This window comes from Vibrio sp. CK2-1, from assembly GCF_021726515.1.
Classification (GTDB): Bacteria; Pseudomonadota; Gammaproteobacteria; order Enterobacterales; family Vibrionaceae; genus Vibrio.
This window is the reverse complement of the sequence record NZ_JAKKCJ010000001.1, coordinates 115343-346028: the sequence shown is the minus strand read 5'-3', so window position 1 is coordinate 346028 and position 230686 is coordinate 115343. Positions and strand designations below refer to the sequence as shown.

General features: G+C 41.4%; 203 protein-coding genes and 2 pseudogenes (2 of these 205 cut by a window edge). 107 read left to right on the top strand and 98 right to left on the bottom strand.

Translation table 11 applies throughout. The features are described from left to right. Together L3V25_RS16550 and L3V25_RS01500 are read left to right on the top strand one after the other, a co-directional pair. Window positions 1-94: the 3' end of an ABC transporter ATP-binding protein gene (locus tag L3V25_RS16550; protein ID WP_346656327.1), read on the top strand. 590 nt of this gene lie to the left of the window's left edge; only the last 94 of its 684 coding nucleotides appear in the window; the start codon falls outside the window, past its left edge; it ends in the stop codon at window positions 92-94. Then, the gene (locus tag L3V25_RS01500) at window positions 94-1338 is read left to right on the top strand and encodes an amidohydrolase family protein (protein ID WP_237293740.1); all 1245 of its coding nucleotides are present in this window, start codon (window positions 94-96) and stop codon (window positions 1336-1338) included. Before L3V25_RS16550 ends, L3V25_RS01500 begins: the two co-directional genes overlap by 1 nt. Window positions 1339-1373: 35 nt before the next feature. On the opposite strand, the gene L3V25_RS01495 is transcribed toward L3V25_RS01500, so the two are convergent. The 3 genes from L3V25_RS01495 to L3V25_RS01485 form a co-directional block, all read right to left on the bottom strand. Next, on the bottom strand, window positions 1374-2078 hold the full coding sequence (locus tag L3V25_RS01495; protein WP_237293739.1) for a GntR family transcriptional regulator: 705 nt from the start codon (window positions 2076-2078) through the stop codon (window positions 1374-1376). 105 nt (window positions 2079-2183) lie between these two features. Next, window positions 2184-3785, bottom strand: coding sequence for a gamma-glutamyltransferase (locus L3V25_RS01490; protein ID WP_237293738.1), 1602 nt, complete (start codon window positions 3783-3785; stop codon window positions 2184-2186). A gap of 96 nt (window positions 3786-3881) precedes the next feature. Next, on the bottom strand, window positions 3882-4778 hold the full coding sequence (locus L3V25_RS01485; RefSeq protein ID WP_237293737.1) for a LysR family transcriptional regulator: 897 nt from the start codon (window positions 4776-4778) through the stop codon (window positions 3882-3884). 32 nt (window positions 4779-4810) lie between these two features. Between L3V25_RS01485 and atzF the strand changes: the two genes are divergently transcribed. Genes atzF through L3V25_RS01460 form a run of 5 tightly spaced genes read left to right on the top strand, consistent with a single transcriptional unit; the run spans window position 4811 to window position 11994 of the window. Beyond that, a complete protein-coding gene (gene atzF, locus L3V25_RS01480; RefSeq protein WP_237293736.1) occupies window positions 4811-6718 on the top strand; it encodes an allophanate hydrolase in 1908 nt (635 codons plus the stop codon). Window positions 6719-6747: 29 nt separating this feature from the next. Continuing rightward, on the top strand, window positions 6748-8382 hold the full coding sequence (locus tag L3V25_RS01475; RefSeq protein ID WP_237293735.1) for an ABC transporter substrate-binding protein: 1635 nt from the start codon (window positions 6748-6750) through the stop codon (window positions 8380-8382). Between the two features lie 5 nt (window positions 8383-8387). Continuing rightward, window positions 8388-9413: an ABC transporter permease gene (locus L3V25_RS01470; protein WP_237293734.1), complete on the top strand. Its 1026-nt coding sequence runs from the start codon at window positions 8388-8390 to the stop codon at window positions 9411-9413. Continuing rightward, complete coding sequence (locus tag L3V25_RS01465) at window positions 9406-10272, top strand: ABC transporter permease (protein WP_237293733.1); 867 nt, start codon at window positions 9406-9408, stop codon at window positions 10270-10272. Before L3V25_RS01470 ends, L3V25_RS01465 begins: the two co-directional genes overlap by 8 nt. A 3-nt stretch (window positions 10273-10275) precedes the next feature. After that, entirely contained in the window at window positions 10276-11994 is a 1719-nt protein-coding gene (locus L3V25_RS01460) for an ABC transporter ATP-binding protein (protein WP_237293732.1), read from the top strand. Window positions 11995-12600: 606 nt separating this feature from the next. Here the strand turns inward: L3V25_RS01460 and L3V25_RS01455 are convergent. The 3 genes from L3V25_RS01455 to gltS form a co-directional block, all read right to left on the bottom strand. After that, window positions 12601-13503, bottom strand: a complete 903-nt coding sequence (locus L3V25_RS01455; protein ID WP_193000112.1) for a 1,4-dihydroxy-2-naphthoyl-CoA synthase — start codon at window positions 13501-13503, stop codon at window positions 12601-12603. A 34-nt stretch (window positions 13504-13537) separates the two neighbouring features. Beyond that, window positions 13538-14896, bottom strand: coding sequence for an MDR family MFS transporter (locus tag L3V25_RS01450; protein ID WP_237294324.1), 1359 nt, complete (start codon window positions 14894-14896; stop codon window positions 13538-13540). 195 nt (window positions 14897-15091) lie between these two features. After that, entirely contained in the window at window positions 15092-16315 is a 1224-nt protein-coding gene (gene gltS, locus L3V25_RS01445; RefSeq protein WP_237293731.1) for a sodium/glutamate symporter, read from the bottom strand. A gap of 307 nt (window positions 16316-16622) precedes the next feature. Here gltS and L3V25_RS01440 point away from each other — a divergent pair, with 307 nt between their 5' ends. From L3V25_RS01440 to L3V25_RS01425, 4 genes are all read left to right on the top strand, one after another. After that, the gene (locus L3V25_RS01440; RefSeq protein ID WP_237293730.1) at window positions 16623-16847 is read left to right on the top strand and encodes a hypothetical protein; all 225 of its coding nucleotides are present in this window, start codon (window positions 16623-16625) and stop codon (window positions 16845-16847) included. A gap of 123 nt (window positions 16848-16970) precedes the next feature. Beyond that, complete coding sequence (locus L3V25_RS01435) at window positions 16971-17612, top strand: YdcF family protein (protein ID WP_237293729.1); 642 nt, start codon at window positions 16971-16973, stop codon at window positions 17610-17612. 1 nt (window position 17613) lies between these two features. Further along, the gene (gene dgcA, locus L3V25_RS01430; protein ID WP_237293728.1) at window positions 17614-18588 is read left to right on the top strand and encodes an N-acetyl-D-Glu racemase DgcA; all 975 of its coding nucleotides are present in this window, start codon (window positions 17614-17616) and stop codon (window positions 18586-18588) included. Window positions 18589-18826: 238 nt separating this feature from the next. Further along, entirely contained in the window at window positions 18827-19201 is a 375-nt protein-coding gene (locus L3V25_RS01425; RefSeq protein WP_237293727.1) for an endonuclease domain-containing protein, read from the top strand. Here the strand turns inward: L3V25_RS01425 and mpaA are convergent. Continuing rightward, entirely contained in the window at window positions 19198-19908 is a 711-nt protein-coding gene (gene mpaA / locus L3V25_RS01420) for a murein tripeptide amidase MpaA (RefSeq protein WP_237293726.1), read from the bottom strand. The two genes, L3V25_RS01425 and mpaA, sit on opposite strands and share 4 nt — an antisense overlap. A 167-nt stretch (window positions 19909-20075) precedes the next feature. Between mpaA and L3V25_RS01415 the strand changes: the two genes are divergently transcribed. After that, window positions 20076-21692: a peptide ABC transporter substrate-binding protein gene (locus L3V25_RS01415; RefSeq protein ID WP_237293725.1), complete on the top strand. Its 1617-nt coding sequence runs from the start codon at window positions 20076-20078 to the stop codon at window positions 21690-21692. 61 nt (window positions 21693-21753) lie between these two features. Here the strand turns inward: L3V25_RS01415 and L3V25_RS01410 are convergent, their stop codons facing one another. Next, window positions 21754-22158, bottom strand: coding sequence for a VOC family protein (locus L3V25_RS01410; protein WP_237293724.1), 405 nt, complete (start codon window positions 22156-22158; stop codon window positions 21754-21756). A 74-nt stretch (window positions 22159-22232) separates the two neighbouring features. Between L3V25_RS01410 and L3V25_RS01405 the strand changes: the two genes are divergently transcribed. Both L3V25_RS01405 and L3V25_RS01400 read left to right on the top strand, forming a co-directional pair. After that, window positions 22233-22532, top strand: a complete 300-nt coding sequence (locus L3V25_RS01405) for a putative quinol monooxygenase (protein WP_237293723.1) — start codon at window positions 22233-22235, stop codon at window positions 22530-22532. Window positions 22533-22547: 15 nt separating this feature from the next. Beyond that, window positions 22548-22991, top strand: a complete 444-nt coding sequence (locus tag L3V25_RS01400; RefSeq protein WP_237294323.1) for a YtoQ family protein — start codon at window positions 22548-22550, stop codon at window positions 22989-22991. Between the two features lie 73 nt (window positions 22992-23064). Here the strand turns inward: L3V25_RS01400 and choV are convergent, their stop codons facing one another. From choV to L3V25_RS01365, 7 genes are all read right to left on the bottom strand, one after another. After that, window positions 23065-24276: a choline ABC transporter ATP-binding protein gene (gene choV, locus L3V25_RS01395; protein ID WP_237293722.1), complete on the bottom strand. Its 1212-nt coding sequence runs from the start codon at window positions 24274-24276 to the stop codon at window positions 23065-23067. A gap of 2 nt (window positions 24277-24278) precedes the next feature. Next, a complete protein-coding gene (gene choW, locus L3V25_RS01390; RefSeq protein WP_237293721.1) occupies window positions 24279-25124 on the bottom strand; it encodes a choline ABC transporter permease subunit in 846 nt (281 codons plus the stop codon). Window positions 25125-25198: 74 nt separating this feature from the next. Next, window positions 25199-26143 (bottom strand): choline ABC transporter substrate-binding protein, encoded by a 945-nt coding sequence (locus L3V25_RS01385; protein ID WP_237293720.1) that lies wholly within the window; start codon window positions 26141-26143, stop codon window positions 25199-25201. 33 nt (window positions 26144-26176) lie between these two features. Beyond that, window positions 26177-27877, bottom strand: a complete 1701-nt coding sequence (gene betA, locus L3V25_RS01380) for a choline dehydrogenase (protein ID WP_237293719.1) — start codon at window positions 27875-27877, stop codon at window positions 26177-26179. A gap of 88 nt (window positions 27878-27965) precedes the next feature. Next, window positions 27966-29426: a betaine-aldehyde dehydrogenase gene (gene betB / locus L3V25_RS01375; protein ID WP_237293718.1), complete on the bottom strand. Its 1461-nt coding sequence runs from the start codon at window positions 29424-29426 to the stop codon at window positions 27966-27968. 21 nt (window positions 29427-29447) lie between these two features. Beyond that, the gene (gene betI, locus L3V25_RS01370; protein ID WP_237293717.1) at window positions 29448-30050 is read right to left on the bottom strand and encodes a transcriptional regulator BetI; all 603 of its coding nucleotides are present in this window, start codon (window positions 30048-30050) and stop codon (window positions 29448-29450) included. Between the two features lie 285 nt (window positions 30051-30335). Further along, entirely contained in the window at window positions 30336-32276 is a 1941-nt protein-coding gene (locus L3V25_RS01365; RefSeq protein ID WP_237293716.1) for a ligand-gated channel protein, read from the bottom strand. A 123-nt stretch (window positions 32277-32399) separates the two neighbouring features. Here L3V25_RS01365 and L3V25_RS01360 point away from each other — a divergent pair, with 123 nt between their 5' ends. Then, the gene (locus L3V25_RS01360) at window positions 32400-33392 is read left to right on the top strand and encodes a LysR family transcriptional regulator (protein WP_237293715.1); all 993 of its coding nucleotides are present in this window, start codon (window positions 32400-32402) and stop codon (window positions 33390-33392) included. Here the strand turns inward: L3V25_RS01360 and vctC are convergent. The 6 genes from vctC to L3V25_RS01330 all read right to left on the bottom strand — a co-directional run bounded on the left by vctC (window position 33329) and on the right by L3V25_RS01330 (window position 38575). Next, complete coding sequence (vctC, locus tag L3V25_RS01355) at window positions 33329-34087, bottom strand: iron chelate ABC transporter ATP-binding protein VctC (RefSeq protein ID WP_089123938.1); 759 nt, start codon at window positions 34085-34087, stop codon at window positions 33329-33331. The genes L3V25_RS01360 and vctC overlap by 64 nt on opposite strands. 5 nt (window positions 34088-34092) lie before the next feature. Further along, entirely contained in the window at window positions 34093-34995 is a 903-nt protein-coding gene (locus L3V25_RS01350; RefSeq protein ID WP_237294322.1) for an iron chelate uptake ABC transporter family permease subunit, read from the bottom strand. Between the two features lie 109 nt (window positions 34996-35104). Then, window positions 35105-36043, bottom strand: a complete 939-nt coding sequence (gene vctD / locus L3V25_RS01345) for an iron chelate uptake ABC transporter permease subunit VctD (RefSeq protein ID WP_237293714.1) — start codon at window positions 36041-36043, stop codon at window positions 35105-35107. 18 nt (window positions 36044-36061) lie between these two features. Beyond that, window positions 36062-37003 carry an ABC transporter substrate-binding protein gene (locus tag L3V25_RS01340; RefSeq protein ID WP_237293713.1) on the bottom strand — a complete coding sequence of 314 codons (942 nt, stop codon included), beginning with the start codon at window positions 37001-37003 and terminating at the stop codon, window positions 36062-36064. Between the two features lie 164 nt (window positions 37004-37167). Next, window positions 37168-38025 (bottom strand): polysaccharide lyase family 7 protein, encoded by an 858-nt coding sequence (locus L3V25_RS01335; RefSeq protein ID WP_237293712.1) that lies wholly within the window; start codon window positions 38023-38025, stop codon window positions 37168-37170. A 118-nt stretch (window positions 38026-38143) separates the two neighbouring features. Next, window positions 38144-38575: a MarR family transcriptional regulator gene (locus tag L3V25_RS01330; RefSeq protein ID WP_237293711.1), complete on the bottom strand. Its 432-nt coding sequence runs from the start codon at window positions 38573-38575 to the stop codon at window positions 38144-38146. Between the two features lie 122 nt (window positions 38576-38697). On the opposite strand from L3V25_RS01330, the gene L3V25_RS01325 reads away from it, so the two are divergent. Next, window positions 38698-39126 carry an organic hydroperoxide resistance protein gene (locus L3V25_RS01325; protein WP_027696633.1) on the top strand — a complete coding sequence of 143 codons (429 nt, stop codon included), beginning with the start codon at window positions 38698-38700 and terminating at the stop codon, window positions 39124-39126. Window positions 39127-39266: 140 nt separating this feature from the next. Here the strand turns inward: L3V25_RS01325 and L3V25_RS01320 are convergent, their stop codons facing one another. From L3V25_RS01320 to L3V25_RS01305, 4 genes are all read right to left on the bottom strand, one after another. Then, window positions 39267-40553: a TRAP transporter large permease gene (locus L3V25_RS01320; RefSeq protein WP_237293710.1), complete on the bottom strand. Its 1287-nt coding sequence runs from the start codon at window positions 40551-40553 to the stop codon at window positions 39267-39269. A gap of 12 nt (window positions 40554-40565) precedes the next feature. Further along, window positions 40566-41141: a TRAP transporter small permease gene (locus tag L3V25_RS01315; RefSeq protein ID WP_237293709.1), complete on the bottom strand. Its 576-nt coding sequence runs from the start codon at window positions 41139-41141 to the stop codon at window positions 40566-40568. 115 nt (window positions 41142-41256) lie between these two features. Next, entirely contained in the window at window positions 41257-42276 is a 1020-nt protein-coding gene (gene dctP / locus L3V25_RS01310; protein ID WP_237293708.1) for a TRAP transporter substrate-binding protein DctP, read from the bottom strand. 404 nt (window positions 42277-42680) lie between these two features. After that, window positions 42681-42956, bottom strand: a complete 276-nt coding sequence (locus tag L3V25_RS01305) for a hypothetical protein (RefSeq protein ID WP_237293707.1) — start codon at window positions 42954-42956, stop codon at window positions 42681-42683. A gap of 205 nt (window positions 42957-43161) precedes the next feature. On the opposite strand from L3V25_RS01305, the gene L3V25_RS01300 reads away from it, so the two are divergent. From L3V25_RS01300 to L3V25_RS01285, 4 genes are all read left to right on the top strand, one after another. Beyond that, on the top strand, window positions 43162-43686 hold the full coding sequence (locus L3V25_RS01300; RefSeq protein WP_237293706.1) for a DUF2937 family protein: 525 nt from the start codon (window positions 43162-43164) through the stop codon (window positions 43684-43686). Between the two features lie 126 nt (window positions 43687-43812). Beyond that, window positions 43813-44916, top strand: coding sequence for a Fic family protein (locus tag L3V25_RS01295; RefSeq protein ID WP_237293705.1), 1104 nt, complete (start codon window positions 43813-43815; stop codon window positions 44914-44916). A 402-nt stretch (window positions 44917-45318) separates the two neighbouring features. After that, the gene (locus tag L3V25_RS01290; protein ID WP_237293704.1) at window positions 45319-46128 is read left to right on the top strand and encodes a MetQ/NlpA family ABC transporter substrate-binding protein; all 810 of its coding nucleotides are present in this window, start codon (window positions 45319-45321) and stop codon (window positions 46126-46128) included. 147 nt (window positions 46129-46275) lie between these two features. Further along, on the top strand, window positions 46276-47166 hold the full coding sequence (locus L3V25_RS01285; RefSeq protein WP_237293703.1) for a LysR family transcriptional regulator: 891 nt from the start codon (window positions 46276-46278) through the stop codon (window positions 47164-47166). Here the strand turns inward: L3V25_RS01285 and L3V25_RS01280 are convergent. Further along, entirely contained in the window at window positions 47154-47951 is a 798-nt protein-coding gene (locus L3V25_RS01280) for an SDR family NAD(P)-dependent oxidoreductase (RefSeq protein ID WP_237293702.1), read from the bottom strand. The genes L3V25_RS01285 and L3V25_RS01280 overlap by 13 nt on opposite strands. Window positions 47952-48160: 209 nt before the next feature. On the opposite strand from L3V25_RS01280, the gene L3V25_RS01275 reads away from it, so the two are divergent. Beyond that, complete coding sequence (locus tag L3V25_RS01275) at window positions 48161-48817, top strand: NAD(P)H-dependent oxidoreductase (protein WP_237293701.1); 657 nt, start codon at window positions 48161-48163, stop codon at window positions 48815-48817. A 133-nt stretch (window positions 48818-48950) separates the two neighbouring features. On the opposite strand, the gene L3V25_RS01270 is transcribed toward L3V25_RS01275, so the two are convergent. After that, a complete protein-coding gene (locus L3V25_RS01270) occupies window positions 48951-49670 on the bottom strand; it encodes a GntR family transcriptional regulator (RefSeq protein ID WP_237293700.1) in 720 nt (239 codons plus the stop codon). A 340-nt stretch (window positions 49671-50010) separates the two neighbouring features. On the opposite strand from L3V25_RS01270, the gene mngA reads away from it, so the two are divergent. The 4 genes from mngA to L3V25_RS01250 all read left to right on the top strand — a co-directional run bounded on the left by mngA (window position 50011) and on the right by L3V25_RS01250 (window position 56836). Next, entirely contained in the window at window positions 50011-51942 is a 1932-nt protein-coding gene (mngA, locus tag L3V25_RS01265) for a PTS 2-O-a-mannosyl-D-glycerate transporter subunit IIABC (RefSeq protein WP_237293699.1), read from the top strand. Window positions 51943-52083: 141 nt separating this feature from the next. Further along, window positions 52084-54723, top strand: a complete 2640-nt coding sequence (gene mngB, locus L3V25_RS01260; RefSeq protein WP_237293698.1) for a mannosylglycerate hydrolase — start codon at window positions 52084-52086, stop codon at window positions 54721-54723. A gap of 229 nt (window positions 54724-54952) precedes the next feature. Beyond that, the gene (locus L3V25_RS01255) at window positions 54953-55726 is read left to right on the top strand and encodes a cytosolic protein (protein ID WP_237293697.1); all 774 of its coding nucleotides are present in this window, start codon (window positions 54953-54955) and stop codon (window positions 55724-55726) included. 72 nt (window positions 55727-55798) lie between these two features. Beyond that, complete coding sequence (locus tag L3V25_RS01250; protein ID WP_237293696.1) at window positions 55799-56836, top strand: cytosolic protein; 1038 nt, start codon at window positions 55799-55801, stop codon at window positions 56834-56836. Window positions 56837-56968: 132 nt separating this feature from the next. Here L3V25_RS01250 and L3V25_RS01245 read toward each other — a convergent pair whose 3' ends face one another. Then, entirely contained in the window at window positions 56969-57457 is a 489-nt protein-coding gene (locus L3V25_RS01245; protein WP_237293695.1) for a helix-turn-helix transcriptional regulator, read from the bottom strand. Next, window positions 57454-58803 carry a HipA domain-containing protein gene (locus tag L3V25_RS01240; RefSeq protein ID WP_237293694.1) on the bottom strand — a complete coding sequence of 450 codons (1350 nt, stop codon included), beginning with the start codon at window positions 58801-58803 and terminating at the stop codon, window positions 57454-57456. The genes L3V25_RS01245 and L3V25_RS01240 overlap by 4 nt, the downstream gene beginning before the upstream one ends. A 220-nt stretch (window positions 58804-59023) precedes the next feature. Here L3V25_RS01240 and L3V25_RS01235 point away from each other — a divergent pair, with 220 nt between their 5' ends. Further along, a complete protein-coding gene (locus L3V25_RS01235; RefSeq protein WP_237294321.1) occupies window positions 59024-59287 on the top strand; it encodes a BrnT family toxin in 264 nt (87 codons plus the stop codon). Next, window positions 59274-59516: a BrnA antitoxin family protein gene (locus L3V25_RS01230; RefSeq protein ID WP_237293693.1), complete on the top strand. Its 243-nt coding sequence runs from the start codon at window positions 59274-59276 to the stop codon at window positions 59514-59516. Before L3V25_RS01235 ends, L3V25_RS01230 begins: the two co-directional genes overlap by 14 nt. 111 nt (window positions 59517-59627) lie before the next feature. Here L3V25_RS01230 and gcvP read toward each other — a convergent pair whose 3' ends face one another. After that, on the bottom strand, window positions 59628-62507 hold the full coding sequence (gene gcvP / locus L3V25_RS01225; protein ID WP_237293692.1) for an aminomethyl-transferring glycine dehydrogenase: 2880 nt from the start codon (window positions 62505-62507) through the stop codon (window positions 59628-59630). Window positions 62508-62714: 207 nt separating this feature from the next. Beyond that, complete coding sequence (gcvH, locus tag L3V25_RS01220; RefSeq protein ID WP_193000077.1) at window positions 62715-63095, bottom strand: glycine cleavage system protein GcvH; 381 nt, start codon at window positions 63093-63095, stop codon at window positions 62715-62717. A 429-nt stretch (window positions 63096-63524) separates the two neighbouring features. Between gcvH and L3V25_RS01215 the strand changes: the two genes are divergently transcribed. The 4 genes from L3V25_RS01215 to L3V25_RS01200 all read left to right on the top strand — a co-directional run bounded on the left by L3V25_RS01215 (window position 63525) and on the right by L3V25_RS01200 (window position 70771). Next, window positions 63525-64115: an XRE family transcriptional regulator gene (locus L3V25_RS01215; RefSeq protein ID WP_193000114.1), complete on the top strand. Its 591-nt coding sequence runs from the start codon at window positions 63525-63527 to the stop codon at window positions 64113-64115. A gap of 218 nt (window positions 64116-64333) precedes the next feature. After that, a complete protein-coding gene (locus L3V25_RS01210; RefSeq protein WP_237293691.1) occupies window positions 64334-65695 on the top strand; it encodes a sodium:alanine symporter family protein in 1362 nt (453 codons plus the stop codon). A gap of 42 nt (window positions 65696-65737) precedes the next feature. After that, entirely contained in the window at window positions 65738-66862 is a 1125-nt protein-coding gene (gene gcvT / locus L3V25_RS01205; protein ID WP_237293690.1) for a glycine cleavage system aminomethyltransferase GcvT, read from the top strand. 372 nt (window positions 66863-67234) lie between these two features. Next, entirely contained in the window at window positions 67235-70771 is a 3537-nt protein-coding gene (locus tag L3V25_RS01200) for a hypothetical protein (protein WP_237293689.1), read from the top strand. Window positions 70772-70843: 72 nt separating this feature from the next. Here L3V25_RS01200 and L3V25_RS01195 read toward each other — a convergent pair whose 3' ends face one another. From L3V25_RS01195 to fruB, 4 genes are all read right to left on the bottom strand, one after another. Continuing rightward, entirely contained in the window at window positions 70844-72523 is a 1680-nt protein-coding gene (locus L3V25_RS01195; RefSeq protein ID WP_237293688.1) for an RluA family pseudouridine synthase, read from the bottom strand. 158 nt (window positions 72524-72681) lie between these two features. Continuing rightward, window positions 72682-74433 (bottom strand): PTS fructose transporter subunit IIBC, encoded by a 1752-nt coding sequence (fruA, locus tag L3V25_RS01190; RefSeq protein WP_237293687.1) that lies wholly within the window; start codon window positions 74431-74433, stop codon window positions 72682-72684. A gap of 20 nt (window positions 74434-74453) precedes the next feature. Then, the gene (pfkB, locus tag L3V25_RS01185; protein WP_237293686.1) at window positions 74454-75437 is read right to left on the bottom strand and encodes a 1-phosphofructokinase; all 984 of its coding nucleotides are present in this window, start codon (window positions 75435-75437) and stop codon (window positions 74454-74456) included. A 10-nt stretch (window positions 75438-75447) separates the two neighbouring features. Then, on the bottom strand, window positions 75448-76581 hold the full coding sequence (gene fruB, locus L3V25_RS01180; protein WP_237293685.1) for a fused PTS fructose transporter subunit IIA/HPr protein: 1134 nt from the start codon (window positions 76579-76581) through the stop codon (window positions 75448-75450). Between the two features lie 324 nt (window positions 76582-76905). On the opposite strand from fruB, the gene cra reads away from it, so the two are divergent. Beyond that, window positions 76906-77901 carry a catabolite repressor/activator gene (gene cra, locus L3V25_RS01175; RefSeq protein ID WP_237293684.1) on the top strand — a complete coding sequence of 332 codons (996 nt, stop codon included), beginning with the start codon at window positions 76906-76908 and terminating at the stop codon, window positions 77899-77901. 99 nt (window positions 77902-78000) lie between these two features. Then, window positions 78001-79329, top strand: a complete 1329-nt coding sequence (locus L3V25_RS01170) for a DEAD/DEAH box helicase (protein ID WP_237293683.1) — start codon at window positions 78001-78003, stop codon at window positions 79327-79329. A gap of 122 nt (window positions 79330-79451) precedes the next feature. Here L3V25_RS01170 and L3V25_RS01165 read toward each other — a convergent pair whose 3' ends face one another. After that, entirely contained in the window at window positions 79452-80135 is a 684-nt protein-coding gene (locus tag L3V25_RS01165; RefSeq protein WP_237293682.1) for a DUF2057 family protein, read from the bottom strand. A gap of 111 nt (window positions 80136-80246) precedes the next feature. After that, a complete protein-coding gene (locus tag L3V25_RS01160) occupies window positions 80247-80567 on the bottom strand; it encodes a DUF496 family protein (RefSeq protein ID WP_027696671.1) in 321 nt (106 codons plus the stop codon). Between the two features lie 285 nt (window positions 80568-80852). On the opposite strand from L3V25_RS01160, the gene L3V25_RS01155 reads away from it, so the two are divergent. From L3V25_RS01155 to L3V25_RS01140, 4 genes are all read left to right on the top strand, one after another. Further along, window positions 80853-81062: a hypothetical protein gene (locus tag L3V25_RS01155; RefSeq protein WP_237293681.1), complete on the top strand. Its 210-nt coding sequence runs from the start codon at window positions 80853-80855 to the stop codon at window positions 81060-81062. Between the two features lie 34 nt (window positions 81063-81096). After that, entirely contained in the window at window positions 81097-81753 is a 657-nt protein-coding gene (locus tag L3V25_RS01150) for a YceH family protein (protein WP_237293680.1), read from the top strand. A gap of 3 nt (window positions 81754-81756) precedes the next feature. Beyond that, the gene (locus L3V25_RS01145; RefSeq protein ID WP_237293679.1) at window positions 81757-82029 is read left to right on the top strand and encodes a GIY-YIG nuclease family protein; all 273 of its coding nucleotides are present in this window, start codon (window positions 81757-81759) and stop codon (window positions 82027-82029) included. A gap of 141 nt (window positions 82030-82170) precedes the next feature. Continuing rightward, complete coding sequence (locus L3V25_RS01140) at window positions 82171-82761, top strand: hypothetical protein (RefSeq protein ID WP_237293678.1); 591 nt, start codon at window positions 82171-82173, stop codon at window positions 82759-82761. Here L3V25_RS01140 and cobA (L3V25_RS01135) read toward each other — a convergent pair. From cobA (L3V25_RS01135) to nirB (L3V25_RS01120), 4 genes are all read right to left on the bottom strand, one after another. Then, window positions 82756-83511 carry a uroporphyrinogen-III C-methyltransferase gene (gene cobA, locus L3V25_RS01135; protein ID WP_237293677.1) on the bottom strand — a complete coding sequence of 252 codons (756 nt, stop codon included), beginning with the start codon at window positions 83509-83511 and terminating at the stop codon, window positions 82756-82758. The two genes, L3V25_RS01140 and cobA (L3V25_RS01135), sit on opposite strands and share 6 nt — an antisense overlap. Window positions 83512-83644: 133 nt before the next feature. Beyond that, complete coding sequence (gene nirC, locus L3V25_RS01130) at window positions 83645-84460, bottom strand: nitrite transporter NirC (protein WP_237293676.1); 816 nt, start codon at window positions 84458-84460, stop codon at window positions 83645-83647. A gap of 165 nt (window positions 84461-84625) precedes the next feature. Then, on the bottom strand, window positions 84626-84988 hold the full coding sequence (nirD, locus tag L3V25_RS01125; RefSeq protein WP_237293675.1) for a nitrite reductase small subunit NirD: 363 nt from the start codon (window positions 84986-84988) through the stop codon (window positions 84626-84628). Then, the gene (gene nirB / locus L3V25_RS01120; RefSeq protein ID WP_237293674.1) at window positions 84988-87570 is read right to left on the bottom strand and encodes a nitrite reductase large subunit NirB; all 2583 of its coding nucleotides are present in this window, start codon (window positions 87568-87570) and stop codon (window positions 84988-84990) included. Before nirB (L3V25_RS01120) ends, nirD (L3V25_RS01125) begins: the two co-directional genes overlap by 1 nt. 176 nt (window positions 87571-87746) lie before the next feature. Between nirB (L3V25_RS01120) and L3V25_RS01115 the strand changes: the two genes are divergently transcribed. Continuing rightward, the gene (locus L3V25_RS01115; RefSeq protein WP_237293673.1) at window positions 87747-88280 is read left to right on the top strand and encodes a glutathione peroxidase; all 534 of its coding nucleotides are present in this window, start codon (window positions 87747-87749) and stop codon (window positions 88278-88280) included. Window positions 88281-88405: 125 nt separating this feature from the next. Here the strand turns inward: L3V25_RS01115 and L3V25_RS01110 are convergent, their stop codons facing one another. Together L3V25_RS01110 and L3V25_RS01105 are read right to left on the bottom strand one after the other, a co-directional pair. Then, a complete protein-coding gene (locus tag L3V25_RS01110) occupies window positions 88406-89161 on the bottom strand; it encodes an SDR family NAD(P)-dependent oxidoreductase (protein WP_237293672.1) in 756 nt (251 codons plus the stop codon). Window positions 89162-89206: 45 nt separating this feature from the next. After that, the gene (locus L3V25_RS01105) at window positions 89207-89917 is read right to left on the bottom strand and encodes a sulfite exporter TauE/SafE family protein (protein WP_237293671.1); all 711 of its coding nucleotides are present in this window, start codon (window positions 89915-89917) and stop codon (window positions 89207-89209) included. Between the two features lie 240 nt (window positions 89918-90157). Between L3V25_RS01105 and L3V25_RS01100 the strand changes: the two genes are divergently transcribed. Further along, window positions 90158-91480, top strand: a complete 1323-nt coding sequence (locus L3V25_RS01100; RefSeq protein ID WP_237294320.1) for an aspartate aminotransferase family protein — start codon at window positions 90158-90160, stop codon at window positions 91478-91480. A 78-nt stretch (window positions 91481-91558) separates the two neighbouring features. Here the strand turns inward: L3V25_RS01100 and L3V25_RS01095 are convergent, their stop codons facing one another. Continuing rightward, window positions 91559-93082, bottom strand: coding sequence for a PLP-dependent aminotransferase family protein (locus tag L3V25_RS01095; protein WP_237293670.1), 1524 nt, complete (start codon window positions 93080-93082; stop codon window positions 91559-91561). A gap of 262 nt (window positions 93083-93344) precedes the next feature. Between L3V25_RS01095 and L3V25_RS01090 the strand changes: the two genes are divergently transcribed. From L3V25_RS01090 to L3V25_RS01075, 4 genes are all read left to right on the top strand, one after another. After that, complete coding sequence (locus tag L3V25_RS01090) at window positions 93345-94178, top strand: transporter substrate-binding domain-containing protein (protein ID WP_237294319.1); 834 nt, start codon at window positions 93345-93347, stop codon at window positions 94176-94178. Window positions 94179-94293: 115 nt separating this feature from the next. Beyond that, window positions 94294-94932, top strand: a complete 639-nt coding sequence (locus L3V25_RS01085) for an amino acid ABC transporter permease (RefSeq protein WP_237293669.1) — start codon at window positions 94294-94296, stop codon at window positions 94930-94932. Between the two features lie 50 nt (window positions 94933-94982). Beyond that, a complete protein-coding gene (locus tag L3V25_RS01080; RefSeq protein ID WP_237293668.1) occupies window positions 94983-95648 on the top strand; it encodes an ABC transporter permease subunit in 666 nt (221 codons plus the stop codon). Next, window positions 95641-96420 carry an amino acid ABC transporter ATP-binding protein gene (locus tag L3V25_RS01075; RefSeq protein WP_237293667.1) on the top strand — a complete coding sequence of 260 codons (780 nt, stop codon included), beginning with the start codon at window positions 95641-95643 and terminating at the stop codon, window positions 96418-96420. The genes L3V25_RS01080 and L3V25_RS01075 overlap by 8 nt, the downstream gene beginning before the upstream one ends. An 88-nt stretch (window positions 96421-96508) precedes the next feature. Here L3V25_RS01075 and L3V25_RS01070 read toward each other — a convergent pair whose 3' ends face one another. The 6 genes from L3V25_RS01070 to napF all read right to left on the bottom strand — a co-directional run bounded on the left by L3V25_RS01070 (window position 96509) and on the right by napF (window position 101219). Further along, window positions 96509-96646, bottom strand: coding sequence for a TIGR02808 family protein (locus L3V25_RS01070; protein ID WP_089139649.1), 138 nt, complete (start codon window positions 96644-96646; stop codon window positions 96509-96511). Window positions 96647-96671: 25 nt separating this feature from the next. Beyond that, window positions 96672-97247, bottom strand: coding sequence for a NapC/NirT family cytochrome c (locus L3V25_RS01065; RefSeq protein ID WP_237293666.1), 576 nt, complete (start codon window positions 97245-97247; stop codon window positions 96672-96674). A 67-nt stretch (window positions 97248-97314) separates the two neighbouring features. Continuing rightward, window positions 97315-97794, bottom strand: a complete 480-nt coding sequence (locus L3V25_RS01060; protein WP_237293665.1) for a nitrate reductase cytochrome c-type subunit — start codon at window positions 97792-97794, stop codon at window positions 97315-97317. An 80-nt stretch (window positions 97795-97874) separates the two neighbouring features. Then, the gene (gene napA, locus L3V25_RS01055) at window positions 97875-100367 is read right to left on the bottom strand and encodes a periplasmic nitrate reductase subunit alpha (RefSeq protein ID WP_237293664.1); all 2493 of its coding nucleotides are present in this window, start codon (window positions 100365-100367) and stop codon (window positions 97875-97877) included. Between the two features lie 61 nt (window positions 100368-100428). Then, window positions 100429-100704: a chaperone NapD gene (locus L3V25_RS01050; protein WP_027696684.1), complete on the bottom strand. Its 276-nt coding sequence runs from the start codon at window positions 100702-100704 to the stop codon at window positions 100429-100431. Window positions 100705-100733: 29 nt separating this feature from the next. Then, window positions 100734-101219 (bottom strand): ferredoxin-type protein NapF, encoded by a 486-nt coding sequence (gene napF, locus L3V25_RS01045; protein WP_027696685.1) that lies wholly within the window; start codon window positions 101217-101219, stop codon window positions 100734-100736. A 276-nt stretch (window positions 101220-101495) separates the two neighbouring features. On the opposite strand from napF, the gene narQ reads away from it, so the two are divergent. The 4 genes from narQ (at window position 101496) to L3V25_RS01025 (ending at window position 107021) form a co-directional block, all read left to right on the top strand. Next, entirely contained in the window at window positions 101496-103226 is a 1731-nt protein-coding gene (gene narQ / locus L3V25_RS01040; RefSeq protein WP_237293663.1) for a nitrate/nitrite two-component system sensor histidine kinase NarQ, read from the top strand. Window positions 103227-103314: 88 nt separating this feature from the next. Beyond that, window positions 103315-103950 (top strand): response regulator, encoded by a 636-nt coding sequence (locus L3V25_RS01035; RefSeq protein WP_237293662.1) that lies wholly within the window; start codon window positions 103315-103317, stop codon window positions 103948-103950. A 74-nt stretch (window positions 103951-104024) separates the two neighbouring features. Next, on the top strand, window positions 104025-104723 hold the full coding sequence (locus tag L3V25_RS01030) for a riboflavin synthase subunit alpha (protein WP_237293661.1): 699 nt from the start codon (window positions 104025-104027) through the stop codon (window positions 104721-104723). Window positions 104724-105029: 306 nt separating this feature from the next. Continuing rightward, window positions 105030-107021: a sensor domain-containing diguanylate cyclase gene (locus L3V25_RS01025; RefSeq protein ID WP_237293660.1), complete on the top strand. Its 1992-nt coding sequence runs from the start codon at window positions 105030-105032 to the stop codon at window positions 107019-107021. A gap of 291 nt (window positions 107022-107312) precedes the next feature. On the opposite strand, the gene pstB is transcribed toward L3V25_RS01025, so the two are convergent. The 4 genes from pstB to L3V25_RS01005 form a co-directional block, all read right to left on the bottom strand. Continuing rightward, window positions 107313-108062 (bottom strand): phosphate ABC transporter ATP-binding protein PstB, encoded by a 750-nt coding sequence (pstB, locus tag L3V25_RS01020; protein ID WP_237293659.1) that lies wholly within the window; start codon window positions 108060-108062, stop codon window positions 107313-107315. Between the two features lie 119 nt (window positions 108063-108181). Beyond that, a complete protein-coding gene (pstA, locus tag L3V25_RS01015; protein ID WP_237293658.1) occupies window positions 108182-109063 on the bottom strand; it encodes a phosphate ABC transporter permease PstA in 882 nt (293 codons plus the stop codon). A 5-nt stretch (window positions 109064-109068) separates the two neighbouring features. Beyond that, window positions 109069-110034: a phosphate ABC transporter permease subunit PstC gene (pstC, locus tag L3V25_RS01010; protein ID WP_237293657.1), complete on the bottom strand. Its 966-nt coding sequence runs from the start codon at window positions 110032-110034 to the stop codon at window positions 109069-109071. A 165-nt stretch (window positions 110035-110199) separates the two neighbouring features. Beyond that, window positions 110200-111021, bottom strand: coding sequence for a phosphate ABC transporter substrate-binding protein (locus tag L3V25_RS01005; RefSeq protein WP_237293656.1), 822 nt, complete (start codon window positions 111019-111021; stop codon window positions 110200-110202). 227 nt (window positions 111022-111248) lie between these two features. On the opposite strand from L3V25_RS01005, the gene L3V25_RS01000 reads away from it, so the two are divergent. The 3 genes from L3V25_RS01000 to L3V25_RS00990 all read left to right on the top strand — a co-directional run bounded on the left by L3V25_RS01000 (window position 111249) and on the right by L3V25_RS00990 (window position 114597). Then, window positions 111249-112268, top strand: coding sequence for a hypothetical protein (locus tag L3V25_RS01000; RefSeq protein WP_237293655.1), 1020 nt, complete (start codon window positions 111249-111251; stop codon window positions 112266-112268). Window positions 112269-112332: 64 nt separating this feature from the next. After that, entirely contained in the window at window positions 112333-113310 is a 978-nt protein-coding gene (locus tag L3V25_RS00995; RefSeq protein ID WP_237293654.1) for an alpha/beta hydrolase, read from the top strand. A gap of 21 nt (window positions 113311-113331) precedes the next feature. Beyond that, window positions 113332-114597 carry a DUF4056 domain-containing protein gene (locus tag L3V25_RS00990; RefSeq protein WP_237293653.1) on the top strand — a complete coding sequence of 422 codons (1266 nt, stop codon included), beginning with the start codon at window positions 113332-113334 and terminating at the stop codon, window positions 114595-114597. Between the two features lie 42 nt (window positions 114598-114639). Here the strand turns inward: L3V25_RS00990 and L3V25_RS00985 are convergent, their stop codons facing one another. Then, window positions 114640-115428: a ferredoxin--NADP reductase gene (locus L3V25_RS00985; protein WP_237293652.1), complete on the bottom strand. Its 789-nt coding sequence runs from the start codon at window positions 115426-115428 to the stop codon at window positions 114640-114642. A 184-nt stretch (window positions 115429-115612) separates the two neighbouring features. Here L3V25_RS00985 and L3V25_RS00980 point away from each other — a divergent pair, with 184 nt between their 5' ends. The 5 genes from L3V25_RS00980 to L3V25_RS00960 are packed head-to-tail and all read left to right on the top strand — an operon-like array spanning window position 115613 to window position 120935. Next, window positions 115613-116668, top strand: a complete 1056-nt coding sequence (locus L3V25_RS00980; protein ID WP_237293651.1) for a glycosyltransferase family 9 protein — start codon at window positions 115613-115615, stop codon at window positions 116666-116668. Window positions 116669-116722: 54 nt separating this feature from the next. Continuing rightward, window positions 116723-118369, top strand: coding sequence for a phosphoethanolamine--lipid A transferase (locus tag L3V25_RS00975; protein ID WP_237293650.1), 1647 nt, complete (start codon window positions 116723-116725; stop codon window positions 118367-118369). Window positions 118370-118393: 24 nt separating this feature from the next. Then, window positions 118394-118771 carry a diacylglycerol kinase gene (locus L3V25_RS00970; RefSeq protein ID WP_237293649.1) on the top strand — a complete coding sequence of 126 codons (378 nt, stop codon included), beginning with the start codon at window positions 118394-118396 and terminating at the stop codon, window positions 118769-118771. Between the two features lie 48 nt (window positions 118772-118819). Further along, window positions 118820-119503, top strand: a complete 684-nt coding sequence (locus L3V25_RS00965) for a response regulator transcription factor (RefSeq protein WP_027696735.1) — start codon at window positions 118820-118822, stop codon at window positions 119501-119503. Continuing rightward, window positions 119496-120935 (top strand): HAMP domain-containing sensor histidine kinase, encoded by a 1440-nt coding sequence (locus L3V25_RS00960; RefSeq protein WP_237293648.1) that lies wholly within the window; start codon window positions 119496-119498, stop codon window positions 120933-120935. The genes L3V25_RS00965 and L3V25_RS00960 overlap by 8 nt, the downstream gene beginning before the upstream one ends. A gap of 181 nt (window positions 120936-121116) precedes the next feature. Here L3V25_RS00960 and L3V25_RS00955 read toward each other — a convergent pair whose 3' ends face one another. After that, the gene (locus L3V25_RS00955) at window positions 121117-121953 is read right to left on the bottom strand and encodes a bifunctional allantoicase/(S)-ureidoglycine aminohydrolase (protein WP_237293647.1); all 837 of its coding nucleotides are present in this window, start codon (window positions 121951-121953) and stop codon (window positions 121117-121119) included. Window positions 121954-122110: 157 nt separating this feature from the next. Between L3V25_RS00955 and L3V25_RS00950 the strand changes: the two genes are divergently transcribed. The 4 genes from L3V25_RS00950 (at window position 122111) to L3V25_RS00935 (ending at window position 125831) form a co-directional block, all read left to right on the top strand. Beyond that, the gene (locus L3V25_RS00950; protein WP_237293646.1) at window positions 122111-122974 is read left to right on the top strand and encodes a LysR family transcriptional regulator; all 864 of its coding nucleotides are present in this window, start codon (window positions 122111-122113) and stop codon (window positions 122972-122974) included. A gap of 245 nt (window positions 122975-123219) precedes the next feature. Further along, complete coding sequence (locus tag L3V25_RS00945) at window positions 123220-124014, top strand: transporter substrate-binding domain-containing protein (RefSeq protein WP_237293645.1); 795 nt, start codon at window positions 123220-123222, stop codon at window positions 124012-124014. 85 nt (window positions 124015-124099) lie between these two features. Next, entirely contained in the window at window positions 124100-125047 is a 948-nt protein-coding gene (locus L3V25_RS00940; RefSeq protein ID WP_237293644.1) for an amino acid ABC transporter permease, read from the top strand. A gap of 58 nt (window positions 125048-125105) precedes the next feature. After that, window positions 125106-125831: an amino acid ABC transporter ATP-binding protein gene (locus L3V25_RS00935; protein WP_089124532.1), complete on the top strand. Its 726-nt coding sequence runs from the start codon at window positions 125106-125108 to the stop codon at window positions 125829-125831. 146 nt (window positions 125832-125977) lie between these two features. On the opposite strand, the gene pyrC is transcribed toward L3V25_RS00935, so the two are convergent. Beyond that, on the bottom strand, window positions 125978-127006 hold the full coding sequence (gene pyrC / locus L3V25_RS00930; protein WP_237293643.1) for a dihydroorotase: 1029 nt from the start codon (window positions 127004-127006) through the stop codon (window positions 125978-125980). A 449-nt stretch (window positions 127007-127455) separates the two neighbouring features. On the opposite strand from pyrC, the gene L3V25_RS00925 reads away from it, so the two are divergent. Continuing rightward, window positions 127456-128649, top strand: coding sequence for a YcbX family protein (locus tag L3V25_RS00925; protein ID WP_237293642.1), 1194 nt, complete (start codon window positions 127456-127458; stop codon window positions 128647-128649). A 41-nt stretch (window positions 128650-128690) separates the two neighbouring features. Then, a complete protein-coding gene (locus tag L3V25_RS00920; RefSeq protein ID WP_237293641.1) occupies window positions 128691-129488 on the top strand; it encodes a Cof-type HAD-IIB family hydrolase in 798 nt (265 codons plus the stop codon). 105 nt (window positions 129489-129593) lie between these two features. On the opposite strand, the gene katG is transcribed toward L3V25_RS00920, so the two are convergent. Beyond that, window positions 129594-131780 (bottom strand): catalase/peroxidase HPI, encoded by a 2187-nt coding sequence (gene katG, locus L3V25_RS00915; RefSeq protein ID WP_237293640.1) that lies wholly within the window; start codon window positions 131778-131780, stop codon window positions 129594-129596. 219 nt (window positions 131781-131999) lie between these two features. Between katG and L3V25_RS00910 the strand changes: the two genes are divergently transcribed. Continuing rightward, window positions 132000-133199: a DEAD/DEAH box helicase gene (locus tag L3V25_RS00910; RefSeq protein ID WP_237293639.1), complete on the top strand. Its 1200-nt coding sequence runs from the start codon at window positions 132000-132002 to the stop codon at window positions 133197-133199. Window positions 133200-133261: 62 nt separating this feature from the next. Here the strand turns inward: L3V25_RS00910 and L3V25_RS00905 are convergent, their stop codons facing one another. From L3V25_RS00905 to L3V25_RS00890, 4 genes are all read right to left on the bottom strand, one after another. After that, window positions 133262-133741: a GNAT family N-acetyltransferase gene (locus L3V25_RS00905; protein ID WP_237293638.1), complete on the bottom strand. Its 480-nt coding sequence runs from the start codon at window positions 133739-133741 to the stop codon at window positions 133262-133264. Continuing rightward, entirely contained in the window at window positions 133738-134148 is a 411-nt protein-coding gene (locus tag L3V25_RS00900) for a ribosome recycling factor family protein (protein WP_237293637.1), read from the bottom strand. Before L3V25_RS00900 ends, L3V25_RS00905 begins: the two co-directional genes overlap by 4 nt. Next, complete coding sequence (soxR, locus tag L3V25_RS00895) at window positions 134129-134614, bottom strand: redox-sensitive transcriptional activator SoxR (RefSeq protein WP_237293636.1); 486 nt, start codon at window positions 134612-134614, stop codon at window positions 134129-134131. The genes L3V25_RS00900 and soxR overlap by 20 nt, the downstream gene beginning before the upstream one ends. Window positions 134615-134685: 71 nt before the next feature. Continuing rightward, the gene (locus tag L3V25_RS00890) at window positions 134686-135579 is read right to left on the bottom strand and encodes a LysR family transcriptional regulator (RefSeq protein ID WP_237293635.1); all 894 of its coding nucleotides are present in this window, start codon (window positions 135577-135579) and stop codon (window positions 134686-134688) included. A 135-nt stretch (window positions 135580-135714) separates the two neighbouring features. Between L3V25_RS00890 and L3V25_RS00885 the strand changes: the two genes are divergently transcribed. The 6 genes from L3V25_RS00885 (at window position 135715) to L3V25_RS00860 (ending at window position 142285) form a co-directional block, all read left to right on the top strand. After that, window positions 135715-136494: a class III extradiol ring-cleavage dioxygenase gene (locus L3V25_RS00885; RefSeq protein ID WP_237293634.1), complete on the top strand. Its 780-nt coding sequence runs from the start codon at window positions 135715-135717 to the stop codon at window positions 136492-136494. Window positions 136495-136531: 37 nt separating this feature from the next. Continuing rightward, window positions 136532-136978 carry a DoxX family protein gene (locus tag L3V25_RS00880; RefSeq protein WP_237293633.1) on the top strand — a complete coding sequence of 149 codons (447 nt, stop codon included), beginning with the start codon at window positions 136532-136534 and terminating at the stop codon, window positions 136976-136978. Window positions 136979-137117: 139 nt separating this feature from the next. Next, window positions 137118-138278, top strand: a complete 1161-nt coding sequence (locus tag L3V25_RS00875) for a PLP-dependent aminotransferase family protein (RefSeq protein ID WP_237294318.1) — start codon at window positions 137118-137120, stop codon at window positions 138276-138278. A 331-nt stretch (window positions 138279-138609) separates the two neighbouring features. Continuing rightward, a complete protein-coding gene (locus L3V25_RS00870) occupies window positions 138610-139176 on the top strand; it encodes a hypothetical protein (protein ID WP_237293632.1) in 567 nt (188 codons plus the stop codon). A gap of 56 nt (window positions 139177-139232) precedes the next feature. Next, window positions 139233-139889, top strand: coding sequence for a fimbria/pilus periplasmic chaperone (locus L3V25_RS00865; RefSeq protein WP_237293631.1), 657 nt, complete (start codon window positions 139233-139235; stop codon window positions 139887-139889). Further along, complete coding sequence (locus L3V25_RS00860) at window positions 139889-142285, top strand: hypothetical protein (RefSeq protein WP_237293630.1); 2397 nt, start codon at window positions 139889-139891, stop codon at window positions 142283-142285. Before L3V25_RS00865 ends, L3V25_RS00860 begins: the two co-directional genes overlap by 1 nt. A gap of 45 nt (window positions 142286-142330) precedes the next feature. Here L3V25_RS00860 and L3V25_RS00855 read toward each other — a convergent pair whose 3' ends face one another. Together L3V25_RS00855 and L3V25_RS00850 are read right to left on the bottom strand one after the other, a co-directional pair. Beyond that, entirely contained in the window at window positions 142331-143071 is a 741-nt protein-coding gene (locus L3V25_RS00855; RefSeq protein WP_237293629.1) for a DUF1499 domain-containing protein, read from the bottom strand. A gap of 130 nt (window positions 143072-143201) precedes the next feature. Beyond that, a complete protein-coding gene (locus L3V25_RS00850; protein WP_237293628.1) occupies window positions 143202-143840 on the bottom strand; it encodes a LuxR C-terminal-related transcriptional regulator in 639 nt (212 codons plus the stop codon). Between the two features lie 429 nt (window positions 143841-144269). On the opposite strand from L3V25_RS00850, the gene L3V25_RS00845 reads away from it, so the two are divergent. Further along, a complete protein-coding gene (locus tag L3V25_RS00845; protein WP_237293627.1) occupies window positions 144270-145115 on the top strand; it encodes a LysR family transcriptional regulator in 846 nt (281 codons plus the stop codon). Here L3V25_RS00845 and L3V25_RS00840 read toward each other — a convergent pair. Both L3V25_RS00840 and L3V25_RS00835 read right to left on the bottom strand, forming a co-directional pair. Beyond that, window positions 145066-145848, bottom strand: coding sequence for a TSUP family transporter (locus L3V25_RS00840; protein ID WP_237293626.1), 783 nt, complete (start codon window positions 145846-145848; stop codon window positions 145066-145068). The genes L3V25_RS00845 and L3V25_RS00840 overlap by 50 nt on opposite strands. Before the next feature lie 131 nt (window positions 145849-145979). Then, window positions 145980-147476, bottom strand: coding sequence for an EAL domain-containing protein (locus tag L3V25_RS00835; RefSeq protein ID WP_237293625.1), 1497 nt, complete (start codon window positions 147474-147476; stop codon window positions 145980-145982). A gap of 262 nt (window positions 147477-147738) precedes the next feature. Here L3V25_RS00835 and L3V25_RS00830 point away from each other — a divergent pair, with 262 nt between their 5' ends. Further along, window positions 147739-147930 carry a hypothetical protein gene (locus L3V25_RS00830; RefSeq protein WP_027695582.1) on the top strand — a complete coding sequence of 64 codons (192 nt, stop codon included), beginning with the start codon at window positions 147739-147741 and terminating at the stop codon, window positions 147928-147930. 98 nt (window positions 147931-148028) lie between these two features. On the opposite strand, the gene L3V25_RS00825 is transcribed toward L3V25_RS00830, so the two are convergent. Then, complete coding sequence (locus L3V25_RS00825; RefSeq protein ID WP_237293624.1) at window positions 148029-148295, bottom strand: hypothetical protein; 267 nt, start codon at window positions 148293-148295, stop codon at window positions 148029-148031. 190 nt (window positions 148296-148485) lie between these two features. Here L3V25_RS00825 and L3V25_RS00820 point away from each other — a divergent pair, with 190 nt between their 5' ends. Further along, window positions 148486-149250, top strand: coding sequence for a hypothetical protein (locus L3V25_RS00820; protein ID WP_237293623.1), 765 nt, complete (start codon window positions 148486-148488; stop codon window positions 149248-149250). 1 nt (window position 149251) lies between these two features. Here L3V25_RS00820 and L3V25_RS00815 read toward each other — a convergent pair whose 3' ends face one another. Continuing rightward, complete coding sequence (locus L3V25_RS00815; protein ID WP_237293622.1) at window positions 149252-150151, bottom strand: LysR family transcriptional regulator; 900 nt, start codon at window positions 150149-150151, stop codon at window positions 149252-149254. Window positions 150152-150376: 225 nt separating this feature from the next. On the opposite strand from L3V25_RS00815, the gene hisC reads away from it, so the two are divergent. The 3 genes from hisC (at window position 150377) to L3V25_RS00800 (ending at window position 152989) form a co-directional block, all read left to right on the top strand. Beyond that, a complete protein-coding gene (hisC, locus tag L3V25_RS00810; protein WP_237293621.1) occupies window positions 150377-151507 on the top strand; it encodes a histidinol-phosphate transaminase in 1131 nt (376 codons plus the stop codon). A gap of 14 nt (window positions 151508-151521) precedes the next feature. Continuing rightward, a complete protein-coding gene (locus tag L3V25_RS00805) occupies window positions 151522-152298 on the top strand; it encodes an ABC transporter substrate-binding protein (RefSeq protein ID WP_237293620.1) in 777 nt (258 codons plus the stop codon). A 289-nt stretch (window positions 152299-152587) separates the two neighbouring features. Then, window positions 152588-152989: a helix-turn-helix domain-containing protein gene (locus L3V25_RS00800; RefSeq protein WP_237293619.1), complete on the top strand. Its 402-nt coding sequence runs from the start codon at window positions 152588-152590 to the stop codon at window positions 152987-152989. Window positions 152990-153057: 68 nt separating this feature from the next. On the opposite strand, the gene L3V25_RS00795 is transcribed toward L3V25_RS00800, so the two are convergent. The 5 genes from L3V25_RS00795 to L3V25_RS00775 all read right to left on the bottom strand — a co-directional run bounded on the left by L3V25_RS00795 (window position 153058) and on the right by L3V25_RS00775 (window position 161108). Continuing rightward, on the bottom strand, window positions 153058-155631 hold the full coding sequence (locus tag L3V25_RS00795) for an EAL domain-containing protein (protein ID WP_237293618.1): 2574 nt from the start codon (window positions 155629-155631) through the stop codon (window positions 153058-153060). A 171-nt stretch (window positions 155632-155802) separates the two neighbouring features. After that, window positions 155803-156333, bottom strand: coding sequence for an MltR family transcriptional regulator (locus tag L3V25_RS00790; protein ID WP_237293617.1), 531 nt, complete (start codon window positions 156331-156333; stop codon window positions 155803-155805). 51 nt (window positions 156334-156384) lie between these two features. Continuing rightward, complete coding sequence (locus L3V25_RS00785; protein WP_237293616.1) at window positions 156385-157533, bottom strand: mannitol-1-phosphate 5-dehydrogenase; 1149 nt, start codon at window positions 157531-157533, stop codon at window positions 156385-156387. Window positions 157534-157614: 81 nt separating this feature from the next. Further along, on the bottom strand, window positions 157615-159564 hold the full coding sequence (locus tag L3V25_RS00780) for a PTS mannitol transporter subunit IICBA (RefSeq protein WP_237293615.1): 1950 nt from the start codon (window positions 159562-159564) through the stop codon (window positions 157615-157617). Window positions 159565-160232: 668 nt separating this feature from the next. Continuing rightward, window positions 160233-161108 (bottom strand): pirin family protein, encoded by an 876-nt coding sequence (locus L3V25_RS00775; RefSeq protein ID WP_237293614.1) that lies wholly within the window; start codon window positions 161106-161108, stop codon window positions 160233-160235. A gap of 241 nt (window positions 161109-161349) precedes the next feature. Between L3V25_RS00775 and L3V25_RS00770 the strand changes: the two genes are divergently transcribed. From L3V25_RS00770 to L3V25_RS00760, 3 genes are read left to right on the top strand one after another with little or no spacing between them, the layout of a single operon-like run. Continuing rightward, window positions 161350-162405: an ABC transporter substrate-binding protein gene (locus tag L3V25_RS00770; RefSeq protein WP_237293613.1), complete on the top strand. Its 1056-nt coding sequence runs from the start codon at window positions 161350-161352 to the stop codon at window positions 162403-162405. 9 nt (window positions 162406-162414) lie between these two features. After that, entirely contained in the window at window positions 162415-163182 is a 768-nt protein-coding gene (locus L3V25_RS00765) for an ABC transporter ATP-binding protein (protein WP_237293612.1), read from the top strand. Further along, a complete protein-coding gene (locus tag L3V25_RS00760) occupies window positions 163175-164008 on the top strand; it encodes an ABC transporter permease (RefSeq protein ID WP_237293611.1) in 834 nt (277 codons plus the stop codon). The genes L3V25_RS00765 and L3V25_RS00760 overlap by 8 nt, the downstream gene beginning before the upstream one ends. 10 nt (window positions 164009-164018) lie before the next feature. Here the strand turns inward: L3V25_RS00760 and L3V25_RS00755 are convergent, their stop codons facing one another. Further along, the gene (locus L3V25_RS00755) at window positions 164019-165011 is read right to left on the bottom strand and encodes a metal-dependent hydrolase (RefSeq protein ID WP_237293610.1); all 993 of its coding nucleotides are present in this window, start codon (window positions 165009-165011) and stop codon (window positions 164019-164021) included. 228 nt (window positions 165012-165239) lie between these two features. Between L3V25_RS00755 and L3V25_RS00750 the strand changes: the two genes are divergently transcribed. The 3 genes and pseudogenes from L3V25_RS00750 (at window position 165240) to L3V25_RS00740 (ending at window position 167602) form a co-directional block, all read left to right on the top strand. Continuing rightward, window positions 165240-165821: an outer membrane beta-barrel protein gene (locus tag L3V25_RS00750; protein WP_237293609.1), complete on the top strand. Its 582-nt coding sequence runs from the start codon at window positions 165240-165242 to the stop codon at window positions 165819-165821. A gap of 337 nt (window positions 165822-166158) precedes the next feature. Further along, on the top strand, window positions 166159-166557 hold the full coding sequence (locus L3V25_RS00745) for a NirD/YgiW/YdeI family stress tolerance protein (RefSeq protein ID WP_237293608.1): 399 nt from the start codon (window positions 166159-166161) through the stop codon (window positions 166555-166557). An 88-nt stretch (window positions 166558-166645) separates the two neighbouring features. Further along, window positions 166646-167602: pseudogene (locus L3V25_RS00740) on the top strand (TIGR01212 family radical SAM protein). A 29-nt stretch (window positions 167603-167631) separates the two neighbouring features. On the opposite strand, the gene L3V25_RS00735 reads toward L3V25_RS00740, so the two are convergent. Continuing rightward, window positions 167632-169737, bottom strand: a complete 2106-nt coding sequence (locus L3V25_RS00735; RefSeq protein WP_237293607.1) for a type I secretion system permease/ATPase — start codon at window positions 169735-169737, stop codon at window positions 167632-167634. A gap of 2 nt (window positions 169738-169739) precedes the next feature. After that, window positions 169740-171128 carry an HlyD family type I secretion periplasmic adaptor subunit gene (locus L3V25_RS00730; RefSeq protein ID WP_237293606.1) on the bottom strand — a complete coding sequence of 463 codons (1389 nt, stop codon included), beginning with the start codon at window positions 171126-171128 and terminating at the stop codon, window positions 169740-169742. Window positions 171129-171583: 455 nt separating this feature from the next. Between L3V25_RS00730 and L3V25_RS00725 the strand changes: the two genes are divergently transcribed. The 9 genes from L3V25_RS00725 (at window position 171584) to nirD (L3V25_RS00685) (ending at window position 194764) form a co-directional block, all read left to right on the top strand. Beyond that, on the top strand, window positions 171584-183400 hold the full coding sequence (locus tag L3V25_RS00725; RefSeq protein WP_237293605.1) for a type I secretion C-terminal target domain-containing protein: 11817 nt from the start codon (window positions 171584-171586) through the stop codon (window positions 183398-183400). A 341-nt stretch (window positions 183401-183741) separates the two neighbouring features. Continuing rightward, complete coding sequence (locus L3V25_RS00720) at window positions 183742-186492, top strand: molybdopterin-dependent oxidoreductase (protein WP_237293604.1); 2751 nt, start codon at window positions 183742-183744, stop codon at window positions 186490-186492. Window positions 186493-186520: 28 nt separating this feature from the next. Further along, window positions 186521-187396 (top strand): uroporphyrinogen-III C-methyltransferase, encoded by an 876-nt coding sequence (gene cobA, locus L3V25_RS00715; protein WP_237293603.1) that lies wholly within the window; start codon window positions 186521-186523, stop codon window positions 187394-187396. A gap of 99 nt (window positions 187397-187495) precedes the next feature. Beyond that, a complete protein-coding gene (locus L3V25_RS00710; RefSeq protein ID WP_237293602.1) occupies window positions 187496-188107 on the top strand; it encodes an ANTAR domain-containing protein in 612 nt (203 codons plus the stop codon). Window positions 188108-188388: 281 nt separating this feature from the next. Continuing rightward, the gene (locus L3V25_RS00705; protein WP_237293601.1) at window positions 188389-189753 is read left to right on the top strand and encodes a CmpA/NrtA family ABC transporter substrate-binding protein; all 1365 of its coding nucleotides are present in this window, start codon (window positions 188389-188391) and stop codon (window positions 189751-189753) included. 55 nt (window positions 189754-189808) lie between these two features. Further along, window positions 189809-190813, top strand: a complete 1005-nt coding sequence (locus tag L3V25_RS00700) for an ABC transporter permease (RefSeq protein WP_237293600.1) — start codon at window positions 189809-189811, stop codon at window positions 190811-190813. Between the two features lie 141 nt (window positions 190814-190954). Continuing rightward, a complete protein-coding gene (locus L3V25_RS00695; RefSeq protein WP_237294317.1) occupies window positions 190955-191818 on the top strand; it encodes an ABC transporter ATP-binding protein in 864 nt (287 codons plus the stop codon). 10 nt (window positions 191819-191828) lie between these two features. Further along, window positions 191829-194426 carry a nitrite reductase large subunit NirB gene (gene nirB, locus L3V25_RS00690; protein ID WP_237293599.1) on the top strand — a complete coding sequence of 866 codons (2598 nt, stop codon included), beginning with the start codon at window positions 191829-191831 and terminating at the stop codon, window positions 194424-194426. Window positions 194427-194428: 2 nt separating this feature from the next. Next, window positions 194429-194764 carry a nitrite reductase small subunit NirD gene (nirD, locus tag L3V25_RS00685; RefSeq protein WP_237293598.1) on the top strand — a complete coding sequence of 112 codons (336 nt, stop codon included), beginning with the start codon at window positions 194429-194431 and terminating at the stop codon, window positions 194762-194764. Between the two features lie 59 nt (window positions 194765-194823). Here the strand turns inward: nirD (L3V25_RS00685) and L3V25_RS00680 are convergent, their stop codons facing one another. Next, window positions 194824-196200, bottom strand: a complete 1377-nt coding sequence (locus tag L3V25_RS00680) for an MFS transporter (protein ID WP_237293597.1) — start codon at window positions 196198-196200, stop codon at window positions 194824-194826. Window positions 196201-196406: 206 nt separating this feature from the next. Here L3V25_RS00680 and L3V25_RS00675 point away from each other — a divergent pair, with 206 nt between their 5' ends. After that, the gene (locus L3V25_RS00675; protein ID WP_237293596.1) at window positions 196407-197198 is read left to right on the top strand and encodes a phosphatase PAP2 family protein; all 792 of its coding nucleotides are present in this window, start codon (window positions 196407-196409) and stop codon (window positions 197196-197198) included. A gap of 93 nt (window positions 197199-197291) precedes the next feature. Further along, on the top strand, window positions 197292-197675 hold the full coding sequence (locus tag L3V25_RS00670) for a cytochrome b562 (protein WP_237293595.1): 384 nt from the start codon (window positions 197292-197294) through the stop codon (window positions 197673-197675). A 239-nt stretch (window positions 197676-197914) separates the two neighbouring features. On the opposite strand, the gene L3V25_RS00665 is transcribed toward L3V25_RS00670, so the two are convergent. From L3V25_RS00665 to L3V25_RS00575, 19 genes and pseudogenes are all read right to left on the bottom strand, one after another. After that, window positions 197915-198730 carry a MurR/RpiR family transcriptional regulator gene (locus L3V25_RS00665; protein WP_237293594.1) on the bottom strand — a complete coding sequence of 272 codons (816 nt, stop codon included), beginning with the start codon at window positions 198728-198730 and terminating at the stop codon, window positions 197915-197917. Between the two features lie 4 nt (window positions 198731-198734). Next, window positions 198735-199463 (bottom strand): amino acid ABC transporter ATP-binding protein, encoded by a 729-nt coding sequence (locus tag L3V25_RS00660; RefSeq protein ID WP_237293593.1) that lies wholly within the window; start codon window positions 199461-199463, stop codon window positions 198735-198737. After that, window positions 199450-200100, bottom strand: coding sequence for an amino acid ABC transporter permease (locus L3V25_RS00655; RefSeq protein WP_237293592.1), 651 nt, complete (start codon window positions 200098-200100; stop codon window positions 199450-199452). Before L3V25_RS00655 ends, L3V25_RS00660 begins: the two co-directional genes overlap by 14 nt. A gap of 9 nt (window positions 200101-200109) precedes the next feature. After that, window positions 200110-200778: an amino acid ABC transporter permease gene (locus L3V25_RS00650; protein WP_237293591.1), complete on the bottom strand. Its 669-nt coding sequence runs from the start codon at window positions 200776-200778 to the stop codon at window positions 200110-200112. Between the two features lie 16 nt (window positions 200779-200794). Beyond that, a complete protein-coding gene (locus L3V25_RS00645) occupies window positions 200795-201586 on the bottom strand; it encodes a transporter substrate-binding domain-containing protein (RefSeq protein ID WP_237293590.1) in 792 nt (263 codons plus the stop codon). 245 nt (window positions 201587-201831) lie between these two features. After that, the gene (locus L3V25_RS00640) at window positions 201832-202407 is read right to left on the bottom strand and encodes an AAA family ATPase (protein WP_237293589.1); all 576 of its coding nucleotides are present in this window, start codon (window positions 202405-202407) and stop codon (window positions 201832-201834) included. Continuing rightward, the gene (locus L3V25_RS00635; protein WP_237293588.1) at window positions 202404-202841 is read right to left on the bottom strand and encodes a PTS sugar transporter subunit IIA; all 438 of its coding nucleotides are present in this window, start codon (window positions 202839-202841) and stop codon (window positions 202404-202406) included. Before L3V25_RS00635 ends, L3V25_RS00640 begins: the two co-directional genes overlap by 4 nt. Window positions 202842-202848: 7 nt before the next feature. After that, complete coding sequence (locus L3V25_RS00630; protein ID WP_237293587.1) at window positions 202849-203139, bottom strand: hypothetical protein; 291 nt, start codon at window positions 203137-203139, stop codon at window positions 202849-202851. Window positions 203140-203198: 59 nt separating this feature from the next. Continuing rightward, a complete protein-coding gene (locus L3V25_RS00625; protein WP_237293586.1) occupies window positions 203199-204041 on the bottom strand; it encodes a class II fructose-bisphosphate aldolase in 843 nt (280 codons plus the stop codon). After that, window positions 204028-205401 (bottom strand): PTS sugar transporter subunit IIC, encoded by a 1374-nt coding sequence (locus L3V25_RS00620; protein ID WP_237293585.1) that lies wholly within the window; start codon window positions 205399-205401, stop codon window positions 204028-204030. The genes L3V25_RS00625 and L3V25_RS00620 overlap by 14 nt, the downstream gene beginning before the upstream one ends. A 41-nt stretch (window positions 205402-205442) precedes the next feature. Beyond that, on the bottom strand, window positions 205443-205730 hold the full coding sequence (locus tag L3V25_RS00615; RefSeq protein WP_237293584.1) for a PTS sugar transporter subunit IIB: 288 nt from the start codon (window positions 205728-205730) through the stop codon (window positions 205443-205445). Between the two features lie 14 nt (window positions 205731-205744). Then, window positions 205745-206725 (bottom strand): 6-phosphofructokinase, encoded by a 981-nt coding sequence (locus L3V25_RS00610; protein ID WP_237293583.1) that lies wholly within the window; start codon window positions 206723-206725, stop codon window positions 205745-205747. 332 nt (window positions 206726-207057) lie between these two features. Further along, window positions 207058-207219: pseudogene (locus L3V25_RS00605) on the bottom strand (IS481 family transposase); the annotation flags it as partial. Window positions 207220-207269: 50 nt separating this feature from the next. Next, the gene (locus L3V25_RS00600) at window positions 207270-209012 is read right to left on the bottom strand and encodes a BatD family protein (RefSeq protein ID WP_237293582.1); all 1743 of its coding nucleotides are present in this window, start codon (window positions 209010-209012) and stop codon (window positions 207270-207272) included. A gap of 20 nt (window positions 209013-209032) precedes the next feature. Beyond that, complete coding sequence (locus tag L3V25_RS00595) at window positions 209033-210982, bottom strand: VWA domain-containing protein (RefSeq protein ID WP_237293581.1); 1950 nt, start codon at window positions 210980-210982, stop codon at window positions 209033-209035. After that, on the bottom strand, window positions 210975-211937 hold the full coding sequence (locus L3V25_RS00590; protein WP_237293580.1) for a VWA domain-containing protein: 963 nt from the start codon (window positions 211935-211937) through the stop codon (window positions 210975-210977). Before L3V25_RS00590 ends, L3V25_RS00595 begins: the two co-directional genes overlap by 8 nt. Continuing rightward, window positions 211930-212670 (bottom strand): DUF4381 domain-containing protein, encoded by a 741-nt coding sequence (locus tag L3V25_RS00585; RefSeq protein WP_237293579.1) that lies wholly within the window; start codon window positions 212668-212670, stop codon window positions 211930-211932. Before L3V25_RS00585 ends, L3V25_RS00590 begins: the two co-directional genes overlap by 8 nt. After that, the gene (locus L3V25_RS00580; RefSeq protein WP_237294316.1) at window positions 212663-213643 is read right to left on the bottom strand and encodes a DUF58 domain-containing protein; all 981 of its coding nucleotides are present in this window, start codon (window positions 213641-213643) and stop codon (window positions 212663-212665) included. Before L3V25_RS00580 ends, L3V25_RS00585 begins: the two co-directional genes overlap by 8 nt. Then, the gene (locus L3V25_RS00575) at window positions 213643-214599 is read right to left on the bottom strand and encodes a MoxR family ATPase (protein WP_237293578.1); all 957 of its coding nucleotides are present in this window, start codon (window positions 214597-214599) and stop codon (window positions 213643-213645) included. Before L3V25_RS00575 ends, L3V25_RS00580 begins: the two co-directional genes overlap by 1 nt. 309 nt (window positions 214600-214908) lie before the next feature. Here L3V25_RS00575 and L3V25_RS00570 point away from each other — a divergent pair, with 309 nt between their 5' ends. Next, window positions 214909-215112, top strand: a complete 204-nt coding sequence (locus L3V25_RS00570; RefSeq protein WP_027695671.1) for a chromosome partitioning protein ParA — start codon at window positions 214909-214911, stop codon at window positions 215110-215112. A 92-nt stretch (window positions 215113-215204) separates the two neighbouring features. Then, window positions 215205-215420, top strand: a complete 216-nt coding sequence (locus L3V25_RS00565; RefSeq protein WP_027695672.1) for a DUF3820 family protein — start codon at window positions 215205-215207, stop codon at window positions 215418-215420. Between the two features lie 126 nt (window positions 215421-215546). Here L3V25_RS00565 and L3V25_RS00560 read toward each other — a convergent pair whose 3' ends face one another. Next, entirely contained in the window at window positions 215547-216266 is a 720-nt protein-coding gene (locus L3V25_RS00560) for a DUF3581 domain-containing protein (protein ID WP_027695673.1), read from the bottom strand. Between the two features lie 118 nt (window positions 216267-216384). After that, window positions 216385-216690, bottom strand: a complete 306-nt coding sequence (locus L3V25_RS00555) for a hypothetical protein (RefSeq protein ID WP_237293577.1) — start codon at window positions 216688-216690, stop codon at window positions 216385-216387. A 331-nt stretch (window positions 216691-217021) separates the two neighbouring features. Between L3V25_RS00555 and thrS the strand changes: the two genes are divergently transcribed. The 14 genes from thrS to tssH form a co-directional block, all read left to right on the top strand. After that, on the top strand, window positions 217022-218947 hold the full coding sequence (thrS, locus tag L3V25_RS00550; RefSeq protein WP_089124060.1) for a threonine--tRNA ligase: 1926 nt from the start codon (window positions 217022-217024) through the stop codon (window positions 218945-218947). A 3-nt stretch (window positions 218948-218950) separates the two neighbouring features. Then, the gene (gene infC, locus L3V25_RS00545) at window positions 218951-219502 is read left to right on the top strand and encodes a translation initiation factor IF-3 (protein WP_237294315.1); all 552 of its coding nucleotides are present in this window, start codon (window positions 218951-218953) and stop codon (window positions 219500-219502) included. 173 nt (window positions 219503-219675) lie between these two features. Further along, entirely contained in the window at window positions 219676-219870 is a 195-nt protein-coding gene (gene rpmI, locus L3V25_RS00540) for a 50S ribosomal protein L35 (protein WP_027695677.1), read from the top strand. 36 nt (window positions 219871-219906) lie between these two features. Continuing rightward, window positions 219907-220260, top strand: a complete 354-nt coding sequence (gene rplT / locus L3V25_RS00535; protein ID WP_027695678.1) for a 50S ribosomal protein L20 — start codon at window positions 219907-219909, stop codon at window positions 220258-220260. A gap of 551 nt (window positions 220261-220811) precedes the next feature. Next, entirely contained in the window at window positions 220812-221315 is a 504-nt protein-coding gene (gene tssB / locus L3V25_RS00530) for a type VI secretion system contractile sheath small subunit (RefSeq protein WP_237294314.1), read from the top strand. Window positions 221316-221349: 34 nt separating this feature from the next. Beyond that, window positions 221350-222825 carry a type VI secretion system contractile sheath large subunit gene (gene tssC, locus L3V25_RS00525; protein ID WP_237293576.1) on the top strand — a complete coding sequence of 492 codons (1476 nt, stop codon included), beginning with the start codon at window positions 221350-221352 and terminating at the stop codon, window positions 222823-222825. Between the two features lie 2 nt (window positions 222826-222827). After that, on the top strand, window positions 222828-223265 hold the full coding sequence (tssE, locus tag L3V25_RS00520) for a type VI secretion system baseplate subunit TssE (RefSeq protein ID WP_237293575.1): 438 nt from the start codon (window positions 222828-222830) through the stop codon (window positions 223263-223265). A 2-nt stretch (window positions 223266-223267) separates the two neighbouring features. Then, window positions 223268-225040, top strand: coding sequence for a type VI secretion system baseplate subunit TssF (gene tssF / locus L3V25_RS00515; RefSeq protein WP_237293574.1), 1773 nt, complete (start codon window positions 223268-223270; stop codon window positions 225038-225040). Further along, window positions 225004-226002 carry a type VI secretion system baseplate subunit TssG gene (tssG, locus tag L3V25_RS00510; RefSeq protein WP_237293573.1) on the top strand — a complete coding sequence of 333 codons (999 nt, stop codon included), beginning with the start codon at window positions 225004-225006 and terminating at the stop codon, window positions 226000-226002. Before tssF ends, tssG begins: the two co-directional genes overlap by 37 nt. A 1-nt stretch (window position 226003) precedes the next feature. Then, window positions 226004-227422 carry a type VI secretion system-associated FHA domain protein TagH gene (gene tagH, locus L3V25_RS00505; protein ID WP_237293572.1) on the top strand — a complete coding sequence of 473 codons (1419 nt, stop codon included), beginning with the start codon at window positions 226004-226006 and terminating at the stop codon, window positions 227420-227422. Window positions 227423-227424: 2 nt separating this feature from the next. After that, on the top strand, window positions 227425-227895 hold the full coding sequence (gene tssJ / locus L3V25_RS00500; RefSeq protein ID WP_237293571.1) for a type VI secretion system lipoprotein TssJ: 471 nt from the start codon (window positions 227425-227427) through the stop codon (window positions 227893-227895). 3 nt (window positions 227896-227898) lie between these two features. Further along, window positions 227899-229233 (top strand): type VI secretion system baseplate subunit TssK, encoded by a 1335-nt coding sequence (gene tssK, locus L3V25_RS00495; RefSeq protein ID WP_237293570.1) that lies wholly within the window; start codon window positions 227899-227901, stop codon window positions 229231-229233. Between the two features lie 2 nt (window positions 229234-229235). After that, window positions 229236-230009: a type IVB secretion system protein IcmH/DotU gene (gene icmH, locus L3V25_RS00490; RefSeq protein WP_237293569.1), complete on the top strand. Its 774-nt coding sequence runs from the start codon at window positions 229236-229238 to the stop codon at window positions 230007-230009. Window positions 230010-230019: 10 nt separating this feature from the next. Next, window positions 230020-230686, top strand: partial view of a type VI secretion system ATPase TssH gene (tssH, locus tag L3V25_RS00485; RefSeq protein ID WP_237293568.1) — the beginning only. The gene runs 1934 nt beyond the window's last position; the window shows 667 of its 2601 coding nt (coding positions 1-667); its start codon is at window positions 230020-230022; its stop codon lies off the right edge, out of view.

Below are 230686 nucleotides of genomic sequence, written 5' to 3'. Positions count from 1 at the left end.
TGTCTTAGAGACCGGAAAAATTGTCAGTAGTGGCACTTCAGAGGCGCTTTTAGCAGATCCAGAGCTAGAAAAAGCCTACATGGGAGCCAGCTAATGAAAGTCGAAACCATTGTCACTCATTGTGCTATTGAAAATAAATCGGGCTTATATAGCGTATTAATTTCTAATGGAAAATTTGTTAGATTTGTTGCTCAAGAAGACATCAATCTTAATGATTTCTCTGGTATCAATACGATTGATGCTAATGGCATGCTGATGCTGCCACCGCTAATCGAAACTCATATTCATTTAGATAAAGCTTGTATTTCATCACGATGTCATCTTTGTGAAGGGACGTTATCGGAAGCGATAACTCAAACCTCTGCTGCAAAATCTGAGTTTACTTATTCAGATATTTATCAGAGAGGTAAGACGGTGATTGAGCGCTCAATTAAGCAGGGAACTGGTTATATGCGAGCTCATGTGGAAATTGATCCTGTCATTGGATTGGTTGGATTTAATGCCATCAAGCAGTTAAAGCACGATTATGCTTGGGGAATAAGTATTGAAATATGCGTTTTCCCACAAGAAGGTTTGTACAATAATGAAGGAACATATGAGTTGCTTGAGCAAGCTTTGAAACAAGGGGCTGATTTATTGGGAGGTTGCCCTTATACCGATAGTCATCCAAAGAAACAACTAGAATCATTGTTTGAACTTGCTAGTCAATATGATGTTGATTTAGATTTTCACCTAGACTTTGATTTAAAGCCTGAACGGTCTCTGTTGCCATATTTAATTGAGTTAACAAAAAAATATTATTATGCAGGAAGGGTAACCGTTGGACATGTTACCCAACTGTCGATGTTACCTCATGGTGAGTTAATCGCGGTGGCAAAAAATATGGTCGAAGCCGGTGTTAATTTGACAGCTTTACCTAGTACCGACTTATTTTTAATGGGAAGAGAGTTTGAATCAGCGATTCCTCGAGGAGTTGCTCCTTTGATGCCTCTAACGGATGCAGGAGTCCGTTGTTCTTTATCGAGTAATAATATTGAAAACCCATTCACACCTTATGGTGATGGGTCTTTGATTCGACAAAGTAATTTGTATGCCAATATTGCTCAGCTTGGAACTGAAAAACAGATGAATCAGTGCTTTAAGTGGGTATCTTCTGATGCAGCAAAGGTGATGAGATTAGAGCAATATGGTCTCTGCGAGGGGATGCCAGCCAATGCTATTTTCTTTGCTGCAGAGAATAAAGCAAAAGTAATTGCAACTATTAAGGCTCCGAGCATGGGGATTAAAAATGGGAAGCTGACTTTTGTAAGACCCGAAACCGAAATATATCCAGACTAACAGCGCTAGGGAGAAGAGTCTTTTCTCCTTAGCTGCTATAGCTCCTGTAGAGCTTGGATAATATCTGTTGTTTGGTTTTTACTGTCATCCAGTACTAACTCTGCTTCTAAGTGATCGAGATGCTCCATCATTAAGTGAATAGCTTGTTCTTTATCACCTTGCTTTAATGCCTCAATGATGAGTTTGTGTTCTTTATGCTGACATGATGGTATATCATTTTTTTGATAGAGAGCGACGATTAATGAGCTTCTAACCATAAGGTTATCAAAAACTTCTATGAGGACACTGTTACCACTTAGATCCGCTAAAAGTTTATGATAATCACACAGCTTACTAACAATCGCCTGTCTATCCTCTCCTTGAGTGATTTCAAGTTCACTGATCATATGGGAGTTAATTTTATCCCAGTTTTTTTCAAAATCTGGAAGGTCAATATTTTCGATAATACCCTTTTCTACCACTTTTCGAACTGCAAAGATTTCTTTGGCTTCTTCGGCGCTAGGTTGTGCAACAAAAGCACCACGGTTAGGTTCTATGGTGACGATGTGTTGCAGTGCTAAACGTTGCAATGCTGTTTGAACATGATTTCTATTGGCTGATAATGCCTGAACAATTTGTGCTTCGATAAGCTTCTGTCCAGGCAACAATTTATGTTGAGCAATAGCTTTGGACAAGACATCGATAATTCTTTGCACTTCTTGCTGTTTTTTTGTGATGTTTTTATTTGGTGTTGTTTTCATGTATCAAACGCGCCTGTAATGGTTAGCTTTATTGCTAGCATAATGAATACAATAACGCTCAAGCAGGAGGAAATCAAAAATCGATTGTGATTAAGCCTCTTTGATTTAAAGAGGGCAAGGTGGGATCCAATCATTACTTTGTTGTAATGCATTCCCTTCTCCTCGAGGATCATGAGCTGCATCTAGATTTTTGTTTACATCCATATGAATGACCCCAGCTAAGCCGGTTAGTGGGCTTAATGGTGGTATTTGCTCTATCTTATGCTTCTTTTCCATTAATTGCTTTTGAACGTCAGACGGAATGCTCTCTTCTAATTTTAAATTATCGTTACTATCAAAGAAGCTACGACCATTGAGAAAACGAGGCGCATGTAAAGCTTGAGTTGGTGTTTGTTTAAAGTCAATTAATTGGGTAGCAACGACCATTTGAGTTTGAGGTTGTCCATCACCTCCTTGGCTACCAAAGAAAAACTTTTCTCCGCTGTCTGATAAATAACAAGAAGGATTGAGTGTATGAGCGGGGCGTTTATGTGGTTCCCATTGATTTGAAGGGTTATTGATGAGTTCAAAACTTGCGGCACGGTTGTGCCATAAAATGCCAGTATCACCCACTAGGCAACCACTACCAAAGTCATGAAATAAACTTTGCATTAAACAGGCTGTTCTCCCTTGGGAGTCCGTTGCTGCGAGCCAGACGGTATCTCCAGGTTGCCCTGTTTCATTACTAGCCGCCACATCTAAATTCAGGTTGTGTATATAGGAATCTATGGCTGTTGAAGTGAGGTTTTGAGTGAGATCGATATTGGAAAAATCAGGATCACCCAGTTCCTGATTTCGTCGCTTCAAACTGGCTTTAATGCACTCAATGAGTAAGTGATAATATTCAAAGCTAAGGTTTTGTAAATCAGCCGGTTTTAACTTGTCAAACATGGCAAGTGCTTGCAGCGTATATAAACCTTGATTGGGAGGTGGGAAGTTATGCAAGAAACCATTGGAATAGCGAACTGAAAGACTGTGTTGTTGCAAAGCGGTGGTCTTAGCTAAATCTTCTTGAGTTAAGCCACACTTTAGCGTCTCGAAACCTTGCGCAATACGTTCAGCAATGCTGCCTTGATAGAAGCTTTCTAACCCTTCCTGACTGAGTGTTTGTAGTGTTTTTGACAATGCTCGTTGAATTAAGGTGTCCCCCTCTACTAATAGACTACCATCGGCCTTACAACAGAGAGCTTTCAAGTCAGGTAGAGTATCAATGAGTGCTTGACGTTGTTTTATCCAAAAAGCTTGAGATTGTGAGATTGGGGTACCATTTTCGGCAAAGTGGATGGCTTCTTTCATTAATTGAGATAAAGGTAGAGAAGAACCCCATTGTTTTGACGTATCTAAAGCAGAAATCCAGCTTGCGAGCGCTCCGGCTGTTGTCGCAACGGATTTCGGACCTCGTTCTTCAATTTTATTACCTACTGGTAATTGTTTTCCTGAGTGGCCAATGCCGGTAATGGTTTCTACCGTCTTACCATCATCAATCAACCAAATAGCATCCCCACCAATGCCGATCATGTGTGGATAAATCACACTTAATACACTACCAGCGGCAATCATGGCATCAATAGAAGTACCACCTTGATTGAGAATATCCAAACCAACTTGAGTGGCTGTGGGGTGTGGAGTGGTAATGATTCCTTTAGTTGTCTTTTGTTTTGAAAGCATAAATCGATCCATGATTGCTAGCATATTGCTAGCACTGAATCATTAATTGAAAAAGAAGTCAACAGTTAGGGCTTTAAAGCAGGCTAGGTCATTTAACTACTCTTTTGAAAGATCTTGAATCAGTTGTTCAGTAAACAGTGCTGCCGCTGGTGGTAAAATCCTATCCTTTTTTTGAATCAGGTACATACAGCCTACAGCAATATCCGTTTTGGATAAGGGAATAGCTTTAATGCCTAGGGCATCCATTATTTTAGGTAAACCAATTTCTATCTGAAAAGTGATGCTTCCTTCATTAATGACGTGGTTACGTAAAAATTCAAAACTATCAGATTGAACAATGGGTTTGATATCTAAGGCGGTTCGACTGGCTTTAAAATCGATAAGCTGTCTAACGCCTATCCCCGCAGTAGGTAGGGCTAGTGGGTAATGGGTACATTGGCTTAATTTTAATTCTTGTCTATTTGCCAGAGGATGATCCTTTCTTAAAATCGCATACATTTGTTGTTCTTTAGACATGAGAATTTTCATTTCAGGCATATAAATGGGTTCAAATATCATGGCTAAATCGACAGTATTATCAAGTAATGCTGATTCTGCAGATAATCGATCGCGTTGAAATATACTAAAAGTAATAGCCGGATGATGTTCACGAAATGATGAGATTTGTTGTGGAAAGTAAGAGGTGAGAAGAGCTTGACTGCAAGCAATATTGACGTGTCCACGACGAATACCTTTCAAGTCGGCGATTTGACTTCGAACTCTCTCAAAGTCAGCAATCTGCTTTTGAGCATGATCTAAAAAATATTCCCCCGCAGCCGATAACCTGACGCCTGATGGTTGGCGTTCAAAGAGTTTTTCCCCCATTTCTTCCTCTAATGCGATCACTCTTCTATTTAATGCCGTTGATGTAATCGATAACTTGTCAGCTGCTTTTCGTATCGAACCAATTTTAGCGATGGTTTGAAAGTAACGAAAATCCGTTAATAACCGCATAAAACTTCCTTTTTAATGCTTAGGTTTAGGGTGTGCAAAAAACGCATCACATGCGTGCAATATTGGCAGTATACAGCATCACTAATCATTGGTTAACTGAATGTATTGTTCGTTTGGTATTGGGTGATGATGGTATGTTGAGTGATTTATTGTTTACGATTGACTCCGTTCAAGAGGCATATAAAGAGGGGCTAGAAGTAAAAGAGGTCATAAATGAATCGCTTTTACGATTAGAAAATACCGGGGATGCTGGGATTTATTTATATACAGCAACGGAAGAAGAATTAGATAACGCTGTTCAAAACCTTGGCTCTATGGATTTTGATAAACAACCGCTATGGGGGATCCCATTTGCAGTAAAAGATAATATAGATGTCGCGGGAATGCCTACTACAGCTTCTTGTCCTGAGTATTCTTATGTGGCAAAAGACGATGCTTATGTGGTGTCGCTACTGAAGAAAGCAGGGGCTATTGTAATAGGTAAAACTAACCTTGATCAGTTTGCTACTGGATTAGTCGGTACCCGAACACCTCACCTACCACCTAAAAATGCGATTAATGCTGAGTGGGTTCCTGGCGGTTCGAGTTCAGGGTCGGCGGTGGCTGTTTCTCATGGGCAAGTGTGCTTTTCTCTCGGTACTGATACCGCGGGATCGGGAAGAATTCCAGCCGCTTTAAACAATATTGTAGGTTTAAAACCCTCTTTAGGTGCGTTATCAAACCGAGGCGTGATACCAGCTTGTAAGACATTAGATACGGTTTCTATTTTTGCGTTAACGGTTGATGATGCACAACGAGTTTTTGAGTGTTGCGTTCAATATGACGTTAGTGAGCCTTACTCTAAAAAGTTTGATTTTGACAGTAAACCTACATCCGTAGAGGCATTAACGATAGCGATACCTGATAAGGCATCACTTATTGTTGATGATTCAATACAACAACAAGCATTCGAACAAGCTGTTGAATATTGGCAGGGCAAAGGTGCTAAGGTTATCAGTATTGATTTTTCACCTTTCTATGAAGTTGCGAAGTTATTATATGAAGGTCCTTGGGTTGCCGAGCGTTTGTGCGCAGTGACGCCATTTATTGAGGAAAACCCAGACGCTTTTTATTCGGTTACTCGTCAAATCATTGAATCGGGAAAAAAGTTTACAGCAAGTGACTTATTCCAGGCTCAATATCTATTACAAACTTTAAAGCACGAGATCATGCAGTCATTATCTGGCATTGATGCCTTGTGTACCCCTTCTATGCCGGGAGTGGTGACTGTTGATGACGTGAATAAAGATCCTATTGTTCCAAACAGCCGTTTAGGGACTTATACCAATTTTGTTAACTTACTTGATCTTTGTGCTATTGCTGTGCCGGGAGCCCCAAACACGAAACAATCGCCATCCAGTATTACTTTAATTGCACAGAGTGGACATGATCCTATTATTCATCGTCTTGCTAGTGACTATCACCGTGATCACGCTCCTAAATTAGGGGCCACTCCACATTACGTCCCAAATAAAAAAATTGATTTTATTTCTCAAGTTAAAACCGACAACCAAACCATGAATATCGCAGTGGTTGGTGCCCATATGTCCGGTTTGCCATTGAACTATCAATTAACCGAAAAAGGTGGCTATTACCTATATAGCGCCAAAACTCAGCCGACTTATCGATTATATCAATTAGAAGGAAAAGTACCTGCCCGTCCAGGTTTAATTCAAGATGCAAATGGTGTGTCGATTGATGTCGAAGTTTGGGCTTTACCCATCGAAAAGGTTGGGGAGTTTATCGCCGCTATACCAGCGCCATTAACGATAGGGACGATAACACTAAATGACAACCAAGAGGTGAAAGGGTTTTTATGTGAGTCCTATGCGCTAGGGCAAGCTCATGACATTAGCCAGTATGGTGGTTGGAGAAAATATTGTTTAGAAGAAGCGATGTAGTTTGAATTTGTCATATCTAAGGAGAGGTTATGCTTAAAATATTAAGGAATAAAGTGAAGTCCCCAATGGCGTTAAAAGCCGCGAGCTTATTGACGATTTCTTTGCTGAGTAGTTTTGCTACTCAATCTAATGCCAGTTCTCGTGAAGATACTTTAGTTATTTTATCGGGAACAAGCATCAATAGCTTGGACATCCATAGAGCGGGTACCAACCGACCGAGTTACCAAGTTGCCGTCAATATGTATGACCGATTAGTGTCCTTTGGCATTAAGGATAACGGTCAAGGAAGTTTAAAATCGGACTCAACGGTGATTAAACCTGAGTTAGCAACTAGTTGGGAGCTTTCTGAGGACGGGTTGAATTATATTTTTCATTTAAGAGAAGATGCGACTTTCTGGGATGGAACACCAATTACGGCTGAGGATGTGAAGTGGTCATTTGATCGTGCGGTCAGCTTAGGTGGTTTCCCTACCGTTCAAATGAAGGCTGGAGGATTAAATTCACCAGAACAATTTGAAGTGGTTGATAAACATACCTTCAAAGTCATCATGAATGAGCCAAATAAATTAACCTTGCCTGATTTAGCAGTACCTATCCCGATAGTTATCAATTCAACTGTAGCGAAAAAACATGCCACAAAGGAAGACCCTTGGGCTACGGAATATTTACATCAAAACCCTGCTGGTGGTGGTGCTTATATGCTGGAGCGTTGGGTTCCAGGTCAGCAGTTGGTCTACAAGCGATTTGATAAGTGGAAAAATGGCGAGTTACCACAAATGGAGCGCGTCATTGTACGAGATGTGCCGAGTGCTTCAACTCGTCGAGCACTTATCGAGCGAGGAGATGCGGATGTGGCATTAGATTTACCTTCAAAAGATGTGAAGGAATTAATGACAAACCCAACACTGAAAGTCTCTAGCTCCACTATTGATAATACTTTACATGCTGTTGGTATGAATATGGATTTTGAACCATTTTCTAACCCTAAAGTTCGTCAAGCCATCGCTTATGCATTGCCATATAAAGAAATATTTGATGTGGCCGCTTATGGTATTGGTAAACCAATGTGGGGACGAGAAGGTGACAAAGCAAGTTCAGTCGAATGGCCTCAAGCGTTCCCTTATAGCACCAATATTGATAAAGCAAAGGCGTTAATGGAAGAGGCCGGTTATGCAGAGGGCTTTACTGTACCTGTGTCAATGAACCTAGACTTCGCACAATGGATGGAGCCAACAGCTCTGCTTATCCAAGAAAATCTTAAGAAAATTGGTATCACAGCTCCGATTAATAAAATCCCGGGTGCAAGTTGGAGAACAAAAGCTTTAGTTGAAAAAGGTTTAGAGCTTCATCTTAAAAACTTTGGTGGATGGCTGAATTACCCTGATTATTATTTCTTCTGGGCTTATATCAAAGGACACCTCTTTAACTCAATGAATTATGACAATGCCGAAATGAAAGCATTAGTCGATAACACATTGAAAATGCCAATCGAAAACCCTGAATACAACACTAATGTGACCCGTATGATCGATATTGCAACCAGTGAAGTCCCTATGATCCCTCTTTGGCAGCCGACACTAGATGTTGTGATGAAGAAGAATGTGTCGGGATATGTAAATTGGTTCCACCGTCAATTGGATATCCGAGCGTTTACCAAGGAGTAAGTATTATGCTTTACGATAAAATCAGGTTAATCATGAAGCGTTTGATGATGGCTATTCCAACTCTTTTTGGTGTTTTGGTTATATCGTTTTGCTTAACTCGAGCACTGCCGGGCGATCCGGCAGTTTATTTCGCTGGAGCAATGGCAGATGATGCATCCATACAACAAGTTAGGGAAAAACTAGGCCTTGATCGCTCATTACCTTTTCAATTTATGACTTATTGTCAGAACCTTTTACAGGGTGAATTAGGGCAAAGTTTATCGACAGGTCAAAGTGTTACCGATGAATTGAAATCAAGATTACCCGCTTCTTTAGAGCTTACCTTTCTCGGCTTATTCTTAGCATTAGCGGTCGCGATGCCGTTAGGTATTTTAGCCGCACTTAAACCGAATACTTGGGTTGATCACTTGTGTCGAGTATTAGTGACAGCTGGCGCATCAACACCGATATTCTTTAGTGGCTTATTTTTAATGTTTATTTTTTATTATATTTTGGGATGGTCGCCTTCTCCTATCGGTCGTTTAGATTTCATGTACTTGGAGCCACCACATGTTACGGGCTTCTATACCATTGATTCGCTCTTGAATTCTGATTTTGAGACGTTTAAAGCCGCTTTTGCTCAGTTGATTTTGCCTGCGACAACCTTAGCGCTTTGCGCCTTAGCTCCGATAGCAAGAATGACACGTTCTTCAATGATTACAGCATTAGAAAGTGAATATGTACGAGCGGCAAAAGCAAATGGGATCAGTGCTTCCGTTAGAATTTATGTTTATGCGCTCCAAAATGCTTCTTTACCATTATTAACCGTTATTGGTTTGGTGTTTGGTTTTTTATTAGGTGGGAATGTACTTGTAGAGAAAGTGTATTCATGGCCAGGTGTTGGAACCTTTGCCATTGATGCTCTCGTCGCATCAGATTATGCAGCAATACAGGGTTTTGTATTAATTATGGCGGTGCTATTTGTGACGCTAAATTTAATCATAGACATTCTTTATACATTATTTGATCCAAGGATGGGACGTAATGAATAGTATTGTATTAACACAAGAAAATATCTTCCAAAGGCTTTGGTTTATTGCGAGAAAAAACCTGCTATCACTGGCTTCTTTAATATTGTTTGGCTTTTATGCTTTAGTGGCTTTAACCGGTGAATATTGGGTCCCTTTTGATCCATTAGCGAGTGATACTTCGATTGCTTTGCAAGGACCAAACTCTCTGCATTGGTTTGGTACGGATCATTTAGGACGAGATGTGTTTTCAAGAGTAGTGGTGGCAACTCGATTAGATCTGGGTATCGCCGTTGCTGCAGTATCGATTAGCTTTGTCGTTGGAACATTTCTAGGGAGCTTAGCCGGATATTTTGGAGGGTGGTATGAGAGGATTATTGGTCGATTAGCCGATATCGTTCTGGCTTTTCCTCTTTTTGTTCTCGCAATGGGGATTGTTGCGGTGATGGGGAATTCTTTAATTAACGTTATTTATGCTACTGCGATTATTAATATTCCGTTTTATATTCGAATCGCACGAGCGGAAGTGAGTTTACAAAGAGATCGTCAATATGTTCAAGCAGCGCTTTTATCAGGCAACTCACACATTAGAACATTAGGGGCACATATTTTACCTAATTGCCTACCCAACCTAATCGTTCAAATCTCTATCAATATGGGGTGGGCAATACTTAATGCTGCGGGTTTATCTTTCATCGGATTAGGTGTTCGTCCTCCTGTTGCGGAATGGGGAATATTAGTTGCGGAAGGTTCTGACTATATTATTTCTGGGCATTGGTGGTTAGTGCTATTTCCAGGATTCATTTTAATGTTAGCCGTGTTTACCTTCAATTTGGTCGGAGACACATTACGTGATCTCGCTGATCCACAAAAAAGGAAGTAACTTATGGATAAGAAAAAGCAGCCTTTGCTAACTGTCAATAAACTGGCGATCGACTTTGAAACCAAATTAGGCGTTGTGCGAGCAGTAGAAAATGTGAGCTTCTCGTTAGAGAAAGGTGAAATCCTCGCCCTTGTCGGAGAAAGCGGTAGTGGAAAATCGGTCACAGCATACAGCATATTGAATTTATTAGATAAAAATGGCTCTCTTGCATTAGGTGAAATAATTTATGATGGCATGCCTCTGCACCGTGCTGACTCTCAATTATTAAAAGAGATACGTGGACGAGAAATTTCTATGATTTTTCAAAACCCTATGTCGACTTTGAATCCTATTCGCAAAGTCGGTGAACACTTGAGAGATATGCTTCGTACACATGGTTATGCTTCATGGTCGAGTATCAATAAGGAAATCGAAAAGTTATTACAACAAGTTGAAATTTATGATGTCGAACGTGTCAAAGATTCTTATCCTTTCGAGTTAAGTGGCGGGATGTGTCAAAGGGTTATGATTGCGTTAGCTTTAGCGTGCCGTTCAAGAATGTTAATAGCAGATGAACCTACCACTGGCTTAGATGTTACTACTCAAAAATCCATTATGGACTTAATTCATAACTTAGCAAAAACTGAAGGTTTAGCGGTAATTTTAATTACCCATGATCTTGGTATTGCCGCTGAGTACTGTGATAAGTTTGTGGTAATGGAAAAAGGTAAGGTGGTAGAAAAGAATACTCGACAAGATTTTTTTACTCACTCAACCCATCCTTATACAAAGAAATTGTTACAAGCTACCCCATCAAAAGATGGCAGCGTGGCCGATCTGACTGTAACACCGCCAGATTATTTATCACTACCAGAGCCAGAAATTAGTGAGAAACCATTACTGGTCGTTGACGGATTACGAAAAACCTACCTTAAAAAGAAAAGCGCATTTATCCCTTTTTCTAAACCGACGTATGAAGAGTTTGTCGCCGTTGATGGAAGTAGTTTCTCTATTTACTCTGGTGAGTGTGTTGGTTTAGTCGGGGGATCTGGGAGTGGTAAATCTACGACTTCAAAATTACTTACTCGTTTGGAAGATGCCACAGCTGGCAGCATCAAATTTTCTGGAGTCGATATATCGAGCATTTCTAATAAAGACTTTATTAAGCATCCATTACGAAAAGATATTCAAATGGTGTTTCAAGATCCCACAGGGTCATTAAACCCTAGACATTCAGTTTTTGACTTAATTGCTGAGCCTTTATTGAGGTTAGGTGACAAATTGAGTAAGCAGCAATTAAAATCAAAAGTCGAAGAACTGGTTGAGCAAGTGGGACTACCGATGCACTTGATTACTCGTTTGCCTCATCAGCTAAGTGGAGGGCAAAAAGCTCGTGTAGGTATAGCGAGAGCGGTGGCTTTAAAACCTAAGTTTTTGATACTTGATGAGCCTACTTCAGCGTTAGACGTGTCTGTTCAAGCGACGGTTTTACAATTGCTTGAAAAGTTAAGAAGAGAACTTGGGCTGAGTTACTTGTTTGTTAGCCATGATCTTCATGTAGTCAAAATGTTAAGTCAGCGAATTTTAGTAATGCAAGAGGGGAAAATCGTTGAACAAGGTAAGACACAAGAAGTGATGTACTCTCCAAAGCACCCTTACACGAAAAAGCTGATTGAATCGATTCCACATATTAAAGATATCATTGTGTCCGATGATAATGTTGTTGAGTATCAATTTGCATAAGAGTTAAATGATGGTTAACTGAGTGTTTTGGTTGATAAGCGTCGAGTGGGTAAGACATGCTGACAGAAAGAAGCTTTTACTTATAACGGCCTCACCAAAACACTGTATTTTTCATTGGTAAAAGAGTTAGTCGATATTGGCACATGAGTTAGCCTAGATCATTACCACTGAACACAGCTCTAAATTTTTCGTATCTATACCGTAGTACCTCTTTTTTAATAATTGAGTAGTATTTGATTTTTATGAAACAACAAACCTTAGAAAGTAAGGATCTTGTACCGTTTATTGGCCAGCGTAGCCGTGTTACGGAGATTTTAAATAGTCAAAGGCGTTTATCTATTTCAATGATTTGCAAGCGATAAGAATGGGTCAAAAATTCCTTGTTAAAGGATATCAATTGGTTGACTGAAAGAAAGTTTAACCTACATATCACTATAGGACATCACCCCATTATTCAGGCTGAATATTGACAAACTATCTACGCTTTCTAGCTATATATAGAAAAGCATGCCTGCACGCATTACCCACCAACATCAACAAACACAAAAACGCCCTGAACTTCATTAAGCTCAGGGCGTTATTTTATATGCTTTTTATCAATAACAATTAATAGTGATACGGGAACTTAGAGAAGTCTTTTGGACGTTTTTCTAAGAATGAATCACGGCCTTCGCGCGCTTCATCAGTACCGTAGGCGAGGCGTGTGGCTTCACCGGCGAAGAGTTGTTGTCCAACCATGCCATCGTCAGTCATGTTTAAGCCAAACTTCATCATGCGTAGTGCGGTTGGTGATTTTTGGCAAATGATCTTACCCCACTCAAGCGCTTCTTTTTCAAGATCAGCATGTGGAACCACTTTGTTAACCATGCCCATTTCAAAGGCATCTTGTGCGCTGTAGTCTAAACCTAGGAAGAATATTTCACGGGCTTTCTTTTGGCCAACCATTTTCGCTAGGTAAGCTGAACCGTAGCCAGAGTCAAAGCTCGCCACATCGAGATCGGTTTGTTTAAATACCGCGTGTTCTTCTGAGGCAATTGTCATATCACACACGACATGCAATGAGTGACCGCCGCCAGCAGCCCAACCCGGTACTACGGCGATCACGGCTTTTGGCATAAAGCGGATCAAACGTTGTACTTCTAGAATGTGTAGTCTGCCTAGTTTTGCAGGGTCGATTTGGTCTTGTGGCATGCCTTCGTATTTGTAGCCATCTTTGCCACGAATACGTTGATCGCCACCTGAACAAAATGCCCAGCCGCCATCGCGAGCACTAGGGCCGTTACCGGTCAGCAATACACAGCCTACATCGCTCCACATGCGTGCATGTTCAAGCGCGCAAAAAAGCTCATCGACGGTTTTAGGACGAAATGCGTTGCGACATTCTGGGCGGTTAAAGGCGATACGGACTACTCCGGCATCTACTGCGCGGTGGTAGGTAATATCTTCAAATGAAAAACCTTCAACTTCTTGCCAATCTTCAGGGTTAAAAATATCTGAAACTTTATTCATGCTGACAGACCTTTATTTGGTTTAGTTCGATGTATTAATCTTGTTTTATTTCGGTGGCTAATGTTTGTTTCTTTAACGCGACCAGTGTGATTAGCATAGAAACCACAGCCATGATCGCCATTAATAAGTAAATCGCCGTAAAGCCAGAATCTAAGGCTTGAGGGCTATATTCTGCAAGGCTATTTTGTTTGGCAATGCCATCATGATTTAGGCTCAATTGGAATACGGTTGAACATGCGGCAACGCCGATGGCTCCCCCTAATTCACGACCAAAGTTAAATAATGACATGCCAATACCGCGATCTTTTGCTGGTAATACGTTTTGCACCATTACGCCAATCGCTGGCAGAGTAAAGCCGATACCTAGACCTGCTAAACCGAGCGCTACCGCTGGATAAAAGTGTTGTTGGATCATCGCAAAGCTAATCGCCGCTAGTAAAAAGCCAAACAATGCATAGCGTTTGGTTTCACCAGATTTATTGACTAGCTTACCACCGCAGTAGGCGCCAATGGTGATGCTAAACATGAAGATCACCATGATTTCGCCACTGGCTGAAGCGGATAAACCACGTTGCCACTGCATTTGCATTGGTAGGTACACCAAAATGGCAAACATTAATAACTGTGAGCATAAAATCAGTAAGATGCAAACCAAATAGTTGGGTAGCTTAGCTAAGCGAGCAGGTAGCATAGGATCGGAAACGCGTCGTTCGACCAAAATTAATATTAAGATTGAGGCAATAAACGCACCGCCAGTCCAGCTAGTAGGAAGTTCGGCTTCAGGTGAAAGTAAAAGCAGTAAGCTGGTGGAGCAGATCATTAGCATCATCGCGCCTAACCAATCAAATTTCGAATCACGCTTTTTATTTAAATGTGAAAGGTTGCGACGAATCAAAAATACCGCCAGTAAACCGAGCGGGATATTAATCCAAAATACCCAGCGCCAAGATAGATGCTCGGCAAAGTAGCCGCCAAGTAATGGGCCTGCGATACTGGAAACCGCATAGACCATCGAGATGAAGCCTTGGTATTTGCCTACTTCACGCGCCGGAATACAGTCGGCAATCACGGTAAAGGCGAGGGCAATTAAGCCACCACCACCTATGCCTTGAATGACACGAGCAATGATTAAGGTTGGTAAATCTTGCGCGAAGCCACATGCTGCCGAGCCGAGAACAAAGAGCGTAATGCCGATATACAGCATTTTCACACGGCCTAGAATGTCGCTGAGTTTGCCATAAACCGGTAATACTGCGGTCGCCGCTAATAAATAAGCCGTGACTACCCAAGTGAGTGCATTACCTGCATTGAGTTGCTCACCAATGATAGGCAGTGGGGTGGTGACGATACTTTTTTCTAATGAGCCTAGCGCAATGACAAGCGCGACACTCATGAATATTTTTTGTGGTGAAACCGCTTTTTGTTCAGTCACTATTTTTCCTCAACACAACTTTTATCAAAATTATTTTTATTAAAGATATGTCTGTTCAAAATCGAGATTAATACGCAAGTGAATTAACCTGAACTGCGGCACAGCGTGTTTAGTCTGTTATCCGCAGTGTAGGATGCTTCATTAAACCTTTAGCCATTAACCAATAAACGATAAGTAGCCTTGGATGATAATTAAGTTAACGATATCAATGAAAAAGGCACCAACAATTGGCACGACCATAAAGGCTTGTGGTGATGGCCCGTAATGCGTCACGATTGAACCCATGTTCATTACCGCGGTTGGTGTGGCACCCAAACCAAAACCACAGTGACCGCCAGTGATCACCGCTGCATCATAGTTTGAGCCCATCACGCGGAACGTTATATTGTAAGCGAATACCGCCAAAATAACGGTTTGCACACATAAAATAACCAACAGTGGGATCGCGAGTGAAAAGATTTCCCACAATTGCAAACTCATTAATGCCATGGCTAAGAATAACGATAAAGACACGGTTCCGAGAATATCAACCGTATCGGTATTGAGCTTGTACTTACCTGATACCTCAAAAATATTGGTGATAATCACACCTAAGAATAGGGCATATACAAAGTCTGGGATCTTTAACCAACTAATCTCAAAGGTATTCACCCATTGCTCAACATAAACCGCACCCACTACACAAATCAGCATAGTAAATAAGGTTTCAATCACGCGATAAGCGGAGACTTTATCTTCTTCTCGGTCGTTATAAGTCACGACATCTGGGAAACTGTCATGATGCTTATCACCTGCGCCGTATTCTGAGACTAGGTTGTGCTTTTGAATGCGTCGTTGTGCAACGGGCCCGCCAATAATACCACCGACAATTAAGCCAAAGGTCGCGGCAGCCATCGCAAATTCAAGTGTATTAATGCCATAGGTATTTTGGAAAGTGCTTGCCCAAGCCGCGCCTGTACCGTGTCCGCCAGATAGCGTGATAGAGCCGGCTACTAAACCAAGTAGTGGGTTGATCCCCAAGGCTTCCGCTAAGCCAACGCCTACCGCATTTTGAATAATGATATAGATAGAGGCAACACCAAGGAAAATAAAGACTTTTTTACCACCTTTTAGTAACTGAGTGTAGCTTGCTGATAGGCCAACCGTAGTAAAGAAGAGCAACATCAAGGTGTGTTCTAGCGGCAAATCAAATTCAAGTGTGATGTTTTGGAAATGTAGAATAGTGCTAATAATCGCCACAACCAAGCCACCGACAATTGGCTCAGGGACTTTATATTTAGATAAAAATGGCACCTTGGAATTAATAAAATGACCGAGTAGCAACACGAAGATCGCGAGCAAAAAAGACTCGATAGAATTCACAGGATAAACTGTATTCATATACTGCCTCTAAAAAAGTAAAACTTAAGGAGTGAAAATGTAGACCGCCGTTATTGAGCATAGACAATAAATGACGTGGATAGACATCATTTAGAGCAATTAGGACAAATGATCACATCGTTCGTTACTTATGTTTCGAAGTAACAAAAAGTTGAGTCATTAGTGGCTCTAGTGGTTAGTAAAGTTTGATCTTGATTGAATTATTGACATGGATTTTTCAATTTTATGACGTCTGAACAAAAGTAGGATTTAGTATGTTAAATAATTGTTTCGTTTTTTGTTCTAGAACCCGATTATTGGAGATTTTATGCCTGTTTTATTTTGCCAATCATGTTGCCGCGATACTCAACATAAAGCGGTATTACGCAAGCGAGCGGAAGATGATATGTCATTAAAAAACAAGTTCCAAAAATTCAATGAGTTGATCAATCAGCTTTTCAGCGGCGTACCTTACCACAAAATGGACCGTGTGTGTTTATGCCGTTATTGTAATCATCAAAATGCCGTATATTCGTTAGATTCTACTCATTGAGAACAGTAGCTATCCAGACGATTTTTTATATACCAATACTTTTCTTTCACTAGCTCTTACTCGCAAGTAAAAACTCAAGTACAGTAAGTCATTATCACTCTATATCTAAAATGGAAGTGCACAATGACGCGTTATTACGATCATGCTTTATCGGTTTGGCAGTACTTAAAACTCGATCAATCTCTTCAAAAAACCGATGCTTTATTACTTCTAGGCAGTTCTGATTTACGTGTTGGTGAGCGAGCCGCTGAGCTTTATCATCAAGGTATCGCCCCGTTATTGATTATTTCTGGCGGCAAAGGCCGAATGACCGATGGGTTGTTTGAACATTCTGAAGCGGAAACTTTTGCCAAAATCGCCATTGATTGCGGTGTTCCTCATCATGCTATTTTACTTGAAGACCAATCGACCAATACCGGCGAGAACTTTCGTTTCACACAACAATTATTAGAATCTAAAGGTCTTACGCTTAGCAGTGTGACTTTAGTGCAAAAACCTTACATGGAACGTCGTGCGTTGGCGACCTGCCAGCAACTTTGGCCACAGGTTCAAGCGCAAGTAAGCTCTCCTCAACTTGAATTCCTCGATTATTGCAGCGCGCTGCATCCTTCTTCTGAAGTGATAAACCTGATGGTAGGTGAAATTCAGCGTTTGAAAACCTATCCCACACAAGGTTTCTTTGCCGCTCAAGACATTCCAGAATCAGTTGAACAAGCATTTTCCGCCTTATGCAATATCGGTTATGACGAGCACGTGGATGTGTAATATGAAAATGACGATCTCTACTCAATCATGGCCAATCAATGGCGCGTTTACTATTTCTCGTGGTTCGAAAACTCATGCCGATGTAGTGGTCGTTACCTTAGAGCAACAAGGATATGTCGGGCGAGGGGAATGCGTTCCTTATGCTCGCTATGGCGAGTCAATTGAACAAGTGATGGCTGATTTAGAAACAATTTCTGAGCAGTTATCCCAAGTCGATTCAGCGCAAGATATTCAGCAGTTATTACCGGCAGGCGCAGCGCGTAATGCCTTAGATTGCGCATGGTGGGATTTACACTGTAAACAGCAACAAAAGACCATTTGGCAGTTGCTTGAGATTGAACCTCATGATCTCACTACGGCGTTTACTTTATCTTTAGCCAGCCCTGAAAAAATGGGCGCCGATGCCAAAGCAAATCAAGCTCGCCCAGTGCTGAAATTAAAATTAGCCGGAGAAGGCGATATTGAACGAGTGGCTGCGGTAAGACGTCATTCCCCTAATGCGAAGATTATTGTTGATGCCAATGAAGGCTGGGATGTGGAATTGTATAACGCGATGATCCCTCAACTTAAAGCATTGAACGTGGCGATGATCGAACAACCATTTCCTGCTGATAAAGACCACTGGCTTGATGGGCTAGAACGTCCAATCACCTTGTGTGCCGATGAGTCATGTCACGGCGTTGCAAGCTTAGCTAAGCTGGTGGGGCGCTATGATATGGCCAATATTAAGCTTGATAAAACGGGTGGATTAACCGAAGCGCTTAAACTGAAACAAGCCGCTATAGAACAAGGTATGCAAGTTATGGTCGGTTGCATGGTCGGCTCGTCACTTGGCATGGCACCAGCTTTTGTAGTGGCGCAAGGCGTACAAGTGGTTGATCTCGACGGCCCACTTCTATTAGCTCAAGATCATCCACAAGGCTTTGAATTTGATGTTTCTACAATGAAGGTGATGAGTCCGGAGTTGTGGGGGTAGGTGAGTTTATCGTAAGCAACCCCCTCTAACTCCCCCTTATATCAACACTTCTTATCTCAATAGTGATTCGATAAAGGGGGAGAACATTACGTGGCGCGCTGAAAATCAAACTAATTTAATCAATTCTTTAGTTTGTTTTTTATAGACTAGTTTCCTGTACAGCGGACAAGCTCTCCCCCTTGAGCGTTGGAGTTACTTGGCCTATTAGTCAATATAAGGGGGAGTTGGAGGGGGTTGCATGGGAAAGATCTATAACTTACAAAAAACGAAAGCATACCGTTCATCACTTAGGAGTAACTTAACTCCAGCAGAAAAAATATTGTGGTTTCATATTAAGAATAATCAACTAGGAGTTAAATTCAGGCGTCAACATGGCATTGGAAGCTACATTGTTGATTTCTACTGCTCAAAGTTGAATTTGGTGATTGAAGTCGATGGTCACAGCCATTATACCGAGCAAGGTGTTCAGTATGATTTGAAAAGAAATCAGTATCTTAAAAAGAACGGATTAAATATTCTTAGATTTACTAACCAGCAAGTTCGTGAAGAATTGGCGGCAGTAATCCAGCAGATTCATATTTATATACAGACGAAATTAAGAGATCAGTATTAAAATCGCTTGGTCAGCAATTCCACCAACATATCCAAATAATGCTCACAGGCGTAATCGGCTGAAACAGGTGGCAATTCTACCGTCACGCACAATAAATCACGTTCGGCACACCAAGAACCAAATGAACCTGGTGTGTCGTAGCCAACGTCTTTCACCATCGGCAAGTTCATTTTCTGAGATAACCAATGCGCCAAAGGTGAAAAGCTAGGATCGTCAATGCAGGCTAAAGGTTCATGGAATGAGGTTACCCATGCTGGGTTGAGCTCTTCAATTAGCTGACATAGTGCCGCGGTTTCTGGTTCTGAATTGCCTGTCTCACCGGTTCCCACGGCAACATCGCGCTCGGGCTCTTGAGTACTCCAACGATATACCGTGCCGCCGGCTTGCCAATTTTGACTAGCAAAGTTGCGGTTTAAATCCACTCCATTGGCATTGGTGCGAGTCCCAAATTGATTACCATCTGGGTTCATACTGAGCACAACATGGTGGCGAAGTTGACCAGCTTTTATTGAACGAAGCGCGCAAGATAGGCTAACAATTGAAGCCGTTTCATCACCATGAGTCCCGGCGATAATCAGTCCGGTATCTTCATCTTGGATTTGCGCGGGAAAATACACTAACGGCGCACCGAGTACAGAATGGCCATAGGTAGTGGGTTTGAATTGAAATTGAGCGCGTTGCTCACGAGGTCGAAGAATGACAGCCATACGATCTTCCTAATCTAGATTTGTAAATCCATTATTAAGCAGTATTACCGAATTAGGCTCACATAGAAAGTATAAAATCGTAATAAAAATATGGGTTAAAACCATAGTTAACGTTATAGTTATTATTATCTTTTCTACCATTACTTCTTCATTTACAAGGAAGTCTCATGCTCTCTTTTAAACCTTCAGTTTTAGCGTTAACCCTTTCCGCACTTCTTTTACCTACTTCAAGTTTTGCTGCTCAAGTACCTGATGGTGTCACACTAGCCAAAAAACAAGAATTGGTGCGTGGTAACGATGCAGAAGCGGCAACGTTAAATCCTTTAAAAGCAGAAGGCATTCCTGAGATGCATATTCTGCGTGACTTGTTTGAAGGATTAGTTATTCAAAACCAAGATGGTAGTGTGGTTCCCGGTGTGGCTGAAAGCTGGGAAACCAAAGATAACCAGACTTACACCTTCCATTTACGCCAAGATGCTAAATGGTCGAACGGCGAGCCTGTTACCGCGCAAGACTTTGTTTATAGCCTACATACTGCGGTCGATCCAAAATTCGCGTCACCCAACGCTTGGTACTTAAAACTGACTGGCATTAACAATGCAGAAGCGATCATTGATGGTAAACAACCGGTTGAAAAGCTTGGCGTTAAAGCGCTAGATGAACATACATTACAATTTCAATTAGATAAACCTGTACCGTATTTTGTGGCCATGACAGCGCATACTGTGATGATGCCAATTAATCAAAAAGCGGTTGAAAAGCATGGTGACAATTGGACTAAGCCTGAAAACATGGTTTCCAATGGCGCTTATAAGCTAACCAATTGGGTGATCAATGAGCGCTTGGAAATGGAACGTAATCCTAATTACTGGGATAACAAAGATACAGTGATTAACAAAGTGACTTACATTCCGTTTGAAAGCCAAACTGCGGCGATGAACCGTTATATGACGGGTGAAGTGGACATTACGTCTGATGTACCTGTTGCGATGGTAGACAAGCTAAAACAAGAGCACCCAGATGCATATAAAATCACGCCGCTGTTGTGTACTTATTACTACGCGTTAAACACCAAGCGTAAGCCGTTTGATGACCCTAGAGTACGTAAAGCAATTTCATACACGATTATGCGTGATGTGATTGCTAACGGCGTTACCAAAGGCAATGTGCCCGCTTATACGTTTGCCCATCAAGATGTTGCGAATTTCAAAGCGACACAGCCGGAATACAGTCAGTGGACCCAACAACAGCGCGATCAAGAAGCGGCTAAATTGTTAAAAGAAGCGGGCTATGACCACAATAATCCGCTAAAAGCCGACTTACTTTACAACACCAGTGAAAACCATAAAGCGATTGCAGTGGCGATTGCCTCTATGCTGAAAAAGAATTTAGGTATGGAAGTCACGCTCGATAACCAAGAGTGGAAATCTTACCTAGCCGCGCGTCAAGAACGTAACTTCGACATCATGCGCGCTTCTTGGTGTGGTGATTACAATGAAGCCTCAACGTTCTTGACCTTATTAGGCTCTGATAACGATAAAAACTTCCCATCTTATGTAAACCCTAAATACGATGAAGCCTTGTCTAAAGCTCAATCTGCCGTTGATGTGAAAGAGCGAAATCAATACTACGATCAGGCGGAACAAATGCTGGCGCAAGATATGCCGATCGCACCAATTTACTACTTTATGCAATCACGTTTAGTCGATCCAAAACTCGGCGGCTACCCAATGCATAATGCGGAAGGGCGTATTTATTCGAAGGATTTGTATTTCGCTCAGTAAGTACTCTCTAAGCCCAACCAGCTTTAACAAACCCGATCATGTATCGGGTTTATTTTTGGCTCTAAGATAGCTTTTGCCCAGAAATCGCCGGATGATAAATAGGTTGAACCACGTTACCCGCCGGATCGGTACAGTGAAAACTACGTGCGCCATCACTATGATCGTGAGGGGTATCGAGCAACGGAACGCCTTGGGATTGTAAAAACTCATACCATTGTTGAAGCTCTTGTTTGCTATCTACCACAAAGCCAAAGTGATCGAGATTATGGTGACCTCTTTCCTGTTCTGAATCGGAGTGAGATAGTGATAAGTTATCGTTGCCACAGCTTAGGTAGACTAGGTTGTCATTCGCTCGACGGAGTATCTCCATTCCCATAATTTCATGATAAAAACGGACACATTCCTCAAAAGGGTGCACTTTTAACGCCAAATGTCTTAGTCCATTAAATGCTTTTGGTCTTTGCATATTTCCTCCTTAAAATGACTTTGTATAATTAATTGTATACAATAAAATGAGTTTCGCGAATCAGGGAGAAAGTTATGTTCTGTATTTTTGTAAAAAATGAAGTAAAAGCGGGATGTCGGGAGCAGTATTTATCGGCAATGAAAGAGAATGCTAAGGCTTCTGTTTTAAATGAAGAAGGCTGTTATGTGTTTGATGTATTGGAAGATCAAACCAATGATCACCACTTTTATATTTATGAAGTGTACCGTGATGAACAAGCCTTAAGCGAACATAAAGAAACGGCGCATTATGCTCATAGTCGTAAGTATGTTGCTGATATTGTAGAAAATGTATCCATCATACGTTGTGATGTTATTGAGAGAAATGGCAAATAAAAGTAGAGGGTAATGATGACTTGGAATGTTTATTTATCTGGTGAAATACATACAGATTGGCGAAACCAAATTATTCAAGGCTGTGAAGATAAAGGATTGGATATCACATTTAGTTCCGCAGTGACAGATCATGACAGTAGTGATGCGGCTGGTGATGGGCTAGGCGAGGAGTCCAATTCCTTCTGGCGCGATCATAAATCTGCCAAAGTGAACGCGATTCGAATTCAAAAGCAAATTAAGCAATGTGATCTAGCGATTATCCGTTTTGGTGATAAGTACAAACAATGGAACGCTGCTTTTGATGCGGGTTATTGTGCCGCGTTGGATAAGCCTTATATCACCTTGCACAGCGAAGATATTATCCACCCACTAAAAGAAGTTGATGCCAGCGCACAAGCTTGGGCGACTACCCAGCAGCAAGTCGTGGATATTTTGGCGTATTTGCTATTGCAGAAGTAAATGGTTGTTTAGATGAAAAAAACTCTCGCCGATACGAGAGTTTTTTATTTAGTAAGCTTGTCTTATCTGTAGGTTAAGCTGCATTTGAGCTTTGCTCGAAGCTTTGATAATTACCCAATAAAGCATTATAAAACTCGCTGTCGTTCAATACTCCAACTAGCTTGCCATGTTCAACCATTAAAACGGGGTGAGCGGTGCGATTTTTGAGTTCAATGGCATCACGCATACTAATTTCAGGACTTGCCATGACCAGCATGTTGGGCTCAATCGCCGCTAAATCTTGAATTTTTTCCCATTCTACCAACGTCAAAGACTCAGTACTGTTGATGACTAGATTATCTAAACTCGATGCAGAGGTCGGTTTTTCTATCCAAATCCCGGTATTCGCGCATAACTGAATGCGATTATCATCTGACTTAAGATCGTGAGTCGGTTGCATTAAAGAGCGACCTTTTAGTACGTTGAGTGGGTTTGTGTGTGCCACAAAATCTTTAACGTATTGAGTTTTAGGCGCGAGGACAATTTCTTCTGGCGTGCCGTGTTGGATCAATCGACCGGACTCCATAATCGCAATGTTGTTGCCGATTTTAAGCGCTTCATCTAAATCATGGCTGACAAACAAAATAGTCTTGTTCAGTTTTTTCTGCAGTTCGAGTAACTCATCTTGCAGTTGAGCGCGGATTAATGGATCGAGCGCTGAAAACGGTTCATCCATCAGTAGGATATCGGTATCCATAGCGAAAGCCCGCGCAAGACCGACACGTTGTTGCATACCACCAGACAACTCGTGTGGGTGTTTATCTGCCCATTCTGCTAGGCTCACCATTTCCAATTGTTCGAGTGCTTTTTTACGGCGATCGGATTTGCTCATTCCCTTCATTTCTAAACCAAAGGCAACGTTATCAAGTACCGTCAGCCAAGGCATTAAGGCAAATTTTTGGAACACCATGGAGACTCGATGAGTTCGCAAATGGCGCAAAGTTGCACTATCACAATTCGCAAGATCAACTAGGTTATCACCATCTTTGATTTCTAATGAACCACGAGAAATGGTATTCAGGCCATTGACCGCGCGTAGTAAGCTTGATTTACCTGAGCCAGATAATCCCATCAGGACACAAATCTCACCCTCTTTGACACTGATATTGACGCCATCGACTCCGACGACTTGGCCAGTTTGGTCAATAATATTTTGGCGAGATTCACCTTTGTCGAGTAGTTCGATCGCTTTGTTTGGGTTGTCACCAAATACCACATCAAGATTGTTAATTGTAATTGCGTCCATAATTATCCCTCTTTAGCTTGGTTTGGTGTTTTACATAAACGATCAAGAATGATGGCGACCAGAACAATAGCTAATCCAGCTTCGAATCCTTGAGAAATATTGACGGTGTTTAACGCTCGGATCACAGGTTTACCTAAGCCATCCGCACCAACGAATGCCGCGACGACAACCATAGAAAGCGACAACATAATGCATTGAGTGACACCCGCCATAATGCTTGGTAGTGCCGCAGGTAACTCGACTTTAAACAATAGCTTCATTCGGTTGGCTCCAAATGCTTTACCGGCTTCAACCAGCTCGTCCGGTACTTTAATAATGCCGAGATAGGTCAAACGAATCGGTGCAGCGATAGCAAAAATAATGGTCGAAATCAGGCCCGGTACGATCCCCAATCCAAACAATACTAAGGTTGGGATTAAGTAAACAAAGGTTGGTACGGTTTGCATTAAATCTAAAATAGGGCGCATTAAGTTATATAGCCAAGGGCGATGCGCTGCCATGATGCCTAGTGGGACGCCAATTAATACGGAAATCGTTGTCGCCGCGAAGACGAGAACAAAGGTTTCCAGCATTTCTTGCCAATAGCCCATATTTAAAATCAGTAGTAATGAGGCAATGATGAACACCACTAAAGATAATTTACGGTGTAAATACCAAGCCAGTGCGGCGGTGACTACGATAGGAACGGCTGGTGGTAGCCATTGAAAGACACTGACTAGGCTCATTATGATGGTTTCAAGAAAGATAGAAATTGCATCGAAAAGTGTTGCTGCATTGATGGTGAGCCAATCGACAACAATTTCCATCCAATGTCCGAGTGGGATTTTATGATCGGTAATAAAATTCACAGTACTGCCTTATCTGGCGAGCCTACACTCGCCAGTTCAATTGAAAATATAAAAAAGAGTGTTGCGTTTGCTAATTACTTAACGGGTTGCTTGAGATAAGCAATCACTGCTGGTGCTGCAGGTTGGCCATCAAGAGTTTTGACATTTTTGAGCCAAGTTTGGATTTGTTCAGGGTGTTGGTTTAACCATTCACGAGCCGCGATAGCAGGCTTTTTGTTTTGGTTTAAGATTGAATTCATGATCTGGTTTTCCATTTCCAGGCTGAATTTAAGATCAGTTAAAAGGTTGCCGATATTCGGACACTGGGTTAAGTAATCTTGGCGTACGTTGGTGTGTACGCTTGCTCCACCATAGTTAGGACCAAAGAAGTCATCGCCACCGGCAAGGTATTCCATTTCAACTTTGCTGTTCATTGGGTGTGGAGCCCAACCTAGGTAAACAATCCATTGATTACGGCGTACCGCACGGGTGACCTGAGAAACCATGCCAGCTTCACTAGATTCGACTAGGCGGAAGTCTTTTAGGCCAAAGGCATCTTGATCAATCATGCTTTGTAGTAGGCGGTTACCATCGTTACCTGGTTCGATACCGTAAATTCGGTCATTAAATTTGTCGGCATTTTTAGCGATATCCGCGAAGGTTTTCACTCCTGCATCGTACACATACTTAGGCACTGCTAGCGTGTATTTAGCGCCTTCTAGGTTGGCACGAACCGTTTCTACCTTGCCTGATTCGCGGTATTTTTTGATGTCATTTTCCATGGTCGGCATCCAGTTACCAAGGAAGACATCAATATCGCCATTGGCCATTGAGGAGTAGGTAACGGGAACCGACAGTAATTCAGTTTCGGTTTGGTAGCCCATGCCTTTTAATAGTTGGCTAGTAACGGCGGTCGTTGCGGTGATATCTGTCCAGCCAACATCCGAGAAACGTACTGTTTCACATTGATTCGCGTAGGCGTTAAAAGTGGCTAGGCTAGTAAGGCCTAACGTGAATAGTGCTGTTTTTTTAAGTGACATAATCATTCCTTGTAATCAGTGACTTGCTATTAATTATTCGGCCAGTGGTAAAGCGCGTACTGGCTGTTGGCTGCGTTGGGTATGCTGCCAATTGGGGTCAATCCAAACTTCAACATTATCGGGAGTCAGTAAAGGTCGACCTAAGATCATATCGGCGGCACGTTCTGCCACCATGATGGTTGGCGCATTTAAGTTGCCATTAGGGATAACGGGGAAAACAGAGGAGTCGACGACTCGTAGATTGTTAATGCCTAAGACACGACACTTTTCATCAACTACCGCCATAGGATCATTCTCTGCGCCCATTTTGCAGGTACAAGATGGGTGGTAGGCACTTTCTACGTTCTCTTTCACCCATTGATCAATCGCCTGATCGGACTCAACCTCAATGCCGGGTTGGATTTCTGTGCCTCGGAAACTATCCATCGCAGGCTGAGCTAAAATTTCACGAGTAAGACGAATACAGTCACGCCAATCTTGGCGATCTTGCTCGGTTGAAATGTAATTAAATTCGATGCTGGGTTTAGCATGTGGATCGTTTGATTCAATCGCGACGCGACCACGGCTTTCTGGTTTATTTGGACCCACATGAACTTGGAAGCCATGACCATCAAATGCGGCTTGTCCATCATAACGCATGGCAGCCGGTAAGAAATGGTATTGAATATTCGGCCATTTCAAGCCTTTACGTGAGCGGATAAAAGCGCAGGATTCAAAGTGATTGGTGGCACCTAGTCCGGTACGTTTTAAGATCCACTCAGTACCAATTAAGCCTTTGCTGACTAGACCAAGTTTGCTATTTAACGTGATGGGCTGTTTACACTCATATTGAAAGTAAACTTCTAAGTGGTCTTGCAGGTTTTCACCCACACCAGGTAAGTCATGTTTTAATTCTACGCCAGATTGTTTTAATGTTTCACGATCGCCGATGCCTGATAGTTGAAGCAGTTGCACTGAACCAATAGAACCAGCACTTGAAATCACTTCTTGATCCGCATAAACCTGAACGATTTTCCCAGATTTTTCGAATTCAATCCCACGTGCGGTTTTGCCTTCGAGTAAGACTTTATGAGCGACGATGCCGGTTAATAACGTCAGGTTAGAGCGTTTAAGGGCTCGACGTAGATAAGCGTTGGAAGTAGAAGCGCGCACGCCACCATCAACCGTCATGTGCATTGGGCCAAAGCCTTCTTGTTGGTAGGCGTTGTAGTCTTGGGTTTCTGGATAACCTGCTTCTTTTCCAGCATCAATAAAAGCTTGGTATAAAGGGTTACGTTCCATGTTATTACCGTTACAGGTACCAACTGGGCCGTTGCCACCACGATAATCATTACCGCCTTCGAACCAGCTTTCCGCTTTACGAAAGTAAGGTAAACAGTTTTGATAATTCCAGCCTTGTGCGCCGGACTCTTCCCATTGGTCAAAATCACAAGCATGGCCACGTACATAAACCATACCGTTAATCGAAGAACTACCACCAAGTACTTTTCCGCGAGGGCAGTGTAATTGACGGCCATCAAGACCTGATTCGGCTTTAGTTTCAAATTTCCAAGCGTACTTATCACTGTTCATCGGATAAGAAAGTGCGGTGGGCATTTGAATGAAAATGCTTTTATCACTGCCGCCAGCTTCTAATAGTAAAACGTTATGTTCACCAGATTCGCTAAGTCGGTCGGCTAATACGCAGCCGGCCGAACCCGCGCCGACGATAATATAATCGTAGCGTTGTTGCATAAGATTGATTCTCCGCTTCCGTTTAAGAACGTATCGGTTTAAAGACTCGTGAGTGATTTCTCAACGATAGATAAATGACTCGCCTTTATTATTCATAAGGGCTTTCGAAGTCACCAAGATGGACAAACACACTTTTGGTTTGCGTATAGTGACGTAGGGTTTCGGTACCATTTTCACGGCCAATACCAGAATGCTTATAACCACCGACAGGCATTTCTGCAGGGGAATCTCCCCAGGTATTTATCCAACAAATACCCGCTTCTAGTTGATGAATAACGCGATGGGCGCGTGATAGGTTTTGCGTGAACACACCGGCGGCAAGTCCGTAGTCGGTTGCATTAGCGCGAGTGATCACTTCGTCTTCATCACTAAAGGGTAGAACGGACATAACAGGGCCGAAGATCTCTTGTTGAACATGCGCCATGTCGTCTTCACAATCGATAAACACTGTTGGCGCGACAAAGTTACCTTTATCTAATCCATTTTCGGTCACTTGGTGGCCGCCAGTGAGCAATTTAGCGCCGCTGTGTTTGGCGGTTTCAATTGCGCCGAGCACTTTGTCTAAATGCTGTTTAGAGATCAACGCACCGACTTGAGTATTAATGTCCATAGGATCGCCAATGGTCATTTTCTCAGTACGATGTTTTAATTGTGTAATGAAATCTTGGTAGATGGCTTGATGTACAAAGACTCGGGTACCGTTAGTACACACTTCTCCTTGAGTATAAAAGTTCGCCACCATGGCAGCCGATACCGCTTGATCAAGTTTGGCATCGTCAAAAACAACTAAAGGTGATTTGCCACCTAGCTCCATAGTGACCGATTTCAAAGTCTTGGCACTGTCACCCATGACGGCTTTACCTGTGCCTGATTCACCTGTGAAGGAGACTTTCGCGATATCTGGGTGAGCGGTTAGCATTTGACCTGCGCGGTAATCGCCTTGGATAACATTAAATACGCCATCCGGTACGCCTGCTTGGGTAAATATTTCAGCCAACTTGAGAGCGGAAAGCGGCGTTTCTTCTGAAGGTTTAAAGATCATAGCGTTACCTGCCGCTAGCGCAGGAGCTGATTTCCACATGGCGATTTGAATTGGATAGTTCCAAGCGCCAATGCCAGCACAAATGCCTAAAGGTTCGCGGCGAGTATAGAAAAATTGTTCATCACTAAGAGGTTGTTGTTCACCTTGTAAGCTTGGAACGAGGTTGGCGTAATATTCAATCACGTCAGCACCGGTGACAATATCGACTTCTAGTGCTTCTTGCAGCGGTTTACCCGTATCGGCTACTTCTAAAGCCGCCAATTCATCGTTTCGTGCTCTAAGGATTTCAACCGCTTTTAATAAAATTCGACTACGTTCCACGGCGCTCATTTTGGACCATATTTGAAAGCCTTGCTTTGCTGATGCTATCGCTTTATTGAGATCATCCTGTGAAGCTTGGCCGATTTCAGCGATCACTTCACCATTGGCAGGATTAATACTGTGGAAGGTCTCACCAGATGTTGCGGCAGTCAATTGGCCGTGTATGTATAGAGTTTCTGTGGTCATATAAAAGCCTAATGATGTAATTTAAAGTGAAGATTGATTGTAAAAAGCGAGCTGTTTTTCTAGGTAGTCATTGATGATTTCTCGCGCTTTTTCGGCATCAATACCCTCCGGGTTTAAAGTGCCACGCAGCCAAATACCATCGATGAGAGATGCAATGCCATGTGCCACTAAGTTGGCTTGTTCATCGGGGAGTAGCGCTTTCAATTCAATTCTTAAATGTGAAAGCAAACGTTGCTCATTGACGCGTTGAAGCCTTTTCAATTGGGCGTCATGCATCGAATAAGACCAGAATGCCAACCATGTTTTGGCTACTTTGTTTTCAGCCTGAAAGCCCTCAAAGTTAGCGTTCACAATGCCAATAATGCGTTGTTGGTGAGCATCGCTTGGTAAACCATTGAGTTTGATTTTTACCGTGTCGGAGAGCTCTCTTAAAATCGCTCGCATGGTCTCTTCTAGTAATCCGTGTTTACCGCCAAAGTAATGGTTAATGATGCCCGTTGATACACCCGCTTCTTTACTGATGAGCGATATGCTTGCGCCATGCAAACCTACTCTTTCAATGACCGCCATAGTGGCTTTTACAAGCTGAGGTTTTCTAATATCAGGCATTCCAACTTTTGGCATATTTCGAATCCATTTATTTTTTATTGAACGGTTAATTAACAATAATGCTACACATAAAATGTTTAGACCTCAAATCAATATTTTGGCTTTTATAGGGTTTCAAAGAGGACGTGTTAAGTTATTCCTTTAACTATCATGCTGTTATGTGATGTTAAAAAAATTAACAAATAGAGGTTTTGATTATGGATGTAATGAGTTTTTTGGGGAAGAAAACAAAAAATGCCAACCTAGTTTAAAAAGTAGGTTGGCATATTGGTTATCGGTAAAGAATTGATCGCTGGTGGATTAGAATCCTACATTCATTCCTACCCAGTAACGACGTCCGTCTTCTACATAGCCATATTCATCATAAGTGATTTCTTGATCGAGTAGGTTATACACCGCTGCGTTAACTGACACATTGCTGGTTAAGTGATAGCTAACACCCATATCCCAGAAAGTATAAGAAGGGGCTTCTAAGCTGCTTTGAGATGGACCTGTGATTGGCTCCATTTCTTCGCCGTGATAAGTCACTTGAGTCCAAGCTTCTAAATCAGAGGTGGCTTGCCAAGAAAGATCGGTACTAAATAAGTGTTTTGGCAGTTGAACTAAAGGCTGGCCTTTGTAATCACCTGATTTTTGCTCTGAATCATTTAAGGTATAGCTTGCGTTCCAGAAGACACTTTCTCCTAGTGGGGTACCTAAAGCGACTTCAACACCTTGTGTGGTGGCTTTATCGACATTCACTTTTTGTGTTGCGCTGCTTCCCCAAGCATTAATTGGGCCACATGATGGGCAAGAAACACGAGTGATTTTGTCTTTAAAGTCGTTGTAGAAGAGTGTGACAGAAGACGTTAAACCAAAATCAGATTGATAGTTTAAGCTGATCTCTTGGTTTACAGAGGTTTCAGGGGTCAAATCTGAGTTACCGTAGATATCGCCGCCGCCACTGACTTGCGCCCATTCATCTGAGGTTTCACGCAAACTTGGCGCGCGATAGCCAGTAGACACACCACCTTTTAGTACCCAGTTTGGTGTCATGCTCCATACACCGTAGGCGCGTGGGCTAACATGCGTACCATATTTTTCATCGTTATCTAAACGAGCACCAAGCGTTAGGCTGAATGATTCAACAATCGCCCACTCATCTTCTAAGAAGAATGCATAACGATAATTGTCTAGTTTAGTTAAATCAGAAGAGCTATTCGATGTGTAGTCTTCGAGTTTTTCATAAGTGTATTCAAAGCCGGATGTCAAAGTATGAGAATAAATGGGTGTGACAAGGCTGGTTTTGAACACGGTGTTCATGCTTTCCATTTCTCGGCTTTTATTTTCCGAGTCTTCATATTGTAGATAGGTATTCGATTGTCCAACTACGCCCCAATTACCGTCATGGGTGATCGCGTAATTAGTACGTTTATATTCATCTAGTGTATCAACACAGCCACTACGACAGCCGGTTGTTGGTACCGATTTCCCTACTGTGCCAGCGCGAGATTGCTCACTAATGCCAGCTTCAAGAGAAAAGTCATGATCGTCATTTAATTGATAAATGAGTTTAGAGTTAAAGCTATTTAAATCTTTATCTTCATAGCCATTAGTAATGTCATCTTCATCACGAACGGTAGTTTGGCCATTAAATTGCGCGGTCAAGTTGTCACTCAGTGGGCCTGTTAAGTAGAAGTTAGCACTACGCTCATCACCTGAATCACGGTTTTCTTGAATAGTCGTACCAAGTTGAACATTACCATGCCATTGCTGAGCATCTTTACGAGTAATGACGTTGATAACACCACCAATCGCATCGGAGCCATAGAGCGTCGACATAGGGCCGCGGATCACTTCGATACGTTCAATCGCTTCTAAAGGTGGTAGCCAGCCTTGTTCGATGCCAGGGCCATCACTATTGGGACGAGTTTGACGAGAAGATTGACGCTTACCATCAACCAGAATCAAGGTATAGGCTGAACCCATGCCACGAATACTAATGTCTTTGTTATCGCCACCACCGGTAATGGTGACACCAGGAACGGTTTTCAGCGCATCGGTCACGTCGCGATAATATTTATTTTCTAATTCATCACGAGTGATCACACTGATACTCGCTGGAGCGGTGATTTCAGCTTGTTCATAACCAGAGGCAGTGACGACCATGGTTTCAGTTTTTGTAGGTTGAGCAGCGTGTGCTTGAGTGGCCAGTAAAATTGATCCCGCTAAAGTGGAAAGCGGTAAACGATAGCTAGACATTATTATTCCTTTAAATGATAATGATTCTTAAATTCATTTGCGATTATTGCCATCTTGGCAGCTATTGAATAGATCAATGTATGGAACAGGCTGTTCCAAATATGGGATATAGGTTGGAGAGCTATGAAAACCGAACTACAAGGAATTCGAGCCTTTGCTGCGTTAAGTCGTTATCACAGTGTGACGGCTGCGGCCAAAGCATTAAATCAACCAAAATCAACGATTAGCCGTCGCTTAGCACAACTAGAGACGGAGCTAGGGCAAGCTTTATTTATCAAGCAAGGTTCTCGTTTAATGTTGACGCGCGCGGGTGAAGTATTTGCGGAATATTGTGAGCGCTTACTTACTATGGCAGAGGAGTCACAGAACGCTTTACAATCATTAAAGCAAAGCGTCAGTGGTGAAGTAACCATGATCGCTCCACCTAGTTTGATTCGTGGTTGGTTGCGTGCACAATGTCATCAATTCCTCGATGATCATCCACAAGTGAATATTCGTTTGTTTACGGAAGCCCGAGATGAATATTTTCAAAATGAACCGGATATTGTGTTGTCCATTGGTGAGCAAGACTTACCCGGGACATGGCGTAAGAAAACTTTGGGATACTGGCAATTTGGATTATACGCATCGCCGAGTTATATCAAGCAAAAGGGAGCGCCGACTCATCCAAATCAGCTCAGTCGTCATCAATGGCTGCCATTTGAGTGTGACAGCAGTAGTTCGATTTATTTATCAAATGGCCAAGAACACTGCATGGCAATGCCTCCGATAAGTCGTTTAACTAGTGATAACTTATTGCTACAGATAGACTCTATTGCATCAGGATACGGCATTGGTTTGTTGCCAACTTGGGTTGCCGATAATTACTCACAAGCACACCCGGGAAACATAGAGTTATGCATGCCCGATTGGTATAGCGCAGCGCGTCCAGTGGTGTGTTATTTTGCCGCGGGAGTCTTGCCATTAAGAGTTCAAACTTTGATTAAAGCGCTTAATGACAACACTCCGAAAGAATGGCTAGAGCCCAGAAGTGTTAACAATAAAACATCTGATCATGAAAAATATAAACACATACGATTGCCGTCGACTTCAATGACATTAAATGGTGTTTCGTAGATTTCAGATAACACAGAGGCGTCGATGACCTGATTGACGCTGCCTTTTGCGACAATTTCGCCTTTTTTCAGGGCGATAATGGTGTCGGAATAACAAGAAGCAAAGTTGATATCATGGATCACAATCACCACCGCTTTATTGAGTTCATGGGCCAGTCGACGAATGGTTGCCATAATTTGCAGTGAATGTTTGATATCAAGATTATTCAGCGGTTCATCTAAAAAGATATAGTCAGTATCTTGCGCGATAACCATGGCAATAAAAGCCAATTGTCGCTGGCCACCACTGAGTTCATCGAGGTATTTATCTTGAATTAAGGTGAGATCAAGGTAGTCAATTGCCTTATCAATCGCTTGATGATCGATGTCTTTTAAGTTGCCTTGGCAATAAGGGAATCGTCCAAAAGAAATCAGTTCTCGCACCGTAAAGCGCAAACTAAAGCTATTGGCTTGGCGTAGTACGGATAAACGCTTGGCGAGGGCTTTAGTATCCCATTCCACCAGTTCTTTACCATCAATCCAAACTTCGCCTTCATCACGTTTAAGTAGTCTTCCTGCCATCGAAAGTAGGGTACTTTTCCCTGCGCCATTGGGGCCAATAATCGCGGTGACTTTTCCCTTGGCAAACTCCGCGCTGGCATTTTGTACCACAGGATGTTCGCCAAAGCGTTTGGTTAGTTGTTTCAATTCAATCATCAGGGTTACACCACTTTATTGCGTAATAGCAGGAATAAGAAATAGATCCCGCCAACAAAATTAATTACCACGCTTAAGGTGGTTTCAAAGCCGAATGCTTTTTCAATAATCCATTGCCCTGTAAGCAAGGTCGCTACAGACATCAAGCCACAGGCGGTAAGTAAGTACTTATGTTGGTAAGTTTTTAGCCATTCACGTGTTAGGTTGGTAATTAATAGACCGAAGAACATAATCGGCCCAATTAAAGCCGTCGAAATTGCAATTAACACTGAGGATAAAACGAGCACGGTGCGTGTGGTGCGTTTGATATCGACGCCTAGGCTGGTGGCGTTATCTTGGTCGAGTAAATACACATCGAGCGTGCGATGCAGCTTAAACAGCCAGATGGAGACGATGGCTAATATTGGGATGGTCCAGTAAACCAGTTCGGTATCAATATTATTGAAGCTAGCAAACATACTGGCTTGAACATTGGCAAACTCATCAGGGTCCATCAGCATGGTTAAAAATGAAGATCCGCTTTGGAATAGCTGGCCGAAAATCACTCCTAATAGCAATAGTGAAATAATATTGCTGGCGGAGTAGCGGAAATACAGCAGAAATAAGACTAATGAGAAACCCATCATCATGACGACTGATATCGAAAAGTTGATCACATGGTTAGTCATCATCACGCTTAATCCGCCAAACAAAGTCACCACTAGCACTTGAATCAGCAGATAGAGTGAGTCAAAACCCATAATGCTTGGCGTTAAGATACGGTTGTTAGTGATGGTTTGAAAACAAAACGATGCTATGCCAATCGCAAAGCCAGCAATCACCATGGCGAGTACTTTAGGCACTCGACGCGATAAGAAATATTGGTAGTTATCTGCGGTTAAACCATAGCCAATAAACAGCGCTGCCATGACGAGACTTAGTAGTAACAAAGCGATGATTTTTTGTTTATCACCTGACCATAAATGCTTACTAGTAAAGGCATTCCTTTTGTTTTTAAGCACAGATTTACTTAATAATTTAGCGCTCATGTTTCATTCCTTTTAATACTAAGAAAATAAACACGCTGCCACCTAATAAACTAATCACCATAGAAATTGGGATCTCGTAAGGGAAGATAATAATGCGCCCAACCACATCACAAGCCAGCACTAAAATCGCGCCTAATATGGCGGTGCGAGGGATGTTTTTACGTAGATTATCGCCATAAAAACGATTCACGAGGTTCGGCACGATTAAACCAAGAAAGGGTAGTTGGCCAACGATCATCACTACAGAAGCCGACATGATCGAAACCAGAGCGACCCCGATAGTCATTACTTGCTGATAATTTAAGCCTAGGTTAATCGCAAAATCTTTACCCATGCCAACTGCCGAGATTCGAGTTGCGTAAAGGTAACTAAAAATAGCGACTGGAATAGCGATATAGAGCAGCTCAAAGTTACCTGCCAAAATGTTGGCAAAATTAGCCACCGCCCAGCCAGATAGGTTTTGTAGCGCATCGTATTTATAGGCAATGAAAGTGGCCATTGAAGAGACAATATTGCCGAAAATGATACCGATAAGAGGCACAAAAACGGCATTTTTAAATTGAATGCGTTGAATCAACTGAACAAAAAAGAGGGTGCCAATCATTGAAGTGGCAAAAATCAGCCAGAGTTGATCGCCATTACCAAAAATCACTAGGCTTAAAACGAAACCCAACATGGCACATTCTATGGTGCCGGATGTGGAAGGCGCGGCAAATCGGTTTTGGCTGATTTGCTGCATAATAAGGCCAGCAATGCTTAAACCGCCTCCAGCCAATAAAATCGCCAGTAAGCGAGGTACACGACTGGTGAGAAATAATTGCCAAGCATTCGCATCACCTGAAATAAGGTGGATTAACGAGACGTTACCCACCCCAACAAATAATGAAGATAGACTTAGGCAGACTAAAATTAACAGCAATTTAGCCACAACAACCTCAAGCTTTGATTATTTAGTTAATGACTCAATATCGCTAACCATAGTTTCTGTTGCCGTAATACCAGAGCTCGCCACATACCAAGCTGGAATATCTAGGTAGATCATACGGTTGTTCTTATAGGCATTTGTCGACTTAACGAGGTCATTATCAAAGTCTTGGCGGGTAGTGCTTTTGCCTTTGTTGACTAATTTATCGCGATCTAAAATCAATAATGTCGATGGGTTTTCTTGGCTAACCAGTTCGTAAGATACTAATTGACCATGACCACCGGTTTTTTCTGATTTCTTGTCTTTAACTGCGATGGTTGGCTTGAAACCGAAATCTTTATAGAGAACGGAAAAACGCGAACCTTCACCAAATGATGTCACATTACCACCAGAACTCATTAGCATTAATGCATCCATATCATGGCTTTGGTTATAAGATTTAATCGCGGCAAAACGTTGGTTTAACCCATCAATTTTCTGATTGACCAATTCTTGTTTATCAAAAATTACGCCTAAATCATTCCAGAGCGCTTGAGTGTTCTGCCAGTAATCAGAACCATTTTCTACAGCAAAGACAAAGGTAGGAGCGATTTTAGAAAGCTCTTTGAAGTGTTTAGAGCTGCGTGGGCCAACAATAATAAGATCAGGCTTCTGGGTATAAATGGTTTCAAAATCAGGTTCAAAAATGGTGCCAGAAGAAGCGATGTTATCAGCGTTATATTGATCGAGATAATCAGGTAGAGCGGTCCCTTTTGAAACCGCAACCGGCTTTATTTTAAGTGCATCAACGGCATCAAGTGCGCCAGTGCCAATGACCACCACGCGCTGTGGTGATGATTCAAGTTTGGTTGAGCCCATAATATGATCAACCGTGACAGATTTAGCATTCACTGAAACTGAGCTTAACGTTGCGATTGAGATGAAAGCGGAGGCTATCAAACTAGATTTGTTGAAACACTTCATTTCTTATCCTTTATGTAATCGATAACTATTATCATTGCGATTACTATATAGAGCAAAAGTAAGAAATCAAGAGCAAGAAGTGTAAAGTTAATTAAAAGATGAGATGGAACAAGAAATGGAATCACCTACTTACTAAAGAGGAGTAAGTAGGTGATTGTGTTAAATTATTTTTTGATTTCAGTGTATTCCAATGATTTAAAGTGCGCTTCACTTTGCCCATTCGTAAATTGGTTATAAACACCGGCTTTGAAAAAGCTCAATAGGTGACGCCAGTAATCGATATCTTTCTCTAACTTACGTTCACCGTTAACATCAATTGCCAATGTTTTGTTACCTACTGTGACATCAAATTTTGTCATTTTATCACTAGGTGCAGTGCCTAAATCGACCATGGTGTAAGCAACATCATGTTGACATACTTCTTTATCTTTATTTTTTGCACCTGCGCTGCCTTTGCAAATGACAGCATTATTTTTTGTGACTGCCCAGAAATGACCTTTGACGCCTTTATTGTTTTCTTTCCAAACAACACGAAGTAGTGGGTGTGGCACATTATGAGTACCGGAGTTATCTAAGCCTTTGTTATGTACTTGCAAGAACGTAATTTCATTTTGTTTCGAGTTAGAGTTTTTCATTGCCGCATCAGGGTTGATGATTTGCACTTCGGCAGACAATTTATAAAACTCATCAGCTAAGTCGGTGCGGAAGTTTTTTTGCACGCGAAGCTCGTTACGTAAATGGTCATTCTTCATTTTGAAGACGAAAGCTTCTGTTGCTTTATCTACGTAAAAGTTTTGGTTCACTATGCCGGTGTAGTCGTTATCCGTGGCAAAGAATTCTTTATTACTTTTCTTACCTTCGGGATCGGAAATCTGTAATTCAGAAGCCGCCAAAATATTTGAGAATTGAGGGTAATCTGCAGGTTCTCCAAGAGCATCATTTGGATTTGAAAATTGAACATTGGCGGATGCAATAGATGAGGCAGCGAGTAAAGTGGGAATTAATAAAAAACGTTTTTTCATCACAAATACCTTTTGTATTATTATATTTTAAATTTTATTAATCTAAATATCATCAAAAGGGAAAAGGACAAAATAGCAAACGCTAAAATTTTGTTTTAGGTCTTATTTTTACGCTAAATCAGTTTAAATCTTTGATCACCCTATCTAAAAGACTGACTAATTGGTCGGCTTCTCCATCATTTAAACTAGGAAATTGACAGCGAATGCGTTCAGGTATTTTCGCGGCTTTTGATTGCAAACTCTCTCCTTCGTTACTCAATTTAACGACACGTTTACGTTTGTCGTGTTGATCTTTCACTATGTTCAATAGCTGTTTATCTTCCATTTTTTTGAGAATTTGCGTCATGGCGCTGCCATCAATCGCCGTTTTCTCAAGCAGGTCGGTAATGCTAATGCCGTCTTTTTCCCATAACGCCATCATCACAACATATTGTGGGTAAGTTAAATTGAGTTCGGCTAATGAATCTCGGTAGGTACGAGTAAGTCCATTAGAGGCCATATATAAACGGTGGCAGATTTGGTTGTCGAGTTTGAGTTGGGGATGTTTCATGTCTATTCTCATTTTGTGCTTATCGCCATTTTAGTTTGCACACAAAGTATTTGCAATTAACGTTTTTACGATCTAGTATTTTGCATGCAAAGTATTTTCGCTCAACCCAAAAGGAATAAAACATGAAAGAACTACAAAGTGTTGCCTACACCGCTAAAGCGACTGCAACAGGTGGACGTGAAGGTTCAGCAAAATCAGATGATGGTCGCTTGGATGTGGCACTTTCTACACCAAAAGGTTTAGGCGGTGATGACGGTCAAGGCACCAACCCTGAGCAACTTTTTGCCGCAGGTTACGCAGCATGCTTTATTGGTGCTCTGAAATTGGTAGCAGGTCAGGCAAAAGTAGCACTACCACAAGACACGCACATTAACTCTGAAGTATCGATTGGCCCAATTGAAGGCGGATTTGGTATTGCTGTGAAATTAGAAGTGAATGTTGGTGACCTTGATAAAGCGACTGCTCAAGATCTCGTCAACAAAGCACACGAAGTTTGCCCGTACTCAAATGCGACTCGCGGTAATATCGCGATTGAACTATCGGTTGCTTAAGAACCATTTCTTAATGAATGGTTAGTTGCTTAAAGCATGTAAGCTAATTTTTAGATAAAGCGTTCAAATAAAACAAAGGCCTCACGTTTTGATATAGCGTGAGGCCTTTTTGTATCTCAATGTTAAATTAGTCGAACTGGCTAGTCTGCAAAGGCGATATCTCTTAAAAATAGTGCAATGCTTGGGAAGAAAATGAGCAAAGCTGCTGACAACAACAGGATAAAGATAAATGGCCCAGTGCCACGAATCACTTCCCAATAAGGACGTTTAAAGATGGCAATTGCGGTAAATATGTCACAGCCAAACGGCGGGGTGGCGGAACCAATCGCAACTTGCAGGGTAATAATGATACCAACATGAACAGGATCGAGCCCCGTTGCCGCAATCGCGGGTGCAAAGATGGGGGTTAATACCAAGATCACCACGATAGGATCAACAAACATACAAGCCACGAAAAAGGCGACTGAAATAGAAGCTAATACGCCAAGTGGCCCCATTTGATCAATGCCAATCGCATCTAAAATGGTTTGCGGCACTTGCGCAAAAGAAATGATCCACGAGAAACCATTGCCGACCCCAACGAGTATAAAGACCACTGCGGTAATTAACCCGGTAGATTTGGCAATCACATAAATATCTTGCGTGCTGAGCGATCGGAAAATAACAAACTCTAAAATGATGGCATAGAGAACACACACCGCCGCCGCTTCGGTTGGGCTAAATACACCGCCATAAATACCACCGACAATAATAATTGGGAACATTAATGGCCAAATAGCACGTTTTGAGGCAGTTAACCTTTCACTCCAACTGGCTTTTTCTTCGGTAGGTACTTTTTTAATGGTCGCGTAGATGTAGCAGTAAATAGAGAAGAACAACAAGATCATTAAGCCAGGGCCAATGCCTGCAATAAATAGCTCTGCAATTGACGTTTCCGAGATCACGCCATAAATAATCATGCCGATACTTGGTGGAATTAAAAACGCGATATCACTGGCATTAATAATAAGGGCCAATGAAAAGGAATCACTGTAACCCGCTTTAAGTAATTTAGGGCGCAGCGCTGAACCGACAGCCACTACCGTTGCTTGGGTAGAACCAGAAACCGCACCAAATAAAGTACAAGAAGTCGCAGTACTGATCGCTAAACCACCTTTGATGTGGCCAATAAAGGTCATTACCATATTGATCAGTCGATGTGCTGATTGTCCGCGCGTCATAATATCCGCAGCAAGAATAAACATGGGAACCGCGATCAGAGAAGCAGGGCGAATACCTCCAAGTACTTGCTGAATAAAGGTATCCATTTGGCTCATTCCGCCAAACATCATATAAAAGCCCGTGAGAGCTGCCGCGGTGAGAGGGATCATCATTGGAAAGCCAATTAATAGCAGTACCAACATGATGAGCATTAAAGTCAGTGCCATAAAATAGTGCCTTTATAGATCTTGTTCATGATCGGTGTAGCCATCAACGACACCACTTGATAAGTAAACTTTTTGACTAGTGAGATTTTTAAATGCAGTGAGTAAGTATTGAACGCCGGTAATAGCAAAACCCATTGGCACCCAAATATAAATCCACCAAATTTCAAACCCAAGTGCCGGTAAGATTCGGCCTCGTTCATAAACGCTCACCACGTATTGGAAAGAAAAGTAAGCCAAAGCAAACATAATGACGGCTGTGATAAGTGAAATGAGGATCATCAAAAATTTTCTGCCACTATCAGGCAACATATCGAAAAACGCTGACATGCGAATATGACGCCCTAGACGAGCAGCAAAGCCGATTCCGGCAAACGTAATAAGAATGATCAATATTCGATTAATTTCGCCCGCAAAGAACAAGCCTTCACCAAAGACAAATCGAGCAACGACATTGATGCAAGTATTTAAAGCCATGAGCAATACGCCGGTCGCGAGCATCACCGCTTCTATTTTGCTTAGAAAGTTATCGAGGGTGCCCAAAAAACCGGGCAGTTCGGAGTGGTAATCTAACCTATCTGAATTAGGCATAGTGCTTCCTTCAATAAAGAGCACCGAATACTCTCGTGTGGCAAAGTGACTCGGTGCTCAGTCCTACTGTAATTATCCGTAACTGAGGTTAATTCACCTTAGTTAAAGCTAATTATTATTGTGAAGCTTTTAAATCCGCCTTGAATTGATCAAGTAAGGCTTGGCCACCTTCACCTGTCATTTCAATAAACGTTTTTTCAACTTGAGGGGCTCTTGCTTTAAATTTAGCAAGTTGTTCATCAGTCAAACGAGTGACGGTGACTTTGTCGCTCTTAGACTGGATTTGCTTAAGTGATTTTTCCGCTAAACCCGTAATGTGCTTAATGGTTCCGTCATAAGCGAAATCAGAAGCTTTTTGGATCAATGCTTTATCTTCATCTGATAAGCCATCATAGAACTTCTTATTCGCCATTGAAGCGGTAGTAAACCAGCCGTGATGAGTGAAAATTAGATTTGGTGACACTTCATATAAACCACCTGATTCAATCCAGAAGATTGGGTTTTCCTGGCCTTGAATCATATTCGTTTGTAGTGCGCCGTATACTTCACCCCAAGGAAGCGGGGTAGGTGTTGCACCAAAGGCTTCATAAGTTGATGACAATAGAGGGTTTGTCATTACACGGATTTTTTTACCTTTAAGCTCATCAGGAGAAGTGATTGGCTCATCAGTGGTTAAAACCATTTCACCTTCTGGATACATTTTTAGCAGCTCTAGGCCTTGTTCTGCATACAGTTTAGGGAAGTCTTCATTGATGGCTTTACTGCTACCAAAGAATTTAATAACCGCTTGAATATCCGTAGGCATTAAGTAAGGAATAAAGAAGATTTGCGCCTCTGGAATCAATGAACCCGTGAAGCCAGGTGATTGGTTAACAAACTGCAAAATACCGCTTTGTGTTTGTTCCATAATGTCATCCGACTCACCAAGCTCACCAAAACGATAAACTTTTAGGGTGTGATCAGAGTTATCTTCGATGTACTTTTTGAATTGTTGAGCATAAATATCTTGAACATCATTTTCATATTCTTCATGGGCATAACGCCACGTATCGGCACTAGCAAAACTTGAAAATCCAATACTTGCGGCAATGCAAGATACGGTAGCAAGCTTTTTGAAGCTATTTCGAGTAAACATTTGCTCTCCTTTCCTTGGTGATGTCGTTCATAACGATGTTTTATCTAAGGTTTTACTTAATCATCTTTTCATAAACATTTTGGGCTAAACACATGAGAAAAATGCGGGTTCTTTGTTGGTGTGATCATGATCACGATTTCGGTGTGGTTTTATCCCAATATGTTGAGTGATCTAACAAATTTAAACATTAAATTTGCTTAGGTTTTTACTGTTTTTGGCCGGAAAATGTTAAGTACACTACACATTTATTTTGTGAGAATTAAAACAAAATAGCCAATATCAGTCATTTAGCCACTGAATTTAATGATGATTGAAAATTTTCGCTTAACTAAAACTTAGAACACTATGGATAAAATTCAAGTATATAAGGCTATTGGCTAGCATCAGAAGGAAGGAGGAGAGGATTACAAAATATTGTTACGCACTAAACCGCGTTTAACGTTTTTACATAGCTTGCCAAAACGGCGGATTTCATCAAATTGAGGAGTGACGCCACGCTTTAGTGCACTCTCCCAATATGATAGTTCAGAATCAACCAGTTCCATTAACTTTTTAGGGCAGCCAATACAATTACCTTCAGTACCGCAAACAAAGGTATCTTCTTCATACAAAGGAAAAGTCTCCTTTGCTTCATTAATGATGATTTGCATGGCTTCTGTACGAGTTGGTTTCTTGTTCATATACAACCCTCTTAGTTAGTTTTATTATAATAAAATTTTAAACTTTAAAAATAAATTGAACTTTGGAGGTAGATTAAAGTTAATAATCAGCTAGAGCCTCATCATTTAACCGTAAACTCACCTTAAATCATTATGCTTTTCCTTCCCGTGATGTATTCTCGTTAAATCTTCTATCCGTAATCTGCTTGGTAACACGGAGTGTTTAATGAAAAAGATCATCGACTATCTTAAGCTCGCAGTGCTGATATTGGGTGTGCTAATCGGGGTGCAAATTCCCGGTTTTGTTAGTCAATATGGGCAGAATTTAGATGCTAGAGTGGCAGAATCCTCTCAAGGCTTATCGCAGTTTCAGCAAGATGCCGACCAATATTTTAATGGCAGCATCGACCAACTACTCAAACATTACGCTCGCAATCAAGATCCGGTGATTGTCTCTGGTGGACAAAGCATTAAAGCTCTTGTTGCTAGGAATCAAATGCTCACTCAAGCACAAAGCGATTTTCACCAGTCACTCTATAGCCCTTACTTACAGGTTTTCGTCAGCCCTATTTCCGAGATCCGCCAAGATGTTTGGAATCATTATGAATACAAAGTCATTCTCAACGCAGAAGCGATCAGTATTGGCGCGATATTTGGGTTAATGGTTTTAGCGCTATCTGAGTTTGCACTATTTATTTTATTTTCATTGTTAAAAAGCGTGTTTGGTAAACAGTCTAAATCATATACATGAGTCGAATAGCGATCTTATTCGCCTCATTTTGTGAGTTGAATGTGATAATTATTTGCCTCATACTGTGAGTTTAATGTGAGTTTTATTTGACTCAACTAATGCTGATAAAGAAAAAGCGGGTGTGGTATGTGGGTATGGCAGCAAGACAATTGGCCTAACTTTGTTTGGAATGAACGGGAAATTGCGCCCTTATTGCGTCAAGTTCGTTTAAATCAAGGTGAACTGTTAGGTAAGGCCTTGGGGCAATCTCGCGATCAGCAACAAGTCATGCTTGATACACTTCTTGCTAATATTATTCACTCTAGCGCCATTGAAGGTGAAAAACTCAATGCTTTTTCGGTACGCTCATCACTTGCACATCGTCTAGGTATGAGTGAAGACAGCCCTTATCCAACCTCTAAACAAACTGATGGGTTAGCCGAGATCATGCTAGATGCGGTTGGGAATTTAGATAATGACCTGACTTTAGATCGCATATTGCATTGGCATACTTGTGTATTCCCTGAAGGTTATACCTTATTTAACCCCATTAAAGGTGGTCAATTGCGGGGGAATGAGCCAATGCAAGTAGTGTCTGGAAGAATTGATAAGCCGACCGTTCATTTTGAAGCGCCACCGAGGGAATGTTTAGAACAAGAACTTAATCAGTTTATCGCATGGTTTAATGACACGCGTCAGGATGAGTTGTTTGATCCATTAATAAGAGCGGCAATCACACATTTGTGGTTTGTGACTCTGCATCCACTCGATGATGGTAATGGACGTATTACCCGTCTGCTCACCGATCTTGCTTTGGCGCAGGCCGAACAGCAATCGGTGCGTTTTTATGCCATGTCAGTGAGTATTTTAGAGCAAAGAAATGATTATTATCAGATCTTAGAGCAAAGCCAAAAAGGAGGCCTAGATATTACTGCTTGGCTAGTATGGTTTTTAAATACTTTGAATATGGCTTTTCAAAAAGTGCAAAGTGATATTGATAACACCATATTTAAAACCAACTTTTGGCGTCGAGTCGACCAAACTCAACTCACTATGGAACAAGTAAAAGTGCTTAATCGCATGTTAGATGGCGATTTCGAACTTGGAATCAATACCAGTCAGTATCAAAAGGTAGCAAAAGTGAGCCGTGCCACAGCCACCCGTCATCTAGCAGCATTAGTTGAACTAGGTTGTTTACAAAAGTCGGAAGCGGGAGGACGTAGTACAAGGTATAAGATCAAGAGTTCGTAAGGGTCGTTATTAATGTAGAGCTTGCTGATATACCCAAGTAACTTCAAGATGTGAGTTTCAGCAAGAATAAAACAAGCTTTAGGCAAGACAAATTGGACATGATCATAGTTATTCTATCTCTGTTCAATTTAACGCAGCATAAAGCTTGTTTTAACTTGCCCTTCGGGAGCTTCATTCAAACCTTTATGTTGCGTCAGATTGGTTTGAAAGGTGTCTACATTCCTTCGCCAATCTTCCTTGCCTAAAGGTTTGGATGATAGCTCTGAATTCTGCATCTTGAAGTCACTTGGGTATATAACCATTAGTTATACCTAGCGTACTTAAATCATTATGTTTTCTGCTTTGGTTAAGGTAGTCTCTTTATAGAAGTCTATACGGCTATTTGTATTTAAAGGGATATTTATGACAATTAAGAAAACCATTACCAAGCTTGCACTACTTTTTCCTTTGGCATTAGGGTTAACCGCTTGCGGACAAGAAGAAAAAACAGAAGTCATCAAAGTGGGCGCTACGGTTGGGCCTCACGCTCAAGTGGTTGAAGCGGTTGCAGAAGAAGCGGCTAAACATGGGCTGAAAGTAGAGGTGGTGACCTTTTCTGATTACATCACACCAGATGCCGCGCTAGTCGATGGCAGTATTGATTTAAATAGTTATCAGCATCAACCTTTTTTGAATAATTTTAATGATAACAATAAGAAAGCGCACTTAGTTTCTATTGGTCGCTCTATTTTGATGCGTATGGGTGTGTACTCCGATAAGTATCAAAATTTGGCTGATTTACCGCAAAATGCCACTATTACTATTCCAAATGATCCAACCAACAGTGGCCGTGCTTTATTGTTACTAGCCGAAGCTAATCTTATTACGTTAAAACCGGGTTTAGGCTCGAAAGCCACGGTATTTGATATTATCGATAACCCAAAGCAGTTTGATTTTATCGAGATGGATGCTGCGCAATTACCAAGAACGTTAACTGATGCTGATGCGTCTGTGATCACTATGAATTACGTAATGTCTGCTGGTCTAGATCCAAAAACACAAGGCATCTACTTTGAAGCAAAAGATGCAGAATTAGCCGTTATGATCATAGCCTCACGAGAAGCTGATAAAGATAACGAAACGTATAAAAAGTTTGTCGAGATTTATCAGTCGCAACCGATTCGTGACTTCATCCAAACCACTTTTAAAGGCACGATTGAGCCAGCGTTTTAATCGAGTATTAATTTAGAATAAAACAAAAACGAGCACTTCAGATGGGGTGCTCGTTTTTGTTTATAGTTGGTTCACACACTACAAGTTTCAACATTTACGATAGAATAAAAGCATGATTAGCCATGAATGGACGGCATTGAATTTACTATGAACATAGAACACCTAAAACTGCTTGTTCGTTTAGCATCAAGCCAGAGTATTAGCATGGCAGGTCATGAGTTAGGGTTATCTCCGGCGGTCGCCAGTTCACATATTAATAAGCTAGAAGAAGGCTTAGGTGTTCGATTGGTGCACAGAACCACGCGCAAAGTTTCGTTGACTGAAGAAGGGCTCGCTTTTTTGCCGTATGCGGAAGAAGTATTGGCCTCTGTTGAAGCTGCCAGAGGTGCGGTAGGCGCTGGGAATAATAATCCAACCGGGACTTTACGAGTGACTGCACCTGCTTCATTTGGACGTATGCATTTGATCCCTGGATTAAAAGCGTTTATGTCTAAGTATCCAGATATCACCGTTGATTTTCGTTTTTCTGATTCGATTATCGATATGGTAGAGGGCGGATTTGACGTGGCGATCCGCGTGGCTGAACTCAAAGACTCGACGTTAATTGCTCGTAAGCTTGCTCCTGATCGCCGTATTGTAGTGGCTTCTCCAGATTATCTAAAGCGAAATGGTGAGCCAAATACGCCACAAGAGCTGGTGGATCATGAGTGTATCAACTTAATGGGAATGGATAACTGGGCTTTCAAAACTGAAAATGGCCTAGTGAATGTGCATACTTCAGGACGTTTTCGAACGGATAATGGGGATGCGATGCGTGATGCCTCAGTTCATGGCGTTGGTATTTCGATCAACTCATTATGGAGTGTTCATCAGTATCTTGAAAATGGGGAACTGGTGGAAATATTACAAGATTATCCACTGGATATGGATGCCAGTATTTGGGCCGTCTATCCAAGTTCTCGTTTAACCCCATTAAAAGTTCGAGCGTTTATTGATTACTTTATTGAGTATTTTAGCCAGCAAACCTATTGGGAATAAAGGCTATCTAAAGTTTTTATAACATTGGCTACCTTCTCTGAATCTAACGCATCCGAGTGAGGTTTAGCAAAAGCTTCAATGTCGTTATCAAAATAAGCACCATGCGCTTGAGCAAATTCGTCCGATAGCGCTGCTCTCACTAAAATATCGGCGCCAAGTTGAATATCGCCACCGGCAACACCATAGGCTTCTTTTACCATTTTACTCCCCAGAAAAGACTTGGGATTCACCGATACGATCATAGGGCCTGTCTCTTTATAGGCTAAACCTAAGTGTTGAGACCACATCGTAAGCGCTAATTTGCTTTGGGCATAAGCTGCATTGTCGTTGAGATCGATTTTCCCGATAAGAGCATTTAAATCGACACTCGCTTGTGCTGCTGATGAAAGATTCACTACGCGACCAGTTTTATCTAATAGCGGTAATAACTCTTTGGTTAAGATGTAAGGGGCGAGGGTATTGACTACAAATCGAATATCTAAATTATCTTGCGTCTTAGGAGTGGAAGTGGTGAAAACCCCAGCATTATTGATGATGATATCTAATTTTCCAAAACGTTCGGCCACCTCGATAATCATGGCTTTAACCATAGCTAAGTCCGATAAATCTGCTGTGATCGTTTCAACTTTATTTTGAACGATTTGCTTTAATGTTTGCTGCAGTGAATTTAATTTTTCTGAATTTCGACCATGTAAAATCACGTGATGGCCTTGTTGCACTAATAATTTTGCGGTTTCTAAGCCGATGCCATCTGTTGCACCAGTGATTAAGATAACTTTTTTCATAGGTCAGACTCTCTATGGGGGATTTATATGGATATTGTAAGTAGCAAGTATCATACCCCAATCATTTTCAATAAAATCTATAAAGTCATTCAACAACTCACTCTATTATCAATTTTAAACTTTCACGTATGATTGCTTTCAACGTTAGCGCATCGGTTGGTTTTTCCCTTAGCGCTGTTATCTACATTGTATTGAAAGAAGGTATCAAGATGTCTCATCCAATCATCACAGATCTAAACAACCGTTACACTGCAAAAAAATATGATGAAGAAAAGCGTATCTCCCAAGAAGATATGGCTATCATTAAAGAAGCGATTCGTTTATCGGCATCATCGATCAACTCTCAGCCTTGGAAATTCCTTGTTTTGGAAACGGAAGAAGCAAAACTTCGCTTTCACGATACGTTCGCCAATATGCATCAGTTTAACCAACCACATGCGAAAGCGGCCTCACATACTATTCTTTTGGCGTACGATCCAAAATTTACCAAAGAAAAGTTTGCTAAACGCGTTGACGCTGAAGTGACATCAGGCCATTTGCCAGCAGAGATGTACGATCAATTTATGGGGGCTTATGCCTTCGTTGATGCCAATACCGATGAATCAGGTTTTAATGGTCACTGGTCTAAAGCTCAAATGTATCTTGCACTAGGCAACCTACTACATACTTTGGCTCGCTTAGGTATTGATTCCACTCCAATGGAAGGCGTTGATTCAACCTTAATCGGAGAGTCATTCAAGTCGGAGTTAGATGGTCATATTTGTGAAGTTGCCATCGCGATTGGTTACCACAAAGATGGCGAAGATTATAATCACGGCTTACCGAAAGCTCGACTGGCTCTCGATGATGTGATTACGACGTTGTAGTAAAAATAACCGTCAATTGCATTAATGTGGTTTTTAGCTCGTTTATGTGTAGCTGAGGCTGCTAAGTTAGATTGAGAAAGCGAGCGCTTTAGACGAAGTGCTCGCTTTTGTGTATTTAGAGGATAAAAGCAGTTTATTTGTGCTGACGTTTCGCGGTGAGTTTGAATTTATAATTATTGGTTGTGAAATAATTACGGCTGTATTCGAAAACGGTGTCATCGTGTAAATGGCCACGAGTACGTTTTTCAATAATCGGTAATGCAGCATCAATATTAAGCAGTTTCGCTATGTTTTTTGGAGGTAAGATCGGGATCAGCTCTTGCTCACTCCTATCTATCATTAAGCCTTTTTGCTTTTCAATGTAGTCGTATTTAGAACCTTGCATGACCTGGTAAGTGAGGTCTGGGAACATTTCAGTTGGCATCCATGTTTCTTCAACCGTAATAGGCTCGTCATTTAAGAAACGAACTCGTTTGATATAAAATACCATCTCATTTTCACTAACCTCAAGAAGGTCGGCAATACTGAGAGAGGCTGGTTGGATTTCGAATGCGAGAACATGACTATGAGTGAGTCCTTCTAAGTGCGCCCACTTTTCTGCAAAGCTACTCTGTTGGTCAATGTCATAGTTTACTTTGCTTTCTTTTACATATGTACCGCTGCCTTGAATACTTTCTAATTCACCGCTTTCGATTAATAGTTTAAGTGCTTGCCTAACGGTGACACGGCTTACTGAAAATTCTTCACGCAACTGAGCTTCAGTTGGAAGTGCCTCACCGACCTTATACTCACCTGAGCTTATTTTCTCACGAATAGCATCTGCAATTTGACGGTACATTGGCAATCTTGCCATCACAACCTCTATCTATAATAAAAGTGTATTAAAAAACAATACATTTAATTGAGAAGTACCTTAAGAAGGTTCTCGTTATGGTTTTGTATTACTTCAATGGTTTACGAGTATCAATAAGTCTTCATTTTATAACGAGTATAATACGATTCAAGCTTGGTAAAACAAGTATTAGTTTGAAAATGTTAAAAATAAATAATACAAAAGCAATACATATTGTTTGCTTAATTCGATATTGGTCACATTTTATTTGTATTAAATAGGTATTATTAGGTTTCGGGGTAGTACGAATATGCTGTCAATAATCAGGCAGCTGAAACATTGAGAACTTGGGATAAACGTTATGAACTTGACATCTCTAACTAATCCATCGCTTATTACATTACAAACGACATTTACAAGTCGTAACGAGGCGATAGAGACACTTGCAGAACAATTATATCAACAAGGAAAACTGCATAGTAAGGATGAATATCTGCATGCAGTCTACGCACGTGAAGAGCAAGGGCCAACAGCCTTAGGTGAAGGTTTGGCTGTGCCTCATGGTAAAACGGATGCAGTAAAAGAAGCTGCATTTGCCGTCGCGACATTAAAAGAAGATTTAAAGTGGCAAGGGTTGGATGAAGAAGAAGAGGTAAATTTAATCTTCTTGATTGCGATTCCAAATGCGGAAGCGGGTTCTACTCATATGCAATTATTAACTGAGCTGACAACGACCTTGGTTGATGATGAGGTTCGAGAAGCCGTTCTCAATGCTACAAATGTAGAACAAATTATGGCTCTATTGAGTAATGATGAAGAGTCTGAAGAATCAGAACAAGAAGAGGCTAGTGTAGACGCACCAATAATTGTTGCGGTTACTGCTTGTCCTGCTGGTATTGCTCATACTTATATGGCAGCGGAGTACCTTGAAAAAGCAGGTAAAAAGCTAGGCTATAAAGTTTATGTAGAAAAACAAGGTGCTAATGGTATTGAAGGCCGTTTAACTGCCGATCAATTAAATAGTGCCACTGCTGTCGTTTTTGCCGCTGAAGTTGCGATTAAAGAAGTCGAGCGCTTTCAAGGGATCCCTCGGGTAGAAGTACCGGTTGCTGAGCCAATTAAGCATTCAGAACGCATTCTTAATGATGCTATTGAAGCAGGAAAGGCCGGACGTGGCTCTGATGCCACTATTGCAACCGATGATGGACCGAAGAAATTACCATTGAAAACAGAGCTTAAACAAGCCTTATTGTCTGGTATCTCTTATGCCGTTCCTCTGATTGTCGCTGGGGGAACCGTGCTTGCCGTTGCGGTTCTTATAGCACAAATTTTTGGCTTGCAAGAACTCTATGCAACGCAAGATTCTTGGTTATGGATGTATCGTAAACTTGGTGGTGGGTTACTTGGAACGTTAATGGTACCAGTGCTTGCGGCCTATACTGCTTATTCATTAGCGGATAAACCTGCTTTAGGCCCGGGCTTTGCTGCTGGTATTGCCGCTAACCTGATTGGCTCTGGTTTCCTTGGTGGTGTTGTTGGTGGCTTGATCGCTGGCTATGTCATGCGCTGGGTAAAACAAAACGTTCGTTTAGGGCCAGCTTTTAATGGATTTTTAACTTTCTACTTATACCCAGTGATCGGTACTTTAGTTGCTGGCTCTTTGATGTTGTTTGTTATAGGCAAACCTGTTGCCATGTTAAACCAAGGATTAACGGATTGGTTGAACGGTATGTCAGGAACCAATGCATTGTTGCTCGGTGCAATTTTAGGGTTCTTTGTTTCTTTTGACCTTGGTGGCCCTGTCAACAAAGCGGCTTATGCATTCTGCTTGGGAGCAATGGCTAATGGTGTTTATGGTCCTTATGCCATCTTTGGTTCCGTAAAAATGGTATCAGCATTTACGGTAACCGCTTCAACTATGATTGCTCCGCGTTTATTCAAAGACTTTGAAATTGAAACAGGAAAATCGACATGGTTGCTTGGTCTTGCTGGGATTACGGAAGGGGCGATACCTATGGCGATTGATGATCCAATCCGCGTTATTGGTTCATTCCTTTTAGGCTCTGTCGTCACTGGTGCAATGGTCGGTGCTGCGGGTATTGGCTTGTCAACGCCTGGAGCCGGTATCTTCTCTATTTTCCTTCTGCACGATGCTGGAATTGGTAGCTTTATGGCTGCAGGGATTTGGTTTGGAGCGGCGCTAATAGGCACGCTTATTTCCACCATTACATTGTTGATATGGCGTGGACACGCTATCAAAAAAGGTAAGTTTCAAACCAAGACAGCGGCTTAACGGACTCTAACTTTAAACTCATAAATAAGAAGGAGGCATAAGCTCAATGACTGTGCCTCAATTCAAACAAAATATTATTTTGATAACCAATTAATTCTCTATTTGACGATAAAAGACAAATAGCTTCTAAAGGTAACAACAATGACTACATCACGCGTTCATATTACACCGCACATGCACTGGGATCGTGAATGGTATTTCACGACAGAAGAATCACGTATTCTGCTTGTGAACAACATGGAAGAAATTATGCAACGTCTGGAAAGCGATCCAGACTATAAATATTACGTTCTTGATGGCCAAACGGCGGTACTAGAAGATTACTTTGCCATCAAACCAGAAAATAAGCAGCGTGTTAAAGCGCTGGCAGAAGCGGGTAAATTGATTGTCGGCCCTTGGTACTCTCAGACGGACACGATGCAAGTTTCGGGTGAATCGATTGTTCGTAACATGCTTTATGGTATGCGCGATTGCCTTGAGCTAGGTCAACCAATGAAGATTGGTTACCTACCAGACTCATTCTCTATGAGTTCGCAATTACCTATGATTTATAATGGCTTCGATATCGACACAGCAATGTTCTGGCGTGGTTGTTCGGAACGCCATGGTACGAACAAAACCGAGTTTTTATGGCAATCAAATGATGGCTCAGAGGTGATGGCGCAAGTTCTACCTCTTGGTTATGCGATTGGTAAATATTTGCCTCAAGATGAAGAAGGCTTACGAGCTCGTCTAGATAAATATTTCCCAGTACTGGAAAAACCATCAGTGACCAAAGATATTTTATTGCCAAATGGTCACGATCAGATGCCAATTCAAAAAGATATCTTTGAAGTCATGGATAAATTGCGAGAAATTTACCCAGATCGTGAATTCAAGATGAGCCGCTTTGAAGAAGTATTTGATCGTATTCGTGAAGAGCGTGACAACTTAGATGTCATCAAAGGTGAATTTAATGATGGTAAATATATGCGAGTTCACCGTACGATTTCTTCTACTCGTATGGACATTAAACTGATTCATGCCGAAGTTGAAAATAAGATCGTTAATATCCTTGAGCCTTTAGCATCAATCGCATGGTCATTAGGTTTTGAATATCACCACGGCCTAATTGAAAAAATGTGGAAAGAGAGCATGAAAAACCATGCTCATGATTCTATTGGTTGTTGCTGTTCCGATAAGGTACACGCTGAAATTCTGAATCGTTATATCTTAGCTGACGATATGGCAACAAACCTAATTCGTTTCTACAAGCGTAAAATTGTGGATCACATGCCAGCGCGTGAAGGTTGTGACAAATTAGCCTTCTTCAATTTATCACCTTATCAACGTGAAGAAGTGATTAACACGACCATTACTATCCGCGCTAACGAATTTAATCTGTTTGATGAAGCTGGTAATCAAGTTGAATACTTCATTCAAGATCAGCGCATTATCGATCCTGGGAAAATTGATCGTCAGATTGTTCACTACGGTAATTACGACCCATTTATTGAATACGACATTCAAGTGAAACATGCTATTCCAGCAATGGGCTTTACCACACTCCACATTGAAGCCGGTGCTAAAGGCTGCCACAAACCGGTAGAGCAGAAAGATCATGTATTAGAAAATGAGTTTTATCGTATCAATGTGAATGATAACGGCACATTAACGATTTTTGATAAAGAAACCGAAATGTCATTTGACCAAGTACTTCGTATTGAAGATGGTTCTGATGATGGTGATGAATATGATTATTCGCCTTCTCGTAAAGAGTGGTTATTGTATTCAAATGAGTTTAAAGCTCAAACCACTATCAAGCATGAAGGTTTTCAATCTGTGGCGACAATCCAACTACGAATGGATGTTCCTGAAAATCTACAAGAACGTGAAGAACGTACTGGGCAAGCTGGTTTTGTGGATGTGGATTGCCAAGTGGTACTTAAGGATGGCTCTCGCCGTATTGAAGTTCGTATGGAGCTGGATAATCAGGCAGATGATCACCGCGTTCGTGTACTTATTCCAACGCCGTTTGTGTCAAAAGAAGTGGTCGCAGATAACCAATTTGGCCTTATTACTCGCCCAACGAATGATCCAGCAATGGAAGTATGGGAACAAGAGAAATGGAAAGAAGCACCTGTGCCGGTTTATCAGTTAATGAACTTTGCTGCTGTTGAAAATTCAACTGGTGGTATGGCAGTGATGACAAATGGCCTTCGTGAATTCGAAGTGATTTCTTCTAAAGGTAATGAAGAACGTGATACGTTTGCTTTAACGTTATTGCGCGGTATTGGGGTTTTAGGGAAAGAAGAGTTATTGCTTCGTCCTGGTCGACCTTCTGGCATTAAAATCCCAACGCCAGACTCTCAAACGCGTGGAAAAATTGTTTGTGAGTTTGCACTGTTTGGCTTCGCAGGTAATCATGTTGAAGCGAATATCATGGCAGAAGCTCGTGATAATGTGACGCCAATTGAGTGTTATAACAAAATCCCATATAACGCAATGAAGCTGAACGTTGGAGCTCAAGACAAGCCATTAACTTATTCATTACTGAATAAAAGCCAATCGGGTGCAGTGTTAAGTGTTCTGAAAAAAGCAGAAGATGAAGAGGCGCTCATTTTGCGTATGTACAACCCTTCAGAAAATTCTGCAATTGAAGATAAGATCTGCTTTACACCAGAAGTCACCTCATGGAAGGAGGCGAGTCTTGATGAAAGAGTGCGTGATAATCATGTAGAGACTCAAACATTTGGGCGCTTGAATCCGTGTCAGGTTAAAACATTCCAAGTGAAGCTTTAATCATTTTATTTGTGTTGTGGTATTGATAACAATGCCACAACTTTCATTTACTTTTTTGGTTAGAAAATGCCAATGCTAATAGGTTTAAACAACAAAAATACTTAAGATCTCATTAATGCAAAAGTGAAAATTTTTCACCTAATCATCTACTATAAACCTGCCACTCCGTTTTACATTCCCCCCTTTTTTTTGTTAAGGTGCGCGCGCATCAAATTCGCGAGAGGGATAAATGAAATTACTGTATAAGTTGGATGAATGGGTATCCCTCCCCGAAAACGAGCAGCAATCCCGTCTTCCTCTTTCTGGAAGTAGTCAACTTGATGATGTGTTTGTCCGCTATCAGCTGATGGATTCAAACAAGCCGCTATTGTTTACTTTCTCTCCTTCTGGCACGGATGTGAAAGAGCGAGATCTGCATGACAACTTCTCTCCCTGGGGCTATGAACTTGCCCAACAATATCAAGTGAATGTGATTGCTTTTCAGCACCTTGGGATCAGTAATTGGTTCCGCAGCCCGAATTTGATTTATTTCCTTGAGCAACTTTCGATGTTGCTAACGCCTTTCAAGCTTCGATTAGGTTATGGCTTAAGCCGTGGCGGTTTTGCGATTGGGGCCTTTGCCAACTTGCTTCAACTGGATCATGTTTTGTTGTTCTACCCAGTCAGCACCAAAAATCAATCACTGGTGCCGTGGGATGATCGCCCTAGTACCAAGCTCGCTCAACAGTTTGATTGGCAAGGTGATTATCATGATCGCGACCTTGGCAATGCTCAGGGTTATATCATTTATGACCCAACCAATGACATCGATAGGCTCCATGCTGAACGTTACCCAGAACTGACCCATTTTACCGTGGTAGGAATGGGGCATGGTGTTCACCCGAATAATTTAGACAGACGAGATTTTTATAATCAGATGGTCGAGCAATTTATCCATCATCAAACAATAAATATTTCTCAATTTAATGAACAAGTCAAAATCCAGTTTTTAAAAGAGGACTGAACGCCCTTATATGGGAAATACGACACAAATAAATTTAAAACAATTGCTTATGGCAGTTTAGATGGAGGATAAATGAAGTTACTGTATTGGTTGGATGAATGGTTTACGCTGGATAAACAAGAGCAACAAGCGAGGCTACCAATAACAGGAGAAGACTTACTAGACGATGTTTTTGTTAAATATGAGTTTGTCGATTTAAACAAACCATTGTTGTTCACCTTTTCGCCTGCTGGCACCAATCTACAGCAACAAGATTTACACTCAGACTTTGCACCTTGGGGTTACAGCCTCGCTCAAAAGCAAAATGTGAATATCATATCCTTCCAGCATCTAGGCAAAAGTAATTGGTTTCGTAGCCGTAATTTAATTTTTTTCCTAGAGCAATTATCTAGCTTGTTAGCGCCGTTTGAGTCTCGCCTAGGTTACGGGCTTAGCCGCGGTGGTTTTGCCATTGGCGCATTCGCAAAATTGCTGCAATTGGATCAAGTGTTGCTGTTTCATCCTGTCAGTACCAAAAATAAAGATCTCGTGCCTTGGGATGATAGAAGCAGTACCGACATCGCCCAACAATTTGATTGGCAAGGGGATTACCACGATTTAGATCTTGGTGATGCACAAGGCTACATCATTTATGATCCAACCAATAAAATCGACCGCCTACACGCTAAGCGATACCCACAACTGACGCATTTAAGAGTGTTCGGTATGGGTCACGGCACTCACGTTACCTACCTCAATAAGTTTGGTTTTTATAAGCAAGTCGCGGTGGATTTTATTCGCCACCAACAGATCGACATTGCTCAGTTTCGCCATCAAACCAAAACCTTGCGTCTAAAAGAGGACTACTACGATTGCCTCAATAAAGCCAATGCAAACTCTTCCCATCGTTTAGGTTTATTGAGCACCGCGCATAATGTGTTAATTGATGAGAAAAAAGCCCACGTCAAAGAACATAAGAAGACCATTGATATTCAACCACTGGTAGATATTGCAATGAAACATCAACAAGATAACCCGCAAGATGCGTTAAAGCTTTTAGAAGTGGCAAAGAAGATCGCACCAGATGATTTGTTGGTAGAGCATAAATTGCAGCAGTTGGAATGGGGGTGAGTTAGTGGGGATTTTGGGTGTATTTCATCACTTAAATGGAGACTTCCGTTTGTTGGTGCCTTTAGAATTCCCGAGCAATGCAAAAGCGAGCACTTCAATTGGAATGCTCGCTTTTAAATGCTTCAGATTCAGCTAGTCATCATGACTACCAAGCACGTAATTCAGCAGACTGCTCGAAACCGGAACTAATCCTACTTTTAGTCCGAAAGGCTTAAACGCTTTATCAAGAATATCTGTTTTAAAAACTCCACGGTCATTCTCTATCTCAGATATGGTTTTTCTTGAAACACCAACCATCTTGGAGAATGTATCCTGTTTAACACCTAATACACTGATCCGCAGTTCTTTAAGGGCTTGTCCTTGTGTTAGCTCACCCATTAATAAGGTTCGAATAACTTCACTTATTTTGTACTGCCTTTCTGATGCAGGTATTGATGGTGCGTGTTTAGACGCTCTCTTTTTCTCTGTTTCAACGTACTCAATTGAGCTATTAATGGGAGGCTGTGGCTGCCCTGTCGTTTTTAAACGTTGATTTTTTGAGCGAAGTCTAGCGATAGCCTCATGCGCTGATTCTGCTGATGAATTACTTGAATCGTGGGTGTTTTTTTTGTTAGCACTCATACTAGCCCCCATTTTGTCAGTTTTATAGCAATGAAATCCATACCAATGGCTGGCATATCTAAAATCTGCTTTGGTACGCCTCTTTCTTCTAACCTTTCTTTTAAAGCAAGGCAGTTTTTTGCTAGTTCTTTAAGTTCGTTTAATAATGTTTCTTTAGGGACTAAATCTGATAATGAATTTGCTATACCATCAAAATCATACTCACCACCGACTTCTATAGGTGATTTCCATTTGGTTGTTCTTGGTATGCCATCAGGGTCGGCTTTCATTGGTGCAAAGTCATAAATTGGGGCCAGTTTGATATAACCGTCGCCTTTAATTAAGGATGTGTTTCTCCCATGATTGTCACTATTACCAAATAGAATATTGAGCAAATCTCGCTTTACCCATTCAATGACAAAACCTTGAACGTCAAATTGAAATCCTTGCTTGGTAACCATATGACTATTCGTGATTTTATAAATCAGCTGCCGAATTGTCTCTTCATGGTCGAGAAGGCTGCCAGGCCCTTTATTCAAAATGGAGTAAACAGATTCCATAGAATAACGCTGAATATTCTGTTCATCATCAATATATACATCGAATCTTGGTAGCCAAAGAGAAGGGTAATTGGCACCTTCTTCCAGCCGCATAGGCTCAATAGGGATGGTATCGATGCCTAGGCTTGTTAGTTCATGGTAATAATAAAATTCAGCGCGTAAAATATTGCAATCTATTTGCCCTCGGGTACCTCTAGGGTATTTAACTAAATAGTGTAAATCTTGATTCGTTATCTCGTCTTGAAAGCTATCAATCCAGATTTTACCGTCGTGAGAACAACGTAGTAATAATTTGGGCGCTTCACCACCAGCCCCGGTTGCACCGCCAGCCGCGGCACCTCTTTCTTGTGCATAATCTAAGAAGTCACTGGCACGGTCGATAACATCACTAATTGCAAACAAGAGCGAATCTGACTTCTCAGTCCGCTCTGGTAGGGATTCTTTTATTCTTAGGTTACCAACAGGGGAGATAGTGCCATACTTCAACAGAATGAGGTTTTGCTGTTCAATAGAGAGATCTTCAATATCAAGTTGTTTGACCCAAAAACGTCGACTTGCACCGCTTGGCATAATGTCGTCAAGAAATCTCAACCAGCCTGAACGTCCCATATCATCAAAAAAGAAATTAACCGGGTAATTAATTGAAACGGCATGCATGTCATCTTTTTCGAAGTGAGCGAGTGCATATTCGTTTTGATAATGGATTTCTGTCGTGATGAAATCACCTTGATCACTTTTAGGAAAAGTAATTTGAGCAATATCAGACCATGTTCCGAGTATGTAGGCTTGTATCGTGAGTGATTCCATAACAATCTCCAAACTATTATATGTACTACTTTACTCACAAATGACCATTTATTCAAATTGTGTAACTTAAAGTAGTCAATATATTGGGTTTTGATATGTATATGTAACCTTAAGTTCTCATTATTATGCTGTGAGACTTGGGGGCTTTTACGTCTGAAAAGGCCGTTGTAATAAAAACTCTAGAGTTGCAGAATGAGTAAAAAGGGTATAGATCTTACTCATTATTAGATTTGAATTCGATGAAAAAAGTAGATCAAATTTTGAGAAACATGGAATCGATTTCTATGCAGCTCAAGATTTGTGGAACGATTCTGATCTTATCGAAATTCCTGCTAATACACACGATGAACCTAGGTACTTAATCATTGGTATGTTAGACGGTAAGCATTGGTCTGGGGTAATAACATATCGTGGAACAAATATTAGGATCATTTCGATCCGGCGTTCACGAAAAGCGGAGGTAAACTTATATGAAAGCGCATGAGTTTGACGCCAAATTTGAAAGTGATGATGACATTTTAGGTGATTTAGATTTATCTAAAGCTAAGCGTCCGATGCAAAAACAAAAGCGAGTAAATGTTGATTTTCCAGCGTGGATGTTAGAGTCCCTAGATCGTGAGGCAAGTAGAATCGGTGTTACACGCCAGTCAATTATTAAGATCTGGCTAGCTGAAAGACTTGAAAATGTAGCCCATCATCATTCTTCAAACTGAACGGCTGACTAACCAACATTTAAATTTTCTTCTTCCCTAATTCACAAACCCCAACAAAAAAGCGAGCACTTCTCAGTACTCGCTTTTCTCATTTCAGCTTTTTATAAACCCTTACTGATAACTCTCAATACTCGGGCATGAGCAAATCAAGTTACGGTCGCCGTAGACATTATCGACACGGTTGACGGTTGGCCAGTATTTGGCATCTTTTGCTTGAGCCGATGGGAAGCAAGCTTGTTCGCGAGTGTATGGGTGATCCCAAGTGTCGCTCATTAAGTCTGCTTGAGTGTGTGGCGCGTTGACTAACGGGTTGTTGTCGAGTGGCCATTCACCTTGCTGTACTTTGTCCATCTCTTGACGGATGGCGATCATGGCGTCACAGAAGCGATCTAGCTCGGCTTTGTCTTCTGATTCCGTTGGCTCAACCATCAAAGTGCCCGCTACAGGGAATGACATGGTTGGCGCGTGGAAGCCGTAGTCCATTAAGCGTTTTGCTATGTCTTCTTCGCTAATGCCAGTCGCGTCTTTCAGCGGACGAATATCAATAATACATTCGTGCGCGACACGGCCATTGTGACCACGGTAAAGTACCGGATAGTGTGGACGTAGACGTTCCATGATGTAGTTAGCGTTTAAGATTGCAATCTTAGTGGCTTCGGTTAAACCTGTACCGCCCATCATGGTGATATAAGCCCATGAGATTGGCAGAATAGAAGCACTACCTAAATCTGCTGCTGATACTGCATAGTCCTTGCCTTCAACGCCATTTTCAATGTGGCCTGGTAAGAATGGCGCAAGGTGCGATTTCACACCGATTGGACCCATACCTGGACCGCCGCCACCGTGTGGAATACAGAAAGTTTTGTGAAGATTCAAATGCGAAACATCACCACCAATCACACCTGGGTTGGTTAAGCCAACTTGCGCGTTCATGTTGGCGCCATCAAGGTAAACCTGACCGCCTGCCGCATGCACCATGTCACAGACTTTTTGCACTTGTTCTTCATACACACCGTGAGTCGATGGGTAAGTGATCATAATGCTCGAAAGTTCACTATGGTGTTTGTCGATTTTGGCAGCAAGATCTTGCATATCGATGTTGCCGTATTCATCACACATCACCACAACTACTTTCATCGAAACCATAGAAGCGGTTGCAGGGTTTGTACCGTGTGCAGAACTTGGGATCAAGCAAACATTACGATGACCTTCACCACGGCTTTGGTGGTAGCGTTGAATTGCTATTAAGCCCGCATATTCACCAGAAGCACCAGAGTTAGGCTGTAGAGAAAATTCATCGTAGCCGGTGATTTCACACAATTGTTTTTTCAGAGAATCCGCAAGGGCTGTGTAGCCTGCAGCTTGATCTAATGGTGCGAATGGGTGGATTGCGCCAAACTCAGGCCAAGTCACTGGGATCATCTCAGCAGCGGCGTTGAGCTTCATGGTACAGCTGCCTAGAGGGATCATGCCGTGCGTTAATGAGAAGTCTTTGTTTTCCAGTTTCTTCAAATAACGCATCATTTGGGTTTCGCTACGATGGGTATTGAACACTGGGTGAGTTAAGAATTCACTTGTACGCTGACAATCGGCTGGAATCGCACCGAACTCATTGGCAGCAATATCATTAGAGAACGTTTCTACATTACCTTCTACCGAGAACACAGCAAATAGCGCTTCAATATCTTCTGCTTTGGTGGTTTCATCTAGGCTGATACCAATTTGCGATGGTAGCTTGCGTAGGTTAATACCCGCATGTTGCGCCGCTTGGTATAAACGCTCGGTTTGTTCTTGGCTGTCGACTGTGATGGTATCGAAGAAAGTATCGTGTACTAGCTTATGACCGGCTGATTGCAAGCCAGCCGCAAGGATCGCGGTAAAGTGGTGAGTACGACGCGCGATAGTACGTAGACCTTCTGCGCCATGATAAACCGCATAGAAAGAAGCCATGTTGGCAAGTAATGCTTGAGCAGTACAAATGTTTGACGTCGCTTTTTCACGGCGGATATGTTGCTCACGAGTTTGCATTGCCATGCGTAGTGCTTGCTTGCCTTTGCTATCGATAGACACACCGATTACACGGCCTGGCATAGTACGTTTGTGTTTTTCACGAGTTGCCATAAACGCTGCGTGTGGGCCGCCGTAGCCAACGGGTACGCCGAAACGTTGCGCGCTACCAATTACTACATCAGCACCCATTTCACCCGCTGGTTTTAATAGGGTAGAAGCCAGTAGATCCGTGGCAACCGTCACTAGAGTTTTATTGGCTTGAGCCGCTGCGATCACAGCAGTTAAATCGCGAACTTCACCTGTGGTATTTGGGTATTGAAGTAGTGCGCCAAACACATCTTGTTGAGGTAGGCTATCAATATTGCCAATCATGACTTCAAAGCCAATAAATTCTGCGCGAGTTTTGACGACTTCAATGGTTTGAGGATGCACGTCATCAGCCACAAAGAACACGTTACTTTTGCTCTTACCAGCACGTTTACATAAAGTCAGTGCTTCACCGGCTGCGGTGGCTTCATCAAGAAGAGAAGCGTTGGCGATATCCATGCCCGTTAGATCGATCACCATTTGTTGGTAGTTGAGTAGAGACTCTAAACGACCTTGAGATATTTCTGGTTGATAAGGCGTATAAGCGGTATACCAACCTGGATTTTCAAGCACATTACGTAGGATAACGTTAGGTGTGAAAGTGTTGTAGTAACCTTGGCCGATGAAAGTACGCTGCACTTTATTTAGTTGTGCAATGCCTTTCATTTTGGTCAGCATATCCGCTTCGCTCATTGGTGCGTCTAAGTTCATAGGCGCTTGTAGGCGAATGTTAGCCGGAACAGTTTGTTCGATTAATTGATCAAGAGAATCCGCCTTGCTATCACTTAATGAATTAATGATGTCGAGCATGGCTTGTTGATCGTTAGCGTTTGGTCCATTGTGGCGACCGATAAACTCTTGGCTGTTACATAAATCATTGATTAGATTAGTCATGGTGTTACCTGAATTAAAGTAAAAGCCAGCGAATAAAGGCTGACTTTTTGAATGTAGATTCGATTTTCGGGCGCTGCGCTTATCGTTACTCGTGTCTCGAAACCCTTTTTCCTCGCAACTCGAAGCGAAGCGCACTCGGATCTCGTAACCATCTTTTCCGAGCCCCGAGCAGCAAAGCGCCCGAGACTCGAGAAACGCAACTATCTTTTAGTCTTCTTCAATACTCGCCAGATAATCTTCCGCACCTTGCAAGTTATCTAATTCAGAGGCGTCATCTAGCTTCACTTTAACAATCCAGCCGCCTTCATAAGATTCGCTGTTGATAAGCTCTGGGCTGTCTTCTAGTTCTTCGTTGATTTCAACGATCTCACCCGTCACAGGAGCATAAATGTCAGACGCTGCTTTCACCGACTCCACTAAAGAAAAACTATCACCGGCATCGATGGTGTCACCGACTTCTGGTAGATCAACAAAAACCACATCGCCTAGCATTTCTTGAGCGTGTTCAGAAATACCGATGGTTACTGTACCGTCACCATTATCACGAACCCATTCGTGGCTTTCGGTAAATTTTAGAGTCATGTCCATTTTATTTGCTCCTAAAAATAGAAAGTTTTTCTAATCAATGATTTATTGCGCAATCGTTTGCTTTTAGGTTGGCAAGACGAAAGCGTTAATTAGTGTAGTCATTGAATGTGTATTTAAAAAGAATGGAAGTTGACGAGAAATATTTCCTTTCAAGCCTTTACCATTCTTGCATGCGATTACCCATAACATACTTTTCACAAGTCGATTATTCAACCAAAAGTTTCCTATAAGAAACAAGATTTCCATTTTTGTTACCTACCGCACCTTTTAGGAAATAGTTTCCCTTTAATCTGATATTTTGAATCGGTAGACTGTTTAAGCAATCGTTTGCCTGATCTGCTGGAATTCTAGATTTTAAGGCAGCGAAAAAGGGATAGCACACGATAGGGGACATCGGTGAGTGTAAAAAAGGAATTAATAAATAAACAGATGACATTTCAGTCAGACGATCCTGATCAAACCTTAACTCCATTGAATCTAGGGCAGCGTTTGAAAGATATTCGCTTGCAAATGGGGTTAACACTAGAGGAAGCAAGTAAGCGCACAGGGTTGGCGCGTTCGACGTTATCTAAAATCGAAAATGAACAAATTTCTCCAACTTTTCAGGCTTTGCAAAAACTCGCCACTGGATTGGACATGCCGATCCCGCAAATTTTTGAGCCACCAAAACAAGCTAGCGCCGTTGGTCGACGTGACGTGACTTTAGCGGGTGAAGGTAAACCTCACCCTACCACGACTTATGAGCACGAATTATTGGCGACTCAACTTTCCAATAAGAAAATGGTGCCCTTTAAAAGCCGAATTCGCTCACGTAGCTTCGATGATTATCAGGAATGGATCCGTCACGATGGCGAAGAGTTCTTGCTCGTGTTGGAAGGGGAAGTGCGGTTTTATTGTGAGTTTTATGAACCGGTTGAATTAAAACAAGGTGATAGCGTGTATTACGATGCCAGTATGGGGCACACCTTGATTTCTGTTAGTGATGACGATGCATTAATACTATGGGTCACCGCTAAATAAGCATAATGTTGTTTATTTGTTACAAAATTGAGTGTTTTTTCACACTTTTATGATTCTTACTAGGTGCGATCGTTTTTTCAAGCTTATGATGAACTCGTTTAGAGCATGCACTATGGAGTGGTTTTTGCATGGCTCTGGTTCGATTTGTGTTCTTATATCCCCAAGTCATGTGGATATAAGCGGGCATAAGTGAATAATCATAAGAGAAAGGACTTCACATGGAAGCGTTAACCAATTTTATTTCTGCTGTTAATGGGGTCGTTTGGGGCGTCCCAATGTTGGTGATGATTTTAGGTGTCGGGCTATTTTTAATGCTCGGTCTAAGATTCATGCCAATTTTAAAACTGCCGCAAGGGTTTAAGTTGTTATGGAATGGGCGGACTAGTTCGTCGGAAGGGGACATTACGCCATTTAATGCCTTAATGACCTCGCTTTCTGCCACCATTGGTACCGGTAATATTGCCGGTGTAGCAACGGCCATTGCACTCGGTGGTCCGGGCGCTTTGTTTTGGATGTGGTGTACTGCGTTAGTTGGTATGGCAACTAAATATTCAGAAGCGGTATGTGCGGTAACCTATCGTGAAAAAGATGAGCACGGTAATTATGTCGGTGGCCCGATGTATTACATTAAAAACGGCTTATCGAAAAAATGGGCTTGGTTAGGTACCTTATTTGCTGTATTCGGCGCGATTGCCGGTTTTGGTATTGGTAATGGTGTACAAGCAAACTCGGTTGCAGATGCACTAGATAGCAACTTTGGCGTTTCTCCCGTGATCACTGGTGTGGTGTTGATGCTATTGGTTGGTCTGGTTCTAATCGGTGGGATCAAACGTATTTCTGAAGTAGCGGGTAAGCTGGTTCCTCTAATGGCGCTGTTTTATATCGTTGCCGGTTTAGGGGTAATGGTTGCTCATATTTCCGATATTCCAGCCGCGTTTGCTTTGATCATCGAAAGTGCCTTTAGCCCAGTGGCAGCGCAAGGTGGTTTTGCTGGTGCAGCGGTTTGGGCAGCAATTCGTTTTGGTGTGGCTCGTGGTGTGTTTTCCAATGAAGCCGGTCTAGGTTCTGCGCCGATTGCTCACGCAGCGGCAAAAACTAAGAACCCAGTGAAACAAGGTTTAGTTGCGATGCTCGGTACTTTCATTGATACCATCATCGTATGTTCAATTACCGGTTTTGCGATCATTTTATCTGGCGAATGGATGTCGGGTGAAACAGGTGCGTCACTAACCTCAAGTGCGTTTGGTAGTACTTTCTCGTTTGGTAATGTGATTGTGGCTATCGCGTTGGCTATTTTTGCTTTCACTACTATTTTGGGTTGGAGTTTCTATTGTGAGAAATGTGTCCAGTTCCTATTTGGTGCCAAAGCGATTAAACCGTTCCGTATTGTATGGGTACTTGCCGTGCCAGTTGGTGCGATGAGCTCATTAAACTTTATTTGGCTACTGGCCGATACCATGAACGCAATGATGGCGATTCCAAACTTAATTGCCTTGGTGTTACTAAGCCCTGTGGTATTTAAATTAACTCGTGACTATTTCTCAGGGAAAGATGTCACTATCAAAGAAACCACTGATTAATCGATCAGAGGTTGCAGTAGGCGAAAGCCCGATGGAGGATAAATGACCGATCAAGATACATGTTTGAAAACGCCGTTACATGCGGTTCACCTTGAAGCTGGTGCCAAAATGGTGCCGTTTGCAGGTTACGATATGCCTGTTCAGTATCCGCTTGGTGTAAAAAAGGAACACTTGCATACTCGTGATGCGGCTGGTCTTTTTGATGTATCCCATATGGGGCAACTACGCCTAAAAGGGCAAGGTGCTGCGGCGGCGTTAGAAGCATTAGTACCGGTTGATATTATCGATCTTCCATCGGGTAAACAGCGTTATGCGTTCTTTACCAATGAGCAAGGCGGCATCATGGATGATCTCATGGTGGCAAACCTTGGTGATCATCTTTTTGTGGTAGTCAATGCGGCGTGTAAAGCGCAAGACATTGCTCACCTACAAGCGAACCTACCACAAGGTGTCGAGCTTGAAGTAATTGAAGATCGCGCATTGCTAGCTTTGCAAGGCCCGAAAGCCGCAGAGGTGTTAGCGCGTTTTCAACCGCAAGTGGCTGAGATGCTGTTTATGGATGTGCAAGTCATTGATATCGATGGCGTGGAATGCATTGTCAGTCGTTCAGGTTACACCGGTGAAGATGGCTATGAAATTTCAGTTTCTAGTGATAAAGCGGCAGAATTGGCGAATAAGCTGACGGCTTGCGAAGAAGTAGAATGGATAGGCCTAGGCGCGCGTGACTCACTACGTTTAGAGTGTGGCTTGTGCTTATATGGTCATGATCTTGATACGACCACTACACCAGTTGAAGCAAGCCTATTGTGGGGCATCAGCAAACCACGTCGCGCCGATGGTGAACGTGCTGGTGGTTTCCCAGGTGCAGATATCATCTTAAAGCAAATCGAAACCAAAGACGTTGCTCGTAAGCGTGTTGGTTTAGTGGGACAAACCAAAGCGCCAGTGCGCGAAGGTTGTAAGCTATTTGATCCGCAAGATAATGAAATCGGCATTGTAACCAGCGGTACTGCCGGACCAACTGCCGGTAAGCCAGTATCTATGGCTTATGTTGCCACTGAGTTTGCAGTAATTGGTACTGAGATTTTTGCGGATGTACGTGGTAAGAAATTACCAATGACAGTCGAAAAAATGCCGTTCGTACCACAGCGTTATTATCGCGGTTAATATTTAATTTTTAAGTTAAAAAATACAACCAGTAGCCACAACGGTTACTGGTTTTTTATTGCCATTTATTAATTATTTCGTCATTTTCCAGCGAAATAATAAGCAGAATAAAGAGAATATTTGAGCTTAATAACCCCTCATGATGTTCATGTCTTGGAAACATTCCCTACCTTAATACCTTTCTCGTCACTTCATTTTTACTGCTAGATAATGATTGTGTTAAAGATCAATGAAAATGTGTTTTTTCATGACTGCAGTCTCATTAATGATATTTTTTGTAAGATTTGACTTACATTTGACAGTTTATTGACGTATTGATCTTGGTGATAGATTGCTGATAAGTATGTCAATAATAAATGTAAGGATATGGGTATGAACAAAAAATCGGCGATTGCTGTTGCTTTAATGCTAACGGGTCTAACCGCTTGTAATGATAGCGACAGTAATACGGAAGATAGCGGAGGCACAGAAAGCTCAAGTTATAGTGTGACTGCAATTGATGGTTATTTACGGGGAGCACAAGTGTGGCTCGATCTTAATGGTAATTTTCAATTAGATATTGGGGAACCATCAGCGGTAACAGGAGAAGGTGGTAAAGCGGATTTAGATACCTCAGAGGTTGATAATCCAGAGCAATACTCAGTTATCGTACAAGCAATAAAAGGCGAAACCGTCGATGAAGATACCATTACGGATGAAAACCCTAATGGCACGGCTGTTGAGAAAGCTTATGTTATGTCAGCTCCTCCTGGCGAGTCAGCGGTTACCCCTCTTTCTACCCTAGTTGATATTCTTATTAAGCAAAGTGCAGCAGATGGTGATACTGCGGAACAAATTGAACAGAAAAAACAAAAAGCGATCGCTACTATTTCTTCTCAGTTAGGCCTATCCGAAGATGAATTATTAGGTGATTTTATTGAGAAAGGTCATTCAGATATGATCTATGTTTCTCAGAATTTGGTTGCTGCCAATGTATTCCCTGAGTCAGCCGATGAATTAGAAGAGGCTGCTAAAGATACAAGTAACAAGAATGATTTTAGTAAAAAAGCAGCGGCAGTTAATGCTTTTATCAAAAAGAAAGTAGTTGAAATTAAACAAGATCCTGATAAGTCATTTGAATCTCAAGAACCAATATTTACCCAAGATTCGGATGTCGTGACCGATACTGATGGCGATGGCGTTGCTGATTTTTTTGATTTTGCTGCAGATGATTCGACTGAATGGGTTGATACGGATGGTGATGGCGTCGGCGATAACGCTGACGCTTTCCCAGAAGATGCGAATGAAACGAAAGATACGGATGGTGATGGCGTTGGTGATATTGGAGATGCCTTCCCAGAAAACGCAAGTGAATGGCTCGATACTGATAAAGATGGTGTAGGTGATAACGCGGATGCTTTCCCAGATGACGCGTCTGAAACTGTTGATACCGATGGTGATGGTGTGGGTGATAATGCCGATGTCTTTCCCGATGATGCGACCGAAATTGCTGATACAGATGGCGATGGTGTGGGTGATAATGCCGATGTCTTCCCATACGATGCACTAGAAACCGCTGATACGGATGGTGATGGTGTGGGTGATAATGAAGATGTCTTCCCATCGGATGCGTTAGAAACCGCTGATACCGACGGTGATGGTGTGGGTGATAACGCAGATCTTTCACCACTCGATAAAAACTATTTCGTTAACCTTCGTAGCTACGATAAGCAATTAACGGTTGTCGGTGCCACTGAGCAACCTGTTGTGGAACGAGGCGTGCTGACGACCCAAGCTAATGGTGATTCCGTGTGGGTTTATCTGCCTATGACACAAGCACAATCCCTTGCTGATTTCCCAGATGTTTCTTTTGATGCAACAAGCGATGCTCAAACCTTTATGAACCTTTATATGCTTGTTGAGCCGGAAACAGACGGTTTAGAAGAGTTTCAAATAGCTGCTGGTACAGACGATAAACACTTTATAATAAAAGACTATGGACCAGAAGGATATGAAGACCCAAATAAGGTTGTTGAAATTCGTTTATACCAGGGCGAATCACTCAATGATTTACTGATGGCGAATAATATCGATAAATCTAAATTTATTGTGCCTGTCTATCATGACGCACCTAGTGAATATGATGGAGATTATGAAGCTAAAGGTAACTTCTTCTTACGTTTTGGTGGCTCAACCTACACTGGCTACGATGAGATTGCATTAAACCGCTTTAGTTTTGAGCCGACTTACCAGTTGATGGAAGAAGGGACTAAGTTTGTGACTTCTGCTATTCAAACAGACGCGAATGTCAGTCTCTTGCCTTACGGTAATGCGCTAATTGAAACGAATGGCGATTCAGTGTGGATGTATAGCCAAATTGATCAAGAAACACCATTAGAAGAGTTTGGTGACTTCTTGTTTAGCGCTCATGAAGAAAATGATGCCAATGTGAGTGGAGGGGTTTTTGCTAATGTGTATGTGAAGCCTTCGTCATCGGATGTGGTTGATAAAATTGAAGCGCAAGCAGTTGTATCTTACTCAGCGGATATTCGTAATACACAATGGGGACAAGGAGAAAATAATACTTTCGTGTTAACCGTAGATAGTGGTCAAAGCCTGTCTAGTTTGCTGAAATCGAAAGGACTAAGTTTATCTGACTTTGTGGTTATTCCTTATTTTGATAGCTTAGGTTTCCCTGCTACAGAAACGGAAGATAAAGTGGGTGATGGTGATCCAGAAGCACGCGGTAACTTCTTTGTACGCTTTGGTGATTCCGGTTATACCGATAGCCAAAATATCTATCTAACTCGCTATGGTTTTACACCTGTACATCAATTAACTCTTGATAGTGCGCCATTTATGACCACAGCAGCGGTCACTAATGCGACTGTTGAAGTGAAAGAAAACGCAGAAGTAGAAATTACCACAGGGGGCGATTCAGTTTGGGCTTATACGCCGATTGATCGTGAGCAACCGCTAACGGATTTTGCAGACTTCATCTTCTTTGCAACAGATGAAAATGGCAATACTCCAACGCCCAATACCTTTGCCAATGTGTATCTAACATCAGTGCCTGATCTGAGTGAAGATAAGTTAAATATATTGGACGCTCTTCCTTCAGGTGCAGGAGAGCCAGTGCGCAAGCCTAGCTGGAGCACTCTACCAGATGGTCGTTCTATTTATGTGTTAACGGTACCCAATCAGACCCTTTTAAGAAGCGTTTTTTATGGTAAAGGTCTGGAAAGTTCTGATTTCAACGTTCTGCCATTTTATGATGCTCCAGAAGCATTAGATGGTGATGTAGAAGCTAAAGGTAACTTCTTTGTTCGTATCGGAGGTTCAATTTATGCTGATAGTGGTGATAAAGTTGTTCTATCTCATTATTCTTTTGAACCTTTTTATAAGCTGACTAATAGTAAGCCATTTTTCACTACCGCTACTCAAACTGGTGCGACGATCAGTGGCTATGGTAATCCTGACGAGATCACGGTAAAGGCGAATGGTCAATCAGTGTGGTTTTATTATCTGATGCCAACTAGTGCGCCATTAACTGGGTTTGAAAACTTTAGCTTTACTATGACTAGTACGGCGAGTTCTGTGAGCGGTGGGATGTTTGCTAATGTGTATTTGATGCCAAGTAGTGAAGAAGCTCGTACCGCTTTCCAACAAGCCGCTACGAATGATGAGGCTCATTTTGAAGAACTAACTTATGGCCCAGAAGAAGGAAAATATTTAAAAATGAATATTTTTTCTGGTGAAGTATTGGGTGAACTACTTGCTTCTCAAAGTTTAAATTCCAGTGATTATACTGCAGTGGTATATCATGATGGGTACACCGATGGAGACCCAGAAGCGAAAGGTAATTTCTTTATCCGTACAGGTGGCAGTCAATATACAGGCCATGATACTTTTACACTTTCATTTAATTGATAGAGTGTAGATTAATAAAAACGCTCATTTGATGATTTCAAGTGAGCGTTTTTTTATCTGAATGGGAATGAATTAAAACCCAGCCTCTACCTCAAATACCATTCTTTCTTTGGTATAAGGGTGATCAAAAGCCAATTGTTGTGCATGTAAATGCAGGCGGTTGGCTTTTTCTCCATATAGGTCATCACCTGTGATTGGCATATTTAAACCATTTTGATGGGCACAATGGACTCGCAATTGATGGGTTCGACCGGTTTTAGGGTAGAGGTAAACTTTACTTTTTCCCAAGCCGTTAATGGTTAGTGTTTCGATTAATTGCCAATGGGTTTCCGCTGGTTTGCCATGTTCAAAACACACCATTTGTCTTGGCCTGTCTTCTAAATCGCCGCGCAACGGTAAATCAATATCGCCACGAGTTTCTGATAATTTTCCATCCAGTAGGGCGACATATCTTTTTTCGACACCACGGGTAATAAATTGCTTTTGTAGGCTTTTATTAGCGCGTTTGGTCAATGCAAAAACCAGTAATCCAGACGTCGACATATCCAAGCGATGCAGTACAAACGGACCTTCTACATCAGGGTAGAGTGCTTGCAAGCGAGTGTAGACAGAATCTTTCACATTAACGCCGGGTACCGATAAAAATTCCGCTGGCTTATTGACGACCACTATCGCTTCATCTTGGTAAATGATATCGATCTCTTGGCCTTCCGCGTGATTCTTAAGCAGAGGATTTTCGTCAAGTTCAATACCTTCTAGCATGTGAGAAAGAATAGGCTGGCATTTACTTTGGCAAGCCGGGTAGTGCTTCTTATGTTGACGAATTTCCGATTTTGGTGAGGCTCCCCACCAAAATTCAGCCAGACAAATAGGCGTAAAGCGATGAGCAAACGCATATTGTAGAAGTTTAGGCGCGGCACATTCACCTGAGCCGGCTGGTGGAGTCGGGTTGGCAGTCGTCTCGAAAATATCCAGTAGCGATTTGGATTGCTGATCTTGATTGAGAAATTGGTACTGAGCAAATAATTCTCGTTGTAGCTTGGCCGATTGTTGTTTGCGATCTTGTTTTAACTGTTCGATCATAGCCACTTTTTGTTGTAGTTGCTGTTCCACTTCTTCTATTTGCTGTTGCCAATGCGCTTTTAAGTGCTTTTGTTGCGCTTTTTCAGCCACGCTTTGTTTACCTAAATCCGCAAGTAAAGCTTGTAGTTCATTGCCTTGTAGGCTGGATTCTGCTTGTTGTCTTAATGTTTTTCTACGTTTGCGGTTTTCGACAATAGAAAGGCGCAATGCTTCCATTTCTTGTTGGGCTTGCTGCTTAAAATCACGAATAGTTTGTTGCAATAAAGCGAGTTTAGGCTCCGCTTCAAGCTGTTTGATTTTATGGTTTATCACATTAATCGGCGCAGTGCCTTCAAGGAAGAAGCTGCCTTCGGTGAGCATATCAAACACTGGTGGAACAAAATGGTCGAGATGATTTTGATCAGCAAGTTTTCCTGAAAAAGCCGAGAGAAAGCCCAGTTCATCTTGAGTGTTTTTGACGACCAAGACTCCAAACATTTTTCCCGCTTCTGTGCTGCTTTCTTCAAAGCCAAAGTCATGTTGCCAATTAGTTTGCGACTCTAAATGCTTCTGTAGTTGCTTGGCGGCAATTTGGCTTAATGGATGTGGCTCATAGCAAAATGGAAAGGTGAATTTTTCTGGTAGGTCGATATCAGAAATATCAGCAGTAAAAGGGGTGAAACAAGACATGGCAGCAGCTCGAATTAAGTAAACGGGGCAATTGTACTGGTTTCATATTGGAATACCAACCAAGCTCTCACGAGACACGAGATATAAAAAACCGCGAGCCATAAAATATGAGTCGCGGTTTACACTGTAAAGTGATGGTTAGACTTTAAGCTAAGCAGTTAAGCTGTAACTGCTTTAGCTTCAGCCTTGTTTTTCAAGAAGGCATAAGTCACACCAGTTACTACCGTACCGGCAATGATTGCCACAAGGTATAAAAGCACTGGCGAAATCGCATTTGGAATAAGTAGTACAAACAAGCCGCCGTGTGGTGCCATTAGTTTTGCACCAAATAGCATAGATAGAGCGCCGGTTAATGCACCGCCCGCCATACAGCTAGGGATAACGCGCATTGGATCTTTCGCGGCAAATGGAATCGCCCCTTCTGAGATAAAGCACAGACCAAGAACAAATGATGCTTTACCTGCTTCACGTTCAGATTGAGCAAATTTATCTTTGGCTAGGAATGTCGCTAGACCCATACCTAGCGCTGGAACCATACCTGCCGCCATTACCGCTGCCATTGGCGCGTAAGTTTGCGATGCTAATAGACCAACCCCAAATGTGTAAGCCGCTTTGTTGATTGGGCCACCTAGGTCGAAACACATCATGCAGCCTAGGATAATACCGAGTAGTACTGCGTTCGCTGAACCCATGTTGTTTAGGAACTCGGTCATTGCAGTCATGATGCCTGAAACTGGGCCACCAACGACGTAGATCATCACAAGACCAGTAAACAAGCTCGCTAATAATGGAATGATTAGAATTGGTTTTAACGCTTCCATTGATTGCGGCAGTTTCACTTTCTCAGCAATAAATTTAGCCGCGTAACCCGCTAGGAAACCGGCAATGATACCGCCGATGAAGCCTGCGCCAGTTGAGCTAGCAAGCATACCGCCAATTAAACCAGGCGCTAAACCCGGGCGGTCGGCAATGGAGAACGCAATGAAACCAGCGAGAACCGGGATCATTAATGCAAAGGCTGAACCACCACCAATGGTCATTAAGGCTGCGGCTAGTGTGCCTTCTTCTTTAAAGGCTTCGATACCGAACACAAATGAAAGCGCGATAGCCAAACCACCGGCAACTACTAATGGAAGCATGTGAGAAACACCGGTCATTAAGTGTTTGTAGACGCCAGCTTTTTCTTCTGAAGAAGCGCTAGAAGAACTTGATTGTTGACCAGCTTGATGCGGAGTGGCTTGCTCAAAGGCTTTGGCAAACTCTTGTTCGGTTTTCTTTAAGGCTAGGCCGGTACTGGTTTTATACAGAGGCTTGCCTGCAAAACGATCCAGTGGAACTTCGATATCGGCTGCAATGATCACCAGATCCGCTTCTGCGATATCTTGTTCTGTTAGTTGGTTTTTTGCGCCAACGGAACCACGGGTCTCTACTTTAATTTGGTGACCAAGTTTGGCGCCCGTTTCTTCTAGTGCTTCGGCTGCCATAAAGGTATGAGCAACACCTGTTGGGCAAGCAGTAATCGCAACGATTTTGGCTGTTTTCGAGTTTGATAGGTTTTCTGAGCTAGATAATGCTTCCGCAACCGGGGCTGAACCTTGCTCTAAAAGCGTGGCTTGCTTAACTGCACTTTCTAGCCAAGCTTGAGTGTCATTTAGGCTCGTATTAATGTCGCCTTGATAAACTTTTTTACCAGTAAAGCGAGTGGTATCAACAGCAGTATTCGCCGCGATGACAATCACTTCTGCATCATCAATTTGTTGTTGTGTCAGAGATTGATGTGGAATCACACTCGACTGGCATTCTACGGTGGCATTCCAGTTTAGATCTTTCGCGGCTTGTTCTAATAAACCTGCGGCGATAATGCTGTTGGCAACGCCACTTGGGCATGCAGTTATAATGGCAATATTCATAGGTAATTCCCTTATCTCTTCTATATACGAGAGGTCGCTTTAATGCGAATTTTTTGTTGTAGGTTGTTCACGGGAGTAAGATCAGCTACTCCAACGCCAATTTGAGTGACAGCGAGTGCCGACAATGCCGTGGCAAAGCTTAAAACTTTTTCTTGTGGCCAATTGTCTTTATCCAAATCTTGATTCAGGTGTCCCCAAGTCAATCCAGCAACCAAAGTGTCACCAGCACCTACTGTGCTCACCACTTCCATTCGAGGCGGTTCCGCCTGTAGCCATTGACCTTGGTTTAACCACATCACGCCTTTAGCACCCATGGATACCACAATGTTATCGATGCCTTTTGATTCCAAAGTTTGTGCGGCTTGCTGGCAATCTTCGATACTATGTAGCTCTTTTCCAATCAGCTCTGAAAGCTCTTCATCATTGGGCTTAATGAGCCACGGATGAGAGTTCAGCCCTGCTTTTAGCGCTTGTCGACTACTATCAAAAATCACTTTTTTACCTTTCTGGTGTAGTGATTCAATCCACTTGGCACAAAGCTCTGGGCTAATACCGCGGGGTAGACTACCAGCCATCACGAAGTAATCATGATCTTGTGCAAGCTCATCAAGAGTGGTTTCGAAAGCTTCAATTGCGGTTTGATCGACTTCTACACCCGGGAAGTTAATGTCACTTACCTCACTGGCTTTATCGACCAATTTGACATTGATGCGAGTGGCACCAGAAACGCGAATAAAACGGTCGCTAGCATTAATCTCTTTAAATAACTGACAAAATGCTTCTTGGTTATCGGCACCTAAAAAGCCTGTAACCGTGACATCAGCACCTAAATCAGAAAGCACTTTCGCGACATTTACGCCCTTACCAGCAGGGTGCAATGTGCTGCTCGATACTAAGCTAACGCTACCTACATTGAGGTTATCGGCTAAGTGCCCCGTCAAATCGAGCGCTGGGTTTAGGGTAATAGTGACGACTTTTTTGGATGACGTTTGTTTGATAGACATAGCTATTTCCTTAACCTTCACCAAGGCCTGATTCAATCGCTTTACCAATCGAAGTCAGTGCTAACTCTGCATCAGCGCCATCAGCAGTAAATTGCAGGCGGTGGCCATGTTTTACCCCTAATGCGATAACTTTCATTAAGCTTTTAGCATTCACACTGCCGCCTTCGCCATCTAAGTTTTCAACGCGAATCGTAGATTCAAACTTCTTAGCTTCGGCCACTAACATCGCACCAGGGCGAGCGTGCAAACCGTGAGTATTTTTGATTTTAAATATCGCGCTATTGGCGGCTTCTTCGCTCATTTCTGGTGCTTTTTCAGATAGGTCGAATAGATCAAGTAGTTGATTGCTATCGCCCTCTAAAATCTCATTTTGACGCTTAGATAAGATCAATTGAGTCAGTTTATAAAGCAGTGGTTTATGGCTGGCATTACAAGCGGCAAAAGCAATTAACCCTTTGACTGGTTTGCCTTCAAATTCACAATCATTAGCGGTTGAAACAAATGACATCGCAGAGCGATTAACACCGGTACCACCGCTGATTAACCATAGACCGTTACCTAGGTCGGTTGGCGTTTTGGTGATGATCTCTGAAATGTACTCATCAGTTGTGCAACCTGTATTGCGAAGTAGGCCACCGGCGACGGCGGTCATTTGCAGCATATCACTGGCTGGAAACTTCAATTGAATTAATGAAGCGTCAAAATCTGCAGTAAGTTGAGTTTGGCCATTTAACACATTGATGATGTCTTGCTCGGTTTTGGCATCTTTCAGCGCGGCTTCAACACCATCGGCAGAAAGTACTTTAGTCAGCTGTTTTAAGATGCCCAAGTGCTCGTCAGATTTTGCAGCAATACCAATCGCCACATAAACCGTACCATTGCCCCAGTCCACACCTTCTGGGAAGTGATGCACGCTCACGCCGGTTTTTTGCACTAGGCCACGAGTATCTGTCGTGCCGTGTGGAATGGCGATACCATTACCTAAAAAGGTTGAAGACTGGCCTTCACGAGTCAGCATGCCTTCGACATAGCCTGATTCCACATAACCTTGCTGAGTTAATGTGGCGGCAATATTTTTAATGGCTGCAGTCTTGTCTGATGCTGTTTGAGCAAGCGTCACTTCTTGAGGTGTTAAAATAAGCATTGTCGTGCCTCTGTTGGTTTGGGAGCCGATATCTATCAATATTGTGATAGTCCTGCTCTCTAATTCTATATAGCTGAATCGATTCAGCAGTTTGGTAAAAAAATTCAGCGAATCATGTCTTGTCTTCAATTAGGGTTAAAAATTCTTATTTATACAGCTTAGTAGATAAGAGATTTTTTAGTTAATGTGACCAGACTTCAAATTTGCTGAATCCTTTCAGCTTTTATACTGAATCGATTCAGCTTATAATTCAAATAACATAATGATCGGAACGATAGATTTTTGATCCAGTGCACAGAACCGTGAGTGAAAGGGGTTAACCAGATGACACTTGATGAAATAGCCAAACTGGCAGGCGTGTCAAAAACCACCGCCAGTTATGTCATTAATGGCAAGGCAACCAAATACCGGATTAGCCAGAAAACTCAGCAAAAAGTAATGGCGGTAGTAGAAGAACATCAATATCAACCAGATCATGCCGCTTCTTCTTTACGTGCCGGGCAAAGCCGTTCATTTGGGCTTGTGATCCCTGATTTAGAAAACAACAGTTATGCGCGTCTTGCTAAATTATTGGAATTTAATTCTCGTCAGGCGGGCTATCAAATTTTGATAGGGAGTTCTGATGACGATCCTGAAACTGAAAAGTCAGTGGTTAATGCTTTAGTCAGTCGCCGAATTGATGCGTTATTTGTCGCAAGTTCTATTCCAGACGCCAATGAGTTTTACACTAGTATTCAAAAGCGCGGCATTCCTGTGATTGCGCTCGACCGACCATTAGATGATGAATATTTTAGCTGTGTGATCAGTGAAGATTTTGAGGGTGCTTTGAGCTTAACCTCTTCGGTATTATTTGATGATGTTGCCTCGGTGGGGTTAATTGGTGCGTTGCCCGATTTGAATATATCGAAAGAGCGTCAACTTGGCTTTGAAGCGGCCGTTCGTCAACATAATAAGCCTTTAGAAACCCATATTGAGTATGGCGCGCTGTTTAATTCTCAAGCTGGTCGAGCAGCGATGCAAAAGTGGCTAGATAAAGGCACTATGCCAGATGCGATCATTACTACCTCGTATACTTTGCTAGAAGGCGTGCTTGATGTGTTATTCGAACACCCAGAGCTAATGAGCAAAATTAAGGTTGCCACTTATGGTGATAATCGTTTGTTGGACTTCTTACCGATAAAAATCAACTCGTTATCTCAACGTTTTGAAACCATTGCCGACAGCGCGTTAGAGCTTGCCCTTAACGCTTCAGCGAAACGCTATAAGCCCGGAGTTGAGCTGGTGGCGCGTAGGTTGAAGGTTAGAAATAGAGTGGTCTGAATGGCTTGAGATCATTTGAGAATAAAAGTATGAGGGAGCCACGGAAGCCTTATGCTATTATGCACATGAGTTTATTTTTATTTCTTTTGGAGCACCCCTTTGCAGTTTAAAGATCTTGGTTTAGATAATCGTCTACTGAAAAACCTACAACACTACAATTTTGCACAAGCAACGGATATTCAGCGTCAAGCGATCCCTGTTGCGATTGCAGGTAAAGACTTATTGGCTTCATCCAAGACGGGTTCAGGTAAAACATTAGCCTTTGTTTTGCCTATGCTGCATAAAGCGTTAAAAACCAAAGCCCTTTCTGCTAAAGATCCGCGTGGTGTGATTTTGGCTCCAACGCGTGAGCTAGCCAAACAAGTATTCGGTGAGCTAAAAGCCATGCTTGGCGGTCTTTCTTACACTGGCACTTTGATTGTTGGTGGCGAAAACTTTAATGACCAAGTGAAAGCACTACGTAAATATCCGAAATTCATCGTGGCAACTCCTGGCCGTTTAGCTGATCACCTTGAGCATCGTTCTTTATATTTAGAAGGGGTTGAAACGCTGATTCTTGATGAAGCCGACCGCATGCTAGATCTAGGTTTTGCTCCAGAATTACGACGTATTCATAACGCGGCTAAACACCGTCGTCGCCAAACGTTAATGTTCTCAGCAACACTTGATCACGCCGAAGTAAGCGGATTATCGAATGAAATGCTTAGCGATCCAAAGCGCATTTCAATTGGTTTATCAGCCGAAGAACATAAAGATATCGACCAATCATTCTACCTTTGTGATCACCTCGATCATAAAGAAGCGATTCTTGACCGACTTCTTGAAGAAGCGGAATACAAGCAAGTGATTATCTTCACCGCAACCCGTAGTGATACGGAACGCTTAACCATTAAGCTTAATGAGAAACAGCTCAAAGCGGTGGCGTTAAGTGGTGGGTTAAATCAGACTCAGCGTAATAACATTATGAGTCAGTTTGAACGTGCTGTTCATAAGATCCTTGTGACGACCGATATTGCGTCTCGTGGTCTGGATATTGCTAACGTGACCCACGTGATTAACTTTGATATGCCAAAACATACTGAAGAATACGTACACCGTGTGGGTCGTACCGGTCGTGCTGGTAACAAAGGTACTGCAATCTCATTAGTTGGCCCGAAAGACTGGGTGAGCTTTAAGAATGTCGAAACCTACCTACAGCAAGATTTGACCTTCTCAGTACTTGAAGGCTTGAAAGGTAAATTTAAAGGCATTAAGCCACGTAAACCTTTTGTGAAGAAAGGCGCGGCGAGTACGAAGAAAGTAACTAAGAAATCCAATACCGCTAAGAAGCCAGTGAAACGCGATAAGAGCTTCTATAAGAATGTTGATGTTGGTGAACAAGTATTCATGATCAAGAAGAAAAAGAAACCCGTCGTTGATGATGAATAAGATTTGAATTAACCAAATAAAAGAAGGGCTTATCTGCTTTTAACTAGAAATTCTACGTTAACTAGAAATGGCAGATAAGCCCTTTTTTATTGCTAGATATTTTTAGCTAACTCTATACCAGATTATTTTGCTTGAATAATCGCTTGTAGGAAACGTTGCTTAGTTTCACTGTCGGCTTTGTCATACCAGTAGTGCAGCATTTGTTCTTCAGTGGTTTTGTACTGGCTGTTAGCCGGCATTTGTGGTGCGGCTTCGGCTGGAGTTGCTGCGACTGCGGCTGTTGTAGCTACTGCTGCGGTGGCTGGCGCGATAGCTGCTACGCCACCGGTTTTGTTGTAAGCCACAGATTCCTCATCGTAGTTACGACCAAGCTGAACACCCGGCTTTAACAACTTATCTTGTTTCACTTCGATAGCATTGCCATCTTCATCAACCAATTTCCAATCTGGGTTACGGTCAAAGTCTCGTGCGAGATCGGCATTGCGGTATTTAGGAAGATCAAAATCTAACTCAGTGTCTGAGGCAGTAAATTTGGTGATGATGGCATCAGTAGTAACGGTCGTTTGGTCGTTACCTTGTTTGAATACTGGGTTGTAACGGAACACGATTTGGTTTTCGCCATCCGGTAAAGTGATAGATTTAGTGCTTGAGAAAAAACCACCTTCAATCTCTGCTTCTTGGCCATTGGCTGCTAATACATCGACTTCAGCAGGGATATTAATGACAACATTAGCTAAAGCGGAAGAACTTAAGCCGAGTAGGACACAAAGTGTTATTGGTTTTAAAAGTACACGTTTCAGGGCCATTATTATTTCCTTGTAGATTTAAGTGATTTCACATAAAGCGCGGTAAAATTAAATCTCTAGTGACGAAACAAAGGCCTCATAGCAGAGGCCTTTTGTATATTAAAGAATCACTTATTTTTTTGCGTTTGTGTGCTGTAGTTTGTCTGCTTCAGTCAGTTCGCGGATTTTACGGCTGATTTCACGACGTTGTTTAGAGATTTCAGCACCTTTGATGATGTGATCATCAACACGATCTTCATAATCAGCTTTCATGTTTTTGATGATTTCAACGATTTCTTCGTGAGTCATTCCTGCGTGAATGTAATCAAGTAGATTATCTAGCAAATCAACACGTTTACGGTTGTCACGAATTTTCTTTTCATTATCAAGAATTTCACGTTTAAGTTTATTCTTGCGACGAGCTTGGTTTACGATTTCAAATACGTTAGCCATAGTTTCTTCCTAATTCATGATGATTAATTAACTTTCCAAATTAAACCATATACCTAACAGACAAAACAGAGTTAAGATCAAAATATATAGGGATAAGCCTAAAAGCATAGTCTTACATTGTGATGAATTGAATTTATTGACACTTGCTAGCTGAAAAATTCATCAATTGTGATGTTTTGGCAGGTTAAATCTTAGTTGGGTGAAGTGTAGCCTTGATTTATTCACATACAAAACCAATATCTTAATAACAGTATGTTGATCTAAATATAGATAATCTGATTAAGAATGACAGAGAATAATTCAACAGCAGACAATAAAGCGCCAGCAGTGACGGAATCTTCCGGACAAGATACTGCGCAACAGCGTTTTCAGAAAGCCTACTTAAAGTCGCGTAAGATGATGCAACGAATCGATTTAGATTTGAATCGAAGCCAAATTGTCGTTGTGGCGGATAATGGTCGCCAGATCTATCGCCCTTATCGCTGGGATCACTGATTTTTATGGGTAACAGGCCCAAGGAATAAACAATATGAATATAGAACTCACCCCAATTGAAGCCAGAATCATTGGTTGTTTAATTGAAAAAGAAGTGACGACTCCCGATTACTACCCACTAACCCTAAATAGCCTTACCACTGCTTGTAACCAAAAAAGTAACCGCGATCCTGTGATGGCGTTGAGCGAAGCTGAAGTGATGGATGCCGCGCAAGCGTTAATTGATCGCCGTTTAATGACGGATGAAAGTGGTTTCAATAGTCGCGTGTCTAAATTTCGTCATCGTTTTTGTAATACCGAATTTGGTTCATTGAAGTTAACTGACCAAGAGCGTGGCATCGTATGTTGCATGCTACTGCGTGGCGCGCAAACCCCCGGTGAAATCCGTACTCGCACCAATCGTCTATGTGAATTTAGCGATGTGAAACAAGTGGAAGCGTTATTGGAGCAAATGGCATCGCGCGAAGAAGGGGCTTTAGTGGTGAAATTGCCACGTGAACCGGGTAAACGTGAATCACGCTATCAGCATTTATTCTGTGGTGAAGTGGATGTTGAATCCTATGCTACCGCTGCACCAACAGCGGTTTCTTCTAGTCAAAATCAATATGAAGAACGTATCAGCACGTTAGAGCAACAAGTCGCTGAATTGAAAGCACAAGTTGAAGAACTGAAAGCCTTGATTTCTGATTAACCCATGCCAACTACGACTTCCCAGCCAACCGAAAAATCTTGGTTCGTGTATTTAATTCGTACTCGAACCAAGACGCTTTATTGTGGTATTACCAATGATCTTGAACGTCGGTTTGAGCAGCATCAAACGGGCAAAGGCGCTAAATATTTAAGAGGTAAAGGGCCGTTATCACTCGTCTGGTCACAACAAGTGGCGGATAAAAGCGCGGCGCTTAAAGAAGAAATTCGCATTAAAAAACTGAGTAAAGCGACCAAAGAAAAGCTGATTGCTCAATAGAAATTTAGGATTATTCTTGCATGCCTGACGTAGGTCAATAATTGTTCAGCGGCTTCCTTGTACACTCATCCATCGTATCTGCTTAGGAGAGCAAGATTGATGTCGATAATAGGGAGGTTGTTTTATTTTTTCGAGTAAATTGTGTTTCGTTTTTCTCCCCGTCATACCGCTATTGGCTGCGCTTTATTAATATTAATTGTATCGCTTAACTTTTCATCTGCAGCAACCTACAAAGCTTTTCATGCCCAAGGTCGAGATATTATTAGCTTAAATGGCCCGATTAAATCGGGAGAATCAAAGCGATTTGAAACCTTTATTGCCACTCATAAGAATGTTCAATATATCTTACTGCAATCTCTCGGTGGCTCAGTCAATGAAGCGATTAAGATTGGTAAAATTATTAAGCAATCACAACTTAAAACGGCTGTTGAAACCTATTGCTATTCTGCCTGCTTTATCGCTTTAATGTCTGGTGAACCGCGTTACGTTTATCAGGAAGCCTATGTTGGAGTACACAGACCCTATTTTGAAAAAAATGAAATAGTGCCTGATACAGAACATAGTTCGACATATCGTAACTTAGATCGCTACTTTCAATTCTTACTTGGAGATAGCAAGCAGTCTCATCAGGTTGTCAGTTTAATTTACAAGACACCATCCAATGATATGCATCAGGTCAGCCCGTCCGAATCTTTTCTAAAGCTTAATTATTATTCTCATTCAGCATTATGATTCAAACCAATCTAGTTGCTGGTGCAGTGAAACCACGCTACCAACAATGATGAGTGAGGGGCTGATGGCTTGAGTCGCTAGCGACTCTAACTCTTTCAATGTGCCAGTTAACACACGTTGTTGAGGGGTAGTGCCTCGTTCCACAATGGCACATGGCGTTTCAACTGATAACCCATTTTCGATTAAGTTTTGGCGAATCACCGGTGCTTGTTTGAGTCCCATATAAAAGACGAGAGTATGATTATTCTGCGCCAAACTCGGCCATTGAATATCTTGACCTTCTTTCTTCAAATGCCCAGTAATGAACTGCACACTTTGCGCATGATCGCGATGAGTGAGTGGAATTCCGGCATAAGCACTACAACCCGATGCAGCAGTAATCCCCGGCACGACTTCAAACTCAACACCATTTTCGACGAGAGTTTCGAGCTCTTCACCGCCACGACCAAAGATAAATGGGTCACCGCCTTTCAAACGCACCACATGCTTGTTTTCCAGCGCTTTGTCGACCAAGATTTGGTTGATTTGATCTTGCGGAACACAATGATGATTCAGCTTCTTACCCACAAACAATAGCTCAGCATTGGGGTTCACTAATGCCATGATTTCTTCAGAAACCAAGCGGTCATAAACCACTACATCTGCCGATTGAATCAAGCGGTAAGCCTTCATTGTCAGTAAATCAGGATCGCCAGGGCCCGCGCCAACAAGGGAAACGAATGGACGAGCGTGAGAAGAGGTGGCCTGCATAGCGAACTCCGAAAACCAAATAAAGTAGGAGATAATGATTGAGTTTAGTGTAGCGATTCTCGTGACTCGTTGCTCGAACAAGATTTCATCAAAACCAGTGCCGAGTAACGAGCCACGAGTAGCCGAGGAACGTCTACGCTTTTACTTCCTGTACGTTCTCAACTTCTTCTTTATCAAAAACTGGACGCTCAGCTTTTGGTGTTGAAATCCAGTAGCCAATGCCCATAAAGATAGCACCAGAAACCATATTACCTAATGATACCCATAATAGGTTATGCCAGATGCCACCTAGAGTGAACGCATCTGAATGGTTGCCAAAATAAGAAAGTGCAAAGATAGTCATGTTCGCAATTGAGTGCTCGAAACCTGCGCCGATGAAAGCCAATAAACACCACCAAATTGCGATGAATTTGCCTGTACCTTCAACACGTTGACACATCCAAATTGCTAGACACACTAACCAGTTACATAGAATGCCTTTAAAGAATAATACGCTTGCAGGCGCCGCTGTCTTACCTAGGGCCGCTGCGTGTAAGAAGCTTTTTGCATCCGGTAGAAGACTGCCGCCGCCAGCAAGGAAGAATAGGTAAGCAACCAATACTGAGCCGATTAAGTTACCTAGCCAAGTTTGTGGCAAGATGCGCGCGTTATCTTTCCAAGAGATTTGGCCGGTTAATGCGCCAAATGCCAAAAACATAGTATGACCGGTGAACAGTTCAGAGCCCGCAATGATCACCAATGTTAATGCGATACCAAAAGTTGCGCCCATGACTAGCGGACGAATAGAAGGATCAACAAGGTTGCCGAAAGTGAAAATTAAAATAATGCCGATGCCGACATAAGCGCCCGCCATAGCTGAGCTAATCCAAAAACCCAGTGGGTTATTATCAGCAAGCTTAACGATACGAGCTGCGTTGTTCGAGCACTTTTTAATGGTGTCTGCGTACATAGTGATTTCCTACAAAAGTTAAAATTAAAGTTTGAATACTGATAGCGATTCGGGATTGAAAAAGAATCGCTATGGGTATGGAAACTTATTAACGGTGCTCGTTTATCGAATCTCGTTTCTCGAAAGGGTAGTCCGAGAAACGAGTTACGAGATTTCGAAAATCGTTTACGCCTTCACCTCAATCTCATTACCTTTCACACGAATCTCATAGGCTTGTACGCTCATGGTTTCATCTTCAAGGCAACGACCTGTTTCTAGATTAAAGCGTTGTTTTTTCAGAGGGCTAGCTACCCAAAGCTCACCATCGTGTTCGCAGATTAAACCGCGAGATAACACGTTCGATTGAGCAAACGGGTCCATGTTGTTTATGGCGAAGAGTTGCTCATCAAAACGAGGACGGAAGATCGCAACTTGCTTACCGTTAACTAGAGCGCAAACCCCAGTTTTTGGCGTAATGTCGCTGAGCGCACAGACTTTTACCCAGCTAGGTTTATGACTTTTTTGATTCGTATTTTGTTGACTAGTCATTACGCTTCCTCCGTTACTTTTTTATCGTTTAGGTCGGTGTGTAGGATGTCACCACGTAAGTGCGGGTGCTTCTCAGTAAATGTCGCAGGGCGGTGTTGTTCACGTTCAGGAACAAATACCACGTTTTCATCGCGCGCATCGCTGTTGATGAAGTGAGCAAAACGGGTTAACTGGCTTTCATCATTAATCGTGTCAGTCCACTCACAGGTGTAGCTGTCGACGAGTGTTTGAACGTCTTTCTCAAGCTGCTCATTGATGCCTAAAGTATCATCGACAATCACTTTACGTAGGTAGTCTACGCCGCCTTCTAGGTTTTCTAGCCATACTGACGTACGTTGTAATTTATCCGCGGTACGGATGTAGAACATCATGAAACGGTCGATGTATTGGATTAGGGTTTCTTTATCTAAATCAGAAGCCAGTAGGTCACCGTGACGAGGATTCATACCACCGTTACCACACACATACATGTTCCAGCCTGCATCGGTGGCAATGATGCCTAAATCTTTACCTTGAGCTTCTGCACACTCACGAGTACAGCCAGATACACCGAACTTCATTTTGTGAGGAGTACGGATGCCTTTGTAACGGTTTTCTAGGTAAGAACCTAAGCCAACACTGTCTTGTACGCCGAAACGACACCAAGTGCTACCGACACAAGTTTTCGCCATACGTAGTGCTTTGGCATAGGCTTGACCCGTTTCATAACCTGCTTCGATGAGTTTTTTCCAGATAGCTGGAAGATCATCTTTTTGCGCGCCAAATAAACCAATACGCTGTGCGCCAGTGATCTTGGTGTAAAGATTGTATTCCGCTGCAACATTGGCCAGTGCCGCTAGAGCTTGAGGTGTCACTTCACCGCCAGCCATACGAGGGATAACAGAGTAAGTGCCATCTTTCTGCATGTTGCCAAGGAAGTTGTCATTGGTATCTTGCAGGCCAACGTGTTGTGGTTTTAATACGTGGTCGCCCCAGCAAGACGCTAAGATAGAGCCTACAGTTGGTTTACATACTTCACAGCCATAACCGTGGCCGTGTTTTTCAAGTAGTTGATCGAATGAACGAATACCTTCAATGCGGCATAGGTGGAATAGCTCTTGACGAGAATATTCGAAATGCTCACAGATATGATTTTTAACTTCAATACCGGCTTTGGCTAATTCTGCGTTTAGTACTTGGGTGATCATTGGTACACAACCACCACAACCAGTACCGGCTTTGGTGACCATTTTGATATCACCGAGTGTGGTGTGGCCTTCGGCAACCGCGGCAGCAATTTTGCCTTTCGTCACATCAAAACAAGAACAGATTACCGCTGAATCCGGTAGTGCATCGGCACCCATTGATGGTTTTTCTGCACCAGCATGAGCAGGCAGAATTAAGGTGTCTGGATGCTCAGGTAGATCCATATCATTTAAGTGCAGCTGTAGTAGGTTGCCGTAATCAGAGGTATCGCCAACTAATACTGCGCCGAGAAGCTTCTTGTTGTCTGCAGACACGATCAAGCGTTTATACACGTCTTCTTCATCGTTTTGGTAAACAAAGCTCTTACAGTTTGGTGTACGGCCGTTTGCATCACCAATACTACCTACTTTTACGCCCAGTAATTTCAGCTTGGCACTCATGTCAGCGCCAGTGAATTGGCTTTCTGTATTGCCTAGTAGGTGGTCAACGGCCACTTGCGCCATTTTGTAGCCTGGAGCGACTAAGCCAAAGAAGATGCCATTCCAAGAAGCACATTCACCAACTGCGTAGATATCTGGATCAGAGGTTTGGCAGTTGTCGTTAATCGCGATACCGCCGCGTGGGCCAATTTCTAATTCTGCTTGGCGAGATAGGCGATCTTGTGGGCGAATACCTGCAGAGAAGACGATAAAGTCGACTTCTAAATCGGTACCATCTGCAAACTTCATGGTGTTACGGGCGCTATCACCTTGAGGTAAGATCTCTAATGTATTTTTGCTGGTATGAACTTGCACGCCCATACGTTCGATTTTGTTGCGTAGCTTTAAGCCGCCTTGTAGATCAAGCTGCTCCGCCATTAATACTGGCGCAAATTCGATTACATGAGTTTCAACACCGAGTGCTTTTAATGCGCCAGCCGCTTCAAGACCAAGCAAACCACCGCCGATTACCGCGCCGCTTTTGCTTTTCTTCGCAGTCGCTTCAATCGCTTTTAAATCTTCGATAGTACGGTACACAAAGCAGTCTTTGCTTTCGTTGCCTTTAATTGGCGGCACGAATGGGTAAGAACCGGTAGCCATGATCAGTTTGTCATATTGCACTTCACGACCAGAGCTTGAGTACACGGTTTTGTTTTCACGACTAATATTAATGGCACGTTCACCAATTAACACATTGATGCCATGTTTTTGATAAAAGCCTTCTTTAACAAGAGATAGCTCATCAGCCGTGTGATGGGAGAAGTATGAAGAGAGATGAACTCGGTCATAAGCGACGCGGGGTTCTTCACAAAATGCCGTGATTTCGTATTGGTTTAAGTCACCTTTTTCGACGATATCTTCGATAAAACGGTGGCCTACCATGCCGTTACCGATGACGACGAGTTTGATCTTATTCATATATATTTCGCCCATAAAAATAAATTAACTGGGCTTATCATGGCGAAACTGTGACCAAGAATACTGATTCAAATCAATTCTGATCTCAAACTACCCTAAAGTGGTAGTACTAAAGAGTAGTTAAAAACGTAGGGTGTAAATGGTTTGTCGAACAAGATAATTAAGGAGTGATTAAGATGAATGTACATGACTTTAAAGTAAGAGCGGTGTCGGGTGAGTTAGTTAGCCTGTCTAAGTATCACGGCAAGACATTATTGATTGTGAATATTGCGACCAAGTGTGGCCTAACGCCGCAACTAGAAGGTTTGGAAAAGCTACATCAAGCTTATAAAGATAAAGGATTTGAAGTGCTAGGCTTTCCTTGTAATCAGTTTTTGGAGCAATCGCCAGAAGATGACCAAGGTATTATGGATTTCTGTCAGGTGAATTATGGCGTGAGCTTTACCAACTTCGCTAAAATTGAAGTCAATGGCCCAGATGCCGATCCATTATTTAAGCATTTGAAAATGCAGCGCCATGAAGATAAATCCAATGATGCCTCAGAAGGCTTACTTGAAAAGCTAACCTCAATTGGTCAAGTATTTGATGATGGGGAACTCAAATGGAACTTCACTAAATTTCTTGTCGATGGAGAGGGGAAAGTAGTTGAGCGTTATTCGCCAACCTATTCGGCAGAAGAGCTTGCTGAAGATATTGAAAAGTTGCTCTAGATAGTCTGCGGATAAATCCAATAAAAAAGCTTCCAATTGACTGGAAGCTTTTTTGTATGCGTTGCTTAATTATTGATTGTGATTGCTAATACTCTTAATAAGGTAGCTATTAGGTAAGATAGCTATTAATCACGATCAACCGCAAATGGCGACCAAGCTTGACGAGTTGGCATGACTTCTAATCGGTTGATGTTGATGTGATCAGGCAATGTCGCAACATAGAACATTTGCTCAGCAATATCTTCAGCGCTTAGCGGAGTAGTGGTTTTGTATAGGTTATCAGAGGCGGTTTGGTCGCCTTTAGTGCGAACTAGTGTAAATTCGGTTTCCGCCATACCCGGGGCAATATCCGTAACACGCACGCCAGTGCCTAATAAATCACAACGTAAGTTATAGCTAAACTGTTTTACAAAAGCTTTGCTCGCACCGTAAACATGGCTGCCAGGGTAAGGCCACTCACCCGCAATTGAACCAATATTAATCACGCTCGAACCTGCACCTGTTTCAATTAGGGTAGGCAGTAAGGCATGAGTCACATTGACCAAACCAGTAATGTTGGTATCAATCATAGTATGCCAATCTTTGAGATCGACCTTTTCAGCACTTTGTGGCGCAAGCGCAAGGCCGGCATTGTTAATTAATACTTTGATTTGAGCAAACTCGGCAGGCAGTTCGGCCACAGCAGTTTTCACCGCTTGGTCATCACGAACATCGAGTTGAATAATATGTACAGGAACGCCGCTTAACTCTTCTTTCAATTCAATTAAACGTTCCATGCGACGGCCTGATAAAACTAACGACCAACCATCTTGTGCAAAACGACGCGCAGCGGCTCGACCAAATCCAGAAGTTGCACCCGTGATAAAAGCGATATTTGTCATAAATCGTTCCTTGTTTGTAATGAGTAAGATAAAGTTGATGCTCTATCAAGTTATAAAAATAATACTGGCCAACATCATAAGTAATGGCGCATTAAACCAGCGATGTGGAATTTGTGGTAAAGCAAAGTAGAGCTTTTTGCCTATTATATTTCCTATGACAGCTGAAGGAAGCAGAAATAATGAATGGATAATCGTATCACTGCTAATCATGTCGAGATAAATAAGCCCTAATAAAGAAATCAATGAACTAGAGATGAAGAACGCAATCGAAGTCGCGCGTAATTCCTTTTGACTTAATGATAAGTTCATTAAATAAATAATAAGTGGTGGCCCTCCTGCAGAGGCCGTCGTCATGGTAAACCCTGATACCATACCTGCACTGAATGCATGTTTTGTATTTAGCCATGTCAATTTTAAATTAAGTATCATTAAGCATCCAGCAATGAAACATACGCTAGCTATGAGCATTTTTAATTGTTGGGATGGAATGTAATTAATCAGTGCTAGAGAAAATGGTAGCGCTGCCAACATACCCAACATTAATGGTTTCAATAGTTGGGTATTAATTTGTTGGCGAATACCAGGTATAAGCCACAGACTGCTCATCAAATCTAACCCTATCGCTAGTGCAATTGATTCTATTGGTGAATACACCAAATTTAAACAAAGAACAGCAATAACCGAAAATCCAAACCCTGAATATCCTCGAACAATTCCTGCAAATAAAGTGAAGATTGATGCCCATAAAATAATCACACTCATCACTTCCTTTATGTTTGCTGAATATTGGGTAACTCACTTCACTGTAACTAAGAGAAAATACAACAAATAGAGCCAGTTTGATTGTGCTCATGGGGCAGATGATCTGGCTCATTACTTTTTTAAAACTGACTCTATCGCCTGCTTTTAAACTTTCGTCATGATGGCATCAACCGAACGCTATATCAGGGCATTTGGAACATGGATTAGGTTGATTAAAGGAGAGTGAAAATGAATATGGCTTCCCCAAAAAAAGTAGTCAATATAGAAACCAATCAAACGGCATTAGATTTAGATAAATATGTTTTTCATTCTTGGTCGGTACAAGAAGCCGTAAAGCCTCTGGTCATTGCTGGCGGGCATGGTTGTGTGCTTTGGGATTATGAAGGAAAAGAATATTTAGATTTTAGCAGTCAACTGGTTAATACCAATATTGGTCACCAGCACCCTAAAGTGATCGATGCTATTAAAGCGCAAGCGGATAGCTTGATCACAGTAGCACCAGCTACCGCAAATCTAATGCGTGGTAGGGCTGCGGAACTTATCTTGTCACATGCCCCAGATAAATTTAAAAAAGTCTTTTTTACCAATGCAGGGGCGGATGCCAATGAAAATGCGATTCGTATGGCTCGTCAATATACGGGGCGCGATAAAGTTCTTTCGGCATATCGTTCTTATCATGGAAGTACTGGTACTGCGATTGCCGCGACTGGAGATTTCCGTCGAGTACCTAATGAGTACAGCAGAGGACATGTTCACTTTTTTAATCCTTACCTATACCGCACGGAATTCAATTCTCAAAATGAAGAGCAAGAGTGTGAGCGTGCACTACAACATTTGAAGCGAGTGATTGAGTGCGAAGGCCCACAAAGTATTGCTGCAATTTTGCTTGAAACGATCCCGGGAACAGCAGGCTTTCTGTTACCACCAAAAGCTTACCTTAAAGGTGTACGCGAATTAGCGACACAATACGGAATTCAACTTATCTTTGATGAAGTGATGGTTGGTTTTGGGCGTACAGGACGTTGGTTTGCTTTCGAACACTTCAACGTAGTACCTGATTTAGTTACTTTTGCGAAAGGAGTTAACTCTGGTTATGTTCCTGCTGGTGGTGTCTTAGTAAATGAAGATATTGTGGAATATTTCAAACAACATTGCTTTATGGGTGGGTTAACTTATTCTGGACATCCACTTGCAATGTCTGCAATCGTGGCGACTTTGGAAGCTATGGAAGAAGAAGGCATTGTCGGGCACGCAGATCGAATCGGTAATGAAGTGCTTGGGCCAATTCTTAAGACCTTAAAGCATTCCCATTCTATTATTGGTGAAGTTCGCGGTTTGGGTATGTTTTGGGCACTTGAGCTAGTGGAAAACTCAGCAACTCGTGAACCTTTAAGTGATAGTAAAATGGCGCAATTAAAAGCTAATTTAGCCGCCAAAGGCTTACTATCTTTCATTGTAAATAATCGAGTTCATGTCGTACCACCACTCATTATTCGCCCTGATGAAATTGAAAGAGGTGTAGCGATTATAGATCGTTGTTTATCTGAGCTGAAATAGGTAGCTTGGAAAAAAGATCCCACACATAAAAATGCGTGGGATCTTTAGCATTATGCTAGAAATATTTGAGCACTCAATTTAAAATTGCATTGCCTTCGCGAGTTGTTGAATACCAGGCTCAATCAGTTCTTTTTTAATGGCGTGAAAACCTAAGCGGAAGTAGTGATCGGGTGGAATAGATAAACTGTTATTTGGATCTGGCATAAAATGCGAATAACCCGTTTCAATTAATACGCCAAATTGGGCGGCTCGTGATGATAAATGTTGGCTGTTCATGTTGTCAGGCGTCTGTAACCACAAGGCATTGGCTAATTCCTTTTTAGCTAAACGTTCACAAAATGGAATATATTTGTGGACAGCGTTATCAATCAACTCCCATCTTTGACGTGTTTGTTCGCGAAATTTACGTAAATAGCTGTCGTAGTAACCTTGAGTGATGAAATGGCTTAATTCCATTTGAGAGCGAGTGGGTGGGTGACGGTACATTAACCGTCGTAACGAACGCAGTTCATAAATTAACTCTTCAGATGCCACGATATAGCCTATCCGTAATCCTGGAGCTAATAACTTCGAAAAACTACTGACGTAGATAACACGTCCACTCTTATCGAGAGCTTTGAGTGCTGGTTTTGGCTGTGTTTCAAAGTTACTTTCAGAATCGTAATCATCTTCAATAATAATTGCATCGTTTTGTTGTGCTTGTTGCAATAAAAGTTGTCTACGCTGATCGCTCATCGTGACACCAGTTGGTGCTTGATGGCTTGGTGTCACATAGAAAAAATCACACATTGAAGAAAGAGGGTTTAATAAAAGCCCATCACTGTCGACTTGATGAGGGTGCAAGGTCGCGTCTGTCATACTAAAAATATTGTTGGCTTCTTTATAGCCAGGATTTTCAACACCAACGCGACTACTTTTATCCATTAATAATTGCGCTAACATGAACAAAGCATTCTGCGACCCCATAGTTATTAATATCTCGTCACTGTTTACATGGATGCCTCTTTGGGGCAAAACTCGAGTGCGAATTTGTTCAATGAGCTGCTCATCATCTTTATCGACTTTATCGCATAACCACCTATGGTCATGAGGGTTCGACATTACTTTGCGTGATGCTTCTCGCCATTGAACTAAAGGAAAATCATTAATTGAGGGCTGCCCATAAATAAATGGATATTCATAGCAGCTCCATTGCGTAGGCTTAACAACCCGTTGATATTGACTGGTGTTTATTTTGAGTTTTGCATCCCAATTTGGTGCAACATTTCTGGTTGACGTTTCATTTGAGAGAAAACCAAGTGATAAGGCACTTTGTGCTTGATCGTCTGATGTTAAGTAATTGGAGTGTCGATATTTTTCAGCCAAGTAGTAACCACTGCGAGGTTTACTAATTAAATAGCCATTATCTAATAAGCTCTCATAGACCAATGAAACTGTATTGCGAGATACTTTAAGCTGTTGAGAAAGATTACGACAAGAAGGGAGAGCTTGATCCGGAGGGAAAATACCGTCCAATATAGCTTTTACTAAATACTCACGGACTTGTTCTTGTAAGCTACGTTTTTCATCGAACTCGATAAAGCAATTATGATTCGTTGCCATGATCTCTCCTGAATACACTAAATTTGTTTCCCTAGCCTCTTCAAACAACACCTAATTCTGATGTGAATCTGAAACTTTCAAGCTTTGAATCAGAAGTAATGCAATTGTTAGACCAAGAAAAAATAAGAAGAAAAATTAAGCTGTCCCAAAGAGAATGTTTAATTGGCTCTACGACAATGTTGAGAGTGAATCTACAGTGAATACGGTACTTATCAGTCAAAAGGATCAGACTATGTATAAACCATTTTCACTTAAAAAATTAATGCTCATCATGGCTTCATCAGTGTTTACAATCACTGGTATTGCACAAGCTCAAGATTTACCTCAGATCGAAAAACAAGGTGTAATGAAAGTCGCAACGGAAGATAACTATTCGCCATTTAATTATATCGAGAGAGGCGCACCTCAAGGCATTAATAAAGATCTATTGGATGAATTAAGAAAATATTCCAAGTTTGAAATTAAGCAAGAAATACTACCTTGGACAGGTTTATTAGCAGCGGTATCGGGTGGACAATATGACTTAGCGTTAACGGGTGCAATTATTACCGATGCTCGATTAAAAACATTTGATTTCACTCCTCCTATTGCATCAGCACAACATTATTTTGTAGCACGAGCTAAAGATGACAGCATTCAAACGATCGCAGATTTGGATGGTAAAACGGTTGGCTTGCAAGCAGGTAGTGCATTGCTAGAACGTTTACCCGAACTCAAAACAATGTTAGAGGCTCAAGGTAAGGAACTAGGAAAAGTTATTCAATATCAATCTTACCCAGAAGCTTATGCAGATCTCGCAAATGGTCGAATTGATTATGTAATTAATAGTATTGTCTCGGTTAATCAAATTGTTACGTCGAAGCCAAAGGTGTTTAAAAAAGGTCTGCCAGTCTCTGGTTTAGGGTTTGTAAGTTGGCCTGTACCGAAAAACAACCCGGAACTTTTGAATTATCTAACTGAGTTCTTTCAGCATTTACAAGAAACAGGCCGCTTAGCTCAGTTGCAGAAGAAATGGTTTGGAGAATCGTTCGATACATTGCCATCTGATGCAATTACTACCGTTGATCAATATCACCAGTTAACGTCTACCAATTAAAAAAATAGCAAGCCAAGAGCAGTAGAGACGCTGCTGCTCTTTATTCTGGGCTTTGTGTTAAGTAGAAGATGAAAGCGTATTTAAAGGTGATTTATATCAGCAAGGGGTGATTGTTATGGATTCTTATGCATGGATACAGCTGGGGCAAGGTGCATGGGTAACGGTTTGGATTTCTTTTGTCTCAATTGTTCTTGGCATTAGTATTGGATTGGTTATTGCGATTGTACGAATGATGAAGTTACCTTGGATAGACCAATTTCTTGGTATTTACGTCAGTTGGGCAAGAGCGACTCCTTTAGTGACACTAGTTCTTTTTATATTTTTAACTTTTCCTTCTTTTGGTCTTCAGTTGGATAAAAACCTGTCAGCAATCTTAGCTCTGACATTGAATACCGCTGCTTTTAATGCAGAGATTTGGCGAAATGCATTCCTTAATTTTTCAAAAGGACAGTTAGAAGCTGCAGAAGCCTTGGGTATGAGACGTGTTACGTATTTCTGTCGCATTATGTTCCCACAGATGTTGTTGGTGAGCTTACCTGCATTAATTAATGAAATGTCTTTTTTAATTAAAGGTAGTCCAGCAATTGCAGTGATTGGAGTGGTTGATTTAACACGAGTAACAAACCGAATTTCAGCGGTTACTTATGAACCACTGTCTCCTATTTTATGTGCTGCAGTTATTTATATGGTCATTATTGGTGCCTTGGTGAAACTACAATCGTACGCTGAATTGAAAACGCAGTATTTACGATGAATTAGTGTGCTTTAGCCGAACGGACAATAACAAATGGATGGGATTGAAGTATGTCTGAGTGGGAAATAATTTGGCAGCAGCGAGATACCTTTGTCTCCGGATTTGGTACAACTATCGCACTCTTTGGGGTGTCAGCTGTTGCGAGCCTTCTTATTGGTGTTGGCTTACTTTATATGATGGAAAATTCGAATACTAAAATTAAATCTACATTGCGTTTCGGCGTGAACATCATGCGAACGCTACCGTTTTTGATTCTCGCTTATTTGCTGTATTACGGGTTACCGCAATTGGGTATCAGAATGGAAGCCATGACAGTGGGCTTTGTGTCGCTAAGTATTTATCACGGTGCCTATTTCTGCGAAATTTTTCGAGGTCAACGTAAAGGCATGGACAACGGTTTAATCGAATCTGCTGAAGCTTGTGGATTTAACCGACATAAAATATTTACGCGGATTATCGGCCCTAGCGTTGTTTTAAAATCGATTCCCCTTATCGCAAACCAATTGATTATTTGTTTAAAAGATACGGCCTTCCTTAGCATCATTACTGTGATTGATATTACGGCTGCAGCTAACAGCGTGCAATCGATGTATTTCATTCCATTAAAAGCCTTTTTGGTCGCAATCGCTTTGTATTGGGTTATTAGTATTGCAATTGAAAAATCGAGCAAATATTGCATACAACATGTTGAAAAACGAGGATTAAGTAATGTCTAGTCAAGCACAAGCAGTTGAATGTGAACACATTATTAAAATTGATAAGCTATCTAAACAGTTTGATGGCATAGAAGTCTTAAGAGATATTAACTTAACAATTAAAAAAGGAGATGTGGTGAGTATTCTTGGGTCATCTGGCTCAGGAAAGTCCACATTATTACGTTGTATGAATTGGCTTGAGCAACCAGAGCGAGGAGCCATTTATCTCCGCCATGATCGAATTGATCAAAATCCGGTAACAAAGAAACCATTAAAGCATAAAGAATTAGCTAAGTTACGTGAACGTATTGGAATGGTATTCCAAAGCTTTAATTTATGGCCTCATTTAAGCGTTTTACAAAATGTAATGGAAGCTTTGATTCATGTGAAAAAAATGCCGAAATCACAAGCGGAAGAAATAGCTAAGAAGCAATTAGAAAAAGTTGGAATGTCGCATAAATTAGATGCTTATCCGAATATGTTATCGGGTGGTCAAAAACAGCGAGTCGCTATTGCTAGATCATTGGCGATGGAACCAGAGGTTATTTTATTTGATGAGCCTACATCTGCTTTAGACCCTGAATTGGTTGAAGAAGTCCTAACGGTAATGAAGCAGTTATCAAAAGAAGGCTATACCATGGTGGTGGTGACTCATGAAATGGAGTTTGCCCGTATGGTTTCGAATCAGGTAGTGTTTTTAGATAAAGGGATTTTGATAGAGAAATGTCCACCAGAGAAATTTTTCAGTAATCCAGATTCACTACGTGTTAAGCAATTTTTAAATCTGGCTTGATGCCATAAAAAATCGCCTGAATAATTAACTATTCAGGCGATTTATATACACCCAGTTACTTCGGGTATAAGAGCTAGTAAACGACAGGCTAGTCGATTTGCTTATCTTTAGTGAAAGATAAAATGGCGATACAAATAGCCGCCACAGCAACAAATCCACCTAGGATAATCGCAGGCATGGCTGCGTAACCTAAGATATGCCAGATAACGTATTCTAAAGTACTCATAATTCCTTCTCCTTATCTGGTGGCTTTATTGCCAGCCTTCCACGTCTTTCATGTCTGGCAATTTATGTGCGATGCCTTTATGACAATCTACACATGTTTTATCGCCATCAGCAAGTGCTGTTGAGTGCTGTTTGATGGCACGCGGGCCTTGCTCTGAGAAATCCATGTAGTTGAACTGGTGACAGTTACGGCATTCTTTCGAGTCGTTGTCTTTCATACGTTGCCATTCGCGATGTGCTAGATGGCCACGACGAGCTTTAAACTTCTCTTCGGTATCAATAGTACCAATGAAGTTGTACACCAACTCTTTAGAGGCTTGTACTTTACGTACGATTTTGTCTGTCCACTGGTGTGGTACGTGACAGTCTGAACAAATGGCACGAACACCAGAGCGGTTAGAGTAGTGAATAGTTTCACGAATCTCTTTCACGATAGGCGCGTGACAACCAGAACAAAATTCTTCTGTGTTGGTCGCTTCCATACCGGTGTTAAATGCACCCCAGAAGAGTAGACCACCCATAAAGCCCATAAACAGGATAACGCCTGCGGCTGCTTTACTTGGGGTGGATAAACGCTTCCAAAAGTTTTTTAAGATTTTCATAATCGTCTCTCTTTTGGCCTAGGTTTGCTTTGCATCACATTGATTTAAAGTCACCTAGGCGCAGCGTTTATTTTAATGAGTCTACTGGCTCATATTTGTTTTCAACTAATGGTTTTGCATCTGCTTGAGGTACGTGACATTGCAAACAGAAGTAACGACGAGGTGACACGTCAGACAATACAGCGTCTTGACGGTTTACGTAGTGCGTTACACTGATTTTTGTCGCGCCCATGTCTTTCGCATTTTTCCAGCTATGACAAGCAAGACATTTGTTCGCGTTTAGCGATACTTCGTAGTTACGAATAGTATGTGGAATCAATGGTGGCTGATACACATAGCTGCTATCGACTTTGTGGTCTTTTGGAAAACGCTTAAAGTCGTCGGCAGGACGTGTCGCTTCAAGTTCAGCACTACCACGTAATGATTCAACGCCACCGATACCACCTGGATTAGTTGCAGCAGGGGTAATAGTGTCACCATCTTCAGCTTGTACGGCACCCATGATCAATGCACTTGCGGCGATCAATGCCATGATGATTTTTTTCATAATCTTCTCCGATTCTTTGTTGGTCACTCAGGTCTCTACTGAGTGACCTTCATTTCTTATTGCTCGTGCTTAAATCAGGTTTAAACACTGCCAACTTTCGTGATCTTCACAGGACATTTCTTAAAGTCAGTCTGTTTAGATAGTGGGTCGGTCGCATCTAAAATCAATTTGTTGACTAGGATACGAGCATCAAAGAACGGTACGAAAACCAAGCCTTGTGGCGGACGGTTACGACCACGAGTTTCAACACGGGCACGCACTTCACCACGTGGCGATGTAATCAGTACTTCATCACCGCGGCGTAAATTACGAGCTTCTGCATCATCAGGGTGGATGAAACAATGCGCATCAGGTACAGCTTTGTATAGCTCAGGTACACGACGTGTCATGGTGCCGGTGTGCCAGTGCTCAAGAACACGGCCAGTACATAGCCATAAATCGAACTCTTCATTTGGCACTTCTGGTGGCGCTTCGTAAGGCGCTGAAATGATCAGAGCTTTACCATCTGGCTTACCGTAGAAGTCACGACCTTCACGCTTGGCGTATGGGTCATATTCTGGGTTAAAGCGCCATAACGTTTCTTTACCATCGACAACCGGCCAACGCAGACCACGTACCGTGTGGTAAACATCGTAAGGTGCTAAGTCATGACCGTGGCCACGACCAAATTCAGCGTATTCTTCAAATAGACCTTTTTGTACGTAGAAACCAGCTGATTTCGCATCATCGTTAAGCTCTTGTGCTTCTTCTAGCGGGAACTTATCAACATTACCGTTGCGGAATAAAATGTCGTACATGGTCTTGCCGCGAAGCTCTGGTGCTTTCGCCATCAAATCTTCTGGCCACACTTCTTCGATCTTGAAGCGTTTTGAGAATTCCATGATTTGCCAAAGGTCAGATTTTGCCCCTTCAACTGGCGATACTTGTTGATACCAAGCTTGAGTACGACGTTCTGCGTTACCGTAAGCGCCTTCTTTTTCAATCCACATTGCGGTTGGAAGAATAAGGTCAGAGGCTTGCGCGGTGACTGTTGGGTATGGGTCTGAACATACAATGAAGTTATCAGGGTTACGGTAACCAGGAAGACGTTCAGTGTTGATGTTTGGACCGGCTTGCATGTTGTTGTTACACATTACCCAGTAAGCATTGAGTACGCCGTCATTCAACATGCGATCTTGCTGTACTGCGTGGAAGCCTGGTTTTGGTGGAATAGTACCTTCTGGTAGTTTCCAGATTTTTTCTGCGATTTCACGGTGTTTAGGGTTTGCGACAACCATATCCGCTGGTAGACGGTGCGCGAACGTACCCACTTCACGTGCAGTACCACATGCAGAAGGCTGACCGGTTAGTGAGAACGGGCTGTTGCCTGGTTCTGAGATTTTACCGGTGAGTAAGTGCAGGTTGTACACTAGGCTTTGCATCCAAACGCCACGAGTATGTTGGTTCATACCCATAGTCCAAAGTGACATCACTTTACGGTTTGGATCCGCATATTGCTTAGCTAGTTCAATCAGATCTTCAGGTAGTACACCTGACATTTCAGAGGCTTTTTCTACGGTGTATGGTGCCACTGATTTCTTATAGGCTTCAAAGCTGATATCAGACATATCGCCTGAGTTCGGGTTTTTCGCTTTTAGCTGTAGAGGATCGTCATCACGCAGGCCATAACCGATATCGGTTGCTGCTTGCTTAAAGTGGGTGTGCTTATTTACGAAATCCCAGTTTACCGCATCATTTTGGATGATGTAGTTAGCAATGAAGTTAGCAATCGCAAGGTCTGATTGAGGGTGGAAAACCATGCCGCGATCAGCTAATTCAAAAGAACGGTGATAGTAAGTTGAAAGAACGTTTACTTTCACATGTGGGTGACTTAAACGACGGTCAGTAATACGAGTCCAAAGTACTGGGTGCATTTCTGCCATGTTTGAACCCCAAAGTACGAAAGAATCCGCGTGTTCGAAGTCATCGTAACAACCCATTGGCTCATCAATACCGAAAGTACGCATGAAACCAACTACCGCAGAAGCCATACAGTGACGAGCATTCGGATCGATGTTGTTTGAACGGAAACCCGCTTTCATTAATTTAGAAGCCGCGTAACCTTCCATGACAGTCCACTGGCCAGAGCCAAACATACCGACGCTGGTTGGGCCTTTTTCTTTAAGGGCTTTTTTGAATTTCTCAGCCATCACATCGAAAGCTTGATCCCAAGAAACTGGTGCAAACTCACCATTCTTATCGAACTTACCATCTTTCATACGCAATAATGGCGTATTCAAACGGTCTTTACCGTACATGATTTTCGATAAGAAGTAGCCTTTAATACAGTTCAGACCTTTGTTTACTGGCGCTTCAGGGTCACCTTGTGTTGCCACAACGCGGCCATTTTGAGTACCAACTAAAACCGAACAACCAGTACCACAAAAGCGGCAAGGTGCTTTATCCCATTTGATGGCCGTTTCGTCTGAGCTTACGATCAGGTTAGTAGCAGAAGCGGGGAGGGTTATCCCTGCGACGGCGGCGGCGGAAGCGGCTGCGTTTGCTTTAACAAACGCACGTCTTGTCATTTTCATACATCACCCTCGGGTTTTTAATCCAGTGTTTTACTTAAAATAATTAAGTACTTAATTGTTATTATTCCGTTATTTCTGTTTCATCATCGAGATTGTCTTCGATTTGATGAAAAACTAATGCGGTGCTTAAGACGTGATCAAGTTGGTTGATCGCATCAATGGTGTCGGTGATATAACCTTGATTTTCGGTTTCAATCACCACGACCAATTTCCCTTCTTCACTTTCGCCGTATATTTCGGTTCCATCAAAAGACTCAATAGTCGTTTTTGTGGAAGCTAAATGCTCTGGCATAACATGAACGACTAAACTTGAGATATGAACTTCGTTAAGCGACATTGTGCTCTCTATAATATTTTAGTGTATTGCTATAAGTTTTTGATTGTAATCGCATTGGTCGGACAAACCGAAACACATGCGCCACAACCGGTACAACTATCTATGTCTATCTGCGGTTGAGCGACCGAGCCTACTGCTAACTTGAAGCGAATGGCTTGAGGATCACAACTATCACCACAACTGCGACAGTCCACATTTCTTTTGGCTAGGCAAGCATCGCTAATATCCGCTTTCACTTGCCATGCTGGTTCGGTTTTCGGGTGAAATAATGGCTCAGGACAAACTTCAGCACACTGGTAACAAAAAGTGCATTCACCTTGATTGAAATCGACTCTTGGAAAGCCGCCATCCGAAGATTTAATGATCTTTTCCGGACAAGCATTGCTACATTTGCCACACTGAGTACATACATCGGTAAAAAGGTGATTTTTGACCCAAGGTAAGTTGGGCTTATCGGCATCTTTTCGGCGAGTAAATAGTTGTCGTCTAGAGATGTTAATTTGAGAATTAGACATGCCAATTACCTTTGTAAAACACGAATAGCCTGTTTATAAAACAAACAGTGCTAAATGTTTATTTCACCACATAAAATTGTAGTTTTTATAGGTCAAGCTGAAATACCCCCAAAGGGGTAATTAGGGGTGTAAATTGTTTTAGATCAATTTTGACACTGTATAAACTTCACACATTTTTAAGTATTCAAGTAAAATCAAAAAATTCCTACATATAAGGTCGGTTGATCTTCTCTACAAAAGTCATCATTTATTTGATTGTTAATCATAGGATAAAGTGTGAATCGGGCTCGTCATTCTGAACATTATTTTGCTCCACAAAAGCCAATTGCTTCGACGATCGCAAAAGGGCTTATTTCCATTTTAATTTTTGTTATCGTGGCTATCATTGTGGCGACTTTTACCATTACTTATAGCTTGAAAGATGCTGAAATTATTAATGTGGCAGGTTCACTGCGGATGCAAAGTTATCGCTTAGCCTACGACATAAAAACCGATTCGGATAAGTTGCAGCAGCACAGCCAAATGCTAGAACAATCGCTAAATTCACCAGTTATGAAATCGCTGGATAACGTGCTGGTTCCAACTGAAATTAAATATCAATATCTTTCAATTCAAAATCGCTGGCACGGTCTTTCGGTTGATATAAATGCAGGTAGAGAAGCCGATTATTTAACAGAAGTAGAAGCGCTCGTTGAGCAGCTTGATATTTTTGTTTTGAACTTACAGCGATTTTCTGAAAATAAACTAAAAGCTTTTGCGTTCGCAGGAGCAGGATGTTTACTACTTATTTTCATTGTCACCATGCTGATCATGCGTTTTGTACGCAATAAAATTGTAAAACCACTAGAAGATTTGGTGATCGCCAGTCAATCCATTCAAGATAAAAACTTTACCATTCAGCTTGATATTAATTCCGACACTGAACTCGATGTATTAGGGCATTGTTATCAATCAATGGCCAGAGAATTAGCATTACTCTATCAAGGCTTAGAAGCTGCGGTTGATAAAAAAACCCATGAACTACAACAAGCCAATGATGCTTTGAAGATTTTATATGATAGCTCGGAAGCCTTATCGAGCTCTCGATTAACCATTCAAAATTTTCAATTAGTGTTGGACGCTTTTGAAAAAGTAGAAGGTATTCAAGCATGCCGTTTATTGATCGATGAAAAAGAAGGCGGTGGCATTGAACTGCTTGCGGGTCAGCAGCAAGGTAATATTGAATGGAGAAGCTTTCCATTAGAAGAACAAGCGATGTCATTAGGGCAACTGGAGTGGCAGCAAACATCAGGTCAGCTCGATCATTTATTAATGGAAAACTTAGGTCGAATCATGGCGCGTGCCTTGTACTTTAGCCATAATCAAAAACAGACTGAGCAGCTTATCTTGATGCAAGAGCGTGCCACTATTGCGCGCGAGTTACATGATTCATTGGCACAATCACTGTCTTATCTGAAAATTCAAATTACCTTATTAAAGCGCAATTTAAACCAAGATTTATGTGCCAAACGTTGTGAAGTGGCAACAGGTATAATTAAAGAAGTTGATGAAGTACTTGCTCAGGCCTACACACAACTTCGAGAATTACTCAGTACCTTCCGCTTAAAAATTGAAGATGCGCATTTTGGCGAAGCATTAAAGCAATTATTGCAGCCACTGCAAGCGCAAACCAAAGCTTCTTTGAATGTAGACAATCAACTGCTCTCGATGGAATTAGATGCTCAACAGCAGGTCCATCTTCTACAATATATACGTGAAGCGGTGCTGAATGCGATTAAACACTCTCACGCAAGTCAGGTGAATGTGTATTGCTATCAAGAGAACAGCGATATTCATGTCAAAATTGAAGATGATGGACAGGGCTTTGATGTTAATCAGCCCAAACCGAATCATTATGGTTTAAGTATTATGCAAGAGCGAGCCTCTAGACTCGGTGCTGAACATCATATTGACTCGATGTTAGGCAAAGGCTGCCTAGTGCGTTTAAAAATGACGCTAGGTGTGTGAAGTCTACAGCTAGGGGCGGTGAGAATTTGTAATAATAAATGCAGCACTGGTGCATTAACCTCAAATAATAACAATACGTAGGTAACCGATGACAAACACAGTATCAAAAGTTTTATTAGTCGATGATCACCCATTAATGCGTCGTGGTATTGGCCAACTAATGAATTTAGAAAGCTGCTTTGAAGTAGTAGGGGAAGCCAGTAATGGTGTAGATGCTATCGCGCTTGCCAATGAACTTGAACCCGACATTATTCTGTTGGATTTAAATATGAAAGGCATGTCGGGTTTAGATACCTTAAAAGCGATGCGCAAAGAAAATATCGATAGTCAGATTATTATTTTAACCGTATCCGATAACCCTGCGGACATTGATGCACTAGTCAAAGCGCAAGCGGATGGTTATTTATTAAAAGACAGTGAGCCTGAAGAACTGATCGAGCTATTAAAGCAAGCGCAGCAAGGTGAGCCGGTTTATAGCCACCTAGTAAAAGAGCATTTAGAAACGCGTAGTGAAGGCGATAATTTGATGGATCAGCTCACTGACCGTGAAATGCAAATTTTGCAGGAAGTGGCGAAGGGTTATCGTAATAAGCAAATTGCCGATCATCTATTTATCTCAGAATCGACAGTAAAAGTGCACATGAAAAGCCTACTGAAAAAGCTCAATGTTGCCTCAAGAACGGCCGCGACTGTGTTGTACCTAGATACTTATGGCCGAGATTAATGGCTTCTTTGTCTTGGTATCAAGCCACAATTTTGACAATATAGTCAGCCCTTTCGTTTAATGCTGGATGTTTTATGTTTACAGGTATTGTTCAAGCCGTTGCAACACTGAAAAAAGTCACCGATCACCAAGGTATTCGTAGCTTTGATATTGCTTTCCCAGAAGGCTTTTGTCAGGAAATTGAAATTGGTGCTAGTGTCGCCATCGATGGTGTTTGCTTAACGGTGACTGAAATAGTAAGCGCTCACATTCTGCGCTTTGATGTGATGCTTAAAAGCCTACAAATTACCACACTCAGTGAAGTGGCAGAAAACGATACTGTGAATGCAGAACGTGCTGCGAAAGATGGCGCTGAGATCGGCGGACATCCACTTTCTGGCCATGTCGACTTTTGCGCTCAAGTCGTCAGTGTTGAGCATATTGAAGAAAACTACCGCATCCGAATTGGGGTAGAACCTCAGTGGTTACGTTATATCTTCCCGAAAGGTTACATTGCGATTAATGGCGCGAGCTTAACTATCTCTGATGTTGATAAAAAACAAGGCTGGTTTGACGTTTGGTTGATCCCTGAAACTCGCCGAATGACGACTTTTGAATTGAAGCAGGCCGGTTCTAAGTTAAACATCGAAATCGAACGTAGTACCCAAGTGTTAGTTGATACGGTGCGTGAAACATTAGAAGAAAATCTCGGTGAATTATTTCCTGCATTAGAACAATTATTAGAGAAAAATAATATTCACTTAAACCAATTAGCAGAAATGAAAAATAAGTAATAACGAACAGTTTATTCTAAGTTGATTGTTAATTTTATTTTTTATATATGTGTAAATGAAATGTTTCGTATTATTTGTCGATTGGATTTGTAGGTTAAGTTCTATTTTTTAATTTGATTGGTGGTTGGCTTTATAATTAAATATTATAGTAATTTAACCAAGGCCTGACTAGAAAATTCTCATAAAGAGCGTATTATTTGTATTATATAAGAATATTCTTACAGGACTTATGACTGGTAATACTTCGACCTTTAATGTAGTCGTATTTATTGTATAAGTTTTCGCTCTTTATTAGGTTTAACTCCCATGCTGCAAAAAGATAAAACACTTAGAAATCAGACGATTATTCTAAGTGTGTTTGTGTCCCTTATTATTACCGTAGGCTTTGCACTCCATGAATACCGCAATTTAAAAAGCCGTATTAATACCGATGTACTGCCAAGTATTGCTATGGAGATAAACTCTATAGAAAGCCATACTCAAAGTCAGTTTGAGTTTTTGCGGTTTACAGCTTTGCAACATGTTCCCACTCGAACTGACAAACTTACCGAAAATCGAAAATCTGGCCTACTTGATCAATGTCTGCCTCATATTGATCGTGACCCTGAAACCAACCAGTTTAGTAATCGCGCAGCTCAAGCTCTAAATAAAGCTGGAGATATGCGTAGTGGTATTTTATTGGGGCAAGGTGATATCGAGAAGTTCTCTTCCGAAACGTTAGATATTTTATGTACCGTACTGACAAGTGCTAGTGCAAACTCAGAAATGGTGAGACTGGTTAAACCGCATCCTACTCTTCCCGCTCTATATTATTTTGTCGCGAAAGATGCCGATTTCATGTTCTTATTTGATCGTGCTTATTCCGAAGTGGCGGCGAGTGAATACTTTACACCTGAAGTGAAAAGACAATATGAATCATTTGGCAATCAATACACGGGTTTATGGGTCACTAATCCGTATTCGGATGGCATAACCGGTCAACAAACGATCACTTTTGTGCAAAATATTAAGAACTACCGTAGTCAAACGGTAGGGTTCTTAGCTAGGGATCTGTATCTCAGTGATTTAGTTGAGATGATTGATAACTCATTATCACAGAGAAACACTCATATTCATTTAATGCAGTATGGAAAACTTGACGTATTAAATGATGATCGAGTGCTATTGAGTCATACCTCTAAAGGTATGGATTTGAGTGGTCAGACACTTTTAAATTTTGAATCTGTTAATTTAGAACAAAGTCAATCTGGGTTTGGGCATCTTAGCGTACGTTTATCCGTGCCATTTAGTGCTATGACTCGCTTAGTTTTAGCAGAGCAGTCATACCTATTTTTCATGCCATTGTTTGTGTTCTTATTTAGCTACACTATTTTGCAGCAAATGTTGCGTGGTATTCGAGAAAGTGACAAACAATATTTTGATTCACTGACTAAGGTGTACAACCGCCATGGCTTGTACCAAAAAGTGTATAAGAAAATTGATAAAGCGGTGACACATGATAAAGATGTTCATATCTTTTCAATCGATGCTAATAAATTTAAGCAGATCAATGATAAGTATGGCCATGATACTGGTGATAAGGCGATTGCTTTAATTGCGAATGCAGCAAAACATATCTGCCAACCTTGTGATGATATTGTTCGTTTGGGTGGTGATGAGTTCTTAATCGTGCTTTACATCAATGCCAAGAATGAGTTTGATCCTCAGCAGTTTATGATCCGTTTGAATCAAAAATTGGCCTATGATTGTAAGGCGTCTTCTATTCCTGTCTTCTCTGTCAGCGGTGGTTATGTGCTATTTAGTGCTCAAACTAAACAAAGTTTACCTCAAGCGATTAAAGAAGCTGATTCGATTCTAATGAGTAAAAAATCGATCGATAAGATCGATACGATTTGCCATGAGTTTGATAGCTTCGATATTAACTTATCAGAAGAAGAACAAGCGATTAAACTGAAAATGGTGGATAAGCTGAACTTTGTGGAAGCTGAGCATTTATTACAAAATGAGTTAAATGAAGCGGTTCTGACGGTTTACCATGGTAAGTTGAACTACTTGATTAGTAACTATTTCAAAATGATGTACTCCTGTACCCGTGAGAACGATAACTTACATAATTATCGCTTGAAGATAGTCGAGAGTCATTATGACGCTGGGATCCCAATGTCAGTGTTCTACTTCTTATTTATTAAGTATTGTAATTTCTTATTCCGTGACATTGAAATTAACCATGATGAGTTTGTGATCAACAATCGTTTACATGCTTATGAATTGCATTTTATGTCTAGCTTAAAAGGCTAAATTAGTCTGATATCTCAAGTCACTGGGTATAAACGATATTGAATAATAAGAGGGTAGGCTGAGGCTTACCCTTTTTTTATACCTATGAAATTGCCTTACTTAAAATTTTTAGCTACTCCTGAACTTAACTACTTCGTTTGTTTGAGTCACTCACAATTATATTTTCGCCCAGCGAGAACCAAATAAACACAAAAAAGCCCCTCAGTAAGGGGCAAACGTTCCATCGCTTTTTTTATAGTTATTCTTAGCGTTAGGCTCCGTTTTTAAGAGCCTAACTGCCTACTTTATCTTTTAACCGAAGTCACCATTCACATAACCTTGAGTACGGTCATCTCTCGGGTTGCTGAAGATGATTTGTGTTTCATCATGCTCAACCAGTTCACCCATTAAGAAGAAGGCGGTACGGTCTGAAATACGACGTGCTTGTTGCATTGAGTGAGTCACGATAACGATGGTGAATTCTTTCTTTAGAGATTCCATCAACTCTTCAATTTTATGCGTCGCAATTGGGTCAAGTGCGGATGTTGGTTCATCCATTAAAATTACATCAGGTTGCATTGCAATAGTACGAGCAATACATAGACGTTGTTGCTGACCACCAGATAGGCCAAAGGCGTGTGATTTTAAGCGATCTTTCACTTCATCCCACAAAGCGGCGCCACGCAGTGATCTCTCTACCACTGAATCAATGTGCTTTTTGTCTTTAATCCCTTGAGCGCGTAAGCCGTATGCGACGTTCTCATAAATGCTCATTGGGAATGGATTCGGCTTTTGGAATACCATTCCTACTTTAATACGTAGATCTGATACATCGATATTGCCATAAATGTCGTTATCATCCATGGTCACTTTTCCGGTGATTTTTACCCCTGCAATTAAGTCATTCATGCGGTTTAGGCAGCGTAGTAGGGTAGATTTACCACAGCCAGAAGGACCAATTAATGCGGTTACTTTCTTTTGTGGAATAGGCAAATTAATGCTTTTTAATGCTTGGTTTTCGCCGTAAAAAAGATCTAGGTTTTCGATGTTAAATTTATTCATTGTGATATCTCTTTGTCGTGGTAGCCGCTGATATGTTTATCGAGCCACTACTTATCATTCATTTAAGGTCTAATTTGTGTATTTAACTAATAACGAGCTTATAAATTACGTTTTGTGAATTAGTAGTTCGCTTTATTGATGCGACTAGCGATTAACTTGGTCAACATATTGATGATGAGAACCAGCACAATCAAAACGGTGGCAGTGCCGTAAGCTTGGTTCCATTCATCGACCGTAAATAGCTCTGTCGTTAATTTATATAGGTGAACGGTTAGCGTACGGCCTGAATCAAGTAGTGATTCTGGAATACGAGCAACCATACCTGCGGTTAAGAAAACCGGGGCAGATTCACCAATGACACGACCAATACTTAGAATGACCGACGTTAAAATACCTGGCATGGCACTTGGCAAAATTAAGCGCCAGATAGTGTAGATTTTTGATGCGCCAAGGCCGTAAGAACCTTCGCGGTAAGTTTGTGAAACCGCCATTAATGCTTCTTCGGTGGTACGGATGATCACAGGTAGAATCAAAATGCTGAGTGTGAGAGCACCAGACAAAATTGAAAAACCAAACCCCATTACCGCAACGAAGAATGTCATACCAAATAGACCAAAGATGATCGATGGAATACCGGCTAATGATTCAGTACAAAAACGGATCACTTTAACCAATTTACTACCCGGTTTGGCGTATTCGGTTAAGTAAATCGCCGTCATAATGCCGAGTGGGGCAGCGACCGCAATGGAAGCAATTACCATATAGATGGTTGACACGATCATCGGGAAAATACCGTGCTCTTCACCCGTACGAGTGTAGTCATCGGTGATGAAGTTCCAATCTACGTGCTGTAAGCCATTGGATAAAATGTACCAGATAATCCAGAACAGGAAACCAACCGTTAAGCCAGCAGAGATCCAGATGAAAGCATTTAAAATAAGATCTTTATTTTGACGTTGTTTTTTCAGTTTGAGTAATTCTGAGTCTTTTGCGAAATTCATAGTGCTTACCTCGCTTTCTGACGGTTAAGGTACAGAAGAGCTGCATTTAAAATCATGATGAATGCTAATAACACGACACCTGTTGCATAAAGCGCGTTGGCGTGAATACCACTTGCGTAAGACATTTCAATCGCAATATTGGCAGTTAAGGTACGTGCTGAATCAAGAATGCCTTCTGGCATCGCAGGGGCGTTACCCATCACCATAATAATGGCCATGGTTTCACCTAAAGCGCGGGCGATACCTAGGATGACACCGGTCATGATGCCTGAGCGAGCAGCAGGTAAGAGGATTTTAAATATAGTGAAGGTTTTTGAAGCACCGAGTGCCAACGAACCTTCTTTATAAGCATGAGGTACTGCGCGGATAGAGGTTTCTGAAACCGTAATTACCGTTGGTAGAATCATTACACCAAGTACAATGATACCGGCAAGAATGGTGTTACCCGCTGGAACTTCAAAGATTTGCTGAATTAGCGGCACAATGATCACTAGACCAAAGAAGCCGTACACGACTGAAGGAATACCCGCTAATAATTCAACCGCAGGACGAATCACATCAGCGATACGTTTAGGGGCAATTTCAGCAATGAAAATAGCAGTTAATAGGCCAACCGGTACCCCAACAAGGACAGCACCAAAGGTTGATACGATTGACGCGACGATCATGGTGTAGACACCATATAACGCCGGCGGTAGCCAGTTATCACCTAGTACAATGCCTGAAACGCCCACTGCTTTAAATGCAGGGATACTTTCAGCAATGATGAAGTAAGCGATGAGGGCAAGAGAAACGATACCTATAATGGCACTACCTAAAAATAGGCCGTGGAAAATTTTCTCTTTCCAGTCGATACCTTTTTTCTGGCGTAGGTTGCCATTGTTTTCAGAAGTTGGGTCTTCCGAATTTGCGACAGTATTCATAAGCTTGTCACTATTTGTTGTTTTGTCACTATAAGTGGCGATGGTCATAATCAAAACTCACATATCGAAAAATGTTTATACCCGTTGAACATGCTGCTGCAGTTTTGTTGTCGGTGTTCACTGCAACTACAATGACTTTGGGTATGCTAAGTATCCGAGATGGAAAATAAGCTCAGCCCTTGCGAGCTGAGCAATTAAAGTTAAAGGTGTTGCTTAGTGGATATCAATGTAGCCTTGTGCAGTTACTAACTTTTGAGCGTCTTTAGTTAGCATCCAATCTAGGAATTTTTGTGCTGTTGGTGTTGGGCGACCTTCGTGGTAAAGCACTAGGAAAGGACGAGCAACTTTGTAAGTATCATTCTTAACATTCTCAACCGTTGCTTCAACGCCATCAACCGTTAGTGGGTGAACCGTGTTATCAACCGTACCTAATGAGATGTAACCGATAGCGTAAGGGTTGCTTGCGACCATTGTTTTTAGACCGCCGTTACCGTTAGCAACTTGAGCGCGTTGAGAGATAGCCGATACTTTCATATCGTTCACTTTCATTTTTAGATCCATGATGTCTTCAAATGCGCCACGAGTACCAGAAGCAGTATCACGTGTAATCGCTACGATAGGCTTATCTTCACCGCCAACGTCTTTCCAGTTAGTGATTTCGCCTTTATAAATTTTTGTGATTTGCTCAGAAGTTAAACCCTTCAATGTATTTTTTGGGTTAACAACAACGGCGATACCGTCACGTGCAACGACTTCTTCTGTTAATGTCGGCTCTTTTTCTTCCGCCTTTAAAGCACGAGAAGACATGCCAAGGTCAGCTGAATTGTTTTTTGCAGCTTTAATACCCGCTGAAGAACCAGGTCCTTGAACTTCAACAAATACATCAGAATTGGCTTTCATGTATGTTTCAGCAAAGACTTCCATTAACGGAGTAACACTACTTGAACCTACCGCAGAGATAGTTTCTTTGGCTGATACTGGGTTTACTGTTAGCGCGCTTAGGATTGCTAGAGCGCTGATTACTGTCTTTTTCATACTTTCGTTTCCTTTATGGCTTCATGCCGTTAAGTCGTTCAGTTGACGAAAGCCACTTTAGGGTTGGAATATGACAGTTGTGTTACAGTAATTTGAAACATAAATGACAGTGAAGAAAATTCTGACGCTGCTTTATTGCTTAGCGAATGGCTCTATTGATGTTTATAATAACGTTAAGGGATTGGAATTTTTATAAATGGATGTTTTGGAGAAAGTCATTGAGCACTATGAAAAAACAGATTCGAAGTGGGGTGCTCTGTAGTGCAATAGTCTTTGCTCTATTTTCTATTTCAACTGCCAGCCATGCGGATATGACTTCACCTATCCAAAGTGAAGCCGATCCAGTAGGGCCAAAAGAAAATACCGATCAAGAGAGACTCTTTCCTATTTGGGGTAAAGAAGCGCGCGAACGTGGTTATACCTTACCGAAAACGTACGGTTTTTCTCTTAGTTACATGAGCATGGATCAACCGATTAAGATCAACAGCATCAATTTATCTGGGCCGCTTTCGGTTGCGCCTAATCAAGATCTCAGCACCATTTCTGACGCCCTTTTTGATAATTATCTTGATATTTCTGATGCTAGCCAGCAAGCCAGTAATGTGACTTTACGTGGGGATATGTGGCTGTTTCCCTTTTTGAATGTTTATGGATTACTAGGTTATACCGATGGCACAAGTTCAGCGCCGATCACCTGTAAAGCGGGGCGTCCGACGAGTATTCTAGGCAATCCTTTAGCTTCAATCGTTAATCAGCTGTGTGGCCGGAATCCTGATGAAACTCGCCATATTGGTAATTTTGATTTGGATTATCATGGAGTGACGTATGGCATCGGGACGACATTAGCTGGTGGGGTTGGTAATTGGTTTACGATAGTGGATGTCAATTTCTCACGTACCGAATTAGATATTCTAGATGGTCAAATTAACTCGGTGGTAGTGTCTCCGCGTGTTGGTTACCGCTTTACCCCTTATAACCATGAATTACGCGTTTGGGTTGGGGCAATGTACCAAGGGATTCAACAAGAAATGGCCGGTGATTTGAGTGATATTTTATCTGGCGATCTTGCGACTGCCGTTAATGCGATTGCCCCTGATGGCCGTTTTGATGTCAAACAAGAGCTTGAGTCTGAATGGAATACCACACTAGGTTTTAACTATGTATTGAGCCCAACTTGGGATGTAATTGCTGAAGTTGGTATGGGTGAGCGGACTAGTGCATTCATCGGTTTAGATTATCGATATTAACGATGGTTTAAGTATGTAATGTAAGTTTGGATTTAAAAATTAACAAAGTCACTTGGGTATCATTATGAAAAAGGTTTGGTTAGCGGCGGCAAGTTTATTATTGACCGCTTGTAGTACAACAACGAATTTATACGTGAATCACCTTGCTTCTAACGTGGCGGATGAAGGGTTTACCGAACATACCCTTACTTTGAATGATGAGGATCATCATACTCAAGTGCATTATTGGGATAACCAAGTCGCCAGCCAAGATACTGTGATTTTGATTCATGGTGTCGGTGGAGATGGATTATCTAACTGGCAATCGACTATGCAAGAATTAGGTAGTCAATATCGAGTGATTGTGCCGGATATTCTATGGTACGGCGAGTCGACCAGTGATCTTCAACCTACCTTAGAAGATCAAGTGACAGTGATTGCTGATTTATTAAAAAACCTCGATCTTGATGGCAATGTGCATATTGTCGGTCATTCTTATGGTGGTTTTATCGTCTATGGTTTATTGGCTAACTATGATATTGCGACTACCGCGACATTCATTTCTAGCCCGGGTGGAGCGTTTGAGCAAAAAGATCTTGATGCGTTATTAGCTCGCTTTGAGATTGAAAAACCGAGTGATTTATTCGTGCCGAAAAATGATGCTGACTTAAAGCGCTTAATGAATGCTACCAGTGAAGATCCGCTGCACGTACCAGCCTTTACGATGGATGGATTCTACGAAAAGTATTTTGCCAGTAATTCAGAGCAAAAGATTTATATGCTGGATCACTTGATGGATTCGCGTGAAGAGTTTGTGTCTAAAATCGCCAACAGAGAGCTTCCACCGGTTCAAGTGATTTGGGGAGAAGATGACCGGATTTTCCCTCTAGAAAGCGGGATGTTGTTATCTAAACAAACCAAAGGGCCTTTATATATTGTGACGGATTCTGCGCATAATATTTTATTAGAGAAGCCGGATACCGTGAATCGATTATTGAAAGGCTTTATTGAACAATACCATCATCAGCAAAATGATGTTCTTCAAGAGTCGAAAAGCCAGTAAGTATTTAGGATAAATAACGTGATGTTTGCAAATAAAAAATACGCTACGACAGCTTTATGGATGACCGTATTTTTGTCAGGGTGCTCAACCTACTCATGGACAGAAACCACGCAGCCTCAGCAAGAAGATGTCGCCGCTATGCTGTCAACGGCAACGCCAGTATCACAAGATAACCTGACGACTAGCACTGACTTTGATTTACCCGGTAGTGTGCGCCCATGCTGCGCGTTTGGTAATCGCCAACATGTCGAAGTCGGTAAAATGAAAGTGCCCTTTTTTCAACTACCCAATACCGCCGATATTGATGACATAGGCCCGCATATTTATAGCTCTAGTCAGTTTTCTATGCGAGATAATGACACCACAGGTTCGCTGCAAGGTGAGCACAATGGCGTGTTATACACCTTGCAAGGTGGCTTTATCGATCTCGCTCATGTTAGAGATACCGCAGATAACACCACAGGGCTTTTCTATAAAATTTACCCGAAGCTCGGTCAAGATTTTACGATTAAGCTCGATCCTGAGCTAGGTGAGCGAGAAATTCACTTTCAAGCATTTGATACTTCCCATTTTACTGCTGCACAAAAAAGGCGTTTAAGTATCGAGCTTGCTGCTTACTACGGTTTTAAAATGGCGCAGGGGCATGAGATTTCTCAGTGGCACGGTTATAAAAGCTTCCCATTATTTCCTGAGCTAGTGTCTGCTTATTCGTTAGAAGATTTGTATTCCAATATGTTAGGAGCCAAATTAGCCTCGAAACTGCTGGTGGAAGAGTTGTCGCTATCGGTAGATGACTATAATCGCAATATGTCGATTTGGCTGTATCAGACCCTACAATACTTGCAGCCTTTGAATAAGCAATTGAGTAGCCAAGCTTTTGATGCGGTGGATGGGACATGGTGGGACTCAGAAACCCCGATCCCTGAAAAGTATATGATCTTAAAGCGTAACTATAATCTCACCATGCAACAAACTCCTGCGCTTCTGAGTGAGGCGGATGTGGCGACGCGTCCAGATTCAGAATTGGTCGATCATATTCATGATGGTATCGAGCCTTTAACTCTATCGTTAAGCGCGCAGGATTTTGGAATTGTATTTGACGATATTTCGAAGATGACAATGAAAATAGACGATAAATATCGAGACTCTTTTACCAGTCATATTCCCGAAAGTTTGTACCCTGACTATGTACTCGATACTAAGGTGTACAACGACATCGCCAAACATGACCAAGAGTTTGATCGTAAAGAATATCAAGCACTATTAGAGCAAAAAAATAAGCAGTAGATTTTGGATCTACTGCTTAAATCGGGAAAAACGGCGTTTTAATTACCAGTAGTTCTCAAAGCTAAATTGGCCCGCTTCACGGCGTAGGTGCTTTTTATAGCCCATTTTCTGCAAACAATCTCTTGTGTCATGCACCATGTTTGGATTGCCGCATAAATAGAAAAAACTCCTTTCTATACTAGGCTCTACGTGTGCGGCCTTAGCAAGTGAGCCATCTTGCAATCTTTGTGGGATTCGCCCTGATAAGGCACCTGACACTTCTTCCCGAGAGACAATCGGCACATAACGTAGCTTACCTTGGTAGGTTTTCATCAGCTCCATGATCTTCTCTTTATAAACCAACTCTTCCTTGGTGCGTACCGCATGCACTAAAATTAAATGCTCAAAACGCTGGCACTGTTCGACTTCTTCTAAGATTGATAAGTATGGCCCGATGCCTGTACCGGTTGATAGCATCCATAAATCTTTCGGCCCTTCTGGTACTTCATTTATCGTCATAAAGCCTGCGGGAAGGGTGCCGACTAATACCTCATCGCCAACCTGTTTATGCTCAAGTAATGGAGTAAGTTTGCCATCTGGAATTTCGATAACTAAAAACTCCAACTCAATATTGTCGCCATTTAAGTTAGGTTTGTTGACCATCGAATAAGCGCGTCTTACCCACTCATCTTGTTCATTGAGTACGGCAAGTTTGCTGAATTGACCCGCGGTGAAAGCCGGAGTAGGAAAGGCATTGATAGGGGCTTGCACGCGCAGAGAGAATAAATGCTCCGCCCAATTTATTCGTTTGATAATAGTACTAGTAACAAACCCGAGTGGTACTTCTTTCATCTGCATCTCCCTGTTTATTCTTGGGTATTAAGATAAAAATCAACAATTCCAGCATACACTTTCAGTATAGATTGGCAAACCTATGGTGGCTTTATCTTGCGCTAAGTTTCAGTGCATCTTCAGTAAATCTTCAGCTTGACCCTTTAAAGTCGTGGTTAATGAAGTGAATTGAAGTAGGTACAGTATGAGCGTTAAAACATGGTTACGGAATTTTGATCGATATCGTCGACGTAAGATGGCAACACTAGAGCCATTATTATATCGATTGTTTATGAATAACAGCCAAAATCAATCTCATCTCCTACAAAAGAAGGAGGTGAGTTCAATATTGATAATCAGAAATAACAAGAGAATAGGAAATATTTTATTTCTAATCCCTTTTGTTAAGCAGGTAAGAGCTTCTTATCCGAATGCAAAAATTACTTTGTTATTGTCTCAATCATGGCAGAAGTCTATTTTTGAAAATATCGGAGTAGATGAAATTCTCGTCTCTAACTTCTCATTTTCGAAAGTGGTGTCATGTTTAAAGTTAATAAGATCTTTAAAACGAAAAAGCATTGATTTGATGTTAGTTCCTTACTCTTCTGCTGAGGATAGTTTTATCGCTTCAGTGTTATCCGCTAAAAACAAAATTTCATCTCATAGTGAAAATAGAAATGAATGTTTTACCCATACATTTAAGAATGATTCTGAGCTTTCACATATGGCGTTTAATAAACTGTTTCTTATTAAGAAGCTAACGCATGAAGAAGAGTTGAACAATGTTTGTCATAAATTAGCTTTTAGTGACAGTGAAGAATTGCTAGGCATGAAAGACAGAACTCTAGTCTATGATGGAAATAAAAAGTTAGTTGCTTTTTTTCGAGGCGCTAGAGGAAAGAAACAATTATCCGATCAACAATGGAAAGACATATTAATTAAATTCGAAGAAGAGTCCATAGAACCTATTCAATGGGTCGAAATTTTGAGCAGTGATATTAGTCAACCACTGTCTAATCAATCATTAATATATCAAAACAATAATTTGCGCTTGCTTGCCAGTTTTTTGAAAAATGTAGATACCTTTATTTCTTGTGATACAGGACCTTTGCATTTGGCAGACGCTGCGGGTGTTAATTGTATTGGCTTGTTTACTCACACAAATTCAGAGACCTATGGCGTCATTAATGGACGATCTGTAAATCTTTATGATTGGTATCACACTGATGTTACTGAGCATTTGTCGGTAATGGCTCAATAGTAGTGCGGTCATTCAGGTTTCTATTCATATTTGTGGCTTAAACAAGGTTTTTCAATGACGTCTTTTATATTTCGATTATTTACTTTTGATAATGCGTTTCGTCCTAAGGTGAAAACAAGCACTTTCATTCTTGTCGTCTCTTTTTATTTTGGATTTATTCTAAACTACCCAATCGTATCAAAGGTTTTTGAACTTGGTAAAAACGTGCCAGATGTTTGGTTTCCCTATACTGGGCCTTTTGTGCTTTTCTTTGCTTTTATTACTGTGTTTTCAATTTTAACGCTACCATTCATTCTTAAGCCTTGGTATGGCTTTCTGTTCTTAAGCTCCGCTCTTGCGTTGTATTCCATGCAAGAGTTTCATGTTCTATTTGATACATCCATGATTGAAAATATTATGGAAACCAATGCATCAGAAGCCTTGTTTTATTTAAATATTCGTTCGGTGTTTTCTTTTTTGATTTTTGGTCTGATTCCCACTCTGGTACTAGTATGGGTTAGGGTCGAGTTTCACTCATCAGTTTTCCGTGAATTGGTGAGCCGAGTGATATTAATATTGGTTTCAATTGTTTTCATTACCATCATTGCGATTACCACTTATAAAGATTATGCCTCCGTTGGGAGAAATAACCGTTACCTTAATAAGATGATAATTCCTGCGCATGTATATGATACGTATAAGTACATTAAGCGTAATTACTTAACTAAGCCCTTGCCATATACGTCATTAGGTGATGATGCCAAATTGCTGCCGACAAAAAATGACAAACCAACCTTAGTGGTGATGGTGTTAGGGGAAACGGCTCGTGCAATGAATTTTTCGGATAATGGTTATTCTCGCGACACGCAGCCATACACTAAAGATCTTGGTTTGATTTCATTTAAAGATGTGTCGTCATGCGGCACTTATACCGCGCTATCTGTGCCTTGCATGTTTTCGAACATGAATCGCACTGGTTACAATAAAGCGAAAGCTAATGCACAAGATAATGCTGTCGATATTATTGCAAAGGCAGGGGTGGAAACATTATGGGTTGATAATGATGGTGGAGACAAAGGCGTTGCCCATAATACTCAGTTGATTGATATTGACCCGACTAAAGATGACGATTTATGTGATGGCAATACATGTTATGACCAGGTGATGTTAAAACCAGCCGAGCAATTTATCGAAAAAGATAATAAAGATAAGTTGATCATTTTACATGCGATTGGTAGCCATGGCCCCACTTATTTTCAGCGCTTTCCGGCAAAATTTGCGAAGTTTGCCCCATGGTGCAATAGAAAAGATATTGAGCAGTGTACAGACCAAGAAATTACCAATGTTTATGATAATACTCTGGTATATACTGACTTCTTCTTAGCGCAGGTGATCAAGCAACTACAGGGTCATTCACAAGACTATAATGTTGCGATGATGTATGTGTCTGATCATGGCGAATCACTCGGTGAAAATGGCTTATATTTGCATGGTACGCCCTACGCTATTGCGCCAAAAGAGCAGAAAACCGTTCCTTGGTTGTTATGGTTTCCGAAGCAATATGCAAAACAAAAACTGATTGATAAGGCTTGTGTAAAAGAGGAAGCTCAGAAATCTCGCTACACACATGATAACTTTTTTCATAGTTTGATTGGGTTATATGGAGTGGACACCGAAGCTAAACAAGCAAGCTTAGATTTATTTTCTAACTGTCACGTATAAAATTGAATAGAGTTACCAATAAAGATGAATGAAAAAGTTGTCGTAAAACGAACCGGTATTATGCGCATCATTTTTACCTTAAAGCACAGTTTTAATGGTTTGAAGTGGATGATAAAAAATGAGGCAGCATTTCAGCAAGAGTTAGTATTATTTATCCCATTAACCGTTTTGGCTTGCTACCTTGATATTAGCGCGGTGCAATCGGTGTGCTTAATTTTATCTATGATGTTTGTGTTATTTGCGGAAATGGTGAATACCGCCATTGAAGCGGTTGTTGATAGGGTAGGTTTGGAGTATCACACTTTATCTGGTGTGGCGAAAAATGTTGGCTCAGCCGTCGTTACCTTAAGCATGATTATGTCTGCGATGGTGTGGGGCGTGATTGTTTACCCGTTATTTTGATGGCATGAATTCAGACAAGATCCTAATTTGAGCAGAGAGTAGCAAAAGATGAAAGTATTAATCATTGAAGACTCTGAAGCATTGCGCCGCGGATTAAGTGTTGGATTAAATAATCTTGGTTTTACTGTTGATGAAACGGGTGATGGTTCTGTGGGTTTAACCATGGCCTTGAATCAGCAGTATGATTTGATCGTTTTAGACCTAATGCTCCCGAATGTAGATGGTATGAGTATTTTGCGATCTTTACGCCAGCAAGGGATTCAAACCAAGGTTCTTATCTTATCTGCCAAGACACTACCTCAGGATAAAATTGATGGTCTAATGCAGGGAGCAGATGACTACTTAACTAAGCCATTTTCCTTTGAAGAATTACATGCCAGAATTTTAGCTTTGTTACGTAGAGGCCAACTGCTTCAACAAGGAAACCATCATCAGGTCGGTGGTTTTTGTCTCGATCTTGAAACGAAACGATTTAGCTATCAAGATCAGGAGATCGAACTGACTCGCAATGAGTTTAAAATCATGGAATGTTTATTTTCTGCCAAAGGGCGAATAGTCAACGTTGAGATGATCAGTGAATCTGTGGTGGGGAGCTTTGATTATTTATCGAAAAATACCATTGAATCCCACTTGTCTTCAGTGCGGAAAAAGGTCAGAGCGCTAGGTGGTGTATTGCCAGTTAAAAATAAGCGCGGCTTTGGCTATTTTGTCGAAGAGACCCCTAATGTATAAGCAATCACAAACATCCTCAATTAAGCGTAACTTAGTCAATTCGATTTCCTTGGTATTTGGCATCATCATTTTTGCAGTTTATCTCTCCATTGATTTAAGTTTAGATAGTTGGGTAGATAAGCAATTTGATATATCCCTCGTCAATAAGGCGAATTATATGAAATCGCTTGTTAAGGTTTCAGGTGATCGCTTAACTTTTGATGATGACCTCCTCTCTGAATTTCAAGAAGACGAAGATGCTCACTTTTATCAGTTGTGGTCTAATAGTGGCAGTTTCAAACGCTCCAAATCATTAGCTCAGTATCCAAAGATAGACCTTATCAAGTTAACTCTTCCGCTAAATACCAATCAATTACTCGATGTCACCTTGCCAAATGGGGAAGAGGGAAGAGCATTTCTTTCCTATTTTTTACCTGAATCCGAGCAACTGTCATCTACTCATGAACATCCTGCTTACTTAGCCTTATATCAATCCAATCGTTCTTCAGAGAGTATGTTGGTATTAATTGATATTTTGCTGGTCGTGACGTTTTTTATGTCTATCGTAGTGATGCGTTATATTGCGATACGTATCGTTGATAAAGGTTTGAAACCACTGCAAACCATGAACGCTCAAATTAAGCAAATTGGCATTGATCAAAGTTCGGTGACAGAGATCCCTGAGCCTGATTTGCAGTTTGATGAAATCGAACCTATTCGCAAAGAATTGAATGCTTTTATTAAGGCGAACCAAGCATTTTTGCAAAACGAAAAGCGTTTAACGGGCGATATCGCTCATGAGCTGAAGACGCCAATCGCAGAAATTATGAGTTTGAGTGAGATTTACATTCGCTACCCTGAAGATGAGCGAATAGGGGCAACCTATAAACAAGATATGTTTAAAATCGCTCAAAGAATGAAGAAAATAGTAGATAACTTATTGTTATTGCAAAAGACATCATCAGCGACTATTCAGATTGAATTAGAAGCGATCGATTTATATCAGTTAGTTAGTGAAGTAATGGAAGAGCTGACCTTTAAGTTTTCTGATGTCGATAGCCGCATTCAAATATTAATTGATAAGCCATTGATATTTGGTGATTCATTTTCATTACATACGATATTGCAAAATTTAATTGATAACGCATTATTTTATAGCCCAGAAGGTTCTCAAGTCACGGTATCGTTAGTGCCAGAACAAGCTGGGGTAGTGTTAGAAGTTCGAAACCAAGTACACACAGTATTGACCGAACAAGATATCGCACACTTATTAGAGCCTATGTATCAAGCTGATCAATCCAGAACGTCTAATGATCGTTATGGTCTAGGGTTGTCGATTGTTAATAACCTATGTCAGCTAAATGGCTATCAACTTGATGTTGTATATCAAGATGAAGAAATTTGTTTTAGGGTTCAAGGGCTAGAAGATACTAGCGCGGAAATAGGGAAATAATCCGTCATTAAATCTTCTGTTTTTACCTATGCTGAAAAAGCCGATACTAATCAGGCTCTATTATGTAATTATCCCCCTAATACATAACAGCAGCTGTACATGACATAAGTGATACGTAACGAAGGAAACCTAGCTCGCCTATAAAGTGAGCTAGGTTTTTTTTATGTTTTTCGTTAACCAATTAGTTGGTCGGACGAATAAACGGCATGTGACGGTTTACGTCTTTATATAGCAAGTAGCGGAACGGGCCAGGGCCACCGGCATAACAAGATTGTGGGCAGAAAGCGCGCAGCCACATGAAATCGCCAGCTTCTACTTCAACCCATTGTTGGTTTAAGTGATAAACCGCTTTGCCTTCTAGGACATATAAACCATGTTCCATTACATGCGTTTCATCAAATGGGATCACGCCACCCGGTTGGAATGTCACAATATTCACGTGCATATCGTGGCGCATATCGGTTGAATCCACAAAACGTGTTGTCGCCCACGCATCATCGGTTTCAGGCATCGGAATCGGTTCAATATCATTTTCATTGGTAACGAATGCTTCAGGAACATCTAGCCCTTCTACGTATTGGTAAGCTTTACGCACCCAATGGAAACGCACCGGCTCATTGCCCTTGTTGTGTACCGTCCAATTGCATTTTGGTGGTAGGTAAGCGTAACCGCCTTCGGTCATATGATGCTTTTCGCCTTCAATGGTCAGTTCCATTTCACCGGCAACCACAAACAATACGCCTTGAGCAGCAGGATCGAGTTCAGGTTTATTAGAGCCACCACCGGATTCGATTTCGACAATATATTGAGAAAAGGTTTCTGAAAATCCGCTAAGTGGGCGAGCGATCACCCACATACGCATGCCTTCCCAAAATGGTAAAAAGCTGGTCACGATATCGCTATATACGCCTTTTGGAATAATGGCATAAGCATCGGTAAGTACCGCACGATCAGACAATAGTTGGGTCTGAGGTGGTAGGCCTCCCTGCGGAGAGTAATAGGTGTGTTTATTGGTCATTCTTGTGATCCTTCATACAAGAGAGAAAACGAAATATAGATTTATTATGCGCTTCACATTTTAAATTTAAAAATTAAATAATTTAATTACTATTAGTGGGTAATCCACTAGTTTGGAGTGATAAGTAAATCCGGTGAATCAGTAAGTGAGATGAAATATGAATACAACTTTAGATCCTGTGCTATTACGCAGCTTAGTCGCGGTGGTGGATACCGGAAGTTTTACTCGCGCCGCCGACAGTACTCACTTAACTCAATCGACGATTAGCCAGCAGATCCGCAAGCTCGAAGCACAACTTGACTGTGAGCTACTAGTACGTAAAAAGCGCTACGCCACGCCGACAATAGAAGGTGAACGTATCGTTAGTCATGCTCGTCGAATTCTCACCATGATGGAAGAAGCGATTGCAGAAACTGTGAGCACGGCAGAGCAAAGACCGATTAAACTTGGCGTGCCGGAAGATTTTGCCACCCATGAATTAGTCCCGACATTATCGCTATTTTCTCAAGCCTTTCCCGAGGTACGTTTGGAAGTGAAAAGTGGTATGTGTAGCGAAATATGGACGCAGTTTCAAAACAATGAATTGGATTTAGCACTCGTCAAACACCGTCCCGGCCAAGCAGAAGGGATCGCTAAATGGCAAGAGCCGCTAAGTTGGATTGATGGTAAAGGGTTTAATAATTTACAAAAGGCTACCGTACCGCTGGTGGGTTTACCAAGCACTGGCTTATATCGCAGTGAAATGGCGCATACCTTTGATTCACTAGGTAAGCGCTGGAGGATGTCTTACATCACCAGTAGTCTTTCAGGGGTAGGCTGCGCAGTAGAAGCTGGGCTTGGCGTTTCGCTACTACCTACACGCCTAGTGACACCGCTTCATCAAGTTTTAAATACAAAGGATGGCTTGCCAGATGTGCCAGCGCTGGAGTTAATCCTGCATGCACAAAAGCAATTGAGTCAGCAAAGTAAATTATTAGTCGATAAGTTAATTGAAGCTTGTGATGGGATTTATAGCGTTTGATCGAAATGCGCCCGTTCATAGAATAGACAATTTCATCTCATCTTTTTGTTTATTGTTAATTATATAAATATCAGTGAATTAGGTGCACTTTGAATGGTTTATTTAAAATGCTATGAAAGTTTTTTAAAGATCAATGGTTTAATGTAAATGACAACTTTGTTATAAATGAGTTAAGAAAGACATGTTTTGTCTTTTCGATAGGCTGCGGGATGCAGCGATAAATATAATAATGATACGGATGTTTTATGAAAAAATTACTCCAAGCGGCTGTGCTTTCAGCCACTTTGTTTACGGCTACTTCAACGCTAGCTGATACCACTCTGCAAAATATTGCTAAATCAGGCGAGCTTCGTGTTTGTTTTGATGCTGGTTATATGCCTTTCGAAATGAAAGCTAAAAATGGTGAGTTTATTGGCTTTGATGTTGATTTAGGCAAAATGCTCGCGAAAGCAATCGATGTGAAATTCACGCCAGTGAACACTTCTTGGGATGGAATTATCCCAGCCCTCCTAACCAATAAATGTGATGTCATCATGGGCGGCATGACCATTACGGCTAAGCGTAATATGCAGGTTAACTTTACCCAACCATACGTGGTGATTGGTCAAAGTGTTCTTTTAAATGCTAAGCATGCCGGTAAAATTACTAGCTACCGTGACCTTAATGACGAAAAATATACTATTGCAACTAAATTAGGCACGACAGGTATTATTGCGGCTGACCGCTTCTTACCAAATGCGAAACAAAACAAGTTTGAAACGACTGCAGATGCGGCACTTGAAGTGTCTAACGGTAAAGCAGATGCCTTCGTTTATGACCTACCATTTAATGCCATTTATACCGCACAACATAAAGGCGAAGTGGTTCACTTAGATAAGCCATTTACTTTTGAACCTCTAGGCTTTGCGGTTCGTCAAGGCGATCCTGATTTCCTTAACTTCTTGAATAACTACTTAAATCAAATTAAAGGCGATGGTACTTATGATCGCATTTATGACAAATGGTTTAAGTCTGCTTCTTGGTTAGATAAAGTTCAGTAAGAAACTGTATAACAGCCAGAAATAGTGAACGCTATATTCTGGCTGTTTTGTATCTGTCTTTTACGTTGTTATTCAAAGGATTACTATGCAGTCTAAACCCAATACGGTTTTTTGGAATCTTGTTTTTGTCGGCATTATTGCTGCGCTTTTTACTCTCGTCTATTTATCGACGTCTAGAATTAATTACAACTGGAATTGGGAGCGTGTAGTTCCTTATATCATTGATACTCAGCCAGAGATTATTAATGCACCGCTAGATGGTGATATCGTTAAAAATTCTGAAGGAACATTAATTCTACAATCGGTTTCCGGTGATGAATTGATGGATTTATCGCAATTTAAAAACCTTAAAGTTGCAGCTGGCGATTTAGTGTTTGAAGGCGATACTTTGGCCGAAAAGAGCCAATGGAAGCTGGGCACTTTAAGCAAAGGTGTGATTGTTACCATACAGCTGTCTGTGATCTCGTTAGTCTTTGCGATTGTAATAGGGATGTTTCTTGCCTTAATGAGGCTTTCTAGCAATATCGCATTACGTAAACTTGCCGTTAGTTATATTGAATTGATCCGTGGTACGCCATTATTAGTTCAAATCTTTATTGTGTATTTCTTTATCGGAACAGTACTCGACCTTGATCGTTTCACTTCTGGTGTTGTGGCGCTCTCGATGTTTACAGCTTCTTATGTGGCTGAAATTATCCGCGCGGGTATTCAAGGAATTCACAAAGGTCAAATGGAAGCATCGCGTTCATTGGGTATGACCTATCCACAATCAATGACGTATGTCATCTTGCCTCAAGCTTTTAAACAAGTACTTCCACCATTAGCAGGACAGTTTATTAACCTGATTAAAGATTCTTCTTTGGTATCTGTGATTGCGATTACTGATTTGACTAAAGCAGGTCGGGAAGTAGTCAGTGGTACGTTTGCACCGTTTGAAGTGTGGATCACTGTCGCTTTATTATATTTACTGCTAACGGGCAGTTTATCTTGGGGCATTCAAGCATTAGAAAAGAGGTTATCAGTCAGTGATTAATTCTAATCAAAGCCATTCGTCTCAGTCATCTGCGCCAACAACAGCGCAGGGCGAGCCGATGATCGTGGCTGAAAAGATCAACAAAGTGTACCCAAATGGATGTCATGCATTAAAAAATGTTTCCGCAACAGTAAAGCGTGGCGAAGTCGTAGTGATTGTTGGGCCATCGGGTTCAGGAAAATCGACATTTTTACGTGCTATTAATCAGCTTGAGACGATTAGTGATGGCTCGATAGTGATTGATGGTGTCGATATGTACGCACGTTCAACCAATATTAATACCTTACGTGAAAATGTCGGCATGGTATTTCAGAGCTTTAACTTGTTTCCACATAAGACAGCGCTTGAAAACGTCATGCTAGCGCCGATGGTGGTATCAAAGCGCAAACGTAAAGATGTTGAAGCGGATGCTAAAGAGTTAATGGCTAAAGTTGGTCTTGCTGAGCGTATGACTAATTATCCGAACCATTTATCTGGTGGGCAACAACAACGTGTGGCGATTGCTCGGGCATTAGCGATGAATCCTCATATTATGCTGTTTGATGAGCCAACTTCTGCGCTTGATCCTGAAATGGTAGGGGAAGTATTAGAAGTAATGAAAAGCTTAGCCAATGAAGGGATGACGATGGTAGTCGTGACTCACGAAATGGGCTTTGCACGTGAAGTGGCTGACCGAGTGTTGTTTATGCAAGATGGTGAGTTATTGGTTGATGCTAGCCCGGATGACTTTTTCGATAATCCAGAGCATCCAAGACTGCAGCAGTTCTTGTCGATGTTGCTTTAATTACTGATGTTACTTTAAATGCAAAGGTTATCGATTAAATAACACCATTGATAATAAATAGACCCTGAGTAGTTGAACAATTGAACTGACCCTCAATGTTGGTTGTTTAACTATAAAGGGTCATTTCAATTTGTCTGGATATAACGTTACTTAACTTGCCATTCGATTTGCTCACTTGCGCGAATTGGCACGACTACATCTTCACCAAACGGCATGGTTGCCGGCACATCCCAAGCTGATTTTTCAAGTGTGATGCTATCGCTATTACGAGCAATGCCGTAAAAATCTGGGCCATTGTGGCTAGCAAATGCTTCCAAGTTTTCTAGCTTGCCTTCTTTATCAAATACTTCAGCATATAATTCAACCGCAGCGTGAGCCGTGTAAGAGCCAGCACAACCACAAGCGGTTTCTTTTTTGCCTTGTGCGTGTGGTGCTGAGTCAGTACCTAAGAAGAACTTTTTCGAACCAGAGGTCGCCGCTTCAACCAAAGCTTGCTGATGGCTACCACGCTTTAAGATTGGTAAACAATAGAAGTGAGGACGAATGCCACCCACTAACATGTGGTTACGGTTAAATAATAAATGGTGAGCAGTGATAGTTGCCGCAACGTTATCACCGGCTTTGTTAACAAACTCAACCGCTTCACGAGTCGTGATGTGCTCTAACACTATTTTAAGATGCGGGAAGTCATTAACGATTGGTGCAAGCACGGTTTCTAAAAAGGTTTTTTCACGGTCGAAGATATCAACATCGTGAGTCGTCACTTCACCGTGAATCAGCAGTAGCATGCCAACTTCTGCCATCGCTTCTAATACTGGGTAGATTTTCTTGGCATCGGTTACGCCAGAATCTGAGTTAGTGGTCGCGCCAGCAGGGTAGAGCTTACAAGCAACAACTTTGCCAGAGGCGTGAGCTTCACGGATATCTTCAGCAGTGGTGTTGTCGGTGAGATACAGCGCCATTAACGGCTCAAATGTGTCGCTGTGGTTATGCGCCATGATGCGTTCGCGATAATCAATCGCCATTTGTAGGTTAGTTACAGGTGGAACGGTGTTTGGCATGATTAACGCACGACCATTGTAGCGGCTAATATCTTTCACGGTATTGGCTAACGCGTCACCATCGCGTAAGTGAACGTGCCAATCATCCGGGCGTGTAATGGTCAAAGTTGTCATGGTTTCCCACCTCATCAATCAGTTGCAATTTAAAAAAGCAAACGCTTTCGTGTGGTGCGCAATGATAGAGTAAAGCCTACTTTTTTTCATCCTATTTTGTTTATTTATAACTTATCGAGGTAAGGTTAATTCTGATATTCTTTAGACAAGTAGATATACCCAAGTAATTTCAAGGTGCGAGTTTCAGCAAGAATAAAACAAGCTTTAGGCAAGACAAATTGAATATGATCATAGTTATTCTATCTCTGTTCAATTTAACGCAGCATAAAGCTTGTTTTAACTTGCCCTTCGGGAGCTTCATCTAAACCTTTATACAGCGTCAGATTGACTTGAAAGGTACTGACATTCCTTCGCCAATCTTCCTTGCCTAAAGGTTTGGATGACTGCTCTGAATTCTGTATCTTGAAGTGACTTGGGTATATAGGTAAAAGATTTAAAAAGGAAGAGTGATGAATCAGTCGGAGCGCGGGAAGTCTGAATTAGAGAAAAAACTCGCCAAAATAGAAGCCACCTTAGGATTAGAGCCAATGCAAGATGCCAGATTAGATGCGATTAATGTTTACCCAGTTAAGTCTATTACCGGTGTTGAGTTGTCCTCGGCATGGGTTGAAAAACAAGGTCTAAGTTTTGATCGTCGCTTTATGGTGGCCGATTCGACTGGCCGCATGGTGACGGCACGCGAACATCATCAAATGGTGCGAGTAAAAGCAGCCTTGCATCCGCGTGGGTTGGTACTTACTTACCCAGAAGCGAAAGAGCCACTAGTGCTACGTTTTGATGAATTCGATATGGCAGAAGTAGAATGCACTGTTTGGTCAGACACTTTTCCTTCTTATAGTACTCACGAAAAAGCCAATCAGTGGTTTAGCTTTATTATTGGTAAACCAGTTCAACTACTGTTTACTGGTGAACAATCCAACCGCCAGCGTGAAAAAATTCAAACCAATGTTAGCTTTGCCGATGGTTATCCATTACTGCTGATCAGCCAGGCTTCTCTTGATGAATTAAATGAACGTGGCTCAGTGCAACATTCAATGGCGCAATTTCGCCCTAACATTGTGGTTTCTGATACCGAAGCATTTGCTGAAGATGGCTGGAAACGCATCCGAATTGGCGAAGTCGAGTTTGAAATCGTTAAACCTTGCATGCGTTGCGTGTTGACGACCGTGAACCCAAAAACTGCAATGCGTAGTGAAAAGAACGAGCCGCTTAATACTTTATCTAAATTCCGCGCTGATGAAACCGGCGGTATTTTCTTTGGCCAGAATGTAGTGGCGAAAAATGAAGGCATGATCCGCGGCGGTGATGTGGTTGAAGTATTGGAAACCAAACAAAAAGAATTCTATGCCGATACCAGCCAAGATGCGGTTGAAGTCGAACCAGTGAAAAAAGTGACCATTAGTATTGATGGCAACTTATTTGAAGGGGATAACCAATCTACCTTGCTCGAGCAAGCTGAAAAAGCCGGAGTTCCGGTTGCCAATAGTTGTCGTTCGGGTTTTTGTGGTAGCTGCAAAATGACATTGGAATCTGGCAAGGTCGATCAACCTGACATGCCAGCATTATTTCCCGGTGAAATTGACGAAGGCAAAGTATTAGCGTGCTGCTGTGTACCTAAATCTGACGTTGAATTGGTGAGTTAATTGCTCGTTTTCTACTGTTTTATATGAAAGTGAGTAGTTTTATGACCCAACCCGATATTAAGTTTATCGCCTCCGATATGGATGGCACCTTGCTAGATGAAAATAGCCAGCTAGATCCTAAGTTTTATGAAATTTACGAAAAGCTAGAAGCCAACGGAATTATGTTTGCCGCCGCTTCTGGTCGTCAGTATTACAGCCTAGCGGAAACCTTTGCCCCATTAAAAGATCGCATGTTTTTTATTGCTGAAAACGGCACCTTAGTGATGCATAAAGGGCAAGAGCTTTATAGCTGCACTATCGAGCGATCTGAAATTGAAGCCATCGTGCAAGCAGCCCGAAGCATTGACGGCGCGCACCTAGTGCTATGTGGTAAACGTTCGGCTTATACTGAAACGCAAGATCCACAAGCTTTAAAAGAGTTCGCCAAATATTACCACCGCCGTGAATCGGTAGAAGATGTATTAACGGTGGACGATGATTTTATCAAAGTCGCGCTTTGTCATTTTGATGGCACGGAAGAATTAGTATTTCCAACTATCGATAATCATTTTGGTGAAACCCATCAGGTGGTCGTTAGCGGTAAAATTTGGCTAGATGTGATGAATGCCAAAGCATCAAAAGGTGCAGCTATTCAGCATTTGCAAAACACTCTTGGCTTTAGTTATGAACAAACCATGAGTTTTGGTGACTACTTCAATGATGTTGAGATGCTACAGCAAAGCTACCACTCATACGCGGTTGAAAATGCCCATGAAGGCGTAAAGAAACATGCTCGTTTTAGTGCCCCAAGTAATAGAGAGGCAGGGGTGTTGCAGGTGATTGAAGGTTTGGTTAGTTAACGACGATTAAATCTGTTTAAGCATAAAAAAATCCCCAACTCATTTTAAATGAATTGGGGATTTATACTTAAGTTACGTTACTTGTGCTTATTAGCTTAAAGCAGATTATTTAAGATCAAAACGATCCAGTTCCATCACTTTAGTCCACGTCTTCACAAAGTCTTTCACAAACTTCTCTTTGGCATCGCTTGATGCGTACACTTCAGCAACGGCGCGAAGTTGAGAGTTTGAACCGAACACTAGGTCTGCGCGAGTGGCTTGCCATTTGGTTTCGCCAGTCTTACGGTCTGTGCCTTGGTAGACTTTCTTATCATCGCCAACGGCTTTCCATTCCGTGCTCATATCTAGCAGATTAACAAAGAAGTCATTGCTTAATGTTTCTTTCTTATCTGTGAACACACCGTAGTCAGTTTGGTCGTGGTTAGTGCCTAGCATGCGTAGACCACCAACAAGTACTGTCATTTCTGGTGCCGTTAGCGTTAGTAGCTGCGCTTTATCTACTAATAAGAACTCAGCTGGCGCTTTTGTCTTACCGCTGTTGTAGTTGCGGAAACCATCAGCAATTGGGTTTAGGTATTCAAAAGAATCCACTTCCGTTTGCTCTTGAGTGGCATCAGCTCGGCCAGCAGTAAATGGTACTTCAACATCGAAGCCTGCATTTTTAGCTGCTTGCTCAACGGCTACGTTACCTGCTAGTACAATTAAGTCTGCGATAGAAACTTCTTTGCCACCAGATTGTGCTTGGTTGAACTCTGCTTGGATTGCTTCTAGTGCTGCAATCACTTTCGCCGTTTGTTGTGGTTGGTTTGCTTCCCAGTCTTTTTGTGGAGCAAGACGGATACGTGCACCATTTACACCACCACGCATGTCAGAGCCGCGGAAGGTTGAAGCGGCAGCCCATGCGGTTGAGGCAAGCTCAGATACAGATAGGCCAGAATCAAGAATGTTTTTCTTCAATTCAGCTTGGTCAGCTTTATCAATCAGAGGATGTTTCACTTCTGAAATTGGATCTTGCCAAATTAAATCTTCAGCCGGTACTTCTGGGCCTAAGTAGCGAGCTTTTGGCCCCATGTCACGGTGAGTCAACTTGAACCAAGCGCGAGCAAATGCTTCTTGGAACTCAAGAGGATTTTTCAGGAAGCGACGTGAGATTTTTTCATACTCAGGATCAAAACGTAATGATAAGTCAGTCGTAAGCATGGTTGGTTTATGCTTCTTACCTGCTTCAAATGCATCTGGCACATTTTCATCATCAGTTTTTGCAACCCACTGCCAAGCACCTGCTGGGCTCTTCACTAAATCCCACTCATAGTTGAATAGGTTTTCTAAGAAGTAGTAGCTCCATTTTGTTGGCGTTTGCGTCCAAGTCACTTCAAGACCAGAACCAATCGCATCGCCAGCAACACCAGAACCAAATTTGTTATGCCAACCGAAACCTTGCGCTTCAATATCAGCGGCTTCTGGATCGGCACCTACATTAGCTGCATCACCTGCACCGTGCGTTTTACCGAATGTGTGACCACCGGCAATTAACGCAACGGTTTCTTCATCATCCATTGCCATACGAGCAAAGGTATCGCGAATATCTTTTGCCGCAAGTACTGGATCGGGCTTGCCACCTGGACCTTCTGGGTTTACGTAGATTAAGCCCATTTGTACTGCCGCTAGAGGATCATCTAACTCACGGTCACCAGAGTAACGTTGGTCATCGGTTAGCCATTCGGTTTCTTTACCCCAGTAAACATCTTGCTCTGGTTCCCAAACATCTTTACGACCGCCAGCAAAGCCAAAGGTTTTGAAGCCCATAGACTCTAGAGCCACGTTACCAGTTAGGATGAATAAATCAGCCCACGAGATTTTTTTGCCGTATTTTTGTTTGATAGGCCAAATTAAGCGGCGTGCTTTATCTAGGTTAACGTTATCTGGCCAGCTGTTCAGTGGCGCGAAACGTTGTTGACCTGTACCGCCGCCACCGCGACCATCTTGTACGCGGTAAGTACCCGCACTGTGCCATGCCATACGAATAAATAGAGGACCGTAATGGCCGAAATCTGCTGGCCACCAATCTTGAGAATCGGTCATTAAATCATGCAGATCTTTCTTAACCGCTTTAAGGTCAAGGCTTAGGAATTCTTTTTCGTAGTCAAAATCCGGATCCATTGGATCAGATTTTTGTCCTTGTTGATGAAGGACAGAAAGGTCAAGTTGGTTTGGCCACCAATCTTTGTTTTGAGTACCTGTTGCAGCTGTGTTTCCACTGTTGTGGAAAGGACATTTTGATTCACTGGACATGTTATGTCTCCCTGTGGATTTATAATATAACGTTTCGTTAACCAAAAAGTTACGTCAAATCATATAAATTGACTAATCGGTATTACCGATATTATTAATAGGTATTTCCTTACTGATATAAAGGTTAAATTGAAAGCGAATTTTTATTTGTGATATTGATTATTGATATTGGTATAAGTTGCTACAATAGGTCATCTACTTCACATTTTGAGAAACTGAATGTCATTTTCAACGCTAGAACTAAGCCCTTCTATCCTGCAAGCGGTTGCTGAGCAAGGTTATGAAAAACCAACTGAAATTCAACGCAAAGCAATTCCTATCATTCTTGATGGAAAAAACTTAATCGCCGCAGCGCAAACCGGCACTGGTAAAACCGCCAGTTTTGTCTTGCCAATATTGCAGCGCTTAAGCGGTGGTCAAACTCAGCGTAAAAAGCGTATCCGAGCCTTAATTCTAGTACCTACTCGAGAACTTGCTATTCAGGTGAATGAAAATATTCAAGCTTATGGCAAACATCTTAATTTAACCTCGTTAGCCATGTACGGTGGCGTTGACTACGCTCCGCAGAAACAAGCGTTAATCGATGGGGTCGATATTCTAGTTGCTACTCCAGGCCGTTTGATTGATTTATACGGCCAGCATTCCGTGCATTTTGATGAAGTTGAAATGTTGGTATTAGATGAAGCCGACCGCATGTTAGACATGGGCTTTATTGAAGACATTAATAAGATCTTAGCGCGCCTACCGGAAAACATTCAGAACCTATTATTCTCGGCAACCTTGTCTAACCCAGTTCGAGAGTTAGCCCGCACCGCAATTAGCGATCCTGAAGAAATCGTGATCGCCAAACATCAAGCCTCGAAAGACTCAATCAACCAGTACTTAATTACGGTTGATAAAGATAAAAAGTCAGCCTTATTGAGCCATTTATTGACGGAGCGAGACTGGTCTCAAGTGTTGATCTTTATTGGCACAAAACATGGCGCGGCGAAATTGGTTTCTCAACTAGAAAAACGCGGCATTGCAGCAGAGGCGATCCACAGTGGTCGCAATCAAGCATCTCGTGCTCGTGTGTTAGATGAGTTTAAGCAAGGCAAAGTGAAGTATTTAGTGGCAACTGGCGTCGCGGCACGTGGTATTGATATTGACGATCTACCGTGTGTGATTAACTACGATATGCCGTTCCCTGCCGATGAATATGTACACCGAATCGGTCGTACTGGCCGTGCAGGTTCAAAAGGTGAGGCGGTATCATTAGTCTCGCGTGATGACTTTAAAAACCTATGTATGATTGAAAGCCGCTTGGGTCATTTGATTAAGCGTCAAACGGTAGAAGGCTTTACGCCAAACAAAGAAGTACCGATTTCTATTTTAAATTATGTGCCTAAGCATAAGCGCGAACAGCAAAACGATAGATAGAAACGGATAGACAAAACGCCAAGATATAAGACGCTTCACTTAGCAAAAGAGTGAAGCGTTTTTTATGAGCACAAAGGAGCTAGGCACTTTTCCATTCGATAGTTAGTAAATTGCTGGCCTCGCAATGAGACGCTTTGTTTTTCCTTAACGATAAATCCAGCATGCTCAAAAAACGGCTTAGCAGTCATACTCACATCAGCATGTAATCGCGCTAAATTCCGCTGTTTGGCTTGCTCATGAATGTGCAGCATTAAAGCCTTTCCTACGCCACAGCCTTGGTATTGATGATGGCAAAAGAAGTGGTTGATATAACCATCACCTTGTAAGTCGGCGTATCCAACTATTTTGTCATTCAAGGTTGCCACAAAAGGTTGGTTGCCCTTCATTTTTTCAATCCAATCCGTAAGGTCAGATTTATCTTCAGCCCACGCCTCAACTTGTGCTTGAGTGTAATCTCGCACGTTGATTTGTCTGACGGTATTGAAGAACAATTGCCAGAGAATTTGAGCATCTTCAGGTTGATAGGGGCGTATTGTAATCATTCAAAATCCTGCGAATTAAACCTTGCCACTCTAGCCTCAGCCATGGTGCAGTTGGTGTCAGCCATGAGTTCACTTAATGTGATATCCGGTTGTTGCTTGATCAGTGAGGCTAATTGCTCTGCTTTTGATTCCGGCTTATCCTTGAGATCGAGTAAACCTGTATTTAACTTATTGATTAAATAATCAAATCCTTGGCTCTGTTCTGCTTGTAGTGTGGTGAATAGATTCGTTAAGTCCTCTGAGTTGCCTGTGATTTGCCAATTACGCGAGCGACGAATGCGTTTTAACTCACATTGATGTTGTGCGGCGATGGCTTTTGCGTATTTGCAGTTTTCTCCGCCGATGCGATGTATCAACGAAGGTAGGGCAATGCAGGGAAGTTCGGACTTAGTTTTCTTGTTCGCCATCGGGTTCGCTTAAGTTGTTTGTGGTAATACTGCTTGTGGGAATAACACTGAGTTTCGCGCCCGCTTGAGTAATCGGTTTACTGTCTTGAGGATTATATAACGCACAGCTGTCTAAAGATAAGCAGCCACAATTAATGCAACTTCCGAGTTGGTTTTGTAGTGCTTGTAAGCTTTGGATCTTCTGTGCCAGTTGTTGCTGCCAATGTTGAGCAAGCGTTTCCCATTCTTCTTTTTTCGGCGCCCTATGTTTCGGTAGATAAGCGAGCTGTTCTGAGATTTCTTGCAGTGTTAAACCGACATTCTGCGCCGCTTTTATTACCGCAATTCTACGTAGGATCTGCCTTGGGTAGCGGCGTTGGTTTCCTGCATTTCGGCTACTGTAAATTAGCCCTTTTTGTTCATAAAAATGCAAGGTCGCGACGCTTATTCCGGCTCTTTTGGCAACTTGCCCAACGCTCATATCCATATTTATTTCCGCTAACTCGTCCCTGTTGGAAACCTCAGTTTAACTTAAGGTTTATTGAATCTGTTAATTGATTAATCACATTCTTTCGTCATATAAGCTTTTAAAGCCTGATTAAACACATTGATCTTTTGTTGTAGGTATTTGCGATGGCTATAAACCGCGTTGACTGGGTAGGCACCAAAATCATAGTTGGGCAGTAATGTTTGTAGTCGTCCTGATTCAATAAAAGGATCGACCGCAAAGTCTGGGCTAATGGTAAAAACATTGGCATGAACTGCTAGATAAGCCGAGGCGAGTGCATTGTTTACTGAAACCGAATGTTGGATAGCAAAGCTAATGGTTTCGCCATCTTTATAGCATTGTCTTAACTTGGGGCCTTTATGGTTACTGTCATACACCGCCGGAAGGTTGGATAAATCGTGCGGTGTTTTGGGCTCGCCGAAATGTTCAATGAATTCCTTGGATGCACAGACTTTGAGTGACATATGGCCAATTGGAACGGCAATCAGATCGGAGTCGGGTAGATGACCGATTCGAATCGCCAAGTCGTAACCTTCTGATACTAGATCGACAAAGCGATCATTGAGTATCACATCAATCTTAATATCTGGATGGGTTTGAATAAATTGAGCAATAAACGGCATGAGGACACATTCGCCAAAAGTTGCTGGCGCGCTAATGCGTAGTCGTCCGCCGATCTGCTGTTGTTCAGTTCTCAAGCCCACTTCTACCATCGAAATATCATCGAGTATCCGTTTGGCTTGTTCGTAATAGGCTCTACCTGCATCCGTCAGTTGTAATCCTCTAGTTGAGCGATGAATCAACCGAACCTCTAAGAGCGTTTCAAGCTGAGTGATATGAGTACTCATTAAAGCTTTGGTCTTGCCTAAATGCTGTGCGGCAGCGGTGTAGGAGCCTTTTTCAGCCACATGAACGAAGCTATTCATTAAGTTAAGTTTATCCATGTTGCTAGATCCTTGCGATTCTTGCTGTAAAAAAATATTGAACAATGTGTTCATTATTAGCAGTATTGTCAATTAAACGCAAGAGGCGCAAACTTCATTTCATCAGCTTATTGAATTGGCAATGGAGGAGAGGAAGTGAAATTAGCACCTGTGATGTTTGTTGGCCACGGCTCTCCGATGTTTGCAATTGAGCAAAGCCATGCGCGTGATTTACTTGAACAACATCAATCTGTATTTGATGAAGTGAAAGCGATAGTCGTCGTTTCAGCGCACTGGTTCACCAATGGTTTTACCGGCGTCACTTCAGATAAAGCGCCGCAAACTATTCATGATTTTGGCGGCTTTCCAACGGAGTTATATCAACTGGAATACCCAGCACAAGGTTCTCCTGAGTTGGCTAATACGATTGAGGGTTTACTTGAAGGAGAGGGCTTTCAGGTTCAGCAACAAGCTCAACGCGGTCTCGATCATGGTGTCTGGGTGCCGTTGATGCATTTGGTGCCAAACGCGAATATTCCAGTGATTCAAGTTTCTATCAATTCGCATGCATCTGGTGACGATATATATCACTTGGGCAAGCAATTAGGTTGTCTGCGCGAGCAAGATATCGCAGTGATAGGGTCGGGTTCGATTACTCACAACTTAGGTGATGTGGTGATTGGTTCAAAGCAAGCGGCGGATTATGTGGTGGAGTTTGAACAATGGGTTCGCCTGCAAATGACAGAGCGTAGTGCGCAAGCCTTACTTGATGCGCCAAATCTGCAACCGAACTTTTTTCGAGCCCATCCAACCCATGAGCATTATTTACCATTGTTAGTGGCGCTAGGCGCGAGTAACAGCAGTGATGAGTTTTCAGTGATTAAAGGCGGGATCCAGCACCACGCTTTATCAATGGAATCCTATTTGTGGCAGTAAGTTTTATCTAACACATTTTACTTTTAAGGAATATTTTATGTCAGTTTTACAACGAATTTTACACTCTCAAGCAAGCCTAGCTCCACTAATGTTACGTGTACCTGTTGGTGTGATTTTAATGGCGCATGGTGCGCAAAAATTATTTGGCTGGTTTGGTGGTGGCGGTCTTGCGGGGACTGGTCAATTTATGGCGTCACTAGGCTTAAACCCAGGTGAACTCATGGCATTCTTAGCCGGCTCTGGTGAGTTTTTCGGAGGTCTATTCTTATTGATTGGTTTGCTAACTCGCCCAGCAGCTGTTGTGGTTGCGTTTACTATGGTAGTTGCGATAGTAAGCGTACACTTACCGAATGGCTTGTTCTTGGCAAATGGTGGCTACGAGTTCGGTTTAGCATTATTAGCGATGGCAGTATCTCTCGCGGTATCGGGATCAGGTTGTTTCGGGGTCGATAAATTACTCGCTGACAAGTTTAAAGGCCAGTAATGACAGAATAATATGTGGTGATTTGTCACATAAAGAAGAATGCTCAGTGTAATAACTGGGCATTTTTTATGTTTACAATATTGTCGATAATCGAAGAAGGCGTACAATGGTTCAATCTAATCATAGTCTGAGCTGGAAAATGGAACTTACTCAAGCATTACAACAAATCCAACCTTCTTATATTCGTGAAATTCTAATGGACGCTCAAGCGGAAGGCGTCATTTCTTTGGCTGGTGGTTTACCTGATGGGAATACTTTCCCGATTGCCTTAATGGATGAATCGTTAACTTCATTACCGCAAAAACCTGCGTTGTTCCAATATGGTCAAACCGCCGGTTATGGCCCATTGCTTGATTATTTCCGTAGTCAGTTTCAACTTCCTGAACATCATGAGTCGTTAGTTTGTACCGGCTCTCAACAAGCGTTGGATTTAATTGCCCGTGCGTTTGTTAACCCAAATGACAAAGTGGTGATGGAAGCGCCAAGCTACCTAGGTGCGTTGCAAGTGTTTGGCTTGGCACAAGCGAATGTGATTAGCGTGTCACAACAAGCAGATGGCCCCAACCTTGTGGAACTGGAAGCGTGTTTTGCTGAACAATCACCAAAACTATTTTATGCAGTGCCAGATTTTCATAACCCGACCGGCGTATCGTGGAGCCTAGAAGTCCGTCAAAAAGTGGCGCAATTGTGCCAACAATATGATGTGACGCTGGTAGAAGATGTGCCATATCGTGAACTGCGTTTTATGGGAGAGATGTTGCCTCTAGTGTCGAGCTTCTGCCCAGAAAGTGCTTTAGTTCTGCGTTCTTATTCAAAAATTGCCGCGCCAGGTATGCGAATGGGCGTCGTGACGGGTAACGCTGAATGGATTGCACCGCTGGTAAAAGTGAAGCAATGCGCTGACCTGCATTCAAGCATTCCAATGCAGGCGGTGTTGCTTGATTTGCTAAACCATCAAGATTTTCCTGCTCACTTAGAAACGTTGCGTGCCATTTATCAAGAGCGTTACTTATGTTTAGCAGAACAACTGATTGCCAAATTACCACAAGGTTGCCACTTTAATCCGGTAGAAGGCGGCATGTTTATTTGGTTAACCTTGCCAGAATGTGATGATTTTGCTTTGGCCAAAGCGGCGTTGAAAAACAAAGTAGCGGTAGTCCCAAGCTCGGTGTTTTATAAGCAAGGTGAGAAGGTGACCCCAGCACTTCGCTTGAACTTTACCAATGCAACGACGGAAGAACTAATCGTGGCGGTCGATCGCTTGGTGTCGGTGATTAAAGCGGAATGTAATGTAAAATAAACGTAGATTCAGTAGTCCAATATTACTTCAAATTGAAGGCCAAGAACTGAGTAAGGTTCTTGGCTTTTTTTATTCCTTATTCCACAATATTAATTCACAAAAACCTCATACTTAAGTTCATTAATAATTAATGAACTTAAGTTATTTTTATCTAATTTTCCACCTGATTACTATCAGTAAATAATGGTGAAGTGATTTAACTAATATCTAATTTTTCATTCCCTTTTATTTCATACTTGCATTGTTTTTTATTCGACTAAATTAAATGAGTGATTGTCAAGGTCACGTCAATTTTAATGAAAACATCCGTTGAACGGTAAAAGGAATTATTATGAAAAAAACAGCAATAACAGTTGCGATGCTCGGCTTAGCTGCAGCGTCATCAAATGCATTGGCCGACGGTAATGAAACCGCGTCAGTGACCCTTACTCATGCGGTGCCATTAGTTTGTAATATTGGTTTATTAGCTACTGGGCCTAATGATACATCTCTTGGTGAAATCGCTGAATTAAGTTCGGGTCATAATAAAATATTAGAGTTAAATAATATTAGCGAAAGTGGTGGCTCACAGCCAATTAGTGGTGCCGTGAAATGTAATTCAAATGATGGTTATAGCATCGATGTTAGCTTAGCTCAAGGTGGTTTATTTAATAGTGATGGCGGTGATAAGATCCCTTATACACTAACTCCAGAGGTTAAGAATGGACCGGAACTTCAAGTTAGCAATGCATCATTTACTTATGCCGTTGGTGCGAATATGAATGGAGTGTTTACTTCAGACTATGAGCCTGGGGAACAACAATTCAAGCTTACTTTAAAAACAGATCCGGGTGCGTTTGATAATGCAGGTAGTGGTCACTACACCGAAACTATTACCTTTTCTCTTGTCGCTTTATAGTTTTATAAAATAAAAAGAGGAGGTGCATCCTCCTCTTTATTATTTAAGGTTGCACTATGTTTAAAATAATATCTTTTATTATTACTTCACTATTTTCTATTTCAGCTTTAGCGAATGTCATGATCACACCACTTTCGATGGATATAGATATAAAGAAACCAGTATCTAGTTATACCATTGAAAATAAATCTGGTGAGCAACAAACCTACTTAGTTAAAACATACTACCGCACTATGGATTCAACTGGTAATGAAGTGAATGAAGACACCAAAGAACTGCGTATTTTTCCAAGTAAGATTATATTAAATCCACAGCAATCAAAAAGAATTAAAGTGATGTATTTAGGGAAAAAAGCATTGCAAGATGAACGATCTTATCGAGTGATTTTTGAGCCCATTACCGTGGGTGAACAAGAAGGAATGAAATTTAATTATCGATTTGTTACTTCTGTTTATGTCACACCAGAAAAAGCCGAACATAACATTGTTGCCAAGATGGATGCTGGCAAAGTATCTATTCAAAACTTGGGCAATAAACATACAGTGCTAAGTAACTGGGGCTTGGTGTTTAACCTGGGCTCAAGTGAAGAAGTGACCTACAAAGATGCACTTCCAACCATTAATATGTTAGCCAAATCTAATCTAGTGTTGCCGATCAAGCCGGGCATTGCCCCAAACCAAGTGAATTCAATTGATATCCTTGAATTTGAATAATGAAACTTTGGTCAGTTATCACGCTGCTGTTTGCATTTGGAGGACCTCTAACCGCATGGGCTGAAGAGCGAATTCCCATGCCGATTGATGTTGACCTCCCCACCAAACGAGTACAAATCACCGCTTACTTATCTAATGAAAATATTTCTGATTGGCAACTCGATAGCGGTGAATTTGTCGATAAAGTGTCTCCTATTGTATTAGACAGCATTAAAACCAAACTTGTGAAAGAGTTTATGGATGCGAGTATTGTTGCCAGTGACATGAAAAAGTTGGGGTGGAGTGCTAATTTTGATGAGGATATGTTGATCATCACGATTGATATTCCCGCAGAGCAACTTGAAGAAATCGACATTCCATTTGGTGGTTATTCGTCTAAAAAAGAGTACGCGAAACACGTTCGTATGATTGAACCTAGCCCTATCAGCGGGGTGTTTAATCTCTATTACTCTCACACTCATAATCTTGATGAGACATCTCAATTTTCCGACAGCCTAGCATTACGAACCGGTATTGCTATCGGCCCATTAACTTTTGAAGATGGCCACACGTTTTCTCGCAACAGTATTACCGAGGAAGTCAAAGTTCAGCGTGATGCCTCTCGGTTAATGTATGACTTACCGAATAACTATGGATTTATTCAAGTCGGAGACTATTACACCGACACCCAAATTCAGCAACTCAATCCGGGGGATATCTTCGGGCTTTCCTATTCTTATCAGCCGCAATATTTACGCGACTACTATCGACCTAACTCAGTTCCGATTGTTTTAGAATCTACCTCCATCGTTACCATTAGAATCAATGGTGAAGATTTTCGTCGAATTCGCCTCGCACCGGGCCAATATAATTTGCGTGACTTGCCTATCGATAACGGGGTGAATGAAGTTGAGGTGAGTTATATCGATCAAGGTGGCTCGGAGGTCGTGCAGTTTTATAACTTGGTGAATGTTCCAGAAATCTTACTAGGAGGAACCTTGGAGACCCAATGGACAGCTGGGTATGTACAAAGCTACAACGCTGAAGGGGTTAAAGAGCTTAACGATGAAGTACCAGCTGCGCAGATGGTGTTGTCTTATGGTTTGACCGATTGGTGGACCATTTCTCCTAAAGTGGAATGGCAGCAAGATGTGCAAGATTACAACTTGCTGCATAATTTCGCAGTGTGGGATGACTTTCTGACTTTAGAGACAGGGCTAAAGCAAACCGAGCAAAGTGATTTTTATAAAGGAAAAGTGAGCTACTATTTGCCTGAAACGGCTTGGGGCGCTTTGAATAATACCAACATCAGTTATGAATATAGCTATCAAGAGCCGATCATTGGTTATCAAACTCAGCAATATATTCGCTTTAGTACCGGGTTAAACCTACCAATTACCAATGGTTACATGTCTTTTAATGGTTATTCTCGTTTTGATGATAATGAAAACGTCGAAAACTCGTTAGCGCTAAATACCAGTTATCGCTTATGGGATTATTTGACTCTAGGGGTAAACCTACGCTGGAAAGAGACTTATGGTGATAGCGAAGAGAGTTTTACTATTTCTGCCAATATACCGATCAGCTTATTTAACCAACGTTTTAGTATGTCTTCTCGTTATGATTCAAGCAAAGAGCACAGTGAAAATGCCTTGTCTTTCTATAGTTATGGTATTGATCAAAGTTGGCGTGGTACGGCGAATTTTCGCGACCATGAATATGATGGCGCGGATCTCTATTATAAAAAATATGGTGACTACCTAAATGGCAATATTCGTCTTAGCTCTACCAATGAAATTGATGCAGATAATCGGACTAGAGTGGGAAGTGTAGGGTTAGAAACTGGCGTTGCCTTTTCTGGCACTGATATCGCGTGGACATCACCGGTCAGCTCTGGCTTTACCATTGTGAGCCTAGAAGATGAGAGTGATGACTACCGCTTGGTGAAAAATGATTTTGGTCGTGTTGCCGTTGTGCCGAAAGAGCAGGGAGGTGCGACATCTTTAGTCACTGAAGTCAGTAATCGTCGAGAGCGATTAATCGAAGTAAATACCCGTGAGTTAGCCTTCGACCAAGAGTTAGAGTTTTCTGAGTTCGTTGTGCAAGGGGGCTTGCGTAGGGGTTCAAGTGTGAACTTAGCAATGATAAAAGGGCTGCTGGTTACCGGCCAGTTAAAAGCTCAAGGTGAGCCACTTGTCGATGTTATCGGAGAATTTGTCTCTGAAGATGGCAGCCGCAGTTTTCCATTTTATACCGGTACAGAAGGCGAGTTTGAAGTCGACATGATCCCTAAAGGGCAATATGAGCTCAACTTCTACAGTGATCAATACAAATCACAAATAGTCTACATTGATGATAAAAATTCCGTTGATGGGATGTTTGTTGAGTTAGAGTCATTAAACATCGAACTTCATTGATCTTCAAAGTCACTTCAATATTACCATGTCATACGTTACTACCGTCTAGTTATTAAACCGTTGAGTAAAATCAACAATACGAGCCGCATTTACTCCACGATCACCGCGCCCAATTCGAGAAACACTACGAAGATCAATTTTACTTTGATTGTTTAAAGGGGTAACCCTTACAACAACATCATCTTTAAAGCTAAAGAATGGGGTTTGTGCTATTCCTTCAAAACGTAAAGTTGCCTCATCTTTCGCCACTATTTCCCATCCCATTTCGTGTGCGATAACGAGTGCTTTTTTATAGGCATCAATGGCGGGTAACGTTGAAGTAATAGGTTTGATGTATGGATATGCAGTTTGTTGGATGGATGACACTTCTTCTCCAGCATAAATGAGAGAATTTTTTGCACCTGGTCTTGTATCATCTAACACCAAAAATTTCGGCGGATTCACTATATCGGTCGTAATATCATGGATAGCAGGTGCTCGTTTCGGCGGTTGTATTAAGTTAATAACCATAGGAGCGACTAGGCCAAGCCCGATGAGCACTGTAATGAAGGATTTGATGACACCACGGCGATGACGTAAATAAGCATAATAAATCAAAACAAGCACGCCCAAACCCAATACACAGAGCCCTATTGGATTTAAGTAGTTTCGTATATAACCAAAACCAACAATAGGTTCCCACAAGTCGAAACCTGCCCCAAAGATCATTAAAGCAACACCAAGTAAGGCAATGATTGCAAGACTTACTGTTAATGTCCCGAAATGAGATGAACGCGTACTTTCCATTTTCAATCCTTTAAAAATGAGGCAATAAAAATTGAAACTATCAGATCGGGCCGTCTAATGCACTACATCAAACGACAATTGCCTATCTCAATTTAATTTACACAGCGTAGAATTATTTGATTCCGAAATATTATTCATATAGCGGTAAATGACTACGTGCCCAACGTTTTGCTTGAATCCTATTTTTGACATTGATTTTTTTGAACGCTTTATATAAGTGAGACTTAATAGTGTGTTCGCTAACAAATAATTCATTCGCAATTTCGGTATTGCTTTTATTATTTGAGAGTAAATGTAAGACAGTAATTTCTCTATTGGTTAGTTCTATAGCAGTTGTGGTAGTTGGTTTAACCGACTGAAGATAAATTAGCATTTCAATAAGCATGGGTTTTGGTATCCAATGCTCACCTTTTAACACGGTAGTTAGCCCTCTAATGACAGTGTCATGCTTCTCATCGTGAGAAAAGTAGCCATAGACATTTGGCCACAGTAACAGTTTTTGAGCCGAGATAGAGTTTGGAGTATTCAGTAGAACGGTACTTACCTTGTTGTCCTTAAAGCTTCTTAGATACTGCTCCCACGGTTGATTAAAGGTTGGTAGGTTTGCTAAGTCGATTAAAATTAACGTTGGTTTATTCCATTTATGATTAATGATTGTATGTTGATTAACAAGTTGTATGGGGGTGTCCAGTGATTCAGATAACAACTCTTTCATTAATTGGCTTTGGATACAGGTAGTGGAGAGTAGCATGACATCCATATCTTTCATCATATTTCCTATGCAGTATAAAAATTCACTCATTATTTATAGATGAAATAAATTGGTTGGCAATCTTTTTATAATGAACAATTAATGAATTGAGGCTTTGAATTATGGTGGTTAACTAAATTAATTATATTAGTAGTGTCGTAATTAAACTAAAGTTTATTTTTTAATTAAATATATCAATCAAAAGTTACTTAAATATTCTGAGCTACTTATAAATACGATTGTTTTTGATGGTTTGATAATCAAAATTGAGTTTTTGGCATAAAAATTACTCGAGCCAACACAATAAGTATGAAAAAAGTATGATTGGTAAGGGGTGTCTATTTTATACCGTCAAAATTAGATTTGTAGCTACCTTTATGTACAACTCTACAAAGACAATACTTTAGGTTATTATCCTATCATCTATTCCCAAAAAGAATGAATTGTATGTTACTTGAAGGCATTGAAACCCTGCTGGTATTGAGTCATGAAAAAACCATGAGTCGCGTCGGTAGCCAACTGTACATTAGCCAATCGGCAGTCAGTAAGCGTATTGCTTTGCTGGAAAAGAAGTTAGGTAAAAAGCTGATTGTGCCGGATGGACGACATGTGCGTTTAACGCCGGCAGCCAAAGAATTGATTGCCAGTGTCGAGCCGACCTTCCATGAACTGCAAGGCCGTATCTATGAGCAGCATACTTTAAATGATGAGACGGTCATTCATTTAGATTGTTCAGAAACCTTGGTGGCGGGGTACCTATCTAGCATGATGGGGAAGTATTTTGAGCAAGACTCGGCGATACATATCAGTACGCACCATACCCCTCGAATTGTTGAGCGGGTGCAATCAGGGAAGGCGACTATAGGCTTTTGTGCCGGTGAAATTCCCACCAAGCATGGGCTTAAAGTAGTACGCTTATGCGATGAACCTTTTGTGTTGGTCAGCCTGCAACCTTTGCAAGCTTTGCCGCAACACATTATCACTAATGACTTATCAAACCCTGCGAACCGTTACCAATTTGATGTGCTATCTCAACTCGGCATTTCGGCATTGATGGAGATGGATTCCTATACCGCGGCTGCGCAACTGGCATTAGGTGGTGTCGCGCCAGCTTTAGTGCCATTATCGATAGTCAAAACATTAAAGATTGAGGCGAAATATTGCTTTAGTTTTGATGAGCTAAAACCGCTATTTCGCCCGGTACATTTATGTTGCCGCCCTAATACTTATCGTAACGAGCGAGTTAAAGCATTGATAGCAGCCATTGCTGATGTTGTTCCCACAGAAGCTTAAGTGCCATGGTCATCGACATAATGATCACCAATGGGCGAACAATTTTTTGTCCATTGCCTAGTACCACTTTGGCACCTAAGCGTGCCCCAAGAAAATTGCCCACCGCCATGGTTAAGCCTAACTCCCAAATAGGTAATCCGGCCATAATAAAAAACGCTAAAGCTGCAATATTCGAAGTGAAATTGAGAATTTTTGTGCGTGCAGTCGCAGCGACCAGGCTATAGCGACCAATTGCCACGAAACATACTGCAAAGATAGAACCGGTACCTGGGCCTAAAAATCCATCATAGAAACCGACACTTGTCCCGATGATTAGGGCAAATGCTGCTTCAGACAGTTTAGGTTTATCATCTGGATGTGGGGTAACGGATTTAGAAAATAGAAAGTAACCTGAGATAGCAATCAGCACGATAGGAATAATGCTCATTAATAGGTCGGGTTTAATGACTTGTACCGCTTCTGCGCCAAGTGCTGAGCCTACAAATGTACAAGCAATCGGCAGCCACATGGTTTGCAGCTTCACTGTACCGCTACGGATAAAATATAGACTGGCGGAAAAACTACCAAACGAGCTTTGAAGTTTATTGGTGGCTAATGCTTGAGCGGGAGGAATACCTGCCGCCAATAACGCCGGTAAGGTTAGCAAGCCACCACCACCTGCCATCGCGTCAATAAAGCCAGCTAATGCCGCCACACCGACGAGTAACGCCATGATTTCAAATGACAGTTCCATTTACCTTCCTTTCGTCCAATTCAGCTCAAATGAGTGTCGTGACTATATCACTGAACTTTGGCGTCGATTAGTAAAAGGAAGGAAACTCACCTATTCCTAAAATTCATTAGATGTTAATCAATGGAACAGAATTATTGTTGAAGGAGATTGTTAACTTCTTCCGCAGCCATAGGTCTATGGAAAAAGTAGCCTTGTAGTAATTGCACGCCATGCTCACGTAGGTAATCAGCTTGCTCTTGTGTTTCTACCCCTTCAGCAATCATGGTGACTTGCATGCTATCTGCTAAATTAATGATGGTATTTAATACATGCGCATTAACCGATTCAAAGCCGATAGTGTTAATAAAGCAACGGTCAATCTTTAAGTAGTTAAATTCCGTTTCTTGCAAGATAGATAACGATGTATATCCAGTGCCAAAATCATCGATAGAGACATCAATACCGAGTTTTTGAATATCGGTAAGTACTGCTCTGTCAGATTTATCAAGCAATTGTCGTTCCGTAATTTCAATGCCGAGTTTAAGCCCTTGAGCTTGATAGCGCTTGGCGTATGCTTTTAATTTTTCCAAGCATGAATTTTGCGATAAATAGCTAGGGGGAACATTAATACTGATGTGTAAGCCATTGACCGTGTTTTGTTGCCAGTCGGCCAATGCTCGCTCGAATACAAAGTCAGTAATTTTATTGATGAGGCCATGCTGCTCAGCGACTGGAATAAAAATATCCGGGCCGATAAAGCCCGTTCTTGGGCTGTTCCAACGGATCAATGCTTCCATACCTTGAACTTTAGCGGTAGAGCTGTCCACTAGAGGTTGATATATCAAGTAAAACTCGTTTTCTTTCAGCGCTTTTTTAATTTTTTCCGCCAATGAACCCTTAGTTTGGTACCAGTATCTGATCAAGTACCAAAGCATCGAGAAGAATAACGAGACTGGAATTGTGAATAATACGCAGTTTATATAAAGCTCATTTTGGAGTTTATTACTTGGCTGAATCGAGATTTGAATATTCAAATGATCCGAGCTCGCGGTAGTCAGGAAGCGGTTATCCTCAATGTGACTATTTGGCGGGTAGGTTTTGCCTGAAACCGTCATGACTGAATGCATAATACGATCATCGTTACCTAAGCCCAGTCTCACATCGATATAACTTTGATCGATAATAGAAATGGCTGAACGATTCGGGTCATTTTTATCGGTATCAACGACTAATAAGCTACGAATTGGACCATCTTCGTAAGGAGTATCAAATAAGTACTCACCAGTTTCCAGCATTTCGGCTGGTAGTTGATGCTTAATTTTTGCCAAATCTGCTTCTGATCTTTTAGAAGAACAGGTGATTTTTAAGTCTTCTACAATCAGCATCTCTCTTAAAAATGCTTCAAATAACAGATCTTTCTGGATTTGTTGGCAAGTGGTTGCATCATAAAGTGCTTGTAAGTTCTCATCTCGAAGCTCATCGGCAATCGCTTCTATTTGATTGACGTACGAATGAGAAATTCTGTGTAGTTCTTGCTTTAAGTGATTTTCGCCAATCAAAAAGAAAATTAACCCAATGATGGGTAACGGAACGAGAAAAGTTGTCGCTAGCTTTTTAAATGCCTTGGGGCTGAGCATGGTATGTGGCATTGATTATCGTAACCCTAGTAGCAACCAATTTGGTTGGAAATTATTTTAATTATTGAATTGATTCATATTTTAGGAAAAAAGGTAATAACCCTAAATATGATGTTGGAAAATATTAACATAGTTTATGGCTATTACTTTATTTAACCTTCATATTTAAGCTGTATTTAACACGTTTTTAACTTTGGTCTACACTGTTGTGGAAAGCTAATTAGAGCTGATTTTTCTGTGGTATTTAAAATCAAATAGTTAGCGGGAGGGTGTTATGACAGACCAAGATCGTATTGAAGATCTCGAACATCAAATCTACCTTGCTTATGCTGAAGGTGATTACCAACAAGCCAGTCAATTAGAGAAAGCGTTGAAAAAAGTTCGCGGCCATTCGATGCAAATGAAAGAGCATCAAAGTGAACCGTATTCTTTAGAAGGGCATGTGTTTGTTGATGATGACGAGTGATTAAGTCATTTAGAATTGAAAAGTAACAATGGTGTGTTGGCATAAGCTGCACACCATTTTTTATGCTTGATTTAATAGTTCACAGTTGTTTCGATGGATTACAATTCATCCAGCACAGGGTAGCGATCATCTTGTAATACTGGAGGAGTTAAGCCATTTGAAGCGCTTTGGTTTTCGGAGATTTCAAGCTCTTGATATAAGCTTGATTGCACTTCTTCCGAACCACTTTTCATTACAGAAGCAAGTGGTGGATTCACAAGATGATTGGCCGCATGAACAGTCGGGATAATGAATGGACTGGTGCATAAAACAATAATAGAAAGAGAGATGAACTCTACATTCGTAAACCATTTTTTGATGTTCATGAAAAATCCAAGTAATTGAGGCGGGCGAATTATATACCTTTAAATTTTATGGGTATAGAAAAAATGACTTATTTAGCTCCTCTAAAAACATAAAGCGAGTCAACTCGGATCAAGCTAGTGCTTGCCGTAAGGTTACTTAGTGAAGGTTCTAAGATAGAATGACGCTTTAGTATTTAGAAAGTGAAAGGTTATGATTGGTCTAGCAGTATTTTTGGCCGTGGTGACATTCGTTATTGGTTTACAACAAATCATGATGAAAACATTAGGGGCAAGAGTGATCGAAAACCCATTATCTAAAGGTTTATTCTATCTATCTGCCATGGTGGGAACGCCCATTCATGAAGCATCACATGCAATAATCGCATTAATCTTTGGCCATAAAATTCATAAAATAAGCTGGTTTCAAATGGGGAAAGATGGCCGGCTTGGTTATGTTGATCACAATTGGAACCAACGTTCACTTTACCAATCAATCGGTGTGTTTTTTATTGCAATTGCCCCATTACTGGCGGGTTTTTCAGTAATAGTGTTATTGCAGCATTTTTTAGCAATGCCAACCATTCGACCTTTTGTTTTGAATGTGGATGTGGCTAATGTGTATACCGTTTCTGCTGCTGCTTTGCACTACTGTGGCTATGTTATCGAAACCTTTATTGATAGCGCGTTATCTTCTCGCCAACATGCATTAACTCTACTACTCGCTTGCTTAATTTGTTTCCACTGCATTCCTAGCCGTGGAGACTTTAACAATGCACTGAAAGGTTTGGTGATTGTTTTGGTTGTTGTCGCCGTGTTGTGGGCGGTATCTTTCTACTTCAACCTATTTCATCAGCAATGGATGCTCGCCGCTTTCAACTTTTCGGTTAATGTTTCAGGCTTTATCTTAGCGACCGCTTTGCTTTCGATGGGCTGGTGGGTAATTTTGGTGATCCCGACTTTATTTTTTAGACGCTAGTCTATTTTAATAACTCATCCATTAAACGCTCGATATTGTTATTTATTTGCGATTTCGGGCGTATAAAGTAATAGCCTTTTCCTGAGCGTACCTTGAGCTGATAAGGGGCAATAAGCCTACCTAGATCTATGTCGGCTTGGGCAAGTATCGTATCACCAATCGCCATTCCAAACCCTTGCATTGCTGCATTAACTGACAGATCTAATGTCGCAAAATGCTGATTCTTCTTGCCTTTCAATGTTGCCCATTCTGGTTGATTTTGTTCGGTTGCCCATGCTTTTAACCATAACTTCCAATCTGATTTTTCTGGTGTAGCGTGTAGCCATGTTTGTTGCTCTAGTATGTTTGCTTGTAGTGAGTGCGGCTTGTCTAACAAGGTCGGGGCACAAACAGGCATTAAGATCTCTTCAAATAATAAATGGTAGTGCAATGGCTGATCTTGTTGATTAAAGGTGTCGAGATCGCCATAACCAATCGCTGCATCGAAAGGTTCACTGGCAAAGTTGACACTGTGTTTAATGGTCGAGGTGAGCTCAACATCGATCTCGGGATTTTGCTGCTGAAAGTTCATTAGTTTGGGCAATAGCCATGAAGTAATGCAGCTTGGGACTTTGAGTTTTATTTTGCGCTTGTCATGGGCAATGTGTTCGATGGAGCGCTGCAAATGATTAAGCGCATGTTCAACCAATGGGAGAAATTCTGCACCTTTAGATGTGAGTGATAAACCTCGCGCGTGTCGATGAAACAAGGCGACATCTAATTGTTGCTCTAACGATAAGATTTGTCGACTAACCGCACCTTGTGTGAGATTAAGCCGGTTTGCTGCAGCGGTGAAGTTGAGTTCTTCAGCGGTCACTACAAATGCGTATAGTGCTTTAGTCGAAGGCAGTCGAGTCGGCATGAGCGTTCCTTGTTCATCAATCGTAATAAAATCAAACACTCTCACATAGCGAGACTAGGTATGATTTTTCCTCATGGCTAGTATGCTTACTTTTCGTTTCTTATTGCAAGCCTTGTTTGTATAGAATCAAGACTTAACCAGAAGTGATTATTTATGCTTTAAATTAGAATTAAAAATTAAATTTAGTGCGGTTTTTGTTTTTAATATGCATGGTGAGAGAGGCGTATGACATCATTAGCAGATAAGTTGGTTCCAGAGTCGGTAAAAAAACTCATACCTTATCAATCGGCCAGACGCATTGCGCGTGGCATGACCAATAAACAAGATCATTTGTGGCTGAATGCCAATGAATTAGAAACATGTTGTCAGTATGGTGATGAGAAACAGGGTGTAAATAGCCATTATAATCGCTACCCAGATTTCTTACCGTTTGATATTGCAGCGGCTTACCGTGGTTACTGTGAACAATTTCATCTAGATGGTGAGAACCAAGACAATCGACTCAATGATAATGTTGAGATTATGGCGGTGCGCGGCGCAGATGAAGCGATTGATTTATTAGTGCGTACTTTTTGCCAGCCGGGTAATGATCAAATTCTAGTTTGTCCGCCAACTTATGGCATGTATGAGTTTTGTGCCGATTCAATGGGTGTGAAAACAGCCGTAGTACCATTGACGTCTGAGTTTCAACTCAACCTAGCTCACATTGAAACTGAGCTTGAAAATACCAGTATTGTATTTTTATGTTCCCCGAATAACCCAACCGGTAATGCGCTACATCAGCAAGACTTAGTCGCTTTACTTGAGCGCACTAAAGATCAGTCGTTAGTGGTGGTCGATGAGGCTTATATTGAATTTGCCCCGCAAACTAGCGTGTTGAATTTAATGGCGCAATATCCGCATTTAATCGTGATTCGCACTTTATCAAAAGCATTTGGTTTGGCGGCAATTAGAGTCGGTTTCTTAATTGCCGATCAAAGCGTGATGAGTTATGTCGCTCGCTTAATTGCGCCATATCCAATTGCCGACCCCAGTGCTGAGATTGCATTAAAAGCGCTAGATTCTGCTGGTTTAATGCAGATGCAGGCACAAACCGATCATTTAACAGAGATACGAGATTGGTTTAGCCATGAAGTGAATCAACTTCCAATCGTGGATAAAGTCTATCCATCGTGTACCAACTTTGTTCTCATTCGCTTTAAAGGCAGCAACAACTTTTACGAATACCTACTTAATAAGGGTATTGTGGCTCGTAGCCCTGCTAATGAGCCGACGGTGAAAGGGTGCGTTAGAATTTCAATTGGCTCTGCCAGCAGTATGAATAAAACACTACAAGTGCTAAAAGAATATAAATAATAAAAGGATTTATGATGAAAAAATTAATAACGCTTGCGGCGGTATGCTGCGCAATGATAGTCGGAACGGTTCATGCTGCGGATAAAAAAGTAGTGCGTCTTGCTTCGGATTTTACCTACCCACCTTTTAACTATAAAAATGAAGATGGTGAGCCTACCGGCTTTGATATTGAAATTGCTGAGGCTCTGTGTAAAGAAGCTAACTTTAAATGCGTGTGGATCTCTCAAGATTGGGATGGCTTAATTCCTGCGTTACTTGCTAGAAAAGCTGATGTGATCATGGCGTCAATGCGCATTACCGAAGAACGTAAAAAGCGTGTTTTGTTTACCAACAAGTACTACCAAACGCCAGCTCGCTTTGTGGCTAAAACCGATGCGGGCTACAACATGGATAAAGCTGGCTTAACCGGTAAAAATATCGGCGTTCAACTCGGCACCATTCATGATAACTACGTCACCGAGAAGTTCGGTGATGTAGCGAATATTAAGCGCTATAAAGGACAAGATGAAGTGTATCTTGATTTGGACAATGGTCGTCTAGATGTAGCCTTTAGTAATGCTGATCAGTTGCAATTAGCCTTTCTTGATAAGCCACTTGGCAAAGGATTTGAATTAGCCGGAGAACCAGTAACGGACAAAGCGTATGTAGGCGAGGGCACCGCTTTAGCACTACGTAAGCAAGATAAGCAATTAGCAGAAGCGTTTAATAAAGCGATTGCAGAAATCCGCGCTAACGGCACCTACGATAAGATCGCAGCTCAATACTTTAACTTTGATATTTATGGTGATTAGTCGTAAAGGTTGAGACTAAAAATTCAGCGACCTGAACAGACCCCCAATAGTTGGATAACTATTGGGGGTTATTTATATATAAGTGATTAAAATAATATAATTCAATGGTTTATAGTGAGGGTGGTTGGTTGTGTTGAAGTGGCGATTTTACAATTGACACGCTAGCGAACCGTCATAAATCACAAGTTTAATACTCTTATTAACTTATGTTATACTCTGGTCATAACATTACTTCAGGATTTCTTTGAGGGTATAGATACAACCATTGCTGCAATAGAGGGTAAATAATATGAAAGCAAGAATCGGAATTATGTCTGAAAAGCTCATTCGTATGAGGTTGTTGGCTATAGCGCAGGGCAAGTACAAACCTCAAGAGAATGAGCCTAAGGTTTGGTATACATCAATTAATGCAATCTCACAGATTCTTCGCCCAGAGAATATTGAGCTATTACGTTTAATGGACTCGGAACGACCTGAAAGCTTGACTCAATTGTCAGAACTTACGGGGCGTGCGAAGTCAAACCTTTCTAACACGTTGAAGGCATTAAGTGAAAAAGGTTTTGTACGTTTGGAGCAAGGTAACGGGAAGTCAGTAAAACCGGTCGCTCTATTTACAGACTTCGAAATTGTTACAGACTCTGAACTTGAGCATGACTTATTACAGTTATCAATTGGGCAATCGGCAGCCTGATTGATAACAATTTATACAAGCGTTTAAGACTGATTCACATCGCTTTTTATTGTGAAGTCAAAGTGTAATTAAGCTTCTAACTCTAATGTAAACACACCATTACTTGGGTGCCATTCAGAGAATTTAAGTGGTCGGCCGAAGTAGTAGCCTTGTACTTTTTCGCAGCCCATTTGATATAACTTGGCACACATTTCTTTGGTTTCAATACCTTCTGCAATTAAAGGCACATCGAAATTACGGGCTAAGTTGATCACTGAAGCAATTACCGCCTCATTCTTTTTATCATCAAGTATGTTTGTCACGAAGCTACGATCAATTTTTAAAGTATTGAATGGTAGATTGTGCAAGTAAGACAAACTTGAATATCCAGAGCCAAAATCATCAATAGCAATGGAAATACCGGCACTTTGTAAAGCATGCAAAGTGTCTGAAACTTTTTCTATATTCGTCAGCATGGTGCTTTCAGTGATTTCAAGGCAGATATTTTTATGCGTCAAATTATACTGCTTAATACAATCCAATAGGTGCTCGGTAAAATCAGGCTGACAGAACTGTAATGACGCAATATTAATGTGCAACTTAAAGTTTTGCGGTGCGCCACGGATAATAAAAGTGGCCAGTTCTTGGCATGCTTTTTCAATTACCCAGCGGCCAAGCGGGACAATAAGGCCAGTTTGCTCGGCAATAGCAATAAATTTATCGGGCGGAATAAAGCCTTTTTCTTCGGTTTGCCAACGAATGAGGCACTCAGCTTCCACGCAATGTTCGGTGTCTTCTAAGCTGACAATAGGCTGCATCACGAGGTGGAATTCTTGATTACGTATCCCTTCACGTAATTGATCGTGGAGGCGTAAATTATCCATTGAATTATCATGCATCCAACGCTCGAATACACTTACATAGCCATTGCCTTTTTTTCTTGCCTGTTGGAGAGCTAGGCTGGAGTTAAGCAGCGCATTTTGTAAGTTATCAGCGGTTAAGGTTTGATGGATTAAACCAATATTCCCAGTAAAGATATGATCATGTGTTCGGCTGACGTTGAAGAATAGATCTTCTAGTTGATCAGCTAACTCATTAATTGTGGATTGTTTATAAACGCCAGGGAAGATCACCCCTAATATATCAACACGTACACGAGATAGTGTGGTGCCTTTCGGTAAAGTATTGCGTAATACTTTGATAAAGTTGTTCAAAAATTCTTCGGCATACGCTTTACCTAATGTATTGGCCATGGTCGCATAGTTGCTTAAATGCACAACACCGGCTAATTCACGTTCTTTATAGAGTTCGGTATGTGCTAACAAGCCGATAAAAGTTGGTAATTGAGTCGATTCATCTTCTTCAATGACTTTCTTTTGGCTTAATAGAGCGTTATTGATGGTTTCAGAAGCCTTCATCAATTCTTGCTCTAAATCAGCAATTTCGGGGAACAGCATTTTATCTGATTGTGGTATCCAGTCTGTTTGCCCTAGTAAACGCGCTTGTTGAGCAATAGCTTTTAAAGGTGTTAGGAAGCGGATTAATATTGATACACAAATGAATAAGCCAAGGCCGATAACCAGTGCAATGATTAATGACATTTTATTGCGACTTTTCTGCAATAAACTGGTTGGTAACACTGCGGGAGTAATAGTCAGTAAATGCCAGTTTAATAGGTGATTATGATCGGTGATTGCCCGTGTATGAACCCAGAATTTCTCATCACCTTGATAAACGGTATATGGAATATTCTCTGACTGTGGCACCCAGATGTATCCAGGTATTAGGTCGGTAAGGCTTTTAGATTCAGACAGTTGTGGTAATTCTACTTTATTATTTTGCAGAGATAACGTTGGCATTGTAATACTAGAAAACTGACTATCATCAGATGACGCGATAACATTTTGTTTATCTGAGACGATAATATGCAAGCTTTGCTGAGACGTATCGACGCTATCGAGATATTGACTCAATTGGGCTGGATTAATATCTACCATGATCACACCAAGGAACTTTCCGTTGTGATTGGTGACAGGATATCGATAAGTCATGGTGACACCATTATCTTCTGACAAGTGCATATAAGGCGCTGACCAAAATGGAGTCGACTGCTTTTGGGCTTGAATAAACCAATCTCTATTTAATGGTGTGTAATTTTCGACCACATTTAGAATCGGTGAGTTTTCATTATCGCCTTGATAGCTGATCAATTGGTGCTGATTTTTTGAGTCGGTTGCAATGAGTCGCATGGTGTCACTGTTATTGACGCGACTTAATGCCATGTAGTCACCTTGGCTTGAGGCATAACCGATACGAGATATATTGCTTTTAGCATTGAAGTCATCTTGTAGCATGTGGGTAAGTTCATGCTTGAGATGGTTTTTATCTATACCATTTTCATCTGAAATAATATGAGAAAGTAAGGTGGTAGCTTGAGAAGGTTGGTGTAGATACATTTCAACTTGATGGCTGACCATATCACTTTTATTGGCGACCAATCTTTTGCTCATGTCTTCCAATGCATCTTTGATGACGCCATCGAAGAAACCCGACAGGAAGATAATCCCGATAATAGAGCAGACTATTAATAGTGAAATTAATGATGCGACCAATGAACATGGGTAGCGCTTTTGAGGCGAAGAATTGAAAGTATTAATAGTCAAAATAAGAGTTCAGCAGCAAGGGAAATTGAAAGACCGCGCATTCTAGCCCTATTTGTTTTGATCACAAATATTTTGACACTATTTTTTGTCTCAAAAATGAGAATTTAATGCCATTTAAATTGAGTTGTTAGTTTAATGTTTCTAGGTATTTTTGCGTTGTATTAATGGAGTTTAGAATGGGCTGTCTTTCGTTAATTCACTACAAATATCAACAATGGCCAGTGATAGACCAGACTTGATCACTTGCTGCTGACGTTGTAGTTGCATGCGGTAAAAGCTTAGGTCGATATCATCATCGGGTTCAGTAATATTTAAAGGCACCATGGTCATTTTTTCTATGAGGTTAAGTGACTTAATGCTACTGATGATTAATGGGTCGGTAAATTCATATTCGGAGCCGTCATTATTGAGTTTATTACGTAGAATAATAAGGTCTTCAATATCGTGATAGATGGCATCGGGTAATACGCCTAAACCAAACAATAATTTTAAACGAACCGCTAGATCGCCAAGAGGACCAGAATCTTGCAATAAAGGTCCGACAACGGATTGCACGGCAAAATTATCCTTACGGAAAATACGCTTGATGAGAGCATCAATAGACTCATCAAGTATCTCCACGGTTTGGATAAAGAAACCTCTCACCGTCGGTGCTTGGTTTAATCGTTCCAATATCTCTGTTTCGTTTAATTTTTCGCTCATTAGACCATCTAAGTTAAGAGGGGGCGGAAAAAGCCCCCGTGATGATTAGAATTAAAGTTGTAAGTAAATACTTTCGATTTTTTGTACTTCGGTACTGTTTTCATTAAGCCCGGTATAATGCGCTAATGTTTTTTTAATTCCTTGATCTTGAATTGATTTTTGTAATTCAATGGCTTGAGGGTCGTTATCATTACGATATTTACAAGCCGCTGCAATCCCTTTCAATAAAGTTGTGTTTTCTGTCCCATATTCGATGGTGCCAAGTAGTGGCTTTATTAAGCGATCATTGGCGCTTAATTTACGAAGAGGTTGTCGGCCTACGCGATCCACTTCATCAACCAGGTAAGGGTTAGCAAAACGGTCTAATATTTTTTGGATATAAGCCCCATGCATTTCACGGTCAAACTGGTAGCGCTGAATTAACACTTCACCACTTTCATGCATCGCTTGTTTTACATCAAAGTAAATCTCAGGATCTTCAATGGCTTCACGAATTGTACGGTGGCCTTTTAAGCAACCTAAATACGCGGTAATACAATGACCAGTATTGAGAGTGAATAGTTTACGTTCTACAAAAGCCATTAAGTTATTGGTTTTTTCCATTCCTGCGATATCAGGAATTTCGCCTTTAAATTGGCTTTCATCGACAATCCACTCACTAAAGCTTTCTACGGTAACTTCAAGTGGATCATCATTCGCCGCTTCTGCAGGAGGAACAATGCGATCAACGGCTGAGTCAACAAACCCAATTAAAGTATCTGCTTGAGTATGTAGATTAGGTGATAGGTATTTATAGACTTCACCTTTTAAATGGGTTGTGCCTCTAACCATATTTTCACAAGCGATGATATTTAAAGGTTTTAGATTTCCTGCTTCAAAGCGCTTAGTGATGCCGGTTGCGATAGTTTTTGCAATAATATCAAGTACATTAGGGCCAACCGCTGTCGTAACAAGGTCGGTGTGGATGATACGTTCAATCACATCATCACTGGCTGAATTCACGGCAGTAACATGATTCACCGTATCAATTTGGCATTTTGAGCCCACGACTTTAACTTTATATTCTTGCTTATGACTGATTTGATCGACAAGCGGTGCATTAACATCAGCAAAAGTCACTTGAACATCTGCATCTGCTAGAAGCTTTCCTATGAATCCTCGACCAATATTACCTGCACCAAAGTGAACTGCATTTTTCATAATAAATTCCTACGATAAAAATAAAGCTTGTTAGGGTGAGGCCAGGTGTATAGGGGCACGCTGACCTCGAATCATACAGAGTTATGCCGCTTGATTACCTTGTAAGATTTCCAATACTTCTTCGACATCGGTTGTCGTTGTTAATCTTTCAATGGCATCAGGGTCATCTAACGCATTGGTTATCGTAGTGATTACTTGAATGTGTTCGTCATTTTTAGCCGCTATACCGATAACAAGTTTGGCGACTTCATCGTCGTCTTCACCAAACTGTACACCACTAGGGTACTGGCAAATCACGATGCCTGTTTTGATGACTCGGTCTTTTGCTTCAACGGTTCCATGAGGGACGGCAATAGATTCACCAAGATAAGTCGGTACCAGTTTTTCACGCTCAAACATGGCATCAACATATTCAGGTTCAGCATAGCCAAGTTCGACTAATTGGTTGCCAGCGAAACGGATAGCTTCTTCTTTATTACTTGCAGATAAACTTAAATGAATATTTTTACGTTCAATATTAAATACAGAAGGCGTTTGTTCTTCAAAGCTTTCATCATTTGCCGCAAGTATAGATACTTTCATTGCTTGATTATCGTTAGCCGCTTCTGGGCGTTGCTCAGCTAATAGCTTGGTGACTAATTGGTTGTACATTTCGCTATCTAAGAAGTTAACCAATGAAATGTGGAAAGCATTGGGTACATGTTTACGAGCACGTTCTGTTAAATCTTTATGAGTGATCACGATATCAACTCCTTCTTGTAAGCTATTAATGGCAAGGTTGGTCACTTGAATATCTAGACCCGCTTGTTGAATTTTCTTGCGTAGCAGGCTGGCACCCATGGCACTTGATCCCATACCGGCATCACAAGCGACAATAATGCTACGAACATTTGCCATATCAATTTTGTTGTTTTGGGTAGTTGCTGCACTTTCCCCTTTCGCTGATGCTTTCATGTTTTGCATATCAGCAGTGGCTTTATCTAAGGCAGTTTCATCGCCATCTTCTTCCGTTGTACGTTGTGATTTCATGAGCAATGCTGCGACGGTAAATGACACGGCCGTGGCGGCAAAGATAGAACACAGAACGCCTAGCATTGAGCTTTTCGGTGCCATTAATAAAATAGCGAAGATAGAGCCTGGAGAAGCGGGGGAAACGATACCTGCATCAAAGAGAGTGAGAACGAATACACCCGTCATACCACCCGCAATCGCGGCTAGGATTAAACGTGGATTCATTAAGATATATGGGAAATAGATTTCATGGATACCACCGAAGAAGTGGATGATCGAGGCACCGCCGGCAGTTTGTTTTGCCGTACCTTTTCCAAAAAACATATAAGCTAAAAGAATACCTAGACCTGGGCCTGGGTTAGATTCAATTAAGAAGAAAATAGACTGACCAGTTTCGGCTGCTTGCTGAATACCGAGTGGTGAGAAAATACCGTGGTTGATTGCATTATTTAAGAATAAGATTTTTGCTGGCTCAACAAAAATAGAGGTTAATGCAAGTAAGTGAGCATCCACTAAGAAATGAACGCCTGCTGCTAAAGTGTTGGAAAGTACTTTAACAAATGGACCAATCAGCATGAAGGCAATAATTGCACAAATCATCCCAATAATGCCGGCTGAGAAGTTGTTAACCAACATTTCAAAGCCACTTTTAATTTTACCTTCTACGCGCTTATCAAAGGCTTTAATTGCCCAGCCGCCCATAGGACCAACAATCATTGCCCCCATGAACATTGGAATATCGGTTCCAACGATCACACCCATTGTTGTGATTGCCCCGACAACTGCACCACGCTCACCACCGACAAGTTTACCACCGGTATAACCTATCAATAAGGGAAGCAGGTAAGTAATCATCGGACCAACCATAGAGGCTAAGGTCTCGTTTGGAAACCAGCCAGTTGGAATGAATAAGGCAGTAATAAAGCCCCATGCGATAAACGCACCTATGTTGGGCATAACCATGTTAGAGAGGAAACGACCAAAATTTTGTATCTTGATCTTAGCATCAGGTGATATCATAACGACTCCCGTTTGATGTTCTTAATTATTTTGTTGTTGTAAACGGTTCGCGAAAACCGCATTGATTGCTTAGTACCCAATCAATTTACCACACAAATTAATTAATGAACTGACAACGGGTTTTTTGTGATCGGTGTCTCTATTAAGTGCCGTTTTTTTAATTTCTATGCGATCCACATTGCAAAATTTGGTTGTAATTTTGTTACAAAACACAAAGTAGACATTTCCATCCAAACTAAAGGTGATCTATATCACGTTTTGTGGCGTGGTGGTGGTGATATTTATTGTGATCAATGTCACTAAATTAAACTTATCCTACCTAAGATTAATAATATGAGTGATCTGTGTCACATATATTTAATTAATTCAATGTATAAAATAATTCCTTCTGTGAATGCCTCACCTGCGTGTAATTTAGTGACATAATATTTAGTGCGAAAATCTGGTTTTTTTATCGATATATTCAAGACAAAAAAATCCCTGCTATCAGGGGAAAAGCAGGGAGTGGCTTATTATGTCCCTTACGGGCTGATGCGAATCAGAAGCACAATATACTCTGCGTAATAGAGGTTGTAGCCTTGTTGGCTGTTACTTCAATCACTTTGAGTATTAAAAATTATAGACCTAGATCACAGTCTATGAGCGTGAAATTTCTATGAATTGAACCCTTAATATTGATGAAACTTGCCGGATTGGTAATCATTAATCGCTTGGTTTATTTCATCCATTGTATTCATAACAAATGGGCCGTAGTGCACCACAGGTTCATTGATTGGCTCACCGATAAAAATCAGCAAACCGCTATCGCTATTGGCATGCAGTCTTATTTCATCTAGCCCTTCACCTTGTTCACTCGAAGCAGGAAGTATCGCAAAATCCGATTGTTGCAGCGCTTTACCGGAGATGGTTACCGCGCCTTTATACACATAGATCATGGCATTGTGTTGGTTCGGAATCGTTAATGATATTTCACTGTTTTCTTTAGCTTTCCAGTCAGCAACGCTTGCCGGTACACCGGTATCTGTCAGTGGGCCTTTGAGTGCTTTATTGTTTACCGTTAAATCCCCTGCTAATAGGCGCAGTAAGTTGCCTTCAGAAAATCGCTTTTCTGTGATCGTTTCAGGTTGAAAATCAAAGTACTTGGCTGGCTGCATTTTGTCGCGAGCCGGCTGATTTATCCAAATCTGAAAACCATGCAATTTACCTTCTTCCATAATCGGCATTTCACTGTGGATCACACCTTGTCCTGCCGCCATCCATTGAGCACCACCGCTACGCAATTCACCGACATTACCCATATGATCTTTGTGCTGAAAATGCCCATTCATCATATAAGTCAGGGTTTCAATACCACGATGCGGGTGAGGAGGGAATCCGCCCACATAGTCTTTTTGATCGTCAGCTTTTAATTCATCCATCATTAGAAATGGCGAAAAGTGCTTGTTATTAAAGCCAGCAACCCGTTGGATTTTCACGCCATCTCCATCGGAGGTAGGTTGAGATTGCATAACTAAGCGAACTTCACGAAATTGAGTTTGAGACATAACGACCTCAGGGCTTAATGAATAAGGAATGACTTAATCTTAGTGAAGGAGTGGCAAGCTGTTGAGTATGAGAAATACATCAAGTTGTTCGAAAAAATTGAATAAGGGTGAGGAGTGTTACTTTTTTAGCTGCGGTGTGTGCTTATCGATTGATTCACATGAGTAAATAACATAGTTTATCTAGTCATCAATAAGGAAAATGCTGTGGAATGATTTCACAAAAGCATCAAAAGGAATTGCTATGTCTTTCAATAAGCCTATTAATAAAAAAAACTCATTATTTGCTCTTCTGGGCTCGCTTGCGATATTTACATCTTTGTGGACTACGAATGTTCGCGCAGCTAACCAAGAGATCACGGTTGGTGCGTTGCGCTTTACTAGCCATGCTGCAACGTTTGTGGCGGTTGAAAAAGGGTATTTTAAAGAGCAAGGATTAGACGTAAAGCTGAAGTTTTTTCAATCGGCTCAACCAATGGCGGTGGCTGTCGCCTCACGTGATGTTGATTATGCGGTCACTGCGATGTCCGGCGGTTTAATCTCTCTTGCGGATAAAGGGGCAGTAAAAGTCATTGGTGGATCGTTATCAGAAGATCCAAATATTGATGGTCAAAAAATTGTGGTTTCAAATAAAGCATTTGAAGCAGGCTTGACCGACCCGTCTAAACTTGATGGTAAAACTTGGGCGATATCTCAGTCTGGTTCATCCTTTCATTATGTAGGCTCTCAAATTGAGCAAGAAGAGGGCATTGAACTTAAATTTAAACCGCTGCAAAAAGTGGGTTCTATTATTGGTGCTCTTAAAATTGGACAGGTCGATGCTTGGTCGATTGTTCCTCACATCGCCAAACCATTAGCAGATAGTGGTGCTATTCATATCATAGGTAATGTTTCCGATTATCTACCTAATTACCAAGTCACAACAATATTCACTTCTAGTAAAAATGCTTCGGATGAACGCAAACAAACTCAAGCTTTCTTAACGGCTTTGGCTAAAGGTGCTGCGGATTACAATGCGACGATGATTGATAAAACGGCGAGCCAGCAAGAGCAAGATGATATGGTGAAATTGATTCATAAATATATTTATACCGATCGTCCTCTGGAGAAAGCCGCTCCAAGTATTATCAATGGTTCAATGCGCTTAAATGCTGATAATTACTTAAATATGGCTTCTTTACAGAATCAATTAGATTGGTTCCAAAAAGAGAAAATGGTGAAAGCTAATATCAAGCTGAGCGATATTGTTGATAGCAGTTATGTCAAAACGGTAGATGCTTCATCAACAACCCAAGAATAAGGCTAGATTATGAATTTAACCATTGAGAATCTAGGTCACTCGTATGGTGATATGCCGGTATTAAGTGATATCAGCCTTGATATTCCAGCGGGTAAAATTGTGTGTATTGTTGGTCCATCTGGTTGTGGTAAATCAACGTTATTACGAATGATCGGTGGGCTAGAGCAAGCTTCATCAGGACAGGTATTACAAGTGGGCACTCCGCCCAAAGATTGCCTAAATCCTCTGACTTATGTTTTTCAAGATTTTGCCCTACTGCCTTGGCGTACGGTGGAAGGTAATATTAGTGTAGTACTTGAAGATCACAAACTCTCAAAATCACAGATTGAATCGATTATTGTTGATGTATTAGCCCGCACTAATCTCACTGATTTTCGCAAAGCCTTACCTAAACAACTATCAGGTGGGATGAAGCAACGTGTTGCTATTGCTCGCGCTTTAGCGGTTAAGCCTGCCGTGATGTTAATGGATGAACCTTTATCTGCCTTAGATAGCCAAACCCGTGAGTTATTGATGGATGATTTGGTGAGTTTATGGACTAAAGAACCATTTACTGCCGTTTATGTTACGCATAACTTAAATGAGGCAGTACGCTTAGGGCATAAAATTGTGGTGCTGTCGCGTCGTCCGGGATGCATTCATGAGGTTGTTGAAATAGAGACACCATTAAATGAGCGAAAGAGTAGTGATGCTGAGTTAGTCAAAAAACAGTCTTATCTATGGAATTTGATGAGGGATGAAGCGATGGCAGCAGAAGGAGAGTTAATAGATGGATAAGGCTGTAAGACGAGAGGCTTCTCAAGATTCAATATATCGCGAACAATGCTCTCCAGTACCTTTTCGTGGAGCAGGTTTTGCCCCACAAGCGAAACCTTGGGTTGGCGTATTGGTTTTCGTTGTTGTTATTGCTTTACTTGAGGTTGGATCTCGAACTGGATTTTTATCGCCTTTAACGGTCCCTATGCCTTCAAATGTTTGGTACACCTTTGTTGATTTGTACCAAAGTGGCATGTTGTGGCAACAGCTGATCCCATCGCTAACACGACTTGTTGTTGGGGCATCTATTGGTGTCGTCTTAGGTGTCAGTGTGGGCATTATGATTGGGCTTTTTTCTCTGGCAAGAGCAGGCCTGGTTCCTTTAGTTTCAGCAATATTTCCGATTCCTAAAATTGCGTTATTGCCTTTATTTGTGATTTGGTTTGGTATTGATGAAGCTTCTAAGTATGCCCTAATCGCTTTTGGTACCTTTACTCCTACGGTCGTGGCAACTTATGGTGCAGTCGATAATGTGGATCGTTCTTTGATTCGTATGGGACAAAGCTTTTCTATGTCCTGGTTTTCTATTGTCCGTAAAATCGTGCTACCAGGTGCAATGCCAGGAATTTTATCGGGTTTACGTGTCAGTTTGGCGATAGCTATCATTTTGCTAGTAGCCGCTGAAATGCTAGGAGCTGAATATGGCATTGGCGCTTATATTCTAGAAGCTGGATCTTTATATGACCTAGAGCGCTTATTTACTGGCGTTGCGATATTATCGCTACTGGGTGTTTTGATAAGTTTTGTTATTGGCCAGGTTGAAAAGAGAGTATTGAAATGGCGGTAATGTATTTCATTTAATCAAACATCATATCGATAGGTATTAACTCTCTCTTTCCATTGCCAGTGTTACTTTGATACTGAATATGTTGGTTTTGCTGCTGTGGTCTGAGCTTAATTCCCCACAGCGGTTCGATACCATTCACTTGCGTAGCATATCGAATATCCCCAATCAGCAATGGATTATTTTGAACAACCACGAGCCAACCATCACTAAACCAACTAAATCTAGCAATATCTTGAAATTGAATGGAATTGCTCTCGATATCTGAATAGCTTTTGCCAATATCGAGTTTTGCAATGGATTGACCAGGGTAGACGGTCGTTTTACCCAGTAATGAAACTCGAATAGCATTCACGTAATAGCGGTCGTCGGCTTGGTATAGAGTGCGCCAAACAAATAAGTTTCCTATGGTAGGCATGGCTTTTATACGAATGGCGGAATGCAGATTCTGATTGGCTATCTGCTTGGTTGCTTCGAAGGCTCTATGGTGTTGTAGCGCGCCGAAACTGATATAGAGTGCAAAGAAACTCGCCCCTACGACCATCCACTTTTTCGACTGGGTAATACAAGTGACGATGACTGCGATAAGCAAAGGAATGGTGACTAACGGGTCGATAATACCAATAACGTCCCATGCAATTCGTTGATTGGAAAATGGCCAGAGTAGTTGGGTGCCGTAAGTGGTTAAGGCATCAAGTAACCCATGGGTCGCATAACCAATAGTGGCAAACAGAAGGGTTTGTTTAAATGGGATTTTTCGGTAAACGATAGCCCATAACAACAAGGCAATAATTAAACCGCCAAGCGGAATGAAGAACAATGAATGGGTAAATTGACGGTGAAATTCTAGTGCCAATAATGGGTCAGTACTCGATTTTATTAGCACATCTAGATCTGGCGCTAAACCCGCAATACAACCCACTTTCGCAGCATGTCTTCGGTTTTGTTTGTTCGATACTAATAAGGCAGCCGTTGCACCTAGTACGCCTTGAGATATTGGGTCCATATTTCATCCTTCGTCAGTATGCCGCTTAAATCATAGCATCGCTTTTTATATTGAAACATCAAAGTGGTGTTTGAATATATTACAAGTAAATCATTACAGGAATGATTAAGGGCTAGTAAAAAGTTAGTGACAAACTTCACATTTGTCAGGTCTACGTCAAAAATACAACTCTATTTATTTGAAGATTTTCTAAACTGTAAGTTCTAATCTTGATTTTAAAGGGAACTTATGATGAGAAAAACATTCATTTATTCTGGCTTGCTAGGGATCTTGGTTTCTCCTGTCACTTTGGCAAATAACCTTGAACCTCACATGTATATGGGGCTGTTATATTCGTATATGAATGTAGACATTGAAGGTAAAGCTAACAATCAACCATATTCTGATGATTTCGATAATTCGTTAGTTGGACTTTCGGTTGGTTATCAATTCCATAAATTTTTTGCATTAGAAGGACGTGGCTATGGCGGGGTGAGTGATGATGAAGTGTTCGGCTATACAACGAAGATTGAAAATCATTTTAATATTATAGGAAAAGGGATCATTCCTATTGATGAGCAATATTTTAAAATATATGGAATGATCGGTTATGGTTACAGCAAGTTAAAAATTGCCACAGAGTCAGAATCAGATTCAGACATTTTATATGGTGTTGGATTGTCAGTTAGTAATAATAAGCCTATTAGCTTAGATATTGAGTGGATTAGGGCCTATGATGATGACTCAACGACTACAGTGGGTGGAGTCCGATATGATGAAAATCTACAAGGTGATATGTTTAATTTAAACTTAGTATATCACTTTAAATAGATGGACATATTTAGGTGGCGATTTTCGCAGTACCACCTTTATATTTATTAATTTATTTTCCTGCCTTTCGCCGCCAAACTATGAGTTCTATTCTTACTTGCATTGCGATACTTTATCACTCAGTGCTTGCCGTAATAAATATCTTCTTATGTTTCTAACAAATCATGCTCCTGTGATTTTTTCTTGACCACTGATGCTTCTTCTAAATGCTTCACAATGCTGAGGATTTTCTTAGCAAATGTCAGATTCTTCACATTCCCTTCACGCTTGCTGATGCAAGATAGTGTCATTGAAAGGGCGAAAAGCACTTTAACCAGTTTTAGTAAGGGTATTTTGAATGAAAAAATTATTATTAGTATGTGCATTGAGTTTTGCCGCAACAGCAGCGTTGGCGGACAATCATCTTGTAACGGCGGATGGAACGCCAGTGGCCCAGCAAAGCAAAGGTGGCTTTCAAGGCCCAACTAAATCAAAACGCATTATTCGAGATGTGATCAGCGCCTTAAATGCTAGCGACGATACTAAAGTTGAGCTAACTGGTAATTTAACCATGTCTTTAGGTGATGAAGATTACATGTTCCAAGATGCCACTGGTGAAATTTCAGTGGAAATTGATGATGATCTTTGGTTTGGCCGTACAGTGACACCAGATAACACCATCATTATTCGCGGTGAAGTAGAAAAAGATTGGAATAATATCTCGATTGATACTGATTCAATTGAAGTGGTTCAATAAGCTTTTCTTGATGTAACGTAAAGCTTCACTGGTGAGGCTTCATTATACTCTCGCGTTTTTAGATTTATGATCATTAGCAGAGGGTATGATGCAGCTGCATGAGTTAGTTAACACCATAGGCCAAGATTTACAGCGCCGTTATGGCGAAAAAGTGCATAAGCTCACTTTACATGGTGGGTTTAGCTGCCCAAACCGCGATGGCACCATTGGTCGTGGTGGGTGTACCTTCTGCAATGTCTCTTCTTTTGTTGATGAAAATGTTCAAATTCAACCTATCAATGCTTAGCTTACTGACCGTGCTGGTGAGGTTAAGCGTGCCAAAAAATATCTCGCGTATTTCCAAGCCTACACGAATACCTACGCTGAAGTGCAAACCTTAAAAGCTATGTATGAAGAAGCGTTAGAGTCTGCTGATATGGTCGGGTTGTGCGTCGGTACTCGCCCTGATTGTGTGCCGGATGCGGTGCTAGAGCTATTAAGTGGTTATGTTCAGCAAGGTTATGAAATTTGGTTGGAACTTGGGTTGCAAACTGCCAATGATCAAACATTAAAGCGTATTAACCGAGGTCATGATTTTGCTTGTTATGCAGAGATTACCAAGCGTGCTAGAGCATTAGGCATTAAAGTGTGTACGCATCTAATCATTGGTCTGCCGAAAGAAACAAGAGTCGATTATTTTGATACGTTTGAGAAGGTATTGGCAGTAGGTACTGATGGCTTAAAGCTGCATCCGCTACATATTGTGGAAGGCAGCACCATGGCAAAAGCGTGGCAAGCTGGGCGCTTAGAGGCTCCAGAAATGGATGACTATGTTGCGGTGGCGGCGGAGATTATTCGTCGCACTCCTGCGCATATCATTTATCACCGCGTGTCAGCGGCGGCAAGAAGGCCAACCTTGTTATCACCACTGTGGTGTGAAAATCGATGGCTGGCGATGACCGAAATTGGCAGGGCGTTAGATAAGCTCGGCCCACAAGGGAGTTTATGTGGGCAGCCATTTGAGTATCAATTGCCAGAATGCCAAGCTGAAACTCCAATTACTTAGGGTATCGCTAGGTTTCAAACTTTTTAAAACTAGGCTGTTTTTGCGACTGTGATCCGTTTTAATACTTCCTCTTTTGGGCCATCTGCGACCAATTGACCTCTATCAAGTACGATCAGCCTGTCAACTAAATCAAGCATCTCGGCTTTATGAGTAATTAAGATTAAGGTCTCTGAAGGCGAAAGTTTTTTGATTTGTTGCTTAATTAAGCTTTCCGAACGATTATCCATTTGGCTAGTTGGTTCATCTAGGAGTAATACTGGCGGTTTAGTTAACCACGCTCTGGCAATCGTAATCGCTTGTTTTTGACCGCCAGACAGCGCCGCGCCACCTTCTCCTACCTGCTTATCTAATCCTGACTCATCATGCTGAGTGAAGTCAGTCACTCCGGCACGTTCTGCTGCCGTTAACACTTGCTCATCGGTAATGTGGCTGCGGCCTAGGGTGATATTTTCACGAATAGAGCCAAAGAATAACGCGCAGTCTTGGGGTACGCAGCCAATGTTGGTTCTGACATCCGTGTAGTGCAGTTGGTTGATATCTAGGTTATCCAGCTTTACTGAACCATCGGTGGCTTTATACAGCCCCATAATCAAGCGTTGTAAACTGGATTTTCCCGAGCCGATACGACCAATGATCGCGACTTTCTCACCCGGTTCAATGGTGAAATTAATATCTTTTAGCGCGTAGGTTTTGCTGTTTGGGTAGTGAAAACTGACGTTATCAAATTGTATTTTGCCTTGCAGTTGAGGGCGATGAATATAACGTTTACCTTCTTCTTGCTCCATTGGCATATCCATCACTTGCTCGATAATCGTCATTGCTGATTTTGCTTGGTTATAACGAGTCGATAGCATGGAAAGTTGCACTAGCGGGCCAACAGCACGACTACTTAACATGGTCGCGGCGATTAAGCCCCCCATGGTGAGTTGACCATCGGCAATTAAATAAACCCCCGCAATAATCATCGAAACAGACACAAATTGCTGCAAAAACCCTGCGGTGCTTTGTACTGAATCAGTAATACGGCGCGTCTTGATGCCCCAGTTAGACATGTGGGCGACCGATTCTTCCCAGCGGTATTGAAATTGGCTTTGTGCGTTGAACGTTTTAAGCGTTTCCAATTTGTGGAGGCTTTCAATTAAATTGGCGTGTTTTTGTGAAGATAGCTTGGAGCCTTCTTCAATGGAGCGTCTCAGTGGTGCTTGGATTAAGAAACTGTACACCGCCAAAATGATTACTGCCACTAAAGGAACCAGAGCAAGTGGCCCTGCAATCAGATAAATCACAAATAAAAACAGCAGAGCAAACGGCAGATCGATGAGCGCGCCCACGGTTGCAGAGGTTAAAAATTCACGAATCGATTCAAACTCTTGCAAATGACGAGCAAACGCACCGACAGAGGCCGGTTTCGCTTCCATGCGCACACCCACAACGCGATTGAACAGTTTTGATGAGATCAGTAGATCGGATTTTTTCCCTGCAATATCAATGAAATAAGAACGAACTAGTTTTAAAGCTAGATCAAATATAAAGATCAGAAAGACACCGCTAGATAACACCCACAAGGACTCAAAAGCGAGATTTGGCACTATTTTGTCATACACCAAACGAGTAAACAGTGGAGTAGCGATAGCAAAAATATTGATCAAAATAGAAGCAAGTAGCACATCACGATAGATATTTTTTGACTCCCACAATGTACTCCAAAACCAATGGCCTTCACGGGTTTTAAGTACTTCAGGAGAACGTTCATCATAACGAAAGCGCTTTTTGACCAGAAAAAGTTGCCCAGTGTACTGCTGCTGTAATTCTTCAAGGCTGATGGAATGAGCAATGCCTTCTGATTGAGGAAGAACAATTTCGGCTTCGTTGGCTTCACGGTCAATGCTCAGAATCACGCAATTACTGCCATCTTTTAATAGTGCAATAACAGGCAGCAACATAGGTGAGATTTCTAATAAAGGAAGCTGCGCGGCTTTAGCAACTAAACCTGCTTTTTCAGCGGCACGGATAAACAGCGATGGGGTCAACTTGCCATCGGTTAACGGTAGGTCACTGACAATAGACGGCGCTGAATGAGGTTGCCCATAATAGTGGCTGATATAAATCAATGATGATAGTAGAGGATCTTTCATGATTATTCTCTCAGTGCCGTTTGTTGTGCTTTGAGGATCGGCTTTAATAAGTAATCTAAAATTGTGCGTTTGCCGGTGATGATATCGGTTGAAGCTGTCATGCCGGGAATAATCGGTAAATCTTCACCATTGGCATCTTTAAGTTGGCTTTGCTCGGTGCGGATCCTGACTTGGTAAAAACTATTACCTTCTTCATCTTGTATGGTGTCTGCACTGATGGTTTCTAATGTACCTGTCAGTCCACCATAGTTGGTAAAATCATAAGCAGTAAACTTCACAATCGCTTTAAGGCCCGGATATAAAAAGCCGATATCTTGAGGCGCAATTTTGGTTTCGATTAACAAGGTATCTTCTGTCGGGACAATTTCAATCAAATCCATCCCCGGCTGAATGACACCACCAACGGTATTGATATGAATTTTCTGAATGGTGCCTTTAACTGGTGATGTGACAATCGTTCGGCTTACTTTGTCCTCTAAGCCGACCTGTGACTCCGCCATACTTGATAGCTTATTGCTGACATCGCTAAGTTCTTGCTGATTTTTAGCGATAAAGTCTGAGGCGATATTGGTGTATTTGTAAGTCGCTTCTTGAATCTCTGATTCGATAACCGGTAATTTCATGCGTGCTGAAGTGAGTTCTCTTCGGCTGTCATTCATCGAGCGTTGTAGTTGCAAAATTTCAATTTCTGGCACAACCCCTTCGTCGGCTAACGGCTTTGTCATACCGTATTCACGCTGAATGATTTGATAGTTGCTGGCAAGAATGCTGATACGAGTTCGAGTCTCGTTCATTTCCTGCTGCTTCTGTTTAATTTGTTGGCCAGTTACGTTTAATTGATTTTGTAAGTTGGCCATCACATCGCGGTATTCATTCTGTTGTTGAGAAATTAGACGTGGATGTTTTTCTGAAAACTCTTTATCGAAGGAGAGAGGGCCGATTTGCAGCTGAACTTTTTCCTGCCAATTGGCAGCGTCATTACTGATGATGATGCTTTTGATGATTTGACGTAGACGGATACTATCGGCTTTTAAGCTCGCTAGATCTTGGCTTTTCTCACGGTAGTTTGATTGGAAAAGTGTGTCGTCGATAAGTAGTAGCTTTTGACCTTTCTCTACCGATTGCCCCTCTTTAACCAGCATTTCTTTGACGATACCGCCTTCTAAGTTTTGTACTACTTGCATTTGCGAAGAGGGAATCACTTTACCTGATCCAGTCGTGACTTTATCTATTTTTGCAATTGAGACCCAGATGATTGCGAGGATAAAGAAAGTTGCAATGATCCACAGAATAATCCGAGCACTCTTTGGCGTATTGAGCAGCAATGCGGTGGATTTATCATCGACAAAGTCCATATGTTCTTTTGATACTGATGTCGATTTCCGTTTCATAGATAACCCGTTTCATTTGAATAAAGGCTAAATGGCGGCCTTATACTTGATATTCAAGGTGTTAATAATTTGTAATTGAAGTCGAACTTTTAAGGTTTTACTTACAATAAATGTCACTGAATCGGTCTTATTTTCCTATACTATTCTCTATAAAAGTTTATAAAAATAAGTCATTGTGAGTTGTGCTGTGCTTTTATGTATATATTATGTTTCATTAGTGTGTAGGTAAAGTCATTTCATATAAGTTTATCAATTACTTGTAATCATTATCTATTAATTAATGCCGATGTATTTTTATGGTGAATGTGTTGGTTTTTGATGACTTGATGTGTAAATGCAATGTATAGGTATAAGTTAAGAGTAGCGTATTTATTCTTCGATATATCAATGTGATGCCTCAAAATTTTTGTTATGTATTCGTTAGTTAATCTGAAAGTGAGATCTGTAGTATGGATATGGTGAGCTCAAATCAAGCAACAATTGATGTCGTTAGTGGGGAAGTGTTTGTAGGAAACCACTCCAAGCCATTAACTCAGGTAAATGGCGAATATCACCTATCTAATTCTGATGTTATTTGGGCGAACCCGAATGCAAGATATATCGTGAATACGGCTTCGGACTCTCAAGTAGTTGATGTTGATTGTATTTCTTGTGTGACCACCAATGACGCAGGGGCGATTACGATTGTTCAGATAAGCTCAGCGCAAGGGGTCAATATTGATGATTTAAAAAACTCTCAATTAACCCCAGAAGACATCGCAATAATCCGCGCACATATGCCTCCACAAAATGAAGAAGCCATTAATAACCTTGAAGAAGATGAAGAAGCCGATGGTGAAGATGATGAGTCAGAAGAGGCCCAAGCTCAAATACTGACTATTGTTGAAACTGCTCCTGCTGGCTTTGTGGAAGTCGAGTATGATGAAGATGCGGTATTAACCGAAGCGGGTTACGATACCGTGGGTTTCTTTGATGAGGAATTATCACAAGATAGTGCCGATAGTGGCATTCCTATCGTGAAAGCGCCTGGCGGTATTAGCGCATCGATTTCTTTAACTGAGGCCGATTTACAGCCTTTAGGGTACAGCAATAATCTTGGTTACCCTGTTATTACGCAGCAATCTATTTTAGTCGAATCACGTACACTGGCACTGCAAGCAGATACCTTTACCTTCCAGACTCAATCTCTAGCGACGTTATTACAAGAATTAAATACTGAACTGACCTCTGCTGGCCAACCGCTTTCTTTTGTATTTGATGAAGAGACCAATTCGATTATTGGTCAATTAGATGGTGAGACCTACCTTACGATTCAATTAACAGCCTCGTCACCGGATGGGCGTGATGTTCAAATTGATATTGAAGTTAATTTAGCCAAACCGTTAGATCATCTGCCAAGTGCCAATTCAACCGGTTTGGTGACTAATGTGGATGATCAAATATCTATTAACTTAGAAATCCAAGGTCAAGACATTGGTGGTAATGAACTGAATTCGCCAATTTTAGTTGATGTAAATATTAATGATGGGGTGCTTCCACAGTTTGCTAAAGACCCTGGCGTGCTTATTGATGAAGACAGTGATTTAGAAATTACAAAATATGGGCAGGTCAGTGTAGATGTTGGCTCGGATGAAATTTACGCTACTCATATTAATGCTGAACAGCCACTTTTAGATGGTGCGACTAGTCAAAGTTTCCCTACTTATTATGTAGTCGATGGTCAAACCTTAACCGTTTATAACTATTTTGATGAAGTTGTATTTATATTAGAGGTCAATAATGATGGCTCTTATAGTGCAACACTATATAGGCCTTTTGATCAGGGTTCTACTAATCAATCTGTCGCTGGTATTGAGATTACGACAATGGATAGTGATGGTGATACCGCTCCAGGGACGGTTCTTATCACGGTCGATGATGGTGATGTTCCAACCGGTGGTCAAAGTGGGGAAGTATCGATAGTTGAGCCTGATACCCAACCAGATGAGTACCCACTTACTGGTATTGTGAGAGTTCCCGTTGGTGCAGGTACCGATAGATTAGAAGCTAACACGATTCATTTTGATACCACTCAAGTGAATACACTTATTTCTGAATTAAGTGCAGAACTGACGACTGCTAATGGTGAGCCAATCATTTTTGATTTTAAAAATGGTGATGCCACAGTCATTGAAGGCCGAGATGCTATTGGTAATCTTGTCTTGTCGATAGATATTAATGGCACTGTAGCTTTTAAAGGTACATTAGTTACTGTGACCGTTACACAGTATCAGCCTCTTGATCATCTGGAGACTGGAAATAGCTCGGGTTTGGTGACTGTAGATGGCGAGCAGATCAAAATTAATACCTCGATCCAAATAGAAGAATCGGATGGCTCATTATTAAGTTCACCTGTTGAAGTAGAGGTGACTATTTCAGATGGTGATGCTCCGCAATTAAGTGTTGGTGATTTAGCTGAATTTACTGAAACCTCAGCGGGTGGCTATGCTGAAGGTTCGGTCACTTTAGATGCTGGCTCTGATGCCATTGACCGATTTGAATTTAAGGCTGATCAGCCTACCTTAGAAGGTTTAATGACCAACGGTGTCGCAACCGAATATCTGGTCACCGGTAATGAAATCATTGTTTATACCCCAGGTAACCAAGCAAGTCCGATCTTAACCATCACCATTCAAAATGATGGCACTTTTGAAGTGACGCAAACCGCACCTCTAGAGCAAGCTAATAACCCTGACGATACGATTCATCTGCAATTAGATGTGACTGCGTTCGATAAAGATGGTGACCAAAGTAATTTAGGCCAAGCCAATATTGATATTATTGATGGACAAGATCCAATTGGCACCGGTACGACAGTTGATATTACCGAAGGGGATTTGTCACCTGTAGCGGGTTATCCTGCGGAAGGTTCAGATACTTTCACAATCAACCAAGTAACCGATAAATTAATTGTATCGACTTTTGTAATTGAAGAAACGGTAGTTGATACGCTGCAAACAGAACTTGAAGCATTAACTTCGAATGGTAGTGAGCTAATTATCACTATTTCGAGAAATGATGCCACCGATGTAATTACTATAAGTGCCACTTCGGTCGATTCAGGTCAGGAAGTGCTATCGATTACACTTACTCCAACTGAGATGCTAAATGGTAATATTGATGTCGACATTTCGGTTACTCAGAACCATCCGTTAGATCATGTCGATACCTCCGGCGATTATGTCAGTATTGTTGATGATGTTTTAAACATTACCATTCCTGTGCAAATTGAAGATGCGGATGGTGACGTCTTAGTCGATGGAAATGGTGACCCAGCGCCTGTTGATGTCGTGGTGACTATTAATGACGGTCAAGATCCGGTATTTAATATTACATCTCAAGCAACAGAACTCTCGGAAGGTGAAGCTGGAAGTACGGGCGTTATTTCAGATGGATTAAACCTTGAGCTAGATACCAACAGTGATGAAATTGAAGCCATCACATTTAACCTTACTGACGCTCAAGAACAGGCCTTGTTTGATATTACCTCCAACGGTAAAGATACTCGAGTTGATCAATCCGTAGATGGAAGGATTTTAGTCTTTGTGCCTGCTGAGTTTGGCGGAGAAGATGTGCCAGTCTTAGAAATTATTTTTGATAATGATGCAAAAGACGGCAGTTATACTATTCAACAATATCAACCGATTGATCAACCTGAAAATTCAGAAGACCCAGAAGATGAGGGCTCTTTAAGTTTTGATTTAAATGTTATTGCCACCGATATGGATGGTGATACTGCTGGGTCCTCGATTACACTGACGATTAATGATGGTGTGAACCCTAGCGCCTCTGATGTCACTGGTGATGGAAGCATTACCGTTAGTGAGGGTGATCTGAATGATAACGGTCAAAGCCTGATATACCCGGGTAACCCAAAAGGGACGGGAGCCTTCACCATTGCAGCAAGTAATGATGATCTTGATCCAACATCACTCACCATTGATGATTATGCCTCTTTTAAATCAAGCATAGATGGTTTGAATTTAACTTCAAACGGTCGTGTCGTGAAGGTTGATAATACCTTAGTTGTGAATGATGAAGGGGTCATTACCGTTACCGGAACTACAGAAGATGGTGACGTGATCTTCATTTTGACCTTTACTCCAACACTAAATGCCGATGGTAGTGTGACGGTTGTAATGTCGCTAGATCAAAAACAACCACTCGACCATGTTGATGCAGATTCAATCATCTTTGAAGTGCCAATTCAAATCACCGATACCGATGGCGATAAGTTAGTTGGTAGTGATGGTTCAACCGAGACGCCAATTGATATTAGTGTCTCATTTACCGATGGTGAAGCTCCAATATTAACCAATACCAGCATAGATATTACCGAAGCGGATGTCGGTATAGCTGATCCTCAAATTTATACTGGCCAAGTTCCGATCGATATTGGTAGTGATACTATCGCGTCAATGCAGTTTGTTTCAGATGGACAAAAAGGCTCTGCTACAGGTTTACTTTCTAACAATCAGCCCGTTCTGGCCGATAATACGGAATCTGGTGTTGTTCGTTATTATTATCTTGGTGGTGAGTCAGGCACTGACGAAATCGAAGTGCTAGTGATCACCTTAGTTGAAGTTGATGGTGTGTATGATGGTTCATATCAAGTCGAACAATATGAACCGTTAGAGCAAAGCAATGACGACGATGATATTGCAAGCATTACGTTGGATGTATTTGCCACCGATAAAGATGGTGACCCAAGTAACAATTCCACAATTACGATTAATATTGCTGACGGTACCGATCCTCAATTTGTAGAAGACATGTCTAATATTGTTTTACAAGAAACAGATGGTAAGAGCACTATAAGCGACGACAGTGGAAATATAGTGGTCAATGCTGGTTCAGATAATGTTGAGTCTATTTTATTTGATACAGAGCAGTTAGATGGAAGTAATTTACCCGATCAAATTTTAACATCGAATGGAGAGCCTACTTATTGGGTCATTTCTGCTGACGGAAAATCAGCAACATTGTTTGATAGTGAATATCCGCAAGAAGAAAATCGATTAATTGAAGTAGTTATTACCGATACAGTAGCAGGTAAATATGAGGTTACGGTATACGGCCCAATTGACCAGGCGGATAGCGAGTTAACTCAAATTGAATTGGGTTTAATTGCCACTGATACCGATGGTGATACAGCAGATGGTTCGCTGGTGTTCTCCGTTGAAGATGGCGCTAATGCTACTGGTGGTCAAACCGGGACAATTGAGATTACAGAAGGTGATTTATCACCAATGGATCCTGATGTTCCAAACACTGAAGGGTATCCTGTCAGTGGAGAAGTTACTGGAATCAATGTTCCTGCTGGAATTGAGAAACTAGACCCTGCCACTGTCCAGATAAAACCTTCCGATCTTGACCTGCTTATCACCGAGCTACAGGCTGATTTAACTTCTGGTGGGCAGCCAATTGTATTCACGTTTGATCCAACTACCGCCACTTTGGTGGGGAGAGTGAACGGTGTTGATGCTCTCACTATTGTATTGAGTGCAGAGGATGATGGGAGTGGCGGTGTCAACATTGGTGTTAGCATGACTCAGCACCTCCCTCTGGATCATTCTCATGATGTTGATGAGGGCCCGGCTCAAACCGTTTCAGCTAGTGACTCAGGCTGGGTAACCGTAAATGATACTGAAATTCATATTAACTTACCGGTACAAGTACAAGATACAGATGGTGATTATCTTGATAATGCCGTTAATGTTGACTTGAGCATTACCGATGGTATCGACCCTTCATTTACTACCGACTCAGGTGTGTCTGTTGATGAATCAGCAATTGATGCTGGTGGGGAAAATCATCAAGGTTCCAATCCAGACAGTGATTCAGAGACAGCATCAGGACAGATTGATATTGCACTCGGTAGTGATGAAATTGAGAGTTTTGGTATCGATCCAAGCTTATTTAGTCAATTGAACCCGGACTTAACCTCACTAGGTCAAGATGTCACCTTAAGAGAAAACTCTGACGGCACATTTAGTGGTGTCGCAGGTGAAGGCAGTGAAAATGAGAGAGAAGTCTTTATTGTGACTTTCTCTCCTGATGGGACATATACGTTCACAATCACAGGTGCTCTCGACCATGAGGAGCCTGATGAATTAGATCTGACCGTTGGAACGCAATTAGATATTCAGCTCCCTATCTACGCTGTCGATAAAGATGGCGATCGAGTACCAAATACCAGTGATATTAATGATTACGATGCATCGAATACCATTACCGTTACGGTTAATGATGATGTACCAGATATTAAAGATATCGCTGTTTCTATAACAGAAGGCTCTGGTGGTTCCGCCTTTATGACTCAAGCGGCGGAAGGGGCGGATGATATTGCCGAAATTTATCTTACCTTTATTACTACGATTGATGAAAATGGCAATGATATCGGAGAACCTCAAGAAGTAGAGCACGAAGCACCATTTACTAATATTCCTATTTATGATGAATCGGTTGCGGATGGCGGAACTGGTCAGCTATTAGGTACATTGACGGTCGATGAAGATGGCAAACTGACTTTTGTCGCAGATGAAAATTTAGACAATGAAAATGAAGATTTGGCTGTTGATGTTGACGTTCGGGTAGTCGATAGCGATCAAGATGAAGATTCGTCCGTGATTTCTTTAGAGCTACGAGACCAAGACCCAATCTTTATTTTCCCTAATACCACTAACGGTCAGGAAGAAGATGGTCAAACGTTAGATGGTTTTGATAATACCGAAGGCACTCCGCATTTAACTGATGGTATTGAAATTTCATTAGAAATTGATTTAGGTGACGTTGATAAAAACGAGACGTTAGTTGCCGACTCCTTAACAATTACAGTGCCGGCTGGTACCGAAGGTGCTTTCTATTATGATGGGATGGCTCTACCCATTACTGATGGGAAAGTGACGATTCCAAGTGGTGCAATTTCTACCGTAGATAATATTGTTTCCATTTCAGGTATGACCTTTGTGCCGAATAAAGATTATTCAACAGATGGTATTACCTTTACTGTTGATGCCATCATTTCTCGAGACGGCCTTGATGATCAAGCTATCACAGGTGAGCTCACCATCTCTGTTGATGGTATTGCTGATATCCCTGTCTGGAATGAAGCAACGGTCACCGAATATATCGGAACGGAAGATAATGCGATTGCTATTGATGGTTTATTGGCCGATTTGAACGATGAAGATGACTCTGAAAGCCTATATTACATTGTACAGATTGCAGAAGGGTCTTCAGGCACGCTCAAAGGTACAGGTCTAGAACAAATTACCCTTGAAGATGGTTCCACGGCTTATCGTATTTTGGCTAACAATGTTGACTCGCTAGCCGTGACTCCTGATAAAGATTTCAGTGGTGATATCCATATCAATGCCTGGGCGCAAAGTGAAGAACAAGGCTCTTATGTTGATGGTAAGCAAACTGCTGATTCTGTGCAAAAAGAAATTATTGTGCGTGTTCAGCCCGATGCCGATGAAGACTTAACTCTACAAGTGACTCGAGTTGAATCTGATGAAGACGTAGCCATTAACCTAGCTGATCATATTACTTTAAACCATCCTTCCGATGCTGCCGACGGTTCTGAAACCTTATACGTACGTATCAGTGACCTTCCGACAGGCGCTCAATTATTACTAAATGGTGAAGCCGTTTCATTGGAAGCCGATGGAAGCTACGAAATTTTATATAGTGAATTAGCACAATTAGAATTCCTACCTGCCCCTGAAAGTAGTGGTGATTTCACTCTAACCGTTGAAGGAATCGTGAGAGATACCACAACCTTTGAAGGTACGACGATTGCAACCGATAATGATGAATATATCACCACTAGCAAAGATATCAGTATTTCAGTCGCTGGTGTGGCGGATGAACCGATTATTAGTATTAATGATGGGAGTGGCTGGACACCAATTAATCTCAACCCTGATGATCAAACCAGCGATGGGGTTGAAATTACCATTCCAGAAGATGGTGTCGCGACGTTTGATTTTGACATCATTTCAGGTGAAAGCATTGATGCCTTAGATGGTGATGACTCAGAAACACTTTCAGTGATAATTTCGGGTATTCCGGAAGGCTTAATCGTTATGAGTAACGGTGAAGCGCTTGAGTTAACTTATGTTGGTCAGGATGAAAATGGTCAACCTATTTATCAAATAGAACTGGATAGTCTGAATAATATTCAAGTAGAGCCGCCATTAAATAGCACCGAAGATATCGAGTTAACTGCCTCTATAGTTGTGACTGAAGCCGATGGCGATAGTGCTGTTTATGAAAAAGACATTGTTATCCATGTGGAGCCAGTCATTGATTTAGGCGACACCTACACATCGGAATCTAATGGATTCGAAGACCAGTTAGTGACTTTAAATTGGAAGCCAACGTTCCCTGATCCACAAGAGTATGTAACGTCATTCACGCTTATTCTCCCTGATGGAGCCGACACTGATGGCTACTCGATTTATATCGTTGAAGCTGGTGGCGCTCAAACTCAATTATTCTTTGATTCAGAAGGTTCATTGAATTTAGATGCTTATCTGGATCAATTAGATAATGGCGCTGAATTAAAAATTTCTATGCCACAGAATTCAGATAAAGATTTTGAGCTCACTACCAACATTACTGTTCAGCAAGATGATGCTGATGAAACAGACCCAGAAGCACCTGCAATTAAAGAGGATATAGTCGGGACATTGGTTGTCGATGTAGAAGCTGTGGTGGAAGATGTGGGTGAAAATGATCCATATACATCAGAAATTGGAGCCGGGAAAATCGTTATCAGTAGCGGTGAGGATAATGATAATGACGGGATCATTGATGACCTAGGCACAGTCTCATGTGATGAAAATGGTATCGTCGATTTAAGTAATGGCCCTGACGGTATCGGGTTAGTGATGTTTGCGGAAAATGACTTTTCTAGTAATGAAATCCTAACCAAATATATCCTTGATTTTTCAGATATTAGCCTACCTGAAGGCCAAGGGTTTGTGGTGTTTGGGGCTTTAAATAATGGTGATGGTAGCTGGACTGTACTTAATATTCACCAGGTTCAAATTCAAGCACCTCCCGGCTTTACCGATACCGTTGACATAAAAGTGGTCGCAAAAGTCAAAGATGAAAGTGATGATGGAGATGAGAGTGTCAGTACTCAAGTTGAAGGCTCGATTTCGATAGACTTCTCTGCTAATACCAATGATTCACCCGATCTTGCCGCAGAAATCAATGTGGAAGATACCGTTGTAACGGGGTCTGAAGATCAAGGTATTAACCTAGGTTCTCAGATAGTCAATAATAACGCTGTTTCTGTATCTACTGATGATCAAAATGGTGATGGAGAAAGCGAAATACCTAATGATGTGCTGACGGTGGTTATTGATGGTAACCAGTTACCAGCTGGCGCAACAATTACTGGGGCTGAGTTTGATAATGAAACTGGCCAATATGTCTATGAAGCTACTTTGAACCCTGATGGTACGGTGAACTTAAGTGGCCTTGGTTTGGTTCCACCTGCAGATTATGCAGGGGACTTTCAATTCGAGATTAAATACGTCAGTACTGATACCGAAAGTGGTGATGTAGAAGAAGCGACTCAAACTATTACCGTGAATGTTTCTCCTGTTGCTGATACTGGGGTAAGCCTAGATATCGGTGTGGTTGAGAGCCAAGGTCTGGATGAAAATAAACAACCGATCAGTGAATCTAGTGAAACGGAAACTACTTATCAAGATATTGCTTATGAAGATGCCACTATCATTTTAGATTTCTCTAGTGTGAGCTTTGGTGATACGAGAAATACGGAAGAGGAAGGGCTAGAAACGGTTGTATCAATGACAATCCAAGTTGATCCATCAATGGGCTACTTAATTGATGCAGAAGGAAATTTAGTCAGTGAGTTAACTCTTTCCCCTGAAGATTTATCCAGTGTGCAATTTGTTCCAGCAGAAGATTTTAGTGGTCAAGTTGACTTCACCGTTAGTGGTGTCATTACTGATACCGCGACCTTTGATCTCGATGGTGATAGAACGGAAAGCGATACTAGAACCACCGATGAAGCGACCGTGAGCATTGATATTGTCGCGGTGAATGATGATGTGTTAGTGGAATCGAGTACGGGGGGCGATATTATCCAAGGGTACGAAGATACTCCGGGAGGTATTTCTCTTGCTGCAGGATCTGTCACCTTACAAGATATCGATGGGTCAGAAGAGATTGTTTCCATTATCTTAACGGGGATTCCAGAAGGATTTGTTGTTAATGGTGCTGTCAACAATGGTGATGGTACCTGGACAATTACTGATGCCACGGGTAAGCAAGAGTATAGTCTTGATAACTTAACGCTTGTGCCACCCAAAAATTTCAGCGGGACAATTGAAGTCGGTTTCGTTATTTATACCAAAGAAGCCTCTTTGGATGAAATCGTTGCGATTGAAAAAAGTATCGTAGTGGAAATATTGCCGGTTGCCGATGAAATTGATACTCAAGTTGTGACATCAGCATCAGGTACCGAAAATGGCGACATCGTATTAGAGCTGGGTATTTCAACGGTGGATAATACAAACTCCTACGATTCTTCGAGTGAAGGTGCGGGTAAAAGTTCAGCCATTATTGTTGAAAATGGCCCAGAAAACATCCAAATTATTATTAGTAATGTTCCGGTTGGAATGGGCGCAAGTTTTTCATTTCCAGATGGAGTGACGGGTACGATTAACGATAATGGCGATGGAACTTGGACAATTATTACCGAATCTGGAGAGTTAGATAGTCTAATTTTCAATCCCGGTGATGCTAATAGTAATAACTGGGATGGTTTGCTCGAACTTGATATTCGCGCGGTGGATAATGGTGTCGTAGCTGAAGATCCATTAAGTGAACAAGCAACGATCACTGTTAATGTTACGCCAGTTAATGATACGCCTGAAAATACCGTACCAACAGAAATAACAGGTGCGATTGCGGGGCAATCAATATTAATTGAAGGGCTTGCTATTTCTGATGTAGATGCGCCAGAAGGCGGTCAGATGACGGTAACCTTGGCGACAAATAACGCTTTATTATCGGTTCCTGATGAATATTCTGGCAGTGTCACGATTGATGGGAATGGTTCTAAGGACCTTGTTCTTACCGGCTCATTAGAGGCAATTAATGAGTTATTAAGCGGTGGTATTGACTATCTACCTGAAACAGAAGGTAATGCCACGATCACTATGACCACCAGTGATAATGGCAATTCGGGAACTGGCGGTGAATTAACCGATTCTGATGATATCAGCGTCTCCGTTGCTCCTGCGGCGGCCGTGATGGCAAGCTTTGCTAGTTCACGAATGGTGATGCCAAATGTCTCCTCAACTGCCGCGCAATTAGCCTTGATTCCACTACTAGGTTTGTTAAGTGAACATGTTCAAGCCTTTGAAGCGGAATTTATCAAAATTAATAACCTAGACTCAGGAAAAGTCGTTGATGTATCAGGCCAAGCGTTGGGTGAGCAACAAGATGACGGCTCCTGGATCATTGCTTCGCAAGATTTAAGTAATGCTTATCTATCAGACTTAGAGGAAGGGCAACATAACTTAACCGTAGAAGCGGCTTCTCAAGATACTGAAAATGATGAGTTGATTTCAGAATCTCCGTCAATTGCTGTGAATGTCACCATTGAGCCAGACGGGCAAGATGTACTGCAAGCTAACAATGCAATTGAACACTCGGTGGTGGTCGGTGATGATAGCGATGAAACGCTAATCGGCACCGAAGGCCATGACACATTAATCGGCGGCTTAGGTAATGACATTCTAGTGGGAGCAGGTGGCTCCGATATTCTTATCGGGGGTGCAGGTAACGATGAACTATGGGGTGGAGAGCGTAATGGTACCGGTGATGGCGCAGCAGATACTTTCGTGTGGCGCTCACAAGATATTGGTACTCAAACCACACCAAGTGTCGATGTCATCAAAGACTTTGAGTTAAGCCTAGATAAGCTAGATGTTCGTGATTTATTCTCGAATAATGATGCATCGAGAGCCCAAATGGAACAAATTCTTGAGGGCATTACCGCTTCAGAAAAAGAAGGAAAAATTAACTTAACCGTCAATAGTGATAAAGGCGGCGAGCAAGTGATAGTACTGGACAATGTCAGTACCCAAAGTCTTGGCCTTGAGAATGGGGCGAGTTCCAGTGACATTGTGTCAAGTTTGTATGCTCAACATAATGCCTTTATGAGTGAGCATAATAGTTAATCATTAAGATCAAGCGATACCTCATTGAAGTTACCTTCTTTGGGGTATTTTTTACTTTTAATGAACAGTAATGGTGCAAGAATCAAAATAATATTTGCTAGTTAATTAGATTTTTAATTTAAAACAACCAGTTAAGAGTTACTTCTGATTTGGCATGATATTCGCATCTCTATAATCAATGAATAACATTTGATATTCAGAAAACCTGATTCGCAACAGGCAAAGACGCCTCTTAGATTTGGATTCACTTTGGTGATGACGATCTAAGAGGCGTCTTTCGTTTTGTATCTGAGTGGTTTCAGGGGTTCTGGACGAGAGGCCCTATTATGGTAAAGAAAAGTATGGCAAAGGAATGCATTAAATCAGCTTGTCCGTATTGTGGCGTGGGTTGTGGCGTAGAAATTAATCATAAAAACCAGATTGTAGGCGACCAAGCACACCCTGCTAATAAAGGCGCTTTGTGTGTTAAAGGCTCGGCATTGGCAGAAAGTTTGGACATGCCATCTCGCTTACTCTACCCAAGAATAAAAGGCGAGCAGATTGAATGGTCAAATGCGATTGAAAACATTGCCGATAAATTGCATCGCACCATCGAACAATATGGCCCTCAAGCTGTCGGTATGTATGTCTCCGGTCAGCTATTAACTGAAGACTACTATGTTGCCAATAAGCTGATGAAAGGCTTTGTTGGAAGCGCCAATATCGATACCAACTCACGTTTATGCATGTCTTCAGCGGTGGCCGCTCACGTTCGCGCTTTTGGGGAAGATATCGTGCCTGTCAGTTATGAAGATCTTGATCATACTGATCTCATTGTGATTGTTGGAGCCAATACTGCGTGGACGCATCCGATTTTATTTCGTCGGATCCAACAAGCCAGAGAAGCCAATCCAAATGTGAAACTAGTGGTGATCGATCCACGAAAAACCATTACCGCAGAGCAAGCCGACTTACACTTACAAATTGAAAATGACGGAGATGTGCCGTTATTTAATGGGCTTTTGCATTACCTTGTTAAAAATTCTGCAACTCAAGAATCATTTATCGACCAATACGTGAACGGATATGATGAACTTAAAGCCTCTTTATCCGAGCAAACTCATTCGATTGATGCGATTAGTCAGCAACTTAAACTAGACCCGGTATTTGTTAAAACCTTCTATCAATGGTTTGCCCAATCACCAACTGCGATGACGCTCTTTTGCCAAGGGGTGAATCAATCAGAATCAGGTACTGACAAAGCTAACTGCATCATTAATGCGCATTTAGTGACGGGGAAAATTGGCACGCAAGGCAGTGGGCCATTTTCAATTACGGGACAACCTAATGCAATGGGTGGTCGTGAAGTCGGTGGACTCGCTAATCAATTGGCTGTACACCGTGGTTTTGATCAGGAATCGATTCAGCAAGTTGAACAATTTTGGCAAGCGCCGAATATTGCGACCGATCCCGGCCTAAAAGCCATCGATTTGTTTAATGCGGTTGAGCAAGGCGAGATCAAATTCTTATGGATCATTGCAACCAATCCAGCCGTTTCTATGCCGAACTCAGAGCAAGTCAGACGCGCGTTAGAAGTATGTGACTATGTCGTGGTATCCGATATTACCTCTCATACTGACACCGCTACATTTGCCGATGTCCTTTTACCCGCCGCCGGTTGGGGAGAAAAGCAAGGCATGGTCACTAACTCAGAGCGTTGCTTAACCAGACAACGACAATTTGCCACACCGCCGGGAGAGGCAAAACCCGATTGGTGGATGTTATCTGAAGTGGGTAAAGTCTTATGCCAAAAGCTTGGCTTTTTCGAAAAGGATAGCGTGACACCGGGATTTGAGTTTGAATCTGCGGCGGATGTGTTTCGGGAATATGCGGCATTGTCTGGTATCAACCGAGACAGCCCTTTTAAATTCGATTTATCCAGCTTGAGCCAACTGAGTGATGAAGAATATGCCAATTGGCAACCACAAGCTTGGCCTTTAAATGGTCAGCCTGTATTGCAAGATAAGCAGAGCCAAGAGTTGTTTTTCCCAACGCCCAATGGCAAAGCGAACTTGGTGCTTGCTGATAAGATCAACATCGCTCATCACAGTGAAAATACATGGTGGATGAATAGCGGTCGTCAACGTGATCAATGGCATACCATGACTCGTACCGGACACATCAGTCATCTGGCTGCCAGTGAAGTGGAGCCGACGCTTTATCTCAATCCGATAGCCGCAGAGCAAGCTCAATTGCAAACGGGCGCACTGGTTCAGATCCAAAACCCCAACCGTTCTGCTAACAATGCAACGGATAATGAAAATGGCGTGATTGGTGAAAAGAGCTTAATCGCTCGTTTAGCCGTTGATGCAGGCTTAACCCAAAATCAAGCCTTTATGTCGATGCATTGGGCAGGAAAGTTTGGTGGACAAAGTCAAGTCAATGCAAGTTTAGCGAGCCTATCTGATCCTCATTCAGGACAGCCTGCGTTTAAATCTCAACGGGTGAGTATTACCGCCTTGCCAGTCAGTCATTATGGCTTATCAATCGGGTTGGATTTGAGTGATGGCGAGCAATCACAAACCCATTGGCCTTATAAAAGTTTGCAACATGTCGACTTTAACCAAACGCGTTCTAATGCTTTGTATCAGCAAGGGGTATGGCGATTTGCTGATACTCACGCGATCACCAAGTCGGACATTCAGCGCCTAGTTCAACAACAATACCCCAATAGTCAGTACTTAGTGTTAGACCAACAAGATTCATGGCTAGTCGTGATCTTGGTATCTAAAACGGTGATTGGCATGGTGATGATCTCAAGCCAGCCGATCGAATTGCAAGCTGAATCACTGCAACCTTTTATTCGCGAAAAATTTAATCTAGGTGGCTTGTTATCTGTACTCAGCGCCAAAGGCGGACAAGTGAGTAAATTGGTGTGTAGCTGTTTCCGAGTGACCGAGCAAGACATTCTCGATCAGCTAGAGCAAGCACCGAATATGGGTTTAAGAGAGCTGCAAAACATATTAAGTTGTGGCAAAAACTGCGGCTCTTGTCTTCCAGAAGTCAAAGGCTACTTATCTCAATCGATTGATGTGGTCTCGATAACCCAATAACCCCTAGAATGACACAAGGAAGTGTACGATGAACAATCAAATTATAAAGCATAGTCGTCAGGTAAACCGCGCTGTCGAAGGATTTAAACCACCGCAAGGTATTCACCATTTAACAATGAAAAAAGCTCAACCATCGGGGGCAAATAAAAAGGGCAAGGTACTTTTGGTAGGTGCGGGGCCAAACGATCCTGAGCTGTTGACTATCAAAGCGTATCAAGCGATTCAAAAAGCCGATGTGGTAGTGTTTGACCGTTTAGTTGGTCATGAAATTTTAGATTTGATCCCAGAGCATTGTGAGCAAATTTATGTCGGTAAACGCTGTGGTCAACCGAGTTTGAAGCAAGAAGAAATTAACCAGATTTTGATTGAACAAGCCGAGCAAGGTAAGCAAGTGGTTCGCTTAAAAGGTGGCGATCCGTTTATCTTTGGCCGTGGTGGCGAGGAGGCTTTAGCTTTAATTGCACAAGGCATTCAATATGATGTGATCCCCGGTATTACTGCCGCGATAGGTTGCGCCGCTTCTGCAAAAATCCCGCTGACTCATCGTGGTGTCTCTCGTAGTGTGACCTTAGTGACAGGGCGCATTATGGAAGGGGAATTTAACTCATGGTCAGGTTTGGTGAGTTCAGGGCAAACTGTGGTTTTTTATATGGGACTTGAACAAGCAAACTCGATTCAACAAGGTCTACTTTCTTCTGGTTTAGCCTCAAACACGCCAGTCGCAATTATCGGTAATGGATGCAGTGCCAAAGAAACAACTTATATCACAACGTTAGATGAACTCCCTATGATGGCTATCAGTTTGAAAGGGCTAACACCGGCGCTTATTGTTGTGGGGGAAGTGGTTGCCCTACGTGATGAGTTAATAGCTGAATTACAAGAAAACGCACACCTACCACTTTAGGGTTATTTTGTTGTTTTATAAGTGGTTTTTTATATGATGGGCATGTATGTTGCTTTGTATTAAAGATTGATATTTAGACTATTGCAAGGATGCAACGTCATGGCTCAATCTTTATTTGATTCTGAATCGTTATTAATTACCAAACACACACCATTGATTATCTGCTGTGATCATACTGAGCAGCAGGTAAAATTGTGCGCTCAACTGGCACAAGATTTTGAAGATATTACGGTCTGCTCTTTAAAGCAGCTTCCCGAACGAGTACAAAACCAACCTAATGCTTGTTTGATCATGGCTTGGCAAAAGCCTTGTGCTGAGCTTGTGTGTGTTATTGAATTTTCCGATAAAAAATCAATCCCTCTTTTACTGTTAACTCAACAACTTAATCACGATGATGCTCATTACCTTGTTGGGTCAAATAGCTATGTATTATTACCTACCTCGACGGAAGGAAGTCTGTTGGGATGGGTTCAATATGCCAAAAATGTACGCTTAAATGCGATCAAACAAACCCAAGCAATCCAAAAATTAAACCAAAAGTTAGAAGACCGAAAATATGTCGATCAGGCTAAAGGATTGCTAATGAAACTGCATCATTTAGATGAACAGCAAGCCTATCAAGCACTACGAACCTCAGCGATGAAGAATAGCCAAACCTTAGGCCAAGTGGCTAAAAACCTGATTGCCACCTTAGAAAACATTAGTCTTTAATAGTAGATCTACCTTTTGTATGGATATAACTAGTGCAAAATTGCACCATAAAAAATCACAAATGATTGAACGTCGTTATAGGTTTAGCTAACTCACTGAAAAATAGAGATACTTAAAGTTGGCATGGAAATTGGATTACTTAACTATAACTAAAAATTTATAGATGACATGATTTATCAATGGCGGTAGGTCAATCATCAACGAATACATAGCAAAGGCGCTAGCGATCTTAGGATCGGTAGCGCCTTTTTTATTGAAAAAATGTAGACAGGGAGTCGTACATGAAGAAAACACTTTCATTGCTTGCCGTTGGAATTTCACTGGCTTTTAGCCCAATCACACAAGCTAAAGTGACCATTGGAGAGCCAGAAAAAGAAGATCTTACCTTTGGTTTTATTAAGTTAACCGATATGGCGCCGCTCGCTGTCGCGTATGAAAAGCATTATTTCGAAGATGAAGGCTTGTATGTTTCATTACAATCTCAAGCTAACTGGAAAGTGTTACTGGATCGTGTGATTGATGGTGAGCTTGATGGCGCACACATGCTTGCAGGTCAACCGATTGGTGCAACCATTGGTATTGGCACCAAAGCCGACATCATCACCGCTTTTAGCATGGATTTAAACGGTAATGCCATCACGGTTTCAAATGATGTTTGGGATCAAATGAAACCAAGCTTAACAAAAGATGCCTATGGAAAAATCGCTCACCCGATTAAAGCCGATTCATTAAAGCCAGTGATTCAACAATACAACAGTGAAGGTAAGCCTTTCAAAATGGGTATGGTTTTCCCTGTTTCAACCCACAACTATGAATTGCGTTATTGGTTAGCGGCGGGTGGGATTAACCCAGGTTTCTACGCACCGGATAAAGGTGATAACAGCGGCACATTACAAGCAGATGCTTTGCTTAGCGTAACGCCGCCACCACAAATGCCAGCCACTATGGAAGCCGGTACGATTCATGGTTACAGCGTAGGCGAACCTTGGAACCAACAAGCGGTATTTAAAGGCATTGGCGTTCCTGTCGTGACCGATTATGAGATCTGGCAGAACAACCCAGAGAAAGTGTTCGGCGTTTCAAAACAATGGGCAGAAAAATACCCCAATACTCACTTACGTGTGGTTCGCGCCATGATCCGCGCAGCTTACTGGTTAGATGAAGAAAACAACAAAAACCGTCACGAAGCAGTTGGCATTCTAGCGCGTAGTGAATACGTCGGAGCCGATAAAGCCGTGATTGCGAATTCAATGACCGGCACCTTTGAATACGAAAAAGGTGACAAGCGTGATATCCCAGATTTCAACGTATTCTTCCGTCATAACGCGACTTACCCATATTACAGTGATGCCGTTTGGACTCTGACACAAATGCGCCGCTGGGGGCAAATCTCAGAATACAAACCGGACTCTTGGTACATGGACATCGCCAAAAAAGTCTACCGCCCAGATATCTATAAGCAAGCGGCTCAATCGTTAATTGATGATGGCACGTTTAAAGCTTCTGACTTCCCAGAGCTTAACTCTAGTGATGGCTTTAAAGCGCCGCAAACACACTTTATCGACAACATTACCTTCGATGGTAAGCAGCCAAATGCGTATTTAGAAAAGTTCCCAATCGGTCTGAAAGATAAAGATACGATCTAATCATTAAAAGTCACAGGCCCTAGGCGATTAAAAACCAATTCAAGGAAGAAAAGTTATGTCGAATTCAGCAGTGATATCACCCAAAAAGAAGAACAATGTTTTTTCATTATTGCCATACAACTCAAGCCAGGCTTCGATTTCTCAAGCGAAAAAATGGTTACTGCCTATCGTGGGGATTGTGGTGTTCCTTTTAATGTGGAGCTTAGCCGCGAAACAAGTACAAACCTCGTTAGGAACCTTGCCGGGGCCTTATGAAACGGCGCAACAGTTTTCCGGTTTAGTGGATGAGCACTTTGCTAGCCGTGAGAAAGAGCAGGCTTTTTATGATCGTCAAGAAGCGCGTAATGAAGCCAAGCTTGCCAAAGATCCGAATGCTGAAGTGAGTATTCGACCTTATACCGGTAAAGCGACGTTCTTTGATCAAATCGCCACTAGTTTATTGACGGTTGCCGCGGGCTTCTTATTAGCAACGGTAATTGCGATTCCTGTCGGGATTGTTCTGGGTCTGAATCAATCTTTATATCAAGCGTTTAACCCTGTAATCCAACTACTTAAGCCCGTTTCCCCACTAGCTTGGCTGCCAATTATCACTATGGTGGTGAGTGCCACTTATGTGAGCGATGAACCAATGTTTGATAAGGCTTTCATTAACTCATTATTAACCGTTTGCCTGTGTTGTATTTGGCCAACGCTAATTAACACCACGGTTGGGGTAAACAGTGTCGATAAAGACTTATTGAATGTGAGCAAAGTGCTGCGTTTGTCTTGGTGGCAACATGTGAAAACCATCGTTCTACCTTCAGCTGTACCAATGATTTTTACCGGTTTACGTTTGTCGATTGGTATCGCTTGGATGGTATTGATTGCGGCGGAAATGTTGGCGCAAAACCCAGGTTTAGGAAAGTTTGTATGGGATGAATTTCAAAATGGTAGTTCGGATTCATTAGGCCGCATCATGGTGGCAGTGATTGTGATTGGTTTTATCGGCCTACTGTTTGATAAGGGCATGTTGTTACTACAGAAGAAAATTTCATGGGATAAGAAACAAGAACTTAGATAACTCTGTGTCATTTAACCACCAACATGTTTTAACAATAATCTTCAGGATGGAGAAAATAAGATGAATGTATCGGAAGCATTAAAAATCAATGAGCAGTTAAAAGAAGACGAAATTCTTCCTGAGAATAAATACTACCGTCCGATGGTCGAGTTAACCCGACTAGGCATGCGATTCCCAACCCCTAAAGGCGAGTTTATCGCACTAAAAGGGGTAGATTTAACGATTAAAAAAGGCGAGTTCGTGTCACTGATTGGGCACTCAGGCTGCGGTAAATCGACCGTGCTTAATTTAGTGGCGGGTCTGACTCTGCCAACTGATGGTGGCGTAATTGTGGATAGCCGCGAAGTTGATGGCCCGGGGCCAGAACGCGCAGTGGTGTTTCAAAACCACTCACTATTGCCTTGGCTGACTGTTTATCAAAATGTGGAACTAGCAGTTAAGCAAATAGCCCACAAACAGCAAAAAGGAAAAGCGTGGATCAAAGAGCAAACTGATCATTATTTGTCATTGATTCAGATGCATCATGCGGCAGATAAAAAGCCAGATGAGATTTCTGGTGGTATGAAGCAACGTGTTGGGATTGCTCGTGCGTTAGCTTTGCAACCTAAGGTGCTATTAATGGATGAACCTTTTGGCGCGTTAGATGCATTAACCCGTGCTCATCTGCAAGATTCATTAATGAAAATTCAAGCCGACCTAGGTAACACCATCATTATGATCACTCACGATGTGGATGAGGCAGTATTGCTGTCTGACAAGATTGTCATGATGACCAATGGACCATCTGCCACTATCGGAGAAGTGTTGGATATTCAGTTAAAGCGTCCAAGAAATCGTGTGGAACTTGCCAACGATCCACAATACCAAGGCTATCGTCAGTCGGTATTGAAATTCTTATATGAGAAGCAATTGCACCCAACGCCTCAATCTGAGCCATCTGCTTCAACATCATCTAAATCAACCAGTGCGAAAGTGACCTTCGCCTCTGATATCAAACGCGCATAAGGAGTATGCCATGAATAATGTAATGAGTAGCTCACCAAGCAGTAAACAAAACTTGGTTATTGTGGGTAACGGTATGGTTGGGCATCACCTTGTTGAGCGTTTAGTGGAAGCCAATGCTACCGAGCATTACACCATTACCGTGATTGGTGAAGAACGTTTTGTTGCTTATGATCGAGTCCATTTATCATCAGTATTTTCCGGTCAAAGCCATCAAGATTTATTGCTAAGCAGCGAAGATTGGTATCAACAAAATGGTATTCGCCTGATCTTAGGCAGCAAAGTCACCACACTGGATACCGATAACCAACGTTTAGTGATGGATGATGAAGACGTGTTGGCTTATGACAAATTGGTGCTATCAACGGGATCTTATCCTTTTGTGCCACCGATTGAAGGTAATGATCGTGAGCAATGCTTTGTGTACCGAACGCTGGATGATTTAACTGAAATTCGCCAAGCTTGTGAGAAATCAAGCTCTGGCGCGGTGATTGGTGGTGGCTTACTTGGGCTTGAAGCGGCCAATGCATTGCGTTTGTTAGGCGTGGATACTCATGTGATTGAGTTTGCGCCAAGACTGATGCCTGTACAGTTAGATGCTGGTGCCAGTGGGGTATTGGAAGACAAAATAAAATCACTTGGTCTGCATGTGCACCTTGATACCGCAACGACCTCGATTACCGATGGTGAAACCGCTAAGCACCGTTTGAATTTCAAAAATGGCGAATTTATTGAAGTTGATGTCTTGGTATTCTCTGCGGGTATTCGTCCACAAGATGCCTTAGCTTGTCAGGCAGGGCTAGCGATTGGTGAGCGTGGCGGCATTGTGATCAATGATGATTGCCAAACCAATGATTCGAACATTTACGCGATTGGTGAATGTGCGTTGTGGGAGCAAAAGATCTTTGGTTTAGTGGCTCCTGGTTATCAAATGGCTCGCGTAGCTTGCGGTAGTTTATTGCAAGAATTTACTATCCCTACACAAAGCTTTAAAGGTGCAGATATGAGCACCAAATTAAAGCTGCTTGGTGTCGATGTCGCTTCGATTGGTGACGCGCAAATGATGACTCAAGGCGCGCAAGAAATGGTGCTACAAGATACGGTTGCCGGCAGTTATAAAAAGCTGGTGGTCAATGCGGAAGGTGACAAACTATTAGGCGCTATTTTAGTTGGTGATAACACAGATTATGACGCCTTGTTGCAATGCTACCTGAATGACACGCCACTGCCCGATCATGCCGCTCATCTATTATTTGACACCTCCATGCTATCAGGTGAAGTTTCAGATAACGCGCTGATTTGTTCTTGCCATAACGTCACGAAAGGCGACTTGGTGGAAGCTATCCATGCGGGTAGTCACGACTTAGCGTCACTGAAATCTTGCACCAAAGCAGGTAGTGGTTGTGGCGGTTGTAGCAACATGGTGAAAACCGTGCTGGATAATGAATTGGCGAACATGGGGATGGAAGTTAATAACCATGTTTGTGAGCACTTTGAATACTCTCGCCAAGAGCTTTTCCATTTATGCCAAGTGGAAGAAATTAAAGACTTCAATACTTTACTCTCTGAGCATGGTCACGGACTAGGTTGTGATTTATGTAAACCAACCGCAGCTTCGATTTTTGCTTCACTTTGGAATGAGCATATATTGGATCCTATCCATCATAGCTTGCAAGATTCCAACGATGCCTTTATGGCCAACCTACAAAAAGATGGTTCTTACTCGATTGTGCCACGTATTGCTGGTGGTGAAATTACCCCAGATAAACTGATCGCATTAGGAGAAGTGGCTAAGAAATACGACCTTTATACCAAGATCACTGGTGGCCAACGTGTGGATTTATTCGGCGCGCAAATGGGCCAATTACCGGACATTTGGGAAGAGCTAATTAAAGCGGGTTTTGAGACGGGTCATGCCTACGGTAAATCATTGCGTACCGTGAAATCTTGTGTCGGTTCAACATGGTGTCGTTATGGCGTTGATGATTCGATTGGTTTGGCGATTGAGCTTGAGAACCGCTACAAAGGCTTACGCTCACCACATAAAATCAAAATGGCTGTATCCGGTTGTACCCGTGAATGTGCCGAAGCGCAAAGTAAAGATATTGGTGTGATTGCTACTGAAAATGGCTGGAACTTATATGTGTGCGGCAATGGTGGTATGCGCCCACGTCACGCGGATTTATTTGCTGTTGATTTGACTAAAGAACAACTGATCCAATATATCGACCGAGTGTTAATGTTCTACGTTAAAACCGCTGACCGATTGCAACGTACTTCAGTATGGCTAGAAAACCTAGAAGGGGGTCTCGAGTATCTACAACAAGTAGTGATCGAAGATTCTTTAGGCTTAGGTGATGCTTTAGAAGACCAAATGCAATTAGTGGTCGATACCTACCAATGTGAATGGAAAACCGCGGTTGAGAATCCACTTAAGCGTGCCAAATTCCGTCCATTTATCAATAAAGAAGAAGGCGAATATGGCGTACCGATGACGTATCAACGCATTCGCGAACAACGTATTCCAACCACCTTTATTGATGCGACGGCTGCGCAAGTGGAATCAAACGTTAGCATGGATGAGCAACAACCAGAAAAAGTAGGAGCCTAATTATGTGGCATAAAGTATGTGAATTAAATCAATTGAATGCTTACCTAGGTACGGGTGCAATGGTGGATGATCAGCAAGTTGCTCTGTTTTATTTACCATCAGATAAAACACAAATGTCTGAACAAGTGTTTGCGATTGATAATTGGGACCCGATTGGCAAAGCCTTTGTGTTGAGCCGAGGCATTGTCGGTGATGTTAAAGGTACGCCATGTGTGGCATCGCCTTTGTATAAACAGCATTTTGATTTACAGAATGGGCAATGTGTTGAACAACCAGAAATTCAAGTGAAAACCTGGCAAGTGAAGGTAGAGCAAGAGGCGGTTTGGATTAGTCGTTAATCTGTTTTATTTCGTTGCTCGTAATTCGATATTGGTTTCAAATTACGAGCAACGATGGATTAATCGCTACTCGCTTTAGGCTGCGTCATTCTTAAACTACTGACAATGGCGGCAACTGTGGCAAAACTTGCCGCTAAAATTAAAGAAGCATGCGTGCCGTTATCGTGGAACATGTTAAACATTAATGCCACTAACGCTGCGCCTGTACTTTGACCAAACAAGCGCGCCGTACCCAACATACCACTGGCACCACCACTGCGATTACGAGGCGCAGATGAAATAATAGTGTGGTTATTGGGAGACTGAAATAAGCCAAAACCAGCACCACATAATATCATCGGCACAATAATGTTTAAGTCGGTTGGATTTGCCGGCAACATCACTAATATAAATAAACCCAGCGCCATAATGGCCATACCAATCCCACCTAATAAACCTGCGTGAACACGTTCAATTAAATAGCCAGATAAGGGTGCCATCACCATAGTGGCGAGCGGCCAAGGCGTCAGTAATAATCCCGTTTCAACTTCGGTTCTACCCAATACAGATTGCAAAAAGAAAGGCAGTGAAACCATTGCTAGCATTTGGGCACAAAAGGAACAAATTGAAGTGCACATTGAAAGTGAGAAAATAGGAATTCTCAATAAATCAATCGGCAGCAATGGAACGGTAAGGGTTAATTGTCGGCGAATAAAGAAGAAGCCAATAACCGCAACCGCAAGTAATTCCGCCGTGATTAAGGTGGCAGATTGACCTTGTGAAAAGCCACTAATCGCTGAAATTAATAAACCAAAGGTCAGCGCATTCATAATGGCACTTGGAATATCAAAACGTTGCCCAGCGGATTTTTCTTGGTTTGGAGGTAAGAATTTAATCGCAAAGATCAATGCCACAATACCAATAGGAACATTGACTAAAAAGAGCCATTTCCACGATGCGATAGAAAGGATAGCGGCGGCCACTGTTGGTCCGGCGGCTGCCGATACCGCGACAATAAATGAGTTAATGCCCATTCCTCGCCCCAAAAATCGCTTGGGATAAATCAGCCGGATCAAAGCAATATTGACACTCATAATGGCTGCGCCACCAAGCCCTTGTAATACACGAGCGAAGGTCAGCATTTCAAGTGACGTTGAGAGCGCACAAAAGAGAGAGGTGCAACAAAATACCCCTAAACCCACCTGATAAACACGACGAAAACCGACCATGTCACCAATGAAAGACATAGATAATAACGAGATAATAATGGCAATTTGGTACGCGTTGACTACCCAGATAGATTCGGCAGGGCTGGCATTCAGATCGGCGGCAATAGTGGGTAGAGCAACATTGGCTATGGCACCATCAAGTACTGCCATTGTGATACCAAGCGCGATGGTAATAATAGCGCCTAATCGCTGTGGGTTAGCTAGGCCATCTTGAGTTGATGTATTCATTTTAAAAGGCAAACCGGAAAGGAATCAAAGAAATATCTTGTAACATAGAAGCCGCAATTCTACGAGTGAAAATTAAACATTTCGACCCAAATGCAGTCAATAATATGGTCAAATTATTGACTGAAAGTCGTTTGTGTTTTTCACTCTATTATCTTGGTAATGTTTCAGCTTATCGGTGTAGTAGTTTCTTAATTTAAGAGGTGTATGTGGTATCTCAATATCCAGTGTATGTTCGTTTAGCGCTAATATGGTTAGGCCTAGCGGTAATTCCTAGTGGGTTGCTGTTAACTGGCCAGCAAGTGTTTCCTTGGTTAGATTTGTCGAGTTGGTTTGCCGGTTTACTTTATGCACTGACATCAACCGGCACGGCTCCATACGCAATCTTAACGGTAGTGGTATTTTGGGCGTTTAGCTTTAAGTTTATGAATAAACTTTACTGGCAGAAAATGGTACTTGCCACTTTGTTTGGCTTATCGGTTAGCTTTACGCTTAATCATGGTTTGAAATCATATTTTGAAGAGCCAAGACCGAACTTCACGTGGTTAAGTCAGCAAGCTAATTCCCCCATTGATTTAAGTACCTTCTATCAACAAGAAGACAAGCAACGCAGTGCAAATGTTGAAATAGCATTGCAGCAATACCGCAGTGAATCGGATCCTCAACAATTAAATACCAATCCACCACTTAATGTTTCCAACAGTTTGCAACATCACTGGGTACATGAAGTAGGCTTCGCTTTTCCATCAGGCCACACTATTTTTGCGATTACTTTAACGTTAATCGCTAGCTATTATTTGCTTCTCTCTGGTGCTACTACTTTGAATGTCATAGTGTTTCTATGGGGTTTAAGCATGGGAACAAGCCGTATGTTATTAGGTATGCATTGGCCACAAGATGTTTTTGCTTCAACTTGCCTCGCCGTAATAATTAGTGTGTTGAGTGTTGTTGTTATTGAGAAAATTTGGGGACGATTTAAGCAAAATAGTTATGCGAAGTAGCGGCTTATTTTCTCTAACCGTAACTTCTACTTGTGCCTAACAGACGGCTTTCGTTACACTGCTGACTGCATTTAAATACTAGGAAAACAGTAAATGAAAAAGTTAATCCCGTTTATCGCCTTATTACTGACCGCTAATGTCTATGCTTCTGGGGTTGACCTGAAAGCGACGATGAAAGAAATGAAAATTGAATTCAATCACGCCGCAAAAGCGCAGAATATTGATGAAATGAAAGCGCCCGTTGAAAAGCTGACTGCGCTAGTCAATCAAGCCAAACAAGGTACTTACTCTCCAGAAAAACAAGAATTGTATTTAGAAGGCTTTAATAAATTGACCACAACATTAGATAGCGTAGAAACGCATCTTGATGCTGGTGAGTTCGAGCAAGCTAAAGAAGAGTTACGCCAAGTTGATGATCTTCGTGTTGAATATCATGACAAGCGTAATCCAAGTATTTGGAGCAAGTTGTTCGGCTAAATATGAATAAAACTGAGTCAGATCTTCTTTTGCTAGAGTGGAAGATCTGACTTGGGTTGTTGTCCTGTTTATTTCGTAATCTATAAGCAAATTTCTAATACTCTTTCACGTTTTATCTATTCATCGAAGTTTTTGCCCAAAAGTGAGTTGCAACAAACATGATACTTTATTCCTTTCCTACACCAGTTTCGCATTAAAATATTACATGGTTTCTATCAATAGCTCTCTAAGTTGATGCATTATTCCAGTTCACCTAATTCCGTATATAGACTAGAAACGATAGCACTTTGTTGATTTGCGTTTTTACCTAAGAAACGATAAATGTGGTTACACAGAAATGCGACAACTGCCATTGGAGTTGAATAACTATCTAAAGGCTCTTGGGTATTCATAGGGCATAATAAAAAGTTTCGGCTTTGTTGAGCATATTTTTGACCAGATTGATCTGAAATTAATAAGTGGTTATAAGGGCTCAAGTAGGTAATAAGGCGTTGAAAGTTTTTCGTCCTGCGTCTAATACCAAGCAAAATAATGAAATCATCGTCTGTGATATCAACGAGTTCTTCACTTAGAGTTTGGCCTGTGACAGGTAAAACGATGACATCGTTTCTACATTGCAGAAGCTGCTGCCTAAGATGTAAAGCAACAGGGTAGTTATTCCTGAAACCCACGATAATGACTTTTCTTGCGTTAGCTATGTCTTTAACGATATTTGCTATATCGATCTTTTCTAGTTGTTCATTGAGTTCATAAAGGGCAGCAATATCAGCTTGTAATATATTACTGACCTCTGATTGAAGGATCATGGGAACGCCTTGCTCTCTGACATTCAATAACTCATTTCTTAGCTCTTGGTGATTTTCATAACCTAGCTTTCTAATGAAGCGACTGACGGTTGCTTTTGATACTTCACAATATTGAGCAATCTCATTAGTTGATTGGATGAGAAGTTGCTCAGGATTAGATTGAATGTAATCGGCAACCTTGGTGTGCCCACTACTGAAATCGCAGTAAGCTTCTTGAATTTTATGTTTTAAGCTTGAGTAGCGTTCCATAATTTTATAACACTGCTGATAAGAAACTTTGTAATTCAGAAGTTTGTGGGTTAGCAAATACTTGTTTACTGTCCCCAATCTCCCATACTTTTCCTTGATTCATAAATACAACTTTATCACCTACATCTCGGGCAAAGTTCATTTCATGGGTAACGAGTATCAGTGTCATTCCTTCTTTCTTTAGTTGCTCTAGTACTTTTAGAACTTCACCAACGAGTTCGGGATCGAGTGCTGAGGTGATCTCATCACACAATAAAACTTTAGGGGACATTGCCAAAGAACGAGCAATCGCAACCCGTTGTTGTTGCCCTCCTGATAAGCTAGTTGGGAAAGCATCAAATTTGTCGCCGAGTCCTACTTTATGTAATAGCTCTTGTGCTGTTGATTTGGCTTCTTTATCGGATTTATTTAACACCAACTTTTGTGCCAGCATGACGTTTTCACCAACAGTCATATGTGGGAAAAGATTAAAGTTTTGAAAGACCATTCCCACACTACGACTGAGCTCTCGGAGTTTGTGTTCGTCATTTTCAACGGCCTGGCTATCGACAATGATGGCACCTTCTTGAAATTCCTCTAAGCCATTAATACACCTTAAAAGTGTACTTTTTCCTGAGCCACTTCGACCAATAATGGAAATTACTTCACCAGGCTCAATTTTCAAATCAACACCCTTTAAAACATGGTTGTCACCATAAAATTTATGAACTTTATCAATACTAACGAGAGGCATAATTTTTTGACTCCAAATGACGAGCAAATAATGAAAGTGGGAAACAAATAACAAAGTATAAAATCGCAACCATCGCGAATACTTTAAATGGTTGGAAAGTTGCGTTGTTTAGCATGGTTCCGGCTTTGGTTAGTTCAACAAACCCAATAATTGAGGCTAATGCGGTGCCTTTTACTATTTGAACGGAAAAGCCAACGGTGGATGGGATCGCCATTCTCCAAGCTTGAGGCACAATGACATAGCGCATTGTGTGAGTATAAGTTAACCCAAGTGTTCGGCACGCTTCCCACTGGCCTTTTGGCAGGGATTCAATACATCCTCTCCAGATGTCATGAAAAAATGCAGCACTAAAAAGGGTGAGAGACAAAATAGCTGCAGTCCACGCACTGACTTCCATACCAATAAGGGATAGGCCAAAAAATGCGAGGAACATTTGCATTAATAACGGTGTACCTTGGAATATTTCAACATAGATATTTATTATCCAATTAAACATCGGACGCTTTAAAGAGCGGATAAAGGTTAATGCCGCACCAAGTAATCCGCCGAAGAGAAAAGCCAATAAGGATAGTAATAGGGTCCATCGAGCCGCTAATAATAAGTTTCTTAAGATGTCCCAGTCAGTAAATGAAGTCATAGTATGTCCTTATGATAATGCTGGGTTTTTAAACATAATGCGTTTGAGGGCATAGAAAACCTGACGCATTGCAATGGATAAAAATAAATAAATCGCCGCGGTTAATATGTAGGATTCAAAGCTTAAAAAGCTTCTAGATTGTACAAAGTTGGCTGCAAACGTAAGATCTTCTACTGATATTTGAGATAATACTGCTGAGCCGAGCATGACAATGATGCATTGACTGGCTATTGCGCTATATACCTTTTGAAAGGCAGGCGGCAATACTATTCGAATAAAGATTTGTCGCTTAGTAAGGCCAAGAGTCCTACCAGCTTCCCATTGCCCCTTGGGGGTTGCTTGAATACCTGAGCGAATAATTTCAGCGCTGTAGGCTCCAAGGTTAACCACCATCGCGATAATCCCCGCTTGCCATGCAGATAGCTTGATCCCTAAAGTGGGTAGTCCAAAAAAGATGAAAAAGAGTTGCACAATGAAAGGTGTATTCCTAATCACTTCAATGTAGCTCGCGGCAATTCCAGAGACTAATCTTGCCTTACTGGTTCTTGCTGCCGCTAGACACGTACCGAGTACTAACCCCAAGAAAGTCGATAAAGTGGTTATTTCAATCGTCGTTATCATTCCTGAAAAAAATTCAGGTAAATAGGGCCATAAACTTTGGAAATCAAGCTGATACATGAAAGCTCCTAATTCGTTACATTAATTCACTAGGAAAAGAAGCTTTTAACCACTTTTGAGATAGAGTTTCGAATTCACCATCTGTTTTAGCTTTCGCGATAAGCTCATTAACTTTCATAACAAAATCTTCTTCACCTTTTTTAACTCCGATGTAGCAAGGTGAATTTTTAAGCAGGAATTTTGTCTCTGGTGCTTTATCAGGATAACGAGTGGCGATTTCAGTAATCACTAGGTTACCTGTTGCAATTAACGAAACTTGACCCGATAAGTAAGCAGATAGGGTTGCGTTATTATCTTCGAAGCGCTTGATTGTGACATCAGAACCAACAATTTTAGACAATTCAATATCTTCTACAGAGCCTCGTGTAACGCCAACGGTTTTACCGTTTAGTGCCTCTGCTGATTCCACATTCTCATCTGTCGAACCGAAAACACCTAAGAAAAATGGTGCATAGGCATCAGTGAAGTCAATGGCTTTTTCTCGCGCTGGGTTTTTACCTAGGCTTGAAATAACAAGGTCGACTTTATCTGTTTGAAGATAAGGAATACGGTTAGCGCTCGTCACAGGAATGAGTTTTAATTTCACGTCTAATTCATCTGCTAGATACTGTGCGGTATCAATATCATACCCTTGTGGCTTTAGGTCTGTACCAACTGAACCAAATGGAGGAAAGTCTTGTGGTACTGCCACAATGAGTTCACCACGCTTTTTGATATCTCCGAGCTTATCGGCATGAGCAAACATAGACATAAAAGATAAGAGTGTTGCCATAAAGGCTATAGTAAGTTTGTTTGAAATGAGTTTCATGCTGGTCTTCCTTAATCAATGTGAAACGAATGAATCACTCTTGACCAAACAAGCAACAACTGTGCCAAAATGAAAATAAAGGGAATTTAGGATGTCATCGTCATTTACTATTGGAATTGATTGATGATGCTGGTGCAGTTTGTTTTGTGTTGGTGCAATTTTGGTGTCTTACGAATGTTTTGAAACGTAACCATAAATACCAATCTTAGTTAAACAGCCTCAGTTGGCTCGAGGCTGTTATGAACTTAAGCTCTTTTTTTGTGCGGGTTCGCTAATAGGCTGGAAACATTGGCGAATAATGTTTTCATTTCGATTGGTTTGTTTTGATCGACAATGATTACATCTCCAACGCTCATTGGTTTTGCTCTCTCTGCTAAAGAGGCCAGTTCTGGTAAGTACTCATGTTTAGGGTGCTTATCTGATCGATATGGAATTCTATCTTCATATCTTTGCGCGGCTGTTAAGCCAGATATGTTATTCCAGAGTTCGATAACCGTTTCCACACCTGAGTAGTTTAGGTAATTGATTAGCATTTCTCTGGGTTGGAATCCAAACCATGCATCTATAACAAAGGTATGATTGTCTGGGGCCTGTTTAATAATATCCCATATGACGTTATAGGCGGCTTTGCCAAGTTCTCGGTTTATCTCTCTATTGTAGTCTTTGACCGTAGCCATAAATGGCTCTTTGATTGTGTCAATTGATAGGTACGTTAAGTTAAAATGATTAGCGATGTTGTGCGCGACAGAACTTTTTCCAGAGGCTGGTACACCATTAACCAAAATAACTGTTTTGCCTGTTTGGTGTGTTTTTTCGCTCATATCAACTCCAATAGTTGTTGCTGGGAAGTGACTTGACGTATGGCTTGTATCTTCTCATCATCATCGAGCATAGAGACGATAGAACCAATGCCTTGTTCTATGTGACCATTACTATCTGTCGCACCGAACATGATTATGATATCGGCAGGTATGCTTCCATTAAATGAGATTGGTTCTGCAAGCAAGACTAAACTAAAACAATTTCGGATGACCCCACACTCGGGTCTAGCGTGAGGGATGGCGATACCTTCTTCAAAGACATAATAAGCTCCGTTGCTTTGAGTGCTTTCTATGACAGACTTAGCATACTCTTCAGTCAGGTAGCCATTTTTTATCAATGGTTGAGCTGCTAACTGAATAACCTTTTCCCAATTGGATTCATTGATGCCAATTTGAATCGCATCTGATTCGATTAATAATTCTTTTATATTCATATCTGGCCTAAAAATTTTTTCGAGTAGTGTTTCTAAGCTCATCCATTTTGATAAACAGATCGTCGACTTTATGTTGATAATTTGGCGTTTTCGCAAAGACTTTGAGGGCTTTGTTGTACTCAATCATCAGTTTTTTTTGAGTATCAAAATTAGCCTCATCTTGCTTTAACTTTACTTCCAAATCTCGAATGTTTTGCTCTATTTCTTGGGCTGTAAACGCATCGTTCTGTGATGATTTAAGTGCGGAATGAGCCTGATTAGGTTTTGTCTGAAACATGGATTGGATCATTTTAAACATAAATATTCCTTATCAGCTGCCAGGGTTACTGGCAGCTATGACTCTGTGTATAATGATAATTATTGAAACAGTTGAATTTTCTGTTTCAGTACTTCTTGTACGGCATTATTCGCAGGGATTAAGAACTTACGAACGCTGTCATCAACCTTTCCTTCAGCACATGTCTTTTGAACATTACCGACCCACTGAACGTTCATTTCAGTCCCTACGTTAACTTTTTCTATTCCGCTTGCAACGACCAAACGCATGTCTTCATCACTCACTCCTGTTCCACCATGCAGTACTAATGGTGTTTTGGTTAGCTGTGTAATTCGGTTTAGTCGTTCATGTTGAATATTTGTTTTGGTGGTATAAGAACCATGTACCGTCCCAATTGAAATCGCTAGCATGTCGACATTTGTGCCATCAACAAAAGCTTGTACTTCTTCTGGTGTTGTAAAGGCAATGTCACTTTCCGCTACGGCTTTTCCATCTTCACTGCCACCAATTGCGCCTAATTCACCTTCCACAGTTACATTTCGTGGGTGAGCGTATTCAATAATGAGTTTGGTATTGGCGATGTTCTCTTCTAAAGGTAGATGAGAGCCGTCATACATAACGGAACTAAATCCTGTGTCTATTGCTGTCTTAATATCATCAAGATTTGAACAGTGATCTAAATGTAAACAAGCAGGAACATCTAAAGTTCTCGATAGTGATTTAATTGAATCCACAATGAGTTCATAGCCAAGGAACTGGGCGGTTCCCGTTGAAATTTGGATCATCAATGGTGAATTTGTTTCTTTCGCTGCTTTAAAAAATGCCGGTAACATCTCTAGGCAATGAAGATTAAATGATCCAATAGCTTGGAAACCTCTTTCTTTTGCAATCGCTCTTAATTCAGTGAAGTTATACAGTTTCATTTGTTAATTCCTTTTGTTTGTTTTCATTGTTGATGCTGCGGTGAACAAAATAGGTAACGGCGATGATGAAGGCGGTAAATATCGCGACAAATGTCCAGTTACCGTTGAAAGCATTGCCAAGTAATAACCCTGTAGAGATGACATCGGAGTCACTAAAGGTCACGCCGACAAAACCATAGCTTTCAAGCAGTGGGATTAGTATTGCGGGTAAGAACGTAATAAATAATCCATGAACCACCCCGCCAATAACCGCTCCTTTTCGGCCACCCATTGCGTTTCCGAAAATACCTGCGGTACCACCGGCAAAGAAGTTTGTTAATAAGCCAGGTAGAATCATGGCTAATCCAAACATAGGGAAAACGAGCATCCCAATGATTGAGCCAACAGTTGTGGACAAGAACCCAACAATGACGGCGTTTGGCGAATATGGAAATAATACTGGGCAATCTAGAGCAGGCTTTGCATCTGGTACTAACTTCATTGCAATGCCACGGAATGCCGGTACTAGCTCATTCAGTAATAGGCGAACACCTGCATATAAAACAAACACGCCAGCAACGAACGTGATTGATTGCATAAAGGCATACATGAGGTAGTTAATACCGTTTGCTAGCGGTGCGATAAATTCTGGACCTGCGAAAATAGCTGGAATTAGGTACATTGGTACCATCACAACCGCCATCGATAGGTAAGTATCATTTAAGAATTTAAAGCCATCGGGTAATTCAATGTCTTCAATTGATTTTGAATTCTTCCCTACTACTTTGGCGACAGCCGCTTGTACTAAATAGCCTATGGTGCAAAAGTGTCCTAAAGCTACATCGTCGGATTCTGTGATTTTTCTAACGATAGGTTGGGCGATTGCTGGCATCACAACGGCCATGATTCCACCGAAGATCCCTCCAGTAAGAATAAGAGGTAGACCGGTTAGACCTGCTTTATAGCCAATAACTGCACCAATCGTCGCCATCCATAAAAGAGCCTGACCTGTTAGGAATATATATTTCCAAGGTGTGAATCGAGCAATGATAATATTGGTAATGAAAATGACGAGTAAGGTTAGAGCGACTTCTGAGCCAAGCTCTCTGTTTGCTAAACCGGCTATGGCTGCCACATCTGTGATGTAACCTGTCATGCCAAAGCCTTGTGTGAATATTTGGTTTAGGAACGTCAGGGTTTCAACAATAATATTGATACCCGCCATCATGACTAAAAAGCCAAGTAGGGTTTTAAATGTTCCTTCGACAGTTTTGCCGATGGATTTTTTTTGTAGAATTAAACCTAGCATAGCTATAAATGCAATTAATATAGATGCTTGGCCTAATAGATCATGGATTATAAAGTTAAAAAAAGTGTTCATAGATAACCTCTATGTATTATTTTTTTGTTGGTCTTTTTTAATTAAATACTTAAAAAAGGAGTGAGTTTTTCTTCTATTTCTTTTTTGTCGGTTAATTTATTGAGGGATATTATTTTTGATGTTTGGGTTTCTGTCGCATCAGAACTTAAAACATCGGCAAATGTTTTTTGAGTTAATATTACATCGTAATCAAATGCACTTGCGCCGGACACATCGGTATGATCGATTGTGAAATCTACCCCTAATTTCTTTAAAACGGTTTTTGCGCTCATTTCAATTGCAAAGCTTGAGCCTAATCCACATCCACACACACAGAGTACTTTAATCATGTTATATCCTTTTATTAGATTATATTTAGTTCTTTAGCTAATTTTACATAGTGGTCTTCCTTTTCTGTTTTTCTCCTTTGTATACTTGATAAATCAATGGGGATTGCTTTATTGCTAGAGTTTATAATTATTGCTTTATTTGTGAGCCCCGATTCTAGGCAACGAATGACTTCTTTTGCCATTAAGGTTCCTTGATATATTTCTTCACAACAAGGTTCTCCTGAACGCAGACTGAAGCCCATAATTGCCTTGCGAATTCGAGTACATACCAGTGGTTCTAAATTTTTAATAACAGTGTCAATAGCCCCTTGAAAGCCTGGGTAGTACTCTTTTGTATAGCCCTCAGAGCACAAGATGATGACGGAGTTTTGAACTTTAAGTGATTGATTTATCTTATTGGCTAATGCTTCATCACTGATTGGGTATTCAGGAATTAAAGCGATATCGGCATTCGATTTTATAGATGACTGCAATGCGAGTTCTCCAGAATATGCCCCGAGTAATTCAACCATAAAAACTCGGCTAGGAAGTGCACGTCCCGTCATTCGAAGCTTTTGAACCTCTATCCTTATTTGCTCACAAGCGGTTGCAAACCCAATGGTATATTCGCTACCACTAACATCGTTATCGATGGTCATACCGACACCAAAACAATTAACGCCATAAAGAGATAATTTATTTAGAAACTGTAAGGACCCATCACCGCCAGCTAAAATTAATACATCGACTTTAGTTTTACAGAGGTTTTTTACGATTTTAATATATTCTTCTTCAATTAGTATTTCCTCTGTTCTTCCTGAATTTAATATAGGCATAGCAGAAGAAGCATAATCAATTAAGTCACAATAACTAACCTCTTTAACCTTGTTGTTTAGTAATCCTGTTATTCCTCCGTCATAAAGTAATATTTCTGAATTGGTAAGTTTAGCTATTTGTAGTAGGAAGTTATTTATACCAACGGCATCTCCTCCACTGATTGCGATTGCTATTTTCATAATTACTCCTAAGCGTTGATGTGTTAATTTTGGCTTTTATTAGGAATATTTTTTTGAATCAAGTCACAAAACTAAACTGGTTAAGCGTTGAATCCTTTGTTTAACATAGAAATCAACGGTTATTTTTGTGATTAATGTCACTATGATGAGTGTGAATTGTTTTTTTAAGTCTTTGTTTTTTATTTGTTATTTTTATTTTCTGGTTGAAATGTAATTTGATGAGGTTTGTATTTTAATGTTAAGTTCATAATGTGATGAAAGTAGCATTTATTTTCGGGGATTATTTGACGGAGGAGTAGGGTTTGTGTATTTGCTTTTTAAATTTGTGTTATTCATAGAGATAGTTTTAATTTTCTTAGCTTAGTTCGGGAGATCGAGTTTGTAATTCCGCTCCTGAAACCTCTCTTCTTGATTTGGTAGTACTGAGATACTTTTTCAGATTGAGGTGTTTGAACAGATAACTCAATTCTGTCGACAAAAAACACCCCATTGATCAAATATCAATGGGGTGTTTTGTTTCTGGCTTTGGCTATTTACTTCTTACCTACAGCTTAGCGATCTCATCTTGTTTGTTATTTGGTTTTTTCTTGCTTTGTTTTTCTGCTTGTTTAATTAATTTCAGTAAGGTTTGAATGTCGTAATCTTGCTGTTGAGGGCCGTATAAGCTTGCCATTAATGCGTTGATCTCTGACTGGATACTGTGTTTGAGATCGGTGGCTACATTTGAATGCTGAGTTTGCCATTGAGCAAAAGCACTTTGAATTTTTGCACCGTCTTTGGATTTAACCGCATCAATAAAGCTATTTGGTTGTGCTTTGCTTGGTGTTATTTCCTCCGTTGGTAGTTGAGGTTGTTTACGCTTTTGTTGCACGAACAGTACTAGTGTTATTAGCCATAAAGCGGCGAATAGAGCAGTCGTGTATGGCCAAAAACTTGCGTTAGAACTATTCGCTGTAGAAGCGTTTTTAGGTTCAGCGGCTTTATTACTTTCGACAGCGTTAGTTGTAGTTTCTGGCTGTATGTTTGGCGTTTGTGCTGGCTGCAGCGCATTCTCATCTACTTTCGCTTTTAGAGTGATTCCATTTACTTTGGCGGTTTCTGCTTGATTGGCTTTTGAGTTCCACCAAGGCACGCTTACTGACGGTAGTGTAATGTCACCGGATTTTTTCGGCATGATGACTTGTTTTAGAGTCATAACGGTATTGCCGGATTTATCTTGGCCAAATTTTGGTTTTTCGCTGTAAACACGTACTGAATTTGGGTAGTCAATTTTAATATCAGGCAAGCTTTCTGCGCTCACATCTTGCACTACTAGGGCGAGAATTCGGGTAATCGGTTGACCAACCGTGGCATCTATAGTGGTAGATGAATCTAGCATGTTTCCTTCACTGTCCTGCCAGCCTTGTTGCAAGGTGAGTGATTGGGTAGGCAGCCATGCGCCTTGATACGAAGCGGGCTTTTCTTTCACGGTTAAGGTGATAGGGTCTGATTGCACATCGACAGGCACAATGCGACGGGTACCGGTTGTGCGGCTGATACTAATCACAGAGGCCTGTAGGCGAGTAGGGATAAGCTGATGCGTTCCAGATTGTTCGGCGGTTACACGATACTCTTGTTCTACAACCGTGGTTTCAATGCCATTAATGATTTTTTGATATTGGTTAGGTTGGCCGATAGGCTCGATGCTTAATCCATCACCTGAAGGTGGCGTGAGGTTGGTGTTTTGCAAACCACGAGGATCGGTCTTCACCAATAAGCGAGAGGTAAATGTTGCCATCTCTTTTGGGTATAAAGTGGTTTTTGAAATGCTGTCATCAAAGCTAATGAGGTCGCTTTGTTTTGGCGTGCTTGGATCGTTGCTGACATGCAAGGTAATGGGATCGGTTTTAACACCATTAATTTCAAAGCTTGGGATGATAACGTTACCGGATTTATTGGTCGCCAGGCTGATGTTCCATTCACTTCTTAATGTGACTTTGCCATTAACGCTGTAACGCGATGAACCAAATTGTACTGTACCTTGAGTGAAATCTTTATCTAATACGCTTGGGTCGAAATCTTCTCGGTGAGCTGCGCCCATATATGCCACTTGTAGATTAAATACTTCATTGGTGCTTAAACGGGTTTGTGAGACGGAAGCGGTCGCCTGTATATCATTGGCAAATGCACTTTGGCTTATCGCAAGTGACATTAAAACAGCGCTGAATAGGGCGAACTGTTTATGGTAAGCACGTTTTAGTTTTGAAGCGCTTAGCTGAGACAATAGTTGAGAAAAGATTGAATACATTGTGTTTTCCATTCGTCGAATTACCATTGCTGACCGTTAGATTCTGGTTGCGGGTTTTGCTGGGCTTCAAGCGCCATTTGAGCTTGTAGTAAGCGCCTTGCATCATCAGGGATCTGTTCTAGTTTATTGAGTTTTGGATCAACCGCGACCGTGTTACCCGCTGGGTTGTTTTTATCTTGCTCACTTGCAGCCATCGCTTGCTGTTTTTGTTGCTCTTCTTTCTGTTTTGATTGTTCTGCTTGTTGTTGAGCTTGAGCCCGCTGCTGTTTAGACTTTTCTTCGCTGTTCTGCTGAAAGCTATTTTGCTGATCTTTATTATCTTGCTCACTTTGCTCAGATTGATTCTGATTTTGTTGAGAATCTTGCTTTTGGTCTTGAGCTGATTTGTTTTGGTTGTTTTGCGATTGTGAGTCTTGTGATTGCTCGCTTTGAGACGACTTATCTTGAGCGTTATTTCCCTTCGAGTTTTGGTCTTGTTTGTCTTGCGACTGTTGATCTTTAGACTGTTGATTTTGAGAGTCTTTATCGTTCTTTTGCTGATCATCTTGTTTGTTATTTTTATCGTCTTGGTTTTGTTGTTGCTGCAAAGCTTTATTGACGATCTCTAAATTCTTTTTCGCATCAGCATGATTTGGATTGGTTTTTAAGATGTCTTCATAACCTTGTTTCGCTTGCTCTAACTGACCAGCTTGGGCTTGTGCATTGGCTAAGTTGTAGCGAGAGTCTTCATCTTTTAAGCCTTGCAAAGATTGAATTGCCGCTTGGTAATTACCTGCCTGATATTGAGATGTGCCTTGCCACGCACGGCTTTCAAATTGCGTAGCGGCTTTTGCATAATCTTTGGCTTGATAGGATTGGTAGCCTTGCTGGTCGGGCGTTTTAAATACCGATGACAGTTCAAAACCAGATTCAGGCGTCGTCTTTGGTTGGGTTTCTTGCGCCGCGAAAGCATCTTGAGGTTGCAGCAAGGGTAGGCTAACTAAAAGTGCTAGGCTGAAAATTCCACCACGGCGAAATGCGCCAAGAGCAAAAATAAGCAAGATAGGTAATAGCCAAAAACCATTATTGATATGTACTTCCAATTCTGGCGATCCTTTGTTTTGTTTATTGGTTTTCAATTCCACATGATTGAGGGCTTGGGCAAGCGTTTGAATATCGACATCATCGGTGCGAAGCGCGGTATAAACACCGTGCCCCGTTTGAGCTAATGATTGCAGTGCGTTGAGATCGGCTTTCGCAACTACGGTGACACCATTATGAGTAAACATATCGCCACTCGGTAGGCGAATCGGTGCGCCTTGTGCGGTGCCAACTGACATCACAGATAAATTCCAATTAGTGCCTTTAAGTTGGGTCGCGATGTTGTCTGATGCCGCAGAACTTAATCCATCAGCGACTAAAATAATGTCACCTTGCTGGTGGCCTGCTTGAGTCAACATATCAATGGCTTTTTTCACGCCAGCACCCGCATTACTGCCATGAGTCGGCATGATATCGGGAGATAAGTTTGGAATTAAATTTTTCAGCGTGTTGGCATCATGGGTGAGTGGGCTGATCATATAACCATCGGCCGAGTAGGCGACTAGCCCGGTGGTGCCTTCTTTCAATGCTGGCAGTAAATCCATGACTTTGTAGCGAGCTTGAGTTAAGCGGTTGGGCGCAAGATCGGTGGCGTACATCGATAAAGTCATGTCCATCACGATCACTCGTGCATTATTTACACCAAAGCTCGGAACCTGCTGTTTCTGAAAGCTTGGACCAGCTAGAGCGACGATGGCAATCAGCCAAGCAGTGAGTAATACTCCAACGACTGAGCTGTGTGTTTTGGTTTGATCTAGCCCTAATTGCTGACTTAAATGATTAGCAATTAAGCTGGTGGTTTTTGGTTTTCGATACAACCATACGCTAAGTAATACGGCAGGAATAATGGCGTATAACCAAGTAGGATTAAGAAGTTGGAAATCAGACATGTCGTCTCCTTAATACGGCAAGGATGAATGACAAAATCAACGCTAAAGCGAGCGGATAAGTAAACCATTCAGTTTGTGGTCGCCAGGTTTGTGTCGCATTACTGACCGGTTGTAACTGATTGATGGTGTTGTAAATTTCGTTCAATTCTTTTTGATCACGAGCGCGGAAGTATTTGCCGCCAGTCATTTGTGCAATTTCAGTGAGCGTTTTTTCATCCAAGTCTTGAGCGGTATTCACGGTACGGCTACCAAAGAAGCTATCTACCTGTAATTCACCCGCACCTACGCCAACGGTATAAATAATGGCGTGATTTTCTTTGGCGATATTAGCCGCTTCAATTGGGTCAATGACGCCCGCGGTGTTACTACCATCACTGAGTAGTACAATAACGCGCTGCTCAGCTTCACTTTTGATAAAGGTTTTAGTGGCAATACCTAAGCCTTCACCAATCGCAGTTTGAGTACCTATCATATTTAATTGGGCACGGTTTAACTGCTGCAATACGGTGGTGCGATCGAGCGTGAGTGGGGTTTGCAAATAGGCGTGATCAGCAAATAATACTAACCCTAAACGGTCGCCTTTTCGTTTGGCGATGAAGTCGGTTAATACTTGTTTCACTGCGCTTAAACGGTCGATATAGCCTGAAGGTGAATTCATGTCTTCTTGCGCCATCGAACCGGATAAGTCGACGACTAGCATCATATCGCGATGTTTCGGCTGGAATTCAACAGGTTTTCCATACCATATTGGTCTTGCTGCCGCGGTGACTAATAATAGCCAGATAATGATAGCAAGAGCTTTAAGTCCAATATGTTGTTTTTGTTGAACATTGCCCTCTGTTGGTAGGTTAGGTAAAACAATGGCAGCCCTAGGTTGATGAGCTGGGGCAAACCAATAAACAATCAAGGGCAGTGGTAAGGCGAGAAACACCCACACCCAATGAAACTCAAACATCGTCTTTGGAACCTTTATCTGCTGGGTTTTGAACTTTGGACTCAAGTTCGTTGAGAACTCGTTCTTTTTCGATTAATGATTTTGGTGCTTTTGGTGCTTTTGGTGCTTTTGGTGATTGGCTGGCAGGACGAGCAGCTGAAACGACACCATCATTCAGATCACTGGCCGATTGCTTAAATGCTTGTTGAGCAGCTTTGATTTTCTTTTTGCTTGGTGGTAGTGATTGGGTGATCCATTCTTCTACTTGTTGGTAAAGTTGGTCTGCAAGCTCTGGTGAAACGTCTTGTTTTTTATATAACGCGGTCTGCCATTCTTGCTGGTTGGCTTGGAAATTGTTTTTATTCAATGGATGTTGTTCATCTAAAAATGTGTACCAACGTTCGCCATGTAAGCTGGCAAGCATAGGTCTTGGATAATAAGACAAGCAGACCTGGCGAAGTAGATCATTGGCGGTGGCGACTTTTTTCTGGCCTTGTTGTTTATTGCTATTTTGCGCCAGTAACCGCAGTGCGGCCTTTTTCGCTAAACGGCGTTTTTTATAACGAGAGACAATAATCAGCGCAATGATGATCGCCAAGATAATGATGGCCGCGCAAGCCCACCATCCCCAAGCAATAGGCCACAAGCCGGGTTCTGTCGGCAAATGTAGCGGCGCTAAAGGAAGCATTTGAGAACCTGACTCTGATAAAGCCGGTTGCGCTTGTGATACCGCAGATAATGGGGCGTTATTCATTGATATTTCCTGAAGTTGGTGCGGATGATGAAGGTGCACCTAGTTGAGATAATAAAGGTTCTGAGCATGATAAAGAACGCATCGGAATAGCGAGACTTTTACAGATTTTCTCAATTTGATTGAGATGTTCAATATAGCGGTTTTTTAGTTGTGTTCGGGTATTTTTTTGCCCAAAGTTCAACCAGCGAGTTTGTTCGCCATTGCTAACATATTCACTGCCACGAAAATCAGTATTACCCATTTCTAAAGGATCGAATATATGGATGAACTGTAATCGGTTATGTTGTCTTAGTTGATTCAGCAGTGGTTTTCCATCTAAGTTTAAGCGCTTAAAATCACTAATGAAAACAATATCACTGCCTTTCGGACACATACGATGCAGGGTTTGAAGTACTTGCTGGAATGGTAATTCTTTCGCTGGTTTTGTATTGGCTTGCTGCTGAGCTTGTAGCTGTTTAATCGCCTCGTTATTTAGCTCAACCAATTGATGGCTAATATGTAATGCTCCTTGCTGACGAGCGGTCGGTTTTAGCTCAATCAAACGGTCTCCCATATCAATCACTGCGCCAATGCGATCTTTTTGCTCTACCGCGAGCCAGCTTAATAAACTGGCGAGATGTGCGCATTGAACGGTTTTAAATAACAGTTGAGAGCCAAAACGCATGCTTGCGCTAAGATCCAAATATAAGATTACGGGCTGTTCACGCTCTTCGGTAAACAGTTTGGTATGGGCTTTTCCGGTACGTGCAGTGACTCGCCAATCAATAGAACGAATATCATCGCCCGCTTGATATTGACGAACCTCTGAGAAATTCATCCCACGACCTTTTTGGCTACTAGTATGACTGCCGTTCAGTTGTGACCATAGGCTTTTACTTGGCGGCTGCCAGTGCACGGTATGGCTTTTGTAGTACAGCAGTTCTTTTAAGCTTAATTCTACGCCCGTGGCAAAAGGGGGTAACTTTTGCTCCATCATGCACTGCCAACCTGTGCCAGTAATTCTGCGATCACTCGGTTAGAAGTCACGCCTTCAGCTTGTGCTTGATAGCTGAGCAATAAACGATGACGTAGAACAGGGAAGGCCATGGCTTGAACATCTTCAGGGCTTACAAAATCACGACCTGCCAACCAAGCATGCGCACGAGCACAACGATCAAGTGCAATAGTGGCTCGAGGACTCACTCCCATTTGTAGCCATTCTGCTAACAGTGGGTTGTATTGCGATGGCTGACGTGTTGCCATGATCAAACGAATAATGTATTGCTCAACATTTTCTGCCATGTGGATCGAAAGTGCTGCCTGTCGAGCGTCGAAAATGGTTTGTTGAGATAACTTCACCGGTTGACTGGCTAGTTGACCTTGAGCCTCACCGCGGTTAAGGCGCAAGATGTCTAACTCACTTTCAGCATTTGGGTAGTCTACTTCAAGGTGAAGCAAGAAACGGTCTAACTGTGCTTCTGGAAGAGGGTAAGTGCCTTCTTGTTCAATCGGGTTTTGGGTTGCCATCACTAGGAACAAGTCGGGTAATTTATAAGATTCTCGTCCAACCGTAATTTGCTTTTCTGCCATCGCTTCTAGCATTGCCGCTTGAACCTTAGCAGGAGCACGGTTAATTTCATCGGCTAATATTAATGAGTTAAATATTGGGCCAGCTTGGAAGGTAAACTCTCCGGTTTCAGGGCGGAAGATATCCGTACCCGTTAAATCGGCTGGCAAAAGATCAGGAGTAAATTGCACGCGGTGAAAATTACCTTCAATACAATCGGCTAATACTTTAACTGCACGGGTTTTAGCCAGCCCAGGAGGACCTTCCACTAGAATGTGTCCATCGGCGAGTAGTGCTACTAATAATTGTTTAACTAGTTCATTTTGGCCAATCACTTGAGAGTTCAAATATTGCTGGAGCTGGGCAAAAGTGTCCGAATGCATGGTCAAAATATCTCCTGATATGTCTGATAAATACGTTTATGAAATGTCGTCGAATGATGAATGTGACAATTTGTAACTTGAGTTCTATGACCGCTAGAGAGTGAAAAAGTTCTCTCTAGTGACAAACTAAAAATAAGAGATTTAATTTAGATGTTTGATTTTTGGTCATAATATCAGAGCTACAATCAAAAGTAAGACATATATAAGATTCGGTATCGCCATTTCAAGCTGGTTTTCTGGCAGTTGTGAGCCAAAGCCGTTAGAATTAATGCAATTGATTTTATAAATTGTAACGTTGGGAATTAGATCATGAGTAATGATATTGAAAAAGAGCTAGAGCAAATGTCGGCAGAGATGACGGAAGCTCCAGAAACGCCATTACCAAGTATTGAAGAGCAAAAAGCAATTGTTGCAAAACTTAAGCAACTAGAAGCAGAAGGTAAGCTAACTCCTGAAGTTCTTGAAGAGCACTTTGGCAAGTTTAATGATGATGACGCGCGTCCAGTGCATTAATCTGCTTTGAGTTGAACGATTGAATTAACGCCTGCCTTTTATCCGCAGGCGTTTGTTTTTAAGCATTGGAATAACCTCAGACGGAATACACAGTGTTAGAAAAAGAGAACCTGATAAAGCTGGCTCGTATGCCAATGCCATTTGGTAAGTATGCTGGGCGAATGTTGATTGATCTACCTGAAGAATATCTGCTGTGGTTTCAAAATAAAGCGGAGTTCCCTAAAGGAGAGCTAGGGGATTTGTTGAAATTATGCTTAGCATTAAAAGTGGAAGGGTTAGATAGCCTAGTGAAACCATTAAAGCGTTGAGTTGATATAGATTTTGAGTTGCTATCGGTTTGAAGTAGTCTTTCAAACATAAAAAAAGTGAAGCTTTGAGGGCTTCACTTTTTTTATGTATAAGCTGTAGCAAGGAGTGACTGCTGAGCTGAAAAATTATGAGTTATATTCGGCAGTAAAAGCGGCCTTACATGCATTAAAGCGATTTACGAATTCATCAATATCTTCTTGTTGGTAAGGCTTCAGACCACTCGCGATCATCTTCTTCACGCCTTTGCCTACCACTTCACCATCTTCTTTAAAAGCAAAGTTCAACGTTACTACGCCGCGTTTGCCAGTCACATCAAACGTCGCACCAGTAAACTCAACTTCAGGATGTGATAGATCTAAGCGGCAGAACTCAACATCCATGCTTTCGTAGATCACGAGAGGGCGTTGAGTATTAATCATCATCTGCTCTTCTTCCATTAGAGGAACCATGATGTGTGGGAAATTCATACCAGAAAACTGAACGTAGTTTGTGACGACATGTTCAATAAAGTTTTGATCTTGGCTTTTTTCGCCTTCGTGATGCATGAGTAGGTATTCTTTACCATTTTCATCAACTAAAGCACTGTCTTGAGGCCCTTTCTCTTCGATATGTAAAGCAACACCATCAGAGACCATGCCAGAAAAGCGGAAGCTCATTTTTTGGCTAATGCCTTCTTGTTGCAATAAAACGGCAAATAAAAGGTCACCAGGAACACAGAAACGTTTGCTGTCTTCATCATGAATAGGGTTGAAGTCACCCGCCACTTTTTTAGCAAAATGACTTGCTTGCTGACGAGTAAATTGGAAAGCGCTATCTTGAGTTGAGAAATAAGGTGTTAGAAACATAATTCACTACTAATAGAAAAAACAGCCGAGATTATATATGACAATCGAGCATAATTGGTCAGTCCAGTGAAAATAAATTGATTTTCTTTTGTATGTTATAAGGTTAGCAGATTAAAGCTTAACCAGAAGAACGCTCAATAGGGTAGATATTGCAGTAAAGCTCTTTCTCAAATTGACTTTCAAGTGCGGAACGCCAGTGTTTGCAGTCATTGACTGGGATGAGATAAAAGTTTTCACGCGCCGTATCCGTAACGAAGGCAATACCATATTGCATCAACTCGTAGTGAGTATCGTGCACGAACCCAAGGCTAAAGCCCTGACGCCCTGTCAGTTGGTTAATATCACGCCGAGTTAACGTGACTCCTTGTGTCTCATTGATAAATTTATCCTTTAACCACGAGGCAAAATCTTTAGCGCTGACCATAGTGTAATTCCTTACCGCTTCCCTTGAATATAGTCTCCACGGCAAATGTGTATCGTTGCGGATAGAACGTAAGTTTGTAAGGGTAATGTCAAATAACAGACCTACCTCTAACTTTAGCCAATGGATATTATTTTGCGTTGAAATCTTTCAATTCCAGTGAATTTCTTTAGAATACTCGCTTTCATATTTGGAAAAGCTTTATTAAGTACTAAAACTTGTACCAAATATTTGAAAACGATTTACTATCTTCTTTATAACTTACTGATTATGTAGGTTAAATTTAAACTCATGTGCTACTTGGTATGTGGCACCACTGGAAATAGGATATATCATGCCTGTAATTACTCTTCCTGATGGCAGTACTCGCCAATTCGACAACGCTGTTTCAACTATGGATGTTGCTTTATCAATCGGTCCTGGTCTTGCGAAAGCAACCATCGCGGGTCGTGTTGATGGTAACCGTGTTGACGCGTGTGACCTTATTGAAAATGATGCGAGCTTAGAAATCATCACTGCTAAAGATGAAGATGGCTTAGAAATCATTCGCCACTCATGTGCTCACTTGCTTGGTCATGCGATTAAGCAACTTTTCCCTGAAGCTAAAATGGCGATTGGTCCAACGATCGATAAAGGCTTCTACTATGACATCGATCTTGAGCATTCTTTAACGCAAGAAGATTTAGACGCGATTGAAAAGCGTATGAAAGAACTTGCGAAAACCAAATATCAAGTCATCAAGAAGAACGTTAGTTGGCAAGAAGCGCGTGATACTTTTGAATCACGTGGTGAAAGTTACAAAATCGAAATTTTAGATGAGAATGTGGCACGTGACGATCGTCCGGGGCTTTATCATCATGAAGAATACATTGATATGTGTCGTGGCCCACACGTACCAAATATGAGCTTCTGCCAACATTTCACTTTATTGAATGTTGCGGGCGCATACTGGCGTGGTAACAGCGACAATAAAATGCTGCAACGTATCTACGGCACAGCATTTGCTGATAAAAAACAACTAAAAGAGCACCTTGTTCGTTTAGAAGAAGCAGCGAAACGTGACCACCGTAAAATCGGTAAACACTTAGATTTATTCCACATGCAGCAAGAAGCACCGGGTATGGTGTTCTGGCATCACAATGGCTGGTCTATTTTCCGTGAGCTGGAAGTGTTCGTACGTGAGAAATTAACAGAGTACGACTATCAAGAAGTAAAAGGCCCACTAATGATGGACCGTGTGCTTTGGGAACGTTCTGGCCACTGGGACAAGTACGCTGATGCGATGTTCACCACTTCTTCTGAAAACCGTGAATATGCGATTAAACCAATGAACTGCCCAGGTCACGTTCAAATCTTTAACCAAGGTTTGAAATCATACCGTGATCTTCCATTACGTATGGCTGAATTTGGTTCATGTCACCGTAACGAACCATCAGGTGCGCTACATGGCATTATGCGTGTTCGTGGCTTTACTCAAGATGATGCGCATATTTTCTGTACAGAAGATCAAATTCAAGACGAAGTGAAGCAATGCATCAAGATGGTTTACGATGTATACAACACGTTCGGCTTTGAAAATATCGTTGTGAAACTGTCAACTCGTCCTGAACAGCGTGTAGGTAGTGATGAAATTTGGGATAAATCAGAAAGCGATCTAAAACTGGCATTGGAGTCGATGGATATTCCATACGAAATCCAAGAAGGTGAGGGCGCGTTCTATGGGCCTAAGATTGAATTCACATTATACGACTGTCTAGATCGTGCATGGCAATGTGGTACGGTTCAGCTTGATTTCAACTTACCAGGCCGTTTAGGTGCAACTTATGTTGGTGAAAACAACGAACGTTTAGTTCCAGTGATGATTCACCGTGCAATTTTGGGTTCACTAGAGCGCTTCATCGGTATTTTAATCGAAGAATATGCCGGTTTCTTCCCAACTTGGTTAGCGCCTGAACAAGCTGTAATTACCGGAATCACAGATAAACAAGCGGATTATGTGCAACAAGTTGCACAAAAATTGCAAAAATCTGGCTTTAAAGTAAAAGCGGACTTGAGAAATGAGAAGATTGGCTTTAAAATCCGCGAACATACTTTAAAGCGTGTGCCTTACATGATCGTTTGTGGCGACCAAGAAATGGAAGCTGGCGAAATTGCGGTACGTACACGTAAAGGTAAGGACCTCGGTAAATTCAAAGTTGAAGATTTCATTTCTTATCTTCAAGCCGATGTTTCAAGCCGTAAGCTCAATCTGGAGGAATAACCTATTAAAGGCGGAAGAAAAGGCCAACAACCGGCCAAGCAAAACCAGCATCGTTTAAACGATGAAATTCGTGGCGTTAAAGAAGTACGCTTAACAGGTGCAGACGGCGAAGCCGTAGGTGTTGTTTCAATCAATGAAGCTATGGAAGCGGCTCTTGAAGCTGGTATGGATCTGGTAGAAATCAGTCCAAACGCTGAACCACCTGTCTGTCGTGTGATGGACTATGGTAAATTCCTCTTTGAGAAGAGCAAAGCTGCTAAAGAGCAGAAGAAGAAGCAAAAGCAGATCCAGATTAAGGAAATTAAATTCCGTCCTGGGACTGATATCGGAGACTATCAGGTAAAACTACGCAACCTGACTGGTTTCCTTGAAGACGGCAACAAAGTGAAAGTAACTATTCGCTTCCGTGGCCGTGAAATGGCGCATCAAGAAATTGGCGTTGACATTCTAAACCGTTTGAAAGCCGACACTGAAGAGTTAGCAGTGGTTGAATCTTTCCCAACGCGTATAGAAGGTCGTCAAATGATCATGATGCTAGCCCCTAAAAAGAAGTAATTAACGGCCTTACAAGTAATACAGCCTCGTCATTCGCTGTTATGCAGTGAGTGACGGGGTTTTATTCGCCCTAATTACATAATATTAACCGATATGTTTATTAACACTGCGTCTTAAAAGCTATTTACTTAGCACGTAGAACGATTAATACATACAATGCGGAGTTATTCATCATGCCTAAGATGAAAACAAACCGAGGCGCTGCGAAGCGTTTCAAAAAAACTGGTGGCGGCTTTAAATTCAAGCACGCAACTAAACGTCACATCCTGACTAAACGTACAACTAAAAACAAGCGTCAGCTTCGTCCAAATGCCATCCTTCCAAAATGTGAAGTAGCTGGTGTTGTTCGTATGCTTCCATACGCTTAATTTTTTAGTTTAATCAAATAGTTTAGGAGAAGCATAATGCCTCGCGTAAAACGTGGTGTACAAGCTCGTGCACGTCATAAGAAAGTTCTAAAGCAAGCTAAAGGTTACTACGGAGCACGTTCACGTGTTTACCGCGTAGCTTTCCAAGCAGTTACAAAAGCTGGTCAATACGCATACCGTGACCGTCGCAATAAAAAGCGTACGTTCCGTCAACTATGGATCGCTCGTATTAACGCTGCTGCTCGTCAAAATGGTCTATCTTACAGCCGTTTCATCAACGGTCTTAAGAAAGCATCTATCGAGATCGATCGTAAGATCCTTGCTGATATCGCTGTATTCGACAAAGCTGCTTTCGCAGTACTAGTTGAAAAAGCAAAAGCTGCTCTTTAATTAGAACCAGTCTTTAAGATTAAGAAAAAGAGAGCCTAGGCTCTCTTTTTTTATGTCTGGTTTTTAAGATTACCGACTATCCATTTATTCTCAATTTTCACGGCTTTACCCGTCCGATTCTTCACTTTAAGTCACTTTGGTATTCCTCTCTTCGTAACCATACGACTAGAAACAACCTGTTCAGATTCTTTTCTTAAGCATCAGCTCCCTATAGTTTGTCATCACCTTTTCGATTCAAACTTACATTAGTTCACGTATTTATAGTTTTTAAACGCATACTTTAAATTAGCAGCTATAATTACCTTGTTAATGATATTAATATAAATTTAATTCCCTTTATTTTGTAAGTTTATTCCTGTCTATCCTGTAGCTATTTTATTTACATGTTATTAATTAATATAAATATTTCATTTATTACTATTTAATTTTTGATATTCATCTCAAAGCGCTTTTTTTTACCTTTTTCCTGATTAAAATAATACATAATGATCGCCATTATCTGCTGTGTGGCAGTTTTAAGTTTTTATTTTAAAACCATGTTAGAGGTTATTATGTCAAAGGAAGGAAGCGTTGCTCCTAAAGAAAGAATTAACATTAAGTATATTCCAGCTACTGGTGATGCCCAGTCTGAAATTGAATTGCCATTTAAAACTTTAGTGGTTGGTGACTTTAAAGGGCATGCAGAAGATACTTCAATTGAAGAAAGAAAAGCCATTTCAATTAATAAAGATAATTTTCAATCTGTAATGAGAGAAAGTGATCTCAGTATTAACACTTCTGTAGATAATAAATTATCTGCTGATAAAGGTGATGACCTATCAATTAATTTACAGTTTAAATCACTTGAAGATTTTTCCCCAGATTCTGTTGCTTCGCAGGTTCCAGAAGTAAATAAGCTAATTGAATTACGTGAGGCTCTTGTTGCACTAAAAGGTCCTTTAGGAAATATTCCTGCATTCCGTGAACGTATGCAAGAGTTGCTAGGTTCTGAAGAAGACCGTAATCGATTACTGTCCGAGTTAGAGCTTGTTAATAGTTCTAATAAAGACGTTTAATCAATTATATAAAGCAATTAATTAGGGAAAGATTATGTCTACAGTTGAAAAGGTTCTTGATAATACAACGTTAGAGCGTAGTAGCTTATTAGATGAAGTGATGGCGCAAACTCGTATTACTCCAAATGAAGAAGGCTATGATATTGCTAAAAAAGGTATTGCGGCTTTCATTGAAAATCTTGTGAGTGCGAACCGTACAGAAGAGCCAGTTAATAAATCATTAGTGGATCAGATGTTGGTTGAACTTGATAAGAAAATCAGCTCTCAAATGGATGAGATTCTTCATAATGAAGCATTCCAACAGATGGAATCATCATGGAAAGGTTTGAAGCTTCTTGTCGACCGAACTGACTTCAGAGAGAACAATAAAATAGATCTTTTGCATGCGACGAAAGAAGAGCTGCTAGAAGATTTTGAATTCTCGCCGGAAACCACTCAGTCTGGGTTATACAAACATGTTTACTCATCAGGCTATGGTCAGTTTGGTGGAGAACCAACAGGCGCGATAATTGGTAATTTTGCCTTTACACCTTCAACGCCAGATATGCGCTTATTACAATATATGGCTTCTATTGGTGCAATGTCTCATGCTCCATTCATTTCAAGTGTCGGCCCTGAATTCTTTGGCATTGATTCGTTTGAAGAACTACCAAACTTGAAAGACTTAAAATCAATTTTTGAAAGCCCTAAATATACTAAATGGCGCTCATTACGTGATTCAGAAGATTCTCGTTATATTGGCCTAACCGCGCCAAGGTTCCTATTACGAGTGCCGTATGACCCAACAGAGAACCCGATCAAATCTTTTAACTATAAAGAGAGCGTAACGGCATCTCATAGTCATTATTTATGGGGCAACACCGCTTTTGCTTTTGCTAGTCGCTTAACGGATAGCTTTGCGAAATACCGCTGGTGTCCAAACGTTATTGGGCCTCAAAGTGGTGGTGCGGTTGAAGACTTACCTGTTCACGTCTTTGAATCAATGGGTGCACTACAAGCTAAGATTCCAACAGAAGTGTTAGTGACAGATCGCAAAGAGTTTGAACTAGCTGAAGAAGGATTCATATCTTTAACGATGAGAAAAGGTAGCGATAATGCGACATTTTTCTCTGCTAATTCAATCCAAAAACCTAAGATTTTTCCAAATACTAAAGAAGGCAAAGAAGCGGAAACTAATTATAAACTAGGTACGCAGTTACCTTATATGATGATTATTAACCGTTTAGCTCACTATATTAAAGTATTACAGCGTGAGCAGATCGGCTCTTGGAAAGAGCGCCAAGATTTAGAGCGTGAATTGAATGGTTGGATCAAGCAATACATAGCTGACCAAGAAAATCCGCCAGCAGACGTTCGTAGCCGTCGCCCATTACGTGCAGCCAAAATTGAAGTGTCAGATGTTGAAGGGAATCCTGGATGGTATCAGGTTTCTATGTCTGTTCGACCTCACTTCAAGTATATGGGAGCAAGCTTTGAGCTATCTCTCGTAGGTCGTCTGGACCAAGCGTAGTAATGGCTTATATCGCACCAGAAGACAGTGCGTTTGGTATCAGCTTCCTTGAGCGTTTGGAAGCTGATGCTAAGCCTCTAAATATTATTCAGGCACCAAATTTAAGTGAGGTCCTTAATTCTGTCAGGAATAATATTTCAAATATTCTAAATACTAGAATGGGGGACTCTCAGAGTAGTCCACAACTAGGGTTAATCGATTTTAATGATGCGACGTTAGAAGTTACCGATCTTTCAATGACAATCCGATTAGCCATAAAGAAGTGTTTAGACATATATGAGCCAAGATTAAAGAATATTTCAGTGTACACATCACTTGATAACTTTGATGCTTTTTCTTTGCGTTTTCAGATCTTAGCCGAGCTTGACCACCAAGCAATACATAAAAAAGTCAAACTTGATTTAATGCTAGATCAGAATAAAAAATACAGAGTGTTTTAATAATGGCACATGATAAATATTTTCGGGAAGAGCTTACTTTTTTAAAAGAGCAAGGCAAAAATTTCACCGATATATATCCTCAATTATCACGTTTTTTACATGGTCAAAATACTGATCCCGATGTTGAGCGATTATTAGAAGGTTTTGCTTTTCTAACGGCGCGCTTACGTGAAAAAGTTGAAGATGACTTTCCTGAATTTACGCATTCTATTATTAACATGCTTTGGCCCAATTATTTAAGGCCTATCCCTAGTATGTCTATCGTTAAATTCTGTCCTAAAAAGAATTTAACCGATGGTCAAGTTATCTCTGCAGGTACGAGTATTAATAGCCGAGAGGTGAATGGCACGCAATGCCAATTTAAGACTTGTCGTGATTTCACTATTTATCCAATGACGATAGAAAAAGTGGTCCCTCATCACACGCGTAAAGCGACGACAATTGAACTTGATTTCCAACTTCAGGGAACGATGAGTTTAGGTGACATTAACTTATCTAGTATTCGGTTTTTTCTAGGCTCGGATCAATATAGTTCGCAGATGATTTACTTATGGCTCAACCACTATATTGATGCCATTACGGTTGAAGCGAAAGGTGTAGATTTTAATATACCTTTAGAGTCGTTGAGTTCAGTGGGTTTTTCTGATGATGATGGGTTACTTCCATATCCAAAGAATGCTTATTCAGGTTACCGGATATTACAAGAGTACTTAACATTTCAAGATGCATTTTATTTCTTTGATTTAAATAACTTAGACAAAGCATTACCTAAAAATATTGTAGAAGGCTTCAAGCTGAAAATTGCTTTTTCAAAAACCTTACCTGCTGATGTTCGAGTAACGAATGATCAGTTTCAATTGTATTGTTCACCGGTTATTAACCTATTCGATCACGATTCAGATCCTATTGATTTAACCGGCAAATCTACAGAGTACAAAATCACGCCATCTAGTCGCCTTACTTCTCATTATGAAGTGTTTAGTGTCAATGAAGTTTATGGCTGGTTGGAAACGAAAGAAGAAGCGCAAGGAAGAATCAGAGGGCAGCGAAGAAAGTATTCAGCTTTTGAAAGTTTTCAGCATGAAATTGAACGAACGAATCATCGCTCTGCTAATTACTATCGAGTAAGAGTTAGGGATAGTCTTCGCAATGATGGCTTTGATAATTGGCTGTCTTTTGTTCGTAGCGATGAGCAGCAAGCCATTCAATGCAATGAAACAGTATCAATAAAGTTGACTTGCACCAATAGATTATTACCTATTGAGTTAAGCATCGGGGATATTGATCAAGCCACGGATACATCACCAATATTTGCGTCTTTTGAGAACATCACAATTCCTACACAGACATTAAGGCCTGTGCTTGATGGGAGCTTACTTTGGACATTGATTTCAAATTTATCTCTTAATTATTTATCTCTATTATCTAAAGATGCGCTGTGCAGTATTTTCCGAGCGTATGACTTTAAAGCTTTAGTCGATAGACAAGCAGAAAAGATAAGTCAGAGGCGTTTGGATGGAATTGAAAAAATTGAATCTCATCCTATTGATAAAATTATACGTGGTCGCTCTGTTAGAGGTTTAGAGTCGGTGCTGTACCTCAATCAAAGTGCATTTTCTTCTGAAGGTGAATTGTATTTATTTGGAACCGTACTCAGTCGATTTTTTGCTTTATATGCAAGTATTAATTCTTTTCATCAATTAACCGTAATTAATACGAACAATAATGAGAAATATACATGGAATTTACAGGTAGGGATGCAACCACTGATTTAGAAAAATTAGAGGTGCATCGATTATCAGAATCTGTGCATGACTTTAGTTTTTATCAATTAATTGAGTTGGTTCATTTATTTGAAGGGAATGTACCCGAAAAAAGTGATTGGGAAAGGGAGTGTCGACTCTCTTTTTCTGGTAATCCTAGTTTAGGATTTTCTCCTTCAGATATTACTAAATTAACCTATTTTTCCGATGGCAAGTTGAGTTTAGAGACTAACTTTCTTGGTTTATCTGGCGGAGCATCACCACTTCCCGGCTATATATTGGAACAACTTGTTAATGAGGAACCTGGCGGACTTCGTAGACCATTTTTTGATTTTTTTAATAATAGAATTGTAAATCTATCTTATCGGCTTTGGCGAAAATATCGATATCACGTACGTTTTAGACCAGGTGCAGAAGATGATTTTTCATCTCAAGTTTTTGCTTTAGTAGGGTTATTTGATGTGTCTTTGCGAGGAGATACGCCAATTAACTGGAGTAAGATGCTCTCTTATTCTGGATTATTAGCAAGCCGAAGCCGCTCACCTCAAGTTGTTGAGGGAATTATTGCACATTGCTTTGATTTATCGAAAGTTGAAATCAAAGAATGGAATATACGTGACGTCAGAATCTCGCAAGAGCAAAGGGGATTTTTAGGAAAGAAAAATATGACCTTAGGGCTAGATACTGTATTAGGTAGCTTTATTGAAGATGCTAGTGGGAAGTTTACGATTTGTATTTCTCACTTAACCAAAGAGAAATTTTCTGAGTTTTTGCCATCAGGTGAGAATTTTGAACCATTAAGAAAGCTCATTGAATTCATAGTTCGAGATCAGCTTGCTTATGATATCGAACTGGTTATGGATGACGAGGCATTAAAAAAGATTAATAGCTCATCAGGTATGTCTTTGGGGTGGACCTCTTTCTTAGGTGAAAGTAATAGAAATGGCAGCGTGTTAATTCAAGGAAGGCAATAAAATGACTCTAGGAAGTAACAAATTATTTTTAACCGTTTCTAATGTGAAAATATTGCAGCCAGGTTTGAACCCTAGCCATACCTTTGATGCTGACGGTGGCATTGTTGGCTCGAATGATAATTCGGTTTGGACGCTATATGATGATGAAAATAATATTTATGAAAATCACTTTGAAATTTTCCATATCGATAACGCTTACTGCGTAAGAGACTTGTGCGGGCATACCTATATTAATGATTCAGATATGCCATTAGGTTCCGATAATGAAGCCAAATTACAACATAAAGATGCTCTAAGGGTTGGAGATTATTATATTCGAGTCAAGTTAACGGAAGATGATGAATTGTCGGGTAGCCATTCATTGGAAGAGTTTATAAGTAAAAGTAGAAATATATTATTAGATGATGAAGTGTCCATGGATACTAGCCCCAATACCGAAAAATTAAAACATGATGATGAGAAATTTTTAGATCCTATTAAAGAGTTAGATAGAGAAAAGAGTATCAGTAACGAATCTGATGATCATGTTAGTAATGACTTGGAACTTTTAATTAATAAAAATGAAACTAAAAAAGAATCCGATATTACACCTCAAGCGGATAGTGAGTTTGAACTGACGTCCTCAATGAGATTGAAAAAAATCTTGGGTTTTGGTCGAAAGAAAAAAATGGACTTGAATTCAGAAAATTATATTAACGGAAATAGTGACCCTATTTTAGACAACCCGAAAAATATTGAGAGCTTTAATATGGATGAGAATAACCTGGAAATTTTAGAGCAAGAATTAGCTCAAACTTCGATGCAGGATAAAAGCGCCGAGGTGAATAGCCATTTAGTGATGGGTCCATTGCTAAGTGGGTTAGAACTTCAAGTAGGTAATAGTTCTGGAATAGAAGATGTCCATAAATTGGGAGAAGAGCTTGGTGAAAGTTTAAAAGCGTGTATTCAAGGGATCTTGAATATTCATAGCCAAGTAGAAAATGGGCGTTTTGGTGTGATTAACCGCAACTTACAGCCTATTGAGGATAACCCATTAAGGCTTGGTCTTAACTATACCGAGACGATGAGAACTCTGTTCGATAATAAGAAAAGCATGGTGCACTTATCTCCTCCTGCCGCGATTGAGGAAAGTCTTAACAATATTCGCAATCATAATCAAGCCATGCAGGAAGCGACATCAGAAGCGTTGCAGCATATTTTAATGGCCTTTTCTCCAGAAGTATTACTTAAACGTTTTAATAGTTATAAGCGTACAGGGGATACGGATACTAATGCTCCCGAATCTTGGGCATGGAATATGTATCAAAATTATTTTTCAGAGTTAACCTCAAACCGTCAACGAGGCTTTGATAAGTTATTCTGGGAAATATTTGAACAGTCTTATGATCGCCGGATCCGAGAGATGCAACTGGAGAAATAAGCATGAAGTTTATTCTTTCCTCGCTCATCATGTTGGCATTTTTATCGGGATGTAGCTCTGATCCAAAACCAGAGCCAGAGCCGACAAAAATCACCATTAGCATGTTTGCAGATCATGGCGTAAACCCAAACGTAGAAGGGGTTGCATCTCCTGTTGAGATACAAGTCTTCGAGCTTGTTGATGATTCAATGTTGTTATCGACCGATTATCATCAAATTCGAGATGACTTTAAAAAAGCGCTCAAAAGCAATTTTGTAAAAAGCTATGACTACGCTTTAACGCCCGGCCAATTTAAATTTATAAGTGACTTTGAAATTAGTGATGAGACTAATTATATCGGCGTGGTTGTCCACTTTTCAGACCCCGATAATAGTGAATGGAAAAAAACAGTAAAAATCATAAATAAAGATCATTTATATCATTTACTGGTTTATTTCCGCGACTACGAAGTCATCTTAGAAAAGGTAGAGTAATTCATGTTTACACGTAACCGTGTTATTTGGAGCGAAGGGCTTTTTATGAAGCCTCAACACTTTCAGCAACAGCAACGTTATCTTGAGTATTATGCGGATGAACGCTCAAAGGCTGTGAGCCCCTATTTATACGGGGTAACAGAGCTATCTCTTAATCCTGAGTATTTAGCATTTGGTCGAATCGCGATTGAGAGAGCGGTTGGCATTATGCCCGATGGATCAATATTTTGTATTCCACAGGAAGACTTGTTACCTGATCCTCTTGATATAGAAGACGCCAGCTTAGCGAATCAAATCATTTATTTAGCGATCCCTTTACGCAGTGATTCTTTGTTAGAAGTTGATTGGCCAGAAGAAAAAGGCACAGGGCGTTATCAACAGAGAATTCAAGAGCAGCGCGATATTCATTCAATACAGGGGAGCTCAACGCCCGTTAGTGTTGCACCGCTTAAAATTCAATTGATGCTAGAAAAGGAAGACAGAACCTCTTATGCATCAATGGCGATCGCCCGGATTCGAGAAAAAAGACCAGATGGCAGCATTATGCTTGATGAGAGTTTTGTTCCTTGCCATACCAATGTGCTCTGTCATGCAGGTTTACATCGTGTGGTAGGTGAAATTGCTGGGCTTATACGCGAAAGAGCTAAAAATATCGCTCAGCAAATCTCATCACCGACACAAGGTGGTGTGGCCGATGTGTCTGATTTCATGCTATTGCAGGCGTTAAATAAAATTCAGCCACAGTTACAGCATTTATCTGAATTAAGAGGTTTGCACCCTGAACGATTATTTGAATGTTTAAGCTCTATTGCAGGGGAATTAGCAACGTTTACCAATGAAAGCCGATTACCACCTTCAATATCAGCTTATAACCACGATAATCCAGCGGAATCGTTTTGGCCTGTTGTGCACCATTTGCGCCAGAGTTTAAGCATTGTGCTTGAGCCAAGAGCGGTTTCAATACAATTGCATAAGCGCCAATACGGTTTGATGGTTGCGCCAGTGCAAGATCCTCAATTGATTGAAGAAGCCGAATTTATTATTGCGGTGAAGGCGAAGATGCCAGTTGATGAGTTACGCCGTTTATTTATTCAGCAAACAAAAGTGTCATCGGTTGAAAAAATACGAGAGCTTATTTCTCTTCAATTACCAGGTGTTCCTCTTAATGCATTACCGGTTGCTCCGCGTCAATTACCGTATCACGCCGGTTACACCTACTATCAGCTTGATAAGACTAGCCCTGCATGGGAAAGCTTAAAGCATTCAACAGGATTTGCATTTCATGTAGCAGGGGCATTTGAAGAGCTTGACCTGCAATTTTGGGCAATTAGGAGTTAATGATGAAAACCAATAATACCAATGTTGCAGTCGATGAGTTGCTGTATGAGGGGAGTGAGAATATAGACCGAGATCAAGATTTTTGGTTTCCCTTACGTGGTGATAATCCAAACCTATTGATTGATGTTGCCACACCATTATTTGGTTTAGCACTCAGAGTAAAGCAACTCTCGGAATGCGCGTCTATTGCCGACATTTACCATCAAGTAGTTAAAGAAGTGACGGCGATTGAAATGGAATTAGCTGAAAACGGCTATGAGCATTCGGTCATTATGGCTTACCGATATGTATTGTGCGCTTTTCTTGATGAGTCGGTCATGGGCACATCATGGGGGGCAAAAAGTATTTGGGCGCAACATTCACTGCTTTCTCGTTTTCATGATGAAACATGGGGTGGTGAGAAGGTTTTTTCTATTCTGACTCGTTTAGAAAATGATCCTGTGAGATACAAAGATCTTTTGGAATTTATTTTCCACTGCTTGAACTTGGGTTTCGAAGGTAAATACAAGGTGGTTTCAAATGGCTTTGCTGAGCGAGAAAGGGTGATTATTAAGCTACACGAGTTATTAAAATCGCTTAACGATTCAGAGCCGAGCTCTCTTTCTAAAGCAACCGAGCATGTAGTTCACTCTAAATATAAATTAGGTCGACAAATTCCAGTTTGGTCTGTTTTTGCAATGTTTCTTCTGGGCTTGTGCGTTGTTTTTTCTGGGTATTTATACGTACTAAATAATAAGTCTGCCGATGTGTTAACCCAATTGAATCAGTTACTTTAAAGGTATCATTATGCTCCGAATTGAATTATCAACGCTCATTTCTAAGTTAAATGAACAAACTAAATTTGCTTTAGAACAGGCGGCTTCTTTATGTATTGAAAAGCAAAGCTCTGAAATCACGATTGAGCATCTTTTTAATGTTTTACTTGATAACCCTATTTCTGATTTACGAGTGATTTTAAAGCAAGCCAATATTGATACTTTATCTTTAAAAGAAAAGCTCAGTTTAAGCTATCACACGGAAAGTGGACTAGATACTTACCCAGCCTTTTCACCTCTTTTAGTAGAATTACTACAAGAAGCTTGGCTACTTTCTACTACTGAGTTAAGTCAGCATCAGTTACGCTCTGGTGCGATATTTTTAGCCGCGCTTTTACGTAAAGACCGATACCTAGCACTGAATATTATTCCTGTGTTTGAAGCGATTAATCGAGAGACCTTAAAAAAAGATTTCGATGTACTTTTAGCTAATTCGGGTGAGACGGACGTTGTTTTACCGCAATCAGGTAATGCATCATCGGCCACTTCATCCACTTCGGATTATTTATCTCGATATTGTAAAAATGTCTCTGAATCGGCTCGTAATGGTGAGTTGGATCCGGTGTTATGCCGCGATGAAGAGCTTAATTTGATGATTGATATTCTATGTCGACGTCGTAAAAATAACCCTATCGTGG

Bases quoted from the DNA above. Each gene is read 5' to 3' on its own strand.
- L3V25_RS01155 (WP_237293681.1), top strand. From the start codon at position 80,853: ATGACAGAGAATAATTCAACAGCAGACAATAAAGCGCCAGCAGTGACG.
- L3V25_RS01465 (WP_237293733.1), top strand. From the start codon at position 9,406: ATGAATAGTATTGTATTAACACAAGAAAATATCTTCCAAAGGCTTTGG.
- L3V25_RS00700 (WP_237293600.1), top strand. From the start codon at position 189,809: ATGTCGAATTCAGCAGTGATATCACCCAAAAAGAAGAACAATGTTTTT.
- L3V25_RS00745 (WP_237293608.1), top strand. From the start codon at position 166,159: ATGAAAAAATTATTATTAGTATGTGCATTGAGTTTTGCCGCAACAGCA.
- L3V25_RS00655 (WP_237293592.1), bottom strand. From the start codon at position 200,100: ATGACTTCATTTACTGACTGGGACATCTTAAGAAACTTATTATTAGCG.
- L3V25_RS01095 (WP_237293670.1), bottom strand. From the start codon at position 93,082: ATGGCAACGAATCATAATTGCTTTATCGAGTTCGATGAAAAACGTAGC.
- pyrC (WP_237293643.1), bottom strand. From the start codon at position 127,006: ATGACAACTTTGACCATTACACGCCCGGATGATTGGCACGTTCACTTA.
- L3V25_RS01050 (WP_027696684.1), bottom strand. From the start codon at position 100,704: ATGTCGCTTAACGAAGTTCATATCTCAAGTTTAGTCGTTCATGTTATG.
- L3V25_RS01415 (WP_237293725.1), top strand. From the start codon at position 20,076: ATGCTCTCTTTTAAACCTTCAGTTTTAGCGTTAACCCTTTCCGCACTT.
- tssK (WP_237293570.1), top strand. From the start codon at position 227,899: ATGTTTACACGTAACCGTGTTATTTGGAGCGAAGGGCTTTTTATGAAG.
- L3V25_RS00935 (WP_089124532.1), top strand. From the start codon at position 125,106: ATGATCGTGGCTGAAAAGATCAACAAAGTGTACCCAAATGGATGTCAT.
- L3V25_RS00735 (WP_237293607.1), bottom strand. From the start codon at position 169,737: ATGAAAGATCCTCTACTATCATCATTGATTTATATCAGCCACTATTAT.
- betI (WP_237293717.1), bottom strand. From the start codon at position 30,050: ATGCCAAAAGTTGGAATGCCTGATATTAGAAAACCTCAGCTTGTAAAA.
- L3V25_RS00910 (WP_237293639.1), top strand. From the start codon at position 132,000: ATGTCATTTTCAACGCTAGAACTAAGCCCTTCTATCCTGCAAGCGGTT.
- L3V25_RS00580 (WP_237294316.1), bottom strand. From the start codon at position 213,643: ATGGAGCAAAAGTTACCCCCTTTTGCCACGGGCGTAGAATTAAGCTTA.
- L3V25_RS01350 (WP_237294322.1), bottom strand. From the start codon at position 34,995: ATGGCAGCGCTGTTTATTGGCTATGGTTTAACCGCAGATAACTACCAA.
- thrS (WP_089124060.1), top strand. From the start codon at position 217,022: ATGCCTGTAATTACTCTTCCTGATGGCAGTACTCGCCAATTCGACAAC.
- L3V25_RS01145 (WP_237293679.1), top strand. From the start codon at position 81,757: ATGCCAACTACGACTTCCCAGCCAACCGAAAAATCTTGGTTCGTGTAT.
- L3V25_RS00850 (WP_237293628.1), bottom strand. From the start codon at position 143,840: ATGAAAGATATGGATGTCATGCTACTCTCCACTACCTGTATCCAAAGC.
- L3V25_RS00805 (WP_237293620.1), top strand. From the start codon at position 151,522: ATGAAAAAATTAATAACGCTTGCGGCGGTATGCTGCGCAATGATAGTC.
- L3V25_RS00620 (WP_237293585.1), bottom strand. From the start codon at position 205,401: ATGAACACTTTTTTTAACTTTATAATCCATGATCTATTAGGCCAAGCA.
- L3V25_RS00815 (WP_237293622.1), bottom strand. From the start codon at position 150,151: ATGCCGACTCGACTGCCTTCGACTAAAGCACTATACGCATTTGTAGTG.
- L3V25_RS01290 (WP_237293704.1), top strand. From the start codon at position 45,319: ATGACAATTAAGAAAACCATTACCAAGCTTGCACTACTTTTTCCTTTG.
- L3V25_RS00875 (WP_237294318.1), top strand. From the start codon at position 137,118: ATGGAACTTACTCAAGCATTACAACAAATCCAACCTTCTTATATTCGT.
- L3V25_RS01315 (WP_237293709.1), bottom strand. From the start codon at position 41,141: ATGCCTAATTCAGATAGGTTAGATTACCACTCCGAACTGCCCGGTTTT.
- L3V25_RS00600 (WP_237293582.1), bottom strand. From the start codon at position 209,012: ATGTATTCAATCTTTTCTCAACTATTGTCTCAGCTAAGCGCTTCAAAA.
- L3V25_RS01495 (WP_237293739.1), bottom strand. From the start codon at position 2,078: ATGAAAACAACACCAAATAAAAACATCACAAAAAAACAGCAAGAAGTG.
- L3V25_RS00585 (WP_237293579.1), bottom strand. From the start codon at position 212,670: ATGAATAACGCCCCATTATCTGCGGTATCACAAGCGCAACCGGCTTTA.
- L3V25_RS00845 (WP_237293627.1), top strand. From the start codon at position 144,270: ATGTTACTTGAAGGCATTGAAACCCTGCTGGTATTGAGTCATGAAAAA.
- L3V25_RS01475 (WP_237293735.1), top strand. From the start codon at position 6,748: ATGCTTAAAATATTAAGGAATAAAGTGAAGTCCCCAATGGCGTTAAAA.
- L3V25_RS01165 (WP_237293682.1), bottom strand. From the start codon at position 80,135: ATGGCCCTGAAACGTGTACTTTTAAAACCAATAACACTTTGTGTCCTA.
- L3V25_RS00830 (WP_027695582.1), top strand. From the start codon at position 147,739: ATGACAGACCAAGATCGTATTGAAGATCTCGAACATCAAATCTACCTT.
- tssE (WP_237293575.1), top strand. From the start codon at position 222,828: ATGGCTTATATCGCACCAGAAGACAGTGCGTTTGGTATCAGCTTCCTT.
- L3V25_RS00970 (WP_237293649.1), top strand. From the start codon at position 118,394: ATGAATGAAAAAGTTGTCGTAAAACGAACCGGTATTATGCGCATCATT.
- L3V25_RS01245 (WP_237293695.1), bottom strand. From the start codon at position 57,457: ATGAGTGCTAACAAAAAAAACACCCACGATTCAAGTAATTCATCAGCA.
- rpmI (WP_027695677.1), top strand. From the start codon at position 219,676: ATGCCTAAGATGAAAACAAACCGAGGCGCTGCGAAGCGTTTCAAAAAA.
- L3V25_RS00775 (WP_237293614.1), bottom strand. From the start codon at position 161,108: ATGTCTCAAACTCAATTTCGTGAAGTTCGCTTAGTTATGCAATCTCAA.
- L3V25_RS01115 (WP_237293673.1), top strand. From the start codon at position 87,747: ATGAATGTACATGACTTTAAAGTAAGAGCGGTGTCGGGTGAGTTAGTT.
- L3V25_RS00890 (WP_237293635.1), bottom strand. From the start codon at position 135,579: ATGGATAAACTTAACTTAATGAATAGCTTCGTTCATGTGGCTGAAAAA.
- L3V25_RS01300 (WP_237293706.1), top strand. From the start codon at position 43,162: ATGAAAAAGATCATCGACTATCTTAAGCTCGCAGTGCTGATATTGGGT.
- nirB (WP_237293599.1), top strand. From the start codon at position 191,829: ATGAATAATGTAATGAGTAGCTCACCAAGCAGTAAACAAAACTTGGTT.
- L3V25_RS00820 (WP_237293623.1), top strand. From the start codon at position 148,486: ATGATTGGTCTAGCAGTATTTTTGGCCGTGGTGACATTCGTTATTGGT.
- L3V25_RS00750 (WP_237293609.1), top strand. From the start codon at position 165,240: ATGATGAGAAAAACATTCATTTATTCTGGCTTGCTAGGGATCTTGGTT.
- L3V25_RS00645 (WP_237293590.1), bottom strand. From the start codon at position 201,586: ATGAAACTCATTTCAAACAAACTTACTATAGCCTTTATGGCAACACTC.
- L3V25_RS00635 (WP_237293588.1), bottom strand. From the start codon at position 202,841: ATGAATATAAAAGAATTATTAATCGAATCAGATGCGATTCAAATTGGC.
- L3V25_RS01320 (WP_237293710.1), bottom strand. From the start codon at position 40,553: ATGGCACTGACTTTAATGCTCATCATGTTGGTACTGCTATTAATTGGC.
- L3V25_RS01365 (WP_237293716.1), bottom strand. From the start codon at position 32,276: ATGTCTAGCTATCGTTTACCGCTTTCCACTTTAGCGGGATCAATTTTA.
- L3V25_RS00765 (WP_237293612.1), top strand. From the start codon at position 162,415: ATGAATTTAACCATTGAGAATCTAGGTCACTCGTATGGTGATATGCCG.
- L3V25_RS00590 (WP_237293580.1), bottom strand. From the start codon at position 211,937: ATGTTTGAGTTTCATTGGGTGTGGGTGTTTCTCGCCTTACCACTGCCC.
- tssJ (WP_237293571.1), top strand. From the start codon at position 227,425: ATGAAGTTTATTCTTTCCTCGCTCATCATGTTGGCATTTTTATCGGGA.
- cobA (WP_237293603.1), top strand. From the start codon at position 186,521: ATGAACAATCAAATTATAAAGCATAGTCGTCAGGTAAACCGCGCTGTC.
- dgcA (WP_237293728.1), top strand. From the start codon at position 17,614: ATGAAAATGACGATCTCTACTCAATCATGGCCAATCAATGGCGCGTTT.
- L3V25_RS01280 (WP_237293702.1), bottom strand. From the start codon at position 47,951: ATGAAAAAAGTTATCTTAATCACTGGTGCAACAGATGGCATCGGCTTA.
- napA (WP_237293664.1), bottom strand. From the start codon at position 100,367: ATGAAAATGACAAGACGTGCGTTTGTTAAAGCAAACGCAGCCGCTTCC.
- L3V25_RS01160 (WP_027696671.1), bottom strand. From the start codon at position 80,567: ATGGCTAACGTATTTGAAATCGTAAACCAAGCTCGTCGCAAGAATAAA.
- L3V25_RS01275 (WP_237293701.1), top strand. From the start codon at position 48,161: ATGTCTCATCCAATCATCACAGATCTAAACAACCGTTACACTGCAAAA.
- icmH (WP_237293569.1), top strand. From the start codon at position 229,236: ATGAAAACCAATAATACCAATGTTGCAGTCGATGAGTTGCTGTATGAG.
- L3V25_RS01325 (WP_027696633.1), top strand. From the start codon at position 38,698: ATGAAAGAACTACAAAGTGTTGCCTACACCGCTAAAGCGACTGCAACA.
- L3V25_RS00955 (WP_237293647.1), bottom strand. From the start codon at position 121,953: ATGACCAATAAACACACCTATTACTCTCCGCAGGGAGGCCTACCACCT.
- L3V25_RS00785 (WP_237293616.1), bottom strand. From the start codon at position 157,533: ATGAAAAATGCAGTTCACTTTGGTGCAGGTAATATTGGTCGAGGATTC.
- L3V25_RS01240 (WP_237293694.1), bottom strand. From the start codon at position 58,803: ATGGAATCACTCACGATACAAGCCTACATACTCGGAACATGGTCTGAT.
- rplT (WP_027695678.1), top strand. From the start codon at position 219,907: ATGCCTCGCGTAAAACGTGGTGTACAAGCTCGTGCACGTCATAAGAAA.
- L3V25_RS00950 (WP_237293646.1), top strand. From the start codon at position 122,111: ATGAATACAACTTTAGATCCTGTGCTATTACGCAGCTTAGTCGCGGTG.
- dctP (WP_237293708.1), bottom strand. From the start codon at position 42,276: ATGTTTACTCGAAATAGCTTCAAAAAGCTTGCTACCGTATCTTGCATT.
- tssF (WP_237293574.1), top strand. From the start codon at position 223,268: ATGGCACATGATAAATATTTTCGGGAAGAGCTTACTTTTTTAAAAGAG.
- L3V25_RS01080 (WP_237293668.1), top strand. From the start codon at position 94,983: ATGTCTGAGTGGGAAATAATTTGGCAGCAGCGAGATACCTTTGTCTCC.
- choV (WP_237293722.1), bottom strand. From the start codon at position 24,276: ATGGACGCAATTACAATTAACAATCTTGATGTGGTATTTGGTGACAAC.
- L3V25_RS00665 (WP_237293594.1), bottom strand. From the start codon at position 198,730: ATGGAACGCTACTCAAGCTTAAAACATAAAATTCAAGAAGCTTACTGC.
- L3V25_RS00625 (WP_237293586.1), bottom strand. From the start codon at position 204,041: ATGAAACTGTATAACTTCACTGAATTAAGAGCGATTGCAAAAGAAAGA.
- L3V25_RS00630 (WP_237293587.1), bottom strand. From the start codon at position 203,139: ATGTTTAAAATGATCCAATCCATGTTTCAGACAAAACCTAATCAGGCT.
- L3V25_RS01500 (WP_237293740.1), top strand. From the start codon at position 94: ATGAAAGTCGAAACCATTGTCACTCATTGTGCTATTGAAAATAAATCG.
- L3V25_RS00925 (WP_237293642.1), top strand. From the start codon at position 127,456: ATGAATCAGTCGGAGCGCGGGAAGTCTGAATTAGAGAAAAAACTCGCC.
- betA (WP_237293719.1), bottom strand. From the start codon at position 27,877: ATGCAACAACGCTACGATTATATTATCGTCGGCGCGGGTTCGGCCGGC.
- L3V25_RS01000 (WP_237293655.1), top strand. From the start codon at position 111,249: ATGAAAAAACAGATTCGAAGTGGGGTGCTCTGTAGTGCAATAGTCTTT.
- tagH (WP_237293572.1), top strand. From the start codon at position 226,004: ATGACTCTAGGAAGTAACAAATTATTTTTAACCGTTTCTAATGTGAAA.
- L3V25_RS00560 (WP_027695673.1), bottom strand. From the start codon at position 216,266: ATGTTTCTAACACCTTATTTCTCAACTCAAGATAGCGCTTTCCAATTT.
- L3V25_RS00790 (WP_237293617.1), bottom strand. From the start codon at position 156,333: ATGAGCGAAAAATTAAACGAAACAGAGATATTGGAACGATTAAACCAA.
- L3V25_RS00985 (WP_237293652.1), bottom strand. From the start codon at position 115,428: ATGAAAGAAGTACCACTCGGGTTTGTTACTAGTACTATTATCAAACGA.
- L3V25_RS00695 (WP_237294317.1), top strand. From the start codon at position 190,955: ATGGTCGAGTTAACCCGACTAGGCATGCGATTCCCAACCCCTAAAGGC.
- L3V25_RS01385 (WP_237293720.1), bottom strand. From the start codon at position 26,143: ATGTCACTTAAAAAAACAGCACTATTCACGTTAGGCCTTACTAGCCTA.
- L3V25_RS01270 (WP_237293700.1), bottom strand. From the start codon at position 49,670: ATGGCAAGATTGCCAATGTACCGTCAAATTGCAGATGCTATTCGTGAG.
- L3V25_RS00840 (WP_237293626.1), bottom strand. From the start codon at position 145,848: ATGGAACTGTCATTTGAAATCATGGCGTTACTCGTCGGTGTGGCGGCA.
- tssC (WP_237293576.1), top strand. From the start codon at position 221,350: ATGTCTACAGTTGAAAAGGTTCTTGATAATACAACGTTAGAGCGTAGT.
- L3V25_RS01250 (WP_237293696.1), top strand. From the start codon at position 55,799: ATGAAGTTACTGTATTGGTTGGATGAATGGTTTACGCTGGATAAACAA.
- L3V25_RS01295 (WP_237293705.1), top strand. From the start codon at position 43,813: ATGTGGGTATGGCAGCAAGACAATTGGCCTAACTTTGTTTGGAATGAA.
- tssG (WP_237293573.1), top strand. From the start codon at position 225,004: ATGGAATTTACAGGTAGGGATGCAACCACTGATTTAGAAAAATTAGAG.
- L3V25_RS00860 (WP_237293630.1), top strand. From the start codon at position 139,889: ATGAAACTTTGGTCAGTTATCACGCTGCTGTTTGCATTTGGAGGACCT.
- L3V25_RS01400 (WP_237294323.1), top strand. From the start codon at position 22,548: ATGACTTGGAATGTTTATTTATCTGGTGAAATACATACAGATTGGCGA.
- gcvH (WP_193000077.1), bottom strand. From the start codon at position 63,095: ATGGACATGACTCTAAAATTTACCGAAAGCCACGAATGGGTTCGTGAT.
- L3V25_RS00990 (WP_237293653.1), top strand. From the start codon at position 113,332: ATGTTTGCAAATAAAAAATACGCTACGACAGCTTTATGGATGACCGTA.
- mpaA (WP_237293726.1), bottom strand. From the start codon at position 19,908: ATGGCTGTCATTCTTCGACCTCGTGAGCAACGCGCTCAATTTCAATTC.
- soxR (WP_237293636.1), bottom strand. From the start codon at position 134,614: ATGGATATGAGCGTTGGGCAAGTTGCCAAAAGAGCCGGAATAAGCGTC.
- L3V25_RS01425 (WP_237293727.1), top strand. From the start codon at position 18,827: ATGGGAAAGATCTATAACTTACAAAAAACGAAAGCATACCGTTCATCA.
- L3V25_RS00770 (WP_237293613.1), top strand. From the start codon at position 161,350: ATGTCTTTCAATAAGCCTATTAATAAAAAAAACTCATTATTTGCTCTT.
- L3V25_RS01440 (WP_237293730.1), top strand. From the start codon at position 16,623: ATGCCTGTTTTATTTTGCCAATCATGTTGCCGCGATACTCAACATAAA.
- L3V25_RS00570 (WP_027695671.1), top strand. From the start codon at position 214,909: ATGAGTAATGATATTGAAAAAGAGCTAGAGCAAATGTCGGCAGAGATG.
- napF (WP_027696685.1), bottom strand. From the start codon at position 101,219: ATGTCTAATTCTCAAATTAACATCTCTAGACGACAACTATTTACTCGC.
- hisC (WP_237293621.1), top strand. From the start codon at position 150,377: ATGACATCATTAGCAGATAAGTTGGTTCCAGAGTCGGTAAAAAAACTC.
- L3V25_RS01150 (WP_237293680.1), top strand. From the start codon at position 81,097: ATGAATATAGAACTCACCCCAATTGAAGCCAGAATCATTGGTTGTTTA.
- L3V25_RS00920 (WP_237293641.1), top strand. From the start codon at position 128,691: ATGACCCAACCCGATATTAAGTTTATCGCCTCCGATATGGATGGCACC.
- L3V25_RS01435 (WP_237293729.1), top strand. From the start codon at position 16,971: ATGACGCGTTATTACGATCATGCTTTATCGGTTTGGCAGTACTTAAAA.
- L3V25_RS01255 (WP_237293697.1), top strand. From the start codon at position 54,953: ATGAAATTACTGTATAAGTTGGATGAATGGGTATCCCTCCCCGAAAAC.
- L3V25_RS00730 (WP_237293606.1), bottom strand. From the start codon at position 171,128: ATGAAACGGAAATCGACATCAGTATCAAAAGAACATATGGACTTTGTC.
- L3V25_RS01285 (WP_237293703.1), top strand. From the start codon at position 46,276: ATGAACATAGAACACCTAAAACTGCTTGTTCGTTTAGCATCAAGCCAG.
- L3V25_RS00615 (WP_237293584.1), bottom strand. From the start codon at position 205,730: ATGATTAAAGTACTCTGTGTGTGTGGATGTGGATTAGGCTCAAGCTTT.
- L3V25_RS01065 (WP_237293666.1), bottom strand. From the start codon at position 97,247: ATGAAAATCTTAAAAAACTTTTGGAAGCGTTTATCCACCCCAAGTAAA.
- L3V25_RS00960 (WP_237293648.1), top strand. From the start codon at position 119,496: ATGTATAAGCAATCACAAACATCCTCAATTAAGCGTAACTTAGTCAAT.
- pfkB (WP_237293686.1), bottom strand. From the start codon at position 75,437: ATGTCTATCAAACAAACGTCATCCAAAAAAGTCGTCACTATTACCCTA.
- pstA (WP_237293658.1), bottom strand. From the start codon at position 109,063: ATGAATTTCGCAAAAGACTCAGAATTACTCAAACTGAAAAAACAACGT.
- L3V25_RS01455 (WP_193000112.1), bottom strand. From the start codon at position 13,503: ATGAATAAAGTTTCAGATATTTTTAACCCTGAAGATTGGCAAGAAGTT.
- L3V25_RS00555 (WP_237293577.1), bottom strand. From the start codon at position 216,690: ATGGTCAGCGCTAAAGATTTTGCCTCGTGGTTAAAGGATAAATTTATC.
- L3V25_RS00835 (WP_237293625.1), bottom strand. From the start codon at position 147,476: ATGCCACATACCATGCTCAGCCCCAAGGCATTTAAAAAGCTAGCGACA.
- L3V25_RS01230 (WP_237293693.1), top strand. From the start codon at position 59,274: ATGAAAGCGCATGAGTTTGACGCCAAATTTGAAAGTGATGATGACATT.
- L3V25_RS01085 (WP_237293669.1), top strand. From the start codon at position 94,294: ATGGATTCTTATGCATGGATACAGCTGGGGCAAGGTGCATGGGTAACG.
- L3V25_RS00980 (WP_237293651.1), top strand. From the start codon at position 115,613: ATGAGCGTTAAAACATGGTTACGGAATTTTGATCGATATCGTCGACGT.
- L3V25_RS01490 (WP_237293738.1), bottom strand. From the start codon at position 3,785: ATGCTTTCAAAACAAAAGACAACTAAAGGAATCATTACCACTCCACAC.
- L3V25_RS00710 (WP_237293602.1), top strand. From the start codon at position 187,496: ATGGCTCAATCTTTATTTGATTCTGAATCGTTATTAATTACCAAACAC.
- nirB (WP_237293674.1), bottom strand. From the start codon at position 87,570: ATGAATAAGATCAAACTCGTCGTCATCGGTAACGGCATGGTAGGCCAC.
- L3V25_RS01335 (WP_237293712.1), bottom strand. From the start codon at position 38,025: ATGAAAAAACGTTTTTTATTAATTCCCACTTTACTCGCTGCCTCATCT.
- L3V25_RS00855 (WP_237293629.1), bottom strand. From the start codon at position 143,071: ATGGAAAGTACGCGTTCATCTCATTTCGGGACATTAACAGTAAGTCTT.
- L3V25_RS01200 (WP_237293689.1), top strand. From the start codon at position 67,235: ATGAACAAAAAATCGGCGATTGCTGTTGCTTTAATGCTAACGGGTCTA.
- L3V25_RS00650 (WP_237293591.1), bottom strand. From the start codon at position 200,778: ATGTATCAGCTTGATTTCCAAAGTTTATGGCCCTATTTACCTGAATTT.
- L3V25_RS00825 (WP_237293624.1), bottom strand. From the start codon at position 148,295: ATGAACATCAAAAAATGGTTTACGAATGTAGAGTTCATCTCTCTTTCT.
- mngB (WP_237293698.1), top strand. From the start codon at position 52,084: ATGACTACATCACGCGTTCATATTACACCGCACATGCACTGGGATCGT.
- L3V25_RS01215 (WP_193000114.1), top strand. From the start codon at position 63,525: ATGACATTTCAGTCAGACGATCCTGATCAAACCTTAACTCCATTGAAT.
- vctC (WP_089123938.1), bottom strand. From the start codon at position 34,087: ATGATTGAATTGAAACAACTAACCAAACGCTTTGGCGAACATCCTGTG.
- L3V25_RS01100 (WP_237294320.1), top strand. From the start codon at position 90,158: ATGGCTTCCCCAAAAAAAGTAGTCAATATAGAAACCAATCAAACGGCA.
- fruB (WP_237293685.1), bottom strand. From the start codon at position 76,581: ATGCTTATTTTAACACCTCAAGAAGTGACGCTTGCTCAAACAGCATCA.
- L3V25_RS00940 (WP_237293644.1), top strand. From the start codon at position 124,100: ATGCAGTCTAAACCCAATACGGTTTTTTGGAATCTTGTTTTTGTCGGC.
- L3V25_RS00640 (WP_237293589.1), bottom strand. From the start codon at position 202,407: ATGAGCGAAAAAACACACCAAACAGGCAAAACAGTTATTTTGGTTAAT.
- L3V25_RS00780 (WP_237293615.1), bottom strand. From the start codon at position 159,564: ATGATATCACCTGATGCTAAGATCAAGATACAAAATTTTGGTCGTTTC.
- L3V25_RS00705 (WP_237293601.1), top strand. From the start codon at position 188,389: ATGAAGAAAACACTTTCATTGCTTGCCGTTGGAATTTCACTGGCTTTT.
- nirC (WP_237293676.1), bottom strand. From the start codon at position 84,460: ATGTACGCAGACACCATTAAAAAGTGCTCGAACAACGCAGCTCGTATC.
- L3V25_RS01470 (WP_237293734.1), top strand. From the start codon at position 8,388: ATGCTTTACGATAAAATCAGGTTAATCATGAAGCGTTTGATGATGGCT.
- L3V25_RS01090 (WP_237294319.1), top strand. From the start codon at position 93,345: ATGCTCATCATGGCTTCATCAGTGTTTACAATCACTGGTATTGCACAA.
- L3V25_RS00670 (WP_237293595.1), top strand. From the start codon at position 197,292: ATGAAAAAGTTAATCCCGTTTATCGCCTTATTACTGACCGCTAATGTC.
- L3V25_RS01330 (WP_237293711.1), bottom strand. From the start codon at position 38,575: ATGAAACATCCCCAACTCAAACTCGACAACCAAATCTGCCACCGTTTA.
- tssB (WP_237294314.1), top strand. From the start codon at position 220,812: ATGTCAAAGGAAGGAAGCGTTGCTCCTAAAGAAAGAATTAACATTAAG.
- L3V25_RS00900 (WP_237293637.1), bottom strand. From the start codon at position 134,148: ATGGCGAACAAGAAAACTAAGTCCGAACTTCCCTGCATTGCCCTACCT.
- pstB (WP_237293659.1), bottom strand. From the start codon at position 108,062: ATGAATAAATTTAACATCGAAAACCTAGATCTTTTTTACGGCGAAAAC.
- L3V25_RS00660 (WP_237293593.1), bottom strand. From the start codon at position 199,463: ATGCCTCTCGTTAGTATTGATAAAGTTCATAAATTTTATGGTGACAAC.
- fruA (WP_237293687.1), bottom strand. From the start codon at position 74,433: ATGAATATTGCCATTATAACTGCATGCCCAAGTGGCGTTGCCAACAGC.
- L3V25_RS00755 (WP_237293610.1), bottom strand. From the start codon at position 165,011: ATGGACCCAATATCTCAAGGCGTACTAGGTGCAACGGCTGCCTTATTA.
- L3V25_RS00965 (WP_027696735.1), top strand. From the start codon at position 118,820: ATGAAAGTATTAATCATTGAAGACTCTGAAGCATTGCGCCGCGGATTA.
- L3V25_RS00575 (WP_237293578.1), bottom strand. From the start codon at position 214,599: ATGCATTCGGACACTTTTGCCCAGCTCCAGCAATATTTGAACTCTCAA.
- L3V25_RS01075 (WP_237293667.1), top strand. From the start codon at position 95,641: ATGTCTAGTCAAGCACAAGCAGTTGAATGTGAACACATTATTAAAATT.
- L3V25_RS01060 (WP_237293665.1), bottom strand. From the start codon at position 97,794: ATGAAAAAAATCATCATGGCATTGATCGCCGCAAGTGCATTGATCATG.
- gcvT (WP_237293690.1), top strand. From the start codon at position 65,738: ATGACCGATCAAGATACATGTTTGAAAACGCCGTTACATGCGGTTCAC.
- L3V25_RS00800 (WP_237293619.1), top strand. From the start codon at position 152,588: ATGAAAGCAAGAATCGGAATTATGTCTGAAAAGCTCATTCGTATGAGG.
- L3V25_RS00995 (WP_237293654.1), top strand. From the start codon at position 112,333: ATGAAAAAGGTTTGGTTAGCGGCGGCAAGTTTATTATTGACCGCTTGT.
- L3V25_RS01030 (WP_237293661.1), top strand. From the start codon at position 104,025: ATGTTTACAGGTATTGTTCAAGCCGTTGCAACACTGAAAAAAGTCACC.
- pstC (WP_237293657.1), bottom strand. From the start codon at position 110,034: ATGACCATCGCCACTTATAGTGACAAAACAACAAATAGTGACAAGCTT.
- L3V25_RS01210 (WP_237293691.1), top strand. From the start codon at position 64,334: ATGGAAGCGTTAACCAATTTTATTTCTGCTGTTAATGGGGTCGTTTGG.
- L3V25_RS01460 (WP_237293732.1), top strand. From the start codon at position 10,276: ATGGATAAGAAAAAGCAGCCTTTGCTAACTGTCAATAAACTGGCGATC.
- L3V25_RS00905 (WP_237293638.1), bottom strand. From the start codon at position 133,741: ATGATTACAATACGCCCCTATCAACCTGAAGATGCTCAAATTCTCTGG.
- katG (WP_237293640.1), bottom strand. From the start codon at position 131,780: ATGTCCAGTGAATCAAAATGTCCTTTCCACAACAGTGGAAACACAGCT.
- L3V25_RS01360 (WP_237293715.1), top strand. From the start codon at position 32,400: ATGAAAACCGAACTACAAGGAATTCGAGCCTTTGCTGCGTTAAGTCGT.
- L3V25_RS01485 (WP_237293737.1), bottom strand. From the start codon at position 4,778: ATGCGGTTATTAACGGATTTTCGTTACTTTCAAACCATCGCTAAAATT.
- L3V25_RS01005 (WP_237293656.1), bottom strand. From the start codon at position 111,021: ATGAAAAAGACAGTAATCAGCGCTCTAGCAATCCTAAGCGCGCTAACA.
- L3V25_RS00870 (WP_237293632.1), top strand. From the start codon at position 138,610: ATGAAAAAAACAGCAATAACAGTTGCGATGCTCGGCTTAGCTGCAGCG.
- L3V25_RS00595 (WP_237293581.1), bottom strand. From the start codon at position 210,982: ATGTCTGATTTCCAACTTCTTAATCCTACTTGGTTATACGCCATTATT.
- L3V25_RS01195 (WP_237293688.1), bottom strand. From the start codon at position 72,523: ATGTCTTGTTTCACCCCTTTTACTGCTGATATTTCTGATATCGACCTA.
- L3V25_RS01410 (WP_237293724.1), bottom strand. From the start codon at position 22,158: ATGCAAAGACCAAAAGCATTTAATGGACTAAGACATTTGGCGTTAAAA.
- L3V25_RS01070 (WP_089139649.1), bottom strand. From the start codon at position 96,646: ATGAGTACTTTAGAATACGTTATCTGGCATATCTTAGGTTACGCAGCC.
- L3V25_RS00680 (WP_237293597.1), bottom strand. From the start codon at position 196,200: ATGAATACATCAACTCAAGATGGCCTAGCTAACCCACAGCGATTAGGC.
- L3V25_RS00945 (WP_237293645.1), top strand. From the start codon at position 123,220: ATGAAAAAATTACTCCAAGCGGCTGTGCTTTCAGCCACTTTGTTTACG.
- L3V25_RS01305 (WP_237293707.1), bottom strand. From the start codon at position 42,956: ATGAACAAGAAACCAACTCGTACAGAAGCCATGCAAATCATCATTAAT.
- gltS (WP_237293731.1), bottom strand. From the start codon at position 16,315: ATGAATACAGTTTATCCTGTGAATTCTATCGAGTCTTTTTTGCTCGCG.
- betB (WP_237293718.1), bottom strand. From the start codon at position 29,426: ATGACCACAGAAACTCTATACATACACGGCCAATTGACTGCCGCAACA.
- cobA (WP_237293677.1), bottom strand. From the start codon at position 83,511: ATGCAGGCCACCTCTTCTCACGCTCGTCCATTCGTTTCCCTTGTTGGC.
- L3V25_RS00760 (WP_237293611.1), top strand. From the start codon at position 163,175: ATGGATAAGGCTGTAAGACGAGAGGCTTCTCAAGATTCAATATATCGC.
- L3V25_RS01025 (WP_237293660.1), top strand. From the start codon at position 105,030: ATGCTGCAAAAAGATAAAACACTTAGAAATCAGACGATTATTCTAAGT.
- gcvP (WP_237293692.1), bottom strand. From the start codon at position 62,507: ATGACTAATCTAATCAATGATTTATGTAACAGCCAAGAGTTTATCGGT.
- L3V25_RS00610 (WP_237293583.1), bottom strand. From the start codon at position 206,725: ATGAAAATAGCAATCGCAATCAGTGGAGGAGATGCCGTTGGTATAAAT.
- L3V25_RS00975 (WP_237293650.1), top strand. From the start codon at position 116,723: ATGACGTCTTTTATATTTCGATTATTTACTTTTGATAATGCGTTTCGT.
- L3V25_RS01110 (WP_237293672.1), bottom strand. From the start codon at position 89,161: ATGACAAATATCGCTTTTATCACGGGTGCAACTTCTGGATTTGGTCGA.
- L3V25_RS01450 (WP_237294324.1), bottom strand. From the start codon at position 14,896: ATGAGTGTCGCGCTTGTCATTGCGCTAGGCTCATTAGAAAAAAGTATC.
- L3V25_RS00720 (WP_237293604.1), top strand. From the start codon at position 183,742: ATGGCAAAGGAATGCATTAAATCAGCTTGTCCGTATTGTGGCGTGGGT.
- L3V25_RS01405 (WP_237293723.1), top strand. From the start codon at position 22,233: ATGTTCTGTATTTTTGTAAAAAATGAAGTAAAAGCGGGATGTCGGGAG.
- L3V25_RS01340 (WP_237293713.1), bottom strand. From the start codon at position 37,003: ATGAAGTGTTTCAACAAATCTAGTTTGATAGCCTCCGCTTTCATCTCA.
- nirD (WP_237293675.1), bottom strand. From the start codon at position 84,988: ATGACTAGTCAACAAAATACGAATCAAAAAAGTCATAAACCTAGCTGG.
- nirD (WP_237293598.1), top strand. From the start codon at position 194,429: ATGTGGCATAAAGTATGTGAATTAAATCAATTGAATGCTTACCTAGGT.
- mngA (WP_237293699.1), top strand. From the start codon at position 50,011: ATGAACTTGACATCTCTAACTAATCCATCGCTTATTACATTACAAACG.
- L3V25_RS01035 (WP_237293662.1), top strand. From the start codon at position 103,315: ATGACAAACACAGTATCAAAAGTTTTATTAGTCGATGATCACCCATTA.
- L3V25_RS00880 (WP_237293633.1), top strand. From the start codon at position 136,532: ATGTCAGTTTTACAACGAATTTTACACTCTCAAGCAAGCCTAGCTCCA.
- cra (WP_237293684.1), top strand. From the start codon at position 76,906: ATGACACTTGATGAAATAGCCAAACTGGCAGGCGTGTCAAAAACCACC.
- L3V25_RS00865 (WP_237293631.1), top strand. From the start codon at position 139,233: ATGTTTAAAATAATATCTTTTATTATTACTTCACTATTTTCTATTTCA.
- L3V25_RS00725 (WP_237293605.1), top strand. From the start codon at position 171,584: ATGGTGAGCTCAAATCAAGCAACAATTGATGTCGTTAGTGGGGAAGTG.